This is a genomic window from Winogradskyella sp. A3E31, from assembly GCF_046720935.1.
Lineage (GTDB): Bacteria > Bacteroidota > Bacteroidia > Flavobacteriales > Flavobacteriaceae > Winogradskyella.
The window spans coordinates 57,672-288,357 of record NZ_JBHNWH010000001.1 but is presented as its reverse complement, the minus strand read 5'-3'; the positions used below and the strand labels follow the sequence as shown (position 1 = coordinate 288,357).

Genomic DNA, 230,686 nt, shown 5'->3' with positions numbered 1-230,686 from the left:
ACCATCAGTAAATTCCACATGAAAAACAAATCCTATATTCTATTAGTAGCACTGACCTTATCTTTTGTTACAGTTTCCTTTGCGCAACGGTACCGAATTCAAAACACTATAGGTGTTTATGGTGGGTTAACCACTTTTGATATCAAAACAGATAACTTCACAACACAAAGCAATAACGGTTGGCTTGGCGGTATGGCCGCTTTAGTGGATTTGCCGCATAAATTTTATAACATCAGCTATAACATTCAACTATCAGAAAACAATGTGGATATTAGCGCAGCACCATCTGGTGGGAATTCTGAATTTGTAGAGTACAAACTTTTTGCCGCTCAGATAGCCTTGAATATGCATGTAAAACTGATTGAAAATCATCTCACTCTAGATCTCGGACCAATGTTGCAATACAATGGGAAATTAGAGGTGAAAGATGAGAATAAGGAAAATTACATCATTGATGGTTTTAACTCACTGACTGCTGCTGATATTACAGATATTACGCAATTTAACGTCAATGGGGCAGTAGGTGCCACAGCTGGTATTAATAACGTTAAGGTAAGAGCGCAATATATCTATGGGTTTACCAATATGCTCAATAAGTTGAACAATCAAGACTTTAACCTTGGCAACTCAGAAAATTTTAAAGGAAATCAATCTATGCTGGTCTTTTCGCTGATGGTTGCTTTTTAAATAGAAGCTATTAGGCTTTCAATACGCGTTACGGTTTCGCTTTTTCCAATCATAAACATAATTTCAAAAACATCAGGCCCTTGAAGCGCTCCAACCAGAGCAAGGCGTAATGGCATCATTACCTTACCAAAACCAATGTCGTTAGTGGTAATCCAGCCCTTAATTTGAGCCTGTAGGTTATTAACGGTAAATTCTTCAATACGAGTCACAATAGCCTTTACTTCTCTTAAAACACTTACGGTATCATCCTTTATTGCTTTTTTAAAGGCTTTTTCGTCATATTTTGAAGGAGACACAAAGAAAAAGTGGCTTAACTCCCAGAAGTCATTTATAAAAGTGGCACGTTCTTTAATAAGCCCAACAACTAAAGCGACAAAATTGACATCAATTTCAGATAGCTCATTATGCTTTTCCTTAAAGGCTTCTGCTAAATCCAAATCCAATTGTTGCTGCATATAATGGTGGTTAAACCATTTGGTCTTATCTGGGTCAAATCGTGCCCCCGCCTTATTTACCTTAGATAAATCAAATTCTGAAATAAGTTCTTCTAAAGAAAACAGCTCTTGTTCTGTGCCAGGATTCCAGCCTAAAAAGGCTAAAAAATTGACAACAGCTTCTGGAAAATATCCTTCTTCTTTATAACCTAGAGACACGTCTTCGGTTTTAGGGTCTTTCCATTCAAGAGGAAACACAGGAAAGCCTAATTTATCACCATCCCGCTTACTTAATTTTCCCTTTCCAGTTGGTTTTAGAATTAAAGGTAAATGTGCAAATTCCGGTGCCTCCCAACCAAAGGCATCATATAATTGATAGTGTAATGCTAATGATGGCAACCACTCTTCACCACGGATAACATGTGTGATTTCCATTAAATGGTCATCAACAATATTTGCCAGGTGGTAGGTGGGCATGCCGTCACTTTTAAACAACACCTTGTCATCCAAAACGTTGGTATCGATACTAATGTCGCCCCGTATTATATCTGTTAGAGCTAATGTTTCATCTTGTGGGGATTTAAACCGTATCACATAGTCTTCTCCAGCATTAAGTTTGGCTTGTGTTTCTTCTTTAGATAACACCAATGAATTCACTAAACGACCTTTCTCCCGGTTATGCCAATTGTAGATGAACGTCTTTCCTTTAGCGTCATGGTCTTTGCGATGCGCGTCTAATTGTTCTGCCGTATCAAAAGCGTAATAGGCCTTTCCTTTTTGAATAAGTTGATCAGCATATTGTTTATATAAATGTTTGCGTTCACTTTGCCGGTATGGACCAAAAGTAGCCTCTTTGTTCGGCCCTTCATCAAATGGGATACCACACCAATTAAGAGCTTCGACAATATAATCTTCTGCACCTTCGACATAACGATTTTGGTCTGTATCTTCAATTCGAAGGACAAAAGTGCCGCCGTGTTTTTTAGCAAACAAGTAATTAAATAAAGCGGTTCTCACACCACCGATATGTAAAGGGCCTGTTGGGCTAGGAGCAAAGCGCACACGAACGTTCTTAGACATGCTGTATTATTTTGGAGTGCAAAGATAGTTTGATAAGATTCAAGATACAAGGCTGGCGTTGTAAGAATGAAAATATCTGTTTGAGTCTATGATAAAATCATTCGTTTAGGAATGCGCTTATTCATAACCTTGAACCATAAAGGCGGCACTAAAGCAATAATCATTGAAGTTGGATACCCAAAGGGGAGTTGAGGGCTTTCTTCGTGGCAATCAAGAACCTGATATTTTTTAGACGATTTATAATGGTGATCGCTATGCCGTGTTAATTCATATAGCACAATACGCCCAATGACATGGTTTGAGTTCCAAGAGTGCACTTCTTGGACACGCTCATAACGCCCAGAACTGGTCTTTAGGCGCAACAAACCATAGTGTTCAATATAATTGACAGTTTCTAACAATAAAACACCAACAATCCCGGAAAGTAAGCAGAAGACAAGCACTTTACTGCCAAACAATAGAAAAACAGTAATGAGGTATGCCGATTGAAAAAGGGTAAACCATAGCATGTCATTTTTGATGCTAAAAAAGCTTAAGTTTTGATGTTTTAATAACTTTTTCTGAATGTTCCATGCGCCAACATATTGTCTAAAAACAGAGGTAAACCAAAAGGAAAAGACGGATTGATTGTAACGTGCCGTAGCCGGATCTTCGGGAGTTGCTGCATGCAAATGGTGACCAAAGTTATGTTCAATATAGAAATGCATGTAAAAGGACGGGAGTAGAAGGGCTTTACCTAAAAAACGTTCACCAGTGGTTTGTCTGTGTCCAAGTTCGTGAGCGACGTTGATACCGTTAACACCTAAAACAATCCCTACAGTAGTGATTAACCCAACAAACTCTAAAGTTGTAAGGTCTTTTGTAAAAACGATTGAAATAGCAAAGGCTAAAATCCCAAACACTAACGGCAAGTTTAGGTATAAGAGCCAATCGAAAAGTTTTAGTTTTAGTTTGCTTTCAACCTGATTTTCTTCTAAGTTGGATGGGTCAACAGGAAAAATAATTTCAAGAAAAGGAATAACACCAAAGGCATACAATGGTGTTGCCCAGAAAAGAGAACCTCTCAAAATAAGCCCTATCAAAGCCACTAATGGAATCGAAAATGCCGCTAAATATTTAAGGTCTTTCACAAAAACAGGGGTTCATTCGTCTAAATTAACAGAATCTTATCAAATTTAACAAAACACCAACTGAAATAAATTGTAGTTTAGTATGTTATAGAAGTGTATATGGGTGATTTTAAGCTAATACAAGACAAATTAGAGCAATTTATTAGGAAGTACTACACTAATGAGTTACTCAAAGGCGCTATTCTATTTTTTGCCATTGGACTATTGTATTTTTTAATCACACTCTTTATTGAGTATGTACTTTGGTTAGGGCCAACAGCTCGAACATTTTTGTTTTGGGTGTTTATCGCCGTTGAGCTAGGGCTTTTTGTTAAGTTTATTGCCTTTCCATTGGCTCAGCTATTCAAACTCAGAAAAGGAATAGATTACCACAAGGCTTCACAAATTATTGGGAGTCATTTTCCTGAGGTTAATGATAAATTACTCAACGTACTACAGTTAAAAGGCAATACTGCACAATCAGACTTATTATTAGCTAGTATTGCCCAAAAATCTAAAGAATTACACCCCATTCCTTTTCAAACGGCAATTGACTTTAAATCGAACACTAAATATCTGAAATATGCAGCCATCCCTGTATTCATCATATTAGTTTCATATATCTCAGGAAAAATAGACTGGTTTAGCGACAGCTATGAGCGTGTTGTGAATTATAAAACCGCTTATGAACCACCTGCACCGTTTCAGTTTTTTGTAGTCAACGAATCGCTTGAAGCCATAGAGAATAAGGATTACAAACTCAATGTAAGAACTGCTGGGGATGTGATTCCTGAGAATGCAAATATCACTTTTAATGGTCAATCGTATTTTTTACAGCAAATGGCACCTGGGGAGTTTCAATATGTGTTTTCCCAACCAAAAAGCGCAATCAATTTTGAGCTAAGCGCTAACGACATTACGTCTAGAGAATATCAACTTAAGGTACTAAATGTGCCAACGCTTTTAAATTTCGATATGGAATTGGATTATCCAAGCCATACCAAAAAGCCAGATGAGACCTTGAAAAGTTCTGGGAACGCTATCATTCCCGAAGGCACAAAGGTGACATGGAAAACAAACACAAGGTCAACGACCGATGTGGTTATTTATGCAGAGGATACACTGCAGTTTCAAAAAACAGACGATAGCCAGTTTCAAGCCAATAAGCGCATTTATAGAAATTACAAATACGACATATCTACCAGCAATGACGATTTAAAAGATTATGAACGTCTTGCCTTTTCAATTAAGGTGGTTAAAGATGCTTATCCAGAACTAAACCTGAAGGTTGAAAAGGACTCTATCGACGAGCAGAGCCTTTACTTTTTTGGCCAGGCAAGTGATGATTATGGCATCAGTAAAATAAACCTTGTTTACCACCCTGTAGGGAAAGAGGCAGAAAAAACCATTGAGCCTATTACGGTTTCTAAATCTAATTTTACAGAGTTTGTAAGCGCATTTCCTAATCAGTTAAATCTCACGGATGGCGTGGCTTACGAGTTGTATTTTGAAGTGTTTGATAATGACGCTATTCATAATTACAAGCGCATTAAAAGTAGTGTGTTTAGTTATAGAAAACTGACTAAATCCGAAGAGGAAGAAAAACAGTTGCAACAGCAGAATGAGACAATTGAGGGTATGAACAAGACCTTTGAAAAGCTTCAGGAACAGGATAAAAAATTAGAAGAACTGTCTAAGACCCAAAAGGAAAAAGAGGCTCTTAATTTTAATGATAAAAAGAAGTTCGAAAACTTTTTAAAGCGTCAGAAGGAGCAAGAAGAATTGATGAAAAACTTCAATAAAAAACTTCAGGATAACTTGGAAGAGTTTCAAAAAGATGAAGAGGAGCAAGATCAGTTTAAGGAGGATTTAAAGGAGCGCTTAAAAGAAAATGAAGAACAACTGAAGAAGGATGAAAAGCTTTTAGAAGAGCTTGAAAAGATGAAGGATAAAATCAACAAAGAAGAGTTTAGCCAAAAGCTTGAAGAATTGGCCAAGCAGAATAAAAACAAAAAGCGGAGCATGCAGCAGCTTTTGGAGCTGACCAAACGATTTTATGTGACTAAAAAAGCCGAAAAGATTTCAAAGCAACTAGAAGAACTATCCAAAAAACAAGAAGAGCTTTCGAACAAAAAAGAAGAAAATACTAGCGAAAAGCAAAAGGCATTAAACAAAGAGTTTGAGGATATTCAAAAAGGCATTGAAGAGCTTAAAAGCGAGAATAGAAAGCTTAGAAAACCAATGGATGTGCCCAGAGATCCGTCAATGGAAAAAAGCATTAAGGAAGACCAAAAAGAGGCTCAAGAAAGCTTAGAAAAAAAGGCCGAAAGCCAGAAGGCGCAACAACCTCAAGAAGCTCAACAACAACAGCAAAACGCACAGAAGAAACAAAAGAACGCATCTCAAAAGATGAAACAAATGAGTAAACAGTTTCAGCAGATGATGCAGTCTGGTGGAGCGGGTGGCGGTGAACAGATGCAAGAGGATGCCGAGATGCTACGTCAAATACTAGACAACTTAATACTGTTTTCATTTGACCAAGAAGGATTGATGGATCAGTTTAAGGACATTGATGTTAACCATAATCAGTACGGAAAATTCATTATAAAGCAGAGCACCTTAAAAGAACATTTTGAGCATGTTGATGACAGTTTGTTCGCATTGTCATTGCGTAACCCTAAACTATCAGAAGAGGTCAATAAACAAATTACAGAAGTTTATTTTAATATTGACAAGGCATTGTCCCAACTGTCAGAAAATCGTATATATCAAGGAACTGCAGCACAGCAATATACTATAACTGCTAGTAATGAATTATCCGATTTCTTGAGTAATATCTTGGACAATATGGAAATGCAGATGAATATGTCGCCAGGGCAAGGGCAAGGTGAAGAGCAGTTACAAAATATAATCATCAGCCAAGAAGAGTTAAATAAAAAGATGGAGGAGGCTTTAAAAAAGGCGCAAGAAGGCCAAGTGAAGCCTGGAGAAGAAGGTGAAAAAGGCAACGAGGGCGAAAAGGATGGTGAAAAACCCGGAGAAAAAGGACAAGAGGGCAAAGAGGGTGAGCAAGGCAAAGAAGGTAATGAAGGACAGCAAGGACAACAAAATGGTCAATCAGGACAGCAAGGCGAGAATGGTCAACCAGGTGAAAATGGGAAAGAAGGTCGTGATGGTAAGGAGGGAAACAAAGAAGGTTATGGAGAAGGAGGTAGTGAAGAACTAAATGGGGAACTTTATAAAATATACCAACAACAACAACAATTAAGACAGGCATTACAAGATAAAATAGGTAAGGAAGGCACAAAAGGATCTGCAGGTGAGTTAATAAAACAAATGGAAGAAGTGGAACTCGATTTAATTAATAAAGGGTTTACCAATCAGACGCTTCAAAAAATGATGGATCTTCAGCATCAACTATTAAAATTAGAGAATGCCACTTTTACCCAAGGTCAAGATGAAAAGCGGGAATCTAAAACCAACAGAAAGAACTATAACAATAATGCCTTAGATCAGATACCAACGGCAAAAGAGTATTTCAACACTATTGAAATATTAAATCGCCAAGCCTTACCTTTGCGCGAAAGATTTAAGAGAAAAGTGCAAACCTATTTTAAAACCGAGAATGATTAGTTTTAATTACGAAACTGACTTTAAGCTAAAGGATGAGGCTATTTTTTCCGATTGGATTTCAAATGTTATAATGTCTGAAGGGTTTAAGGAAGGAGATATCAACTATATTTTCTGTTCAGATGATTATTTACATAAAATCAATGTCGATTTCCTTAATCACGATACTCTCACCGATATTATCAGTTTTGACTACTCAGTAGGAAAAGAACTACACGGAGATGTTTATATATCAGTAGATAGGGTAGAAGATAATGCTAAAGATTTTGAGGTGTCCTTTAATGATGAATTAAGTCGCGTCATGGTTCATGGTGTATTGCATTATTGTGGCTATAAGGATAAGACTGAAGAGGATAAAAAACTGATGCGCAGTAAGGAGGACGAGTATCTTTCTAAACGTTCTTAAATTCAACACTTTCAATGTATATTTGCAAAATTTTATAATTGGAATTTTAGAATGTTCCACGTGGAACGATTTTAATGGTGGCTTCGAGAGCCTCTGCCACCATAACTAGAATTTGGTCGCTGAGGCTCTCGAAGCGACTTTTGATGTATGTTTTATGTTTAATGATGAATATGATGTAATAGTTGTTGGAGCAGGTCATGCAGGTAGTGAAGCCGCTGCAGCTGCTGCAAACATGGGAAGTAAAACATTGCTCATTACAATGAACCTTCAGAATATAGCACAAATGTCTTGCAACCCCGCTATGGGCGGTATTGCAAAAGGGCAAATTGTTAGGGAGATTGATGCACTTGGAGGTTATAGCGGTATTGTTTCGGATACGTCTGCGATTCAGTTTAAAATGCTCAACAAGTCCAAAGGACCTGCAATGTGGAGTCCGAGGGTTCAAAGTGACCGTATGCGTTTTGCTGAAGATTGGAGACTGCTTCTTGAAAACACACCTAACCTAGATTTTTATCAAGAAATGGTGTCGGGTCTTATCGTAAAAAACCATAAAGTTGTAGGTGTAAAAACCTCTTTAGGTATCAAAGTAAAAGCCAAAACAGTTGTGTTAACTAACGGCACTTTTTTAAATGGGCTCATTCATATAGGTGACAAGAATTTTGGAGGAGGAAGAGCAGGTGAACGTGCGGCAACAGGAATTACAGAGCAATTAATTGAATTAGGTTTTGATTCTGGCAGAATGAAAACAGGAACACCGCCAAGAGTTGATGGTCGTTCTTTGGATTATTCTAAAATGACTGAACAACCTGGTGATGACGTTCCTGAAAAGTTTTCTTATTTAGACATAACGGAGCCCCTAGACAAGCAGCGTTCTTGTCACATGACTTATACGAGCAATGAAGTACACGATTTATTGCGTGAAGGGTTTGATCGTTCTCCAATGTTTAACGGACGAATTAAAAGTGTTGGACCACGCTATTGTCCATCGATAGAAGATAAAATAAATCGCTTTGCAGACAAAGACAGGCATCAGTTATTTGTAGAGCCAGAAGGCTGGAATACTGTTGAGGTTTATGTCAATGGATTTTCTACATCCCTACCTGAGGACGTTCAATATAAAGCGTTGAAATCTGTAGTTGGTTTTGAAAATGTGAAATTTTTTAGACCAGGATATGCTATTGAATATGATTATTTCCCGCCAACTCAATTAAAGCATACATTAGAAACAAAACTAGTAGAAGGGTTGTTTTTTGCAGGTCAAATTAATGGCACAACAGGGTATGAGGAAGCTGCATCTCAAGGGTTGATGGCAGGAATCAATGCAAGCTTGCAAGTTCAGGAAAAAGAAGAATTTACACTTCAAAGAAATGAGGCTTATATCGGTGTTCTTATTGATGATTTGATTACAAAGGGAACGGAAGAGCCTTATAGAATGTTTACATCTAGGGCGGAGTATCGAACGCTTTTAAGACAAGATAACGCGGACTTTAGGTTAACACCAAAAGGACACAATCTTGGTTTGGCTTCAGAAAAGCGCTTGCGAAGAATGGAAGAAAAGCAATCTAAATCAGATAATTTTGTCAATTTTTTTAGAGAAACAAGTGTTACTCCAGAGGAAGTAAACCCAATTTTAGAAGCTAAGAATTCATCCTTAGTGAAGCAACAGGATAAAATGTTTAAGTTGTTTGCACGCCCCAAAATGACGATGGATGATATGCGAAAAATCAACTCGGTTAATTCTTATGTTGAAGAGCACAACCTCGATAATGAGGTTCTAGAACAGGTCGAAATTCAGGTTAAATATTCAGGATATATTGAGAAGGAAAAGAATAATGCAGACAAATTAACACGATTAGAAAACGTCAAAATCCCTAAAAAATTCGATTACTCAAAGTTAAAGTCAATGAGCCTAGAAGCTCGCGGAAAATTGAGTAAAATTCAACCTGTAACAGTGTCTCAAGCGTCACGGATTAGTGGTGTTTCACCAAGTGATATTTCAGTTTTATTGGTTTATTTGGGAAGATAAAGTGTGTGTTCCACGTGAAACAATTAAAAAAGCTTCAAGAATATTTCGACCACTTCGAGAGCACTTCGACAGGCTCAGTGAACACCTCAGTGGCCAAACTTTTTGAGACACTTCAACGTACAAGTTGGTCATTGAGGTTCTCGAAATGACCATTGCCAAAAGATGAAAATGAACAATAACCAACACAAATATCTCGAAGTTAAAGACCATTCAGTTTCAGGTGAAACCTTTCAATTGATTCCTGTCGGAAAAGAAGGTATGTTAAAAACCGAACCCCAACCTAAACCTGAAAACCTTCAGAATTATTACAAAAGTGAAGACTACATTTCTCACACAGATGGTAAAAGAAATCTATTTGAACGATGCTATCATTTTGTAAAGTCAATAGCGTTAAGAAGAAAATTGAAATTGATTAATCGTTTTAATTTTAAAGACAAACAACTTTTAGATGTTGGTTGCGGTACCGGTGATTTTTTACAATTAGCTCTAAACAATGGCTGGTCTATTTCTGGGATTGAACCGAATGAAAAGGCTAGGGCATTAGCAAATGTAAAAACAAAGGATTCTGTTTTCGATGGCGATTATCTAAAAAAACTACCAGATCATTATTTTGATGTTATAACCCTTTGGCATGTTTTGGAGCATTTGCCAAATTTAGAAGAACACATAGTTCAACTTAAAAAACTATTGAAACCAAATGGAAGAATTGTTATAGCAGTCCCGAATTATAAAAGTTTTGATGCAGAATACTATAATTCTTTTTGGGCGGCTTATGATGTGCCAAGACATTTATGGCATTTTTCCCAAAAGAGTATCGAAGCAATTTTTAAGAATCACGATTTAATTTTAGAAAATACCACGCCCATGCTTTTCGATGCGTTTTATGTTAGCCTTTTGTCTGAAAAATATAAATCAGGCGCAATGAATCCTGTGAAGGCATTTTGGATTGGTTTGCGCTCTAACCTTAAAGCAAAACATTCAGGAGAGTATTCTTCGTTTATTTATACCTTCAAAAATGCTTAAATGCTAATATAAGCTGTTTTAAGAGCATTTCTTTTTTAAATAAAGGGTTTCATTAGTCGGTTTTGTGTATCCTTTATTTATGGCTTCTGTTTTAAGTCAATATTGATAAAGGATATCAATTAAGTATTGTTTTGGCATTAGTTTTATCAATAGCTGTAAAATTGAAAGATTAACCCAACAACTTTTATACATTTGCAAAACTTTAATCATACTATAAAAAACAATTCAATGAAAAATATAGTTTCGGCAGTAGTACTTTTAATTTTGGTTGCTTCTTGCCAACAGCAACAAAAAATTGCATTTATCGATAATGGAGAGGTCATCAATAAATATCAAATGAAAATTGATATTGAAGATAAATACAAATTAAAGGATGATGACTTTAAGAAACGCATGGATAGCGTGGGAAGAGATTTTCAGATAGAGGCACAAGCCTTTCAGGCAGAATCTCAAAAATTGTCTCAAGCTAAAATGCAAGAACGTTATCAAGAGTTAGGTCAAAAGCGACAAGTATTGGAACAGCGTTTTCAAATGGAGCAGCAATCGATGACCGAAGCCTTTAATACTGAAATGGATTCTGTAGTGTCTAAAGTAAAAGAGTTTGTTGCGGATTATGGCAAGACAAATGGTTATACATTTATTCTTGGAAAAAATGAAGCAGGAAGCGTTATGTATGGTAAAGAATCAGAAGATATAACAGAAAGTATCATTACAGCGTTAAATGAAGATTATAAGCCAGAGTAACAACATAAAACAAAGATTAACATAATGAAAGTCAGGCGTTTGCTTGACTTTTTTTATGGAGTAATCTTGTGAGTTTAATAGAAAGATCTGTCAAAATAATCTTAGAATTACCATTTCGTTCTATATGGTAGGCGGCGGTTTGTAATTCTTCGGAAATTTCTAAAATATTGGCGTCATGGACAAAAGGAGCAAATTTCTCGAGTTGAAAATCATCTGTTTGTGGCTCTAAATACACCAGCTCATTCGCCTTATAATTTAATAGCATGGCTTGTCTAAAATAATCCAGGCAAAATTGTAAAAACTGCTTTTGAGTTTCGCGTCCTGTTTTAGCGATTTCCTCACTCCAAGAAATTAAATCATGAATGGCACTCTTATTTCCTCTGGCCTTAAAGGCTGAACGAATCCAGAAAATGAACCATTTTTCAAACTGAATGTCCTCACTATCCTGATACACCAAATCACAAGCCTTGTTAAAATTACCATTGGCCTGAATGGCTATTTTTTTTGCGTCCTTTTCTTGTATTTGGTATTTTTCAACCAAAGCTTCAGAGATAGCGTCCTCGGCTAAAGGAGGAAAATGAAGAATTTGGCAGCGAGATCTTATGGTGTTGATAATTTGCTCTTCATCTTCAGCAATAAGAATAAAAACGGTTTTTGATGGGGGCTCCTCAATTAACTTTAAGAGTTTATTGGCAGCAGAAGAATTCATTTTTTCAGCCATCCATATAATCATCACTTTATAGCCACCTTCGTAAGATTTAAGGGACAGTGATTTTACAATATCATGAGCTTCATCCACCCCGATTTGTCCTTGTTTATTCTCCACCCCCAATAGGCGATACCAATCAAAGAGATTCCCGTAAGGCTGGCGATCTATCAACTGTCTCCATTCCTCTAAAAAATGACTGGAAACAGGGTGTTTCTTGACCTTTTCATTTTTTGTAACAGGAAAGGCAAAATGCAAATCTGGATGAGAAAGTGTTTTAAATTTTAGGTTACAGCTTTCATTGCCTCCGTTATTTTCAGAATTGATGTTTCCACAAAGAAGATACTGTGCATACGCAATGGCCATTGGTAAAGTCCCAGAACCTTCTGGCCCAACAAAAAGTTGAGCATGTGCAATTCTACCAGAATCCACACTTGTTGTAAGGTGGTTTTTAATATGCTCTTGCCCTAGTATTTCCGAAAATAACATGAAGCAAAACTATGTAATTTTTTTCTGCTTTCTAATCTTTATATTTGTTCTTCAAAATTTAGACCATGAAGACCTTAAACGATTTCAATTTTAAAGACAAAAAAGCCTTAATCCGGGTAGATTTTAACGTGCCTTTAAATGAAAATTTCGAAGTAACTGATAGAACACGGATTAATGCGGCCAAACCGACAATAATTAAAATTTTAGAGGACGGCGGAAGCTGTGTTTTAATGTCTCATTTGGGACGCCCAAAAGGAAAGCAAGAGGAATTTTCCTTAAAGCATATTGTTAGCGATCTAGAGGATGTGCTTGGAGTTGAAGTTCATTTTGCACAAGATTGCATAGGTGACGATGTCAAAGAGTTGGCTAACAAGCTAAATCCGGGAGAGATCTTATTGTTAGAAAACCTTAGGTTTTATGATGAAGAAACTAAAGGGGATAAAGACTTTGCGGAAAAGTTATCGCGCTTAGGTGATGTTTATGTCAATGATGCCTTCGGAACGGCTCATAGAGCTCATGCATCGACCACAATTGTTGCACAGTTTTTTCCAGAGAACAAATGTTTTGGGCATCTTTTGGCGCAAGAGATTGAAAGCATTAAAAAAGTGCTTGAAGATGGTGAATCCCCAGTATTAGCTATATTGGGTGGTGCAAAAGTATCTTCAAAGATTACAGTCATAGAAAATATTTTAGATAAGGTTGATGACTTAATTATAGGGGGAGGAATGACCTTTACTTTTATCAAAGCCCTGGGAGGAAGTATAGGTGATTCTATATGCGAAGATGATAAAATGGCATTGGCACTCGATATTTTAAAACAAGCAGAAGCTAAAAATGTAAAGATTCATTTGCCTGTTGATGTCGTTGCAGCAGACGAATTTAGTAATGATGCTAATACTCAAATATGTGATGTTAAACAAATACCTAATGGCTGGCAAGGCTTGGATGCTGGTCCAGAAAGTTTAAAGGTATTTGATATTGTTGTCAATAATTCCAAAACTATTTTATGGAATGGCCCATTGGGTGTTTTTGAAATGGAAAATTTTGCCAAAGGCACAATTTCACTTGGAGATTCTATAGCAGAAGCAACTAAGAACGGTGCGTTTTCTTTAGTAGGTGGTGGTGATTCGGTGGCTGCAGTTAAGCAGTTTGGATTTGAAGATAAAGTAAGCTATGTGAGTACTGGCGGCGGTGCAATGTTAGAGAGTTTGGAAGGAAAAACGCTACCTGGAATCGCAGCGATTTTAGAGTAGATATAATTTAAACCTCGCTTTATCGTTTGCATATAGATCAATTAAACAGCATGAAATTTTACAGTTTACTCTTTATTTTTTTTACATGTAGCTTTTGTTTAGCTCAGGTGAAAAGTGATACTATACCTCAACCGAAAAAGAGTGATACGATCATTGACGGAAAAGTATTGGTAAAAGCTAATATAGAACCAGAAGTGGTTGACAGCTTATTGGTAAAGTCCCTTGAGGACATGGAATTAGCAAAAACTATTGACGAAAAATGGTTGGCAGAACTGTATTCAGAAACACTTTTCGACACCATTTATAAGTCGGTGACCGAGCTTACTTATGAGCCTGTTGACTATCCTGAATTACCTACGGACACTCTAAAAGCAAGACTTTCAAAATTAAACGCAAGAACCCCTTTCAACGTTGAATACAACCCATCTCTTGAAAGTGTTATAAAAAACTACCTTAAAAACCGAAGAAACTCATTACAACGTTTAATGGGCTTAAGTCATTATTATTTTCCAATGTTTGAGAAGGAATTAGATGCTTATGATATTCCGTTAGAGGTAAAATATTTAGCTATTGTTGAGTCAGCATTGAAACCGAGAGCACGTTCCCGAGTTGGTGCAACAGGACTTTGGCAATTTATGTTTGCCACGGGGAAAATGTATGGTTTGGATGTGAGCAGTTATGTGGATGAACGACGAGATCCTGTAAAATCTACAGAAGCTGCAGCAAAGTATCTTGCAAAACTGTATGAAATTTTTGGAGACTGGGACTTGGCATTAGCAGCCTACAATTCGGGACCTGGTAATGTCAGTAAGGCCATTAGAAGATCTGGTGGTTACCAGAACTATTGGAATATAAGACCTAATCTACCTAGAGAAACTGCAGGATATTTACCAGCGTTTTTAGCAACAATGTATATTTTTGAATATGCTGATGAGCATGGGTTTTCTCCGGAAAGACCCCAATATCAATATGCAGAAACTGACACCATTAGGGTAAAACAAATGATTACTTTAGACCAAGTATCAGAAGTCACAGATATAAATATAGAAGAGCTACAATACTTAAACCCTTCTTATAAGTTGGATATTATTCCTTATATAGAAGATGAAAATTACACCTTGAGATTACCTCGATATGCCATTGGCACTTTTGTAAATAATGAAGAAGCAATCTATGCTTTTGCAAAAGCTGAATTTGATAAGCGCGAAAAACCCTTACCTCAGTTCTTTGACAATGACACTAAGGTTCGGTACAGAGTGCGCAGTGGCGATTATTTAGGGAAAATTGCCCGAAAATATGGGGTCAGAGTTAGTCAGTTAAAACAATGGAATGGACTTAGAAGCAATAATCTCAGAATTGGACAACGATTAACGATTTATCCCAGAAATCCAGTTAGTTCAGCTAAGAGCCCAGTAACGACAACAGTAAAAACGTCAACAAGTGCATCTGGCAAAAAGACCTATACTGTAAAGAGTGGAGACTCACTTTGGAGCATTGCTCAAAAATTTTCGGGAGTTTCTGTTCAAAATATTAAAGATTGGAACGATATTAGTGGTACTAAACTCAAAATAGGGACAACATTGATTGTTTCTGAATAAACCCATCTTAGAGTTAAGAGATTTAATCCAAGAATTGAGTTCAGAAAATCAGACGATTCCTTATATTAATACAATCTCGATTATCGAGTAAACCAACAAAAATTTATACAATATGAGAGTTATAATTTCAGTCTTCTGTTTTGTTTTGCTATTTAATTGTGGTGACAAAAAAGACAATCAACGGTATTTATCAAATTCAAGTGGAAACATCAATACGGTCTCAGTGGTTGCTGACAACTTACTTTGGGAAGATCAAGTAGGTGAAGCTATACGAGATGTGTTGGCAGAACCTGTCGTAGGCTTGCCCCAAGATGATGAACCTATGTTTAATTTAAGGCAAATACCAACTCAGGTTTTTGAAGGATTTGCGACGAAAAGCCGTATAATTCTTAAAATTGAAAAGACCGATTCAACAGGGGTTTCGATTTATAAAGACGTCTATGCAAAGCCCCAAACGGTTGTGGTGGTTAAGGGAACAACAGATCAGGAAATTATAGATCAACTCAACACAAATTCTGACAAAATTATAGATGCATTCAACAAACAAGAAGTTAAGGAGAAATTGAGACGTATCAATAAATCGTTGTTGAATGACACTGCAATGGAAAATGAACTAGGATTTACCATAGATATTCCTTCCATATATAGAATAGCGATTAGTGACGGTGAATTTTATTGGCTACGCAAAAACTTAAGCAATACCGAGAACATGGCACTGATGTTTTACGAAGTACCATTAGACCGTATTCGTGAAGGAGATAGTACTATAGTTGATATTATAAAAATGCGTGATTCTATTTTAGCGGAAAAAATTCCGGGAGAAGACGGAATCGTGATGTCCACAGAAGACGATTATGCACCCTCCTTGTTTGAAACAATCATAGATAACAAGCCAACATACGAGACCAAAGGATTGTGGGAGATAAAAGGCGCCTATATGGCCGGTCCTTTTGTCAATTACGCTATAGAGGATAAGATTAATAACAGATATTTAGTAGCTGAAGGATATGTTTATGCACCGAGATTAGATAAACGGTCCTACATTTTTGAATTGGAAGCCATTATAAAATCCATTAAAATTAAATAACAAAAAAGGCACGCATAGCGTGCCTTTTTAAATTCGTATAAGAACTCTTATTTTTTATCCTCTTTCTTGTCGGAATTATCTTCTTTTGAAGCGTCTTTAAATTCCTTGAGACCGCTTCCTAAACCTCTCATTAGTTCAGGTATTTTTCTCCCACCAAACAAAAGAAGTACTACAACAGCAATTAAAATCACTTGTGGCCAGCCAATCATCAATGGTATCATACTTAAAATCATAATATTTAAATTATGGGGCAAAGTTAATAATTAAACTTTAATAACGACGTTTTTAGTCTAACTTTAGGATTCTATACCGCTAAATTCTTTAATTTTGTTGGTGATGGCAAAAAAGAAGAAAAAAGAAAAACGGATTGCTAAAAAATTACTGCACAAGTACCGCTTGGTAATCCTTAACGAAGACACGTTTGAAGAGCGATTTACCATTAAATTAACGCGCCTCAACGTTTTTGTTTTGACTTCCTTAAGCGCTATTATTTTAGTGGTTTCGACTATTTTTCTAATTGCTTTTACTCCTCTTAAAGAATATATACCAGGGTATTCATCAACTGCTTTAAAAAAGAAAGCCACCAACCTTACCTATAAAACAGATTCGCTTCAGCAAGAAATGATTTTAAACGAAAGGTATTACGCTTCTATCAGAAAAGTATTAACCGGGGATGTAAAAACCACAGAGTTTAATAGGGATTCTATCATAAATGCAGCAAAAGCAGACGAAGACTTAAAAACAATTGTACCTAATAGAGAAGATTCCTTACTACGTGAAAAGGTCAATAAAGAGGATAAATACAACCTCTTTAGCATTGATGATACGGCTTCAAGCTTTGTGTTATTTCCTCCTGTAAATGGTGCAATTTCAGAAGCCTATAATATTGAAGACAAGCATTTTGCAGTAGATATCGTCGTTCCAAAGGAAACACCTGTAAAAGCTACAGCAGATGGCACTGTTATTTTTGCCGAATGGACTGTAGAAACAGGGTTTGTTGTTATTTTAGAACACAACCAAGAGCTCATTTCGGTATACAAGCATAATGGTGCAATTACTAAAAGCCAAGGAGATTTGGTAAAAGCAGGGGAGGTCATTGCATTGTCTGGAAATACTGGTGAGTTAACAACCGGGCCGCACCTTCATTTTGAACTGTGGAGCAAAGGCTATCCTGTAAACCCAACTAATTTTATTGATTTTCAGTAATGCCGTCACTAAAAGCGCTTCTTGCTAAACCATTTGCGAAATTCGTCGCCTGGAAAATCAATAATTGGGCATCACATCCAGTAGAGACCCAAGAGAACGTATTTAAAAACCTTATTAAAAAAGCAAAAGACACTACTTTTGGTATTGATCATGATTTTGAATCTATAACAAGCCATCATGATTTTAGTCAGCAAGTCCCGATTAGGGATTATGAAGATTTGAGAGCTTATGTAGATCGAGTTGTTAATGGAGAGTCAGATATATTGTGGCCCAGTAAACCTTTGTACTTTGCTAAAACTTCTGGAACGACTTCTGGCGCAAAATTTATCCCTATTACCAAGGAAAGTATGCCGAGCCATATTGAGGCTGCTCGTAATGCCATTTTAATGTATATCCATGAAACAGGCAACGTTGATTTTGTAGACGGAAAAATGATTTTTTTACAGGGGAGTCCTGTTTTAAATGAGAAGAACGGTGTCCAACTAGGAAGACTGTCAGGTATTGTGGCGCATTATGTGCCAAAATATCTTCAAAAAAACCGACTGCCCAGTTACGAGACTAATTGCATTGAGGATTGGGAAACTAAGGTAGATGCTATTGTTGAAGAGACACTACCTGAAAACATGACGATTATTTCTGGTATTCCATCGTGGGTTCAGATGTATTTTGAACGCCTAATTACCAAGACGGGCCAAAAGGTTGGAGATCTTTTTAAAAATTTCAACCTGTTTATTTTTGGTGGTGTTAATTATGAGCCTTATCGTGCAAAATTTGAAAGTTTAATTGGTAGAAAAGTGGACAGTATTGAATTGTATCCTGCTAGTGAAGGTTTTTTTGCATTTCAAGATAAGCAGAATGAAAAGGGAATGTTGCTGCAGTTAAACTCAGGAATATTCTATGAATTTATTGAAGCCAATCAGTTTTTTGAAGAAACCCGGCAAAGATTGACCATAAAGGATGTAAAGATTGGTGTAAACTATGTTATGATTGTATCCACTAATGCTGGTTTATGGGCATATAATGTTGGCGATACTATTCAGTTTACCAGCACAAAACCATATAGAGTTATTGTTTCGGGTAGGATAAAACATTTTATTTCGGCCTTTGGAGAACATGTGATTGGTAAGGAAGTTGAGCAGTCTCTCAATAATGCAATTGACGGAACAAATATTTCAATAAATGAGTTTACAGTTGCGCCACAAATCAACCCAGAGTCTGGACTACCATATCACGAATGGTTTATTGAATTTGAAAAGCAGCCTGAGGATTTAGAAGAACTTTCAAGAAAAATAGATCAATCGCTTCAAGAACAAAATTCATATTATAAAGATCTTATAACAGGTAAGGTACTCCGACCGCTCAAAATATCTAAAGTCAAAGAAAATGGTTTTCAAGACTATATGAAATCTATTGGGAAACTTGGTGGACAGAATAAATTGCCACGATTAGCCAATGACAGAAAAATAGCCGATGCTTTATATGAGCAACAATTAATCAATTAAGCCTATATTTGCAGGTTAAATAGATAAGATGAAGCAAAGTAAAAAACACCAGAGAACAAGAGCCCAAGAAAGCTCAAGTGCAATTGAACGCATGTATATTACAATGCGTCACTTGTTTAACCGTGGCTTTTATAAGCCAATGGGGGTCTCTGGCGAAACGCTTAGGGAGGCTTTGTTACTGTTAAGACCAGAAATCTACGGTTCTATTGCTGATGAAAAAGCAGAGTTGGAAGGGTTGCTCTACGTCGTCGATCGTTTACCCCAAGGTATAGAGGAATGCACGTTTATTAATCTTACGAGCGATGAAGGTTATGGTAATTCACATTTCACACCTATAATTCCTCCAAAGCGAAGACGTAATTGCTATCGGATTGATGAAGAGCAAATGAATATTGAAGTCACCCGAGGGAGGTCTGAAATTTACGACATTCTTACCCACCTAACCTTCTTATTTGTTGAATCGCATAAAATAAGCAGACGCGTCATTATTGACGACCAAGGGTCGACCATAAGAGATTGGGAAAAGTTAGAGTCGGCGGTTAAGTCAAAGAAAAAACTAACCCAAAAAGAGCGAGAAATTGCCATTACGCACACAGCAAATATCTTAGGCAGAACCTTCAATGAACTGTCAGAGGTTTATGAAGAGTTTGCTACTGAAAAACAACCTGAGCGTCTATTAAATATTGTGTATTGGCTCGGAAAATTAGCCATAGAAGAAACGTTAAACAACAACAAACGAACGGTGACTTTTAGTCCGGTTTTAAGGGAACGTTTAGGCCATCACATCCATGGGGAAATTTGGGCAGATTGTATAAAATCTGTTTTAAATGACAATGGTCTTCTAGAACGCCCCATACATATTATAAGCGCCAATATGCACAGTGTTATGAATACTTTGTTTGCAAAAAAGGCGTTAAAGTCTGAAAAAGACAAATATCCAGAGTATGCTCTGTTTCAGGAATTGAGCAAACCTCAAAACGCAATAATGCGTTCAAAAGTTCAAAAAACGGCATTACAACAGGGAATGATTAATTTAAATGACGATTCTGGAACCAACATCGATGTACAGGTTTTTGATACAGATAAAATTGATTTTTCAAAAATTGATTTTAGCTATGAATGTCTTGATAAAAAGGACAAAGCCGTTATATTTGTGATGGATTATGCGTTTGGGGAACAGGCTTATGAAACCATGGATGAATTATTGAAGCCTATATCTGTAAAAGGCAACAAGGTTCATCTAGATGTAAGGTCGATATCAATAATGGGTAAAGCAGGTATTTTACAAGGAGGAAAGGGTGATGTTATGATACCTTCAGCACATATTTTTGAAGGCACAGCGGATAATTATCCGTTTAAAAATGAGTTGACAAAAGAGGATTTGTCAGATTGTGGTGTCGATGTGTATGAGGGATCCATGATAACGGTTTTAGGAACCTCTTTACAGAATAAGGAAATTTTAAAATTCTTTAAAAAGTCAACCTGGAATGTTATCGGGCTAGAAATGGAGGGAGCACATTACCAGAAAGCAATACAAGCTGCATCTAGAGTTAGGGGTAGCATAAATGAAGACGTAAAAGTGAGATATGCGTATTACGCTAGTGATAATCCATTAGAGACAGGGAGTACATTAGCATCTGGCGGTTTAGGGACATCAGGAGTTAGGCCAACCTATGCCATAACACATAAAATATTAGAACAAATCTTTAAGAGTTAAACTATGAGTGAAAATTCAAAACCTACACCACAGAATGAGGAAGTGGATTTAGGGCAATTATTTAAAATGATTGGCAATGCCTTTCAAAAGCTATTTGATTTTATAGCTTCCATTTTCAAAGGACTGTTCCATGTACTTATTTTAATTTTAGCACACTTTTTTAAACGATTAAAGTGGTATGCTTTAGCTGGGTTTGTTGGGTTAGCGATAGGTTGGTATTTGGATAAATCTTCAGATAAGTTATATGGTGCTAATATGTTTATTGAAACGAATTTTAACTCCAGTTTTCAGGTCTATGAAAACATTAAGAATTTGAATGAGCTAGCTTATGAGGAAGGAGATTCGGTTCAATTGGCAAACATCCTAGGAATAGATATTTCAAGTGCAGCTAAATTAAAAGGATTCTATATTGAACCTGATATTGACCCCAATAGAAGTATTCAAATGTTTTCAATGTTCTACCAAGCACTAGATTCTGTTACACAATCTAAAACAACATATAAAGAATACATAGAATCTTTAAATGTTCATAATTTTAAAGTTCATAAAATAGGTGTTGCTTCAACAGACAAAGATATTTACCCAAAGCTAAGAGGCAAAATCTCTAAAGTCCTTTCAGAAAACGAGTATCTTATGGAGGTACTACAAGTTAATCAGGAAAATATTGATCGGAATATAAGCACACTCGAAAGACAGGAAGAGGAATTAGACACCTTAATATCTAGATACCTTGAAATAAGGATAAAAGAGTCAGATAAGGAAGCGGTTTCAAGTTCTGGAACAATATTAAATATGGGTGATGCCCAAGAAAACAAATTATTAGTCAATGAAGCTCCTTTGCTAAAGGAAAAATTAGATTTGGAACGACAAATCAGAGATCTACAAGCCAAAAAAGTGGAAGAAAAAAACATCATTTCTGTGGTTTCAGATTTTCCAGCAACGGGTTATGATATACAAGTATGGTATCAGAAATCAAAAATACTATTACCGTTGGTATTTATTGTAATAACCATGTTGATTTTCTCCCTCGTTGGTCTAGGAAGGTTTGTAGAAAATTACCAAAATTCAAAATAGAGTGTTGATTTGAAAGTTCTTATAACAGGCGGAGCAGGATTTATTGGTTCAAATTTTATTGAATACATTTTAAGAAGAATACCAACCTATAATATTGTTAATTTAGACAAGCTCACTTATGCAGGTGAGCTTTCTAATTTAAAACAAGTTGAAACCAACATAAAATATACATTTATTAAGGGGGATATTTGTGATAAAGATTTGGTAAATCGACTGTTTGAGAAGTATAATTTTAATGCAGTAGTTCATTTTGCAGCAGAATCGCATGTCGATAATTCAATTGAAGGTCCAGACGCTTTCATAGCGACAAACATCAATGGAACTTACAATCTATTAGAAGCAGCTCGAAAGCACTGGATGACCGCTCCACACGAAACAAAAGAAGATTGTAAAAACAACAGGTTTCTAAATATATCAACAGACGAAGTCTACGGGTCTTTGGGAGAAGAGGGACTTTTTAAAGAGACTACACCGTATGCGCCTAACAGTCCTTATAGTGCTTCAAAAGCAGCATCAGATTTAATTGTCAGAAGCTATTTTCATACTTACGGGATGAATGTGGTGACCACAAATTGTAGCAATAATTACGGCCCTAAACAACATGATGAGAAACTTATCCCAACTATAGTTAGAAAAGCACTTTCGGGAGATATCATTCCAATTTACGGGGATGGTAAAAACATAAGGGATTGGCTTTATGTAGAAGATCATTGTAAAGGAATTGATTTAGCTTTTCATAATGGCACATCAGGTGAGACTTATAATATTGGCGGAAAAAATGAAAGGAATAATCTTTATATTGCCAATAAGATTTGTGAAATTTTAGATAAATTAAGACCTAAAGAAAAGCCCTACTCAAGTCAAATTACTTTTGTGAAAGACAGGCCGGGGCATGATTTTAGATATGCTATTGACGCATCAAAAATTGAAACCCAATTGGGATGGCAAGCAAAGGAAAATTTTGAAACAGGATTGCACAAAACCATTCAATGGTATTTAAACAAATACGACAAATAGTATGAAGGGAATTATATTGGCAGGAGGATCAGGAACGAGATTACATCCGCTCACCTTAGCAGTGAGTAAACAGTTAATGCCAATATATGACAAGCCGATGATCTATTACCCTCTGTCAACACTGATATGGGCTGGCATTAAAGAGATATTAATTATCTCGACCCCTGATGACCTTCCGCTTTTTAAGAAATTACTTGGTGACGGCAACCAATTGGGTTGTTCTTTCAATTATGCAGTACAAAAAGAACCAAAAGGGCTTGCGGAAGCCTTTATCATTGGTGAGGAATTTATAGGAAACGATAAAGTAGCTCTTGTTTTAGGCGATAATATTTTTTATGGTACTGGCCTGTCTGAATTACTTCAAAAAAACAATGATCCAGAAGGCGGTATCATTTATGCTTATCATGTTCATGACCCACAACGTTATGGTGTTGCAGAATTTGATACCTCAGGAAATGTTATTTCTATTGAAGAAAAACCTAAAACAACAAAATCAAACTATGCTATACCAGGGATATATTTTTACGATAATTCTGTAATCGAAGTAGCTAAAAACATTAAACCAAGTGAAAGAGGAGAATTAGAAATTACTGATGTGAACAAAGCATTTTTAAAGCAGGGAAAACTAAAAGTCAGTGTATTGGATAAAGGAACAGCATGGTTAGACACAGGCACTTTTCAGTCTTTGTTACAAGCATCTCAGTTTGTTGAGGTCATAGAAGAACGCCAAGGATTAAAAATAGGAGCCATCGAAGAAGCTGCTTATAGTATGGGATATATAAATGCTGAACAATTGAGAACTTTAGCAAAACCTTTGGTAAAAAGTGGTTATGGAACGCATTTACTGAGCTTGTTAGATTAATAAATGATAGCGAAGGAAACATATCTAAAAGGCTGCTTTATAATAGAGCCCTCTGTTTATAAAGACAAAAGGGGGTATTTCTCTGAGACTTACAACTCTAAGGACTTTAGAGAAATACTAGGATTTGATATTAAATTTGTACAGGATAATGAATCCATGTCTTCCAAAGGGGTATTAAGAGGACTACATTATCAGACTGGAGAATTTGCCCAAGCTAAACTTGTAAGAGTAATTAAGGGAAGTGTTTTAGATGTAGTTGTGGATTTAAGAAAGGATTCTAAAACATTTGGCGAATATTTTTCTATGGAGCTTTCGGAAGCGAATAAAGTACAGCTATTTGTGCCCCGTGGATTTGCCCATGGTTTTTTGGTTTTAGAAAATGAAACTGTTTTTAGCTATAAATGCGATAACTTTTATAATAAAAATGCTGAAGCCGGGATTGCTTATAATGATAAAGACCTAGCTATAGATTGGGATTTAGACAATAGAGAAATCACCCTTTCAGAAAAGGACAAAAACTTATCATCGTTTAAGAACGCTTTGTTATGAAAACCATACTTGTTACTGGTGGAGATTCTCAATTAGCTCAGTCCATAAAAAGTGTTTCAACGACATACACTAAGCTAAGATTTATATTTAAGAGTCGTGAGGAATTAGACATAACAGACTCAGAGACCCTTCAAAAATATTTAACAAATCAACATTTCGACTATTGTATTAATTGTGCGGCTTATACGGCAGTCGATAAAGCGGAAGAAGACATAATGACTGCTCAAAACGTGAATTGTAAAGCGGTTGAAAATTTAGCCAAACTATGTAAAAAGAACAACATTGCTTTAATCCATATTTCAACGGATTTTGTTTTTGATGGTACTTCTAAATCACCATATACAGAAAAGAGTACCCCAAACCCGATAAGCACTTATGGCTACACTAAATACTGTGGTGAAAAAGTAATATCTGACAATTCTCAAGAGCACATTATTATCCGAACATCGTGGTTATATTCCGAATTTGGGAATAATTTTCTTAAAACAATGCTTAGGTTGTCAGAAACCAAAAATGAGGTTAGTGTTGTAGATGACCAAATTGGTAGTCCTACGTACGCTATTGACTTGGCAAAGGCAATTTTGGAGATTGTAATTTCAAACAACTCAAAATATGGCACTTATCATTACAGCAATAGAGGTTCTGTTAGTTGGTATCAATTTGCAAAGGCTATATTTGAACTTTCAAATTCTAAAATTAAAATAAAGAGAATACAAAGTAAAGCATACCAAGGTGCAGCAAAAAGGCCATCTTACAGCGTTCTAGATACAACTAAAATTAAAGAAACCTTTAAAGTCGAAACCCCGTTTTGGAAAGACAGCCTAGAAAAAGCAATGATTTCAGTTGCAATGATAAATAATATAGAGTTGGCAATAAGAGCATCATTAGATGCGGGTAAGGCAATTATGGAAGTTTATGACACAACTTTTAAAGTTGAATTAAAAGACGACAAATCCCCGTTAACAGAAGCGGATAAGAGAGCGAACGAGATTATAAACTCATATTTAAAGCCAACTTCAATTCCAATCATCAGTGAAGAAAATAAACAAATTGACTTTTCTACAAGAAAAAACTGGAACACATGTTGGATTGTTGACCCTGTTGACGGAACTAAAGAGTTCATTAAAAAGAACGGGGAGTTTACTGTAAATATAGCCTTAGTGACTAACGGCACCCCTGAATTAGGGGTCATTTATGTCCCGGCAACCAAAGAACTATATTTTGCAGATACAAAAAAACACTTAGCTTATAAATCTCAGCTACCATCTCATGAAGACACTATTGAAAACGTTCTTAAATTTGCGAAAAAGCTTGAGCCAAAAGTAAATCAAGAAGTAATTGAGGTAGTTGGAAGCCGCTCTCATATGAGCCAAGAAACACTTGATTTTGTAAATAAGTTAAAGACTAGGGGCAGTAAGGTTGAAATAGTCTCAAAAGGGAGCTCATTAAAATTTTGTCTTGTGGCAGAAGGCAAAGCAGATATTTATCCAAGATTTGCACCTACCATGGAATGGGATACCGCTGCTGGTCAAGCCATTTGTAATGCTGTTGGGGTTGATGTTATATCACAAGAAACGGAAAAACCCTTGGTTTACAATAAGGAAAATTTATTGAATCCATGGTTTATTGTCTCCAAACAATGAAGGACCAATCCCATAAGCGACATTTAGCCAAGACAGTAACCTGGAGGCTCGTTGGCACTATAGATACTATTGTCCTTGCTTGGATTATCTCTGGTAATCCAGCTACAGGACTAAAAATCGGATTTGCCGAAGTTATCACTAAATTATTTTTATATTATTTTCATGAAAGAGTTTGGTTTAAAATAAACTTGTCTAAGGACGGTAAGGTTTTGGAGAGTAGAAAACGGCATTTAGCCAAAACATTTACTTGGCGGGGAATAGGCACTTTGGACACAATATTATTAGCTTGGATTATATCTGGCAACCCGCTCACAGGTTTAAAAATAGGATTTGCTGAGATTCTTACAAAAATGATTTTGTATTACTTGCACGAAAGAGTTTGGTACAAGATAGATTTTGGACTATCATCTAGAAAACGCAAAAAATGAAGTTTAGATAATTAAAAATGGAGAATGTTATACCACATAACTATGAAGTTACAAGTGCTGATCGCAATGTATTGAACAACCATAGGTCTTTTTTAATATGGTTTACGGGCTTGTCTGGCTCTGGGAAGTCAACAATTGCTAATTTGGTAGAGAGTAAACTATTTGAAAAAGGCATTAGAACCTATTCTTTAGATGGTGATAATATTAGAAAGGGCATTAACAATGACCTGGGCTTTTCTCCTCAAGACCGTACTGAAAACATCAGAAGAATTGCGGAAGTTTCAAAACTAATGATTGATGCCGGATTGGTGGTTTTAGCAGCATTTGTGTCTCCATATAAAAAAGACCGAGAGAACATTAAATCTATAGTTAAAGATGTTAACTTTGTCGAAATTTACATCAATACTAGTATTGAAGAATGTGAGCGTAGGGATGTAAAAGGATTATATAAGAAGGCAAGGGCTGGCGAGATAACAAATATGACAGGTATTTCGGCACCTTATGAAGCCCCTGAAAACCCTGATATAGAAGTTAAAACGGAAAATGAATCCATTGAGGATTCTACAAAAAGAATAGTAGATTACATAACCTCAAAATTACAACTCAATAATGAGTAAGTATTATTTAAATTATTTGGATGAATTAGAGAGTGAGGCTATATATGTGCTGAGAGAAGTATGGGCTCAATTTGATAATCCTGTAATCTTGTTCTCAGGAGGGAAAGATTCAATTTTAGTGACTCATTTGGCTAAAAAGGCGTTCTATCCTGCTAAAATTCCTTTTCCATTAATGCATGTAGATACAGGGCATAACTTTCCAGAGACCATTCAGTTTAGAGACGACATTATTAATGAGCTTGGTGCACAACTTATTGTAGGTTCTGTACAAGAGTCTATAGATGAAGGCAGGGTGGCAGAAGAAAGAGGGAAGAATGCAACGAGAAATGCACTTCAAATTACAACGCTTTTAGACGCCATTGAGGCCAATAAAATAGATTGTGCCATAGGTGGGGGTCGACGAGATGAGGAGAAAGCAAGAGCAAAAGAACGCTTTTTTTCCCATCGAGATGATTTCGGGCAGTGGGACCCCAAAAACCAGCGTCCAGAGCTTTGGAACTTGTTTAACGGTAAGCATTTTGAAGGAGAACATTTTAGAGCTTTCCCTATAAGTAACTGGACAGAAATGGATGTCTGGAATTATATTAAAAGAGAAAATATTACGATTCCGTCTCTTTATTTTGCACACGAACGCGAAGTAGTTTGGAGGCAAGGCAGCTGGATTCCAAATTCTGAATATTTGGTGCTTGAAGATAATGAGGAGATAGTCACAAAGAAAATACGTTTTAGAACTTTAGGTGATATTACTATAACCGGAGGTATTGAGTCTAATGCAGATACGCTTGAAAAAATTGCGGCTGAAGTTTCTGGTATGCGCCAAACAGAGCGTGGTAATAGAAGCGATGACAAACGCTCAGAATCGGCAATGGAAGACAGAAAGCGTCAAGGGTATTTTTAATGAAGAATGTCAAAATGTTAGATAATAGTCAATTATTAAGATTTACAACTGCAGGTAGTGTAGATGATGGAAAAAGTACGCTAATTGGGCGATTACTTTACGATTCAAAATCAATATTTGAAGATCAGTTACAAGCTATAGAAAGTACTAGCAAAAGAAAAGGGCATGACGGAGTCGATTTGGCTTTGTTTACTGATGGTTTAAAGGACGAGCGTGAACAAGGCATAACCATTGATGTAGCCTACCGTTATTTTACGACTCCAAAGCGCAAATTTATTATTGCAGATACACCTGGCCATGTTCAATATACCAGAAACATGGTTACAGGGGCATCCACGGCCAATGCGGCTATTATTCTTGTAGATGCTCGGCACGGAGTTATTGAGCAGACCAAAAGGCACTCATTTATAGCGTCATTATTGCAAATACCTCATGTAATTGTTTGTATTAACAAAATGGATTTAGTGGACTATTCAGAGGACGTATACAATAAGGTAATCAACCAGTTTGAGGAATTTTCATCTAAACTATTAATTCAAGATATTAGGTTTATTCCAATTAGTGCGTTAAATGGTGATAATGTTGTAAATAGATCTAAAAATATGGAATGGTATCAGGGAGCGCCATTATTGCATACGTTAGAAACCATGCATATTAGTAGTGATATTAATAAAGTTGACGCTAGATTTCCTGTACAAACAGTATTAAGGCCACAGAGTGAGAGCCATAGAGATTACAGGGGTTATGCGGGCAGAGTGGCAAGTGGTGTTTTTAGGGTTGGTGATGAAATAACAGCAATGCCTTCAGGATTTACTTCAAAAATAAAAAGTATAGACACATTTAAAGAAAGCATAAAAGAAGCTTATGCTCCAATGTCGGTTTCTATAACACTAGAGGATGATATAGATATTAGTAGAGGGGACATGATTGTTCGTTCAAATAATAAACCCGAACCTACTCAAGATGTTGAAGTCATGTTGTGCTGGCTTCATAGCAATCCCTCTAAACCAAGAGCTAAGTACGCCATCTACCATACTAGTAATGAACAAAAGGCAATGATTAAAGAAGTGGTGTACAAAATCAATATAGAAGGGCTTGATAGAGATATGGATAATAAGAGTTTAAGTATGAATGATATTTCAAAGGTTAAAATAAGAACCACAAAACCTTTAATGGTAGACACCTATAGAGAAAACAGAACTACAGGGAGTATCATCTTAGTGGATGAAATGACTAACGAAACGGTTGCTGCCGGGATGGTTTTGTAGAGAAAAGTTTATAATGTCTAAAGAAGCTGAATTATAACTTAAATTCAAACTAAAATAGATTCTGGTACTCTTAGGAGGAAAGCAATATTGAATTGCTACTAATAAAATCTAACCCCAGAAAGCCTTAATCCTAGTAATTGATATAAAGAACTTTAAAATTGGTTTTTGAGAAACAAGAAGTAATAACTTTGCTATTCAGAGTTATAAATTTAAATAAATGTATAATGATCAAATGGCTTTTGCAAAATTAATGCAGAACACAAAAAGCAAAGACGATGAGAAACAACCCATATGTAATACTTTTCCTGTTTTATTCTTTATTTTTTACAAATTGTGGGAAAGAGATAAAACACTGGACATTTAGACCAAATGAAACAACGGGTAAAGACGCAATAATATCTCATGGTAACCCATTGGAGAATTTTTCTTCTTCAGGTATGTTACACATGCTTTCGTTATCAACTAATGACTCGATTCCAAATGATCAGAGATTCTTAATAAGATTTGGTTTTCGTACAATTCCTGAAAACACTGAGGTGGACTCAGCTTTTATTTACCTTTTTGCCTTGGATCCAGGGCATTTTGGCAAAAATAATTCATTTATTAGTTATGAAATAGATGAATTATGGATAACAAGAGAAGTTAATTGGGAGAATCAACCTTCTGTAAGAGAAAATAGTTTGAAAGAATTTGATGAGCCTATAGATGAATATCAGAATTATAAAATAGATGTCACTGATTATATTAATAATGTGTTGAGAAAAAAAATTGAAAACCACGGACATTTATTTAGACTTAAAGACGAAAAAAAATCGTACAAAGGGATTAAATTTCACTCTAGTAATAGTAAAACGGAATCATTAAGACCAAAATTAGAGGTGTTTTATCAAGAATAGCTCACTTACCTTACTTTAATGATCAATAGACTATTTACAAAAAATATTAGACAGTTCTTATTTAACAGTATTCTTATACTTTTTTTCTCTTATGACTTTATTGTTAAAGTTATTGTAGCTTACACTGATTTTAAGTTATTATATAATTATGTTATTGTATTTAAAGTCATTATTATATCTCTGTTGATAACAAACTTTGATTTCAAAAAAATTAGAGCAAAATACTTAGCCCCCATTACTATTTTAACGGCATCCTATATAATAACACAACTATCAGCTTATCAGTTTTTAAAACTAGAAGATATAAACTTTAATGGATATTACTTTTTAAGCAGTATAATTTCAATCTTATTCTTTATTTACTTAGAATATAAGCAACAAGAATTAGACAAGGAAAGAGTGGTAAATGGTTTTTTGTTATTTATGATGATTAATTCTGTTTGTGTAATTATTGGTTATCTTTTTGAGATACAAGTTTTTGAATCTTACTTTAGGGGAAATAGATTTGGTTATTCTGGAATGCTACTTTATCATCACGAAATAGGGTATTTATTTTTTATAGCTATAATACTAGCCTATCATAAAATAAAGAAAAGAACAACAGTCTTTAACTGTATAGGGTTTTTTTTAATTTTCTTTTCTTCTTTTTTGTTCGGAACTAAAAAAACAATATTCTTTACTTTATTTTTTGTGATTTTTTTAATCATACAGAATTTAAAAAACTATAAAGCTTTAATCACATATAGCTCTATAGTTGTTTTAGTTGGCCTTTTTTTTCATAAAACATTAAACTCAATTTATAATACGTATTATGATTTATTCTATAATATTTACGTAAATGATGGATTTTGGAGTTCTTTTTTGTCATATAGGAACGATTTACTATTTGAAAAATTTACACCATATTTAAGTGATGAAATGAACTTACAGACTCTTCTTTTTGGTTTTCCAATTTTTAATAACCATAGAACAGAATTAGAGTTTTTTGACTTACTCTTATTTTTCGGTGTACTTGGTTTTGTGAGTTATTTCCTATATTTCAAATTGCTTCTTAATGGCAAAAATAAGACATCATATTTTTTAGTTTTATCCCTGTTATTTGGCTCACTATTCTCAGGCAACTTGTTGGCCAGTGTCAACGCTATGGTATTGTTAGTTATTACACTCAAATATATCAACCCTAAAAACAATCTTTATGAAAACTATTAAAGATGGGGTTTATGCTACATTAGATGTTGTTTTTGCACCACTCCTCCTTGTAATTGCAACACCTATATTTATTAGCCAAGTTGGAATTGAAAAATATGGACTCTGGATATTGATTAACAGCATCCTGGCTTCATTCTCAATATTTAATTTCGGAATTAACGAAACCATAATAAAGTTTATATCAGACGCTAAGAGCAAATCTAATTATAAGGACCAACAAAAAGTATTTAGTTCTGTTTTGATGTTTTTGTTGCTTCTTGCAGCCACAATTTTAACTCTATATTACCTGGTTTGTTTCTTAAATAAACTTTATGGTTTTTATGAATTTACAGAAATCCACAAAATCTTACCTTTTGCTGTTCCATTGTTTTTTATTAAACAAATTGAACAAGCGCTCTTTGCTCTGCATAAGTCCTATGAAAATTTTAAGTTACTAGCAAAGCACTCTTTCGTCTCAAAATTTATTTTATATAGTACACAAATTTTAACCGTATATATTTTTGCGGAAGTAGGCATGGTTTTTTTAGTATCAACCATATTTGCCCTGATTTATTTATTTGCCCAAGTTTTTATGTTAAAAAGAAAATATGGGTCAATTTTTCTTGCAAGTTCTGCAAGCTTTGCTCAATTTAAGGGTATGTTAGGCTATAGTAAGTGGGCTTGGTTCTCAAGCACAACATTAATCTTTAACGCACATATAGATAAATGGATCGTCAGCGCACTATTAGGATTAAAATTTTTCGCATACTATGCTATAGCAGTATCTGTTCTAAACCAGCTTAAAACAATTTTCACTGCTTCTATTTCGTGGGTGTTTCCAAAAATATCAGGCAATCAAATTTCTGACACCCACAAGGCAAGAACGCATTTAAATTTAACAATCTTTGCTTCATTAATTGGTCTTTTTACAAGTATCTTTCTTGAAAAGATAGACTTCTTCTTTATTACGTGGTTAGGTGTTGAAACTTTTGATAATAGTAAAACATTACTTCATACGTTTTTATTTTTATTACCCTTATGGTTAATGTCAGCAGCATCATTTTATTATCTATTAGGTTTAGGACTTGTTAAGAAAAAGTTTTATACAGATTTCATTGTATTGATTTTAAGGGTTTCTGTGACATTTATAGCCATTTTAATATTTAATTTTGATACCTGGCCAATAATATTTGTAGTTCCAATTTTACTCGAGGTTCTTGCTTATGTATTAACAATTAATAGTAATGTAAAACTAAAAATGCGTTATATACTTTTATTTGTAGTTTTCAATTTAATAATATTGATGTTACGATTTTTTAATTTTTTATAACTAACCAAGATTATTAATGTATAGAGAAATTAGAGGTTTTAATTTATTGGTTAGTATTGTTGTTGCATTATTTTTTTTTCCATCAATAACATTTGGGACCTTAGAAGCAGAGGTGTTCCCTTGGGGCTTAATTTTCTCATCTTTAATATTGATAAGACAAAAAAAAATTAACGCATACTACCTTATTTTTTTGTTTTTTCTTCTTTTGAATGTTTTTTACTCAACGATAGTATATTTTGGTGAATTAAAAATACCAGAGGTAATAAGATCTCTTTTTGCTTATTTAAACAGTAGTTTATGCTTAGTGGTATTTTACCAAGCCTCCGAGACATCTACCTTAAAAACAATTAGGTTAGTCAAAAACCTATTTATTCTCTTATTGACCCTGGGATTACTACAACTTTTAGGTTTAATTAGTTTTTTAGATTCATTTTTTAAGTTTTTAATACCGAGAGCTAGTTCTGAGTCTCTATCTCATGTGTCAAGAGGTGTTACATTATTAGCTACTGAACCGGCCAGAGCAGGAGTTAGCCTTGTTTTTTTTTATATAGTTTTTAGAACCGTATTTGTCAAAAAAAGAAAAATATTTTACGATTTAATCTTCTTTATATTTTTAGCCGCAGTACTAAAGTCAATAATGGCTATAGGTCTATATACTATTTTTATTTTGTTCGTTTATAGAATGAAATTGCTTAAGATCATCTTTATTGTTTTTGTTTTAGCAACTTTTGCAGATGTTTTTGGCGGCGGAGGAAGAGCTTTAAAATTGGTGGACAAAATAAAAGAACAAGAAAGTCTTGCCGAGGCTACAATGGTAGTAGCAGATGTAGCTGGCCCCAGATTAATATCTATTTACTCATCTTGGCTTTATAGCTCCAATAACTTACTTGGTGGAGGAATAGGCTATTGGAGGACCTCCTCTGTTGATGCATTAAATATGACGGGCGTAGATTTTTCAAAAATAAATTACTTCAAGTTTAAGGGGGATTCAAAAGCAATCCCAATAAGGTCAAGCGGATACATATCAAACCTTGTTTTAGATACAGGATATATCGGTGTAGTGATTTTTCTCATCTTCTTATTTGCTGTCTTTAAGAACTTTTGGAAAAACGGAAGAGACTCTCAAAACATTATTTTAATATTTATGTTTAAAATACTATTCATTGGCTCTGTAGGACCTCCAGATGCTTGGATATTAGCTATTATTGCTCTCAAATACATCAATTATAAAAAAAACCACCTTAATGAAAGAGAAGAACTTAGTGAATAGAGCTATTCCGTTTTCAGTTTCAATGTCGGTCTATAAAAACGACCATCCAGATCACTTTCTACTGGCTTTAAAGAGCCTAGTTAACCAAACTGTAACACCAAATGAAATTATTGTCGTTGTAGATGGTCCTATACCTGCAAAAACGAATAATATTTTAATTGATTTTAAAAAATCGTATAGCATTGTGAAGATTATAAGGCTGAGGGAGAATATGGGGCATGGTTTTGCAAGAAGCAAAGGACTTATTGAAAGTACTCACGAATACGTTGCTTTAATGGACAGTGACGATATTTGTGTTAATAACAGATTTGAGTTGCAAATAAATTTTTTAAAAAACAACAGTGATATAAGCGTACTAGGGGGGGTGATTGAAGAGTTCGCCAAAGAAACTGATGTTGATTTAGCTAAAAGAAAATTACCAGAAACAGATGTTGAATTAAAAAAGTATATGAAATACAGGTGCCCTTTGAATCAGGTAACAGTTATGTTTAAAAAAGCAGACGTTATTCAATCAGGCGGATATAAGGATTGGTTTTGTAATGAAGATTATTATCTATGGGTTAGAATGGCTCTTAATGATTACAAGTTCCACAATTTACAGGAGACATTAGTAAAAGTAAGAACGGGTAAAACATTTTACAAAAGAAGGGGGAGTTTTAAATATTTTAAGAGCGAAGCAAGACTTCAAAAGTTTATGTTATCAAAAGATATTATATCTTTGCCCGAATTTTTGATTAATGTAAGTTTAAGATTTATAGTTCAAGTTATATTTACTGAAGGGATGAGAAAAATTTTCTTTCAAACTTTTACTAGAACAAAATAAAAAATTGTGAAAAATAAGATAATTGGATATACAGCAGGTGTTTTCGACATGTTCCATGTAGGCCACCTTAATATACTTAAGCAGGCTAAAGAAAAATGCGACTACTTAATCGTTGCCGTTAGCCCTGATGACTTAGTGAAATCGTATAAAGGTAAAAAACCCATTATCCCATTAGAGGATAGGATGCGTATAATAGAGTCTATTAAATATGTGGATGAGGTAGTTATACAATATGACAGAAATAAAATTAATGCATTTCATAAATATAAATTTGATATTATGTTTGTGGGTGATGATTGGAAGGGAAACGACTTATTTAAAGAAGTGGAAAATGAATTACATAAATACAATAGCAAAATCCACTTTTTTGCCTACACAGACAAGGTGTCTTCAACGAAACTAAGATCTATCCTAAAAAAGGAGATAAAATAAGATGGATTTTACTTACAAACAGCTTCATAAAATCTGCAAGACAGCTGTTAAAATGAAAAAGACGATTTCTGCTCGTCAAATAATCGATTCTAAATCTTCTGTAGACGGTTGGATAGTATTTAAGCATGATGTAGAAACAAATGTAGGCAGAGCATTAAAAATGGCGAAAATTGAAGCCGAATACGGAATTGAAGCCACTTATTACGTGCAAGGGTACTTGTTAAAAGATAATGTAGAACAGCTCAAAGAGATTGCTAAATTAGGTCATGAAGTGACTTATCATTATGACGTTTTAGATGCTAATAAAGGAAATTTTACTGAGGCTAGACTTGAGTTTATAGAATATATAAAATCTTTTGAGAGACATGGTTTTAAAATTGATACGATCTGTCCACATGGAAATCCAATGATGATACGAAGTGGTTGGAACTCCAATAAAGATTTTTTTCGAAATAAAGATATCTCTAAAGAGTTTAACCATATTTTGGATGTTGTAGTAGATTTACCTAGACAATTAAAAGCGAAATATAAATACATTTCTGATGCAGGCTTTAAATTTCAAATAATAGGAAATATAGAAAACAACGACATAAGTAATTTAGGTGATACCGAAATTAGTACATTAAAAGAGTTTAAATCAATTTTAAACCAAAACAAAAAAATAATTTTTAGTACACACCCACATAGGTGGAGATCTAATATATTTTCTTCAACTTTAAATAAGTCAAGGTTTATTTTAATAAAAAACGTTGCTCTGTTAGCCTCCAAAAATAGAGGGATAAAGCAGCTTTTAAGTAAATTTTATTTTCTAGCTAAAAAAATATAACTATGACAGATGAGCAACTTCAAAGCATTCATTCAAAACTGTTAATTATAGCAGATTATTTTGATACTTTCTGTAAAGAAAATGAGATTGAATATTATTTGATGGGAGGTACAGCATTAGGTGCGGTAAGGCATGGTGGTTTTATTCCCTGGGATGATGATTATGATACTTTTATGGATTATGAAAACTATACTAAATTTAAGAGTATAGTTAAAACAAAATTAGATACAGACAAGTATTATTTCCAAGAAGAGGACACTAAGGAGTTTCCTTTATTTTTTAGTAAAATAAGGATGAACGATACCACATATATTGAGAAAGATGTAGTTGGTAGAGATATGCACCACGGCTTATTTATTGACATAATGTGCCTTAATAATGCCTATAAAAATAAACACATGAGATACTTGCAATATTTGGCGGCAAGAGTAGTCAACGCTAATTCACTTGCAAAAAGAGGGTATTTAACAAATAGTATAACTAAAAAAATAGCTTTACAAACTGTAAGCCTATTTCTTTTTCCACCTCTAAAAAGACTTTTACTTATATTTGTGAGGAGTTTAAACGGTAAAGAATCTGAATTTGTTGGGCATTTTTTTGGACGAGCACCCTTTAAAAGAACATCATTTAAAAGAAGCCTCATCGGAGAAGGAAAGCGTATAAAGTTTGAATCTTTATATTTACCAGTTTTTTCAAATGTAGAAGAGTACTTGAGAATACGATACGGTCTTAAATTTATGGAAATGCCTTCAGAAAAAGTAAAAAACCAATACCCTTCACATGCGTACATAGTTGATTTAGATAATTCTTACAAGAATTATTTAGATAAGAAATAAAGAGTTTATATGAAAATAGGAATTTACTCTGACATCCATGACAACATTAAAAATTTAGAAAAGACACTTAATTATTTTCTAGAAAATAATATTGAAAACACTTTCTTTTGTGGAGACTTTTGTTCTCCGATACCTGCTAAAACTATTGGGAACAGCGGTGTAATTACCTATTGCGTTTTTGGCAATGGGGATGGTGATAGATTTACAATCCAAAACTTAGCTTTTAATCAATTCGATAACTTAAAATTAAATGCAGAATATGCTGTTATTGAACTAGAAGACAAAAAAATTGCAATGACACATTACCCTTTTTATGCAAATGCTCTTGCAAAAACAGGTGAGTATAATTTAGTTTTATGCGGCCACACACACGAGGTTAAGATTGAACTATTAAATAAAACAACCCTTATTAATCCTGGAGAAATAATGGGCTGGAATGGGAATCCGACCTTTGTAATATATGACCTTGATAATTGTAGTACTGAGATAATTAAAGTTAATGATCTTTAGTAATGATTATTACTTTAAAAAGATTGTATACAATCAAAGATAAGACACCGAGCTTTTTATTATTAATATTATCTTTTTTCCCTTTATTAAATAGTAACCAACTTTCAATTTCTCTTTTATTATTTTTCTTTTTTTCAATATTTTTTAGAACTCGTATTATAAAAGAGAACTTTAAAAAATATGGATACAAACCACTAATTATAAATTCACTCTTTTACTTAATAATTGTATTTTCTTTAAGTTATTCTCCACTTCAAGAACAAGGATTAGATATTATAGTTAGGGGTATTTCTTTTTTACTATTTCCATTAACCTTAATTTATTCTATAAATATTACAGATAGATTAATTAGATATATGTCAATCATATTTATTGGGTCTAATATTTTAGTCATTTTATATTTTGTCATAAAGCTGAATATGCTATCAAAATTTGTGACTAACCCTGCAGAATTTTTTAATATTAGATTTTTTATTGAAATAGGGAAAGCTGATTACAAAGACTGGCACCCTACATATATGGGGTTGAATTATTTGCTAAGTATTCTATTATTACTTAAAGTAATTTATCAAAGTTGCTCTTATGTTAAAAAGATATTTGGGGTTGTTTTAATAACTATATTTTTGGCCTTTTTAATTATTTTAAATTCACGAATAATTATATTTTTAACTCTATTTTCTATTCCTTTATACTCGTTATTAACTCTGAAATTATTGAAGGACAGAGTTCTAATATTGTCTATCATAATAGTATCATTTATTGTCCTTGCTCAAATTTCAAAAAACAATAATATCGGAAGGCTTTTCCTTGAACCCATTACATATGACTTTAGAAATTTTAGTTTAAAAAAAGTATTAGGCCCAAGATATTATATTCAAGAATGCAGTTTAGAATTAATTAAGCAAAAACCTATTTTAGGATATGGTGTCGGCTATGAGAAAGAATTGTTGTCAAATTATTGTTTAGAGATTAAAAATTTTAAAAACCAGTATTTATCAAGTTATAGCTCTCATAACGTTTATTTATCTATTTTGTTTACTACAGGGTTTTTAGGATTCTTAGCTCTAGTATTTATGCTGATTAATAACTTATATTTAGCATTCAATTTCAGAAATTTTTTCTATGGTTCCGTCATCATTATTTTTATTTTTGCGTTTCTTACAGAAAATTACTTTATAAGGCTTAACGGAGTAATTTTATTTTCGTTTATAAACGCATACTTTTTCAAAAAAATACTAGAAAAAATTGAATAAGACAGATAGATTAATTAAAAGAATAATTGATATAACTTTGTCCTTTATTGGATTGATAGGTCTAGGGTGGTTAATTTTATTGGCATCGATTATTTCTTATTTTGACACAGGCTTGAGTGGGTTTTATGCCCAAGAAAGGATAGGTCAATTTGGGAAAAAATTCAAGGTTTTTAAAATAAGAAGCATGAAAAACATTGATGGAATTTTAACAACAGTTTCTACCGATAATGACCCCAGAATTACAACTTTTGGGAGATTTTGGAGAAAAACAAAAATAGATGAACTACCCCAGTTATATAATGTTTTAAAGGGGAATATGAGTTTTGTGGGGCCGAGACCAGATGTAGAAGGTTTTGCTGATGAGCTTAAGGGTGATGACAAAATAATTCTCTCAATTAGACCTGGTATTACTGGCCCAGCTTCAATTTATTTTAAAAATGAGGAAGAAATACTAGCTAAGCAAAATGACCCAGAAAGATATAACCGTGAAGTTATATGGCCTAAAAAAGTTAAAATAAATAAAGATTATATCGCTAATTATTCCTTTTGCCGTGATATAATGTACATTTTCAAGACAGTATATAAATGAAAAATTCAAAAATATGGTTATCCTCACCACACATGGGAGGGTCTGAACAGAAATATGTACAAGAAGCTTTTGATACAAATTGGATTGCGCCACTTGGTCCAAATGTCACAGGCTTTGAAAATGATTTAAAAGAATACCTTATAGAAAACAAATATGCTGCTTGTTTATCATCAGGCACGGCAGCAATACATTTAGCGCTAGTACAACTCGGGGTTAGTCGAGGAGATGAAGTATTATGTCAGACCTTTACATTTTGTGGTTCAGCAAACCCAATTATGTATCAAGGTGCAAACCCAATTTTTGTTGATAGCGAGTTTGAGACTTGGAATATGTGTCCAAACCATCTCGAAACCGCAATAAAAGACAGAATCTCTAAAGGTAAAAGGCCCAAAGCCATTATCTTAGTGCATCTCTATGGAATGCCAGCCAAGATTAATGAAATTATTTCTATAGCTAACAAATATGAAATACCAATTATAGAAGATGCTGCAGAAGCTTTAGGCTCAAGTTATAAAGGCCAAAAATGTGGAACATTTGGAACATTTGGTGTTTTGTCTTTCAACGGAAATAAGATTATTACTACTTCTGGGGGGGGGGCTTTAATTTGTAATTCTGAGGAAGAAAAAAATAATACTGTATTTTATGCAACGCAAGCTAGAGATGATGCCCCACATTATCAACATTCTAAAATCGGTTACAATTACAGAATGAGTAATATCAGTGCAGGTATAGGAAGAGGACAAATGGAGGTTCTAGACAAACACGTTAGGCTTAGAAGAGAAATGAATACATTTTACAAAACCCTTTTTGCCAATATTGGGGGAATTAATGTAATGTCTGAACCAAATGATGATTATTTTTCAAATTCTTGGTTAAGTTGCATTTTAGTTTCAGAGCAATTCGGATATACTAAAAATTATATTATAAAGGCGATGGCTGATTGTAATATTGAGACAAGGCCATTATGGAAGCCAATGCATATACAACCAATTTTTAAGAGATATGACTATTATGGCCAAGGAGAAAGTGAACAACTTTTTGAAAAAGGGATTTGTTTACCAAGTGGATCAAACTTAACCGATGAGGATAAAAATAGAATCAGTGAAGCTTTTATGTCTCTTTTAAGTAGAGCCTGATTCAACAATAAACCTACAACAAATAATTCCTGTTTTTTAGTTATATTTTAGGATATTTGTAAACTAGAAAAGGAAAAACATTTATGAGCTCAAAGCTTAAAAAGGCTATAATTCAAGTACTTAAATCAAGCCGTCAAAAACTTGACTTTAAGAACTTAAACTACCTCCCAAGATGGGTGATTTTTGGTTTTGATATAATAATAATAATTTTTTCTTTATTAATTACAAAACTTATAATTAGCGAGATAAAAGATCAGTCTTTTATTCTCTCTTTTTCTTCTACAGAAATCATTATTATAAGTGTTAATGTCAGTTTTTTCATTCTGTATAGAACTTATGCGGGTCTTATAAGGCACTCTACGTTTTTGGATGCTGTACGTTTTTTTGTTGCCTCAATATCAACACTGATAACTGTTTTAAGTGCCTATTATGTGCTTTACATATTTTCAGGAACAAAGATTGATTTTGTCCCAAAAATTTTAATCTACTCAGTAATATCTTTTTGTGGATTGTTTCTTTTTAGAGTTTTGGTAAAGCAAACTTTTGAGACTTATTTTAAATTCATTAAGGTTGATAATAAACTCAGCGTTTTAGTCTATGGTACAGATGAAAACGCAATAATGGTTGCAAGTGCACTTAAGTCTGAAAAACCCATAAGGTTCAACGTTTTGGGATTTATTGATAAAAGCCCTAAAAACAAGAGTAAAGAAATTTTAGGGCTTCCTATAATTTCTTTATCTAGAAATATTGCTTTAACGCTTAGAGTTCACAAGGCTCAAGCATTAATATTGGCAGACAACAATATATCAAAAGACGAAAGTATAGCTCTTATTGACAAATGTTTAGACCATAACTTTAAGGTTTACCGAGCACCTATACTATCTGATATTGAAGACAAGAGTAGCATTACAAATCAAATTGAAAAAATAAAAATTGAAGATGTTCTAGAGAGAGAGCCTATAAAATTAGACAATAAATTAGTGGCTAAAGAGATTTTCAATAAGTGTGTGTTTGTTACAGGTGGAGCGGGTTCAATAGGAAGTGAGATTGTAAGACAAGCAGCAGGATATAACCCAAACAGATTAGTCATAATCGACCAATCAGAATCACCACTATATCAAATACAATTAGAAATTAAAAACAATTTTCCAGAGCTTAACTTTCAAGCTGTTGTAATTGATGTAAGAGATTTCGAAAAAATGGAGAATCTGTTCAAGTCGTACCAGCCCAATGTGGTGTTCCATGCAGCGGCATATAAGCATGTTCCCTTAATGGAAACCTTCCCGTCAGAGGCAATATTTGCAAACGTTAAGGGGTCTAAAAACATCGCAGACCTATCTTACAAATACAATGTTGAAAAATTTGTTATGATTTCAACAGATAAGGCCGTTAACCCAAGTAATGTCATGGGAGCTTCAAAACGAATAGCAGAGATATATGTCCAAGCGCTTCAGGGAAAAGTTAATCTAAATACTAAAAAGCAGACAGGGTTTGTAACTACACGATTTGGGAATGTTTTAGGAAGTAATGGTTCGGTTGTTCCACTATTTAAAAAACAAATTGAATCTGGGGGGCCATTAACAATTACTCACCCTGATATTATTCGTTATTTTATGACTATCCCCGAAGCATGTCAATTAGTCCTTGAAGCTGGGGCAATGGGTAACGGAGGAGAAGTGTTTATATTTGATATGGGCAAGGCTGTTAAAATTATTGACCTTGCTAAAAGAATAATTAGACTTTCTGGATATACACCATACAAAGACATTGGTATAGAAATTATAGGTTTGCGACCGGGTGAAAAATTGTATGAAGAATTACTGAACGATAAATCTTCGACACTGCCCACCTACAACGAAAAAATTATGATTGCAAAGGTTGAAAGCTATAATTACGAACAAATAAACGATCAAATAGCTAAGCTTTTTGAAGCCTCAAAAGGTCAAGACAAAAATTTGATAGTAAAAATAATGAAGGAGATCGTTCCAGAATTTATAAGTATGAATTCTACTTACGAGCAATTGGATATTAAAAACTAAAAAAAACTAATGAAAATTGAAAATATCTGTTGCATTGGTGCAGGCTACGTAGGCGGGCCAACAATGGCTGTCATTGCACAAAAGTGCCCAGACATTAAAGTGACCGTTGTAGATATCAATTCAGATAGAATTGCCGCATGGAACGACAAGAATTTAAAAAATCTACCAGTATTTGAACCTGGTTTAGATAACATAGTTGGCTCGTGTAGAGATAAGAACCTTTTCTTTACCACTGAAGTTGACAAGGCCATTGATGAGGCACATATGATTTTTATTTCGGTCAATACTCCAACAAAAACTTACGGTAAAGGAAAAGGTATGGCTGCCGACTTAAAGTATATTGAACTTTGTGCTAGACAAATAGCCAAAGTAGCCACAGATGACAAAATTGTGGTCGAGAAATCAACACTTCCAGTTAGAACGGCCTCAGCAATAAAAAGTATATTAGATAATACAGGAAGTGGGGTTAAATTTCAAATACTTTCAAACCCTGAATTCTTGGCAGAAGGAACAGCCATTGAAGACCTTTTACATCCGGACCGGGTTTTAATTGGTGGTGATACTAGTACTAAAGAGGGTAATAATGCTATGAAGGCATTAGTAGAAATTTATTCAAACTGGGTTTCTCAAGAAAGAATATTGACAACTAATGTATGGTCTTCTGAGTTATCTAAATTAACGGCAAATGCTTTTTTGGCACAGCGTGTTTCTTCTATAAACGCTATGTCTGTGATATGCGAAAAAACTGGTGCCGATGTTAATGAAGTGGCTAAAGCAATAGGTATGGACTCTAGAATAGGTCCTAAGTTTTTAAAATCCTCTGTTGGTTTTGGGGGCTCTTGTTTTCAAAAGGATATACTTAATTTAGTATATATAGCAAAATCTTATGGATTAAATGAAGTTGCTGATTATTGGGAACAGGTCATAAAGATGAACGACTATCAAAAAAACCGTTTTTCAGACAATATAGTAAGTACCCTTTACAATACTGTTGCTGGTAAAAAAATAGCATTTTTTGGATGGGCGTTTAAAAAAGATACAAATGATACAAGGGAATCACCCGCAATTCAGGTTGCAAAAAATTTATTGAATGAACAGGCGTATGTAGAGGTGTTTGATCCTAAAGTAAAATCGGAACAAGTTTTTAAGGATATAAATAATAACAATAGTGAAGATCTATTAAAAGTCAAGAAAAACCCTTATCAAGTAGCAGACAAGGCACATGCTATTGCTATACTTACTGAATGGGATGAATTTATGGACTATGATTGGCAAAAAATCTATGATAGTATGCTTAAGCCTGCTTTTGTATTTGACGGAAGAGGTATATTAGACACCAATAAACTTGAAAACATTGGATTTGTTTGTTATAAAATTGGAATGGGATAAGTAAAATATTTTACCACTACTAATGAAAAAAGTTCTTATCACAGGCGGAGCAGGATTTCTAGGATCACATTTGTGCGATCGCTTCATAAATGAAGGGTTTTATGTCATTTGTATGGACAATTTTATTACTGGGGATCGAGGTAATATAAGGCACCTTTTAGAGTTGTCTAATTTTGAGTTAATTGAACACAATATTACCAACTTTGTTTCTATAGATGGTAACTTGGATTACATTTTACACTTTGCCTCTCCAGCTAGCCCAATTGACTATTTAAAAATTCCAATTCAAACACTGAAGGTGGGCTCTCTAGGCACGCATAATTTGTTAGGATTGGCGAAAGCTAAAAATGCGAGAATTCTAATTGCTTCAACATCTGAAGTATACGGTGACCCTTTAGTGCATCCGCAAAGTGAAGACTATTATGGTAATGTAAACGCAATTGGTCCTAGAGGGGTTTATGATGAAGCTAAACGTTTTCAAGAGTCAATGACAATGGCCTATCACAGATTCCATGGGTTAGACACAAGGATTGTTCGTATTTTTAACACTTATGGCCCCAGAATGCGATTGAATGATGGTAGGGTTATACCAGCTTTTATCGGTCAGATTTTAAGAAATGAACCTTTAACCATTTTTGGTGATGGGCAACAGACAAGATCTTTTTGTTATATCGATGATCAGGTAGAGGGGATTTATCGCTTACTGCTCAGTAATTATTCGTTACCTGTTAATATAGGTAACCCAAAAGAGATTAGTATTTTAGATTTTGCCAAGGAAATCTCTAAACTGTCAAAATCTGATGTAGAATTCATTTTTAAAGAATTGCCAAAAGATGATCCATTGCAAAGACAGCCAGATATAAGTCTGGCAAAGCAAGTTCTTAATTGGGAACCAAAAGTGGATAGGGTATCTGGTATAGAAAAAACATTTAATTATTTCAAACTTTTTTCTAAAGAGGATTTATTTAAAGCTGAACATAAAGATTTTTCTAAGTTCCATAAATAACGGCTAATGAAAAAGTATGTTAGAGGCAGATACTCATGGTTATTAAGACCAACACTTATTGTCTTTGACATTGTAGTCATAAACCTTTTGGCGATTTATTGCTTTAAGTTTCATGACGCCCCAATTGAAGATTGGTATTCCATTTTCGCCAAGTATAAGTCCATTACTTTTGCAATTTATATATCTTTATTTTGGCTATTATCTACATATAGCATTAAGTTTTATAATGTCTATAGGTACACATCAGGCTTTGATGTTACTATTTTAATCATTAAACAATTTCTTCTCTTTTGTATACTGGTCTTTGCCTTTGTAGGATTTTTTAGAAGTATTACTATTAGTGCTTATAAAGTTTTAGAGTATGTGGTTTATAGTTTCCTATTAATTTCAGCAATAAAGCTGATTAGTTTTTATGGATTAAAGCATTTTCGAAAATTTTTAAATGGGAACGTTAGACGGGTTCTCATTATTGGGAATGGACAAGAAGCACAAGAACTACAAGATTTTTTTACTAGAAAAAAAGATTATGGCTACTCACTTCTTGGAGTTTTTAGTGATGTAAATTCGGAAAAAATAGATGGAACCGCTAAAGAAGGATTAGAATTTTTAAAGAAAGAAGAAGGTGTCGATGAGGTATATTGTGCAATGGAAGAGCTTACGGAACAGCAAGTTAATGCATTTGTAAAACAAGCAGATAGCAACAACTGCAACATTAAATTCATCCCAAAGTCCAAAAACCTTTTTGAGAAGCATTTAAAAACTGATTTTTACAATTACCAACCAGTACTATCACTTCAAGAAGCAACATTAAATGCGCCGTTTAATCAACTTTTAAAACGCTCTTTTGATATTGCCTTCTCCCTTTTTGTTATTGTGTTCATTCTATCATGGTTGAGCATTATTTTGTATATTCTTATTAAACTAGAATCTAAAGGACCGCTATTTTATAAGCATAAACGAAATGGAATAAATTACAAGGAATTTGAATGTTACAAATTTAGATCCCTGAAAAAAGGAACAGATAAACCGTTAGATTATGTGCAACCCAAGGATGAGCGTGTTACCAAAATTGGAGCATTTTTAAGACGAACAAGTATTGACGAATTACCACAATTCTATAATGTACTTTTTGGCGATATGTCCGTAGTTGGTCCACGACCACATATGGTGTCCTTTACTGAAGATTATTCAAAAAAAATTGACAAGTATAATTTCTTAATCCGTCATAATGTTAAGCCGGGTATCACCGGATTGGCACAAACTAAAGGGTATCGCGGAGAAATTAAAACAGATCAAGATATTGTCAATAGAGTAAAATACGACCTCTACTATATCGAAAATTGGTCTATATTATTGGATGTTAAAATTATTTTTCAAACAATAATATTATTAATCAAAGGGGATGAAAATGCGTATTAAAGCTCTTTTTTTAATTCCTGAAGCTGGTTGCTAAAGCTGAAATTTTCTAAGGCTGTTTTCTGAACCTGAATTCTTTTGATTTGGCTCAATTCCTTTATGTTAATGGTGTTTAAAACGTTGTTTAGGGCTCTGTAATTATTAACTTCAGCGACCCAACCTAAATGATGCTGCTTAATAATTTCCTCACCTTCACCTCCGCCAAAATAAAGCATTGGCAAACCCAATCTTGCATATTCGAATATTTTTGAAGGCACGGAGCCGTAAATCCGATTGAGAAGTGGAATTATAGTCAAGTCATATTTAAGCAATTCAGCGTGAAGTTGATCTCGATCTAAACGACCATGAAATACAATAGGAAGGTCTGGGTTTTCTGTGATAAAATTTCTTATTGTTTCTTCCTCAGAACCTGATCCGTAAATATGAAATTCAATAGTATCATAATCTAGCTCTTTGCACAATTTAAAAATCCCTTGTGCTATACCTAACAACCCTGCATATACCAATTTTATTTTTGAATTTGAAAGTTGCTTGGATTCAGTAAGATTTGGAGGTTCAAAATCTGGGAAATTTCGATAGAGAAAAGTTTTCTTTTTAGGAAATATCGAAATTACATGCGTGAGGATTTCTTCACTTTGACCTAAAATTAAATCTGCTTTTTTATAATTAAAGCGTTCAATTTTTTGAAGCAGTCTATAACTAAAACTCGGTTTTAATGCGCCTAGTTCTAAACCTGCACTAGGCCATAAATCACTAACATTAAGAATTAATTGTCGTTTCTTCGATCTTAAAAAAAATAGACTCGTAAAAGCCACCAAGAGCGGTGGAGACTGTACAATAACTTTTTTAGGAATTTTATTGAATGTAAAAAACACAAGTATGCTAAAACTGTAAGACAGCATAGCAACTAAACGTTGCAACTTATTTTTGGAGTTTGTTGCATATAGCCAAAGTCTGTGAACTTTTAAACCATCATGAATTTCTGTTTTTTTAAATGTGCCTTTATAGCCTTTAAAAATTTTCCCTGTAGGATAGTTTGGCAAAGGAGTCACCACAGTGATGCTGTAATCTTCTTTTAAACCATTAGCTAAGTGAAAGATACGATTAGAAGCTGCTCCAATTTCTGGAGGGTAATAGCTTGTTATAATCATCAAATCTTTCATGGGTTAATGATTTATTTTGGATTTAAATTGTTTTAATTTCCCGCTTTTAGATCGTTCTAATTGCTCAACTTTTTCATAAATGATGTTGAGTCCGGGTTCTAAATATTGGGTAATGGCATTTAGAATAGAACTTTTCTGATTTTCATCTAATGGAATTGCACTTGTATAAACAATTTTAAAAGTATCTAAGGTTAACTGCTCAATAATAAACTCTTTGACATTGCCGTCATCTTCAACAATACTCTTGGTAATGTAATAGAAAGTCAGCCCAGCTGACTTTTTTCCACTTGGCAAATGTACTATATCATTGGTTCTTCCGACTAGCTTTTCTAATATTGGGATTTTAACAGTGCTTTTTTTAGAAATAACCCCAATATCTCCAATATCATAACGAATAAATGGATGAGCAGTATTATATAGAGAAGTGATCACGATTCGGCCTTCATTACCATGGGGAAGAATAGCACCACTTTCATCTAAAACTTCGACATAAAGCGTTTCAGAATTTAATTGAAAGTCGCCATTTGTATTCCGAAAGGCAATCAAATCAAGTTCAGAAGCCCCGTATTCGTTCACTACGGGGATCCCAAATTGTTTTTCTAATAGAGCCTTATCGACATCAAACAACATTTCTGAAGTGGTCATACACACTTTTAAGCTAGGGCATACACTTTTCAAATTAATGTTTTCTCTTTCCAAGTACTTTGCAAATTGTACAATTGGACTTGTGTAACCATTGATGTAATCGAAAGAAGTGTTCTTAAATTTCTCAAGGCATTTTGAAAAAGCTTCATCACTCAAATCAAAAACAGAAAATCGATAGCGACTAGCAAACCAATCCTTGAGACGTTCTTTGTAATAGCCAAATCTGTCTAAAGGAATGCCATAAAATCGCGCTTGTTTTGATTGGTTAAAGTCTATGCCGTACCAACTGAACCTGTCTTGTATTACAGCCCAAGTCAAGGCATGCGCCCACTTGTCTTTTACAAAAACAAAAGGATCACCAGATGAGCCAGAGGTTTTGTTAACATAAACACCTGCCTCATTAAACCCATTGGAAAGCCTTTCTTTCAATGGTTGTTGTAAATCTCTTTTTGTAAGAACGGGAACTGAAGACCAATCACCCATATCCAAATCTTTTGCAATAGACTTATAAAACGAATTGTTCTTTAAATGGTAATTTAGGATGAATTGTTTTTGAGATTCTACGTAAGCTTCAAAATCAGATTCAGATTTCGACTGTATCTCATTCAAGTAGGATTTGGCTTTATGAATATTGAAGCCATTAAAGCGTAAAGAAAGGTCAAAAAAGTTCAAAAATTGGATTCCTAAGGTTTCCGTAAATTAATTATTTTTTAAGGGTAAAAGCAATTATTTTTGCCCAAACTACACACGCATGAAAATTTTAGTCCTAGGATCTGGCGGAAGAGAGCACACGTTTGCATGGAAAATTGAACAAAGTCCATTATGTGATAAGCTATTTGTTGCCCCAGGAAACTCGGGGACTTCAGAAATTGCTACCAACATAAATATCAATGTTACGGATTTTGAGGCTATTAAAAAATCTGTATTAGAACACCATATAGAAATGGTGATTGTTGGCCCAGAAGACCCTTTGGTACAAGGCGTTCACGATTTCTTTTTGGCTGATCCTGACTTAAAAAATGTAGCAGTCATTGGCCCTCAGAAAGCTGCGGCAGAATTAGAGGGAAGTAAAGAATTTGCTAAGGAGTTTATGATACGGCACCAGATTCCGACTGCTGCTTATCAAAGTTTTACGCCAGATAATGTTGAGGAAGGATATCAATTTTTAGAAACCTTAAAACCTCCATATGTATTAAAAGCGGATGGTCTGGCAGCAGGTAAAGGGGTTTTAATTTTAAATGATTTAGAGGAAGCTAAAGCTGAATTAAAGAGCATGTTGATCGATGCCAAGTTCGGCAATGCAAGTTCTAAAGTGGTGATTGAAGAGTTTTTGGATGGGATTGAACTGAGCTGTTTTGTACTTACAGATGGAACTAATTATAAAGTTCTTCCCACAGCAAAAGATTACAAGCGCATTGGTGAAGGTGACACAGGTTTAAATACAGGTGGTATGGGCGCTGTATCCCCGGTGCCATTTGCAACACAAAATTTCTTAGATAAAATTGAAAATAGGATTGTAAAACCTACGGTAGAAGGACTTAAAAAAGATAAGTTGCCTTATGTAGGTTTCATATTTATTGGTTTAATAAAAGTTGGGAACGACCCTAAAGTGATAGAATACAATGTACGCATGGGAGATCCTGAAACGGAAGCTGTACTACCCAGATTAAAAACTGATTTGGTCGAAGTTTTTAATGCAATGGCCAAAGGAACTTTAGATAACATTTCTATTGAAATCGATGACAGGGCTGCAACTACGGTAATGCTAGTTTCTGGAGGATATCCAGAAGCCTATGAAAAAGGGAAAGTGATTACTGGATTAGAGCTGGTTGAAGACTCTATTGTTTTTCATGCTGGTGCAAAAACCGATAATAAAACGGTGGTTACAAATGGTGGGCGAGTTATGGCGATTACATCTTACGGAAACACGTACAAAGAGGCTATAAAAAAATCTTACCAATCCATAGAAAAACTAAGTTTTGATAAGATGTATTATCGTAAGGATATCGGTTTTGACCTATAAGTAGGAGTGTGCCGTTACGCTTTTATCTTCTTCGTTATTGTCGTTATATTTTTTAAGCTCTAACATCCAATATACAAATGCTACCGTACCAACTATTGCCAAAACCCAATTAAATCCATTGGCTAAAAACCAACTATCTAATTCCATAGCCCTTAAAGCATCAAACGGAGCAAAAAGAATGTTAACAAATAAATCTTCGATAGCGTAAAAGAAATCTTTCATAACTTTATAAATTTACTCAGCAAAAATACAAAAAGAGTTAATGATAACAAGTGTTTTTAAAAATTCTAAACCGATAAATAGCATAATTGTTATTGTTTTCATTACGCTTGTGTTTATACTTTCAAATTACTTCACTTCTAATTCAGTGTTAGAGGGCTATTCTACGGATATTTTAAAATATGGTATAAGTATTTTCTCAGTGTTTGTGTTAGACTTTATTATTTCTAAAAACAAGCTAACAAAAAAGAACAGCTATGCGACTATGACATTTGGTTTGTTGTTCGCTATGTTTCCTGAAGCGTTACGGTATTTAGACTTGCTAATAGCAAACTTATTAGTTCTGTTTGCATTACGAAGGTTGATTAGTCTGCACTCAAGAATAAGCGTAAAAAAGAAACTGTTTGACGCTGGTTTTTGGATAGGACTGGCTTCGTTTTTTGACACATGGGCACTGCTGTTTTTTTTAATTATTATTGTTGCACTTATCTACTATTGGCAAAATGACTTAAAGAATCTTTTAGTACCGTTTTTAGGTCTTGCCACAGTTTGGATTATTTATATAAGTTATTGTATAATAGCTGATGGTGTTTTTTTACAACCGGGAACATTCAGGCTGTATGCAAGCCTAGATTTCACATCTTACGATTCACCTTCTAAAATTATAACGCTTACTATAGCTGCAAGCATGTATGTATGGATGACCTTCTTTTACTTTAAAGCTTTAAGTGAAAAAAACAAAAAGGTAAGGCCCTCATTTTTTTTGGTGGTATGGTCATCGGTCATTGCCTTATTATTGGCTGTAATTTCACCGGTTAAAAACGGAAGTGAATTTATTTTTCTACTAGCACCATTTTCAATTATTATGGCTAATTATCTCGAGGTTATTTCAGAGCGCTGGTTCAGGGAAGTTTTTGTGTCATTGTTAATTATAGCCCCTATAATCTCCTTATTGCTGTAGTTTTTGGCCAAAAGCCAAATCGCCGGCATCACCTAACCCTGGAAGAATATACCCTTTGTCGTTTAACTTTTCGTCAATGGCCGCTATCCAAAGATGTGTATCAGTTTTAAAGGTGTTTGCAACAAAATCAACTCCTTCCTGAGCTCCAACAACACTAACTAAGTGAACAGACTTAGGATTTCCAAAAGGTTTTAAAGCTTCAAATGTAGCCACCATCGACTGACCTGTTGCCAACATGGGATCAGCTAATATTAGAGTTTTGCCCTCTAAGTTTGGACAGGCCAAATACTCGACAATAATCTCAAAGCTTTCAGGGTTGTGCTTATGGTGCCGATAGGCAGAGATAAAGGCATTTTCAGCAGTGTCGAAATAGTTTAACAAGCCATTATGCAAGGGAATACCAGCCCGTAGAATGGAACACAATACAATATCTTCTTTTAATAATTTAGATGTTGATTCGCCCAAAGGTGTTTTCGTTATTGTATCTTCAAAATTCAGGGACTTGCTCATCTCATAACCGATAATTTCACCAATGCGTTCTATATTTCGTCGAAAACGCATTGCGTCTTTTTGAATGCTTTTATCTCGTATTTCGGAAATAAATGTATTTAAGATTGAAGGAGTTTCAGAAAGGTTGTGAACAGTCATACACCGAGAGTTAGAATGGTTAAAGTTAATCCACCTTTGCTAGAGCTACTGTGGACGAGAAAATTGAACACTTTTGTACCAAATTAGAAAAATACAAATTTAGTACCTTCTATAATTGTTTAGAACTAATTTATTAATTCAGCCTATATTTGCAGTTCTAAATTTAAGGATAATGTTTGCAGAGAAAGCTAATTCCATTTTTCAGGAAGCCATTAAAAACTATAAGGTTCTAAATTCCGTCGATCAACCATTTGAAAATAAGTACGATAAAGACGAAGATCTCATAGCACATTTACTATATAGAAAATGTTGGATTGATACTGTGCAATGGGCATACGAAGATATCATTCGCGACCCTAATATTGAGCCTGTAGCGGCATTAAAATTAAAACGAAAAATAGACGCTTCTAACCAAGACAGGACGGATACGGTAGAATATATCGACAGCTATTTTTTAGAAAAGTATAAAGATGTTGAGGTGAAGCCGTATGCTAAGATAAATTCAGAAAGTCCAGCTTGGGCAATCGACCGCCTATCGATTTTAGCATTAAAGATATACCACATGCATTTGGAAACGGTACGTGAAAATGCCAGTGAAAGCCATAAAGCGGCTTGCCAAAAGAAATTGAATGTTCTCTTAGAGCAGCGTGTAGATTTAAGTCTTGCCATTAACGACTTGTTGAAAGACATTGCCAATGGCGATAAATACATGAAAGTCTATAAACAGATGAAAATGTATAATGATGATGAATTGAACCCTGTGTTACGAGGAGCGAAGTAACTTTACTCAATTTGTCAAACATTTTTTAGAAAGTGAAGAAGATAATAATTATTGTTCTAATATTGGCAACGCCTTTATCATGTGAGTTTTTTAACCATTTATCCTCTGATAAAGCACTAACTAAAAAAATTGAAGAAAAGTTCATATCTGAAAAAGAAATAATTGACATAAGTCAATTGAATAGTTTTGATTGGGACGAACTGCTAATCATCGGTCCATATTCTGTGGTTGAGAAAGTTGAAAAAGAACTCAACTTAGATTTGAAAAACATAAAAGGAAACGCAATTGAATATAGTGATAATATAAACCTATTTATTTTTCTAAAGGGAAGAAAACCTGTCAAGATTTCAGAAATTTCGAGAGCAATTGGCGACTTCTCAATCGAGAGAATCATTATTAAAAAAAGTAAAGTGAAGTTCAAAAAAACAGAAGACAAACAATTTGAATTATTAGAATAAAGGCTGATATTTTATGTCTAAATTTTTACCTAACCACATACTCGTCTTTCGTTTTTCTGCCATGGGAGATGTGGCAATGACAATACCTGTTTTAAGAGCATTTACTCAACAAAATCCCGAAGTAAAAATCACTGTTGTTACTAGACCTTTCTTTAAGCCATTTTTCAGGGATATAGAAAATGTTGAAGTTTTTGAGGCAGACCTTAAAGACAAACACAAAGGTTTTTTTGGACTTTATGGATTGTCTAAAGAATTACGCCAGCTAGATGTCGATGCCATTGCAGATCTTCACAATGTGTTACGAAGTAAACTGTTAAAGTTATTCTTATTAGATAAGCGCTGTATTCAAATTGACAAAGGACGACGAGAAAAGAAAGCCTTAATCTCAGGTAAAATCTTTGAGCAACTTAAAACCACACATCAACGGTATGCGGATGTTTTTGAAAAATTAGGTTTTCCTATTGATTTGTCAAGTCCAACCTTTCCTATAAAAGCCAAATTATCAGAGCGTTTAAAACTATTTATTAGTTCTCCAGAATTACCAACAATCGGAATTGCGCCTTTCGCCGCACACGAAAGCAAAATGTATCCATTAGCTAAAATGAAGGAAGTGATATCAAAACTTTCAAAAACCAACAACATTATTCTTTTCGGGGGAGGACAATCAGAAATAGAGATATTAAATCAATTTGAAAACGATTTCCAGAACACCTTTTCAGTTGCAGGTAAATTAAGTCTAGATGAAGAATTAGACCTGATTTCAAATTTAGACACCATGCTTTCTATGGATTCTGGCAATGCACATTTAGCAGCAATGCTTGGAGTGAAAGTGATTACAATTTGGGGCGTAACACATCCTTACGCTGGTTTTGCACCGTTTAATCAGTCAGAGGATTGTTGTTTATTGGCGGATAGAAAAAAATACCCAAAAATTCCAACCTCAGTTTACGGTAATAAATTTCCTGAAGGTTACGAAAATGCTGCTGGCAGTATTCCTGTCGAACGTATTATAGAGAAAGTAAATATTCTAATTTCTAACAGCGAAGCGGTCTAATTTCTATCATCTTTTTTTACACATCATCATAATCCACAACAACAGCTGAGCTTGTTGGTTGTGCTTGACAGGTCAACACCAAACCTTCCGCAACCTCACTATCTGTTAATATATTATTTTGTCGCATTTCGGCCGAACCTTCCGTTATACGTGCAATACAACTACTACAAATTCCGCCTTGGCAAGAGTAAGGAGCATCAATATCCTTTTTTAAAGTAGCTTCAAGGATTGTATTTTCCTGAGACATACTAAATTCAAACTCTTCATCATCTACAATCACTTTGATAGTTGAATGTCCATCACCAGTTTCAATGTGTTTATCGGAACCATCTTCAACAGGAACAGTAAACAATTCAAATAAAATCGCTTCCTTTTTCACACCATTTTCTACAAGAACATCCTTAACGGTATGGATCATAGCCTCTGGCCCGCACAAGTAAAATTTGGAAATAGTTACGTCCTTATATTTATTTTTTATGATGAGGTTAACCGTACTTTTTTCTATACGTCCAAATAACGCATCTTCTTCACGAGTTTGGCTATAAATAAAATGTGAATGAAAGCGGTTGCCATAGGTTTTTTTAAGCTCTAATAGCTGCTGAATAAACATAGCATCAGCTAAACTTTTATTACCATAGACCAGGATAAAATTACTAAAAGGTTCATCTTCTAATAAGGTCTTGGCAATACTTAAAATTGGCGTAATTCCACTACCGGCAGCAAAAGCAGCAATAGTCCGTGTCTTTTCAGGATGTGCTTCAAAAATAAAACGACCATTTGGCGGGGCAACGTCTAGTGTGTCGCCAACCATTAATTTTTCATTAGCATAAACGGAAAAAGTTCCGCCTTCAACAGACTTTACAGCAACTGTTAAATCGCCACTGCTCACAGAACTACAAATGGAATAATCTCGACGAATTTCTTCGCCATCAATCTCAGTCTTTAAAGTGATATACTGACCAGCCTTAAATTTAAAATCCTCTGTTAAATGTTCGGGAACTTCAAAACCTAGACTGACGGATTTTTCGGTTTCCTTTAAAATTGATTTTATTTTAAGCTTATGGAATTGTGACATTACAATTATTTTTTGCAAAAATAAGGAAGCACCTATTTAATTTAGACTTTGTTTGTAACAAATTAACAATTAAGTTTACTAACTACATAAACCATCTATATCTATTATGATAAAACGATTTCTGAGTTTAGAATGGAAACAATATTTCCGCTCTTCGTATTGGCAAAAGAGTATAGCCATTAATATATTATTGATATTCTTTGCATTGTATTTTGTAGTTATGTTTTTAGGCTTGGGTTTTGGTCTTCTTTTTATTTTGAAAAAAGCTTTTCCCAATGAAGACCCCTTTGTTATAGCGAATGGGTTTCTTTTCTTTTGGATTATTGGTGATTTAATGATGCGTTTCTTTTTGCAGAAATTACCTGTGATGAGTGTAAAACCCTTATTGACATTACCAATTAAAAGATCGACGGTTGTACATTATGTTTTGGGAAAATCGGCAGTTTCATTTTTCAACTTTTTGCCTCTTTTTGCTATAATCCCATTTAGCATTATGCTTATTAAGGATGGTTATAGCGCTTCAATGATTTTGCCCTGGATGTTTGCCTTAATAATCATTGTGCTCATCATTAATTTTCTGAATTTTATTATCGAAGCGTTTTCAGCGGAAACTGAACTTTCGTTTTTACCGCTAATAGTAGTAGTTGGCACGTTGTTTGGGCTAGACTATTTTGATATTTTACCAATGAAGTCAATTGTTGGCGATGGATTAATAAGTATAGCTAACACTCCTATTTTACTATTGGTTCCGATAGTATTATTGCTACTTTTTTATGGATATAACTATAAAATATTAAAGCAGAAATTATTTTTAGACAGTTCATTAAAATCTAAGGTTGCAGAAGTTAAGGTCGCAGATATGTCTTGGACTAAACGCTTTGGAGACATCGCTCCTTTTATGCAATTAGACTTAAAATTAATATGGAGGAATAAGCGCACTAAATCTATGGCAATGTTATTGGTAGTGGGCTTACTTTATGGCTTGTTTTTTTATCCACAGCCCATATATAGAGATATGGAGTTTATGTTTGCTTTTATCGGGATTTTCTCTACCGGATTTTTCCTCATCAATTTTGGTCAATTTATCCCAGCTTGGGATAGTAGCTACTATAAAATGCTAATGAGCCAGAATATTAAGTACCAACAATACCTGCGCTCAAAGTTTATTTTAATGGTTATGAGCGTCGTTATTCTATTTGTATTAGGTATACCTTATGTTTACTTTGGATGGAAAATTCTAATAGTTCATTTTGCAGCTGCTATATATAACATTGGTGTCAATAGTCATGTAATTCTTTATGGTGGTTCTTTTAATAGAAAGAAGATTGACTTAGACAAAAAAGCAGCCTTTAATTATCAAGGGACAGGAGCGGTACAATGGTTAATTGGAATCCCTTTAATGGCGTTGCCAATGGGTTTATTTGCGCTTATAAATTGGTTGATAGGATTTGAGGCTGCTGTAGCGCTACTTATAATTTTTGGGGTCGTAGGCATTGTACTACATAAAAAACTAATGAAAATAATTACTCAAAGATATTTAGATTCAAAATACAAAATGATTGACGCTTTTAGTCAAGATTCATAAGAAACTTAAACATGATACACACAGAAAATATTTCAAAATCCTACAGCGGAAACACTGTTTTAAATATCCCATCTTTAGATATTCCCAAAGGCCAAAGTTTTGGTTTGGTAGGCAATAATGGGGCAGGGAAAACCACATATTTTAGCTTGCTTTTGGATTTGATTAAGCCAACAACAGGAAAAATAACAAATCACGAAGTGGTTGTAGATAACAGCGAAGACTGGAAACCCTTTACGTCTTCTTTTATTGACGAAAGCTTTTTAATTGGTTACTTAACCCCCGAAGAGTATTTTTACTTTATCGGTGATTTAAGAGGCCAGAATAAGGCAGATATTGACGCTTTAACATCACAATTTGAAGATTTTTTCAACGGAGAAATCATCGGGAGTAAAAAATACCTAAGGGATTTAAGTAAAGGTAACCAGAAAAAAGCAGGTATTGTAGCAGCTTTAATTGGCAACCCCGAAGTGATCATTTTAGATGAGCCTTTTGCAAACCTTGACCCAACGACGCAGATTAGGTTAAAGCAAATTTTAAAGGATTTGGCACAAAAACGTGGCATTACAGTCTTAGTATCTAGTCACGATTTAATGCATGTTACGGATGTTTGCGAACGTATTGTAGTGTTAGAAAAAGGCGAAGTTGTTAAGGACTTAGAAACCAACCCTACAACACTAAAAGAACTCGAGGCACATTTTGCAGGTGGTGCAATGGCTTCTGTTTCCGAAGAGGAAGAATAGGAATCCAATTTTCAAATAACCTAAAGCCTGAACATTTATGTATTCGGGCTTTTTTTATTGAATAGCACCCGAAATTCAAAAAGATGCTTATTTTTACCTTTTAAGGCAACAAATAGAGTCAGTTTTCGTTGTCTATACACTAAATAACCTAAGCTTGAAAATTAGTACAAAAGCTATACTCTCATTTGTCTTGGTGGCGATTGTTGCCCAGAGTTGTTCTCGTAAAAAAGACACTTTTCTTAGTCGTAGTTGGCATGCTGTTGGCACTGAATACAATATTCTTTATAATGGTGACTTAGCTTTACAAGACGGGATTGAAACCGTTAACGATGCCTTTACAGAAAATTTCTGGGAATTGTTACCTGTTGAGCGTATGGAAATCAGGGATGAGGTTAGACTGCCAGGTGAATCTGAAAATTCTGATTTTGAGCGTGCTGAAGAAAAGGCCATTAAGGCCATACAAAAGCATAGCATGAATATTGGTGGGCGAGAAAAAAACCCACAAATAGATGAAGCCTACCTTATGCTTGGTAAATCACGGTATTATGATCAACGTTTTGTTCCTGCTTTAGCTGCGTTTAATAATATTCTTAACCGTTACCCAACCAGTGATAAGATCAATCAGGTGAAGGTATGGAGAGAAAAAACCAATATGCGCCTGGGGAGTAACGAACTGGCAATTAAAAACCTTAAACGTCATCTCGACCAAGAAGAAGTAGAGGGTCAAGATCTCGCTGATATTTCAGCGACTTTGGCAGAAGCTTTTATCAATTTAGAGAAAAAAGATAGTGCCATGGTGTACCTCACCACTGCTGCCAATGCCACTAAAATCAATAGACAAAAAGCGCGCTATAATTTTATTAGGGGACAACTTTACAATGAGTTTGGCCAAAAGGACAGTGCTAATTTAGCTTTTGATGAAATTATAGAAATGCATCGAAAAATACCGAGGGCCTTTTACATCAACGCCCATTTAGCCAAAGCGGCAAATTTTGATGCAGAAAAAGGAAATAAGCTTTTATTTGAAGAGTACTTAGCAGAGCTAGAAGAGAATAGGGAGAACCGACCATTTTTGGACAAAATCTATTATCGAATTGCAGAATATCGTCGCTCTCAAGGCAGTGACAGTATTTCAGAAGCATACTATAACAAATCACTTCGTGCAACACAAGGAGATGAAATATTAAATGCCAGAAACTACGTCACTTTAGGAGACATGTACTTTGATAGAAAAGCGTATAAAACAGCTGGCGCATATTACGATAGCACCTTGACCAATATGGTTGAAAAGTCTAAGCCATACCGTGTTACAAAGAAAAAACGCGAAAACTTAGAGGATGTTATCTATTACGAAGCTGTTGCAAAAACTAACGACAGTATTCTATATCTTGTCGGGTTGCCAAAAGAAAAGCGCTTAGAGGTTTTCGCTGAAATGATTGAAGATTTAAAAGCAAAAGATGAAGCACAAGCTGAACTCGAAGCAAAAGAGGAATCAATAGCAGCTGCCAGAAATGGAGCTAAACCTTTAAATGACTTACCCGGGTTTGCGAGTCGTCGTGGAGCAGGGCTTCCTGGAGTTGATAATGCCGCTAGTTCAGGTGATTTTTATTTTTACAATCAAACCACTGTAGCTTATGGAAAAAATGAGTTCCTAAGACAATGGGGGGATAGAAAACTTCAAGATAATTGGCGACTATCTACCAGGGCTTCCACAGGAAACACGGAGGCTGGAGTTGAGGATATTGCCGCCGCAGCTACTGATGAAGAACGTTACGACCCTGAATTTTACATTAATTTAATCCCAACAGGAGAGCGAGAAATTGACAGTATTAAAGGAGAACGTAATTATGCCTATTACCAATTGGGACTTATATATAAGGAAAAATTTAAGGAATATGAACTGGCAAAAGATCGTCTTCAAAAATTGTTGACCTTTAATCCAGAAGATCGTTTGGTATTGCCTTCAAAATATAATCTTCATAAGATATACGAAGCACTTGGTCAGACAGGGGAGGCTGAAATTTCAAAAAATGAAATTATTGCTCAATATCCAGATTCGAGATATGCTGAAATTTTAAGAAATCCAGAATCGCAATTAAGCCAAGATGAAAATAGCCCTGAGAGTATTTATGAAGCCTTATATCAAAGATTTGAAAATCAGGAATACGAAACAGTTATTGCTTCGGCTGAAGAGCAAATAAAAGCATTTCAAGGAGATGCTTATGTGCCTAAATTCGAAATTTTAAAAGCGTCAGCCATTGGGAGGCTAAGAGGTTTTGAAGCTTATAAAGAAAGCGTAAATTACATTGCCTTAACCTATCCAAATTCCAAAGAAGGCAAACGCGCTGCTGAGATTTTAGACAATGCCATTCCGCTATTGGAACAAAAAGAATTCTTGCCAGAAGATGATGCCAATGACTTTAAGATTATTTATCAGTTTGAGGATGCAACTGATGAAGAGATTGATGCATTTATTGTAAGTTTAGAAACGGAAATAGCCAAGACGCAATTTGATAAATTAACAGTATCAAAAGATGTGTACACGTCCAATTCTACCTTTGTGGTCGTACATGGTATACAATTTTTAACTACTGCAAAAGGTTTTGGACCCATGTTAGATGAATACAAGGATAGAAATTCAGATGGAATTACGAAGCCCTACTTTACTGTTTCATCACCAAACTATGCTATTATTCAACGTCATAAAAACTTAAATGAGTACCTTAAACCGCAGTAAATCAATAGATTATTATGTTTTCTTCAGATAACAAAAAACAAAAATCATCAGGTATGGAAGCAAATACACAACAGAATATTATAGCTAAGGGCACAAGAATTGTCGGTGATGTTATTAGTGACGGAGCCTTTAGAATAGATGGCACCGTAGAAGGTAATGTAAAAACCAACGGAAAAGTTGTTGTAGGTAAAACAGGAATAATAAAAGGAACACTACAAGGACAAAATGTTGATTTTGAAGGAAAATTTTCTGGTAAACTTTTATTGTCTGGAACACTGTCCTTAAAATCTACCGCTCATATTGAAGGTGAAGTTCAGATTAACAAATTAGCCGTTGAACCTGGCGCCACGTTTAACGCTACCTGTAGTATGAAAGGAGCGGTAAAAGCACTTTCTAACGACAAAGAGAGATCACAACCACAACCAAACCCTTCATCTTCTAATGCCACAGAAAAAGGAACCGAAAGAACGGCTTAATTCTTATGCTAAATTTTCGGGACTCATATTCCAAATGGCAGCGATAATTGCAGTTGGGACTTTTATAGGAGTAAAATTAGATGAGCAAAACCCTAATACTCATAATTATTTTACCCTTGGGTTTTCATTATCTTCTGTAATCCTTTCTATCATTTATGTAATTAGGCGTATAATTGCAGACTCTAAAGAAAATGAATGATTATGGAAGGGTTTAAAAAGCGTCAAATCACTTTTTTAATTCAGCTTGTACTAGTAACTGTAGTATTGTTTGGTATACATGCCTATTTGCTATATTATTTTGCAACTGAGACAGAATTTTTCTTCCCAGTATGGCACATATACCTATTTCATATTGTAATTACAGGTGCATTCTATTCAGTTATAAACTATAAGTTCTCAAAGGGTAAAAAAGACATTTTCAATCTATTTATGATATTGACTTTTTTGAAAATGATATTAGCGGTTCTGTTTTTACTGCCCTTATTGCTTTCAGATTTTGAAAACAAACAACCCGATGTTTTCAATTTTTTCATCCCTTATTTTATGTATCTCTTTTTTGAGGTATATGCGCTGACAAAGTTTTTAAACAAGGCATAAATGACACTTTTTTGGTCTGCTAAATGCGGTAGTATTTCTCTTAAAATTTTAACTAAAAATTATGGAGTAATTATTGTTTGCCAATTCATTTAATGTCCGTACATTTGCAGCGAATTTAAAGCAAGGTATTTTTAAGCTGTAACAGATGAGATTAAACACCTTTAAGAGCGTTATATTTACTGTATTATTTTTAGCAGTTGGTCATTTTAGTTTCGCTAGTGATTCTAAAGAAGAAAAAGAAGGCGAAGAGTTCGATCCTAAAGAGATGATCCTTCATCACGTAAAAGATGCTTATGGCATGCACATTATTGATATTAATGGGCATCCTATTTCAATCCCCCTTCCTTTGATATTATGGACTGACCAAGGTTTAACGACCTTTATGTCTTCTGAGTTTCATCATGATTATAACGGAGAAGTTATTGTTGAGAAAAACGGTCAACGTTTCGTTAATGTTCACGAAAAAGTTTACGTTTTAGATGAAGGTGCAACCTCAGTTGCCTATGATGCGGAGCACCACCCTACAAATGCACACAGACCTAAATTAGATTTGTCTATTACACGAAACGTTTTTATGATGTGGGTGTCTATTGCTGTGTTGTTTTTAATTTTTATAGGAGCTGCTAGGCGTTATAAGAAATCAGAAAATAACGTGCCTTCTGGTGTGGCAAGTTTTGTAGAGCCTTTGATTGTTTTTGTGCGAGATGAAATTGCAAAGCCAATGATTGGAGAACATAAGTACAAAAGATACATGCCTTATTTGTTAACCATATTTTTCTTTATTTGGATTAACAATATATTCGGATTGATTCCAATCCTAAATGGTGCCAACTTAAGTGGAAACATTGCTTTTACCTTTACCTTGGCAGCCATCACATTTATCATCACAACATTTAGTGGTAACAAAAACTACTGGAAACACATCTTTTGGATGCCTGGAGTCCCTGTGCCAATGAAAATATTCTTAATGCCAATTGAAATCATAGGGATGTTTGTAAAGCCTATATCTCTTATGATACGTTTATTTGCAAACATCACTGCGGGTCACGTTATCATTTTAGCATTAATGTCATTAATATTTGTATTTAAAACTGTAGCAATTGCACCAGTATCTGTAGCATTTTCATTATTTATTACGGTTATTGAAGTTATTGTTACGGCAATACAAGCATATATATTTACAATATTGTCAGCTCTTTATTTTGGGATGGCAACAGAAGAGGAACATCATTAATTAATTTAAATTTTAAACTATGACTATTACTGGAATTGCAGCTATTGGAGCTGGTTTAGCAGCTATTGGAGCTGGTGTTGGTATTGGTAAAATCGGTGGGTCTGCTATGGAAGCAATGGCTCGTCAGCCAGAGATGCACGGAAAGATTCAATCATCTGCATTAATTTTAGCAGCCTTCGTAGAAGCGGTAGCACTTTTTGGTGTTGTTGTTGCTTTCTTACAAGGGTAAAACATTTAAATACAGAAGTAACGGTTGGTTGCTTCTGTATTTATAAAATTTAAGTTATTTAAAACCGAAAAAGAATGGATTTAATTACACCAGAGTTTGGATTAGTCTTTTGGACGTTAATCACATTTTTAGTTTTGCTTTTTATTCTAAGAAAGTTCGCTTGGAAACCAATTTTAGGTGCTGTAAGCGATAGAGAAGAAGGCATAAAAGATGCATTGGCTTCTGCTGAAAAAGCACGTCAGGAGATGGAGAATCTACAGGCGGATAATGAGCGTATTTTACAAGAGGCAAGAGCAGAGCGTGAAGCGATGTTAAAAGACGCACGCGAAATAAGAGAACAAACTATAGCTAAAGCTGAAACTGAAGCTCAAGAAAAGGCAAGTAAGATTATTGAAAAAGCACAAGCAGCAATTGAAAATGAAAAGAAAGCTGCAATGGCTGAGTTAAAAAGTCATGTTGCGGGATTGTCTGTAGAGATAGCAGAAAAAGTAGTGCGAAAAGAATTATCTAACAAGGACAAGCAACTAGATTTAGTTGAAGAAATGTTAGGTGAAGCAACTTTAAACTAAAAGCAAATGTCAGGATCAAGAGCAGCAATACGATATGCAAAGGCCGTTTTAAGTCTAGCAACAGATCAAAAAGTAGCAGATTCAGTTAATGATGATATGAAAACCATTACGGATACTATTGCTCAAAGTACTGAACTTCATCAAATGATTCTGAGCCCTGTAGTAAGGTCTTCGGAAAAAAAAGCTGTGCTTACAAAAGTTTTCACTGACGCTAACAAGTTGACAAATAATTTAATTGACACGTTGATTGAAAACAAACGATTAGCGCTTTTAAATGATGTGGCTGCTAGTTATGTTCAATTATACGATCAACAAAGGGGATCTCAAGTTGCTAAGGTTACTACAGCAGTGCCTTTAACAGATGATTTAAAAGCTAAAGTTTTAGATAAGGTTAAGGAGTTAACAGGCAAAGAGGCTGAAATTGAAAATATTATAGATGAAAGCATTTTAGGTGGTTTCATATTAAGAGTTGGTGATACACAGTATAATGCTAGTATCGCTAATAAACTCGATAAATTAAAAAGAGAATTTACATTAAATTAAAAAGTCATTTCAAATGTCACCCTGAGCACAGTCGAAGGGTCTTTTGAGAGGATAGAATAAAATAATTATTAACCAAAAGATACCCGTTTACACGGGCAATGTTATGGCAGAAGTAAAACCAGCTGAGATATCAGCAATCTTAAAACGACAACTTTCAGGTTTTGAAGCAAGTGCTTCATTAGACGAAGTAGGAACAGTATTAACTGTAGGTGATGGTATTGTACGTGCTTACGGATTGGCTAACGCGCAATATGGCGAATTAGTAGAATTCGATGGAGGTGCAGAAGGTATTGTACTTAACCTCGAAGAAGATAACGTTGGTATTGTACTTTTAGGAACTTCCGTAGGAGTAAAAGAAGGTTCAACGGTAAAACGTACTGAGCGTATTGCCTCTGTAAAAGTTGGTGAAGGTATCGTTGGTCGTGTTGTAGATACGTTAGGTAACCCAATCGATGGTAAGGGTCCAATTGCAGGTGAAACTTATGAAATGCCAGTAGAGCGTAAAGCACCTGGTGTTATCTACAGAGAGCCAGTTACGGAACCATTACAAACAGGTATTAAGGCTATTGATGCTATGATTCCGGTTGGTAGAGGTCAGCGTGAGTTGGTTATTGGTGACCGTCAAACAGGTAAGACTACGGTTTGTATTGATACCATCTTAAACCAAAAAGAATTTTACGATGCAGGTGAGCCTGTATATTGTATATATGTAGCAGTTGGTCAAAAGGCTTCAACTGTTGCAAACATTGCAAAAACATTAGAAGAAAGAGGAGCTTTAGCTTATACTACGATTGTAGCGGCTAACGCATCAGATCCTGCAGCGATGCAAGTTTATGCACCAATGACAGGAGCTTCTATCGGGGAATATTTTAGAGATACTGGTCGTCCAGCATTAATCATCTATGATGATTTATCTAAGCAAGCGGTAGCTTACCGTGAGGTGTCGTTATTATTACGTCGTCCTCCAGGACGTGAGGCGTATCCAGGTGACGTTTTCTACTTACACTCAAGGTTATTGGAGCGTTCTGCAAAAATCATCAATGATGATGCGATTGCAAAAGAGATGAATGATTTACCAGAAGTACTTAAGCCAATGGTAAAAGGGGGAGGATCTTTAACGGCATTACCAATCATTGAAACACAGGCAGGTGACGTATCAGCATATATCCCAACTAACGTAATTTCGATTACAGATGGTCAGATATTCTTAGATGGTGACTTATTTAACTCTGGTGTTCGTCCGGCGATTAACGTAGGTATCTCTGTATCGCGTGTTGGTGGTAATGCTCAGATTAAATCGATGAAGAAAGTATCTGGTACATTGAAGTTAGACCAAGCGCAGTTCCGTGAATTGGAAGCCTTTGCTAAGTTCGGTTCAGATCTAGATGCTTCAACATTAAACGTGATTGAAAAAGGAAAGCGTAATGTTGAAATCTTAAAGCAAGCTCAGAACGATCCATTTACTGTCGAAGATCAGGTAGCAATTATTTATGCTGGGTCTAAGAACTTGTTGAGAGATGTTCCTGTTGAGAAAGTAAAAGAGTTTGAAAGAGATTATATCGAATTCTTAAATGCGAAACATAGAGACACTTTAGATACACTAAAAGCTGGAAAATTAACAGACGAGGTTATTGACACTTTAACGGCTGTAGCTAAAGATCTTACAAGTAAGTATAGAGCATAACATCTTTGTCATCCTGAACTTGTTTCAGGATCTCAAACAATGACAAAAAAGAGACTATGGCAAACTTAAAAGAAATACGTAACAGAATATCATCGGTGTCTTCAACGATGCAGATTACCAGTGCCATGAAAATGGTATCGGCTGCAAAATTGAAGAAAGCTCAAGATGCTATAACTGCTATGCGACCATACTCTAATAAGTTAACTGAACTTTTACAGAGTTTAAGTGCAACATTAGATGCAGATAGCGGCAGTAAATATTCTGACCAACGTGAAGTTAATAAGGTTTTAATTGTAGCCATTACTTCTAATAGGGGTTTGGCAGGGGCTTTTAACTCTAATATTATTAAGCAAGTTTCAAAGTTGACCAATGAAACTTATGCAAACCAAGAAGTGTCTTACTTAGCGATAGGTAAAAAAGCGAATGATGCTTTTAAAAAGACAAATAGAGTTATTGCCAATAAAAGCGATTTATACGATGATTTAACGTTTGATAATGTTGCCGAAATAGCAGAAATGCTAATGGATAAATTTGTGTCTGGCGAATTTGACAAGATTGAAATCGTTTACAACCATTTCAAAAATGCAGCAACTCAAATTGTAATGACAGAGCAGTTCTTGCCAATCAAACCAATTGAAGGTGATGCTGTGTCAAACACAGACTACATTTTTGAGCCATCAAAAGAAGAGATTGTTGAAGCTCTGATTCCTAAATCATTAAAGACACAATTGTATAAAGGAATTAGAGATTCTTTTGCATCTGAGCATGGAGCACGTATGACGGCAATGCACAAAGCAACTGACAATGCAACTGAGCTTAGAGACCAGCTTAAGTTAACATATAACAAAGCAAGGCAAGCAGCAATTACCAACGAAATCCTTGAAATTGTTGGTGGTGCTGAGGCATTGAATAATTAATTTCTAATGTCATTCTGAGCGTAAGCTAAGAATCTCATCAACACATAAGACTATAACCCAACTCTTTGAGTTGGGTTTTTTTATGATAAAAAGCCCTATTTTTAAGGCTATAAAATTAACCCTTGGGAGTACTTCAAAAGTTTTTTAAAGACACCATTATCTATGGTTTAGCCATAGTTCTACCTCGGCTCATCAATTTTTTACTGGTAAAATTGCATACCGATGTGTTGCCGAATGAGGGTTATTCAGAAAACACCGAATTCTATATCGTAGCAGCTTTTTTTAATGTGGTATTAACCTACGGTTTAGAAACCTCATTTTTCAGATTTTTCAGTAGGCATAGGGAAAAGGCTAAGGTGCTTTCTACATCACTGATTTCAATATTAGTCAGCACCGTAGGATTTGGCCTTTTACTTTTTGCGTTTAGAGAGATGATTTCAGAAGCGCTAAGGATCAACAAAGACTTTTACACACTTCTTGTGTCCATAACGTTACTAGATACTTTGATTGTGATTCCTTTTGCTTACCTAAGGGTTACGGGTCGTCCTATAAAATTCGCGTTATTAAAATTATTGAATGTTTTTATCATTGTTGTTTTAAATGTGCTTTTGCTGTCAAGAACTTATGGTCTTCAAACCTTACAAGACGCTTTCAACGTAGCCAACCCTGTTGAGTATATTTTTATTGCTAACCTTATTGCAAGTTTGTTGATTTTACTATTGGTTTTACCTTCAGTATTTAAAATCAAGTTTGTTTTCGATAGGGTTGTTTTCAAACAATTGATTACATACGGATTACCCATCATGGTTGCTGGTTTGGCCTTTGTCATCAATGAAAATTTGGACAAATGGTTATTGCCACTTTATGAAGGCAAGTTTATAAATGGCGCTTACAGCGCGTGTTATAAGTTGGCAGTATTTATGACCTTATTTATTCAGGCATTTAGAATGGGAGCTGAACCATTTTTCTTTAACCATTCTGAAGAAGTTAATGCCAAGCAAACTTATGCTACAATTCTTAAATATTTCACCATTGTTGGTTCTTTAGGACTACTAATTATAACGGTTTACTTAAAAGTTATACAGCCTTTTTTCATTGGTCAAGAGACATATTTAGTCGCATTGGATATTGTGCCAATAATTCTTTTGGCCAATTTATGTTTAGGCATTTATCATAATCTTGGTATTTGGTACAAGTTGACCGATCAAACTAGATACGGTATGTATATTTCTATTTTTGGGGCCACTATTACCATTGGTTTTAATCTCATATTTATTCCTAAGATTGGCTTTATGGCATGCGCCTATGCCACCTTATTAGCTTATGGATTAATGATGTTGATATCTTACACCTTAGGAAGAAAGCACTATAGAGTCCCTTATGATTTAAAGAGAATCTCTTTTTATTTGGTTTTTTCTTCAATATTAGCGTTCATAAGTTATTATCAATTAAACAGTAATATTCTTATCGGAACCTTATTTTTGTTAGTGTTTATAGCAGTAGTGGTTCTGCTTGAAAAGAAAGACCTAAAATTAATTCTTAAGAAATAATATGAAAATTAAAATCATCAATAAATCCAGACACGATTTGCCACATTACGAAACTGTAGCTTCTGCAGGGCTGGATTTGCGCGCTAGTTTAACAGAAGCAAGAGTACTAAAACCTTTAGAGCGAAGTATCGTTGGGACGGGCTTATTTATAGAATTACCAATTGGTTACGAAGCTCAAGTGAGGCCAAGAAGTGGCTTGGCGGCAAAAAAGGGCATCACAGTCCTCAATGCTCCGGGCACGATAGATGCAGATTACCGTGGCGAAATTGGGGTTATTTTAGTAAACCTGTCTAACGAGGATTTTACAATAAATAATGGAGAACGCATTGCACAATTGGTCATTGCAAAACACGAACGTGCTGAATGGGAGGAAACTACTGAATTATCTTCAACAGACCGAGGTGAAGGTGGCTTTGGAAGCACGGGCACCAAATAGACAACTAAACAAATCAACGTATAAACTTATAACATGAAAATAATAGTCCCAATGGCAGGTCGAGGCTCACGCCTTAGACCACACAGTTTAACAGTACCAAAACCATTAATCCCAGTTGCAGGCCAACCTATAGTTCACCGTTTGGTAAAAGATATTGCCAAGGTGTTAAAGCAACCTATTGAAGAAATTGCATTCGTTTTAGGTGATCCTGCTTTTTTTGGTGATGAGGTTGTGGAAAGCCTTAAACAGTTGGCTAATGAATTAGGGGCGAAAGCTTCAATCTACAGGCAAGATCAACCTTTAGGAACTGGGCATGCTATTATGAGTGCCGAACCATCACTTTATGGACCAGCAGTAATAGCGTATGCAGATACCTTGATTCGTGCAGAGTTTGATTTAGATCCTAATGCTGATAGTGTTATTTGGACAAAGCGTGTCAATAATCCTGAAGCGTATGGCGTTATAAAACTAAATGATAAGGAAGAGATTGTAGAACTGGTTGAGAAACCCGAAGCTTTTGTGAGTGACCAAGCCGTAATTGGCATCTATTATTTTAAAGACGTCGCCGTACTTAAATCAAAGCTACAAGAAGTTTTAGATGAAAATGTAATGCATGGTGGCGAATATCAAATCAACGATGGTATTAAGCGGATGATGGCAGATGGAAACATCTTTAAAACAGGAACTGTTGACGAATGGATGGATTGCGGAAACAAGAACATTACTTTAGAAACTAATGCTAAAATGTTAGGGTTCCTTAAAGAAGATGGAGAGGAAATCTTAGTTGACCAAAGTGCTATCTTAGACAATTCTAAAATTATAGAGCCTTGTTATATAGGAGCCAATGTAAAACTAAAAAACACAACCATAGGACCTTATGTTTCAATTGGGGAAGGGACGGTTATTGAAGATTCAGTCGTTAAAAATAGCTTAATACAAACACAGACTACAATTAAAAATGCTAATTTGGACGAAGCCATGATTGGTAACCATGTTAAGTATAATGGCAACTTTAAAAAGATAAGCATTGGTGATTATTCCGTTTTGGAATAAAAATTGTTTGTCATTCCTGCGAAGGCAGCAGTCTCATTAATGAAAAAACAGCTCTACATATTAATACTCTTTATAGGAATAGGACTTATTCCACAAAACTCCTTTGCCCAAGTCGATTTCAATAAACCCCCCGACGATGATTTAGGCAATGTTGAAGACGAATATCAGGAATTCTTCTTTGAAGCGTTGAAGCAAAAAGGTATAGAAAACTACCAACGTGCTATTGATGCCCTTCAAAAATGTCTTAATCTCGACAGTAAGAAACCAATCATCTATTTTGAACTAGGTAAAAATTATAAGCTTCTCGAAAATTATGAATCAGCTGAAGCCAATCTTTTAAAGGCAGAATCCATGCAACCAGATAACGAGTGGATTTTGGATGAGCTTTACGATGTTTATGCTAAAGAAGGAGATTTAGATAATGCCATTAAAACTGTAAAGAAGCTTGTTGACTTTCACCCAGATTATAAGCAAGACCTGGCGTCACTTTACATTAGAAAAGGAAATTATCAAGAAGCATTGAGTTTATTGGATGAACTGGATGAGGAGTTGGGCACAAATGAAGTGAGGGACACCATGCGAAATGATATTTATGACCTTACTGGTAATTCCGAAGACCGTATCGAAAATTTGGAACAGCGTGTTGCCAATAACCCTAATAATGAGCAAAATTACCTCCGATTAATTTACAGATATAGCCAATCTGGTAACTCTAAAAAAGCGTACGAAGCTGCACAAAATTGGTTGACCCAAAAACCAGATTCAAGATTAGTGCATTTGGCATTATACAAGTTTTATTTAGATGAAGGAGAAACTGAAAAAGCCATCAATTCGATGAAAATTGTCTTAAATACTCCAGAGATTGATGGAGAAGCCAAGACAAAAGTACTCAAGGACTTTGTCAATTTTGTTTCAAAAAACCCGCAGTACGAAAAAGATCTCATTGAAGTTACGGCTCAAGCAGATGTAAATACAACAGCTGAAGAAGCTATAAATTTGGGGCAGTATTATCTAAAATCTGGTGATAAGGTCAAAGCACTTCAAAGTTTTGAAGACGCCCTAAACAAAGAACCAGATAATTTTACGGCGATAAAAACAATTTTGCTTCTAAAGATTGATTTAAATCAGTTTGAAGAGGTTGTATTACAAAGCAACAGTGCTTTAGAACTATATCCTGCACAACCTATTTTATACCTTCTAAATGGGGTTGCCAATAATAAGCTTAACAAACCAAAGGCAGCCATTGATAGCCTTGAAATGGGATTGGATTTCTTAATTGATGACCCAAAAATGGAGGCTGATTTTTATAGTCAATTGAGTGAGGCTTACAAGCTCGACAATAATATTAGTCAATCCCAAGCGTTTGCTAAAAAGGCACAAGCATTAAAAGCCCAAAACTAAACATGAACAAACCTCTTCAATATATAGCTATTTGTCTATTGATAGCTGTGATTTTCACTTCTTGCCGTTCAACCCAACGTGTCATTGAAGAAGGCAAAGTAAGTACTAAACTTTCGGCTAAAGATGTTATAAGGGAACATTCAAAACGCGAAGTTGATTTTAAAACCCTTCAAGGAAAGGTGAAAATTGAGTTGACTCAAAATCAACTACAGCAAGGCTATACCTTTAACATTAGGATGGAAAAAGACAAAGCCATCTGGCTCAATGCACCGTTGGGATTGGCCAGACTATTTATTACTCCAGAGAAGGTTCAATTTTACAATAAAACAGACAACACGTATTTTGATGGCGGATACGCATTGCTAAGCGATGTAGCTGGTATAGATTTAGATTTTTATAAAGTACAAAACATACTTTTGGGTCAAGCGATTTATGACATCAAAGCAGAACCACATAAGGTGTCTATTAGTGAGAATTCTTATGCATTACAACCTAATGAGCAAGATGCCTTAATTGAGTTGTTTTACCTGATAAATCCTTCGCATTTTAAATTGGATTCTTTACAATTGTTTCAACAAACAGAACGAAGAATGCTTCAGGTAGATTACGGTACATATCAAACTTTAGATAAAGAAATTTTACCAGAAAACATTAGAATTATTGCGGTTGAAGATTCAGAAGAAGTGGTCATTACTATGGAATTTAAGTCCTTGAGTTTAAATGAAGATGTGCGTTTTCCATTTAGGATTCCGTCTGGTTACGAAGAAATTATTATTAAATAACATGAGTTTTAAGTCTAATGTCTTTCTTGTTTTTGTAGCATTATTTTTAATGTCTCCTATGTCCTTTGGACAAAGTGACAAACTAAAGAGGCTCGAAGCACAACGACTTCAAAAACAAAAGGAAATAAAGGAACTTAATGCGTTATTGTTTTCAGATAAAAAGAAACAACAATCTGTAGTTACTCAGGTAGAAAATTACAACTATAAAATTAGTGTTCTTCAAAATTTAATTAAGATTACTAACGACCAGGCCAATCAGTTAACGCGCGAAATTAATGCCAATCAAAATGAGATTTCGAGCTTACGGGAGCAATTAAAAGAGTTAAAGGAAGATTATGCGGCAATGATTGTTAAATCGTACAAAAGTAAGTCTGAGCAAAGTAAAGTGATGTTTTTATTGTCTTCAGAGAACTTTAAACAAGCCTATAAACGTTTACAGTATATCAACCAATACAAAGACTACCAGAAGGAACAAGCTGAAGCCATAAAAACAAAAACGAAGACCCTGCAAGAATTGAATATTACGCTTCTAAAACAAAAAGAACAAAAGCAGAAGCTCATCGAAGAAAACCGAAAAGCGAAACAAGAGCTTGAGGGTGAAATGAAAGTGCAAGAAAAGCTCATGGCTGAGATTAGAAAGAGCATGAGTAAACACACAGCTGAAATTACCAAAAAGCGGCAAGAAGCTGACAGAATTGATAAGGAAATCAATCGTTTAATCAAAGAAGCTATTGCAGCGTCTAACAAGGAAGCAGGAAACTCTAATTCTACAGGTAATTTTGTGTTAACACCTGCTTCGAAAATTATTGCCGCTAGTTTTGAAGCCAATAAGGGCAAATTAGGATGGCCTGTTGAACGTGGGGTTATTAAAAGTAAATTTGGTGTTCAGCGTTCAATAACTGATAGGTCAGTGACTCAAAACTATGAGGGCATTAAAATAGCTACAGAACAGAAATCTCAAGTAAAAGCTGTTTTTAACGGCGAGGTGTCTCAGGTCATGGTTATTAAAAATGCTAATCCTGCAATAATGATCCGGCACGGTAACTATCTTACTATTTACTTAAATCTTTCGAAGGTCTATGTAAAAAAAGGGGATAAAATTACTACTGGACAAGCCATAGGTGAAGTCTTTACCAATAAATTTACAGGAGAAACACTTGTTGGGTTTAGAGTCTATAAGAACGATAAAAAATTGAATCCAGAATATTGGCTAACTAGAAATTAATAGACTTATTCAAACAAGGCTTTTAATTCAGTGGCATCATTAGCTTTCATCTTTCCAGCAAGAACAAGACTTAACTGTTTTCTTCTCAGTGCCGCTTCAAAACGCTCTTTTTCTATATCGGTTTCTGGGATGAGTTCGGGCACTTTTACTGGTCTTCCGGTTTCATCCACAGCAACAAAGGTGTAAATGGCTTCATTGGCTTTAATACACTCGCCAGACTCGCGGTCTTCAATCCAAACATCCATATAGACTTCCATAGAAGTGGAAAATGCACGAGACACCTTAGCCTCAATCATAACGACACTGCCTAAAGGCACAGAACGATTAAAAGCAACATGATTTACCGAAGCGGTTACCACAATTCTACGAGAATGTCGTCTCGCAGATATACTTGCCGCACGATCCATTCGAGCCAATAGTTCACCACCAAATAAATTGTTGATAGGGTTAGTCTCACTAGGCAAAACCAAATCCGTGACTACAGTTTTAGATTGAAATGCTGTTCTTGCTTCCATAAAAGTAAAGGTTAGTCCTGCATGGGACATTTAATTCGGTGCAAAGATAGTTTAATATAAGGAAAGCATAAACTGAAGATGCCTCCAATACATGGAAATAATTTATAGAAATTATTCTAAACAGATTTCATTAGAACTAAAGTCCTTGAGTTGTTGAAACCTATAAATTAGTCTAGTTGTTTTACCAGCAACCAAGCGTCTGGATTAGATGCTTTTCTAATAGAATACATAGCATTTATAGCGTCTCGTCTATTGTCATAGCTGCCATAAACAACTTCGTGCAGACCGTAACGATTAACACCTATTTTTCGTGCTTTATAACCCTCTTCCCTAAGTTGCTTAACCTTTTTTGTGGAGTTGTCTTCAACCCTAAAAGCTCCAGCTACAACATGGTAATTGCCTGTTTGTTTTTCAATGGTCAACGTAGCTGCAGGTAATGGGTTTGAAATGACAAATGTTGCTTCTTGAACTTTAGTTTCAAGCTGTTCATTAGCTTGCTCGTGTGCTATCTGATTGTGCTGTTCTATTTGCGAATTGTAATAGTTAGTTACAACAAATCCAGATAAGCCCAATAGAATAACCGCAGCCGCAGCATATTTTAGCCAGTTGCTACTACGTTTTTCTGGAGTAAGAACGATAGGAGCTTTGGCCTCTATAGCTTCAACGGTTTCTTTATAAACTTCACGTTGAACAGCTTCAGCATTAAAATGCGATAAGCCAAAAGCATCTGTGAGGTAATTGACGTTATAAGAAGGTTCAAAAAGAATTTTACCTTCAGCATTCAACAGTAACTCACCAATATTCTGAAGCGTAATTGTTTCACCCTCTATTAAATACGACTTTATGGCACGCACTTGCTTTGCTACTTTTTCTACGGCAACTTGGTAAGGTATTTTTTCAATTTCAGCCATATAGTTACACAATAACCCATCGTTATTTTGTAATTGCTCATTAAAGGATAACACCTTTTTAGGTGGGTAAAATGTATGGGTTGACTCGTGTAATTTTGCAGACACACGATTGGTTAAAAACGCCCCAAGTTGTGGCACGGTAACACAATCGTATCTATAAAGTAAGTCGCTGATGTAAGTTTCTAATTGCATGGTAAAACAAAGTTAAAAATTTTTGCTTTCGACAGTAATATGAGATTACATAGTTATTAACATCCCAAAATTTAGTAATTTTTAAGTTTCATAATAATCTAAATGAACGAAGACCAACTCATATCTATTCTTACCCTGCAACATGTTCCAAAAATTGGATCGATAACGGCAAAGAAGTTGATAGTTCACTGTGGCTCTGCAGAAGCCGTATTGAAAGAAAAAAAGACAAACCTTTTAAAAATAGATGGTGTTGGCACTATAACTATTGAAGGCTTATTTGATTCTATCCACAAGGAAGAAGCAGAAAAGGAGTTGCGATTTATTAAAGACAACGATATAGACTTTAGTTATTTTTTGGATAGCGACTATCCTGAAAAATTAAAACATTGTATTGACGGCCCTATACTTTTATTTAAAAGCGGAAATATTAATCTCGAAAACAAGCGTATCATCAGTATCGTTGGCACCCGAAAAATCACAACAAGTGGTATTGCTTTCTGTGAAAAACTGGTAGAAGAGTTAGCTCCTTTTAACCCGGTAATTGTTTCGGGATTTGCTTATGGTACAGACATCACAGCACAAAAAGCAGCATTAAAACATAATTTACAAACCATTGGTTGTTTGGCACACGGCTTAGATCAAATCTATCCCAAAGTGCACAAAAAGTATGTTTCGGATATTGAAAATCACGGTGGTTTTATGACTGACTTTTGGAGTAGCGACACATTCGATAGAAATAATTTTTTAAAACGAAACCGAATTATTGCCGGGCTAAGTGAAGCAACTATAGTTATAGAATCTGCTGAAAAAGGAGGAAGTTTAGTAACGGCAGATATAGCTAATTCTTACGACCGAGAGGTGTTTGCCGTACCTGGGAGAACCACAGATAGCCAAAGCGTGGGGTGTAACAATCTTATTAAATTTCAAAAAGCTCATTTGTTATCAAATCCGATGGATGTACCTTATCTTTTAGATTGGGAACTCAAAGAAAAAACAAAACCAACAGTTCAAAAACAATTATTTGTTGAACTAGACGATGAAGAAAAAGCCATCTATAATTTTCTAAAAACTAAAGACAAAGAGCAATTAGATGTCATCGCTTTGGGATGTAATTTACCATCCTATAAAACCGCAAGTATTTTGTTAAATATGGAATTAAAAGGTGTTGTGAGGCCTTTACCTGGCAAGTTGTTTGAGGTGATATAATTCCTGCCTTCGCAGAAATTTTTAATACCCAACCTTGCTCCTAACACGTTTCAAGACATCATCTGCGACAACTTTGGCTTTGCCAGACCCAATAGTCAATATGTCATCGACTTCATCAAGATGATCCATATAGTAGTTGTAACGTTCTCTTGCGGCTCCAAATTTTTCCAAAATTAATTCAAAAAGCGCTTGCTTTGCATGACCATAGCCATACCCTCCTTTTTCGTAATTAGATTTCATTTCAGCAACCTGCTCTTCAGAAGCGAGCAAATTATAAATCGCAAAGCAGTTACAGGCAGACCAATCTTTTGGATCTCCGAGAGGTGTGCTGTCTGTTTTAATTGACATAATTTGCTTACGCAGTTTTTTTTCAGGTAAAAATATATTGATAATATTACCCTTACTTTTACTCATTTTTGCCCCATCCGTACCAGGGATGAGCATCGTATCTTTTTGGACATCGGCTTCTGGTAGCACAAAGGTTTCTCCAATTTTAGCATGGAAGCGAGACGCTACATCACGTGTCATTTCAATGTGCTGCTCTTGGTCTTTACCAACGGGAATAATTTCAGAATCATATAACAAAATGTCAGCCGCCATAAGCATTGGGTAGGTAAACAAGCCAGCATTGACATCTTCTAATCGGTCAGCCTTATCTTTAAAACTATGCGCTAAAGTCAAACGTTGATAAGGAAAGAAACAACTTAAGTACCATGATAATTGTGTGACTTGTGGCACATCGCTCTGTCTATAGAATACCGTTTTTTCTACATCTAGCCCTAAAGACAACCATGCGGCAGCGGTAGAATACGTATTTGCCCTAAGGGTATCTGCATCCTTTATTTGGGTCAGTGAATGCATATCGGCAATAAATAAAAAGGAATCGTTAGAGGTGTTTTTGGACATTTCAATTGCTGGTAAAATTGCCCCTAAAATATTACCTAAATGAGGTGTGCCTGTACTTTGTATTCCTGTTAGTATTCTTGCCATATCAACTTCCTGCGATAGCAGGAATCTTTTTTGTTAAACGAAAAACAAAGATAATTTTTTTAGAAGAACTATTTAGTTAGTTTTGATCTTATGAAGCTTCTAAAGTCTATTTTTTGGATAATCTACCGCATTTGGTTCTATGTTTTAGTAGCGCTTCCTATTATAGTTCTGTTTCCAATTTTACTAATTTCAATCTCTAGAGAACAATGGTATCCTTTCTTTTTTAAGTTAGCACGTTTTTGGGCGCGAATTATTTTAACAGGAATGGGGTTTAGGATAAAAATTAATAGAGAACAGACAACAGAGGCAGGGAGAAGTTACATGTTCGTGGCAAACCATACGTCAATGGCCGACATTATGCTAATGTTGGTGTCGGTTAAAAACCCATTTGTTTTTGTAGGCAAGAAAGAATTAGCCAAAATTCCATTGTTTGGTTTTTTCTATAAGCGAACCTGTATTCTGGTAGATCGAAGCAGTCAAAAAAGTAGACAGGCTGTGTTTTTAAGGGCACAACGCCGTTTAAAACAAGGGTTGAGTATTTGTATTTTTCCAGAGGGAGGAGTGCCTGACGAGCATATTACTTTAGATGAATTTAAAGACGGGGCATTCCGATTGGCAATAAACCATCAAATTCCTATCGTCCCTATGACATTTTATGATAACAAAAAACGATTTTCCTATACCTTTTTTAGTGGTGGGCCAGGTAAGATGAGAGTTCTGATGCATAAATTTATTCTAACGAAAGGCTTAAAAACAGTAGACACTAAAGCATTAAATAAAAAAACAAGGAACATTATCTTAAACGAATTAAATAAGACCCTCAATTAAAAAAGTCGCCCTTGGGACGGGGCGACTTTTCTGAGTCATTGTAATGTCGTACTACCACAATGACAATTTAACCAACTAAAAACCTAAAATTTAAAACTTAAGCCTGTATACACTCCAATAAAAAATGGCCTAAATTCTCCACTTGTATTATTGAATGTATTTATTTGATACTTAAACATGGGTTCAAGATTTATATTTATTTTTTTGCTTAATCTATAGTCAAAACCAACACCAAAATTAGCACTATAACTAGTGTCGTTGAGGTTGTTTGCCGTTCCGATAAGTGTGCTATTTCCATTGATATCAGCATAAATCTCATTAGAATTTAAAAAGAAAGTACTAAACCCACCAGATACATTTACCCCAAGTTTTTTATCAATTAATCGATATTCAAGCGATATAGGGATTTCAATAAACCCAAAGCGCTGATCAAGGTTACCGGTTGCGGTGGTCTTGAGAGCTTCAGGAACAGATGTGCTGACCAAACTCGCTCTGCTAATGAGTGTTACATCACTTTCAGAAGAGTTCAATGAAATATTTTCAATGCCAGAAACTGCGGTTCGTGCTGCAAAATCAGAGCCTGATAAAGACAAAACATCTTTGGTGGTATTGTTAAACTCTACTCGGTTAACACCAGCTTTTATTTTCAATCTCGGATTAATAGTATAAGCTCCCGAAATACCATAGCTCATAGTCACGTCACTTTGATTGGTATTATCATTAAATTGTCCGTCAATTGCAGAACCACCCGACAAAGAATTAAAATAAACAGGCGCCACATTTGGTGTAATGCTCCACCTGTTTAGTTTCTCTTTTTCTTCTTCATTTATGTCGTTTGCTTCAGCAATAGCCTCTTCAAGCGATGTTTCTTTCTTTAGTAATTCTGAATTTATTTTTTCTTCGGAAATGACCTCTTCTTCATTCGTTTTTTCAGCAACTTTTGAATCACCCTTAGAATTAGAAGACTTTAAAATTTGATCAACTTTTGATTTTAAAACCTCTTTAGAATTAGCTTCAGAATCTTGATTGTCATTACTTGTTGAGCTTGAAGCTACTTTAGATTCACCAATAGTAGGATTGTTAGATGATTCATTTTTTATTGTATTTGAAGGCGCGCCAGCATCTGTGTTATTGGCTATAACTGTATTGGTGCCATTACCTTTTAAAATGTTTGTTGATTTTTCATTAGCTGTATGTTGCTCTTCTTTTACAAGGTCTTCGCCATTATCCTTTTCATTAGGATTGTTTGTGACTCTTGAATCTATTTCAGAATTTTTTGAATTTGAATTCTCCGAAGAAGACCCTTTAGGTGTTTCAACATTTACAACAGGCAAATCTTCGACAGGGTTACTGTCGAAAGAACTGACACCTCCCAAAGCAAAAAATAAGATGAGAGCTGCTGCAACTCCACCTACTGTCCACCACCAAAATGGAACGACACGACGTTTTTTCTTTTTTGGATGTAAGCGCTCACTAATACCATCCCAAAGCTCTGGCCTAGGTGACATCTCAAAGTCTTTAAACTTCTCTTGAAAAAGACGGTCTATATGTTTTTTGTCTCCCATTGTTATAAGGATTGCGAGTTTAATTTCGCTTTGTATTCTTCAATTTTTGTTTTTAAAATCATTCGGGCACGAGCCAGATTAGATTTTGATGTACCTATAGAAATCTTGAGCATATTACTGATTTCTTTGTGCGTAAAGCCATCTAAAACGTAAAGGTTAAATACCATACGATAACGTTCTGGAAGCGCCTGAATAATGTCGAGTAAAAAATCTAAGGAAATATCCTCATCGTCAACATCTACAACGACATCTTCAATAGCCTCCTCATTTATAATTTCAAAAACACGTGCCCCTCTATATTTTTGAAGGACAGTATTAACCGCAATACGTTTCATCCAACCCTCAAAAGATCCTTTATGGCTAAATTGCTCAATCTTATTAAAAATGGTCACAAAGGCATCTTGTAAATGATCTTCAGCTTCAGAGTAATTATTAGAATACTTTATACAGACTGAAAATAATTTTCGGGCATAAAGCCTATATAATTGTTCTTGTGCCTTTGCATCACCTTTTTTACATTTTATAATGAGTTGGTCTAAACTCAAATTTATCTAGAGTTAATTCAATTTTAATTATTCAACTACAGGCACTTCAATGATTAAATATTGGTCTTCACCTTCCTCCTCACCCTGATAAAACCTAAAAATATAGGTCTCGCTAGAGGTTACAAAAAAATCAAAACTTACAGTAGCCTCCTCTATTGCCTGAGTACACTGTTCATCAAGGTAAACAGTATCCACGATTGCAACAGTTCTCGTATTACCTTCTGGTTGATAAATAAAATCATTGAATTCGTAACAACCGTTGGGTCTTGTATAAGACATTGAAATCTCGTATGTTTCCCCTAATTCAAATTCTGAAGGGATTTCAACACTTTCAATTGGCATTATTTCCAAGGAAAAATTAGGGGGATTGTTGTCGTTTATACTACAGGAGACGAATAGAAAAGCTATTGTTGCTATTAAAATCAGTTTTCTCATAAAATTATTATTAACACCTAATAGATGCATGAGTTTTAAAATGGTTGCGTCCAAAACAAAAAAAATCCTGAGGGATCAGGATTTTTTTAATTCTTAGTTAGCCAACTTTTCATTGACCGAAGCCCTGACTTTTTCTTCAAGCTCATCCATGAGTTCGGGATTATCTTTTATCAATGCTTTAACAGCATCTCGACCCTGGCCTAATTTAGTGTCATCATAACTAAACCATGAGCCACTCTTTTTAATGATTTCGTGTTCTACAGCAATATCTAATACCTCACCGACTTTAGAAATACCTTCTCCATACATAATATCAAATTCCGCCATTTTAAATGGGGGAGCAACCTTGTTTTTAACAACCTTAACACGGGTTTTATTTCCCATGACAGAACTGTTACTATCTTTAATTTGAGTAGATCTTCTAATGTCCAAGCGTACAGAAGCATAAAACTTTAGTGCATTACCGCCAGTTGTTGTTTCTGGGTTACCGAACATTACACCAATTTTTTCACGCAATTGATTAATGAAAATCATGGTACAGTTTGTTTTACTAATGGATCCGGTAAGTTTTCTGAGTGCTTGAGACATCAACCTTGCATGGAGTCCCATTTTAGAGTCGCCCATTTCGCCTTCAATTTCACTTTTAGGGGTCAATGCAGCAACCGAATCTATAACAATAATATCGATAGCGCCAGAGCGTACCAGGTTATCTGCAATTTCTAAGGCTTGCTCACCATTATCTGGTTGTGAAATAATTAAGTTTTCTAAATCAATCCCAAGTTTTTCAGCGTAAAAACGGTCAAAAGCATGTTCTGCATCTATAAATGCTGCAATACCTCCAGCTTTTTGGGCTTCTGCAATAGCATGTAAGGTCAAGGTGGTTTTACCAGAAGATTCTGGTCCATATATTTCAACGACTCTACCTCTCGGATATCCACCGACTCCTAAAGCAATATCTAATCCTAAAGAACCAGAAGAAATTGCATCAACATCGACTATAGATTGGTCGCTCATTTTCATCACTGTTCCCTTACCGTATGCCTTGTCCAACTTATCTAAAGTCAACTTAAGCGCTTTTAACTTCGCGTCTTTTTCACTACTCATGTATTCTAAGTTTTTTTAATTAAAAATGGATAGCTAAAATACCACTTCTTTTAAGAGATTACAATTTTATGACGCAACCATTTTATACTTTTTGCATCTACTTATTGAAAAAGGAAAAAATTGCTAAAAAGGATGTTTAACTTAATCTTGAAAAAGTGAAATTTTTTAGAAAAACAATATTAAGTAAAGCATTAGGTGTTTCAGTTACCATTTTAATCAATAGTAGCTGTAAAGCCGATGGAGGTTAAACGCTTTATTAAATTAATTGACACAAAAATTAATAATAACGAGTTAGTCCTCAGAAAAGCACTTTGGTAAAAAATCAAAGTGCTTTTTTTATTTCTATCTTTGCCACACTTTTAAACTTAAAACTAGGTATAGCATGCAACTGTACAATAATTTAAGCGCTAAAGAAAGAGAAGAACTCATTAAGGAAGCAGGCAAGGAGCGCCTTACTATCTCTTTCTATAAATACGCCAACATCGAAAATCCCGAAATTTTCAGAAACCATTTGTTTATTAATTGGGACGAATTTGAGGTTCTAGGTAGAATTTACGTAGCCCACGAAGGCATTAATGCTCAACTTTCAGTCCCCGCAGATAATTTTGAAGCGTTTAAAGCACATATAGATTCTATCTCTTTTTTAGAAAATGTAAGACTGAATATCGCAGTAGAACACGATAATTTTGCCTTCCTCAAGTTAAAAATTAAGGTCAGACATAAAATCGTAGCTGATGGATTAAATGATAGCACATTTGATGTTACCGACAAAGGGGTACATGTAGATGCTGAAAAATTCAACACACTCATTGAAGACCCAGATACGGTTTTAGTCGATATGCGAAATCATTATGAAAGTGAAATAGGTCATTTTAAAAACGCCATTACTCCAGATGTGGATACCTTTAGGGAGTCTTTAGATTTAATAGAAGAAGACCTGAAAGAACATAAGGAAGACAAGAAGCTAGTTATGTATTGTACAGGTGGAATTAGGTGCGAAAAAGCAAGTGCGTATTATAAACATAAGGGGTTTAAGAATGTTTTTCAGCTAGAAGGAGGCATTATAAACTACGTGCGCCAAATCAATGAGAAAGGGCTAGAGAATAAATTCATTGGCAAGAATTTTGTCTTCGACCAAAGGCGGTCCGAACGTATTTCAGACGATGTTATCGCGCGCTGTCATCAGTGTGGTGAGCCTGCCGATTTACATACAAATTGCGCCAATGAAGCCTGTCATTTATTGTTCATTCAGTGTGATGCATGTAAGGACAAGATGGAAAATTGCTGCTCAACACAATGCATGGAAATCAATAGATTACCCTTTGAAGAGCAAAAAAAGTTAAGGAAAGGACAAGGCAACAGTAATGATATTTTTAAAAAGGGACGTGCAGACCATTTGCCTTATAAAAAAGATTTACGCAATATTTTTGATACTTTAAAAAAGTAGTGATAAAGCCCTTTAATGTTATTGCTGAAGCTATTCTTAATGATACAGGTTTTAACTTCAGTAAGTCCGCAAATAGTTTTATCTTTACTTCTAAATGATTTATGAATCCTTCGTTCAGAAAAATTGCTTTCTGAACTTATTATATAACACATATGGCTTGTAACAGTTGTTCAACTGGTAAAGACGGCCAACCAAAAGGATGCAAAAACAATGGCACTTGCGGCACGGATAGTTGCAATAAACTTACGGTTTTTGATTGGTTGTCCAATATGTCACTTCCTAACGGACAAGAACCCTTTATAGGGGTTGAGGTTCGTTTTAAAAACGGCAGAAAACACTACTATAAAAACACAGAAAAACTAACGCTAAGTATCGGTGATATTGTTGCTGTACAGGCAAAGTCTGGACACGATGTTGGGATGGTTACCCTTACTGGTGAGTTGGTTCGCATTCAGATGAAGCGAAAAAAAGTGGATATCGATGATGAAGAAAATGTCTTAAAAATATATCGCAAGGCGTCTCAAAAAGATATTGATATCTGGTCAAAATCTCGAGACCGAGAAGAACCAATGAAGGTCAAAGCGCGTCAGTTTGCTATAGACCTTAATCTTAAGATGAAGATTTCTGACATTGAGTTTCAAGGTGACGGCAGTAAAGCAACCTTTTATTATACTGCTGAAGAACGCGTAGATTTCAGGGAGCTGATTAAAGTATTTGCACGTGAATTTAGAACCAGAATCGAAATGCGTCAGGTCGGTTTTAGACAAGAGGCGGCTAGGCTAGGAGGTATTGGCTCTTGTGGCCGAGAATTATGTTGTTCTACATGGCTAACCGATTTTAGGTCTGTGAGTACTTCAGCAGCACGTTATCAGCAACTATCTTTAAACCCTTTAAAATTAGCAGGGCAATGCGGAAAGTTAAAATGTTGCTTGAATTACGAATTGGATTCTTATTTAGACGCTTTAAAATCATTTCCAAAGACAGATGTAAAGTTGCACACAGAAAAAGGAATAGCTGTCTGTCAGAAAACGGATATTTTTAAAGGTTTAATGTGGTATGCTTATGAAGGTGAATGGATGAATTGGCACGTCATTACTAATGAGCAAGCCAATGAAATCATTGCTAAGAATAAGAAAAAAATGATGGTGCCGAGCTTAGAAGAATATGCAGCCGAGCACATCTCAAATACTAAATCCGAATTTGAAAACGTTGTTGGTCAAGATAGTTTAACACGCTTTGATAGTCCAAAATCCAATACTAAACGTAAAAATAATAGGAGGAAGAACAACAAGCGCAAGCGTAACCGAAATCCAAAAAACAATGCTAAAAAAGATTAGTGTAATTGTTTCAGTAGTATGTGTTTTGGTGGTTGTTTTAGCTTGTGACTCTCATCGTGTTTACGATGAATACAAGTCTTTGCCGAACCAATGGCATAAGGATAGTATCGTAAATTTTGAAGTTCAACCTCCAGATACGTTGAATGCCTATAATCTCTATATTAATCTGAGAGCTAATAACGCGTATAAATACAACAATTTGTATTTAATTGCAGAATTGAATTACCCTAACGGAAAAGCAATTACTGACACCTTAGAGTATAAGATGGCAGCGCCAACAGGGGAATTGCTCGGAAAAGGGTTTTCTGATGTTAAAGAAAGTAAATTGTGGTATAAAGGGTATGATTCAGATTTTATTTTCAATGAAACAGGAATTTACAATATTAACATTCAACATGCCATGAGAAAAAACGGAGAGGTTAATGGGGTTGAAAATCTTGAAGGCATAACAGAAATAGGATTTAGAATAGAAAAGAAATAAAGCACTTAATAATGGCTAAGCAGAAAGCAAAAAACAAAAACAGCAAGGCTGAAAATTTTTCAAAGTACATCCGTTGGTTTTGGATGACTTTTGTGGGTGGTATTTTAGCAATTATATTGCTTTTCTTATTTGCGTCTTGGGGATTGTTAGGCGAAATGCCAGATCATACAGTGCTCGAAAACCCTAAAACCAACTTAGCTTCAGAAATAATAACATCCGATAATAAAACATTAGGCAAATTCTATTATAATGACAATAGAACCCCAGTAGGTTATGAGGAATTGCCGCAGCATTTAGTAGACGCCTTAGTTGCTACTGAGGATATTCGATTTTACGAACATTCAGGAATCGATGCACGAGGAACATTAAGAGCCATTTTTACATTAGGAAAAGGTGGTGGAGCAAGTACAATCTCCCAACAATTGGCAAAACAATTGTTCACCAAACAAGTATCTCGAAGCAAAGTAGAAAGAGGTCTCCAAAAAGTAAGGGAATGGGTTATTGCAACACGTTTAGAGCGACAGTACACCAAAGAAGAAATCATTGCCATGTACTTCAATATCTATGATTTTGGAAACAATGCAGATGGTATTCGCTCTGCTGCACGTATTTATTTTGGGAAAGAGCCAAGAGAATTAGACTTAAAGGAGTCGGCGATGCTTGTTGGGATGTTTAAAAATTCATCGTTGTATAATCCAAGACCAAAAGCAAATCCTGTTGGGACAAAGAATAGACGTAATGTCGTTTTAAAGCAGATGGAGAGATACGATTACCTCTCAGAAAAACTCAAGGACTCCCTTCAACAAACAGAATTAGATTTAAACTATTCGCCAGAGTCGCATCGTGAAGGTTTAGCCACTTATTTTAGAGCGTACCTCACGGAATTCATGAAAGACTGGATTGAAAAAAACCCAGGGCCAGACGGAGAGAAATATAATCTCTATAATGACGGGTTAAAAATATATACAACGATAGACTCACGCATGCAACAGTATGCTGAAGATGCCGTTGGCCAGCATATGCCAAGACTACAGGCAGAATTTGACCATCAAAATACACCAGACAGAAATCCAACAACTCCTTTTAGAGACATTGACCAATCTGAAATCAACTCGTTGATGCGAAACGCCATCCGTCGTTCGGAACGGAGACGTCACATGAAGTATGACTTAGGAAAGTCCGATGAAGAGATTGAAGCCTCTTTTAAAAAGCCAACGCAAATGGAAATTTTTGCTTGGGAAGATGGAAAATATATAGAAATCGATACGGTAATGACACCTATGGATTCCATTCGCTATTATAAAAAGTTTTTGCGCCCGGCGATGATGTCTATGGATCCGCAAACGGGACATGTAAAGGCCTGGGTTGGTGGTATGAACTATAAGCATTTTCAGTACGACATGGTTGAACAAGGGAAACGGCAAGTAGGCTCTACCTTTAAGCCATTTGTTTATGCAACTGCGATTGATCAATTACAACTGTCACCTTGTGATACATTCCCAAAAGCACCCATCACAATTGCGGCTAACAAGTTTGGAAATCCACAAGCGTGGACAACCCGAAACTCTAACGGCGACTATGATGGCTTTCAATCATTAATAGAGGCATTGGCAAACTCAACAAATACGATTACTGCTCGCTTAATGAATGAAATTGGCCCTCAGCCAGTAGTGGATATGGCTAAAAAATTAGGGGTTGAACAAGATATACTTCCTGTACCCGCTATTGCCTTAGGAACACCAGACTTAAGTGTGTATGAAATGGTAGCGGCTTATTCAACATTTGCTAATAAAGGAGTGTATAACAAGCCAGTTTTAGTCACACGTATTGAAGATAAAAACGGAACTGTTTTGTATCAGTTTCAACCAGAAAGCCGAGATGTATTGAGTGAAGAAGTGGCTTATGTTACAGTAAATCTAATGGAGGGTGTTACTCGCTCGGGATCAGGAGTACGTTTGCGAACTAAAGGAGCAGATGCATACCGCGCTGATTTCAGGGAAATAATTACGGGATATCCTTATGAATTTGATAATCCAATCGCTGGTAAAACAGGGACAACTCAGAATCATAGTGATGGTTGGTTTATGGGAATGGTACCCAATTTAGTAACTGGTGTTTGGGTAGGAGGTGAAGATAGAGCCACACATTTTAATTCCATTACTTATGGTCAAGGGGCAGCCATGGCGTTACCTATTTGGGGCTTGTACATGAAAGCTTGTTATAAAGATGAGGAACTCAATATCTCCAAAGGAGAATTTGAACGACCAGCGCAGCTCTCAATAAACCTTGATTGCTCTAATATGTCTGACTCCGACAATAGAGATGAAGGCTCGGACGAAAATGTGTCGGACGAGATAGATTTTCTTTAAGATTTTGTAACTTCATACTCTAAATTTTAAAGAAAAATGATTCACAAAAAAGTGAACAGCGTTGAAGCCGCGCTTCAAGGTGTTTCTAACGATATGACCTTTATGCTTGGCGGTTTTGGGCTAAGTGGAATTCCAGAAAATGCCATTTCAGAGTTGGTAAAATTAAATGTTTCAGGGTTGACTTGTATATCAAACAATGCTGGGGTCGACGACTTTGGTTTGGGCTTATTACTTCAAAAAAAGCAGATTAAAAAAATGATTTCCTCTTATGTTGGGGAAAATGATGAGTTTGAACGCCAGATGTTAAGTGGTGAGTTAGATGTTGAATTGATACCCCAAGGAACTCTAGCGGAACGTTGTAGGGCAGCTCAAGCAGGATTCCCTGCTGTATATACACCAGCAGGCTATGGAACAGAGGTTGCAATAGGCAAAGAAACGCGTGAGTTTGATGGTAAAATGTATGTTTTAGAGCATGCCTTTAAAGCAGATTTTGCCTTTATAAAAGCATGGAAAGGAGATAGTGCAGGTAATTTAATTTTTAAAGGCACTGCACGCAATTTCAATCCAAACATGTGTGGTGCGGCAACAATTACAGTTGCTGAGGTAGAAGAATTGGTTCCTGTTGGGACGTTAGACCCTAATCAAATTCATATTCCGGGAATATTTGTTCAGCGTATTTTTGAAGGTAAAAATTATGAAAAGCGGATTGAGCAACGGACTGTTCGGTCGCATGAATAATTTACCAATGTTTCAATGTACTAATGTGGCAATAGATCAATGTGAAAATGAAGAATCCTGTTGTAGAAAAATCAAAGAGCTACCCAGATTATTTAGGGTTAAAGGAGAAAGTAAATGAGTTAGGTTTAATTTTATATAAAATATTAAGTACAAGTATTAAGTCTAAAAGACAGAATTGATACATTGTTGTATTTATAAATTGATACATTAATTAAAAGATGTTAGATAAAAACGGAATAGCACAGCGTATAGCAAAAGAAGTTCAAGATGGATATTATGTGAACCTAGGAATTGGGATTCCCACATTGGTGGCAAATTATGTGAGGGATGATATAGAGGTGGAGTTTCAGAGTGAGAATGGTGTTTTGGGCATGGGTCCATTTCCTTTTGAAGGTGAAGAAGATGCCGACATCATCAATGCAGGGAAACAAACCATTACAACCTTGCCGGGAGCTTCATTTTTTGACTCTGCCATGAGTTTCTCAATGATACGAGGTCAGCATGTAGATTTAACCATTCTTGGGGCGATGGAAGTTGCGGAAAACGGAGATATTGCCAATTGGAAAATACCAGGAAAAATGGTAAAAGGTATGGGTGGAGCTATGGATTTGGTGGCGAGTGCAGAAAATATTATTGTTGCTATGATGCATACCAATAGAGCCGGGGAATCCAAATTATTAAAACGCTGTTCACTACCATTAACAGGTGTTGGTTGTGTAAAGAAAATCGTAACGAACCTTGCAGTGATTGAAGTTACTGAAGACGGTTTTAAACTGTTAGAACGTGCGCCCGGAGTTTCTGTAGAAGAGATTAAAGAAGCAACTGAAGGACAGCTTATTGTTGAAGGAGACATTCCTGAGATGATGATTTAGTATTTTAAAAAATATATAACAGAAAAGTTAATTATATCAATTGAACAAAAAACAAGCTGAGTACTACGTTTATGTCTACATTGACCCAAGAAACTTTGAGGAGTTCTATTATGGTAAAGGAAAGGGTAACCGAAAATTAGCACACTTAACGGACGCATCTGATACTGAGAAAACAAAACGTATTAAAGCAATCTATAAAGAAGGCTTAAAGCCAATAATAAAAGTAATTGCTAAAGACCTGACAGAAAAAGAGGCGTTTCTTATAGAAAAAACACTTATTTGGAAGCTAGGAAAAAATTTGACCAATCAATCTTCTGGGCATTTTGCCGAAAAATTCAGACCACACGACACATTACACCTTGATTTAGCACATTTTGATTTTAAAAACGGCTTATACTTTTTAAATGTTGGTGAAGGAATTCATAGATGTTGGGAGGATTCAAGAAAATATGGTTTTATTTCTGCAGGTCAGCACCCTAAATACAGTAATCCCATTAGAACTTTAAAACGTGGGGATATAATAACTGCTTTTGTTAGCACGTATGGTTATGTGGGAATTGGAAGAGTGGTGAAAGAAGCCGTAAGAGTAAATGACTTTAAAGTAAATGGGAAACAGTTGAGTAGTTTAGATTTGAAAGTTCCTAACATTTTTGATAATTGTGAAAATGAAAATTCTGAATTTCCAATTAAAATTGAGTGGATTAAATCAGTTGATAAAAAAAATGCAAAATGGAAACCTAAAAGTGGGCTTTATTCGCCTCAGCTCGTAAAAGCATCACTTGAAGGGCAACCAAAGACAGTCAAATTTTTAGAAGAAGAATTTGACATTAATATAAGAGAGTTAATGTTAACTGAATAAAAGTCTTTCATATCCAAAGGACTAAAATAAATATAAAGCCACTTCGATAAAAGTGGCTTTTTTGTACGAAAAAACGCTCTAAATGTTAAAATAATATGTATTTTATCGATTAATTATGCTTTTAAGCTGATTAATTTAAAATATATTTCATATTAGCAGTCCCAAATCTAATAAACCAGATTTACCATAAACTTAATTTATGATTTGCCCCAAATCTATCATAAACTTAACTTATGAAAACAAAACCAAATCTACCAGAACCTACTTTAGAAGATTCCCAATCTTCTTTTACCGAAACGCTTCGTTTAGTCTCGGGCGTTTTAAAATTAACCAAAAAGATATTCATGCTATAACCCCTTAGGTATAGCATGAATTAATCTTTTGGTGTATTCTTTTTTCGGATTGTTATAGATAACATCTGCATCACCAATTTCTTCAATTTCACCTTTATTCATCACCAATAATTGGTCAGACATATATTTTACAACTGCTAAATCGTGAGAGATAAATATATAGGTAAAGCCATATTTGTTTTTTAATGAATTAAGAAGATTCAATACCTGTGCTTGTACAGAAATATCCAATGCAGATACAGACTCATCACAGATAATCAGCTTGGGTTGTAGAGCAATAGTTCTTGCAATTCCGATACGCTGACGTTGACCTCCTGAGAATTCATGAGGATAGCGATTAAAGCAATTTTCATCAAGTCCAACATTGTTTAATAATGTAAGGACTTTTTCTTTTCGCTCCTTGTTTGAATGTCCAATCTTATGAACTTTCATTGGTTCCATAATTGCTTGTCCTACAGTTAGTCTTGGATTTAAGGATGCAAATGGATCTTGAAAAATAATTTGAATGTCTTTTCGAAGTCGTCTCAAAGCTTTACCGCTGAGTCTTGTAATGTCTTCTCCTTTATATAGAATAACCCCGGAAGTAGCTTTGTCTAATTGTAAAATGGCATTGCCTAATGTCGATTTTCCGCAGCCAGATTCACCAACAAGCCCCATGGTTTCTCCTTCATAAACCTTAAAACTGACCTTGTTCACCGCCTTAAAAGTTTCAGGTTTAGAAAACCAACCTTTGTTGGAGAGGTATATTTTGTCAACATCATGGACTTCTAGAAGAGCGTCCTTACTATACAGTTGTTTATGATGTTGCTGACGTTCGGTGTTTGCTTCCACATCTTTTTTAAAGTCTCCTTGCATAAAATCTTTAATGGTAGGTAAAACTTTTAGGCGTTCCTGCATGGATGGTCTTGCACTCAATAGCGCTTTAGTATATTGGGCTTCAGGGTTTTTAAAAATGCTTTCTGTTACTCCTGTCTCAACGATATCGCCTTTATACATCACAACGATACAATCGGCAATTTCTGAAACCAAGGACAAGTCATGAGAAATAAACAATATGCTCATCTTTGTTTCTTTCTGAATGTCTTTTAAGAGGTTTAAAATGTCATTCTGCACGGTAACATCTAAAGCAGTAGTAGGTTCATCGGCAATAAGTAGTTTAGGTTTACAGGCAATGGCCATAGCAATCATAACACGTTGCTTTTGTCCACCTGAGAGTTGATGGGGATACGAAGTATAAGCTCTTATAGGTTCAGGCAGTTTCACCTTTTCAAAGAGCGACAGCACCTCTGTTTTTATTGCTTTGTTTGAAAGGGGTGTGTGTTGTTTTAAAATTTCCTCAACCTGATTTCCACAGGTCATAGAAGGATTTAAAGAACTCATAGGTTCTTGAAAAATCATAGCAATCTCTTTACCCCTAATCGATTGTAAGTTTTTAGTTGAAAGGTTTAACAATTCAATACCATCAAAAGTAACGACCCCAGAGATTATTTTTGAAATACCTTTTGGAAGCAACCCCATTACAGCTAACGAAGTCACTGATTTCCCAGAACCAGACTCCCCCACAACACCCAAAATTTCATTTTTATGGATGTCAAATGAAATAGAGTGTAATACTTCGTTGATTTTGTTTTGGGATTTAAATCCAACAGTAAGATTTCTAACCTCGAGTAATGTGTTTTTTGGCATATTCAAAAATAAATGATTTCTAGTTTAATAATAAACGCCTTGTCATTTTAAATAATAATCAACAGTTCATCGAAAATATTAACAATAAGCTGTCCTTTTAACAGAATTTTAATACTTTCAGCCGAACTTATAAAAAATGATGATCTATTCATTTTATTTTTCTTTTTTAAAACCATAAATAATGACAAAAAAATTACGAGTAATTGGCGGATGCCTAGTTGTGCTTACAGCAATAATTGCGACAAGTATTTTTTGGATGCCCCAACAATCTGAAACAAACCTTACAATTGAAGAACAGCGTAAGGCACATGAAGCATTATTGGCAAATTCACCATTTAAAGAAACCCTTAAATGGGATAAGAAGAAACGAAAACTTAATGGTTTACCTCCTAACAGATATTTTGAACAAATGTGGGAGCTAACCATCAACCCTGCTACAGGTAAATTAGAGACTGAGGGTTTAACACAAATAAGAGAACAACTCTTACAAGAGCGCATGACTCAAAGAAACCCTGGAGAAGCAGGTAATGACTGGGAAGAACGAGGGCCTAATAATGTAGGTGGACGTACAAGGGTTATTATGTTCGACCCTAATGATGCAAGTAACAACACGGTGTATGCAGGTGGAGTTAGTGGTGGATTATGGATAAACACAAACATTTCGAGTTCATCATCGCAATGGGCTCGTGTAGAAGGTGTTCCTGGTAATCTTTCTGTGACTTCAATTACAGTAGATCCTAACAACTCTAACCGTTGGTTCGTCGGTACTGGTGAGCAATATACAGGAGGCGATGTCGTCGGTAATGGGGTTTATGTAACCACTAACGGAGGTACAACTTGGAATTCTGTTAATATTCCAGCTGCTGGAGCAGCAACTTTTGAGTATAGTGCTACAAACTTATTTTTATCTGGCTTGTTTTATGTGAACGATGTCTTAGCATGGGACAATAACGGTAATACAGAATTATTTGTTGGTGTTGGAGCTACGATATACGGCGATGCAGCAAACCCATCAAATTGGTTAGGTCTTCAGACTGCTGGTTTATACCATTCAGCTAATGGAGGTTCTACTTGGAATAGAATAGAATCATCCAACCTCGTTGCGAATAATACAGGCGGTAATAATTATTATGTCATTCCAAACGATTTTGAAGTTAGTGCAGATAACAAGCTTTGGATGGGGTCTATAGGCAATGCCTTTGGATCTGGTGGTGGAAAAGTTTATAGCTCTACAAATGGAACAACTTGGACAGAAGCAGGAGCTTCTCCTTTAGCAGATTCTGATCGTGTAGAGATTGAACCGTCTGCTTCAAACCCTAATAAATTTTATGCATTAACAGAAGGTGTTAGTGCTCCTGTTCATATATATGAAACAACAAATGCTTTTGGAAGTATTTCGTCTACAAGTTTACCAAATGATGCTGATACGGGTATTGCTTCTAATGATTTCTGTCGTGGACAAGCATTTTATGATTTAGTGATAGAGGCAGATCCTGCTAATGATAACATTCTTTACGTTGGGGGAATCGATTTATTCAAGTCCACAAATGGGGGGTCTTCATGGTCTCAGCTATCACATTGGTACGGAGGATTTGGTTATCAGTACGTACATGCAGACCAACATTCTATTGCCTTCGGAAATAACTCTTCATCCGAAATGTTATTCGGAAACGATGGCGGGGTATATTATTCAGCAAATGCAGGTAGTACTATTGGAGTGAGAAACAACAATTATAATGTTACTCAATTTGTAAAAGCGGGCATTGGTCCTGATGGAGCAGGTGATACAGTAGGAATATTTTCAGCTGGTGCTCAGGATAATGGAACACAGGCGTTTAGAGATGGAAACGCTGGGCCTGGTATCAATAGCTCGGAAGAATTAAGTGATGGAGATGGTTTTTATACGTTTGTTGATAAAGATGGGCAGTACATGATTGCGACCTATGTTTTCAACGTAATCTATCGTTTTAGTCTGCCATGGAATGGTCAAGGAAGACTGCAAGGTGGTGCAACAACATTATCGAGCGATCAATCCTCAGGGGATTTTGTGAACCAAATGGATTATGATAGTGATGCTAATAGACTTTTATCTAATGCATCTGCAGGAACCACATACAGAATAAAAAGCATTAATGTTGCAACGACTAGTAGTGGAACATTAACAAGTGCTTCTTTAAATGCTAAACCTACAGCGTTTAGAGCATCTCCTTTTGAAACTAATACTTGGTATGTTGGTACAGCCAACGGAGGTTTATTAAGGCTTACAGGAGTAACTAATAGTGGTGCAACGTTTACAACTATAAACACACCATTTGTAGGTTCTGTTTCCTCAGTACGTTATGGTGAAACTGCGAATGATATTTTTGTAACGATTCATAATTATGGTGTAACTAGTGTTTGGGCTACTTCTGACGGAGGTTCTAGTTGGGTAAGTAAAGAAGGTAGCCTTCCAAATATCCCAGTAAGAGACATTCTTCAAAACCCATTAAATAGAAACGAAGCTATTTTGGCGACGCAACTTGGGGTTTGGTCAACATCAGACTTTAATGCTGCTAACCCATCTTGGTCACAAGCCTATAATGGCATGAGTGATGTAAGTGTAACAGCTTTTGATTATTGGGCGGTTAATGGGGATAATAATAACAACAAAATTATTGCTTCAACTTATGGCCGTGGTGTCTTTACAGGTGAGTTTACGGCAACGACGGTTCCAGATACTGAAGCACCTTCTGTACCTCAAAATCTTGTTGCCTCGAATATTACAACAAACAGTTTAGATTTAAATTGGGATGCATCTACAGATAATGTTGGTGTTTCAGAGTATGAAGTGTTTCAAGATGGAAATTCAATAGGTACAACACCTTCAACAAATTTATCAGTTACAGGGCTTTCTGTATCCACAACTTACAGTTATACGGTTTTAGCAAGAGATGCTTCTGGTAATGATTCAGCCCAAAGTGCTGCTACACAAGCAACAACTTTAGATCCGGATACAACAGCCCCTTCAATTCCTGCTAATTTATCAGCAAGTAATGTTACTGCATCTTCAGTAGATTTATCATGGAGCGCATCTACAGACAACGTAGCTGTTGCAGATTATGATGTATTTCAAGATGGAAACCTTATTGCTACTGTGAGTTCAACCTCACATCAAGTAACAGGTTTATCACAAAATACGACGTATTCATTTACTGTAAGTGCTAGAGATACGTCTGGAAATGTTTCAGCTCAAAGCAATAGTGTTTCTGTTACCACTAACGTAGAATGTAGTCCTACGACAAGTAACTTTAATTCAAATACCTTAAACCACTCAGGTTCTGGGTCAACAAGCACAACGCTTAATTTTACGGGAGGCACTCATGAAGACGCTTCGTTTACAGTTTCCGAATTAAATGCGAGAACAGGTGGAAATCCTAGAAATAGATTTATAGATCAAGTCGTTGTTTCTTACGTCGATGATAATGGGGTTTCTCAGAATTATGGAACTTTTACGGGTGATACAACAAATACGGTTAATGTGTCCATAACAGGCATTATACAATCTGTTACTGTTGTGTTGTCTGATGGTTTAGGAGGAAACTTTAATACCAGTGTTACATTAAGCTCAGTTGATTCGTGCGTAACATTAAATTGCACGGACTCTGATGGTGATGGTGTTTGCGATGAAGATGATCAATGTCCTGGACTTGATGACAGTCTTATCGGCACTAGCTGTGATGATGGGGATAACTGCACCATAAACGATGTATATGGTCCTGATTGTAATTGTGCTGGTACTTATGCTGATTCTGATGGTGATGGTGTTTGCGACGGTGATGATATTTGCCCAGGAGGTGATGATACTATAGATCTTAATGGTAATGGTGTACCTGATGATTGTGATTGTACTAGTGGTAGCGGTAGTTTTAGCCCTAGTACGTTAAATCATTCCGGAAGCGGTTCTAACTCCGTAAGTTTTAGCTTCACTAGTTTGTCTAAAGATGTCAGCTTTAGTATTTCTGGATTAGACGCTAGAGTTAATGGTAAACCAAGCAATAGATATGAAGAAGTAGCAACCGTAACGTATGTTGGTGCTAATGGTCAAACACAATCATTTAATTCGTACAGTGGTGCTAACCAGAGTACGGCTAATGTGACCATTTCTAATTTCATTTCTGAAGTGACCGTGTCATTAAGCAATGGTGTATCAGGAAGTACGGCGTCATTGAGTGTTTCTCTTTCTAGTATAGATTTTTGTGCACAAAATCCTGGAGCAACTGCTAATAATCAAAGTTACTCTACGAGTTTTAACTCAGGAAGAAATACATCAATAAAAGATTTTGCTGTATTCCCTAATCCTGTAAATACCGAGTTAAATATTAGACTTGGGTTGGATGTAGAAAATGAAACTGTTGATGTCACCTTAAATATTTATGATCTAAGAGGAAAGGTTATTCAAAAGCAACAGTGGCGTTCGATTTCAAATTCAATGTTTGAAAAGCAAATCGATGTTTCGCGTTTGAGCCATGGTATTTATATGGTTGAATTGGTCGCATCAAACGGATTAAGAGAAATGCATAAATTAATCAAGAATTAAATATAATAACTTTTTAAATAGTTATAAAGCCAGACCAACATTGGTCTGGCTTTATCTTTTACGGTTTTTCCGTAATACGTTCATAGAATTGTTGAGAACTTTAACACTTTAATTAAAAAATCATACTTGTCAAATCTCTACTTTGGCAATGCTATTTAACTCAACTTTAATTATTCTATGAGACTACTTTCCCTCCTAAGTATCATTATGCTAGGCATAATGACTTCATTTGCACAGAACTCAGTTACGAACTCTAATCAACAAGCTAATTATAAGCGGGTCTTGATTAATGGAATCAACTCAAACCTTGTCAACCAAATGCAAGACGCAGGCATCGATTTAACCTGCGGAGCCATTTTTACTGATAATCAATTACAGATTGAGTTAAACACAAATGAATTATCTCACTTAGAACAACGTGGAATAGGTTATTCTGTCCTTATTGATGATTTGGAAACATTTTACAGCAAAAGAGCAGAAGAAGAATTACCTCAGGCGAGACAAGAGCTACAGCAGATGAAACAGCAGGCGATGGCTCAGCGTTCTTATAGTCTGAATGAAATCATTAATAATGTCGGTCAGCACAATGACTGTGACGAAATTGATTGGGCAGTGCCGGTAAACTTTAACCTTAATCCAAACCCATCCCCTAATTCGTTTGGTGGGTGTTTGACGTTGGATATGGTAATGCAAGAGCTCGATGATATGCGAGCATTGTACCCTAATTTAATTTCTGCGCGGACGGATGCTTCCCCAACAAACCAAACTTCTGTAGAGGGTAGAACGATATATTATGTGAGGATTTCAGATAATCCGGATGTCGATGAAAACGAGCCTGAAACCTTATACCAATCATTAATACACTCTCGAGAATCGGCTACTGTAATGAATCAGTTGTTTTTTATGTGGTATATCTTAGAGAATTATGATTCAGATCCTGCGATAAGAGCTTTAGTTAATAATCAGGAATTATATTTTATCCCTGTTTTTAATCCAGACGGATTTGTACACAACCAAAATATCGCGCCAAATGGAGGAGGACTTCAAAGAAAGAACAGAAATGTAAGTGCAGGAGCTTGTGGTACAGTAAGTACTTCTGATGATTATGGTATCGATTTAAATAGAAACTCAGCGTATTATTGGGGTAATGGAGGAGCTTCAACCAACCCGTGTAGCCAGACCTATTTAGGAACTGCTCCTTTCTCTGAACCAGAAACTCAAATTATGCGTGATTTCTTTTTACAGCACGATTTTGAGTTGGCTTTAAACCATCATTCATTTAAAAATGCAATGCTACATGCCTATGCTGGCACGACAATCACCAACCCAAGACCAGATGAGTATTCTAAGTATAACCACGAAATGACGTATTTCAACCGTTATGCTCATGGGCCAAGTACATCAATCAGTGCTTTAAATAGTGGGAACATGAACGACTGGATGCTTGGCGGACCAGCAGGTGTCAGTGCAAACGGCACCCCAACAGGTACGGGATCTGGAAAAAACACATTGTCTTGGACTCCAGAAAACGGATCTAGTGCCGAAGCTGGTGCAACTGGGAGTGGATTTTGGCCTTCGCCTTCAAACTTTGTGCCTATCGCAAAGCGTGCGATGCGTATGAATTTTATGGCCGCTTATTTTAGTGGTAAGTATGCAAAACTTCATGATTTAAGCCAAAGTGATTTTACCAGTTTATCAGGTAACCTAAGCTTTGCTGTTGAAAACCTCGGGCAAAAAGCAAGTACGTTTACAGTTACTGTAACACCAGTATCGTCTAATTTAGTTTCTGTAGGAGCACCAAGTGTACAATCGGGGATGACGGTATTACAACAAAACAACGTCAATATCAGTTACACATTAGACTCTAATATTCAGCCAAATGATGAAATTGAATATATAGTAACATTAACAAACGACTATGCTACGGATAATGTGCTATACGAAACCACTGTGAAGAAAATTTACAATCCATCTGTATTGTTTGCTGACAACCCTGATGCTACTGCTTTGTCCAATTGGACAACGAGCGGAGGAACATGGTCAACAACCTCTGATGCATTTTCTGGGAGTACTGCAATTACAAGTACAGCTTCGGGCTCTTACAGTAATTTTGAAAACAAACAAATAACCTTAGCGAGTCCTATTGATTTATCAGGATCAGAAACTGCAATAGTTCAGTTTTATGCGAAGTGGGATTTAGAGCGAAGTTTTGATTATGTGCAGTTAGAAGCGTCAACCAACGGAACAACATGGACACCGATTTGCGGAAAATTAACCAAGCCAGGAGCTCCAGACATTAACAATACATACTCTGGTAAATCGGGATCTGATAACGATTTCCAGCCAGACAATGAACCATTGTATGATGGTGATACTCAGGATCGTTGGAATATGGAAGAAGTGGTCATTGATGCTACGAGTAATTCCTTTTTATTGGGGCAATCAACGGTTTATTTTAGGTTCGATTTTAGAACAGATAGTAGCAACAGACAAGATTCTTATGCTAATGTAAATTTTGAAGGCTTTACGTTCGATGATTTTAAAGTGACGAGTATTGAAATTCCTTGTAATGCTTCAAATCCACCAAGCAATGTTGCCGTTTCAAATGTCACATCAACTTCCGCTACTGTAGATTGGGATACTGTTCCATCAGCAACTTATGATTTAAGATATCGCATAATAGGTGCTCAAAATTGGGTAACAGTTTCAAACTTAACTTCGACTAGTTTTACCATAAATGGGTTATCGTTTAGTACAACTTACGAAGTGCAGGTCAATTCAAAATGTGACACAACAAGTTCAGCTTTTAGTAGCTCAGTACAGTTTACAACCGATGATAACATTTTAAGTGAAGGTTATTTTGAAACAGGTTTAGACGGTTGGACAGAAGGAGGAAGAGATGCTAGTCGAGTGCAATCAACACTTTCTGCAGAAGGTTTTTACTCCATTCAATTAAGAGATTCAGGTACTTCAGCTTCTATGACATCGCCAAGTATTGACGCTACGAACTTTGACAGCCTTCAAATAGACTTTAGCTATGTGTCTTCAAGTTTTGAAAGCGGTGATGATTTTTGGGTGCAATTTTTTGATGGAAGCACTTACACAACAATAGCCACTTATGTTAATGGGGTAGACTTTGTTGATGGACCAATTAATACTGCTTCAGTTGTGGTAGATTCAGGGTCTTTTAATTTCCCTACCAATGCACGGTTTAGAATTCGTTGTGATGCGTCAGCAAAAAACGATAAGGTATATATAGATGCCGTCATTATCAAAGGCATATCGTCTGGCCCAGATTTAACCCCGCCAACCATTACGTTAAATGGAAGCTCAACGATCAACTTAACAGTTGGAGATACATACACCGAGTTAGGAGCAACGGCCTCAGATAATATTGATGGAGATATTACCGCTAATATCATCACTACAGGAAGTGTCAATACTAATGTCGCTGCGACTTATATTATTACATATACCGTTAGTGATAGTGCTGGGAATGAAGCAACAGAAACACGAACCGTTATTGTAAATCCAGACACAACCCCACCAGTTATAACTTTAAATGGGACTTCGGTCATTGATTTGAATGTAGGAGAAACCTATACAGAATTTGGTGCAACTGCAACGGATGATGTTGATGGAGACCTTACGGCAAATATTGTTATCACAGGAACAGTCGATACCAATACTGCTGGCACTTATATAGTTACTTATAGTGTTAGTGATGCTGCTGGTAATTCAGCATCCGAAAATAGAACAGTCAATGTAAACGCAGATACAACACCTCCTGTTATTACCTTAAATGGCAATGCAACCGTCGATGTCAATGTCGGCGGAACGTATACCGAATTAGGAGCAACTGCAACGGATAATGTTGATGGAGATTTAACCTCAAGTATTGTTATTTCTGGCACAGTCGACACAAACACAGCTGGTGTGTACACAATAACCTACAGTGTTAGTGATTCTTCTGGCAATTCAGATTCTGTTGATAGAACAGTAAATGTGATAGAAGATACAACACCACCAGTTATTACATTAAGTGGCGCTTCAGTAATTGACCTCAATGTTGGAGATACTTATAACGAATTAGGTGCTACAGCAACAGATAATGTCGATGGAGATCTTACAGCAAATATTATAATTACAGGAACAGTCGATACCAATACAGCAGGAGTTTATACAGTAACCTATAGTGTAAGCGATACGGCCGGTAATTCAGCTTCAGAGGATAGAACGGTTAACGTTAATGCGGATACCACACCACCAGTTATTACTTTAAATGGAGCTTCCGTGATTGACTTAAATGTAGGTGATATATATAACGAGTTGGGAGCCACAGCAACAGATAATGTCGATGGGGATCTTACAGCAAATATTGTTATTACAGGAATAGTCGATACCAATACAGCAGGAGTTTACACAGTAACTTATAGTGTAAGTGATACGGCTGGTAATTCAGCATCAGAAGATAGAACAGTTAACGTCAATGCAGATACAACACCGCCAGTTATTACATTAAATGGTGCTTCGGTCATAGACCTTAATGTTGGAGATACTTATAACGAATTAGGCGCTACGGCAACAGATAATGTCGATGGAGATTTAACGTCTAGTATTGTTATAACTGGCTCTGTAAATACAGCAATAGCAGGGACTTATGTGTTGACCTATAGTGTAAGTGATTCTGCGGGAAATAATGCGTCAGTGAACAGAACGGTTAATGTTAATGCATTACCATTAGACCAAATATTAAGTGAAGGCTATTTTGAAACCGGACTCGATGGTTGGACAGAAGGAGGTAAGGATGCTTCCAGAATGCAATCGTCCAATTCTTTTGAAGGTTTCTTTTCTATAAGGCTTAGAGATAACTCTGGGGTATCATCTTCTATAACGTCCCCAACTTTAGACGTTTCGAGTTTTAATGATGTAGAAATCAGCTTCTATTTATTAACCACAAATTATAATAACGGAGAATCCGTATTATTGAGATATTTTGACGGAAGCTCTTGGACAACAGTGAGAAGCTATGTTGCTGGCACGGATTTTACTATTGGTAATTTTTACCAGGCGACGTTTACCATAAACGGAGGTTCTTTCAATTTACCGACAAACGCACAATTTAGAATTCAAAGTAATGGCTCTAGTAAAAATGATCAAGTTTATATTGACCAAGTGATTATTACAGGAATCAATTCTAGTGCGGCAGCAAGACAAGCAAGTCCAAAAGACACTATTGAGTTTGTTAAGAAAGGGCCAGAAGAGATGTTGGTTGAAGTGGGGATAAGTATTTATCCAAACCCAGTTAAGGATGGCTATCTTAATATTAAAGCCAATTCTAATGAAGAAATTACTTTTACAGTTTATGACATGCTAGGTAAAAGAATGCTTAACGGTACTACAACCGATAAAATAGATGTTACTAACCTTCAAAAAGGGGTTTACTTTATAGAGCTTAGAAATAGTAATGAAATTTTAAGACAGAAATTTATTAAGGAATAACATCTATTTAAACTTAGCCATTGATAAAAGCTCAGAAATTTTTTCTGAGCTTTTTTATATATGAAGAATTTCGGAATCGTCTAAGATATCATCTCCTCTTAAGCGAAGAAAAATTTGGGCAACCGCTATGGTATCCTTTTCACAATAGGTTACTATTCTGTCAATGTCCTTGTCTTTGTAAAATACAGCATACACATCTGAGCCGTCAATGTCCTCTTTAGGAGACGGAATGCCTAAAACATTAGTCAATAATTTTAAAGACGTGTAGGATTTGTAGTCACCAAACTTCCATAACTCTAAAGTATCTAAATGTGGGACTTCCCAAGGTTTTTTACCAAAGAGATTTAGCTTGTATGGCAATTCTATATGATGAATAATCATACGACGAGCGATGTATGGAAAGTCAAATTCCTTACCGTTATGAGCACAGAGCAAATGTTTTGTCTGACTAAAATGCGAAATTAATAGGCTCTTAAAATCTTTCAATATTTTAACTTCCTCACCATGAAAAGAAGTCACTCTAAATGTTCTTACATCTCCTTGAATGTTGAAGTAGCCCACAGAGATACATACAATTTTCCCGAATTCGGCCCAAATCCCTGCTCTATCATAAAATTCCTCGGCTGTAAAGTCATCTTTGCGTTGATAGCGCGATTTGTTCTCCCAAAGATCTTGTTTAGCCTCCTCTAATTCCGAAAAGTGTTCAACTTCCGGTACTGTTTCAATATCCAGGAATAATATATGTTCGAGATTTAGTTTTGAGATCATGTCAAAAATTAGATTTATCTAATAAATACCCTTTAATAAATTCTACATTTTCTTTCAATCTACCATCCCATTTTTCCAAAGCGATATTTAGTAAAGATTTAGTTAGTTGGCTAGTTTCAATTTTCTCTCTAAAAAGTAATTGGTCTAGAACACCTAGTCCAAAATCAGCAACATTTTCATCATTTAAAAATTCCTCAACCCAATATAATGATTTTGGGTGAGCAATGTCTTTTATTATTAGAACTGCCAATCGACAATCATCTTTATCTTTCGAATTGTTATATATACTATATGCGTAGTCTGTAGCATGTTCGGATTCCAGAATTCGCAATGAATTTACTGCTAAATTCCATTCAGGTTTTAGTTGAATAATATAGTCAACTGTGTTCTCTATCCAAAGTTTTCCTAGAAATGCTTCAATAGCATATTGTGATTGTCTATCAGCTGTTAAATGTTGCTTATTCTCTTTTATTGATTTAGATATTTCATCCCAATGCTTATTCATTTATTGTTTTGAGATTATTTTAGCTGTCGATGGTTATAGATACTAATATATACAATATCAAGATAATAGATGTCTTAAAATAAAGATTGTTGCTTGGCTTCACTTTCATGATTTAACAACCACTGCTTTCGGTGAAGTCCACCTGCATAACCCGTTAAACTACCATCGCTACCAATAACACGGTGGCAAGGCACTATAATCCAAAGTGGATTTTTACCATTAGCATTGGCAACTGCTCTTATAGCTTTTGGATCTCCCAATTGTTTGGAAAGTTGTAGATACGACAAAGATGTACCATAAGGGATACGTTCTAAAGCCCGCCAGACCTTTTTCTGAAATGAGGTGCCTTCAGGGTTTAACTTTAAGTCAAACGATTTTAGATTAGAATTAAAATAGGCTTTAAGTTGTGTAACACAGTCTAAAAGTGATTCTGGTATTTCAGTAGATAATTCAGAAGAATAATCGTGAATGGAAACGGAGGATATACCATCAATATCACCAACGATATGGGCATGGCCTAAAGGGGTTTTAATCCAGCAGTCATCCATTAGTTTTCAGGATTGTCATTTTCAATCAAACCGAGACGTTTGGCACGGTACTCCCAACTCTTACGTGCTAAGGATTGAAGGTCCGAAATATTATCACTCTCGTCCATAATTTCTAGTCCTAATAGCGTTTCAATAACATCTTCCATAGTAACAATACCGCTAACAGAACCATATTCATCGACAACCAAAGCCATGTGATTTCTATTTTCTACCAACTGTTCAAAAAGGGTCGGAATCGGCATACTTCGGTTAACCACAATAATATTACGCTTAACTTCTTCTAAGGTTTTTGAGGCATTATCAAGTGCCATTTCTTTAAATACATCATCTTTTAAAACCAGACCGACAATGTTGTCTCGGTCATTTTTATAAATAGGAATCCTTGAAAACCGGATGTTAGAATTGGCCTTAAAAAAATCTTCTACCGTCATATCCTGATCGGCTGTTTTCATAACTGTTCGTGGTGTCATAACATCCTTTGCCTGTACCTCTTTAAAATTCAGCAGATTTTTAATGACCTTACTTTCGCTTTCTTCAAAAACTCCTTCTTCATGAGCTATTTCGGTCATGGCGACAAAACTTTCCCGGTTAAAAACACTGCCGTGTCCTTTTCCTCCAATAAGTTTAGTGGTTAATTGTAACACCCAAAGAATGCCTGTGTATTGTAATGGAAAGATTAATACATTTAGAGCTTTGGTTGTAAAATTGGCAAGCTGTTTCCAATAGGTGGCACCAATAGTTTTAGGGATAATTTCTGATGCCACTAAAATTAATATCGTCATAATGGTAGATACCAATCCTACCATAACATCTTCTGTAAATTCTATACCTAGAACAGAATGAGTTTCAGTTCCATAAAGGTTGGCATAGGCAACTTTAGCCTGTACACCTACTAAAATAGCACCCACGGTGTGCGCAATGGTATTTAGTGTAAGTATGGCAATTAGAGGTCTGTCGACATCATTTTTTAATGCTTCTAAATTCTCAGCATAAGATTTACCCTGATTCTTTTTTAAATTAATAAAGGTTGGGGTAACGCTTAACAGTGCTGCCTCTAAAATAGAACATAAGAAAGAAAAGAAAATAGAAATGGTAGCGTAAAAAATGAGTAAGCCCATTAAAAAGGATTGAATTAGTTGCTACGAAGTTACGAAATGAATTTTACACGTCGCAAAGAATGTTCGTTGAGCATGCTTTATTTAACATCTAAAAAAACACCAGCCGTAATTGTTGGATTAGCAGCGATAATACGGCCGCTAACTGCCCCCGTAAAAGCAAATGACGCCCCGAAGGATTTTGTGAAATAATAATTGAGTTCGCCGCCAAGGCTAATATATTCTACATTGTTGGCAAAAATATTGCCTTGAGAGTTTTGAGCATTTTTGTTTCCGTTTTTAAGAGACTTCACAATATCTGAACGCCCGATCAACCAAACGTTATTGTTAAAGAGATTTGCCCCAATCTCAAAACCAGTTCTTAACTCATCAGAAAAGTCTTCCGTTCTGTTATTGTAACCCAAATAGGCTTTTGAGTAAAAAGGAATTGAACTGAGGTTAAAAGGAATACCGGCACCAAGTTTTAAGAATTGGTTAAACTCACCATCACCAGTTTGGTAACTTCCATCCGAACCGCCATCACTTTCGCCCGTTGGTAATCCAAAAATTAATGTACCAGATACAGAGATGTTATCAGTGTTAAAAATACTATATTCTATTCCGATATCTATATCGCCAATTGAGTTTACCGCCTCTCCTTCTTCAATGACTTCGCCTGTTGTGCCAGAGATAACATCATTTTGATAGGTTCTTGCAAAAAATGGAATATAGGTTATAATATCCCAGGCATCAGTCAACCCATAATCCCCGTAAAAATTCAAGTTAAAGTTACCTCTCGTCACATTAGGGTCAATCTCCCCTGTGTCTGTGTAATGTTGATCTGTTTCTAAATACCAAGCTGAAAGTTTATAGTAGCCTTTTCCTTTTTGTTGCGTCCATTGAGAAAATACAGCTGTTGAACACAAAAGGCTAATAACAAGAATACATGTACTTTTTTTTAAATAATCCATTAATTGCATTTTAATCGTCTATGGTGCCACCACCAACCTTTACACTAAAAGGTTCACACCAATACAAAAGATAGGAGTAGTCGTTAATACCTGTGTCTGTTATGGTGTAAGAATGCGCACCATTAAACACAACTACGGGGCCTAGAGAAAGCGCATTGGCAACAGAGTTGGGATTATTTGTTAAATATAGATACAGCCCAGGCAGACTGGTAGAAGCGTTATAGTCTTCCGCAATAGATAGCAAGAGGTCATCTGAGTTTTCTATTTCGGAAAGAGTAAAACTTCCCGTTAAGGTATAACTGCTCGTTGTTTCTATTATTCCTGATTTGCCTGATGTATTTGGGGTGTCAACCTCTCCCATAATAACGGTTATGGTTGAACTATCCTCAACGAGTGAGTTATTAAAATTTACTGATGCTTTTATTGTGGATTCTCCTTCTGATAGTCCAGAGATTACACCATTCTCATCAATAGTCGCAACATTTTCATTAGAACTAGACCAATTAATGGTAGAATTTTCAATTTGACCGACATTATTAAAGAAGGTGGCGTTAAGTTGGTAGGTCTCAGAAACACTAAGGCTTTCGATGGGATTTAATATTCTTACCTCAGGAGTTACTTCGTCATTAATAACATCTTCACCAATACAGTTAAAACATAAAGAAGTAGAAACTAAAAAAAACAAGAGTGTTATTTTTTTCATATTCAGAAGGTTTAATACGGTAGTCGTATTAATACACTTCTGCTTACACAGATTAACTACTAATTAATTTCGCCAAGTCTTTGTAAATAGATGGGATACATATTTAATTTCACTATTAAATTAAAAATAAGTACCTTAGATAGCACACAACAAATACCTTTTTAGCCATGGGAACAATAAAGTCACTTAATAAATGGGCTAATAAAAACAGCTATTATTCAATAGATTTTTTAAGAGTTGCATTGGGGATAACCTTGTTTTATCAAGGGGTCTATTTTATGTCTAACCTACCTCGACTGTTAGAGCTTTACGAGCCTATTAAACCACTTATAGGAGATGTTTTTTTGGTGCATTACATTGCACCTGCTCATTTTGTCGGAGGGTTTTTAATTGTTTTTGGACTGCTGACCCGTTGGGCAGTTATTGCTCAATTACCGATTTTAATTGGTGCGGTATTAATCAACATTATCGGCCCAATGGATACGTCTAATTTAATACTTGCCCTAACCGTTTTGATTATTAGTATTTTCTTTTTGGTTTATGGCTCAGGGAAACATTCGGTAGACAAATACCTTAAAATGCAGCAGTAAAAAAAATCAGACTGACAATCTTGAATAGTATAAGCAGACTATCCATTTAGTAATTTCACAACATCCTTAGCAAAGTAACTCGCTATAATAGTTGCTCCTGCACGTTTTATGGCGGTCACTTGTTCTAGCATTACAGCATCATGGTCTAACCATCCTTTTTCGGCCGCTGCCTTTAGCATGGCATATTCTCCAGAGACTTGGTAAACTGCAATAGGAATATTAAACGTGTTTTTTATATCACGGACAATATCTAGATAGCACAAACCTGGTTTTACCATAACAATATCCGCACCTTCGTTAATGTCCATTTCTGTTTCTCGTATGGCTTCGTCTCTATTGGCAAAGTCCATTTGATAGGTATTTTTGTCTTTAGGGACGTTGTTCATGTCCACGGGTGCAGAATCTAATGCATCTCTAAACGGGCCATAAAAAGAAGAGGCATATTTAGCAGAATAACTCATAATGCCCGTATCTATAAAGTTCGATTGGTCAAGTGCTTCTCTAATCCCGATAATACGACCATCCATCATGTCACTCGGTGCAACAAAATCAGCTCCGGCTTGTGCATGGCTAAGGCTCATTTCTGCTAAAACGTTTACTGTAGCATCGTTTATGATTTTCCCTCCTTCGATAATGCCATCATGTCCATAAGATGAATAAGGGTCTAAAGCAACATCTGTCATCACTAACATGTCTGGGCAAACATCCTTCACAGTCTTTATAGCGCGTTGCATTAAACCCTCAGAATTTAAGGCTTCTGTGCCTTTATTGTCCTTGAGATTATCGGGTGCTTTTACAAAAAGAAGTACTGATTTTAAACCTAAATCCCATAACAATTTTACTTCGTTTTTAAGCAAATCTAAGCTATACCGATAATAGTTAGGCATTGAAGGAATTTCCTCTTTTATATTTTTACCCTCCACAATAAACAACGGCACTAAAAAATCGTTTGGTGAGATAAAAGTTTCTCTTACTAAAGTTCTTATACCTTCTGTTGTTCTTAAGCGTCTATTTCTTCTTATTGGAAACATAGTTATTAAATTTATAGACCAAGAGTCTTATTTACTTTGTCTGCTAGTTTTATGAATGATTTTGGAGCATTGAACCTATAACCAATATAAAATTCTACAAAACTAATATTGTCCTTAATTCGTGTTTCTCTATCGGCATTATGATCAAAAATAGTAAGACTTGAATTGACTCCCGCAAAAAACCGTTCGGAGTTGTAGCCCAAAACAGCTCTCCCTAAATATTCATACAAAGCAGTCGTGACAATCTTGTCATCAAAATCATTAACGTTGATACCAATCCCTAATCCAGCACCAACCCCAAATAGGAAGTTTTCATTTAACACAAAATTGTAATAGTAAGAAGGTGCAATTGCAAGGTCTATAGAGTGGGTATTGCTGAATCCTTCACTCGTCTGAGGAATTGAAGGGTCAAAAATGGTATAATAGTAAAAGAGCCTTGGCACAAAACTACCTGCGCTTTTTTTCTGCCATTCGTTTTGGAAACCTATAGCTCTAAATGAAAAATTGGGATTAAAAATATAACTTGTTGACCCACCAAAAGTAAGCGTCTTAAACTCTGGAAGCTCTATTGTGTTTTGGCCATTGCTCGCCGTAAATCCTTTTTCTTTATAGAAATCCAAGGTTTGCATCCATTGTCCCAAAAACATTCTGAAATTGAGATTAAACAATTTAGAGTCTTCATTATCTTTATTTTCCTTTATAAAACTAGGGGTAAAACCATAATCAATTTCAACAGACCTAAACAAAATGGACGCACCAAGGTATTGGCGTTCATTGGGTTTTAAATCAAAAAAAGAGTTTGAAGATTTATCTCTAATCTGAAATGAATTTGAGGTGTTGATTAATGAGATACGGGTTGTGATTTTTTCAGGAAACGTTCTTATATAATTTGAAACTAATGAGTCAGTTTGCCCAAAAGAGGATACACCATTAATAAAAATTAATATGAAGGTTAACCTCAAACCCATTCAATAGGTGATTTTAAAATAGTTAATAATTTTTCTTCTTCACTATCTTTTTCTGGTTGATGATCATAAACCCACTGCACACGAGGTGGTAAACTCATTAGAATGCTTTCAATTCGTCCATTGGTTTTTAAGCCGAATAATGTGCCTTTATCATGCACCAGATTAAACTCGACATAACGACCACGTCTAATTTCCTGCCAATCTCGTTGCGCTTTGGTATAATCTACATCTTTTCTCTTTTCAACTATTGGCGCATAAGCCTCTAAAAAACTATCACCAACTTCTGTAACGAACTTATACCAATCTTCCATTTGCATAGTCTCGTCCGCCTTGCAATAATCAAAGAATAAACCGCCTATACCACGACCTTCGTTACGATGCGCATTGTAAAAGTAGTCATCACATCTCGCTTTGTATTTTGGATAAAATTCAGGATTGTGTTTGTCACACGCTGTTTTACAAACTGTATGAAAATGTTTAGCATCTTCTTCAAACAAATAGTAAGGTGTTAAATCTTGACCACCACCAAACCACTGGTCAACAATTTTGCCGCTTTGGTCATACATTTCAAAGTAACGCCAATTAGCATGCACAGTTGGCGCCATAGGGTTTTTGGGATGCAATACTAAGCTCAATCCACACGCAAAAAAATCAGCATCCTTTACCCCGAAATAGGACTGCATGGTTTTAGGTAATGCACCATGCACTGCAGAAATATTGACTCCACCTTTTTCAAATACAGCGCCATTTTCTATAACACGGGTTCTCCCGCCACCACCTTCGGTACGCTTCCATAAATCTTCTTTGAATTTAGCTTTACCATCGATGTCTTCTAGTTTTGAAGTGATAGTATTTTGAAGATCTTGTATGTAGTTATAGAACTTATCTTTCATAATTATACAATTCATACAGCTCCATGTCCAAAGGATGTTCACCTGGAGGAGTATAAGATTTTTCTAGAGTTGATACCCATTTAAAATGGTTCTTCTTTGCCACTTTTATACTTGCAGTATGATCTTTGTGGGCAATTATCTGGAGGGTATCAATACCTAAGTCTTTAAAGGCATAATCTGATAGTTCAGCGATACTTCTGGAAGTAATACCATTGCCAGCAAATCTATAGTCTATGCAGTAAGCAAATTCACCTTGTTTTTTATCCCAGTCGAGTTCTTTAATATATATCAAACCCAAAAACTCACGGGTTACATTACGTTTTAATGTGAAAAGAAATTCTATTCTATTTTCAAATGCTTTTACTTTTTTCTCGGCAAAAAGTTCAGCTAAAGAAGGCGTTAAATTTTGTTCTAAAGTCTTTGGGAAATATCTTTTTAAATGTGATTCGTTAGCACATACAAAATCACACAACTTCCAAGCATCATGAGTTTTGATAGGTGCAATTTCTATGTCATCTACCACAATCATTGAACAACGTTGTTTTGAATTGGTGTATTTTCATTCTGAATTAATTCAACCGTTTTAAGGCTTGCGGCCGTTACACTCATAGGCAACACCAAAATAATCCCAACTACAGGAATGAACAAAAACAGCATAAACACAATACCGTTTCCAATAGCAACTCCTCTATATTTTTTTACAAAACGAATACTTTCTCTGTACTTAAAATGGCGTTCTAGAGTGTAGTCCATATTACCAAAACCAGCGTAATACGCCTGAACTAAAAATAATAGTATCGTTGAAAATATATTGACAACAGGAATAAACTTTAATAAAAGAATAGGAATGGAAATCAGTAGTTCTTTAGCCAGGTTTCTAATGTTTATTCTAACTCCTCGCCATAATTGTTCGCTAAAAGAGGTGTCTCTATGCGCATGATTTTTGTGGCCTAATAGATGTGCTTCAATTTTCTCCGAAACCGGACTCATAAATGGTGCGGACAGCGCCATAATAATGTGCTTATACAAAATGAATCCAATAGCCAAAATCATTATGGCACCAATTATCCCTGACACAGTGGCAAAGCCTTCTTTTCCCCAATCCCAAGGCCAGATTTGGGCAATAAAACCTCCGATATTATCAGAAAGTCCATAAGCCGTTATACCTATGATACTCGCCGTAATAACACTGATAATAATCGGAATAAAAAAATACTTCCAGAGCTTCAATTCAGACATTAATCTGAATACTCCTGAATACGATTTAATCGCGTCAAATATGTTTTTAAACATGATATTCTTTTACAGCGTCAATAAAGGCTTTGGCATTTTCCAACGGAATATTTGGTAAAATACCGTGACCTAAATTTACAATGTATTTGTCTTTTCCAAACTCATCAATCATCTGATGCACCATTTTTTTGATTTCAGAAGGTGGAGAAAATAAACGTGTAGGGTCAAAATTACCTTGTAGAGTAATATTACCTCCAGTTAAATAGCGTGCATTTTTTGGAGAGCAAGTCCAATCAACACCAAGAGCAGAAGCACCAGACTTAGCCATTTCACCTAAGGCAAACCAGCACCCTTTACCAAAGGCAATCACTGGGGCATCGTCCTTTAATGCATCGATGATTTGTTGAATATATTGCCACGAAAACTCTTGATAATCCACTGGGGATAACATGCCACCCCATGAATCAAAAACCTGAACGGCATTACACCCCGCCTTTACCTTTTCTTTTAAATAGGCAATGGTGGTATCTGTAATTTTCTGTAATAATTGATGAGCAGCAACAGGATTTGTAAAGCAAAATTCTTTTGCCTTGTCAAAGTTTTTAGAACCTTGACCCTGCACACAGTAACATAAAATTGTCCATGGAGAGCCAGCAAAACCAATCAAAGGAATTTCATTATTGAGCTTTTCCTTAGTGGCTTTTATAGCCTGGTAGACATAATTTAATTCTTCTTTGACATCCGGGACAATAACATTATCAACGTCTTTTGGGGAACGTACTGGGTTAGGCAGATAAGGGCCGAAGTTTGGCTTCATCTGCACTTCGATATTCATTGCCTGTGGGATCACTAAAATATCCGAAAATAATATCGCTGCATCCATACCGTATCTACGAATGGGTTGCACAGTAATTTCACTTGCTAATTCTGGAGTTTGGCAACGTGTAAAGAAATCATACTTTGCCTTTATTTCCATAAATTCTGGTAGATACCGTCCTGCTTGACGCATCATCCAAACGGGTGGGCGCTCAACGGTTTCACCTTTTAATGCTCTTAAGAATAAGTCGTTTTTCATGATAGGTATTAGCTTTTAGCCTTTCGCTTTTAGCTATGGCATATCAGCTATTTTTAATTCTATTTATTAAGCTATTTATCATTTTTGCCTCTTTATTTAGAAGTTCAAAAATGCTTTTTAAATCTTCTTCAGATATAAATTCTAATTCTTGTGAAATAATTAATTGTGTTTCCACTTCAAAAAGTGAACCCATAGCAATTTCAAGAAACCTCTTGAATTCTAGCTCACTATTTCTACTACAACCCTCAGCTATGTTACAAGGAATAGAAATTGCGGCTCTAGTTATTTGACTCCTTAAACCAAATTTTTCTTCTGTTGGTAACTGCTGAGAAAGAATATAAATCTGCTTTACGATTGTAATTCCATTTTTCCATATATCAAGCGTTCTGAAATTTCTCATTTTTTGCCCTCAAGATTTAAAGTTAAGTTTTCCAACAGCCAACACCAACACCAACACCAACAGCCAACAGCCAACAGCTAACTCACATAATGCTCATTCACCAATTCAATCACACTTTCTACTGTCGGGATTCTAGCAACTCTAACATCATCAAATCGCTTGCGTGCAGCTTTAGCAGTGCTTTCACCGATGCAAAAAGCAATAGCATTGGCTTTATTTTTCTTTAAAAAGCTATCCACAGTTGAAGGGCTGTAAAATAATACTCCCTCAACAGGTTCTTTAAGTTGAAAAGCATCATATTTAGTTTGATAAGCCTCTATCTCATTTACAGTGATATTATTCTCATGTAAGATGTTTGGTAAATCATCCATCCTTAAGTCGCTGCAAAAATAAGTCACTTCTGTACCTTCAATATATTCTACTAAGTACTCCGCCAATTCTTTAGCATTAGCAGCCATGTGTTTTACTTTACCAATACGCTTCTCAATAAGTCTTTTGGTACGTCTCCCAACACAATAGATGTTTTTAAATTGTAACTCTGGAGCTGAAAAATTAGTCAATAAGGCTTCAACTGTATTTTTACTTGTAATAACGACATTTTGGATTTCATTACGAACGACACTTTTTGGGATGCGATTTAAACTAATTTTAATAGCATCGTTACTTTCGGCAACAACGTTATTGTGAAAGAGTGTCATTTGATCGTCAGTCAAGGTTTTGGTCGAGTAAATATTTGTTTTCTGTTCACTTCGTTTTACTTGATCTATAAGCGTTTTACCACCTTTATCAATCACATAATCTGCACAAAATTCAGCAATGCCTTCATGCTTACCTAAAGGAGCAACTTTGGCAACTTCAATTTTTCGTGTTCCATCTTTGCTTAACAAAATGCCCTTAAAATTGACCTCTTCGTTTTTTATAAAAGCTAAGGCTCCAATGGGCGCTGTACAGCCACCTTCGAGGCGATTTAAAAATTCACGTTCAATTGTGGTGCAGATTTCTGTTTCTTCATGATTAATCTCAGAACACATCGAAAGAATATCATCATCAGCCTCTAAAGCAGCAACCATTACAGCTCCTTGGGCAGGAGCAGGAATCATCCAGCTTAGGTTAATGGAATTTTCGGGTGTAAGATTTAATCGTCCTATGCCCGCTGCAGCAAATATGGCACCATTCCAATCGTTGTCTTCTAATTTCTGAAGTCGTGAATTGACATTGCCACGTAAGCCCACCACAGTATGGGTTGGGTAACGATTGAGCCATTGTGCACGACGTCGTAAACTTCCTGTAGCAATAACAGCATCCTTAGCGGATAGAAACTCTTCATTCTTTTTAAAGACTAAGGTGTCATTAACATTACCTCGTTTTAAAACCGCTGCTTGAACAATGCCTTTTGGTAATAGCGTAGGTACATCTTTTAACGAGTGGACGGCAATATCAATTTCTTCATTAAGAAGAGCGATGTCTAGAGTTTTGGTGAAAATCCCAGTAATACCAAGTTCGTATAAAGGCTTGTCTAAAACGAGATCCCCTGTAGATTTTACTGGAACTAAAACTGTTTTATGTCCAAGATGTTCAAGTTGTGCTTGTACGGCTTTAGCTTGCCACAAAGCGAGTTGGCTGTCGCGTGTGCCAATGCGAATAATTTTAGACATTCTCTTTAGTTTCTAACTGAAATATTTTTTTGATAAGCGTAAGACTTTCATCTGAAGAATTGGTGTCCTCTCTCAAATGATGAGCAAAGTGATTCGTGATTTTTTGAATGATATTATTGCTAATTAATTCTGCCTGATCTTCGTTGAAATCAGATAACTTTTTGCGTTGCGTATTCAATTCAGAATTTTTAAAATCAGTTAGCTTGTGTTTCAATGCTTGTATTGTTGGTACAAACTTTAAAGTATCTATCCAAGAATTAAAGTCGGTCATAATCTCACCAATAATCGCTTCAGCTTTTGGGATGTGAGATTTACGATTTTCTAAGGTGTCATCTGTAATCTTAGCCAAATCATCTAAATGTACTAAAGTAACATGCTCTAAATCTAAGACATCCTCATTAACATTTTTAGGAATGGATAAGTCTAAAACTAAAAGGGGTTTCTCAGTGTCAATCAGTGATTTGTAAACGGTAGGTTCGTTAGCGCCAGTAGCTACAATCACTATATCTGAAGCGTTTAATTCGGATTTAAGCTCATTAATGTCTTTAACCAAAAGATTAAATTTACCTCCTATAGCATCCGCTTTTTCTTTGGTTCTATTGATTAAGGTGATATGAGGGTTTTTGGTATGCTTTACTAAATTTTCACAGGTGTTTCTACCGATTTTACCAGTGCCAAAAAGTAAAATGTTCTTTTTGGAAACTTTAGTGACGGTATTTAAAATGTATTGGACAGAGGCAAAAGAAACAGACGTTGCGCCAGATGATAATTTAGTTTCAGTTTTTATGCGCTTACTGGCTTGTATTACGGCATTAACCAAACGCTCCATAAATGCATTTAATAATCCTTCTTTTTTAGATTGTTTAGCGCCGTACTTTAATTGTCCTATAATTTCAAAATCGCCTAAAATTTGGCTATCCAATCCAGACCCTACTCTAAACATATGAGCAATAGCGTCTTTATTTTTTAAGATATAGGCTACTTCCCTAAACTCTTCAACAGTACCTTGAGTGTTGTTGCATAAATGTTGAATAAGTTGATAAGGGTGTTCTGCAAATCCGTACAATTCTGTTCTATTACAAGTAGAAACAACTACGAGAGCTTCAACACCTTGAGATTTTGCTTGCTTGAGTAACCTTTTTTTGGCGGTGTCATCAAGACTAAAATGCCCACGGACTTCTGCGTCAGCTTTTTTATAGCTAAGACCAACGGCATAAAAATGTGTGTTTGTTTCTTGAGTCTGCATATCAAATGAGCCTTTTCAATAAAGGCAATGCAAAAATAATTGGAGTGATACAGAAAAAATAACGCTAAAAGAACTTAAAGTATCGATAGTGGTTTTTTAAGAAGATGTTTTGATAAAATATCTAGGAATACGTTATTTTAGCAGATATTTGAACGCTTTTTATCGAATTTGTTTAGAATGAATCTAAATAAAACAAAATGAAATCAGAGATAACAAAAGAAAAAAATGTCGCCAAAGGTTCTGTAGATGAAACAGTGCTTGAAGACGGCTTTTTTATATTGACGTATAAGAATGAAAGTGCTGACGTTGAAATTGTTGAGCGTAAGATAGATAGTAGCTTTATTCAGTTTCATTTTTGTAATAAAGGGTCAGCAACCTTTGTGTTTAACAACGGTAATTATCGACTAGATATAAAAAAGGAGATGTCTCTGCTACTGTACAACCCTGAACGAGACTTGCCTATTTATTTAGAGTTACAGCCAAATACAGAGATGGCTTCTCTTATCATATCCATCAAAAAATTTCACACCTTATTTTCTAAAGATGCTAATTATATTACATTTTTAACGGATGAAAATAGAAACAAAAAATACTATAAGGATGGTGTTATTAATCCGTCAATGGCTGTAGTTTTAAATCAGGTTTTAGGCTTTAATTTAAACAGTTCCATAAAGCAATTATACTTAAAAGGGAAGGCTTATGAACTATTAAGCTTGTTCTTTAATCGAAATGAAGAGGCAGACATACAGCAATGTCCATTTTTGGTAGATGAGGATAATGTGGCAAAATTAAAACAAGCTAAAGATATTATCATTGCGCAAATGGCAGAACCTCCGTCATTAAAAGAACTATCCGAAATGATTGGATTGAGTCTTAAAAAGTTAAAAGAAGGATTTAAACAAATCTATGGGGATTCGGTATATAGCTTTTTGTTTGATTATAAAATGGAGGTGGCCCGAAAATTATTAGAGTCTGGTGATTATAATGTCAATGAAGTAGGTTTAAAAGTAGGGTATAGTACGGCAAGTCATTTTATTGCAGCTTTTAAAAAGAAATATGGTACGACGCCGAAGAAGTATATTATGAATGTTCAATAATAACAATCATAATGGGACTATTATAAAATACAATGGCTCATTTCAAAAGCATTTCCTATTTGGGTCGTATCTTTGCATTTCATATCATTAAATAATGAAAAAAGGCATTTTACTGGTCAATCTTGGGTCTCCAGATTCGCCAAATCCAAAGGATGTAAAGAGGTATTTGGGAGAGTTTTTAATGGACGAGCGTGTTATCGATGTCCCATACTGGGCACGTACACTCTTAGTAAAAGGCATTATTTTAAACACACGACCAAAAGCATCAGCAAAAGCGTATCAAAAAATATGGTGGGAAGAAGGATCACCGTTGATTGTCATTTCCGAACGTCTTCAAGAGAAGCTACAAAGCAAAGTAGAATATCCTGTTGCATTGGCGATGCGCTATGGCAGTATGACCATTAAAAAAGGGCTTCAAGAATTGGTTGACCAAGGGTGTACAGAAGTAAAAACCATTCCGTTATATCCACAGTTTGCTATGGCAACTACCGAGACGATTGATGTTAAGGTTGACGAATTGGTTGCCGAACACTTTCCGCAGTTAAAAATCACTCGTACTCCAGCGTTTTATAAGCGTCAAGATTATATCAATGTACTTTCCAAAAGTATCGCTGAAAAACTTGAAGATTTAGACTATGAACATATTCTTTTCAGCTATCACGGTGTTCCTGAACGTCATATCCGTAAAAGTGATGTTACAAACGGCAACTGTAAAATGAATGGCAAATGCTGTTTTAAAATGGGCAGTCCACAACATGAGTTTTGTTACCGTCACCAATGCGAAATAACTACAGTTAACGTCGCTAAAAAATTAGGATTAAAAAACGGTACGTATTCAACAACGTTTCAATCAAGACTTGGATTTGACCCATGGTTAAAACCCTACACGGATAGAACCATTGAACGCATGGGTAAAGAAGGCATAAAAAAAATGGCTATCGTAACACCGGCTTTTGTTAGTGATTGTTTAGAAACCTTAGAAGAAATAGCAATGGAAGGTGAAGAAATTTTCCATGAAGTAGGAGGTGAGGAATTTACTGTGATTCCGTGTCTAAACGACCGTGATGATTTTACTCAAGTACTTGCAAATATGGTTGAAGAGTGGGCCTCTAAAAAAGAAGCGGTAACCACATAATGGCAAAGGTATCTTCACAAGATTTAGGGCAACAACCAATTGGAAAACTCCTTGTAAAACAAGCAGTACCTGCATCAATTGGTATTTTGGTGATGTCCTTAAACATCTTGGTCGATACCATTTTTGTTGGTAATTGGATTGGGTCTACAGCTATTGCAGCTATTAATGTCGTTTTACCAGTTTCATTTTTCATTGCCGCTTTAGGTATGGCGATTGGGGTTGGTGGCTCAAGTATTATCTCAAGGGCATTAGGAGCCAACAATCACCTTAAAGCACTAAAAACTTTTGGAAATCAAATTACCTTAACCTTACTTTTTACATTAACTTTTATCTCATTTGGGCTTTATTATATTAATGATATCATTCCGGCTTTTGGAGGTAAGGGAGCCATTTTTGAACCTGCAAAAATATATTACCGTATTGTCTTGTACGGAGTTCCAGTTCTAGCATTATGCATGATGGGAAATACCGTCATTAGAGCAGAAGGCAAGCCTAAAATGGCAATGTACGCCATGCTATTCCCATCTGTTGGAAACCTCTTTTTAGATTATGTTTTTATTAATCTGTTTGGTTGGGGAATGGAAGGTGCGGCATGGGCAACAACAGGGTCATACATTTTATGTTTTTTATTCATTCTTTGGTTTTTCATCTCTAAACATTCTGAATTAAAAATAAGCCTTCAGCATTTTGGATTAGATGTTCCAATTATAAAGGAAATAGGGTCTTTAGGCTTTGTTACCCTAAGTCGCCAAGCCATTGTTAGTGTCACCTATTTATTAATGAATAATATTTTATTTGAATTGGGTGGTGAAACGTCGGTTACGGCTTATGCTATTGTCGGTCGGATGCTGATGTTTGCACTGTTTCCTGTATATGGTATTACACAAGGATTTCTCCCTATAGCTGGCTTTAATTATGGAGCAAAAAAATATAATAGAGTCCGGTTGAGCATCAATACAGCTATAAAATATGCAGCGTTATTGTGCTCAGTTGTCTTTGTTTTTTTAATGGTTTTTCCCGAAGCCATAACCAGCATGTTTACCCAAAACAAGGAGGTGCTACATGAAACTCCTCCAGCCATGAGATGGGTTTTCGCTGCTACACCAATTATTGCAGTTCAGTTAATTGGAGCTGCCTATTTTCAAGCAGTTGGTAAAGCAATACCTGCCTTGCTTTTAACGCTCACAAGACAGGGTATTTTCTTTATCCCTTTAATACTAATACTTCCAAAATTTTATGGAGAATTAGGGGTTTGGATATCATTTCCTATTGCAGATGTATTATCTACCTTGGTTACTGGTTTCTTTCTCAACCGAGAGGTAAAGTTAAATTTACGGCCTAAGGAGACAGAGTAATTTATAATCCGTATTCAAAAATAATTCCCAGAAGCTTTGCTTATGGGTTTCCAAAAAATGTCATTCCGAACGTGATTCGGAATCTAAAGTAAAAAATTTTAACCCTTAAACATTCAATTTGATTTGCAACGAATAGAAAAGCATAAGCTTTTGTGGAAAGAAGAGTTCAAGAAATTGTTTACTTTTAGGATTCATTAACCAATCTTTTTTTGAAATGCGTTTACATATACTTTTTGTAGGTCTTTTATCTCTTTCTTTATGTTCTAATATTGAAGCCCAAAATTTCGATGAATCTCAATATGATGCTCTAGAATACAGACTAGTTGGTCCTTTTAGGGGTGGGCGATCCGCAGCTGTGACAGGTGTGCCAGGAAAACCTAATTTATTCTATTTTGGAGCTACTGGTGGGGGGATTTGGAGAACAACAGATGGAGGTCGCTCATGGGAAAATATTTCTGACGGTTTCTTTGGTGGAAGTATCGGATCTATTTCGGTTGCTAAAAGCGATGCAAATGTGATTTATGTCGGTGGTGGTGAAAAGACAGTAAGAGGAAATGTGTCTTCTGGCTATGGTGTTTGGAAATCCGTTGATGCTGGTAAAACTTGGCAGTCTATGGGATTGAAAAATTCCAGACATGTGCCTAGAATAGCTATTGATCCTAATGACCACAATATTGTTTATGCCGGTGTTTTAGGGAATATTTACAAGCCAACCGATGACCGTGGAGTCTACAAGAGTACAGATGGCGGCAAAACTTGGAAAAAAACCTTGTTTTCAAATGCACATGCTGGTGTTGTGGATTTAATAATGGATCCAACGAATCCAAGAATACTATACGCTTCAACGTGGAGAGTCCAAAGAACCCCATATAGTTTAAGTTCGGGGGGAGAAGGTTCAGCCTTATGGAAAAGTACAGATAGTGGTGAGACATGGTCTGAAATCTCTACGAAAAAAGGATTTCCTGAAGGTATTTTAGGAATTATGGGAGTTACCGTGTCACCAATAAATAACCAACGTGTCTGGGCAATGGTTGAAAATAAGGACCAAGGTGGTTTATACAGAAGTGATGACGGTGGTGATAGCTGGACACAAGTAAATAGCGAACGTAAGTTACGTCAACGCGCCTGGTACTATACGCGTGTGTATGCAGACACAGAAGATATTGATGTCGTTTACGTATTAAATGTTGCCTATCATAAAAGTGAAGACGGAGGAAGAACATTTAGTACCTATAGAGCACCTCATGGAGACCATCACGATTTATGGATAGCTCCAGAAAATTCCAAACGTATGATTATTGGTGATGACGGGGGAGCTCAAGTTACTTATGATGGAGGCGAAACATGGAGTACCTACTACAATCAGCCAACCTCTCAATTTTATAGGGTAACCACAGATAATGCTTTCCCATATCGGATTTATGTGGCACAGCAAGATAATTCAACAATACGAATTCCTCATAGAACAGATGGAAGAAGCATTTCTGAAGACGATTGGGAATCTACAGCTGGTGGTGAGTCTGCTCACATTGCAGTCGACCCTGAAAACAATGATATTGTATATGGGGGAAGTTATGGGGGTTATTTAACCCGAGTAAATCATGATAAGGGAACTGTAAGGGCAATAAATGTTTGGCCAGACAATCCCATGGGTGCAGGTGCTGAGGCTATGAAATATCGCTTTCAATGGAACTTCCCAATCATTTTTTCTAAACATAATCCTGAAAGATTGTATACATTCTCTCAACATGTGCATGTGAGTGAAAATGAAGGACAATCCTGGGATATTATTAGTCCTGATTTAACAACTAACGATCCTGAAAAGCAAAAATCTTCCGGTGGCCCTATCACGCAAGACAATACTGCGGTTGAATATTACTGTACTATTTTCGCTGCACAAGAATCTCCTTTAAAAGAAGGATTATTATGGGTTGGAAGTGACGATGGATTGATTCATGTTACACAAGATGGAGGGAATACGTGGGACAATGTGACTCCTAAAGGGATGCCTAAGTGGATGATGATTAACAGTATTGAACCTAGCTCTTTTGATGAAGGGACGTGTTATGTTGCAGGGACAAAATACAAAACGGGTGATTTTGCGCCGTATTTGTACAAAACAACAGACTATGGTAAGAGCTGGACAAAAATTACCAATGGTATTTCAGCAGAGCATTTTACAAGAGTCGTTCGTGAGGATCCAAAGATAAAAGGATTGTTGTATGCTGGTACAGAAACAGGCATGTACATTTCTTTCGACGATGGTAAAAACTGGAAACCATTTCAGTTAAACCTTCCGATTGTCCCAATCACAGATCTAACGATAAAGGATAATAACCTTATTGTGGCCACTCAAGGTCGAAGCCTTTGGATGATCGATGATTTATCAGTTATCCATCAATTGTATACTACCGATTTAAGTAAAAACACGCTCTTTAAACCAAAAGACACGTATCGCATGGGAGGTGGAAGTCGCTCAGGCAGTAAAACTGAAGGCACTAACCATCCTAATGGGGTGATGACCTATTTTAATTTAAAAGAGTATAATGAAGATGATGAGGTTTCTTTAACTTATTTTGACACTAAAGGAGATACCATTCAGTCCTATTCAACCAAAAGCAAAAAGAATAAATTAAACGTTGAAAAAGGAGCAAATCAGTTTGTATGGAATATGACTTACGATGGGGCCGAACGCTTACCGGGCATGATTCTTTGGGCAGCTAGCTTACAAGGTCCAAGGGCCGTACCAGGTGCTTATAGAGTTAGCTTAAACGTTAATGGAGATGAGCAATCCCAAGCATTTAATATCGTTGCTGATCCACGAGCGGAAAGTACAGTTGCCGAAATGCAAAAACAATTTGATTTTATACAAGATGTTAATGCTACGGTGGATAAAGCGCATAAATCTATCAAAAAAATAAGATCAATAAATAAACAGCTTTTAGCATTTCAAAAGCAATACAAAGGAGATGATAATGTTAAGGACTTACTGGAAAAAGCCAAAACCTTGGAGGAGCAATTGTCTGAAATTGAAAAGGCTTTGTACCAAACAAAAAATAGAAGTAATCAAGATCCATTAAATTTCCCTATTAAATTAACAGATAAGTTAGGTGGATTAAACTCATTAACCAGACGTGGTGATTTTCCGCCAACAGATCAGGCTATTGCTGTAAAAAATGAATTGACAGGCAAAATCAATAAGCAGCTCGATACCTTTAATACACTTCTAAGTGATGAGGTAAAAGCTTTTAATGCTGCTTTTAATGATAAAGGCTTGAATTATCTGTTTGTTGAGGATTAATGGAATATTACAACTACATAAAATCCCTGCACCTCATTTTTGTGATTACTTGGTTTGCTGGGCTATTTTACATACCACGTTTAATGATCTATCAAATTGAAGCCTATCACAAACCTTCTCCTGAAAAGGAAATATTAGGGAAACAACTAAAATTAATGGCTAAGCGACTGTGGTATATCATTACGTGGCCTTCGGCAATTTTAGCCACATTTTTTGCAGTTTATTTAGTAGTATTACTACCTACTTGGTTAGATCAAGGTTGGATGCAAATTAAACTTGGCTTTGTTCTGTTGCTTTTTATTTACCACGGGATGACCCATGTTTACTTTAAACAACTTCAAAAAGATGTGGTTAAAAAATCATCTAACTTTATGCGGGTATGGAACGAAGGTGCTACTTTCATTTTGTTTGCTGTTGTCTTTCTGGTTATTCTGAAAAACGCTATTAATTGGATTTTTGGGGTCATAGGAATTTTGGTATTAGGCATTTTATTGATGCTTGGCTTTAAATTGTATAAGCGCATTCGAGAAAAGAATCCAGAGGCCTAAAAAACTCTACATACTTTGGTGCGATTATTGCTATATTTAGTCCAATGTTAATTTTTTGAATGAAGACAAAAAAACTTTCCCTTCGAGGACGCATCTTTTTATCCATGATTTTATTGGTATTGTTAGCCTCCGTGCTTATTGCGGCTGTAACTATTTATCAATATAATGAAGAAGCTCAAGATTATCACAAAGAGCGCTTAGAGCGTAAGGAAGAGAACATTCGAGAGAGCATCAAATACACCATAAAGGAAACCACCTATGAGGTTAAGACTGAAAACATTCCTCTTATTTTTAAGGATGAGATTTTTGAAATTGCCAATATTCACAAGCTTCAAATTAATTTATATTCACTAGAAGGGGACTTGTTGAAATCTTCAATTCCAGCCTTACAAACAGATAGTTTGGCAATTTGTTTAGAGTCAGAGGTTCTTAATACACTTGCGAATACTGCAGACCATAGATACGTTCGTAAAAAAGAAGAAAACGGACAAGTCTTTCAATCATCATATACATATATCACGGATGAAAAATTCAAAAATATTGCTATTTTAAACCTACCATATCTAGAGAATGATGATTTCTTAAGTAAAGAGCTGAATGAGTTTTTGTTACGTTTAGGCTATGCTTATCTTTTTATGATATTAGCAGCTATAGTCTTTGCATATTTTGTTTCAAAATATATTACGCGATCACTGAAAACCATTAGCGATAAAATGAACGAGATTCGTCTCGAAAAGCGCAACAAAAAGATAGAAATAGGGTCGTCGTCGGAAGAGATTGAAACACTTGTTAAGTCTTACAATAGTATGATTGATGAGTTAGAAGAAAGTGCTGTTAAATTAGCAACAAGTGAGCGGGAGCAGGCATGGCGAGAAATGGCAAAACAAGTGGCACACGAAATCAAGAATCCATTGACCCCAATGAGGCTGAGTGTTCAAAGCTTTCAACGTAAGTTCGACCCTGAAGATAATAACATCCATAAAAAAGTTGAGGAGTATAGTAATACCCTCATTCAGCAGATAGATATGATGAGTTCTATTGCCTCAGCCTTTTCAAATTTTGCCAAAATGCCTGCCCAGCAAAGTGAAGTGCTAAATGTGGTACAGATTGTAAAAATGGCATTAGATATTTTTAACGAGCATTATATTTCGTTTGAAACCGAAGAAGAAGAAATCATTGCTAAGTTTGATAGAACACAACTCATTAGAGTAGTGACCAATTTAGTAAAAAATGGTATTCAGGCTATCCCAGACGACCATCCAAACCCAGAAATTAAAGTCTCTGTTTCAACTGAAAATGAAAATGTATTGATCGCTATTGAAGACAATGGTCATGGTATAACGGAAGAGAATGAAGATAAAGTGTTTGAGCCAAAATTCACGACCAAATCTAGCGGCATGGGCCTTGGGTTGGCGATGGTAAAAAACATAGTCGAAGCCTATAATGGCACTATTAAATTTGAATCTAAAGTTGGGGAAGGCACTACTTTTTTAGTAGGCTTTCCAAAAGAATGACATATAGTTTCAAATAGTCTTTTATTTCGAGCGAACGCGTGTCGTTGGAGCTTTAGCTTAAGCATAGTCGAGAAATCTCATTATCTTCGAAGAATACTTTAACTTTCTCAACATTATGAATTACGAAAATATTCTCTTAAACACGTCCAATGGTATAGCAACAATTATCATTAATAGACCAAGCAAACTAAATGCGCTCAATAGAGCAACCATTCAAGAGCTTCATAATGCATTTAAAGATGCCGATTCCGACAGGGATATTAAGGTCATTATATTAACCGGTAGTGGGGAAAAAGCTTTTGTGGCAGGTGCTGACATTAGTGAATTTGCAGATTTTAATGTTAAAGAAGGAGGAAAATTGGCAGCTAAGGGACAAGAATTGTTATTCAACTTTGTTGAAAACCTGAGTACTCCAGTAATCGCTGCAATTAATGGTTTTGCGCTTGGTGGTGGATTGGAATTAGCGATGTCTTGTCATTTTAGATTGGCAAGTGCCAACTCCAAAATGGGCTTACCAGAAGTGTCTCTCGGAGTGATCCCCGGTTATGGAGGTACGCAGCGTTTACCACAATTGGTTGGCAAGGGTAGAGCTATGGAGATGATTATGACTGCAGGCATGATAGATGCTACTCAAGCTTACAACTATGGTTTGGTCAATCATGTTACAGAACAGGATGAGTTATTACCAATGGCAGAAAAGATAGCAAGTAAAATTATGAGAAACTCATCTGTTGCTATTACCCAAGCCATTAATGCCATTAACGCCAATTTTAAAGAAGGAGTTGACGGTTTTAAAGCGGAAATTGAAGCTTTTGGAAATTGTTTTGGTACTGCTGATTTTAAGGAAGGCACCTCTGCTTTTTTAGAAAAACGAAAGGCGGACTTCCCTGGGGAATAAGTGATTTATGAGAAAGATCATATTCTTAATTATTACCATTCTTTACTCACTTTCTGTTGGAGCTCAGTTTGAGTGGACACCAGCAAAGGTGATTTTTAATGACGGAAGCTCAAGCAGAGGATTCGTTAAATTTCCAAAACATTCAGGTGGGTTAATATCTATAGGAAGTACAAAAATTAAATTTAGAAAAAAGCGAAAATCAACGACAGAAAAATTCGGAAATGAATCTGTAGAGGAAGTGGTTTTTGGTGATGAAGAATTTACTACAGCTCACTTTAAGTATGTGCCAATTAAAAAGAATAAATATGTATTGATGGAATTGATTATTGAAGGGAAGGTTAATCTTTTTAAAAGAACTGTTTTAAAATCGACTAGCACTCCTTCAACTAACCCCGTAATTCCTCAAAATGTAACTTATTATGATGACACTCAGTTTTTCCTTTTTAGAAATGATGGAGAAAAAGCTAAATTGATTGCTGGACCAAATAGCATAGGATTATTTAGTGCTAAGGCTCAGAAATATTTTGATGATTGTCCTAAAATACTAGAATATATAGAGGCAGGCTTATATAATATTGAAGATTTAGTACAATTGGTAAAAGATTATAATCTCTTGTGCGATTAATAGCCTTTATAAATCGTTAATTATGATTTCCTTATCATAAGTTAATCTTACATTTTTCTATCTTCAAGATCTAAGTCAATCAATATGCTTTATCATGGATAGAAATTACACTTCAATAGACAGGAGAACGGCCATTAAAACATCGGCCTTAACGGCATTAGGACTTGCAATTCCAAATGTTATATTTTCTAATAGCCAAAACAATACTTTCAATACAGGTTCTTTAAGAACTGAGGTTCCTAAACATTTTCCAAATATAGATCCAGAAATTGTAGCTGAGGTTGTTGGCAGATCACATGCGGACATAGATAGAGTTAAAGAGTTGGTTGGTGGCCGTCCAGAGCTTGCACGTTCGGTTTGGGAATGGAGATTCGGAGATTTTGAGTCTGCAATTGGAGCAGCTTCGCATGTTGGAAGACGAGATATTGCCTTGTATTTAATTGAAAAAGGAGCACGACCTACCCTTTATACTTTCGCTATGTTGGGGGCTTACGAAACCGTAAAATCTATGATTGAGTTTTCACCAGGGATTCAAAAAAATTGTGGACCACATGGCATCAGTTTGCTCAGCCATGCTTATGCAGGTGAACGTATGAAGGATAGCATGTCTTTAAAAGAAAAAGACAGCCTCAAAAGAACTATTGATTATCTAGAATCTTTGGGGGATGCCAATGGGGAAACCTATATAGATGTCAGTCCTAAAGACCAAGAAAAATATTTGGGTGATTACAAATATGGGTCAGGAGACAAGGAAGGCTTTACTGTGGCTGTTAATATGAGAAAGTTATTGTCTTTAGCACCTTTAGGCGGTTTTGGCGGTGCTATTTATAAAGTTGCTGAGAACAAATTTATTTACAATGGAGCACCCTCTGTGACTATTTCTTTTAATATTGAGAACGACATTGTTAAATCCCTTACACTTTCAGAACCAGGATTAGAGGTGATAGCGACAAAACAATAATTGAAAACTCTTCTTACAAAATTTGTGGATAAGCAAACGCGTTATTAACAGGATTTGGAAAAATGAATACCTAATTTTAAAGTTCTCTTTTATTTTTTTTTCTGTTATATGAGTTCCAAATCAGTTATAAAAGGCCGTGGTGCCCAAAAAAATGTTCACAATCGTTTTTTTGAACTTTCGCATGAAATGCGCAATGATTTTTTAGAGTTTTGCGAAAAGGAAGGAGAAATTGTAGACAAAAACAAAACCCTTTACTTACCCGTATTTCCCAAAACAATTGTCAATAAAGTGACTAGCCCTGATGTGGGTATGGCCTACTCCATGAACATGTATCAAGGCTGCGAACATGGGTGTATCTATTGTTATGCGCGCAACAGTCACGAATATTGGGGGTATAGTGCAGGCTTAGATTTTGAACGACGTATCCTCGTAAAAAAAGACGCTCCAAAACTGCTTGAAGACTTCTTAAAAAAGAAAAGCTGGAACCCACAAACCATTGTTATGTCGGGCAACACCGATTGTTACCAGCCTGCCGAAAAGGAATTTAAAATTACACGACAATGCCTTAACGTATTTTTAAAATACAGGCACCCAGTTGCAATTATCACTAAAAACAGTTTAATACTTCGAGACTTAGATATTCTGAAAGCGTTGGCGGAAGATAATCTTGTTGCAGTAAACATATCCATAACATCTTTATCAGAAACAACGCGTCGTATTTTAGAGCCAAGAACGGCAACTATAAAAAAACGATTGCAAGTTGTAAAGGAGCTAAGTGACAATGGTATCCCAGTAAATGTAATGTTAGCACCGATTATCCCTTCTATCAATAGCCATGAGATTTTACCATTGGCAAAAACCGTTTCGGAACATGGAGCGTTGAGCATTGCACATACTATCGTTAGGTTGAATGGTGCTATAGGATCTATTTTTACAGACTGGATTCATAAAACATTACCCGATAGAGCCGAAAAAGTTCTACATCAAATTGAAGATTGCCATGGTGGCACTTTGAATGAGAGTCGCTTCGGAATAAGAATGCGTGGTGAAGGGAAAATTGCTGGCCAAATCAATGATCTATTGAAGTTGGCAAAGTTGAAATATTTTAGAGATACCTCTATGCCAAGTCTAAACACCTCATTGCACAGACACTATAAAACTGGCCAAATGTCTTTGTTTTAAAAAGAAAAAGGCGAGTCTTTAAGGACTCACCTCTTTCCAAATTAACTAAACTAAACTAAAATTTTATAGGTTAAAATATGATGTGTACTTTCTATCGTTTGCATTTAGAACTACGGAATAATAACCGCTTTTACTTGGGTCTAAAGTGTATATGCGCTCAAAAACTTCTTTGCCCTCGCTAGTCTCGGAGTAGATTTCTTTACCTTCATAATAAATCTTAACGCTCAAGGCATCATCCGTTAATGCCAATTTAGAGACTAAAACTTTGTTCTTTTCATGTCTTATTAAAGGCTTGTAAAATAAGGTTGCAGTGTCTTCCAAAAATGTTACATTATTATTAGCTACAGCTATTTTTAAGGATTTTACTTCAAAATCATGACTTGTCTCAATTGTGTAGAGTCCATCTTTAAGATTAGTAAAATCAAAATTTTGGGTCAACAACGCATTTTTTGAAACGATTTCTGAATAAATAACACCTCCATTAGCATTTTTAACTGTTAAATGCGATCCTTTTTTTATAGTTTTGATTTTAATTTCGTTAGAAAATACATTTGGGGTGCTTTCTAAAGTTGTTCCTGCGTAACTTGCTGTTAATCCTAACAACATAGCTACAGTAAAAATTGTTTTTTTCATAGGTTCTGTGTTTTTCATTGTATTAATGATTTACACTACAAATTTATGGTAGGAATTATCCTTAAAAAACATAGATTTTAATCAATTTATGTTCAATATTAACTTAATAATTTCTTAACACACGCACATTGGTTAAAATAGCACACATTTAGGATAATTGATTATATAAAAATTGCAATGCATCAATTACCTTTGTAATTAATAAGCTCAACATGAACAACAGGAAGCCTACTTTAGAAAAAATCAGCCCTCAGTTTGGGAGTTCTATTTTTATTAGAAAGCATGAAGCTTACATAGGTGAGAATAAACCTTTTTGGCATTTTCATCCCGAAATAGAATTGGTGTATGTTAACAAAGGTCAAGGAAAGAGACACATTGGTAACCATATTTCTTACTTTAACAACAGTCAGCTGTTACTCATAGGATCTAACTTACCTCATAATGGATTTACCGATAGATTGACCATCAATGGGTCAGAAACTATAGTTCAGTTTAAACCAGAATTTTTAGGAGAGCACTTTTTTGATATCCCAGAAATGGACGCTATTAATAAATTGCTCGAACGCTCTAAAAATGGTCTGCTGTTCGGTGTAAAAACAAAGAATAAAATTGGGCAAAAGATTGAAAAATTAGCCGAAAAAGAAGGGTTTAAAAAAATATTAATTCTGTTAGAAGTCCTTCATGTTTTAGCAAAATCAAAAGACTATACACTACTTAACACAGATGGTTTTTCATTTGAAGCAGAACCTCAGGACAGTGCTAAAATCGATATTATATACAAATACGTCAATAAAAATTTTACTGAACACATTACATTAGATGAGATTGCAGATAAGGTTAGTATGACGGTGCCTGCATTTTGTCGCTACTTTAAAAGAGTTACAGGTAAGACCTTTACTAAATTGGTTAACGAATACCGCGTAGTACATGCAACTAAGCTTTTATCTGAAAGTCAAATGAATATTACGGACATCTGCTTTGAGTGCGGTTTCAATAATTTTTCGCATTTCAATAAAATATTCAAGGAGATTACGGGAAAAAGTGCATCGAAATACAGAAAAGAACTAAAGAAAAGTATCGCTTAATGTTAGCGATAGAGTAATGAGTTATTTTTTGCCTTCCCACTCAGCATAAAATTGTTTTAGAAACCCCTCCATATAGTTATGCCTATCAGACGCAATTCGCCTCGCTGTTTTGGTATTCATTTGGTCTTTAAGCAACAGCAGTTTTTCATAAAAATGATTAATGGTCGGTGCAGTTGATTTTTTATAGTCTTCCTTAGTTAAGTCGAGGTTTGGCTCAATATCTGGATTGTACATTTCCCTGTTTTTAAAGCCCCCGTAATTAAAGCAGCGTGCAATACCAATTGCACCAATAGCATCTAAGCGATCTGCATCTTGGACTACTTTGAGCTCTTCTGAAGAGAATCTTTCAGCGTCTTCTAATGAGTTTTTAAAGGACATGTTTTCAATGATCTTAATCACATGTTCAATAACTGCACTATCAACATTATTTTGAAACAGAAAAGCCCTAGCTTTTCTAGGACCAACAGTCTCGTCTCCATTATGGAATTTACTATCTGCAATATCGTGCAGTAAAGCAGCTAATTGCACCACAAGCACATTGACATTTTCTTGTTTAGAAATGAGGAGCGCATTTTTATAAACACGTTCTGTGTGAAACCAATCATGCCCTCCTTCTGCATTTTTGAGTTCTTTTTTTACAAAATCTTTAGTTATGTCTATAAGTTCTTGTTCTGTCATACTTCCACAGCTTCGGATATTTGTTTTTCTAAATCTTTTATGAGCAATTTATGGTCTGTATGATGGTTAAGCTCAATAGGCCGATGGACTATAAATTTTATGTGGGCACCGATCCCCATTGGGAATTTTCCATAGCGCAATGTTCGCCAAGAATTATTAATAGTAATGGGAACTATTATTGCATCCGGAATATGCTGAAACATGGTTAAGAGACCACGGGTTTTAAAAGGTTTAGGATGTCCGGTTCTACTTCTGGTACCTTCGGGAAAGATGACTGCAGCCCAGTTATTTTCTTTTATGCGTTTTGCAAATTTTTCAATCGCCTCAATGGATTTAATGGGTTCTTTTCTATCAATTAATACTGAACCGCCATGACGCAGATTATAAGACACACTCGGGATTCCTTTCCCTAATTCCTTTTTACTCACAAATTTTACATGATGCTTTCTCATATACCACATTAGCGGGGATATATCGTACATGCTTTGATGGTTAGAAACAATGATTAATGGCCGATTTATTGGAATATTATGAGGATTTGTAAACTGAAAACGTGTGCCTAAAATATGTAAACAACGCACCAGAAAAAACTGTAGCCAATCCACACTTATTTTATGAGCTTTGTAGCCAAAGACATTAAAGCAGACCCATTGAATAGGATGAAAAATAACTAATATTAACCCAAAGCAGATAAAATATAATATAGAAAGTGGGTATGCTAAGAGTTTTCTCATTTTGTAAAAATAGGGAAAGTGAAAACAAAAAAAACTGTCATTTGAAAAGTATAAAGATTTCTAGACTTTTCAAATGACAGTAATTCTGATTTTGTTGAAACTTCAGTCTTTAGACTTCACGCTTCTTACTTCTTAGCAATGATCATTGTAGGCATCCATAAGGTTTTCTGCAATTAATTCTGCAGGTCTACCTTCAATATGGTGACGCTCTAGCATGTGAACCAATTCCCCGTCTTTAAATAATGCCATACTTGGTGAGCTAGGAGGAAACGGTACCATCTGTGCTCTTGCCGCATCAGTAGCTTCTTTATCAACACCTGCAAAAACAGTAACCAAATGGTCAGGTTTTTTTGCATTTTGTAAGCTCATACGAGCACCTGGCCTTGCATTAGCTGCGGCACATCCACAGACTGAGTTTACAACAACTAATGTTGTTCCTGTTTTATTTAATGCTGATTCAACAGCTTCTGACGTATGCAATTCTTCAAAACCAACGTTCGTCAAATCTTCACGCATTGGTTTTACTAATTCTGCTGGATACATAGTTGCAATTTTTTAATTAACATATTTAAAGTACAAAGATACCAAATGTGTAACAAATGCCTTAAGCTAAACACTAACAAATAGTATATTTGCACATTCAAAAAATCTATAGTAAAGAATGAGTTTTTCAAAATGGATAGGTGCTGCATTAGGTTGGTCTTTTGGGGGCCCGATAGGAGCGATTATTGGTATGGCCTTAGGTGGACTTGTCGATGGCATTACAGATGGTGATGGCCAACCCTTAATTGGTGAACGGAGAAGGAATAGAAGAGGAAAAACATACCGGCAGCGTACAGATTATAATAGGCAACGTCCACAAACTCAATCTGGTGATTTTGAAGTTAGCTTATTGATATTAGCTTCAATTGTTATTAAAGCAGATGGGAAGCAAGACCAACGAGAATTGGATTATGTGCGCCAACAATTCACTAATATGTATGGTAAAGAACGCGCTAATCATGCCTTTAAGCTTTTTAAGAATATTACCAAGCAAGATATTTCTACAAGGCAGGTTTGTAACCAAATAAGACGTATGATGGACCACCCATCTCGTTTACAGCTACTTCATTTTTTATTCGGTATTGCTAAGGCTGATGGTTTTGTAACTGAGGATGAATTGCGACAGATATATACCATAACAGGTTACTTAGGCATTAGTAATAAGGATTTTGAAAGCATTAAGGCGATGTTCTATAACAGCAGTGATAATGCCTACAAAATTCTAGAGATTTCTAAATCTGTTTCAGATGATGAGGTAAAGAAGGCATATCGCCAAATGGCTAAAAAATACCATCCGGATCGTGTTGGGCATTTAGGCAAGGAACACCAAGAAGGAGCCGAAGAAAAGTTTAGACAAGTACAAGAAGCCTACGAGCATATTCAAAAAGAGCGAGGGTTTAAATAGAGTGTTCAGCTTTAAGTTGCAGTAGGCAGTTTATAAAAGAAAGCTTAGAGGATTCTTCGCTATCGCTCTGAATTACAAATTATAATGCCTAGGTCCTTCAGAAGGAATGTAGTAACTGAAGAATCTAAAATCGTCAATCTAAAATTAATTTATCCTCTAAACAGAAAGAAATCATCTTTCATGTCTTCAATTTGAGCATCCTCATTGGTAATGATGTAGTCAATAGCTTTTGATGTGAACTCGTCACCTTTTTGTGTTAAAGAAACAATATGGTTTTCAATATGAATCATATTGTTCTTCAGAGCTAAATCCAATACAGTTTTAGAACGCACTTTTTGCCAATTGATATGTTCGTTAAGATGTTTTACATGGCGTTCCGAAATTTCATCATGGTTTTTTAAATGCAATAAAAATGTGAGCAAGGACACTTCTGTACGTTGTTGTTTTTCTCGAAACATTACGGCTATAACTCCTTTACTTGGAGCAAATAAATACACAACTAAAAAGAGTAGCCCCAAGACTGTGGTTATTGATCCTGCAATAGAAGCATCTAACCAATGCGCAACCCAATACCCTAAAATTGCACTGAATACGCCAAACAACACAGAAAGGCCAATCATTTTTTTAAGGTCTGTTGTCAGTAAGTATGCAGCGGCGGGAGGTGCAATCATCAATGCTACAACTAAAATAGCACCAACAGCTTCAAATGCACCAACAGTTGTTACAGAAGACACTGACATTAATCCGTAATGTATTAATGCGGGTGAAAACCCAAGTGAAGCAGCAAGACCTTTGTCAAATGTGCTGACTTTTAATTCTTTAAAAAAGGCGAATAATAAAGATAGCGTTATCACTAAAATAGCTCCAATAATCCATAATGATTTTGGCCCTAAGTCCATTCCGTTGATGAGTAGCCTATCAAACGGAGCAAAAGCCAGTTCACCCAAAAGCACAGCATCCACATCCAAGTGAACATCATTAGCGTTTTTGGCAATCATAATAACTCCAATACTAAATAATGCGGGGAACACCAAGCCAATAGCGGTATCTTCCTTTACTAATCCTGTTTTTTGAATATACTCAACAAGAACCACTGTAACAATTCCAGACAATGCAGCCAATAGAATTAATAGTGGGGAATTTAGGTTATGGGTGATAAAAAAACCTATGACTATGCCTGGAAGAATGGAGTGGCTAATAGCATCACTAATCATGGCCATTTTTCTGAGCACCAAAAATGTTCCAGGTATCGCACAAGCGATGGCCACAAGGCTGGCAATAATCTGTATTTCTAATTGCGCATTACTCATCCTCTTCTGATTGTTGATTATATAAATTCGCCGCAGTAGTAAACCCATTTTTGGTTAAACTCCACATATTTCCCTCAATAGTGACATAGCCTTTGTCCACTAATTTTTGAAGTGTACTTTTAGTATAACCTTGAAAATTATTCAATATTTTAATGGTATGCGGATGAGAAATATCTTCATGGCTGTCTGCAATATGATACATAAACGCAAGAGTTTTATGAAGCTCCAAGTCTCTTCTGTTTTTGATAACTCTTATTTGTTTAAATAATAAGCCTCTTGATGGTGAAAAAATAAAAGAAACAATAACAAACACACCTGCAACAAGCACAATTACAGGACCAGTTGATAAATTGTTTTGACTTGCACTGATTGCTGTCCCAAACACTCCAGAAAATGCTCCAAATAATGCTGCTAAAAAGACCATCACGGATAAACTATTTGTCCATTGTCTCGCAGCGGCAGCTGGCGCTAAAAGCATAGCACTCATCAATACAACTCCAACAGTTTGAAGCCCCAAAACTATCGCCAATACAATAAAACTGGTAATCAACACATCAATAGTTTTTGTATTAAAGCCTAATGTTTTGGTGTAATCGGCGTCAAAAAGTAGAATTTTAAATTCTTTCCAGAATAACAGCATAATTACTAAGCATATACCTGTAACTATTGCCATCATCCAAACGTCAGATTCAACAAGTGTAGCGGCTTGACCAAATAAATATTTATCTAATCCAGCTTGATTAGCATTGGGTTGTTTCTGTATAAACGTTAACAACAACATACCAAACCCAAAAAACAGAGAAAGTATAAGCCCTAGAGCGGTATCTGACTTTAAATGTGTTTTTGATACAATACCTCTTATCCAGAAGGTACCGATAAGACCACTAATCAATGCACCTATTAACAATGTGTTGGTGTCCTTAGCTCCAGTTAATAAAAACGCAATGGCTATCCCGGGTAACGCTGCATGAGAAATAGCATCACCCAAAAGGCTTTGTTTTCTAAGCACAGCAAAACTGCCCAGCATACCTGTTACAGCTCCCAATATGGCGGTACCAAGCGTTATGGTTCTAAGTGTGTAGTCTGTAAAGACGAGTTGTATGTATTCTTGAATGTCCATTCTGTCATCCTGAACTTGATTCAGGATCTCTCATTATTTTTAATTTTCTGATGTAATAGAAACTTCACTTTTAGTTTTTATTAATATTGGTAGGGATTGCGACTGAAAACTGCCTACTATTTTCACTCTTGAATACTCACTTTATAATTAATGCCGTAGGTCTTCGTTAAATTATCATCATTAAAAATATCCTTAACAGGTCCAGTGGCAATCTTTTTCACATTTAAAAAGGTCACCCAGTCAAAATATTCTGGGACTGTTTGTAAATCGTGATGCACAACAATAACCGTTTTGCCAGCCTTTCGGAGTGCTTTTAAGATGTTGATGATGGCTATTTCTGTTGACGCATCTACACCTTGAAAAGGCTCATCCATAAAATAGATAGCAGCATTTTGAACCAAAGCTCTCGCCAAAAATATACGTTGTTGCTGCCCTCCAGACAGTTGACTTATCTGCCTATTCTTAAAGGATAGCATCCCAACTTTTTCTAAAGCCTCAAGAGCTTCTTTTTTCTGCTTTTGACCAGGTCTTTTTATCCAGCCTAAACTACCATAAGTCCCCATCATTACAACATCTAAAGCAGTTGTTGGAAAATCCCAATCGACACTCCCTTTTTGTGGTACATAACCCACTAAAGACCGTTGTTTGTCATAGGGCTTTCCATAGATAGAAACACTTCCTGCGATGGGTTTTAATATGCCCAATATAGATTTTATAAGTGTTGACTTTCCTGCTCCGTTCGGACCAACAATCGCCATCAGAACACCTTCTGGGATTTCTAAATCTATATCCCAAAGCACAGGCTTGTAGTTATAGGCCACCGTTAAATCATCAACTTTTACTGCAATATTATTCATCATTTGAGTGCATTAACAATAGTCTTGACATTGTATTCAAACATGCCAAGGTATGTCCCTTCTACAGTTCCTTTACTCCCTAAAGCATCTGAGTATAATGTACCTCCAATTTCAACATTATGATTTTTGGATTTTACAGCCGCTTGTAAGGCTTCAATTGTACGTCTTGGCACTGAACTCTCTACAAATATGGCTTTAATGTCATTCTCAATAATAAAGGCGGCCAAATTCTGAACATCCTGCACACCAGCTTCAGTTGCAGTAGAAAGTCCTTGAAGACCAACAACCTCGAATCCGTAGGCTTTTCCGAAATAATTAAAAGCATCATGAGCGGTCACTAAAATTCGTTTTTCCTTCGGAAGCGTTTCTATTATTGTGTTAACTTTTGTTTTTAGCTCCTCTAATTTGGTGAGGAAACGAGCTTCGTTTTCTTTGAAAAATTTTGCATTTTCTGGATCTTTTTCTGACAACACTGAAGTGACCTTTGTGGTGAATTGTTTAAAATAATCAATATCGAACCATACATGAGGATCATAACTCGATGCAAAATAATCTGAACCGATGAGTGTGGTTTTATCGATTTCATCGGCTAGAGCAATTGGTGTTTTTGTGCTACTCCCCATTTTCTCAAAGACTTCAACTAATTTTCCTTCGAGATGTAACCCGTTATAGAAAATGACATCCGCATTCACCAATTTGGTGACATCGCCTTCACTGGCTTTATACAAATGAGGATCTACTCCGCTACCCATAAGTCCTTGCACATCAATCGCATCACCACCTATAGTTTTAACCAAGTCTGTAATCATGGTTGTCGTTGTGACGACGTTTAATCTTCCAGAATTTTTGGTGTCATTTTTACATCCAAAAACCAGAGAGCATATTGACAAGAGAATTACATATTTTTTCATTTATAAATTTTTAGGTGTTGGTAAAATTCTAAAACTGGCTCCGAGGCCCACTAAAAGATCTTGCCCTTCTGTAATGCTTGTGCCAAAATAGACATCGAACTGTAGGTCTTTGCATGCCAAATACGTAAAACCTGCATCCCAATAATGGTTTGCCGAGCTATCCTCTGGAAGGTCGCCATAAACCTCTGCATACAGTCCCCATTTATCGGTAATACTATATCCGTAAGCTAAAGTATAAATAGCTGCAGCCTCGGGAGAATCATTACCCCATTGTGCACCAATATTATAGCCTAAGCTAGATTTTTCGCTAAGCGTATGTGATAAGGAAAATCTAAAATCGACCCCTGTATATTCTGGTCTGTAATCTGTAGAAGCACTAAAAACAGGAAACACATGCCCTATTAAGGCCATCTCTGGCATAAGACCATCTTCTTCGGCAATATCTAATTTAACACCTAACAAAAGAGGAGTTAATCCACTAGTAACATTATCGAGTTTGCTGCCATCAATTTTGGTGACTCCTTCAACAAAATTCCAACCTAATCGAAACTCTAGATTCTCTAGTAAACCATAACGAATGAGCATGGTATTGTATGTGTACTCTTCTGACTGTATATTGTTTTCTTCGAAAGAGGTGTATAACCCTCCTGTTTCGAATTGAAGCACACCTTTACCAACTGTTGAAGAAGCCTCAGTGGCATCTGGTCTGTCCGTAACTAAAGCTTCAGTTTCATTGGTTTCTTGAGCAATTAATGATTGTGCTGACAAAGCTATTAATACGAGGTAACATTTGAATATTGAATTAGTTAGTTTCATTGACATATATTATTTGAGTAAAATCTTGGTTTAAAACGATGTTGTTATTATTGATTGATATTTGAGTCATTTTTGAGTTGAGAAACTGTTTGACAACCGTTAGTTGATTGCCATATTTAATACCATTCTCAGCACAAAACTCAAAGAACTCTTTGTCTTCACTTAGTAATCTTGAAATAATATAGGTTTGCCCTTCTTCTGCGTTTAAAAGTGAGATAGAAGTATCGGTGGTTGTAATTTCACCTTTAGCATTTGGTATTGGGTCTCCGTGGGGATCAAACTTTGGATGCCCCAAATACTCGCTAATTTTTTCAGCTAAAAAATCTGAGGTTTCATGTTCTAATAATTCAGCTTCACGATGAATCTCGTGTAATGACATGTTAAACATTTTATGAAGCAAGGCTTCCCAAAGGCGATGTTTACGTACTATGTTAAGTGCCATTTTCTCACCAGCTTCAGTCAACTGAAGGGCTTGGTACTTTTCATAATTAAGCAAGCCTTTAGAAGCTAGTTTCTTGGCCATATCGGTTGCCGCAGCATTAGATATGCCTAGTTTACCGGCAATGTTACCAGGTTTGGTATCATTAACATCATGATTTTCGTTTTTGTAAATAGCCTTTACAAAGTTCTCTATGGCGACTGACATTTATTTTAGCTTTAAATATTTTTTAAGTACGCTTAAAAATTTTTCAAATGTAACTAAAAAAATCAATTTTTGGAATTAAGAAAAGCTTTTATTGAAAAAAGTAGAATAATTTCTATTCCTAACGAAAAGATTATGGTAATAAATTGAAATCCAAAGATGACCTTTTGGATTAAGGCTATTAAGATGAAAAGACTAAAAATAAATAATCCACCTACAAGGTCTTTTTTGAAGAGTTTAGAGTTGAATTTATAATCTAAATAATACCCTATAAGAATAATTAATAACCCCAATATTATCTTTATTAAGAATGAATTCTTATTAAAGATAAAATAAAATTAATGACACCCACAATCATCAGTTCCACAACCAGAAGCTGACTTTTTCTTGGGCAGCCAAACATACGTTCTGATTAAAAACAATACAGCAATCGCTAGAGCCGAAAAAGCTAATATGTTTTGAAGAATGGTATTCATGTTATTTTAATATTTGAAATGCTATTAATGCTATAATATAAGCAAAAGCACTCATTATAACTAATTGTAGGGTAGGCCATTTCCAGGAGTTAGTTTCACGTTTCACAATGGCTAAGGTACTCATGCATTGCATGGCAAAGGCATAAAAGAGGAGTAAGGAAATTCCTGACGCAAAATTGAATAACGGCCCGCCCAATATGGGGTTGACTTCACCGGCCATTCTATTTTTTATAGTTTCTTCCTCATCACTACCAACACTATATATGGTGGCTAATGTACCAACAAAAACTTCCCGTGCCGCAAACGAACTGACAATAGCGATACCGATTTTCCAATCATAACCCAAAGGTCTGATGGCAGGCTCAATAGCACGACCAGTAATACCTATAAATGAATGTTCAAGTTTATAGGATGCTATTTCTTGTTGTAATTCGGAATCACTAAGATTGTCAGATTGATATTTCTCAGTGACAATTTCTTCAGCATTGTTAAAGTCATCTCCAGGACCATAAGATGCTAAAAACCAAAGAATAATTGAGATGGCTAAGATGATTTTACCTGCACCAAACACAAATGATTTTGTTTTTTCGAGTACTGTTAGGGTGACGTTTTTAAAAAGCGGCAGTTTGTAATTTGGCATTTCTACCACAAAGAACGTTCGGCTTTTTATTTTTAAGATTTTATTCAGTGCCCAAGCAGAAAGAATAGCCGCTCCAAAACCTATAAGGTATAAAAGCATCAATGTTAAGGCTTGATACCCTAAACCAAAAAAGCGCCCTTCAGGAATAACTAAGGATATTATAATTAAATACACTGGTAACCGTGCGGAACAAGTAGTAAATGGAGTAACCAAAATGGTAATAAGCCGTTCTTTCCAGCTTTCGATATTACGGGTTGCCATAATTGCAGGGATGGCACAGGCTGTACCCGAAATTAAGGGCACCACACTTTTTCCACTAAGTCCAAAACGTCGCATTATCCGATCCATTAAAAAGACCACGCGGCTCATATAACCACTTTCTTCTAGCACTGCAATAAACAAGAATAAGAAGGCAATTTGAGGTATGAAAATAACAATACCTCCCAACCCAGGTATTACACCTTCAGCGATAAGATTGGTAAATGCACCACTAGGTAATACATTTTTTGTCCATTCGCTAAATGCGGCAAATGTACTGTCTATAAAGTCCATTGGTACTTCGGCCCAATCGTAAATGGCCTGAAAGATGGTCAATAGGATGACGAAGAAAATGAGGTAACCCCAAACTTTATGGGTTACAATTCTATCTAATTTTATCCTTAAATCTTTCGCAGTACTTAAATCAATAGTTTGTCCCTCTTTTAGGGTATTATTGATAAACTGATAGCGCTTTATAGTTTCTTTTTGTTGTAAACGTTTCAAATCTCCTTCCGACTTGGTCTTGAAATTGGAAACTGCATCTATGGTTTTTCTGTCTGTTTTACCGAAGTTGACATCTTGGGTAATAACTAACCATAACTTATAAAGCAATTGATTTGGAAAAGCTTTCCTTAAATTATTAAAATAATCCTCATCAATACTTGACGCATTAAGGCATGGTGCTGTTGATAAATCCTTATAGTTAGTAATAAGCTCTTTTAACTCGCTAATGCCATTCTTTTTGCGAGTACTAACCAAAGCAATTTTAGTTTTTAATTGCTCCTCGAGATAGGGAATGTCTAATGAAATACCTTTATAGGTCATTCGGTCAGACATGTTAATGACCAAGATTGTTGGGATTTCTAGATCCTTAATTTGCGTAAAGAGAAGTAGGTTTCGTTTTAAATTTTCAACATCACTAACTACAACGGCTACATCCGGAAAATCTTTGTCATTTCTATTGAGCAATAACTCTATAACAACGTTTTCATCAAGAGAAGAGGCATTTAAACTGTAGGTACCTGGCAAATCTAAAATGTGTGCTTTTACACCTCTTGGCAACTTACAGACACCTTCTTTTTTTTCAACAGTGATGCCTGGGTAATTACCCACTTTTTGGTTTAGACCTGTAAGTGCATTGAAAACGGAGGTTTTACCGGTATTAGGATTACCAATTAAAGCGACATTAATTTGCTTACTCATTAGTAGCTTCTATTAAGATATGAAGTGCAGTCTCTTTACGAATAGCAAGGTGAGTGCCATTGATGTTAAGGTACATAGGGTCTGCAAAGGGTGCAACCTGTACTAACTTAACACTGTTACCAGGGAGACAGCCCATTTCTAATAATTTTAGAGGGACGTGTACTGATGACACATCTTTTATCATTCCTAATTGTCCGCGTTTTAGTTCAGCTAACGTCAAGCTTAAGTTTATTTAGATTAAATTTAAAGAAGCAAAAATAAGTGATTTTTTTTAGGCTGAAAAACGAGATTCAAAATATTTCGGGTTTAAATATTATGAACCTCCAAAAGATTTTAATATGTCTATATCCTCCAGTAGTTTGGCAATATCTTCTGGATTTGTACCGTCATAATATCCTCTAATTCGTCCCATTTTATCAATGAGCATAAAGTTTTCAGTGTGTATCATGTCGTACTCATCGCCATTTCCCGTTGACTTTACGGCAAAATAGCTTTTTCTGGCTAGCTCATAGATTTGTTTTTTGTCACCTGTAACCAAATTCCATTTACTATCATCAACCCCCTTTTTCTTGGCGTAACGTTTTAATTGGGCCACGGAATCAATTTTTGGAGTCACACTATGGGATAAAAGCATAATGTCTTCGTCCTTCCTTGTAGCCGATTGAATTTGCAACATATGATCCGTCATAATCGGACAAATGGATTGGCAAGTGGTAAAGAAGAAGTCAGCCACATAAATTTTGCCCTTGTAATCTTCTTGAGTAATTATCTTACCATTTTGATTAACTAAACTAAAGTCTGCAATTTTATGATATTTCATTTGATGCTGAATACTATCGTCAACCAGTTCAGTATTTACCATGGCTGGTTGCCAAATTGTGAGCGGCTGTTTTACATTAAGCACGTTATAAATAATAGCAATAATGACAATACAGAGTACCGCAAACCCTATTGCAAAATATTTATACCCTTTAAAAAATGAAACAAATGACATATACTATCAATTATGCTGCAAAAATACAATCCACTACTATTTTTGAATAGTATTTTAACACAATTATAGTTGAAAATTTCACCTCATTTTCAGGGAAATACAACTGTTTTTATAAAACCACGTTAAAATATTAGCAATAGAAAACCAATAATTTTCTATATGTCTTGAAAAGATTACTTTTGTCAATCGAAATTTGAAAATGAATACATGGAATTTGTTATAAAAATATCCCAATTTTTACTCAGCTTATCGCTACTAATCGTATTACACGAATTGGGACACTTTGTGCCTGCTAAACTTTTTAAAACCAAGGTAGAGAAGTTCTATCTCTTTTTTGATGTAAAGTTTTCTCTGTTTAAAAAGAAAATAGGAGAGACGGTTTATGGTATAGGTTGGTTGCCTCTTGGGGGTTATGTTAAGATTGCAGGGATGATAGATGAAAGTATGGATAAGGAGCAGATGGCGCAGCCTCCTAAACCTTGGGAATTTAGATCCAAGCCAGCTTGGCAACGTTTAATTATTATGCTTGGTGGTGTTACCGTTAATTTTATACTGGCTTATGTTATTTTTGTTTTTGTTTCATTTACTTATGGAGATAAAGATTACCCGATAGATAGCTTAAAAGATGGTTACGGGATTGAGAACCCATTGTTACAAGAATTAGGTTTAAAAACTGGGGATAAAATTTTGGAAGTAAATGGTGAGTCCGTAGAAGCTCATTCAGATGTAATCCGAAATATAATTACTGCAGAAGAATTTACTATTGAAAGAGATGGCTCGAAATTAAGTATAGATTTGCCAGAGGATTTTCTAGGTCAACTTTCGTCAAGAAAGAGAGCTGCACTTTTTAACCTTAGGGTACCTTTTATGGTTGCTGAAGTTGAAGATACTTTACAGAATAAGGGTGTTGATTTAAAGCAAGGGGATATTTTACTTTCCGTCAATAATAAGGAGATAAGGTATTTTGACCAACTCGAAACAAGTCTTAAGCCCTATTCTAATCAAACGGTTGAAGCTACATTTTTAAGAGGAAATGATAAGATTACACGAGAATTGAAAATCTCTTCAGATGGTAAAATGGGCATATATCCAGCATATTCTGAAAAGCGTTTTGAGGAACTAGGGTATTTTGATGTTACTCGAAAAGAATACACATTCTTAGAAAGTTTTGGCGGAGGTGTTGATAAATTTAAGGAAGAAGTAACAGGTTATTTCGACCAATTAAGAGTTATCTTTACTCCAAGCACAGGTGCTTATAAAGGGCTAGGCGGCTTTAAAGCTATTTTTGATGTATTCCCTGAGGTTTGGAGTTGGGAAGCCTTTTGGAGATTAACAGCATTTTTATCTATAATGTTAGCGGTGTTGAATTTATTACCAATCCCTGCGTTAGATGGTGGTCACGTGATGTTTTTACTTTACGAAATGGTATCTGGTCGTAAACCAAGCGAAAAGTTTTTGGAGAAAGCACAGATCATTGGGTTTTTCATTCTTATTGCTTTGGTGTTGTTTGCCAATGGTAACGATATATTTAAAGCCATTACCCAATAATTTATATTAGCAAAAAATTGCAATTTCATTTTGTTGGGATTGAAAAAATAATTTATATTTGCGCTCGCTAAAAGCGAAAACAATCTTCCTCTTTAGCTCAGTTGGTTAGAGCATCTGACTGTTAATCAGAGGGTCCTTGGTTCGAGCCCAAGAAGAGGAGCAAAAAAACCCATCATAATAAGCATGATGGGTTTTTTGTTTTTCCTACTTCGTTGTTTCCCTAAAAGTAAGCTCATAATCTACAGTAACCGTTTTATAATTGTTTTTTGTAGTGCCGTTTTTTAAGCGATCTATCAAAAGTTCTACGGATTTACTACCAATTTTGTAGGCATGCTGCGTAATTGTAGATAATCTTGGAGATGAAAACTCAACCAATTCGTCAGAAGCAAATGCAATTAAGGATATATCTTGTGGAATTTTAAGCCCCATAGATTTTACGGCATTCAAGGATTTTATTCCAGCAATATTATCTACTGAGATAATACCGTCAATTGTGGTGTTGTTTTTTAAGGTCTCTAAAATGATGCTCTCAGCTTCATCACCTTTTTTAATAGATAATACCAAGGGCTTATTATCGTAAGAGCTAGAATCGTTGATTGCATTGATATAACCTTGAGTTCTTAGCGTACCAACGTTTAATTCGTCAATATGATTAATTAGCATAATATTTTTTCTGCCTTCACTAATCAAATGTGTTGTCGCAGAATATGTAGATTCTGTGTCATTGATGATGACTTTATCACAATCAATAGTATCTAAAACCCTATCGAACATTACAATAGGCAGTCCTTCTTCAATGATTTTTTTGAAATGAGTATCTTCTTTTAAAGTTTGTGTTTCTTCAGCTACAGCTAACAAAAAACCATCTACTGTTCCATTGGCCAATAGTTGAAGGCTTTCCACTTCTTTTTCATACGACTCGTTAGAAATACAAATAATGATGTTATAACCATTAGCTGCTGCTGCAGACTCAACACCATATAATAATTTTGCAAAAAAGTTATTTAAGATATCTGGAACAATAACTCCAATGGTATTGGTTTTACTACTTTTTAAACTGACTGCGGATTTATTTGGCTTATAATTTCTGAGTTTGGCTAACTCCTTTATGCGCTTTACAGTATCAGCACTAATTTCCGGATTATCATTTAATGCTTTTGAGACCGTTGAAATACTTACATTCAACTCCTTCGCTAACTCCTTTATTGTAATCATTTTAAAGAATTTATGTAAATGTAATTAATCTTTAAATGAAATGTTCTAGCTCAGTTAAATTAATGATGGTCATACTACTACGACAATGTCACTTTAGAATCATATATAGTATTTAATTGAGACAGCATTTCAAAAGTCATACTTTCCAAATCATAATTGTGGTTCCAGTTCCAATCAGTTCTTGCTACAGAATCGTCAATTGAAGAGGGCCAACTATCAGCAATAGCTTGCCTAAAATCTGGTTCATAGGATATTTTAAATTCCGGTACATGCTTTTTAATAGCATTACTTAAAGTTTGGGGTGTAAAATTAATAGCTGCTAGATTATAGGAGGACCGAATACATATAGCATCTTTTGGTGCTTCCATGAGTTGAAGCGTTGCAGAAATGGCATCTTCCATAAACATCATAGGTAGTTCAGTGTCCTCTTTTAAAAAACTGGTATAGGAACCATCTAAAATAGCTTTGTGGAAAATCTCTACGGCATAATCAGTAGTCCCTCCACCTGGTTCTGTCTTGTAGCTTATGATACCAGGATAACGGACACTACGGACGTCGACACCATATTTTTCATGGTAATATTCGCACCAGCGTTCACCCACCTGTTTGGTAATGCCATACACGGTTGTCGGCTCACAGATGGTGTGCTGTGGAGTATTTTGTTTCGGGGTTGATGGTCCAAAAACCGCAATACTACTTGGCCAAAACACAGCGTCAATCACTTTGTCCTTCGCTAAATTAAGCACATGGAATAGGGAATTCATATTAAGATCCCAAGCTTCCATCGGGTATTTTTCTCCTGTTGCGCTTAAAAGAGCAGCCATTAAATAAACGGTCTTAACGTTATTTAGTTCGCAACAATCCTTAATTGCATTATAATTTTTGGCATCGATAATTAGAAACGGTCCCGAATTTACCAAGTCTAGATTACGTGTATTGATATCGCTTGCAATGACATTTTCCCTGCCGTGTTTCTCTCTTAAAGCGGTCGTTAGCTCTGTGCCTATTTGACCACAAGCACCAATGATTAATATTTTTGAGTCCATGAATTATTCTGAAAATAGATACCAAAAATACTAAGAAAAAAGGGCTTTCAATTTGTTAGTACCCTTAAAACTGTTAAAATTATTTGACCGATGAACTTTAGACATAATTAAAGGTATAATCTTTCGTTTGGTTATCTTTATCCAAAATTTAATAATGGCTAAAATGAAATACTTTTATGCATTTATAGGATTAGTACTTTTCTCTTTTTTGAATTGTGGAGACAGGCAGTCTGATGCTAAATCTAAAGAGAACCAAGAACGAGAACAAACCTCAGATATAACCACTAGTACTATTGAAAACTTTAGATATAATGACTATGTGTTAAGTGCTGAAGCAAATGAAGCAACATCTTCTTGGGCTGAGTTTGTGGAGTTGTCTAACCAAATTGAATTTTTAAAAAAAGCAGACATTTCGTTTTTTATACAAGACGAAGAAACCTTAAAGGCATTCTTAACAGAGTTTAAGGAAAATATACCTGAGTCCATCAATACAAATCCCGTAAAGGCAAGAATCTTGGTGCTCGAAACACGACTTTTAAAACTTCATAATGACCTTACCTTAGATAACATCCCTAAGGACGAACAATTAAAAAGCATTAAGAATTTATTAGAAGCAAAGTCTAACCTCAACTTTGTTATTAATAAAAAGCTTGAGTTTGAAGCCAATGATGTGGGACGACAAGAAGTGGAGGAAGAGCCGCAGGACTCATTAGGACCGTAAAATAAAACGACCCTTTCATTACATGTGTAACCAAAGGGTCGCTATTAACTTTTTATTATTCAGTTAGTTCTTCTGAACTTTTTTTGCTTCAAGAGCTTCACGCGAAATTTTTGCCATATTAAAATTAGGGTCAATAGCTAAAGCTTCATTAATATGCTTTAAAGCAGCATCAATATTTGCGGTCTGATTTTCTTTAAAGGTCATAATACCCTTTAAATATAAAAATGCAGCTTTTAAAGATGTTTGGTAAGGCTGTTGTCTTTCAAAAAAAGCACGTGTCATATCATCTTTTACATTTGCCAAGCCGTATTCTATCTTAGTTTTAGCACCTGTAAGATCATCTGTCTGTACCATTAGGTCGGCAATTTCATACGCCAGTTGTGGATTAGGGTTTCTGCTGTAGAGCACATTGTATTGCTCAATCGCTAATTTTGGCTGATTCAAATTTTTCAATGCTAAAGCCTTAACTTCAACATTAATATCAGAGTCACCTGCATTTTTTTCTATACCCACAACATTTAGTGCCTGACTGTATGCACCTTCTGAAAGGTATAGATACGCCAATGTATCTCTACGGGTTTGTAGTGGTTCTAAAACCTCTAAATGGGTCATGGCATTGATAACACCTTGGATGTCTCCTTGGCTTTTCATCTGTTGGTAATACGCTTCAAAATGCGATTTTAATTCTGCTTTAGATTGTGCGAGCGACGCCATCGAAATCATCATCGCTAAAGCCATTGTAATTGTTTTCATTCTTAAAAATTTTAAAGGCCTAAAACTATAAAAATTAATGAGATAAAATCCTAAAAAGATGCTAATTTCTAAAGGCCGTGTTTGTAGCTGTAATTCAAAAGTTGTACCAACTTGGAGGTGTCTATAATTTTTCCCTTTGAAGGCGAACTAAAATCGAACTCTGGCAGAGGCATTTTTTTCGATTGACAATAGGATGTGTAATACTCTTTTTTTGAAGGATGATGAGGTGTAACGGCATTTAAAGTGAGTTGCCAGCTATCTTGATTAATGAGTTGATGAATAATATGAATGCAGTCTTCCTTGTGAATTAAATTCACTGGAGCTTTAGGGTTTTTAATGCTCTTTCTGCCCGAAAGGTATTTTGCCGGGTGACGGTCTGACCCAAATAATCCACCAAAGCGAAGTACAATGGTTTTAAAGTTTTTATTCTCCAATAATCTGTTTTCAATAGCCAATAACTGTTTTCCGTTTTCTGAATCAGGACGTGTTGGAGAATCTTCAGTAACCGTTTCAAGGTTTTCGGTATTGGCATACACAGAAGTAGAACTAATATAGATAACCTTTGAAACAGATGATTTTTCGACATGAGAAATTAAATGTTCTATTTCGAGGACATGATTTTTATCAGGATTTCTTCGAAGTCCGGGGGGCACATTTATAATTACGGTTGATGTACCATTTAGAAATTCATCGACATCACCGTTAACACCTTTTTCATTCAATTCTATAACATAAGGCTGAATGTTTTGTTTTTTGAGTTCAGGCAACTTTTCAGAACTAGTGGTTGAGCCTTTAACAGGATAGTTTTTTGAAATCAAGAATTGAGCTAGGGACAATCCCAGCCATCCACAGCCTATAATACTTATTTGGTTTTTCAAATACAGTTGTTTTATGGACTGAAAATTACGAATTAACTCGTGAATATAATATTTGTTCGTATTACTCATTTTCAGTAACTTTAAAGTTCACTAAATTTCGAAATTATGGGTATTAAAAGTTTTCAAGGAGCACGTAAACAGCAACAACAACAGCCCGTGATGGGGACTCCATTAAAAGTTAAGGACTATATGACGACAAATTTGGTGACTTTTAGATCAGATCAGTCCGTACAAGAAGTCGTAGAAGCGATCATAAAGCATAAAATTTCTGGTGGACCAGTCGTCAATGAGAGAAATGAACTCATTGGTATCATTTCTGAAGGGGATTGTCTAAAACAATTGAGCGAAAGTCGTTACTACAATATGCCTTTAGAGCATGATAATGTAGAAAAGAGGATGATAAAAGATGTTGAAACCATTGATGGGGAAATGAATATTTTTGATGCCGCTAACAAGTTTTTAAACACTAAACGCAGACGCTTTCCAATTGTTGAAAACGGAAAGTTGGTTGGGCAAATCAGTCAAAAGGATATTCTTAAAGCGGCACTTCAGATGAAAGGTGAAAACTGGAACAGCACCACCAAAGGTTAATCCGACCGTTTTACCAAAGCATAGTAGTCCCCTTCTAAAGGAAGATAACCTTGGTCGTACACAAAATAATATACTGTACCCGCTTTTGTCGTATAGATGCTTGTAAAGTAATTGAAGTCGAAGCCTTTTTCAATGAGCTTAGCCCTTGAGGTTTTGGTTTTCTGATCAGGGTTTAATGCTTCAAGAATTCTATAATTTTTTCTAAGCCGATTGTTTGTGTTTCGTATTAAATTCTTGGAGTCTTTGTTGACACGATTGTTATAAGCATTTCTGCAGCCGTCGCTACAAAATTTCTTATCGATTCTACCAATGATTTTATCCCCACATTCAGGACATTCTCTGTTCATAATCTTCTTTTTTAAGTTCGTACCAATGCGCATCTACATCTTTAATCTTAAAGGTATTGACAAACTGTAAACCAATTTTTTGAAGCACCTTGTTGGATGCAATATTTTCAATTTCGGCAATGCCATTGATGAGGTTTAGATTTAAAATTTTAAAACCATAGTCTAATGCTGCAATGGAGGATTCGGTAGCATACCCTTTGCCCCAATATTTTGGAATAAACCGATAGCCCACATCGTAGAAATTGGTGGTGTTATTGTAGGTGACATCATTGTTATATTTAAGCCCAGACCAACCGATAAAATCGCCTGAAGACTTTTCTATAGCTGCCCATCTACCTATTCCATTGGTGTTGTATTGTTTTATGATATAGTTAATGTCTTTCTCAGATTCTTCTATGGTCGTTCTTGGTTTATTCCCCAAATATTTATGAACTATTGGGTCTGAGTCTAAGCGAAACATATCGTAGACGTCAGAAGGACGAACATCTCTTAGAATGAGATTTTTGGTTTCTATGTGAAATGGCTTAATCAATTTATTATGAGTGATTTAATATGTTTGTGGGTATTCACCCTTGACTTTGGTTATTTATTAATCTCTGATTCAATTTCATGAATAAGTTCTTTCATTTCTGGTTGAATGTAATTTAGTACTTCAAAAGTATTTCGGCTCCACCTTTCCACTGATGTGAGGTATTCTAAAAAGTTTGGATTCTGAAAAATAGAAGGGTTGAATCTTTCTCTATAATCTAATGAATCATTTCCCATTTTGTAAATTTCTGTGGGCCCTTTAAAACCATCTATTTCTTTATAGTTCTTTTCGTATAATTCATCATACCATAAAATAAGCTCTTTTTGTCTGGGGTAACTAAAATCGTAAAAGGTTATTAAATGATTCCTTAAACTGTCATTAGAAATTTTATCTAAACCAACAGATTTAATTGCTTCGTATGGCCCTAGTGTTTGCTGATATTGTATACCAATAATTAAGTTGTTTACATCGCGCCACATGGTATCGTTATATATAACGTTATTGTAGACGTTTTCTAGCATATTATAGCTCGCAGTTTCAGCCTTATTTACTCTTTTTGTCAATCTTTGAGAATGTTCTAGGTCAGACATTAAGGCCCTTCTCAATTCAGTGAGCATTTTTAACTCAAATTTTCTGTCTTTACGTATTTCATTCCAATTGTTGATTTGAAGTGCAATCAAAATCCCAATAACCACAAGTATAATTTCGCCAATGACGTATTTAAAATACTTGCCAGTTTTATTTTCCATAAGTAAATTTTGGCGAATTTTTCCAAAGAATTTTATCATTGTAAATTGTATATAGATGCCCCAACAAATATACTCATTATCCGTTTACAAACGACTACAAATATTTACAAACGAATTTAAATAGGTAACTACCGACTATATTTTGGAGCCAGTTTCATATTTGCAGTGTTGAATCAATGAAGGTTCAATAGTATTAACTGTTTAACCCGCCTGTTCAGTCGGACAGGCACATAAAATTTAAAGACATGAACACATTAAGAAACAAAGTACAGTTGATTGGTAACTTAGGAAATGATCCTGAAATTGTAAATCTAGAATCTGGTAAAATGCTTGCCAAATTCTCAATCGCTACAAACGAGAGTTATAAAAACTCTAACGGCGAAAAAGTAACGGATACCCAATGGCACAATATTGTAGCTTGGGGAAAGACCGCACAAATTGTAGAAAAGTATATTGCTAAAGGCAAAGAAGTTGCTGTAACAGGTAAGCTCACAAACCGCGCTTGGCAAGATAAGGATGGTGTAAAGCGCTACACAACAGAAATTATTTGTAATGAATTATTGATGTTAGGGAAATAAATCCTAGATGTAAATAATAAAAAAATGGCTTCCTTACGAGGAAGCCATTTTTAATTTATATAATGGTTATTTATTCAACGACCAACGTATATTTTGGCGTTGGGTTTAGAGGACAGAAATAGATGTACTCTCCTTTTTCCAATATCGTAACTTTAGTCTTTTCCTTGCTATTATTAGCAACAGGGTTTGTTACATATGCCGTTTTTATATGCGCATCTGGATCAGATTTTGGTGCTAACACAAAACCGACGTTATGACCGACATTGTTATTGTTTATCTCAAAGATATAAGACCCCTCTTTTAACGTCATCTTCTCTTGGGTAAACTTACCCTTGGTTTGTTCTAAAGAAACAACTTTGGCTTCGTCATCCATCATCATTGCATCTTTTTTCATGTCATCTTGTGCATTGCTCGTTAAAGGAAATGTCAATGCAATTACTAAAATTGATATTACTTTTTTCATGATTTTTTATGTTTATCTGTTTGTTATATAATTAGTGTTTAAACGGTTTCTAATTCTAATGGCTGTGCTTCTGGGAAATCTACTGGAACTTGAGTTGTTCTATGCACATAATTAGAGATGGTTTTATCTCCTACCAAAGAAATGGTGTCAATTAAATTGGCATTTGTATAGCCTTGCTCAAAGAAGTTTTCTAACACCTCTTCATCGGTTTTTCCTCGGTTTTCTGTGATGTTTTTTGCCAATTGTGCTAAAGCATCCAATTTTTTATCGAATGATGCACTACCCGAACGTAGTTCTAAAATTTGTTCATCTGTAAATCCGTTCATTTTACCTATTGCGGTATGTGCAGACAAACAGTAGATACAGTCATTTACCTGACTTACCGCTAAATTAACAACCTCTTTTTCTTTTGCGGATAAGGATGTTTTTGCGTTAGAAAAATTGAGATAATTTTCCAAAGCTGTGTCACTATATGCGTAAGTCGCAAATATGTTAGGGACAAAGCCAAGTTTGTCTTCTAAATTGTCAAATATTTCTTTATTGTTATCACTAACATTTTCTCGTTTCGGTACATTGAAAGTTTTCATACTATTAAATTTTAATTGTTTGTGTTTAATTTGATTTTGTTTACTGTAAAGATGTGCGGATACTAGCCTTTACACAATGAAGGAATTTCCCTGAGGATTGTCAATACTTCCCGTTTATTGAATTTGTTCTTAAAAACGATCCCGTAAATGGCTTCTCTGCATCACAATAATAGTCGTGTAGATGCTTATTCTCACAGTGTGTTTTAAGACTAATGGTTTGTTTTATTCTTTTTTGATCGACTTAAATATATCAATTAAGTTGAATAGCGATTTATGTTTCAAATTCATCTTTTAATTATTTTTTAATGATAGTACAAAGATGAAAAGAAGGTGAGGTGTTGACGAGGGATTAATTTCCTTTAGACATGTCAATATTTCCCTAAATAATTGAAGCTTGCTTTTCTTTAAAAGCGGTGAGTGTCTGCGACGTTTGCTTTTTAAATAGCCTGCTGAGGTGTGAAGGATCCTCAAAACCAATGTTATAAGCTATTTCTTTAGCAGACTTGTCGGTATAAAGTAATTGCCTTTTAGTTTCAAGAATTAATCGATCATGAATAATCTGCAGAGGACTGCGACTGTATTTTGCAAAACTATTAGACAATGTCTTTGGAGATTTGTTGAGTTGATTGGCATAAAAAGTAACGCTATGCTCTTTTTTAAAATGGGTTTCCACCAAAATATTAAACTGTCGTAACGTGTCATTCGTTTTTTTCTGAAAGTTCTCCATCCCATTGTCAGACTTCAATAGTCTCGTAATTTTAATGATAAAACGAGCCATTAGCATTCGGAGCATTTCGGATTGAATCGTATCCTCAGTGTCTATTTCATCTATAAACACTTCGTGAAGCATATTGAATTTATCTTGCTCTTTTTTGTCAAGGGTGACAATCGGGATAGTGTCATTTCCAAAGAACAATAACCCGACGCAGCTCACTTCTTGATCATGATCCTTAATGCAATAAAATTCCCTGTTAAATTGATACACGAGCAACCCGTTCCCAGACACAAATTGAAAATGTTGAATGGCTGTAAGCGTAAGAATTTGGTGCTGCCTTAATTCAATAGGGACACCATCAACTACCACATTGACATGAGACTCCGTCGCCCAAATAAATGTGTAAAGCCCAATTGGTTTCGGGGTGTCAAAGTTTTGAAGAAGTTCTTCATCGCCTATTTTTAAAAGCGCATTTGTAGAAAACTCAGAGAAAGATTTAATCATAAAATCTTAGTCCAGAGAAATGACAGAACATTACATGAGACAGGTTTGATTTATCGCTTCAATGTAAAATGGCCTGTAAACGTATCGCCATCAATAGTGATTTTGTACCAATAATCAGCAGTTGGCATCAATTGATTGTTGTAGCGACCGTCCCAGAAAAAAGATCTGTTTTTGGCATTGGCTAATAGTTTTCCGTAGCGATCGAAAATAGCAACTTCAGATTCTCCGAAAAACTCGATTCCAGAAAGGCTAAACGTATCATGATTGCCGTCACCATTTGGTGTAAAATATTTTGGAATATAAAAGTGAAGATGCTGAGCAGAAGTTAAATAATTACAATCCTCATTAATTACATAAATGGTATATAAGCCTCCTTCTACAAGAGGAAAGGTGTTATCTCTTTGAAAGTTGATATTATCTAAAGAGAATAAATAATTACCTTCATTTTGAAGGGTTACAATAATGTTCTGATTTTGAGTTTCAATGGATTGAATTACTGGAGGCTCAACGAGAGTTACATTAAAAATTAATGTTTCGAATGCGCAATTTTCACCAGAAATATCTACGGTGTAAACACCTTGTGAGTCGACATCAATACTTTGACTCATATCACCTGTACTCCAATCGAAAGATGGCATGTCAATAGTTGTAATTGCTGTAAGGGTAATAGTTGTATCCTTGCATAGGATAACGTCAAAGGTTTCTATTGATCCAGGTTGTTCGCCAAAAATGTCCCATTGGCAAGTGTCATTATTAAATTCTGTAGTTTGCCAACATTCTAAATTAGGGGCAGGTGGTTGAGATCCCATAACTTCCCATTGACAAAGCGTGGAATTAAAAGTGGCTGTCTCCCAGCATTCGGTAGCAGGTTCTTGAGGCTGAGTCCCCGTAACTTCCCAACTACAAGTGGTTAAATTAAAGTTGGATGTTTCCCAGCATTCAGTAGCAGGTTCTTGAGGTTGGTTTCCTGTCACCTCCCATAAACAAGATGTACTATTAAATATCGCAGTTTCCCAGCATTCGGTACTAGGTTCCTGTGGCTGAGTCCCTGTAACTTCCCAAGCACATGTTGTTGTATTAAAGTTTGTAGCTTCCCAACATTCAGTCGATGGTTGTTGTGGTTGCGTGCCTGTTACTTCCCACATGCATGTTGTAGTATTAAATGCTGTGGTTTCCCAGCATTCCGTTGCAGGTTCTTGCGGTTGTGTTCCTGTAACTTCCCATGTACAGGTAGTATCATTAAATGTAGCGATTTCCCAACACAGGGTGGTTGGCTCCTGAGGCTGTGTGCCTGTGACATCCCAAGAGCACGTCATCGTATTTAAGGTAACTGTTTCCCAACACTCCCCAACGGGTTCTTGTGGAAGTTGATTGACAATGACTTCATATTCATTTGAAAAACTCACACATTGAGGATTGTTCAAGTTCACTTGGACTTCAGCTACCTTAGCTCTAAAAATAGTTGTTGTGCTTACTGAAACTGACAGTGTCTGATTAGTTTCGCCAGAGATGTCAATCCAGTTAATTCCATCTGTACTTTGTTGCCACTGGTAAAAGTGCGAACTATACACAGAAAAATCCGGAGTTACTGTCAGCGTTGTATTATATGGCGCATCAACTGAGCAAATTTCAGAAGAATCGTTGTTATTAGAGTCGGTGATTGTAATAACATCCCCGCAGGACTTAAATTCTATATCGTCTATTGCTAAATCATTTCCGCACCCTCCTTGACCGTTATTAATCATTTTTAAAATAACAGTGCTTTGTCCAGCAAGCGTTTGAAACACTAACCCATATTCTTCCCATTGTGGTGTAGTTGTTCCAAATATATCACCTGTATCTCCCGAGGCTAAAAGGTTACTGTCTGTACCGTCCCAAATTTCAAATTTGACGTTTACAGGAATTTCTGTACTCTGTTGAGAGCAGAACCCAGGAATTTTAAGAACGTTAAGCAGCCATGCAGAGAATTCGTAAGTTGTGGTTTCACAGAGTCCTGTGATAGTTGTTCTATAAAATTCACCTGCTGTAAATCCTGCATTTACAATTAAGCATTTTCCATTTGTATCTCCTGGCGTATGGTCTGTTGTTTCATGCCAGTCAAAAGGATTGCCGAATGTCCCATTGGTTACTGTGTAAAAACCATCGTCAGGGTAGCCATTGCTATAATTATAGTTTGTTGTTCCGGCAGGAAGAGGATTGTTGGTCGTCCCAGTTCCAAAATTTTCCGTGAAAATTGTATCGCCAGAATTACCACTACAAAAACCCAATTGGGCATAGGAATTTTTTATTGTGCCAAACGTTAGGATGACACAAAGAATAAAATAGTGCTTAATAGACTGAGTTGTTTTCAATAAAAAATTAACTGTCTACGATATTACTAAAAAGTTTTTCAAATGCCAGATATTGTTGAACAATAAAACTATACATGAGTACAACAAAAAGCTCAATTAGTAATTTCATTTGAGCTTTTAACTTAAAACAAAATGGTTGGCCTATAAACTTAATTATTCCATATTTGAAACGTACATAACCAATAAATTTTTAAAATATGTTGTTCTAAATTAATTAAGACTTATAGTTTTTGTTTCTGAAATAAATACACCTCCGTCGACAAACCCTTCAATATGGATATTAATTTCTTTAAGGTTAGAATTTGGAATAGTGAATTTTAGTTTTCCTTGCTCATCAATTTTTCCTTTTGGAACCCAATGTATAACACCATAATCTTCAAAAAATCTAGAATTAGATAAAGGGTAGCGTGGTCTGTAGAATTCTTTTGCCGATTCAAAAGTTATTGGAAATTTTAGTTGTTGATATATTTTACTTGATTGCTTTACAGCATAATTTTCATTATTTAAATAAATATAAACCTTAGTTGCATCCCAACTCGGTTGATTTTGACCAAAAGCCCTATTTTGAAGATTATTTGTATTTTGGGTTGTACTTCTGCCACTATAAAAATTGTTAGATAAATTTAATCTAGATTGAGATAATCCTCGAGTATATGGTAAATCTACAAATCTTGAGTTTGTCATTACTACATAATCGATAAGATCTGAATCCATATCTTGAATATCCTTCAATAAAAACTGTACATCATTGATATAGTAACGTGTAATTCCATGTTGTTGACCTGTTACTCCTTGGCTTGGCCTGTAATAACCATATCCATTAGCTCTGAGGTAGGCACCAATACTATAATACTCATCTGTTATTCTTTCATCAAAGATTTCTATTTTTCCTCTGTTGTGTCGAGATCTAATATCATCTCGTTTAGAAGTGCCTTTTATGATGATTTCTTCTAATGTAATGTAACCCTGAGCGGAGAGGTCTATATATTCATTTTCAATAGTGTACGGAATTAGTGGTGGCTTTTTTTGATTTATAGGCTCTAAAATTGGATAGATTTTTGGAATTTTACTAGGTTGAAAACTTACTGCTGTGGATGGTTTAATTAGCCTGTTTTTATCATCAAAAGATCCAATTTCAATAAACTCATCCTTTTTTGGAAAAAGGTACACTTTCTTAAAGGAAGATATATTACTAGGCAAAGTTATAATATGCGATGAATCAATACCAGTAGTATAGACAATGTATTTGCTGGTGTTTTTATTATTAATATTAATCGTCGCAGTTATGCCTTCTTCAAAATCATAAAAATCTTTTGGAGTCCTAGTTTTAATTTTATGCCAATCGTAGCTACTATACCCTTCTGTTAATAAAAGCAGGTCAATATTTTTTGTAGATAGTTTATTTTTATTGCTAAAATAATCTGATCCTTTTTCAATGGGATGTTTAAAAAAGGGTTGCAGATAAATGGAAGATAATATATTGTTATGCTGATTATAAGCTTTAGAGTTTTTAGGAAGAACCGATATGCTTATATTATTAAGATTATTGGATTTTATATCTTTGAATGACATGGTAATGTCACTTGAATCAATAAACGTATTGATATTAGCATCACTTTCAGATATTTTTTTGATATCTATACCAACTTCATTAAAAACCATACGCTCTAATACAGGTTTGTTTAAATCATCAAATATTGTGATAATATTGACACCAGTAAACAGACTAGTCTTTAATATAATTTTTGTTAATGTTAGTTGCTCATTAAATTTAAACTCTAAGAGCTTAGCCGTTGTACCATTATGGATAAGTAATTTATAAGATTTATAAATTAAGGCAGGTAGTGTGTTATTATTGGTGCTTAATCTAATCGCAATTTTATCGCCTAAGTCAGCAGTAATTAATGAAAGCCCCCCTTTTTTAATGCCCCTTAATTCATAACGATAGTTAGAATTTAAGTACTTAACTTGTATGGAATACTTTGCGTCCATTTTAGGGCGAAACATAAATTTGGCATGACCAAACTCATTAGTTTTAAAAGTGGCAACTTTATTGTTATCGTTTTCATATACAACTCCTTCTATTTTTGTAATCCCATAGCCTTTCAAGTCTTTTGCTACAACGCCAACCGTAGACGGAATACCTTCAACAAGAATTCCTCCTTCTGGCAAAAACTGAACATCGATTTTTGTTGTGTCAACTACAGATTCAATAAAGGTATTTACTTTTGTGTCAATTATATTTATGGATTGTGTATAATAATTATATTCCTCGAAATTTCGATTCCAATTCGTGTAAGCTTCGAATGTATATCTCCCAGACGAAAAAAGGCTATCAATTTCTATTAACCCTGAAGTAAATCCGTTGTTTACTTTTAGAAGTTGCTCTTTTATAACCTGATCGTTATAGTCCTTTACCGTTACATAAAGGTTTTTGGTGGATTTTGAGGTGTATTTTGAATGTTTATCAAATATATAGGCCGCAAAGGCTAAAGCCTCCCCCTTGATATAAGTTGTTTTGTTTAGATGAACATAAATTTGTTCCCTAGGTAGCTTAGTATAATTTTTATAGGTTGAAAGGATGCCATGCGTAGAATCCGTTTGACCACTAATAAGATTTGAAAATATAAAAAGAAGAGTAAAGAAGTAAAATCCCTTTTTAAAAAAAGAGTTGCATTGAAATGTAACTAACATAATAGAAGTAATTGGTTGATTATAAAATAAGTATCAATAATAATACCAAGAATAATGATTTTTTTGGACTAGACAGACAAATAAATAAAAAACCCAATCAATGAAATTGATTGGGTTTTTTGTCTTCAATAGGCTTAATCGTCCTAATTTTTAATTACTTTCTTTGTAATACTACTTCCTGAGGCTTGGCTAGTTATTTTTATAAAATAAATTGCAGGACTTAAAGATTCAAGTTTGTTGAATTCAATAACACCATTAGAGCCATCAGCTTGAGTTGAAATAACAGCTCTACCGTTAATGTCTATTAACTCTAAATTAAATGTGTCATTACGTAATGATATATTTGAAATATTTATGGATACTTTGTCTGCAAATGGATTAGGGCTAACTGTAAAATCCCCTATAGCAAATTCATTCTGACTTAATGCTCCAGGGCATAGATTCCATCCCATGTCTTGCATAAACCCTAAAATTATTGGCCCAGGATTATGAATTGCAACTCCATCGGATAGGAAAGGTGTCATTAGTGCATTTTCATTAGCATTTGGGTAAGTAGCCTCATCTAAATGACTATAACTAGATCCACCACCCCAAGATGAAGGAGAATACATTTCTGGTGCAACACCACTATTTTGAGCATTTGCTAGTGGGCTATTGCATGTCATTTCATTATTAGTATATTGATTGAGTAATTGACCAGATGGGTCAGGGAAACCAGTAATTGGAGTAGGATTTAAAAAGATGTCTGTACCATCTATAAAACGATCCCAAACATGGATGTACTCAAATAAGCTTGGATCTGAAAATGCTCCTCTAAGTCGCCCTTCAGTTGGGTTGTCATTATCATCTACGCGACCAAAACCTAACAGGCCTAAGCCATGCCCTAACTCGTGGAGTACGACACTGACAAAGTCTATTTCATCGGGACCAGGATTGCCATCAGTACCAAAATACCAATCTGTTCTGTTACTATTAAAGTTGCAACTGATATCATTTGATGTGCCTGCTGGCCCATCAGAATCTTCACCAATGATACTTTCACCCATAGCGATTGCATAGGCTGTATCCGTCATAAATGCAGGGTCATTGATGAGGAAACCTGCAGGCCCTGCCGATCCAAGATTAGAGGCCGCAGCTGGTGCAAAAGTAGCATCAACTCTTATTGGTACTGGCGAATCTAGTAAATTCGACCATATATCTATAGCGTATTGGAATGCTGCTTGTGCTTCGGGCGTAAAACCATTGTAAGTTACTATGAAAGATGAGCATGGCATTACCCTATTATCCATGTTATAAGCAACAGTATTTGGTCTTGGGACAAATGCATATCCAGAGAAAGGTTTAGATTTTATTATGCACCCTTCCCAAACATCACCATCTAATTTTTCAATATTTTGAGCATTTAGATTTGAATTTACAGTACTAAATAAAATAGCAACTATTATGATTTTAATGTAATTTTTTTTCATTGGTCATAAATTTAAAGGAGTAAAAATATGAAATGTACATAATAAAAATACATATTCAACTCATTTACTTTTTTAAAATACTTACGATAATTATGGTAAATAGGTTTTTAATCAATTGACAAACTAAGGAATAATCAATTATAACACCCATAAATTATTAAATTACTAATAAGTATTTAATTATTGTACAATCTCAATACAGTTACAATTTCCTTTGTTATTTTTATAATTCACGCATAAATGAAATAATGTCAATACAGCCAAAACTTTCAAGATTTAATACCAATGTTTTAAGTAAATATCGTATTTACAACAGCATATTTATGACCCTCCCTTTTGATGCGATTACTAAGACAGGAGTGCTTTTGCCACTTTTTCATGAAACTTGTGAAAAAGGCTTTGATGCAGGTAATGATCCGACGACAATTGTTGAAACTTTCTTTAAAAAGTATCAAGCAAGACGGAGTAAAGAAAGTCAAATTAAACTCTTGTTCCGTTTTATTCAATATATTGAGCGACAAGTTGTATTGTTTGATGCCATTGAAGACGCCGCGTTCCCAGTTGTGAACAATATGGATGGTATAGGAACTTTAAGAAACTTAAAAGAAAATGCTCGATCCGAAAATAAATTAGAAGATCTTAAAAAATACCTGAACGAGTTTAAAGTGCGTATTGTTTTAACCGCTCACCCTACTCAATTTTACCCAGGATCAGTTTTAGGCATTATAACGGACTTAGCTAAGGCGATAAGAGAAGATGATTTAACGACCATTAATAATCTTTTGGCGCAATTAGGGAAAACACCATTTTTCAAAAAGAAAAAGCCAACCCCTTTTGATGAAGCCATTAGTTTAATATGGTATTTAGAGCACGTATTTTATAATTCATTTGGAAAAATCTACAACTACATAGATCAAAATATTTTTGACGAAGACCAAATTAACAATCAAGTCATAAATATTGGTTTTTGGCCTGGTGGAGATCGGGATGGAAACCCATTTGTAACCCCGGACACCACCTTAAAGGTGGCTCAAAAATTAAAACAAGCTGCATTGAGGAGCTATCATAACGAGGTAAAACAGCTTAAGCGAAAATTGACGTTTAAAGGGGTTGAAGAAAACATATCAACCTTAGAACGTAAGCTTTATGATGCCAGTATAAGTCCAAATGCTAAGACTACAATTTCTTATGATGAGTTTTTGGACACTTTAAGCTCAATTAAATCCCATATTATTGAAAACCATCAGTCCCTGTATATTGATGATATTAATAGTTTGTTGAATAAATTAAAGCTTTTTGGATATCATTTCGCCTCGTTGGATATTAGGCAAGACAGCAGAAAACACCATGAGGTATTCACGGATGTTGTAGATACTTTAATCGCAAACGGAAGCACAATTTTCCCTAAGGATTACCATAAAAAAACAGAAAAACAACAGGTAAAGATTTTATCTCAAGTAAAAGGAGAGCTTAACGTTTATGATTTTAAGGACGAATTTACCCATCGCACCTTAAAGACTATGGAGGTTATAAAACAAATCCAAGAAAATAATGGTGAGCTGGCTGCAAACCGCTACATTATTAGTAATAACCAGACATCTCTAAACGTAATGCAACTTTTTGCAATGTTGAAGCTTACAGCTTTTCAAGACGAATTAACGGTTGATATTGCCCCGTTGTTTGAAACGATTCCGGATTTAGAAAATGCTGAGATGGTAATGGAAGAACTATATACCAATACTGAATACAGAAAGCATTTGGAAGCTCGAGGTAATAAGCAAACCATAATGCTAGGGTTTAGTGACGGAACGAAAGATGGAGGCTATTTAATGGCAAACTGGGCCATTTTTAAAGCAAAGGAACGCTTAACACGTATTTCGCGTAAATATAAGATAGCCGTTGTGTTTTTTGATGGTAGAGGTGGTCCACCAGCAAGAGGAGGAGGAAAAACACATCAATTTTATGCCTCTTTAGGGCCGACAATAGAAGCCAAGGAGATACAGATTACGATACAAGGACAAACCATTAGTTCTAATTTTGGAACCTTGGACTCTTCCCAATACAATTTAGAGCAATTAATTAGTGCGGGTATTACAAATCGGTTAAACGATACTAATTTAAAAATGAATCGCTCAGATAAAGCGGTTATGGATAAGTTGGCTAAGATTAGTTATGAGCGATATGTTGACTTTAAGAAGCATCCTAATTTTTTAGGATATCTAGAGCGAATGAGTACGTTAAAATATTATGCTAAGACTAATATTGGTAGTCGTCCTTCTAAACGTGGAAAGTCATCAGAATTAGTGTTCGAAGACCTTAGAGCCATCCCATTTGTGGGCAGTTGGAGCCAATTAAAGCAAAATGTACCAGGATTTTTTGGTGTAGGTACTGCGCTAAAAGTCTTTGAAGACAAAGGGGATTTTAAAAAGGTAAAACAACTTTACAAAAACTCAAATTTCTTTAAAGCACTTATTGAGAATAGTATGATGTCGCTGTCAAAATCATTTTTTGACCTCACTAAATACATGGCAGAAGATGAAGAATTTGGTGAATTCTGGAAGCTTATTTATGAGGAATATAAAACGTCAAAGCGTTTGATATTAAAATTAACAGGCTACAAAGAATTGATGGAAGAAGAACCTGCTGGTAAGGCATCCATTGATATTCGTGAGTCTATTGTTTTACCATTATTGACCATTCAGCAATATGCATTAAAGAAAATTCAAGACCTAGAACGTTCTGAAAATCCAGATGCTGCTGAGTTAGAAGTGTATGAAAAAATAGTGACACGTTCTTTATTTGGTAATATTAATGCCAGTAGAAACTCGGCCTAAAAGAAAATATCTTGGGCCAATCTAAAGGTATTGGCATGAGCGTCAACAATGGTATTTATATCTGGAGAATAGCCTCCGCCCATTGAGCACATTACAGGAATATCATAATCTTTACATGTTTGGAGTACAAAGCGGTCTCGTTCTTTGCAGCCCTCTACCGTCAATGATAACTTGCCTAACTTATCAGAAGATATAACATCAACACCGCATAGATAATATATAAAATCGGGTTTTTGATTTGTAATGATTTGAGGCAAGATTCTTTTTAGCAGGCTAAGGTATTCTTCGTCTGTCACCCCATTTTGTAAAGCTATATCTAAATCACTTTGTTCTTTTTTAAAAGGGTAATTAGATTTACCATGCATCGAAAACGTAAAAACTGAGTAATCATCTTTAAAGATTTCAGCCGTACCATTCCCTTGGTGTACGTCTAAATCGACAATCAATATTTTTTTGACTAAACTTTTATTTTGAAGATAACGCGCCCCTATGGCTTGGTCATTTAGTAGGCAAAAGGCTTCTCCTCTGTTAGTGAAGGCATGATGAGTGCCACCAGCAATATTCATAGCTATTCCATATTTTAACGCAAATTCACTTGCTTTTATAGTGCCGTCAGCTATGATGACTTCACGTTCTATCAGTAGTTCGCTAAGAGGAAACCCAATTTTACGAGCAGCCCTTTGGTCTAAGGTAATATTTAAAAGGTCATAAAAGTAGTCAGGTGTATGTACAGCCAAGATGTGCTTATCATTTGGTCTTTCAGGTTGAAAAAAATTAGCACCAGTACAGGTTCCTTCATAGAGTAACTGTTCTGGAAGTAAATCATATTTCTCCATTGGGAAGCGATGCCGAGAAGGCAGAGAGTGACAGTATAATGGGTGATAAGCTATTTTTAACAACTTAAATTTATAACTTTAGTTGAATGTTTTGCGAGATCAAATGATTACCCTTAGTAATTCCCTCAATATATAAACTAATGTTTTTAATACCAGTATCAATAAATGAGAATACAATATTCCCTTCAGAATCTACTTTAAGATCTGGATACCATGAAATAGCCCCATAATCTTGAAAGAATTTGGTGTTATAATCTTGAAATTTTGGAGTGTAAAATTCCTTTTTTCCTTCAAACGATAATGGAAATTTAGATTCGATTATTGCATTGGAAGCATTATTTCTTGAACCAAGATTTTCTGATGTATAAATTTTTATATATCCCGCTTGTGCCCTAAAACTACCACCAGTACCATAAAATTCTACTTCTAAATAATCAATGGTTTCAAGTGTCAGAAATGACAAAATATTAAAAGACCCTGGTAATAATGGGGCGTCATTTAAATATACTAAAGGCACTGGGTCTTTCCATTGCACTCTAGGGTTGATTATGGTAAACTCACCATTTGCATAGTCATAGTGGGCAACAAATCCAATTTGATTGAGGTATACAGAGAGTGGGGTTGCTCTTTTTCTTTCTAAATCAGTAATTTCTATCAGCTTACCAACAACTCTCTTATTATTTTTCTTTTCTATTTCTGATTCTTGATACTTTGTCTTTATAACAACTTCTTTTAATTGTTCTGCATTTTCCCAAGCTTTAGGAAGCTCAAAATCAGAAAATTCTTCTAAAGAATAATTTAAATCAACAGATGGATACGTAAAATTAAAATTCGGAAAAGTTGATGGATTAAATTGTGTGTAAATCGGAGGTGGACTATTCTTCTCCAGTATTCCAATTCTTAAAGTTTCGTTGTCGACAGGAACCAATGATTCGATTGTAAAACTTCCAATAGTATCATCCACAGAAAAAACTTGTGTTGAACTGTTTTTTAAAGGGTAGGTAATGAAAGTAGAGGATTCATTCTTACCATTTATATTTGCAGTTACATCTATACCTTGTTCAAAATTATATATGTAATTTGTGTTAAATTTAAATATATTATCCCAACTGTAACTGCTCCATCCTTGAGTCAATAGCAATAGGTCTAAGTCAAATTTTGTTTTAGCTGTAACATTATTGAAATAATATTGTGCATTTTGCACAGGGCTTTTAATGTATGGCTGTAAAAATAATTGTGAAATAATATTATTCTGATGATTATAGCTGATGGTTTTTTCTGGAAGAACGGATATACTAATGTTTTGAAGCCCTTGTAATTTAGAATCAAATTGCTCTGAACTAATAACGACCCTGATAGAATCATTAGACCAATCTACTTTTTTTAAATTTAATTTTGCGATGCTCACGGACTTATCTTTAAATACCATACGCTCCAATAGCGGACTTAAATTTTCATCGAAAACGGTAATAATATTCATGCCATCATGCAATAATTCGTTAGAAATAATCATTTGTTGGGTTAAATCATCAAATCTAAAGTCAATTTTTGAAATCTCTTTCCCATTATGAATACCAATAGAATAATTTTTATCTTTAATTCTATTAAGGGTATTTTTATTTGTCCTTAAAATAATAGATGCCCCAGACTTTCTTTCAGTTACAGATAAATTAATACCGTAAGGTTTAATATTATTGATTGGAGCGGAAATAATATTTTCTTTGAAGTGAATTTTGGTAAAGTATAATCGTCCCGAAAGTGGCTGAAAAAGGATTTTTGAAATTCCTAGTGAGTTTAATTTAAAATTGGAAATTAATTCACCTAAATCGTCAACGATTTCACCTTTAACATTTGCCAAACCAATTCCATTTTTATCCTTAGCAATAATCCCAACTGTATTTAGGGTGTTTTCAATAATATGCCCGCCTTCTCCTAATATTTGTAAGTCAATATCATTGTTATTATGATTTGTGTTTTTAGAAAGATCATTATCACTAATTACTTTAAAATTTTGTTGAAAATGATTTTGCTCCGGGAAATTTTTTTGCCAATTTGTGAATGCTTTAATAGTATAAGATCCATTATTGAAAGTACTGTCTATTCTAAAAATTGTTTTAGTGGTTCCATCACTTACATGTAAAAGTTTTTTTTTAATTATTGCACCACTAGTGTCTTCGATAGTACAATATATGTTTGTTGTTAAACTAGAAAGTGCTTTGTCATATTTGTCAAAAGCATAAATACTAAGCCCTAGCATTTCACCTTTTATGAAAATAGACTTATTTAAATGTGCGTAAATGACTTCTCTTGGGGCTTCAGAATATAATTCATACTTATCTAATATTGGATTATCCGTGTTTTGTGCATTACAAAAACATGTTAGGTAAAGAAAAAATAAAAAGGGAAAATAAAAAAACGAAGTTTTGGTAGGTATGTTCATGCCTTATACTTTGTCAGAAAAATAAACAATAATATTTTGATAGAGGGCTTAATACTTTAACTTTAACAGAAGAATGAAGTTAAATAGTCATTAAGACATTGAGCTTTTTACTTTAATTAATATTAATAATCTTCTCTTCTGAGATTAAGGAGTTTCCATTTAGTACACCTTCAATATATAGCACTATAGTTTCTTGAAAAGTATCAGGTATTTTTATCTCTAACTTTCCTTTATCATTAAACTGTAAATTTGGTTTCCAATCTATAACACCAAATTCCTCAAATGTCCGGTTAGTATATGATTGATATTTCGGAGTGTAGTATTTTTTTGACGAAGCAAAAGTAAGGGGAAACGTCGATGAAGCTAGAACTTCTTTATTACTAGCTGTATAGGCCAACGAAGGATTAGTAAATATTCTGATTACACCCGCTGCTCCGCGCATACCTTCTCCATGTCCAGACCTGTTAATTATAACATAGTCAACAATATTCATATTAAATTGGTACAAGAATACAGAGTAGTTGAGTAACTGAACACCGTCTAAAAAAATTAGTGGTTCGTCATTTGTACTTGTTTGCACACGGGGACTAATTCTTAGAGTCCCTCTAAACTCTGTTGCTATAAACCCTCTGGTTGTGATATAATTTGCAAAGGTCTGGTTTCTGCGTCTGTCCCTATCGTCAAAAACATCAACGTCTCCGTAAAACTTGTTGCTAATGCTCTCAATACGTTCTTTTTTTAAGTTAGTAGTAATAAGAACTTCGTCTAAAACTTCAATGTCCTTAGCCCACGATAGATCTATATTATCTATTTGAGACGTACTCATTTTTTCTGTTTTATTTAAGAGCACAAAGCGGTTATCTTTTTCAAAATTAAACTTGGGGAATGAAGACGGAAAAAATTGAATGTACACATCTGGTTTTTCTCCCTTTCGCCGTTTTTTGAAGCCTTGGATTATTTTATACATTTCATCCTCTAGTGGAAATAACTGTTCGTGCCTATAAGAATTATCTTTACTACTTAGCGTAATTATCTCTGAGGGATTATGAGTTAATGGATACGTTAAATATGTACTTTCCTCCTCTTTATTATTAAAATTTACATTAGCAATAATACCATTTTCAAAGTTGTGAGTTATAATTGGCGGGTTATTAAAAATTTCAGTCCAGTCGTAACTGCTCCACCCCTGAGAAATCAAAAGGTTATCTAAAGCATACTTGGTTTTTAGTTCGGAGTCCCTAAAGTAATATGAAGCATTTTCTATATATCCGTTTAAATAAGGTTCCAAGTAAATTTTTGATAAAATGTTACTGTTAAACATATAAGATGCTGATTTTGAAGGAAGTACAGATATGCTGAGATTGTTAATTTTTGATGTATCAATAGTTTTGTTGACTTTGAGTTTTAAACTGATTGAATCGCTTATTACGATTTCTTTATTAACATTTACCGAGGTCTTTTTTATGTCATTGTAATTAAAGAATAGACGTTCTAATATTGGCTTGTTTTGTGAGTTGAATACAGTAATTATGTTAATGCCGTTGAACAGGGTAGATGTTTCAAAAACCCTTATAACCTCACGCTCACCATTAAAACTAAATGAGGATGTTTTTAAGTCTTTTCCATTATGTATAACAACATTATAAGTGTCATTGCCTATAATATTAAGTGATTTTTCATTGGTTTTAAAGCTTAATAATAGTTTATCGCGTCTTTCTAAGGCTGATAAATTAAACCCAATAGGTCTAACATTTTTAATTACTTTCTTTATAGTAAAATTGTTGTTATCCACTATAAGCTTAAAAGTGTCGTTTTCAGTAGGCGTAAAAATTGTTTTGCCAATACCAAAGTCGTTTAATTTAAAGAGAGCGACAATGTTTTCTTTTGAATCTATAATTTTACCCTCAAGATTTGGAATGCCATATCCATAGGTGTCTTTTGCAATAATTGCAATGGTGTTTTGGCAGTTTTCCACAAGGTGACCACCTTCAGGCAGCATCTGAATATCTATTTCTCTTTGTGTAATTCCTGATGATTCTTTATTAACTGACTCTGGGTCAATTATCGATATATAAGTTTCAAAATAGTTAGGCTCATTAAAATTTAACATCCAATTGGTATAGGCTCTAAATTTATAATTGCCAGAGGTAAAAGAAGAATCTATATTAAAGACATTAAATGCGATTCCTTTTTCTGCTTTAAGCATTTTCTTCTTTACTAGCTTTCCGTTATCGTCAATTATAGTGCAGTAAATTGTTGTGGTCTGTAAAGAAGGTGTTTTTGAGTTTTTATTAAATGTATAAACGGAAAAACCAAGCATCTCACCTTTTAATAGTGTAGATTTATTAAGATGTACAAATATGTTTTCTCTGGGAAGTTCTGTGTATGCTTTAAATTTATCAAGAGGAAATAGACTTTCCTCCTGTGCTGAGCAAAGCGTTAATGGTAGCAATGCCATCAATAAAATAAATTGCCTGAAAATAATTTTTATCATAAAAATTTATATATCAGAAAAGTACAACTATTTTTCAATAGTTTTTTCTTATTATTAAAAACAAAAAACCCTTGCTTAACTTAAAAACAAGGGTTGTTGATTGTTATATAATTCTTATTAATTACCAGCTTCATTCTTGGCATCTTCAATCATCTGCTCATTCGGTAGAATAGCAATATTGACACGCCTATTTTTAGATCGTCCTGCAGCGGAACTATTATCGTGCATAGGCTGAGTCTCACCAAACCAATTGGTTGTAAAACGACCACTACTTAACCCTTTTCCTGTTAGATAATTGGTTACAGAGTATGCCCTGTTTTTACTCAAGGTCATATTGTAATCTGCTTCACCTGTACTATCGGTGTGTCCAACAACTAATATGTTAGTGTCTGGGTACTCTATAAAAACACCAGCCAATTTATCTAGAGTTTCTCTAGAAGCGGCATTGATATTATACTTGTTGGTGTCAAAATAAACACCGCTTTTTTCGTCGAAAGTTAGTACAATACCATTATCCACACGCTCTACTTGCGCTCCGGGAATTTCCGCTTCAATTTCTTGTGCCTGCTTATCCATTTTTCTACCGATAAGAACACCAGCTGTACCACCAACAACTCCACCAATGACAGCACCAAGTTCACCGTTACCACCTTTACCGACGTTATTACCGATTATGGCTCCAATGACTGCACCACCTGCAGCACCAATGACTCCACCTTTCTGGGCGTTATTAGCATTGTCTATGGCTTTACAATTTGTAAATGCGACTACCACTAAAAGTGCTAGTGATAAAATTCCTGTTTTATATATATATCTTTTCATAATTATAGTTTGTTAAAGTTCATGTTAATTGTAATTGGTCGACCCTCTAGAGTAACCGTCTGTTGCCACTGCATCGTTGTTTCAGACAACTGGGTAAGGCTTAAACGGAAACCAGCATCAGTATCAGATTGTCCACGTTCGTTAGTCGGTTTCAATAAAAAGTCATAAAGCCCTGTTGCTTCGTCAATCTCGGCAATGGTAAATACAAAGTAACGCGCCTGGGTATTGCAATCAATTCCACTCAAAGTGTAATTCCCAGTATTGTTATTAGGGATAAATTGCCATGTACTGTTCTCGAAACAGTCTTTAGTAGCATCATTTAATAGAGTTATTTTTATATCTCCAATTGCAGATGATGTTACTGAGTTTAAAACCCAATCTCCTTTGATGACCTTTTTGGATTCCCTTACGGTTTTTGAAGTACCGCAAGACACTAATCCAATAGCCAGTATTAAAATAAATAGTTTTTTCATAATTTCTGTTTAAAGTTGATTTCTATAAGAAATACGTTTTTTAAAGGTATTTCAGACGTCCTCCTTTATTCAGAGTATTTTAATTTTGTGAAGCACGTGTAATTCAAATCATTGAAAATCAATAATATAAAATCGAATTCTCAAGACATAAGCGTTTGCAAGCTTAACAAAGAATTAACCCTAATCAGAACATTATAAAGATAGGAGGAAGGAAATGTTGGGTGTAATCCAATACCCCAAAATGTTAATGCATTTGATGAGTCAGGACTCGAAATAAAGATTAAAAAGTCTAACTAATCTTCAAACCATTAGTAGCTTCTGTCTCATCCGGATTTACAAAGACTAGTTTACCATCTGCAGTCTCAGTCATTAAAATCATACCTTGACTTTCAACTCCTCGTAAAGCTCTAGGAGCCAAATTAACGAGTACAGTCACTTTTTTACCAACGACTTCCTCTGCTGTAAAACTTTCTGCAATTCCAGACACTATAGTTCGGGTGTCAATACCGGTATCAACTTTTAGAACTAAAAGCTTTTTAGTTTTAGGCATTTTTTTAGCCTCTATAATAGTACCCACTCTTAAATCTAGTTTGCTGAAGTCCTCAAAATTGATTTCCTCCTTTTGAGGTTCAATGTCGGCTGAAGCTCTCGAAGCCTCATTGGCTTTTTTACTTGCTTCTAATTTATCTAGTTGTTTTTGGATTTCAGCATCTTCGATTTTAGAAAACAACAATTCGGCTTTTCCGATGTGATGACCAGAAGGTAAAAGCACATCTTTTTTAGAAACGTCAGCCCAATCAGATTCAGAATCAAGTTCAGAATGACAAAGAATTGATTTCAATTTTTCGGAAGTAAACGGTAAAAACGGTTCTGACAATACCGCCAAAGCTGATGCGATTTGAAGCGCCACATACATTATCGTTTGTGTGCGTTCAGGGTCGACTTTTATTTGCTTCCAAGGTTCTTCGTCAGCTAAATATTTATTGCCAAGACGTGCTAAGTTCATTAACTCTTGGCTTGCCTCTCTAAATCGGTAACGTTCAATAGAGCTTGCAATGACATTTGGGTAAGCTTTTACCGTGGCTAAAGTTTCTTTATCTACTTCGGAATATTCAGAAGGTTTAGGAACAACACCATCATAATATTTGTTGGTCAACACCACGACGCGATTAATAAAATTTCCGAAGATGGCAACAAGCTCGTTGTTGTTACGTGCCTGAAAGTCCTTCCAAGTAAAATCATTATCCTTCGTTTCTGGGGCATTCGCTGTTAAGGCATAGCGCAATACATCTTGCTGATTAGGAAAATCCTCTAAATACTCTGGTAACCAGACCGCCCAATTTTTTGAGGTGGACAGTTTATTGCCCTCTAAATTCAAAAATTCATTCGCAGGGACGTTTTCTGGCAAGATATAAGAGCCTTCAGCTTTAAGCATTGATGGGAAAATAATACAGTGAAACACAATGTTATCCTTCCCAATAAAGTGAACCAAGGTGGTGTCCTCATTCTTCCAGTAGTCTTCCCAGTTTTTGCCTTCTCGTGCGGCCCATTCTTTGGTGGAAGAGATATAGCCAATAGGCGCATCGAACCATACATACAATACTTTGCCTTCTCCACCTTCAATGGGTACAGGGATTCCCCAATCCAAATCTCTGGTTACTGCTCTTGGGCGCAAGCCATCATCTACCCAAGATTTTACTTGTCCATAAACGTTAGGCTTCCAATCTTTTTTATGGCCTTTTAATATCCACTCTCTTAAAAATGCTTCATGCTTATTTAAAGGTAAAAACCAATGTTTGGTTTCTTTGAGTGTAGGCTTATTTCCTGTAATGGCCGATTTAGGATTAATTAAATCTGTAGCGTTATGGCTAGTGCCACAATTTTCGCATTGATCGCCATAAGCTTCTTCATGCCCACATTTTGGGCAGGTGCCAACGACAAAACGATCCGCTAAAAACTGATTAGCTTCAGCATCAAATAATTGTTCAGACGTTTCTTCTACAAACTCGTTTTTATCATAGAGTGTTTTAAAGAATTCTGATGCCGTTTCATGATGAATTTTAGCCGAAGTCCTAGAATAATTATCGAAGGTAATACCAAACTCTTCAAAAGACTGTTTTATAATAGCGTGGTATTTGTCCACGATATCTTGAGGGGATACTCCTTCTTTTTTTGCCTTGATGGTAATTGGCACACCATGCTCATCACTACCACAGATAAAAGCCACATCATTACCAGTTAATCGAAGGTATCTGGCATAAATATCTGCAGGGACATACACACCAGCCAAATGCCCAATGTGGATAGGGCCATTAGTGTAAGGTAAGGCTGCTGTTATGGTGTATCTTTTTGACATGGTTTCCATTTAAATAAGCTACAAAAGTACACATTTTAACCCCTTTATTGAAAAAAAATGTACATTTACAAAAAGCACTATTTATGAGGATTAATGCCCGTTTTTCTATCTTATTCATTGCATTTTTTGGTTTCACTAATCTGGCTATTTCCAGCCAAAACGAAATGACATCTTCCATGGCATCTACATCAATACAACCTCCATATTTAAAAGCTGGTGACACCGTCGCCATTGTGGCTCCTTCAGGGATTTTAAAAAACAGACAGCGCGAATTGCAGCAAGCTGTTGACCTATTAAAAGAATGGGGTTTGGTACCACAAGTGGGGAAGCATGTGTTTAGTACCGATGATCATTTTGCAGGGACTGACGATGAACGCTGTGAAGATTTACAGAATGCTATGGACGACCCTAAAATTAGTGCCATTTGGTGTGCACGTGGTGGTTATGGAACAGTACGAATTTTAGATAAACTAGATTATACCAAGTTTAAGAAAAAGCCGAAATGGCTGATCGGCTACTCAGATGTTACGGCACTGCATAATCAATTGCATAATGAAGGGTTTCAATCGCTTCACGCCTTAATGTGTGTGAGTTTAACTAAGGATTTAAATGATGTGGCATCATCCATTTCAACCTTTAAATCGGCACTTTTTGGTCAGTCAGAAAATTACACTTTAGAAGGCTCAGACTATAACAGAACAGGTGTTGCTAAAGGCGAATTGGTTGGTGGTAACCTTACCATATTGCATACCATGTTAGGCTCAGACACCAGTATTGATGTTTCTGGAAAAATACTTTTTATTGAAGAAATCGGCGAATACAAATACCATATAGACCGTATGTTGCAAAGCTTAAAACGTGCTGGTTATTTTGAAAACTGTGCCGGTGTTTTGGTCGGTGATATGTCTAAACTGAGAAAGAACACCACACTTTGGGGCAGCTCAGTTGAGCAACTGGTTTTGGATGCCTTATCGGAATACGATTTCCCGATTGCTTTTAATATGCCTGCTGGGCACGAAAAGGAAAATAAGGCTTTGGTGTTAGGGAAGTCGATTGAGCTGAAGGTTGAGAAGGAGAAGTCTTTGGTTACGTATATACCATAGTTGTAGGTAATTTGCCCAACAAACTGAAATTAAACATAAACAAAACTTGACTTAACTTATGAAATTAAAACTCTATTGTATTTTAACTTTATTTTTAGCTCTAAATTTAAACGCCCAAGAATCTAAATTTGACATTGAGGTTAATTTCCCAATCGCTATTGGAGATAATTTTTTGGGAGACAACTACAACGGAATTATTGACTTGGGAATCAATTACAGATTTCTGCAAAAAGAAGTACTAAACTTAGGAGTATCTGCGAATTTTGGATTCTTTAAAAACACTAAATCAGGTGCATCCGACCTAAATCAACTGTTTGACGTTAAAATTATTCCTATTCAACCTCGCTTATTTGCAGAGTTTAATATTCCGGATTTAGAAAAACTTCATCCTCAAATCGGAATTGGATATTCAATACTTATTTATAATGCAGATTGGGCGGACAATCGAGATGCTGAATTGCCTGCTGACATTGACGATAGCGAAAGTGGTTTTAATTTTAATTTAGGAATTGCATATGATTTATCTCAAAAACTCTTTTTGCAGGCACAATATGACTTTGTGAAAATCGGAGTTGAAAATGGAGTTCCAGATATAAGTTACAATACTAATATTAATATTCTGAAATTCGGAATAGGGTATAGACTATAAAAACTACCTACAATAACGTGCATAATTAATTGCTTTGGTCGTTGCTTATTTGGAAAAATCCTACGGATTTTCCTCTGGTTCGTTTCACTTTTATTAAGTTAGTTGTTGAAACACCAAATATGGTATATAAATTATCAGCGTAAATCAATTATTAACCTGTAGCCATATTTCAGGACAAGACATTAAAATTATCTTTAAATGAAAAAAATAATACTATTTGTTATTCTTCCACTTTTGTCTTTATCATGTGCTTATGATTCAGACGATAAAATTAAAGTAGAACAACACATTCCAGAAAATTACGAATCAACTGAAACTACTTTTACCACTCAAGAGGATATAGTTTATTTTACAGGTTCTTCTGAGTGTACAGGAAATGGAATTTATAGTTTTGATGAAGATAAAGTGCTAGGTGATTTGACAATTCCTTCTGATTTACCCGAAGAATTTGATTTGTCATCACTTTTACCACCTGTAGGTAATCAAGGTAGACAAGGGTCATGTGTTTCTTGGGCTATAACTTATTATTTAAAATCATTTCAAGAAAGAATTGAATCTGGATTGCCATATTCCGCTGATAGGTTAATGAGTCCTGCTTACACTTATAATCAATTATCGCAAGGCATATGCGAAGAAACAGCTTTACAGAGCACATTGGAAATATTGAAACAAAAAGGGGCTGTATCTATCGAATCGTTTCCATATCTTGATTATTCCTGTAATATTCAACCTACTGAATCTCAGAATATAGAAGCCGAATCAAATAAGATTACTGATTATGAATATTTAAGCGGTGAGAATATGGTTTTAGAAATGAAAACTTTAATAAGTAACCAAACACCTATTATAATTTCTGCTTTTTTAGATTCTGAATTTGGAATAGTTGATGAATATGGTTTAACCGCATACAGAGAACATACAGTAGACTATTCAGTACAGGGAGGTTGTCATGCAATGCTTGTAATTGGTTATTCTGACGAATTTAACGCATTTAAAGTTGTAAATTCATGGGGAGAAGATTGGGGGGATGATGGATATATTTGGATAGATTATCTGGCGTTTGATAATGTAATAGATAGTAATTCTGATTTTCGTGTAATATCTACTGCTATAGTTGCATACGATTTAGAACAATAACTATTGCCAACAGTAGCCATATGTAATTTCTTATTATCTTCTACTTCTGAATATCCTCGCGGATTTTTCTATTCTTTGAATATGTGCTCAATCATAGCTTAAAATCACGCAACAAAGTATATGCAACACGTTAATATTTCATTTGAACATCGGATTAAAGTCAGAAAATGAAACTAAAACCACATCTTATAATATTCTTATTTAGCATTGCATTTGGTTGCAAAACTTTGGAAGAAAAGAGCATTCATCTAAATATTGAAAAAGACACTAAAGAAATATTTGATAGTTTAGTTGAGATTAGAAGAGACTTTCATCAAAACCCTGAGCTTGCTGGAAATGAAATAAGAACTGCAAAAATGATTACCAAGCATTTATTGAGTTTAGGTCTAGAAGTTAAGACCGGAATCGCTGGCAACGGAGTTATTGGAATATTAAAAGGTAGTGGAGATGGAAAAAACATAGCTTGGCGAGCGGATATGGACGCCATACCGAGTGATTTTTCTGATGACGCATCCTATAAATCTAAAGTTAAAGGATTGCAACACGGTTGTGGGCACGATGTACATATGGCTATTGGGCTTGGAATAGCTGAAGTGTTAGCTAAAAATAAAGAAGCAATCAACGGCACAATATATTTTATATTTCAACCAGAAGAGGAAACTTTTGTTGGTGCAAAAAATATGGTTACCACTAGTGAATTCTCAACAATGAATCTTGATGAGATCTATGCATTGCATGTTACTGCATTACCAGTTGGCCAAATAATGGTTAAGCCTAACGAACTTTACGCGTATCAAAAACGCATACAAATCACCTTCAAAGACAACTTGTCTAAAGAAGAAGCAAAAGACCTTTACGATACAATTAGAACTGAGACGCTTCGAAAAAAAGACGGAGTAAACCCTTGGGAAATTCCAAAGGCATTTGACTCTGCAATTGGATTAAGCAATCCAAATACTGTTTTTAAAGATTATCTTTTTCTGGAGGAAAACTTTGTTACTGAAGAAGCTAACAATCAATTTCATATAAAAGGGTATTTATATGAAACGGACAAGTCTAATTTACCAAATATTTTATCGAAAATTGAGCAAGCCATAAACAACACAACATTCAAGGATCAATTCATTTCAGTATCATACATACAGGGAAATCCGACGGTATTAAACGATGAAGAATTGACAAGTAAAGCAATGAACCTCTTGAACGATCTTTATGGTGATGAAACTGCTGTGATGAATTATGGTCAAATCCCCTATTTTAATGATGACTTTATTTACTTTCAGCAAAAAGTGCCCGGAGTTTATTTTTTATTAGGTGGTTCAAATTATGAAAAAGAAATAGTTGCAATGAATCATGCCCCTAATTTTAGAGTCGATGAGAAATGTATTAAAGTTGGTGTAGCATCTTTTTCTTCATTAATTTTGGAACGGGCTAATGTTAAGTAAAGTTGCTAGCCATGAAAAGGGAAATGAGGCATTGGTCTTAGATAGCGCGCCGAATGAGTTGAATGTTGATAAAGAGAAATCTTTAGTGACTTATAATACTAGTTGTAACAAATTATGAAATTAATCTTAACTCTTATTTGTGTCTTAGCTTTATTCAGTTGTAAACCGGAAGTGCAAAATGACAAGAAAACTCTGAATAAAATTTTTGCCTCAAATAATTATCATATTAATGTGCAAACCTGCGGCTGTTTTGGATGTGGAACATATAGTTATGATGTAAATGTTAAAAATGAGAAAGTGACAATAGCAAATTCTTCGGGTAAGCAAAAAATAGAAGTTTCAAGAGATAGTATAGAATCTTTCAAAAAATTTATGTCTGAACGAATTGGAAAAAATATTTCTAGAGGTTTATGCACAAGCAAGTATATATTTAAAGTTGAGACGAATAATTTGGCGATAACTTTTACTGATGAAGGATGCCATGAATGGGATATTTTGAATAAAATAATTCCATTAGAATCTATTCCAAACTCTTTTGAAGAATAAGCTTAGGTAAATTAAAAAACCTGTTTTGAATTTTTTTCATAAAACTACAACCTCAAATCCACCTCAAACCCAATAGCATCCGAAATTAATCCGTCTTTTAGTTTGCCCTCTACCTCTTTAGAGTTAAAGGTAATGCCCCACAATGTACGGTCTATTTTAAACTTAGTGCTCATTTGTTGTTTGTCGTAATCGACTTCGGCTCTAAAGTCAATACGTTTGGTTATATCCTTTATGGTAAGATTGGCATAAATCTTTAGACGTGTTGAGGTTTCGTATCGGACATCGGTAATGACAAGTTTAGAGGTTGGGTATGTGTTAACTTCAAAAAAATCTTCATTTTTTAAATGCTCAACAAGACCTGAGTCCTTATCAATTTTACCGTTGTCAGTGCAAACAATGCTATTCATGTCAATTGTAAACTCCCCGCCATATATCATTCCATCCTTATTTTTTAGAAAATAGCCCTCCTTAAAATTGATATTCCCTTCGTGACCACCAAAATAAAAGGCATATTCACCGATCCAGTGAATTGTACTTTTTTCTGTGTTAATGGTTAAGTTTTCTTGTGCAAACCCCAATGTGAAACCTAATACGGTGATGAGTGTTAATACTGTTGTTTTCATGATGATTTTAATTTTTAGGTAAAACTATTAGGAGGAACATCAGAAAATGTCAAAAAAATGCAAAAGAAGTGTCAACAGTTGTAAAAAGTCACGAAATTGTAAGTTCTTTACAATAGTTATGAGTTTAAAATATATCTATTCTTTTAGTGGCATTACTTTGTTGCTTGTGTTTGTGACTCTTTTTTCTCCGAGTGATGAGACTAAGCAAGACTTCTCTGAAGTCGCAAAAATTGCCATGCGCGATGTTGGTCATCATCTACTTTTGGCTCATAGTGATTCAACCTCTTTGGTGTTGCCAGTTATTGAAACAGATTCTAAAACTTACGAGTTATCATTTCAAAACGCATTAGCGATTCACCCAGATAGTTTAGTGACTATTATAGAAACGGCGTTTTTAAAGTCCGACTTACCAAAATATTATCGCGTAGAAGTGATACAATGTAGCAATGGCGAAGTGGCGTACAGTTACGAGAAAAAAGATGACATTAATAATAGTATTATACCATGTGGAGGTCGCATGTTGCCAGAAGACTGTTATACCATTAAAATTAAGTTTACAAAACTGAATGATGCCTCAGCCAATAGCCCGTTAATTTTTGCGAGTCTTGCTGGTGCTCTAGTGTTATTATTCATAGGATTTAAAACTAAAAAGAGGTCTGAAGGTTTAACACCCAATGACAAACCATCCGCAAGCATAGGAAGTTTTCAATTTTATCCGGATCAGAACAAGTTGGTTAAGGCTGCTTCAGAGATTCAACTGTCTAAAAAAGAATGCGAACTGCTCGAGATTTTTATTGAAAACATAAATGTCGTTGTAAAACGAGACGAATTGGTAAAGCGTGTTTGGGAAGACCAAGGTGTTTTTGTTGGTAGAAGTTTGGACACTTATATTTCTAAACTACGAAAGAAATTTAAGGATGACCCAACAGTGAAAATCACCAATATACATGGAGTGGGTTACAAGTTGGAAGTAAATTCATAACGCATAATGGCACAGCACAATCAACTCGGAAAAAAAGGGGAGCAACTGGCAGTCGATTTTCTGTTAAAAAATGGGTATGACATTGTTGAACACAACTACCGTTTTGATAAAGCTGAGGTGGATATCATTGCTCAAAAAGAAGATGTTTTAGCCATTGTTGAGGTTAAAACAAGATCTACCGCCGATTTCGGCAATCCCCAGGATTTTGTAAAACCCAAACAAATCAAAAACTTAGTTAAGGCTGTTGATGAATATGTTACGGTTAACGATCTTGATGTTGAGGTTCGGTTTGATATTATTGCTATTGTAAAAGAAGGAAAAGGGTTTAGCATTGAGCATTTAGAAAATGCATTTTATCATTTTTGACATTAGGTGTGGTGTCATGCTGAACTTGAATCAGTATCTCAGACGATATCTAAAAAAGACCCTGAAACAAGTTCAGGGTGACAAATACTAAAGTTATTTGTAAAAATTCATCTCATCCACATATTCCCAAACATGTTCTGGAAGCATTGGACGAATATTTTTTCCAGCCTTTATTTCTGAACGGATAAACGTGGAAGATAATTCCATTATTGGAGCTTTGACCTTATGGATTTTAGGATGATCCTTAAAGCGATGCTCAACGTTTCCAGAAGAAATTCTAGGATACACATAGATGTCGTGATTGTCTAAAATTAACTCGTAATTTTTCCACTTATGAAAGCTCTTCAAATTATCCTCTCCCATAATGAGAGAAAACGTATGTTCCGAAAATTTCTCTTGTAAATATGTCAGCGTATTAATGGTGTAATTCGGTTCAGGTAAAGTGAATTCAATATCGCTAGGTCGTAATTTATCATAATCCTTGGTTGCTCGATACACCATTTCTAAACGTTGGTGATTGTCCAACAGACTACTTTTCTTTTTAAACGGACTTAAAGGGGTCACTACAAACCAAACCTGATCCATATCACTATGCTCAGCCAAGTGGTTGGCAATGGTTAAATGGCCAACGTGGATAGGGTTAAATGTTCCGAAATAAAGACCTACTTTCATTTTTGTTTGTCACTCCTGCGACAGCGTGCGCTAAAGCTATAGCGGTGGCGCAAGGCAGGAATCTTATTAATTTTTAATAAATTCTGAAACCAATTCATAAGCATCATCTAGGGCAGAAGTGAGCTCATTATTGACAACGACTTTATCAAATAGCGGTGAGGTTGCCAATTCTGCCGAGGCTTTAGCTACACGCATATTGATTTTGTCTTCACTTTCTGTTTTTCGCTTCTTTAGGCGAATTTTAAGTTCATCTATACTAGGTGGCTTTACAAAAATAGCGAGAGTTTCTTCAGGGAATTTACGCTTAATACGAAGTCCTCCCGAAACGTCAATATCAAAAATCACATTCTTACCAAGTGCCCAAATACGCTCTACCTCGGTCTTCAACGTGCCGTAAAAATTATCTCTATAGACTTCTTCCCATTCTAAGAATTCGTCGTTTTTGATTTTGTTCTTAAATTCTTTTGCACTGAGGTAATAGTAGTCTTTGCCTTCTACTTCAATACCGCGCTTTTCTCGAGATGTAGCAGAAATTGAGAACTCTAGATTAAGCTCGGGCTGTTGTAGCAAGTACCTCACGATTGTCGTTTTCCCTGATCCTGATGGGGCGGAGAATACGATAAGCTTTCCTTTCTTTTTATCTTGTATTTGTGACACTAATTAAATGTTTCTAAAAATTCATAGTAAGACCAACGCCATTACTATTTATGGCAAAATTAAACTCTGGCTTAAATTGATAAACTGAAGCTGATTTCAAAGAGAGATTATACTTATCTATGCCTTTGTTCACTTTATTAAACGCACTAAAACTAAATGGAATACTAGCTATACTGATTCCGCCACCTATGTATGCAAGGGTCCAATTGGGATTTTCATTGCTAATAGCTTGGCCAATAGGTATTCCGATGAGTGCACCACCTATAAAACCTAGAACCTGATATACTGTACGATTTGATTTGGCTTTTTTAATAAGTACATTGGCTTCAGTATTTGACTTTGTAGCTTCTATCAATTCTGACCAGCTCAATCGCTCATCATTCTGAGAGAATTTATAGCCAAAAATATTAAGTTTCATATTAATTTCTTGACCTAAAGAGCTATTTATGAAGAATAGCCCAATTATTACTATGATATATTTTTGGAGGTTAGTCATTTACTTATCTGTTATAAAATTGCACTAAGTTTTTATTACTGTTAACTGAGACTGAAAACGGCTTACTTGTTATAGTACATTCAACATTTGTTCCTTTATCTTTTCTAGCTCGTCTTTCATTTGTACTACTAATTTTTGCATTGGGGCATAATTAGATTTTGAGCCAATGGTGTTTATTTCGCGGCCGATTTCTTGAGAGATAAACCCTAATTTTTTGCCATTTTGTCCATTGGAATCTATGGTCTTTAAAAAATAATCAAGGTGATTTTCTAGGCGTACTTTTTCTTCAGTAATATCAAACTTTTCGATATAATAAACGAGTTCTTGCTCAAACCTGTTTTCATCTACTTTTTCTTTTATTTCAGCAATACCTTTTTCTAGACGAGCTCTAACTCCATCAATGCGTTCAGGGTCCATTTCAATCACCTGATTCAACAAACCTCTAATACTTTCAATACGTTCAACAAAATCTTGGTATAGAATTTTGCCTTCGTCTTCTCTATAGGCTACAATTTTTTCAATGGCTGAATCTATCTCATTAGAGATGGTTTTCCATTCATCCTCATCAATATCGTCCCGTTCTGTCGTAACTGCATCCGGCAAACGAATAGCCATTTTTAAGAGCTCCGTTTCGTCGCCATCAACCACAGCTTTTAACTGTTTAATATACTCCTTTACGACCGTATTATTAATTGTAGAACTGGTGTCTTCACCAGTAATTTCAACATATAATGAAAAATCCACTTTACCTCTAACCAAGTGTTTTGCAATCTGCTTTCTTATGTCAAGTTCCTTAGCTCTGTACATCGACGGCATCCGAGCATTGACATCTAGGCTTTTACTATTTAAGGATTTTAATTCTATGGATATTTTTTTTGCGGGAAGTTGAACTACCGATTTCCCATAACCTGTCATGGATTGTATCATGTAATGAAGATCAATTTTAGTTGGTCAAAGGTACAAAATCGAATCGTTTAATAAGAGAGTAAATAATTAGTTATCAATTCGCTTGAAAAGAAACCATTTTTTAATTTCGCATTTCATTAAAAACCCAAGTCTATGTACAAAAAACAGTTTGAAATCCGATGGAACGATATTGATGCCAATGGCCATTTGGCCAATTCGGCATATACCAATTTTATGAGTCATGCTCGGATGTCGTTCTTTTCTGAATTTGGATTTAGCCTTCCAGAAATAAAATCGCACAAACTTGGGCCCGTTGTGTTTTATGAGCACATGTATTATTTTAAGGAATCTTTTATCAGTGAGCCGATAACTGTTACCATTGAGTTATCTGGACTTAGTGAAGACGGCATGTTCTTTGGTTTTGACCACAACTTTTACAATCAAAAAGGAGATAATTTAGCGTTTTGTGAAATGCAAGGGGGATGGATTGATTTAAGTTTTAGAAAACTAAGCGCCCTACCAGAAAAACTTTTAAAGTTAGCGTTACAGTTTCCTAAATCTGAAAATTTTAAAACAATAACTAAAGCCGATACCCGGAAACACGGCATAAAACCAAAGTCATTGACGGACAGAAGTATTACTTAAAAACGTCATGTTGTTTAAAAGATTTAATTTTTACATTACTTATAAAAGGCATCAAAAATTTGTTGAGTAGGTTGTTTTTGTGTCTTATGTAACAGGTCAGAGTTTCTGGTTTAGCCCCTAGTGTGCTTTTAATTTCGGACGCTGTTCTTCCTAGGTTAATTCTGCTAGATTGTGTTTCAATACCGATTCTTACATAATCATTTAAAATTCGAGGATAGATGGCCAAGTCTCTGTTTTTAGAATAATCAAGACCTATAAAATGGGCATCGAGATGATTACCATTTTTCATTGCTGATAGAAACCCAACCAATTCATTGTTATAAAAATAACCTTGGGCAATAAATTCTTCTTGAAACTTAACCTTTAAATTAATATAGGTGTTTAAGTCTAGGATCTGGGCATTAAAGTCGGCGTTGGCAATTGTGTTTTCATATAAATTTTGAAGGTCAGAATTATATACGGCAATGTCTTTTTCGGAAAATCGCTTCACCGTTAAGGGTTCGCTTGTAGAATCAGCTTTGTTTGCCTTAACCCTATACTTAGAACGCAGTGCATCTTTGTAGTCATCAAAAGATTTCCATTCTGGTTTTAAATAGATAATCATATTGGGTTCTACTTGCATAGCTGCAAAATCAAAATCCTTTAATTGCTCGGTGATGTAGAGTGATTCATCTAAAAAGTCCTTTACAAAAACAGCATGCAGTTTTCGGCTGCATTTGGTTTGGGTTTTTATGGCTTTACCAATAGCCTTGAATGTGGATTTTTTTGGCTCTCCTTCTTTTAAAAAAGTACCGTATTCACCACTGAGAAATACATTACCGCAGAATAAGATCCGCAATTTGTTATCGCAAAAAATGCCATTGATAAATCGTTTTAACCATGTTGCTATTTTAATGTTCTTGGTAATGGTTTTTACTCCAATAGTTACAATTTGAGTATAGGCAAATGCCACAGGAACCTTTTTCTTAAGTATAAAAATATAGTTGAACTCTATGTCTTCATTACCAACTTCAAAGGCTTTTAAGAATTCTGGTGAATAATAAATGTTTTGTGTACAATTTATTTCGTCCCAATATTCTGAAGGAATAGCATCTACATTAGAAAATTGAACGGACTTTAGGCTCACACTGATTTTTGTTTAGGCTTATAAGATACAATGTACACACCTACAAAGATAAATAGCATGGCTACAATCTTTATAGCATCAATAGTGTCTACACCCATAAACATAGCAAAAAATCCTGCTATAACGGGTTGTAAATAAATAAACACTCCAACGGTTGAGGCTTTTAACCTGGTCAATGCTAATGGATTTAAGAGATAAGTGCCAAAAGTTGCTCCTACAACCACAAAAAGGACTGCAAACGTAATTGCTGGTGTAAAAGATTGCCATTCTACAGCATTTAACTCACCAATGCCAAATGGAAGCACTAAAAAGAATCCAAATAAAAACAACCATTTAATAAAAGTAAAGGGGTGGTATTTAGCTGAAAGCTGTTTTATTAAAATGATATAGATACTATACGCTATAGCGTTTAAAAAGATAAAGGTGTTTCCTAAAAAAACATTATCTGCTGCTCGGGTTGATTTACCATAAATGGTAAGGGCAAGCGCACCTCCTAAAGCTAAAATAACGCCCAGGACTTTTAACTTTGTCACTTTTTCTTTTAACACTATGGCTGATAAAACAAGAATTATAACGGGTGTTATAGTAACTATGGCAGAGGCATGGATTGGTGTGGTCAGTTGTAATCCCTTTAAAAACAATATCATATTTATGCCCACTCCAAAAACAGCCGCCATAAAAAATTTGAAGTAATCCTTTTTGTCAACTTTTTCTTTTGGTAAAAAGAGACTAACCAACCAAAATAAAATTGTTGCTCCGCCAACCCTTAATATGACGAAAGCTAAGGGGCCAACAAAATTGTCGTTAAATACAATTTTAGCGAATGTAAAATTAAGACCGTAAAGCACCTGCACCATTAAAAGTGCAACAATAGCATAGCTTCTACTTTTCATATACAGCTTGTTTAGCTGCTTCTACGGTTTTCTTAGAATTGCCGATGAATATTTGATTTTCAATGAGGATAACGGGGCGTTTTAAAAATGTGTAATGCTCTAAGATGTAGTTTTTATAATCGTCTTCAGAAAGTGACTTATCCTTTAAGCCTAAGGATTTATAAAGTCTTGCCCGTTTACTGAACAATGCTTCATAATTTCCAGAAAGTGTATGCATTTCTTCAAGTTGAGCCTCTGTGATTGCCTCATTTTTGATGTCTTGAAGTGTAAAATCTTCTAGCAAATTCAATGCTTTAAGGATACGATTACAAGTATCGCAAGTGCTGAGGTAGTAAACTTTTTTCATGATTGTGATTAAAGTCTTGCAAAGTAACTTCATTTAATTTTAATAAAAAACTATGATGGCGTACATTTGAAAAGCACTAAGCATTATTTAATACAAGACAACTATGGATTATTATTCAATTGCTTCCATTTTAGTAGTTCTATCTGCAATTTTTGGGTATATCAACGTTCGATTTTTAAAACTGCCAATTACTATCGGACTAATGATTATAACGCTTTTGTTTACCCTAGTAGTTATTGTAATTGCTCAGTTCGATGATACTTTACTTTTACAGGAAAAGGCATTCATTACCAGTATTGATTTTGAAACTGTTCTGCTCGATATTATGTTGAGTTTTTTATTATTTGCTGGTGCTTTGCACACCAATTTTAATCAATTGCGGATTCAGCGATGGCCTATATTGGTTTTTGCAACCTTTGGTGTTTTAATTTCCACATTTTTGGTAGGTGGTATTATGTATTATGTGTTGTCTTGGTTAGGGTTAGAAATTGCCTTTATCTATTGCCTTTTGTTTGGTGCTTTGATTTCCCCTACTGATCCTATTGCAGTTTTAGGTATTCTTAAAAAAGCTGGAGCACCCAAAAAATTAGAGACTAAAATTGTAGGAGAGTCTCTATTTAATGATGGTGTTGGTGTTGTTGTATTCTTAACCATTTTTGCTATTGCGGCAAAGCCAAATGCTGCAATTGAAGTTTCAGAAATCGCAACACTTTTTCTACAGGAAGTCGTTGGCGGTATTGGGCTTGGACTTATTTTGGGTTGGATAACTTATAAATTGATGAAATCCATAGACAACTATGAAGTCGAAGTAATCTTGACTTTAGCAGCTGTTATGGGAGGTACAATGGTGGCACATCAATTTCACTTGTCAGCACCTTTAGCAATGGTTACTGCTGGACTTTTTGTAGGTAATGATACTGTGAGAAACTCAGTGATGTCAGAAACCACAGAACTCTACGTGGACAAATTCTGGGAGCTTATTGACGTTCTGTTAAATACCATTCTTTTTGTGATGATAGGCATGGAAATGTTAGTGTTAAGCTTAGAAAGAAATTTTATTTACGCAGGCTTATTAGCTATTCCGTTGTTATTGATTTGTCGATACCTCTCTCTCTGGCTGCCGATAAAATTCTTCGCAAAACGATTGGATTTTGTTCCAAAAACAACATTGATTATGACGTGGGGCGGTTTACGTGGAGGAATATCCATTGCACTTGCACTGAGCCTAACTTCCGAAATGCATCGAGAGCTCTTTTTAGTGATTACCTATTTAGTGGTTATTGTTTCAATCATAGGTCAAGGGTTGACGGTAGAGCCAATTATAAAACGCATTACCAAAAAATATAAACCTGATTAGATGTTCAAAAAGGCATTAGCTTCTTTATAAGGAATTGTAAATTCAGTATAGCCTTGAGAATAGGAAGCTATTTCATAAACGTTATATAATAAAATAATGCCTTCCTCGCTAAACCCAATGTTATTAGGGAGCTGAAAGCCTTCTCCAAAAAAGTAATCCTCAGCATTTTCAGAATTTGAATTGTTTTTTACGTTATCGTAAAAATGACGCTCTGCGACTTTTTTAAATTCGGGCATATTGTTTACAATATCACCTAGGTCTAACTCGTGACCTGTTTCAGGATTAAAGTTCAGAAGTGTGATAGTATCATTACCGTGAGCACCTCCTTTATCTTGATAGGTGTTTATTGCAACCGTAATAACGCTTTCAGATTGATAAACGACTTCAGTTTCTATTATGAGTTCCCACTTTTGATGAGTATCAGGGAAGTCCGAAATGAACGTTTGATATTCTTTATCGAATGCTTCTAAACCAGATTCTAAAGTTTCGCTTGTGGTGGAAATATCGATAGCTTTATACATTGCTTTTTCAATTGCCGAATTAATCACTTCAGCATTACTGTTTCCGCTAAAACTATCGTAGTTGACCTCAATGTTGGCCTTATAGAACGTGTCGATAGTTTTCACTTCTGTGGTGTAGGGCTTAAATTCTTTATTACAGGCTATAAAAGCAAGGCAGATGAAAATGAGTATTCTTTTTATTTTCAAGGCGTAGGGATTATGTTAAACATACAATAAAGGTATAGCATACTTTTGTATAGAACGAATTATCCTTTAGATTTGTTGCGCTTCAGAAAAGACGATGACTTTTGTTAAGTTTTAGCAATAACCACCGTCTAAAAGCACTTTAATTTTTAAGAAAAACACACATGAAATTCAACACCAAAACCATACACGGAGGACAAGAACACGATAAAGCTTACGGCGCTGTAATGCCTCCAATTTATCAAACATCGACCTATGCTCAATCTACTCCAGGCGGACATAAAGGTTATGAATATAGCCGTACACACAATCCAACGCGTAATGCTTTAGAAAACTCTTTAGCTAGCATAGAGAACGGGGAATTCGGATTGGCATTTGGGTCTGGATTAGCAGCTATTGATGCCGTTTTAAAGTTATTAGAACCGGGTGATGAGGTGGTTTCTACAAACGATTTGTACGGCGGAAGCTATCGATTATTTACTGGGATTTATGAGAAGTTTGGCATAAAATTCCATTTTATCGGCATGGAGAATGCATCCAAAATTGAGGACTATGTCAATGAGAATACAAAATTGATTTGGGTGGAGACACCAACCAATCCAATGATGAATGTTATTGATGTTAAGGCGACTTCTGCTATTGCGAAAAAGCACAATGTGTTACTTGCAGTTGATAATACCTTTGCAACACCATATTTGCAGCAACCTTTAGATTTGGGTGCGGATATCGTCATGCATTCAGCAACAAAATATATAGGAGGACATAGTGATTTGGTAATGGGTGCTTTGGTTGTAAAGGATAAAGATTTGGCGGATCGGTTGTATTATATCCAAAATGCAAGTGGTGCGGTTTGTGGACCTCAGGATTCGTTTTTAGCCTTAAGAGGCATAAAAACACTGCACATTAGAATGCAACGTCATTGTGAAAATGGAAAAGCCGTTGCCGAATATTTAAACAATCACCCAAAGATCGAAAAGGTCTATTGGCCAGGTTTTGAAAATCATCCCAACCATGATATCGCCAAATCACAAATGAATGATTTTGGTGGAATGGTGTCTTTCGTTACAAAAGGAAATAACTATGACGAAGCGATTAAGATTGTCGAAAACTTGAAAGTTTTTACATTGGCAGAATCACTAGGTGGCGTAGAGTCCTTAGCTGGTCACCCAGCAAGTATGACGCATGCAAGTATCCCTAAAGAAGAACGCGAGAAAACAGGTGTTGTAGATGCACTAATAAGATTAAGTGTTGGGATTGAAGATGAAGAGGACTTAATTGAAGATTTAAAACAAGCGATTGGTTGATTATAACCAAGCAAACAAAAAAGACCGAATTTTTATTCGGTCTTTTTTGTATTATGTAAATATGTTTTAATCGAGATAATAGATATACCCAAAATTCAACCAGACTAATACGTCATTAAACTTGTTAGACGGTAACTTATGGTTAAAGCCATCAATCCAGTCACTAAAGTAGTATTGAAATCTAAGGTCTAGCATTAAATCTGATAGAATAGTCAGTTTATAACGAACTCCCACACTTGAGACTACAGACCAGGCATTGATTTCATCCAAATCAATCGGATATGGATCCGCAGGAAAAGTGTCTGTCCAATAAGAGTATAAGTTGTTAGGATTAAATACATTACCATCACCATAAGTAGTCTGTGCCTTAGGATTAGAAGTGGTATAATGTGCTCCTAAACTTACAAAAGGTGCCCATGCTCCTCTATGAGATGAAAAAGCTCTGATACTCAACGGAAAATATTCAAGCTGCATCCCAATATCAAAATTGGTGGCCTGTCCAGAATGCGCTCTTAATTTATCAGCATTAGCACTCGTAAAAGATGGATCTACCCATTTTCCGAGATGGTCTAAATTGGTTTGATTCCAGGATATTTCACTTCGTAATTTAAAATGGTCGTTAAAATAAGTATCAGCCGTGTAACAATTACAATCTGCTCGATAAGAAAAGTTGATGTAGTGTATTAACCCAATGCCAATACCCGTATTACCAATATTGGTTTCTTCATTTAAACGCTGACCGTAATCAGATCTAAATTGAACGGGACCAACAATAACACCAATTTCATGGGAAAAACCTAACTGCGAAAAACCAGATTTCCAGATTAAAACCGCAATTGAAAGAATTATAAAACGCTTTAAATCAAGCTTCATGAGTTGTTTTCGATTAAGGCAATGTGCGAACAAATATATAAATTATCGACGAAATACAAAATAAAACGGATGAAATGCAATATTATTGTTATGTTAAGGGAAGATAAAGCTAAATTAAATATTTAAAATGATAAATAAGAATATAAAAATTTTAATCTAATGTTTTTAGAGATAATGTATCTTTGGGGCAATAAATTAAGAATTCACTAATTATACTTGTATGCAACAAACAATAGAAGCTTTTTTAGACCTAGTTAGAGAACGTAACGGGCATGAGCCAGAATTTATGCAAGCCGTTGAAGAAGTGGCAGAAACAGTAATACCTTACATTGCAAAAAATGATATTTACTATGGTAAAAATATTCTTCTCAGAATGGTTGAGCCAGAGCGTGCCATTACTTTTAGGGTGTGTTGGGTAGACGATGATGGAGAGATTCAGGTAAATCGTGGCTACCGAATTCAAATGAATTCGGCTATTGGCCCATACAAAGGTGGGTTACGTTTCCACCCTTCTGTTAATATGAGCATTTTAAAATTCTTAGCCTTTGAGCAAGTCTTTAAAAATAGCTTAACAACACTACCAATGGGTGGTGGAAAAGGAGGATCTGACTTTAATCCAAAAGGAAAGAGCGATAATGAAATTATGCGTTTTTGTCATGCATTTATGAGTGAGTTGTTTCGCCATATTGGCAACGTAACAGATGTCCCAGCTGGTGATATCGGTGTCGGTGGACGAGAAATAGGCTTCCTGTTTGGAATGTATAAGAAACTAAGAAATGAGTTTACAGGTGTTTTAACCGGTAAAGGTTTAACTTGGGGAGGATCATTGATTAGACCTGAAGCGACTGGCTATGGGACCGTGTATTTTGCGCAAAGTATGCTGAAAACTAAGGATGAAAGCTTTGAAGGTAAAACCGTTGTGATTTCCGGATCGGGTAATGTGGCGCAATATGCAGCAGAAAAAACAATTCATCTTGGTGGTAAAGTAGTTACCCTATCTGATTCTTCTGGGTATGTTAATGATAGTGATGGCATCGATGCAAAGAAATTAGCTTACATAATGGACTTAAAAAACAATAAGCGAGGACGTATTAGTGAATATGTGAAAGAGTATCCTAATGCAACATTCCATAAAGGAGAAACACCTTGGAGCGTTAAATGTGATATTGCTTTACCATGTGCTACTCAAAACGAATTAAATGGAGATGATGCAGAGACTTTATTAGCCAATGGTTGTATGTGTGTCAGTGAAGGCGCAAATATGCCTTCTACAAAGGATGCCGTTCATAAATTTATAAGTGCAAAGATTTTGTTTGCACCAGGGAAAGCATCTAATGCTGGTGGTGTAGCAACTTCTGGTTTGGAAATGACACAGAACTCATTGCGTTATAAATGGACTCGTGAAGAAGTGGATACCAAATTAAAGGATATAATGGCAGACATACACAAATCTTGTATGGAATATGGTACTGAAGAGGATGGATTTGTTGATTATGTAAAGGGTGCTAATATTGCAGGTTTTGTGAAGGTTGCAGATGCTATGCTGGCACAAGGGGTTGTATAAAAATTTATGTTTTAAAATTAATAAAGCTCTAATCCTTGTTTAGGATTGGAGCTTTTTCATTTTTATATATGATATGCCTTTAATAACCGTTAGTATTAAATATATTTGAAAAAATTAAAGTATGCTCAAGAAAGTCATTCTTGTTTTTACAATTCTATTTTTTGCTTTACAGCCAGTTGATTGCCAGGATTTTTCAACGCTTTGGCAAGGGCATTTTTCCTATAACTCTGTTATAGATATTACCAAAAGTGATTCTAAGTTGTATGCCGCTTCAGAAAATGCCATTTTCTCCTATGATTTTTTTACAGAGGACATTGAAACAATTACAACAGTAGAAGGTCTTTCGGGGGATTTTATTTCCACCATTGAGTATAGCCAAACATACCAATTGTTGTTGATAGGCTACACATCTGGTCTTGTTGAAATATATTTTGAAAACGATTGCAGTATACTCTCTGTGGTCGATATATTAGATAAAGTCACAATAGACCCTGCTTTGAAAGCAATCAATGACTTTAATGAACATGAAGGTCTAGTATATATAGCAACTGATTTTGGAATATCGGTTTATGACTTGCAAAGAATTGAGTTTGGGGACACTTACTTTATTGGCTCAGGAGGAAGTCAAATTCCTGTAGAAAAGACAACTGTTTTTAATAATGCGATTTACGCAGCATGTACTATGAATAATGGATTAAAAAAAGCAGATGTTAATAGTACAAATCTTGTCGATTTTCAAGAATGGCAAACGATAGCAACTGGGGATTTTTTATCAATTGAACAGTCCGAAGGGAGGCTGTATGCGCTTAGAGCTAACCGTGATTTATTAGAAGTTGTCAATGACGTGCTTGTTACTCAACTAAATTTTAGTAGTCTCCCTGTAAACACAGAAGTTTCGGATAATAATTTAGCATACACAACAACCAGTAATGTCTATATTTATAATTCAGATTTAGCACTTCAAGTTCAAGTTAGCCCACTTGAAGATTATCCAACCCAGTTTACCGCAAGCATTACCGATAAAGATGATTTGTACATTGGAACAAAAGATTACGGAGTTCTTAAAACCTCAATAACTAACCCTGTTGAATTTCAAGAGATATTACCCGACGGACCTTTACTTAATGATGGATTTAAATTAAATGCTTTCAATTCAAAAGTATGGGTGACTTTTGGGGAATATGATCAGTTTTATAATCCATTTCCATTAAACAGCAGAGGGATAAGCCGACTCGATGATGAAGGATGGAGAAATATACCATTCGATAGCCTTTTAACAGCAAGGTGTTTGGCTGATATTACTGTAAACCCTTCAGACCCCAATCAAACCTTTATAAGTTCATATCACGATGGCCTATTGGAGTTTAATGATATTGAGGCTATAAAATTATTTAACAATACCAATAGTCCGCTTCAGTCCTTGATTTTACCCGGTAACCCAGACTTTGTAAGTATTAGAGTAGGCGGTACTATTTTTGACAGAGAAGGGAAATTATGGAGCATTACGAGTAGAGTCGATGAAGCTTTAAAATCCTACGATCCAGCCTCCGGCCAATGGCAGACTTTTAGCTTCGAAGATTTAATTGAAGATGCCTTAGTTGATGAACTTGGTTTTCCTGAATTGGTTATTGATAATAATAACACAAAGTTTGTGGCGGCATACGATTCTGGTCTTATTGCTTACAACGAGAATCTGCAAAACCCACTACGGAGTATCAGATCGAGAGAACAAGGCTTTCCTTCTAGGTCAGTTAGGGCATTGGCCTTGGATAGATCTAACCAGCTTTGGATAGGAACAGACTTTGGCCTTAGGGTGCTGTTTAATACAGGGAACTTTTTTGATGACCCAGACCCTAGTGTTGAGCAAATTATTTTTCTTGAAGACGGCATTCCAAGAGAACTTTTAGAGGGTCAGTTCGTGACCGATATTAAAATAGATGGATCAAATAACAAATGGTTAGGGACAGGAGATTCAGGTGTGTTTTATGTTACGCCTAATGGCCAAAATACCATTTATCATTTTACCAAGGATAATTCTCCTTTACCCAGTAACGCTATTAATGATATCACTATAGACGAAAGTAATGGTACTGTATATTTTGCCACGCCAAATGGTTTGGTGTCATTTAGAGCAGGAGGATCTCAACCGCAAGAAGAGTTAGCAGATGCGTATGTGTATCCCAACCCAGTTCGCCCTGATTATAACATTCTTGGATTTGATAACCTCAATGATATTACTAAAGGCGTTAAAATAGTTGGTCTTACTGAAAATGTCAATATAAAAATTACAGATATTGAAGGTAACTTAGTTGCAGAAGCACAGTCTAGAGTCAATCAAAGAAACTCTAACTTAGGCTATAACTTTGCTATTGATGGTGGCACAGGAATCTGGAATGGTAAAAATATGGGCAACAATATCGTAGCTTCAGGAGTCTATCTTGTTTTAATTTCAGACTTGGATTCTTTTGAAACCAAGGTGCTAAAGCTATTAATAATCAGATAACAAATGCTGATAGACTCTCATGCCATTGTACTTTCCAAACTAAAGTATAAAGATTATGACCTTATTGTGAGGTGTTACACCTTACACAGGGGCACTGTTAGTTATCTCGTAAAAGGAGGGTTAAAAAACACAAAATCAAGAGCTTCTAAATCCATTTATTTTCAGCCTTTGTCTCAAATACAAATCATTGAGAACTTTAGAGAAGGTCAGTCACTTCAATATTTTAAAGAAGTAAAAGCTGGTTATATCTACAAAACGCTACATACAAATGTTTACAAAAGTGCAATAGTTTTGTTTTTATCTGAAGTTTTAAACTCAGCTTTAAAAGAAGAGGAACGGAATTTAGAACTGTATGAATTTATAGAACATGCATTTAAGTACCTTGATGACGAATCTAACTTTTCAAATTTTCATTTACTATTCCTTTTAAAACTGACCCGCTATCTTGGGTTTCAGCCAGAGAAGCCATCTAAAAATTCAAACTATTTTAACTTGTTAAAAGGCTATTTTGAGGCAACATCTTCAGACATTTATTCTATTTCGGGTAAAAATTTAACCCTTTTAAAAACCTTTTTAGGCATAAATTTTGATGCCATTAATGAGGTTAAACTGGCATCAACAGAACGCCAAGACTTTTTGAATATGTTATTATACTATTTTGAATTACATTTGGGCAATTTTAAAAAACTGAAATCCCTTAAAATTCTTAATGACGTCTTTCATTAAGTGCCAAACTAATAATCAGAAACTTTTATCCTTGAAAACTATTAAATTTTCACTTTTTATTGTTTTATTATGCTTAGGCATGCAACAGTCATTGTCGCAGGTTATAGCGGTAAAAGAAGTTGGCTCTGATGAGCCTGTTGTTGGCGTAGTTTTGTACAATTTAAAAAAGACAAAATCAGTAATTACTGATATCAATGGAGAGGTTTCTATCGATCAATTCCTCGATAGCGAGATAATTTACTTTCAAAACTTTTTGTATCAAAAGGCAGAATTCACAAAAGCTGAAATTTTAGCGAATAATAATTTGGTCTATCTAACTCTAAACGTAGAAGGACTAAATCAAGTGGTCGTTTCAGCATCAAAATTTGAACAAAACAAAAGAGACATCCCTCAAACCATAGTAAGTTTAAGTTCTGAAGATATTGCATTTACAAACCCTCAGACAAGTGCAGATCTCTTGGAAGGTACTGGTAATATCTTTGTCCAAAAAAGTCAACTCGGTGGGGGGAGTCCAATTATTAGGGGGTTTTCTACCAACCGTTTATTGATTACTGTTGACGGTGTTAGAATGAACAATGCCATTTTTAGAGGAGGTAATCTTCAGAATGTAATTTCAATAGACCCGTTTAGTATTCAGAACACGGAGGTCACTTTAGGTGCAGGTTCTGTAGTTTATGGTAGCGATGCCATTGGAGGGGTGATGAGTTTTTATACTAAAAAACCACAATTATCCTATAAGAATGATTTGTTCTTTAATGCCGAAGCGGTTCTCCGGTATGCTTCAGCCAATGATGAAAGTACAGGTCATCTCGACTTTAATTTAGGCTACAAAAAATGGGCGTTCTTAACCAGTGTTAGTTATACAAATTTTAATGACTTACGCATGGGGAGTCATGGGCCAGACGAGTACTTAAGATCACAATATGTGGTTACGTCGAACGGTGAAGATATGTTGGTCAATAATCCAGATCCAGAGATACAGACTCCCACAGGTTACGACCAAATAAATGCCATGCAAAAAGTGCGTTTTGAACCTGCAGATAATCTCAATTTTGATTTAGGACTGTACTACTCTACGACTTCAGATTACTCAAGGTACGATCGTTTAATTCGCCCAAGAGATGATGGCTTGCGCTCAGCAGAATGGAATTACGGGCCACAAAGTTGGTTTATGAGCAATTTTACAGTGACAAAACTAAGCAGCAGTTCTAATTTGTATGATAAAATTCAGGCAAATTTGGCATACCAGAATTTTAAGGAAAGTCGTTACGATAGGGACTTTGATTCACCTATTAGAAATAGAACAGAAGAAAACGTCGATGCCATTTCTTTTAATCTGGATATGGAAAAGAAGATAAGCCGAAGAAGCTCTTTTTTTTATGGGGCAGAGTATTTATTTAACTCCATAAATTCTGAAGGGAGCGAAGAAAACATAGAATCTAATACTGCTAGCGATGCACTCTCAAGGTACCCTGATGGTTCTACCTGGCAGTCCTTCGCTGCGTATAGTAGCTTAAAATTTAAGCCAAATGAGAAGTTTATTTTTCAGACAGGATTACGTTACAATCAAGTGTTGATTAATGCTGATTTTTCTGAAAACAATGAATTTTTAAATCTCCCATTCGACAATGCAGATCTTAATACTGGGGCTTTAACGGGTACTGCAGGATTCACTTATATTCCGAGCGACTTAATACAATGGAGATTAAATGCTTCAACAGCCTTTAGGGCACCAAATATTGATGATATAGGGAAGGTCTTCGACTCCGAACCGGGTTCAGTTGTTGTCCCCAACAATAATTTAAAAGCAGAATATGCTTATGGTGGTGAGTTGGGTCTGCGACTTAATTTTGATGATAAGGTGAAGTTGGATATGGCAACTTATTATACATTTTTAGATAATGCATTGACACGTCGCGATTTTACATTGAACGGGGAATCACAAATTGAATACAATGGCGAATTGAGTAATGTACAAGCAATACAGAATGCCTCAAAAGCTTGGATTTATGGGTTTGAAGTTGGTGCTGAGGTTAATTTTTCAGAAGCCTTTCAGTTAACATCGCAATACAACATTATTGGAGGATCTGAGGAAGATGAGAATGGAGTAGAAGTGCCCGTTAGGCACGTCGCTCCTTATTTTGGGAACACACATTTTTTATACAAAAATGAAAAATTGACTTTAGATGCTTTTGCCGTTTATAACAACGAACTGTCATTTAATCAATTAGCACCATCCGAAACCAGTAAGGGTTATATTTATGCGTCAGATGAAAACGGAAATCCTTATTCTCCTTCTTGGTACACTTTAAACCTTAGAGCTCAATATGATATTTCTAAACATATACAACTAACCACGAGTTTAGAAAATATTACAGATCAGCGTTACCGACCTTATTCTTCCGGTATTACAGCTGCAGGCCGAAACCTAATAGTTTCTGTAAAATATATGCTTTAAAAGGTTATAGTTTTTTAATGGCTTTCTTTGTAATTACTAACCCGTTGGATAATTCAACTTTAGCAATATACGCAGCTGTACTTAGATTATTGAGGCCGTAAACTTCTCGTGAAGAGTCGCCACTCAATGTATAAACTAATCTTCCCTGTAAATCAATAATATTCACTTTGGAAATCGTTAAACTTGAGTTTTTTAATGCGAATTGAACATTGCCATTTTGAAGTTCAACAATACTTAATCCGTTTTCTTTAAGTGCTAATTCGTCTTCACTTAGTGTATTTTCATTTTTAAAGACTATAGAAAACCTATCGTTAAATGTCCCCCCTTCTGATGTAAACTGGTATGAAGACTCACTTAAATCATGAATAACATTTAAATAACTATCCTTAATATAAATAGGGTTGTTATTTAAGAATCCTCCTTCAGTTTTAATGACATATAAAGTATATACAGCAGAAGAATTGATATAGGCACCAAAACCGACAGGAATCACTTCATCCTCATTTAAACTACTCAATGCTTTTCCTTGTATCACATAGTTGGAATAAGGATCTTCTTCCATCATAGAATATATCATCCCGGCATTACCAGCGTAGTTGCGTTTGGTGTCAATAGCATTTCCATCATAACCATCAGTCGCAATATCGGCATAAGCCACACAAATTTGACTGTAAATACCAATGTCTGAGCTTAAGTTAAGCCAAAGGGTTTCTTTTGTTGAGTTTTCATTTGTGCTATTACTATTAAATCTAAAGAATTGAGTGTTTTCATCATTTCCACTTACCCGCATAGCATTGGTGAATGTAACATTACCATTAATTCTTGAAGGGATAAAAAACCCTTGTCCAGACGGAATTTTACGTTCAGGAATATCATCTCCATCAATCATATTATCATCATTTGTGTCAGCACCATTTCCAGCTTCGCCTATTAAGTTTATGGTCACATAATCATTTTGGTTAAAGTTAAGCACTTCGTTTCCTGGGTTAGCTCCATCAGGTTGTCTTACATGAGACCACATATATATAGCCTCGTAAATTTCAGCACCGTTTTCTGTAAAAAATTGATCAGCGTCTAAAGCCGATGGATATGGGTTGCCAAGCAAATTCCAGTGGAGACTTAGGTCGTTTAGTGTATTGTAAACTACTGGATATGTTATGTCACCTGTGTTATAATTACCTCTAAATGTATAGTCATATCCAACACCAAAGCCCATTGGAAAAGATCCGTGTGTAGCAGCAAATCCTTGACCAGGTGTCATAGAATAACTACCTGTTGCTAAAGTCCAAGCATTGGCATCGTCATCAACGCCATCTGCATTAGCGTCAACAAAGTTACCAGCATTAAACCAAAATCGACGATTAGGATTTGAAAAAAATAAAGCCCCATCCGTTGTTGCATTAGTAATCGGAGAACTCCAATAGGTGTAGTCATAGGAGTTATTGAGTTCAGCTGTTGTTTTAATAACATCTGTATCTCCTGCACCATTATTTGAGAAATAGCCAGCATCAGACCCAACACCTCTCTGAACGAAACTGCCTTTAGTTTCAACTGTAATATTTGCTGAATTATTGATGTCGACATTATTTATGACTTCAACATAGTGTCCATTATCAATAAACAGAGTGCCATTATTTACAATAAGACTACAGGCACTAAAACTTCCTCCATGTGTACTGGTATTGTAGGTAGCAGTCATTGTAACAACATTAGCGGCAGTTGGAAGCGTTCCGTTTGGAGTAATGCCATCAGACCATATCCAATTACCATTCCATGTAACATCAGCAATATTAAACTTAATAGCATCAGAAGCTGAATAACAAGTTGCATCGTCCTCTCTAACTTCACAATAAAACTGATGGTCAGATAATGCATTGGCATTAGTTATAGTCAACACATTTGTTGTACTGTTAGAGAATGTAGCATCATCCGAAATGGGTTTCCACTCTGGTAAAGTGGGGTCATTAGAATCAAAATAGTACCATTGATACGCTAGTCCATTACCTCCAGAAAATCCTTCACTAGCACTTACGGTTAATGTTACATCTTCGCATGTGGTATATGAGTCAGTAATACTATTTATAGTTGGTGGCAATCCAGAGGAGAAGTCAAATAGACCAATATCCATATAGTTAACTGGGGTTTGGGATGTCCAATCATTAACATTCCATGTAGTGCTTGGGACGGTAATACCAGTATTTTTTCGTCGGTAGGTATAATCTTTGCTGGCAATTGTAAAAGCATTACCAGAAGTATCACCCCAAAGGTCTACCCAAACTTCAGACATTCCTGATGTATCATAAAGGCGAATATTATCGTCTTCATTTATTCCTCCTATTCCACTAAAAATATCTGCAGTATAACCACCCTCAGGGTCATTAGCATTTGTTCCCCCAAAAGCAATTACATATATGCCATTGTCAGCTAAATTTCCTGATAGTACAATAGTTGAAGTAGCACTTATTGCTCCATTATTATGAATACGTAGTTCATAGTTGTTTAAGTTAATATTACCACCTGTACCATTAAACAATTCTACATAGGAGTGAGAACCTGATCCTTTATCTGTAACTTCACTTATAAAAACATCCGTCGGTGTAATTCCGCTCGTTCCTTCACAAGAAGTAATAGTATTGTTGAGAACCGTAAAGGTGTCTGTTGCAGAGCATCCTATATCATTAATAATCACTAGCCCACCTGTATCGGCACCAGTAGGAACTGTAACTTCTAATTCAGTTGAGCTCATGACTAGGATGCTCGATGTTGCATCTAATCCATTAAAATTGGCAGTAGTTGAGCCTCCAAAGTTATTTCCAGTAACTCTGACTATAGTATTCTCTGGACCTGATGATGGGCTTAATGATAAAGTTCCAGCTGAGCAAACACCAGTACCTTCCACTCCAAATGTGTAGGGGTTTTCATCTCCATCGTTACTAACTATTGTAATTGTTGATGATCTTGGGTTTATTGATGAACTAGGTGAAAATTGAATTTCAAATGCTACAATTTCATTTGGAAGTAAAGTGATTGGAGCAGGATTTGTTATTAGTGGAAATTCTGATGGATTACTAGAGGTGAGACTACTTACAACAAGATTGACATTGCCTTCGTTATGAATATAATATGTTTTTGCAGTTGAAGAGTTTCCGATAGTCGTTGAAGCAAAAATGGTATTATTACCTGTATTGGCTGCATTACCATTGGTAATAGATGCATTAGTGTTCCTTTCTATATCAATTTCTGGAGCAGGAGGATCGCTGTGTGTGGTTGTAGTGACATCGTCAATGTAAACAGTACTTTGAGTTCTTCTAAATTGAAATTCAATGTTGTTTGACGCTGAATTAATTGTTGCTACATATTGAGTCATAGTATTACTTAGCCCAAAAGGGGATCCTGTTGCCGCTGTCCAAGCCCCTCCATTTATCCTATAATTAACCTGTACAGAACCAGAACCAGTGCTTGATTTAGCATAGAATGTGACCTCCCCTAGGCCTCCAGTGACTATATTTGGTGAAGTAAGCTGGGACCCTGTTTGACTTCTAAGTTGTAAAGAACTAAAGCCAGTATTTACATTTGCTAAGTTGTTGTTCTCAAGTATCTGATTTGCAGATCCTGTCCAAGTACCAGAGGATAAATTAAATGTCGTAGTTGCAACGTAACCACCACCGTTAGGTGGTAATCCAGTTTCGAACCCTTCGGTTATCTGCCCAAATCCAAAATAAAAAGCACATAAAAAGAAAAGCGCAGTGAGGGAAAATGCTTTGTTCATAGGGTTAAAAAAGATGTAGCTATTAATTATAAAGCGCTAAATATAAATAAAATACATATTTCTTGCTTATAAATGTTTGCAATTTGTTGATAAAATGACTGTATTTTTACACTATGAACACCTCAAAATCATATTCCATCGATGAAGCGCAAAAGAAGATGGAACAGTACTGTGCCTATCAAGAGCGCTGCCATAAAGAAGTTTCTGATAAATTGAAGCAAATGCGAATGATTCCCCAAGCCATAGACCAGATTATGGTGCATCTCATCCAAAATAATTACTTAAATGAAGAACGCTTTGCTAAAGCTTTTGCAAGAGGAAAATTCAGGATTAAGAAATGGGGTAAAAATCGGATTGTACGAGAATTGAAGTTTAGGGATATTTCACAATATAGTATCGACTCTGCACTAAAAGAAATTGACGAAGATGACTATCATAAAACCTTACATGAATTAACACTAAAACGAATTGGCCAAGTCAAAGAAAAGAACATCTACAAAAGGAAAAAGAAAGTGGCTGATTACCTTTTATATCGTGGGTGGGAATCGCACTTGGTTTACGAGAAACTAAATGAACTCATTAAGTGATACCATTCAATTTATGGGTTTTTAAAATGGCTCGCTCATTTTTCCAATCAATCCATTTTTGTCCTTTAATTCTACGCATAAGGTTGTCAACACTTCGCATTATAAAAACGTTATAAATAGCCTTGCCAAGATTTTTAGGGTTTCTAGCTATGGCACGTAAACTCATTGAAAACCCAGGTGTAATATAACGCATGTAATGCCAATAGCCCTCAGGCATATAAAGCACTTCTCCATGGTTGAGGTTACAAACCCAGCCCTTAGCATTTTTTAATGCTGGCCATTTGTCAAAATCAGGATTTGAAAAGTCAATATCCTCACGAGTAATCAACGAATGAGGAATTTTATAAAGGTGCTTGTTTTGTTTTTGGTCGAATAAAATGCATTGTTTTTCTCCTTCAAAATGAAAATGAAAAATATTAGCCAAATCAATATCGTAATGCATAAATGTGTGGGAATCCCTACCTCCGAAGAATAACATTGGTAAGCCTTTCATGAGTCGCAAACCAAAATTAGGAAAGGTAAAATCTTTTTGCAACTGTGGAACTTCCTTTAAAATGTTCCAAAGAAAAATACGGTATTTAGTGGGCTCTCGTTTTAGCAAATCTACATAGTCACTCATCTTCATTTTAGCGTGAGCCTCGTTAAAACCATCCTTATAATCTACGGGTCTATCGTCGTAGAGAGGTACTGTGATGTCGCCAGCAATCTCTTTCATATAGTCGAGATTCCATTTGGTATATGCAGGCCAATCTTCAATAAACCGCTCTATCACTACAGGCTTCTGTGGCTTAAAATAATCCTTCAGAAAATCTTCCTTAGATATTGTTTTTACACGTGGTATGTCTTGTAGGTTTAATTGCAAGATTAATTTTTTTGGAGGCTAAAGTTAATAAAACGTTACTAAAAGAAGATTAGTGCGTGTCTAATTAATTGCAATCCGTGTTATAACCATTTAGACTCTCGTCCTGTAGCGTCTAAAATATCAATTTCTAAACGCTCAGAAAAATCTTTTGCAATCTCAAATGCTTCATTTTTATCCTTTAATCTACAAACTTCAATTCTGTGATTGCCGTTATAAAAAAGATTGATTTTAATGATTGGGTTTTTAACATTTGTCTCAGCACTTCTGGAGCGAAGTGTTGTGGCTTCATTAGTAGAAAAAACCGAAACGTAGTCTATTTTTGGTAGTGGTTGCCAACGTCCAAAATTCATTCCTAAAAATGATTTTACTTTTCGGAATTGCATCGTTTCAAAATTAAACTCAGTACCTTCTATTAGAATAAAATATACGGCCAATCCAGAAAGAATAAGTCCCTTTATATCATCCAATACTAAAAAGATTGAAAATATAAATAATAGAACCCCGAAAACGAGTTTCATTATGGGGACTTTTCTAATGTATTTTACTGTTGCCATTATTTTTTAATTTGTAGAATACTCTGTGTTGACTAAGAAAAAATCCACTTTACGTGGATTTTTCTCTGCTACTCTTTTTCAGGTTGCTTATCAACCTCTGCATCATCTGCTTCAATTTCCTTCTTGTCTTTGCCTTTTAGGTACTCAGGCAAATCCATGCCGGCCATATTAAACATTTCCTGTAAAGGAGGAACTGATTTGTACATGCCCGAAATAAAATTAGAGGTTGACGATTTACCGTCTTTGGATCCCCCATTTTCCCAAACAGTGACTTTATCAATTTTAATATTCTTAATAGCTTCAGCTTGGGTCTTCACCAATTCTGGAAGTTTATCAGCAATCAATAAAAGTACCGCATCTTTAGAATTATTACCAGCTGCTTTTACAATTTCATCGAGACCAGCTGCTTGCTTAGTTAAGATTTCATACAATCCTTTTGCTTCTGCTTGTGCTTTAAACAAAATCGCATCTGCTTCACCTTTTGCACGTCTTCTAATACGCTCTGCTTCTGCTTCTGCATCGATTTCAACTTTACGCTTATCGATTTCAGCAGGTACAATAACATCAGCTAGTTGTGAAGAACGCTCGCGCTCAGCTCTTGCAGTTTCAGCTTGTTGTTCAGCAGCATAAGACTCTTCCAAAGCCTTTGCAGCTTGTACTTTTTCGGAAGCAATAGCCACACGCTCTGCTTCAGCTTCTCGTTGACGACGGAGGGAATCTGAATTGGCTACAGAAATTTTAGCAGTGTTTTCGCCTTCAACAGCTTGTGCATTGGCAGCAGCGACTTGGGAACGCTCATCTTGTTTTGCATTTGCTTCACCAATAGAACCATCTCTAGTTTTTTCTGCAACAGACTTACGTGCTGCGTTAATGGCATGTGCAGCCGCTTCCTTACCAAGTGCTTCGATATAGCCAGACTCGTCAACAATATCAGTAATGTTTACGTTGATAAGTTTAAGCCCTACTTTTCGTAACTCCGTTTCTACAGACTGAGAAATATTGGTCAAAAATTTATCTCTATCATTATTGATTTCCTCGATATCCATAGAGGCAACGACTAATCTCAATTGACCAAAAATAATTTCTTTAGCTAATTCTTGAATGTCTTGTAAGCCAAGACCTAATAAACGCTCAGCAGCATTTTGCATAACGCCAGGTTCTGTTGATACACCAATAGTAAAACGTGATGGTACATTAACACGAATGTTTTGTTTAGATAAGGCGTTTATTAAATTAACTTCAATAGATATTGGTGTTAAATCCAAGAATTCATAATCTTGAATAACAGGTACAATGAAAGCCGCTCCACCATGGATACATTTAGCGGATTGTCCACCACCAACTTTACCATATACAACTAATATTCTATCTGAAGGACAGCGTTTGTAACGTTTTATAAGGATGATGAGTGTTAGTAAGATAAACAGGGCTACAAAAATGAGTAGCATAGGTCCGCCAAAGCCTTCCATAGAAAAACCTTCTTGAATAAGTAGTTTCATAGACATTTATTTTTAATGGTTAGTATATAGTAATATTAATTGTTTAATAAATGGTTTCCACCTTCACCGATTTCTTCATGCCCTGTCGTAGTTGGCTCTATTGGTTTACGGGTTCTGTCAACAATGAGAATACCATTAGAGGTTACGTCTACAACTTTAATGATAGTCCCGGATTTTAGATCTGTTAGAGCATCAGTTAGGGCGTCGAGTTCACGAACACTACCCTGAACATTGACACTTACTTTACCAATTCTAGAACGATCTGCACCAATGGTTAAATACACCTCGCCAACAGCATCTAGGGCATTTTTATAATTTAAAGTTCCGCTATCGGAGAGTTTACTTATAAAATAAAACAATGTAGCCATAATCAGCATCATCAATAAACCACAGATAACAGAAATAACTACGGTCAAAGGTTTTGATAAACCAGCATCTATGCAGGCTATGCCACTCCAACCGAATATGGTAAAGAATCCAACAAGATTTTTAAAGCTTATAAACTGAAATTCAGCACCGATATCACCATCAAAATCAGAGTTTACATCATCAATGTCATCAGCATCTCCACCTGCAAAAGCCATAATCATTACAACAATAAAAATCAGTGAACCAATAATGGCGACAAGCCAATATAGTTTTGGAAAAAACTCTAAGTTTAAGAACCACTCTGCCATAGTTTGATAGATTTATTTTTGGTTAATAAATATACGACCAATAGTAAGATTATTCATCTTCTTTTTTTGAAAGTAAACCGGTCACAGTTTCCTTACCAAGAATGACTATGAAGTCATGGCTATTTCAGGCTTTTAAACACTGAAGGTCTAAACTGGAAATGTTATATTGAAATGATGGTAAGTGTATAATCTCTTTAGTTTAAAAAAACAGGTTGAGACTAAACCTTTCTTTCATTATATAAGTAGCAAATGTCAGAGAATTGTTACAATAAATGCTTTTTTTATTTAAAACCATAACGCAAACCAAACAACACATTGCTTGGAGGCATAGGAGTAAAGCCTGTTTCAATATAATCCGCATCAAAAATATTACTGGCTGTAACACTGAGTTCTAATTGCTGAATTTTCATGACTAAAGAGGCATCCCAAACATTATACGTTTGCCCAGTGGTTCGTTCAGCATATTTGTAAACAATATTTTGTCTCACATTTTTGAACAACTGTGTGCTTAATCGCGTTGTGTATTGATGCTTTAATGTGTTTAGAGAGTAGCGCGACAAATCTTCATTCTGCTCTAAAATATTATCATCTAAATACGCATATCCAAAAGCAAGTGTCTGGTTAAAATCTGAGATTTTGAAATTGTAAGAAGCATCAAATTCCAACCCTTTGGTATTTACTTCTGTAATATTCGTAGCCGTGAAAATTTCTTCAGTTGTATTAGGTCTTATATAATCAATAAGATTTTCAGCATCTCTATTAAATACGGCTAGAGAAGCTCTAAATGCAGTGCCAACGTATTTAATTCCTACTTCTTGTGAAAAGGCTTCTTCGGGTTCTAAATCAGGATTCCCATTGGTTCTGGGGTCACTGTAGTATAAGTCTGTATAGGTTGGAATACGGTATGTAAACCCAATATTACCATAAGCTTTTAAGCGCTCTGAAATGTCAAAACCTACATCCAAACCTGGGAAGGCATTGAATTTAAAATCTGAAAAATAAGTAATCGCAACACCAGGAGTGATATCCAATTTGTCATTAGCAACACTAAAACGGTGCTCAGCGAATGCCGTAGCCATAAATCGTTGGCGATTGCCCAAATTATTACTTCTTAAATAGATTTTTGAAATATCTAAACCAAACCCTGTAATCCCAATATTGGAAGTTAAAGAGGCATTGGCTTCTGCTCCAATTTTGTTCGAAATATGAAAGTTTCTGAAAAATAGAGGCTCGTTTCTTCGTAATAAGAACATATCCTGATTACGTTTCCAATAGACTCTCGGTTGAATTTTAAAACGATCGGACTTAAATTCGGTTGTAAAACCCAACAAACTATTTTGGGTTTCTTCATATTCATTAAATGAAGGGTTTGTAGTGTAAAAATTTTCAGCACCGAAGTTGCGTTCAAAGAAAGTCGCAATCATTTCAATCGGTTGACTGTTTTTATTGAAAACACTTTTCAAAAAGTAATTAGAATTATCGTAGTCAGAGTTGTTTCGATAACCTTCTGAAGTCAATTTTCCAGCATGAATTATATGTGATGAATTCGACTTTTCAACGCCAGCAGTTACTGAGCCATTGAGCTGACCAAAAGAGCCAGCTTCTGCATTGACAGAAACAGAATTGTTTAAATTTTTCTTGGTCACTATATTAATGGCACCTGTAAACGCATTTTGTCCAAAAACACGAGCTGCAGGACCTTTAATTATCTCAATACGTTCAATAACTTCTAAAGGTAAAGCAGCGTTTAAGGTATGATGACCTGTTTGCGGATCGTCCATTTTAATGCCATCGATTAATAAAAGCGTTTGGTCAAAACCACCACCTCTAATGTATAAGTCTGCCTGACTTCCACCAGTACCTCGTCGTCTAATATCAACACCCGCCACTTGCTGTAATAGGTCAGCAACGGTAATAGCAGCACTGTTTTTTATGTCTTCGGAGGTGATAATATTTATGGTTCTAGAATTTTCCTTAAAGGGCAAATCAATTCTAGCGGAAGTAATTACTATAGAATCTAAATCTTGCTTAGGCAGTTCTTGTGCGTTAAGTTGAAAAATGGCTACTAAAACTAATAGTAAACAGCGGCTTTTATTGGTCATTGTAAAATGAATTTATTTATACTGCAAAAGTCGTAACTTTCCGGACGATTATCATAGTCCAGTTTTAAAATAATGAATAGTCCGGTTAAAGAGATTTTACAGCAGCTTATTGCATTTGATAGAAGCAGTATTCAGCCGATGTATATTCAGGCAGCACAGCAGATTATAAATGCCATACAACGCGGCTATTTAGATAAAGGGAGTAAATTACCAGGCACGCGTGTACTGAGTCAGACGTTAAACATTCATCGTAATACTGCAGTTGCTATTTATGACGAATTGGCCTCACAAGGTTGGGTAGATATTGTTGCTAATAAAGGAACTTTTGTATTAATACCAGATGAGAACTCTCCCAAGATTAAAGCTTCAGGCCGTAAAATAAATGAAGCTTACGATTATCCAGAAAATTCAGGATTCCCTTTTCAGCAATCATTTAATCTGGCTTCAACGGAGGATATAACGACTTCAAAATATATAATCAATGATGGTAAGCCTGATTTGCGTTTGCATCCAAGTCATCAATTTTCAAGGTGGTACGCCGCAGCAATGAAACGGAAGTCACTTATTAGTAAATGGAATACAACACATGTACGGTCGGCTTCGGTATTTAAAAAACAGCTTTGTAATTATTTGAATGCGACTCGAGGTTTTCGAGTTTCATCTAAAAATATTGTCAATACACGAAGTGCCGAGATGAGTTTGTACATTGTATCACAACTGCTTATTAAACCACAAGATTTAATTCTGGTTGGCCAGTTAAGCAACTACGCTTCTAATATGATTTTTCAGCAAGCAGGCGCGACGATTAAAACTGTACCAGTTGATGATGGGGGTTTGGATATTGACTATATTAAGAAGCATTTTATTAAAAATAGTATACGATGTGTGTATGTCAATGCCAATAGAAATTATCCGACGACAGTGACCTTAAGCGCAAAGCGACGCTTACAATTATTACAGTTGGCAAAAGACTATGGTTTCGCAGTTATTGAAGATGATTTTGACTATGATTTTCAATTCAATGGCTCAGCCATGCTGCCTATGGCTTCAGCGGACACTAGCGGGATGGTTATTTATTTAGGTAAACTTGGACAATCCTTGTTCCCAAGTTTTCATACAGGGTTTATTGTTGCGCCAGACAATTTTATTTCTGAAGCTAAAAACTACCTCCAATTACTAGACAAGCAAGGCGATTTAATACAAGAGCAAATGCTGTCTGAGCTTATTTCTGAAGGTGAAATATACAGGCTCAAAAAGAAGAATGGTATAACCTATAAAAGACGACGCGATTGTGCATGTCACTTTTTAAAGCACTATTTTGATGGTGTTATATCTTGGAAAATCCCATCTGGCGGATTAGCTATTTGGCTTCAATTTAATACCACAATTTCATTGGTTAAACTCGCTGAAGAAGCTCAAAAATTAGATTTATTTCTCCCTAAAACTATATTATATCAAGATAAAACTACCTGCGCCATACGCTTTGGTTTTGGGCATTTAAATGAAGACGAAATTGAAGTTGTGATTAAAAAGCTAAAAAGGGCGTACAATAATCTCCTCAATTTTTAACAGGAAATGTGGTGTTACAGTTATCACATTGATATTGGTAGCGTGTGCTAAAAGGCAATGTGCCAAATATAAAACCGACGATAAACGAAAAAAACGATTTAAAATCATTAATTGTGCTATACATTTCTACACGGTTTTGATTACAATTAGGGCAGAGGATTGGGTTGCCATCATCATCTAAAGAAAAGGCTTTTATAGAGTTTAGAATCTCCTTTGCTGCATCCATATCTTTGGCTAAAACTTTAAGCTTTACACCACCAATAGCATTGCTTACTAAGGGATCCGTGTCAATAGTAATGTTATCTCTTAGAAACACTTCAATACCATCTGCTTCTAGACGTCCTTTTATAATTTGAGCTTCTGATGTGTATTGAAATTTCGCGATAGTAACAAAGGTGTTTTCCATGTGGTAAAGATAGGTGTCTTGTTTTTAAATGGTGTGAATAAAAATTAAAAAATTATTGTTTTTCAATAATTTTTATATATTTGTTATTGTTAAACAATAATTATGAGCCCTGCAAGAACACTTTATTCGATATTAAATATTATTATTATCCTTCTTCTAATCGGTATTGGTTTGGGGATTTTCTTTTATGTGATGATGCTCTTTGGTGTAAAACAGGATTTTGTCTTTGTAAGAGAGGATGTAATCAATTTTAAAACTCAAGCAATGCATACGTTTTATACAATTTTAGGACTTGGAGTTTACGCTATTTTTATTAATGCACTTTGGAATTTGAGAAAAGCTACGAAGTTGTTATTAAAAAAAGATTTTTATAACAAAGAACTTATAAACTTACTATCAACTTCTGGAAAACTTATGATTATTTCTGGAGTTTCTGCATGGTGTATTGATAGGATAAGTGACGTGTTTTTTAAATTCAGATTTTCAATTGGTTTAAGTGAAAAAACATTGGTCTGTTTATTTATAGCAGCCATAGGATTGTTTTTAATGCTAATGAGTACGGTTCTTGGAGACACCAAGGCTATAAAAGAAGAAAATGATTTAACTATATAATTATGAAAACTATCAACCTCTTAAAAAACTTAATAAATATTCTATTCTGGGGAATGATTTTATTTTCCATTTTAGGTTTTATTTTAATTATATATCTATTCATTTCTCCGGAATCACTTCCCTTGATGTTTCAAGGTTATAGAATGTTATTTGATTCAGATTTCCCTTGGCAAATTTGGATTTCTCCACTGTCTTATGTGTTAGGTTTTCTACTTTTTATAGTCTCAATTTATTATTTAAAAAAGTGTATTAGGCCTTTTCAAGAGCGACGATTTTATTCTGAAGAGGTCATAGAAAATTTAAAAAAAGCAGGACGTTTATTTATATTCATAGCTCTAGGGACAAGCCTAATTAGAATTATAGCGGCTTTAGCATTTAACACGTATGCAAACATCTCAGTAATTGGAGGTAGTTTTGGAAGCGGACAAACATCTTTGGCAGTTTTGTCTGCTATAGGAAATATTAACTTTTTTCTATTAATCATTGGATTATTCTTACTAGTTTTTAGTAGTGCTTTTGAAAACGGAAAATTTTTAAAAGAAGAGAACGACTTAACCATCTAACTATGTCCATAAAAGTAAATTTAGATGTGGTGTTGACCAACCGTGATATGAAAAGCAAAGAACTCGCAGAAATTATCGGCATTACTGAAGCTAATCTATCTATCCTAAAATCAGGCAAAGCTAAAGCAGTTCGGTTTTCAACTCTAGAAGCTATCTGTAAAGCATTAGACTGTCAGCCCAGTGATATTTTAGAGTATGTTGAAGATTAATAACACGTAAAAATACTATATTGAAGCTCAAAAATTCTAATACCATGCAAAGACTATTTTTAGTAGTATTTATTTTATTTCTTTTTAACTGTAAAGAAGAAAAGGCTTCAGACAAGTCTGAAAATTCTACAATGTCAAGCTCTGAAAGTTCGTCAGTTTATACTATATCTTTCAATAATGCCGTACATCACGAAGCGGAAGTCCAAGCAACGTTTAGCGGACTGCCTTCTGGCGAAGCAGAATTTAGAATGTCTAGAACATCTCCGGGACGTTATGCACTGCACGAGTTTGCTAAAAATGTTTATAATGTAAAAGCCACTAATTTAGAGGGTAAAGAGCTAAAAACGAAAAGACCAGACCCTTATTCTTGGGTCGTTGAAGGACATAACGGAACCATAAATGTGAGTTATACCATTTATGCCAACCATGGTGATGGCACCTATGCACAAATTGATGAGACGCACGCACACCTCAATATGCCAGCAACATTTATGTATGCTCCTAGTCTGGCTGAAAATGATTTTAAAATTACCTTTAATACAAGACAGGATCTTAATTGGAAGGTTGCAACACAGCTAAAACAGGTTGAAGGCAACACCTATATGGCAGAGGATTTACAGTATTTTATGGACAGCCCAACAGAAATAAGTGACCACATGTTACGCTCCTTTGATGTTGAAGACCAAACCATAAAATTTGCATTGCATCACAATGGTACCGAAGCTGAATTTGACGAATATTTTGAAAACACCAAGAAAATTGTATTACAGCAAAAAACCATTTACGGAGAGTTACCACAATTCGATTATGGTGAGTATGTATTTTTAGGATGTTATATTCCTAATGCTACTGGTGACGGTATGGAGCATCGTAATTCCACCATTTTAACAAGTACACGAAGTTTAGCTGATGGCGGAATGGAAAGAAATATTGGTACAGTGTCCCACGAGTTTTTCCATTGCTGGAATGTTGAGCGGATTCGCCCCGCAAGCCTAGAACCTTTTGATTTTGAAGCTGCTAATATGAGTGGGGAGTTGTGGTTTGCCGAAGGCTTTACGAGTTATTATGATGATCTAACTTTGGCAAGAGCAGGGATTATAACAGAAGATGATTATATCAAGGGTCTTACAGGAACATTTAATTACGTGTGGAATTCGCCAGGGCGTCAATTTTTCAATCCTATTGAAATGAGCTATCAAGCTCCATTCGTTGATGCGGCACGTTCAGTGGATGATGTCAACAGAGGGAATACCTTTATTTCTTATTACTCATACGGAAGTGCGCTTGGCTTAGCACTAGACTTATCCCTTAGGGAAAAAGGCTTGAACCTCGATGATTACATGAAACTAGTTTGGCAAAAATTTGGGAAGCCATTTAAGAATTATACGGTTGATGACTTACACCAAACCTTAAATGAATATGCAGGAGAGGCGTTCGGAAATTCTTTTTTTAACGATTATATCTACGACAGCAAAATGCCAAATTATGAAGGTCTATTTAAAACTGTTGGAGTAGAATTAAAGCAGAATTTAGGAAACGTTGCATTTGGTATGCGGTTACGCAACGGTGTGATTGTGAGTAATACACAAATTGGATCTTCGGCCTACAAAGCAGGTTTAGAAAAAGGAGATAAAATTTTAAAAATCGGAGACGTTAAAATTTCTGATGTCACCGATTTTAATCCCTTATCCGGAAGGTTAAAACCAGGCAGTATCATTAACATTGAATTTGAGCGTTTTGGTAAACGTCGTTCAACAGATATGAACTTAGAAGAAGATACTTCGTATTCGATTTTAAGCGCTAAAGAATTATCTGAAAATGCAAAAGACAATAGGTCTTCGTGGCTAGGCTCAAAATAAGTTGTTATGTCTTTAGGCTTAGATATCAAATATAGGCGAGCATCATCGGATAAGGATTTGCATCAAATTTTAAATCTTCAAAAGAAAAATTTAAAATTAGCTTTGTCTGAACAGGATAAAGAATCAGAGGGTTTTGTTTCAGTTGACCATGAATTTGGTGTACTGAAACGGATGAATGATGCTTGTGCTCACATAATTGCGATTTCTGAAGAAAAGATTGTTGGTTATACTTTATGTATGTTAACTACATTTAAGAATGACGTGCCAGAACTCATCACTATGTTTAACCATTTGGATGGGCTATTAGATTCAAAAGGCTTATCCAGCCTTAATTATTTTATCATGGGTCAAGTTTGCATTGATAAAAATTTTAGGAAGAAGGGTGTTTTTAGGGGACTTTATAATTTTATGAAATCTGAACTTAAATCAGAATTCGATGCTGTGATTACAGAGGTAAATGTTAAGAATAGAAGATCCTCAGACGCTCATAAAGCTATTGGCTTTGAGGCTTTAGATATACGTTCTGAAGGTAGCGAAGACTGGGAATTAATTATATTGCATTTGTAGTACTTAATCTATGTTAAAAAAAGGACGGTCTTAAACCGTCCCTTTTTTTAGTATGAGTTCATAAAATCAGGCAACAACTTCTGTTTGTTGTTGCTGCTTCTTGTAAAAACTTGGACTGCAATTATATTTTGCTTTAAATATTTTAGAAAAATAACTTCGGCTTATAAAGCCAACAGAATAGACAACCTCAGAAACATTTAAATCTGTAGTTTTAAGCAGTTCTTCTGCTTTCTCTAGTCTAATGTTTCTAATGCAGTCTGTAACAGTCCTGTTAAATAATTCCTTAAAACCTTCTTGCAGCTTATTTTCGGATAGACCTGCCTCTGTACTAAGCGTGGAAACAGTGTAATTGTTTCCTGGATTCTTCTTAATTTTTTCTATTAAACTAGAAACCCGACGCATTTCTTTTCTGGTTAATGCTGAATTCGACGTGTTTTCTGGATTAAGATCTTTTTGTAATTGCTGGTATTCTAGCCCCAGTATAACACGAATTTTACCAGCTAAAACCAGTTTGTCGCCAAATTTCTCACCATCTAAATCGCCCAGACCTTTTAATGCCATACCAATGGCGAGGTTACGCGAACTTATGTAGCAGCGTATTTTGTTGGTATTTCCCTTAGTGATTGTATTAAACAATTTTGCTAAAAGACCAGATTCTTCTGGTGAATAGGTGCTTAGGTCTTTATTTAAGGAAATAATGCTGAATTTGTAGCTTGAGTCAGACTTTAATGCTAATTCAATATTCGATTCATTATCATATAAAATAGCATTCTGAAAGCTTGATAATTTCCTTTTTCGGTTGACAAGGTTTATAAAAAGATCACCCTTATGGCAATACAAAAATCTTAATGGCTTATTTGAAGAATCTTCAAAAATTAAATTAACCTCATCAGAGGTTTTAATTTTCAACGTAGTTAACGTTATTGCTCTAGATATTTTTGTACTAGCAAAAGTGGCATGATAATCAGAAGTATTTTGATGAATGTCTCCAATATCAGAATCTGTTAAATCATTAACAATAAATGTATTTGAAGTTTTATGTTGAAGTGTCATATAAGTCTGGTTTAAGGTTATATATAATATACGGCTAGATTTTAAGATTGGACGGATAGGTTATCATAAATAATGTTAAATAATTAAAAGAAAACGTTAAACAAAAGTAAATCTATGTTCGGAAAATGCTTCTTTCATAAAAACCCATTCATTAATAATTTTACCAATTCGCCAATAATTGTAAATTTGGGTTCATTCTATATAATTTTAAATGGAAGATTTTTGGTTTAATGTTAAGTTAGGGATAAACCATGTACTGGATCTTAATGGCTACGATCACGTATTGTTTTTAATGGTTTTGGCTGTTCCTTATCTGTTTAAGGACTGGAAGCGGGTATTGTTATTGGTGTCCTTATTTACTTTAGGACATACATTGTCCTTAGTTTTAGCGGCTTACGATGTTGTTAGTGTTAATGGTAGATTAGTAGAATTTTTAATACCTATAACCATATTCATAGTTGCAGTTTACAATGTATTCACTGCAGGGAAGAACGATAAAAACAAAAAAATAGGATTGTTGTTTTTTTCAGCCTTGTTTTTTGGGCTCATCCACGGATTAGGTTTTGCACGTGAGTTCGATATGCTCTTTGGCGATGCAGATAGTAAAATATTGGCTCTTGTAGAATTTGCTTTAGGGATAGAAATTGCTCAAATCATTATAGTCTTTGTGGTATTGTTTTTGAGCTACTTGTTCCAGACACTTTTTAGGTTTTCAAGAAGAGATTGGGTAATGGTACTTTCAGCTGTGGTCGTAGGACTTGTTATTCCGATGCTAATTGAAAACAATATTTTTTAAAGTTTGGTAAAACTTTAACTGACCACATTTCTATGTAAAATATCAACAAAGTATATTCGTTATACATTCTTAAGACACGAGATTTAATGTCCAAATCTAAACAATTACGATACGATAAAGCCTACTTGCGCATTGCAGAGGAATGGGGCAAACTCTCCCATTGTAAAAGAAAGCAGGTCGGTGCTTTAATAGTTAAGGATCGTATGATTATCTCGGACGGTTACAATGGTACACCCACAGGTTTTGAAAACTACTGTGAGGATGAAGATGGCTACACAAAGTGGTATGTATTGCATGCTGAAGCCAATGCCATTTTAAAAGTGGCAGCCTCAACACAGTCTTGTAGGGGGGCAACGTTGTATATTACAATGTCTCCATGTAAGGACTGTAGTAAATTAATCCACCAAGCCGGTATTATTAGAGTGGTCTATTCTCAAGCTTATAAAGATGATTCTGGATTGCGTTTTTTAAAGAAGGCAGGAATTGATTTGCAACTCATTGAAAATGTAGAAGCCTAATGAGGAATTCTAAAAAATACATACCACTACTTCTAGGAACAGCAATTGCTATTGGCGTTTTCCTTGGTGGAAGACTGAATTTTTCGGATACTTCTGATAGACTTTTTACAACAAATAGCAAAAAAGATAAACTCAACAGACTTATAGATTATATTGATTACGAGTATGTTGATGAGGTTAATACCGACAGTATTGTTGATGTGACTGTAAACGGTATTTTAGATAATCTCGATCCACATTCTACTTATATCCCCAAAAAAGACCTCAAACGAGTGACGGAGAATATGAAAGGGTATTTTGAAGGCATAGGCATTAACTTCTATCCATACAGGGATACTATTGCAGTGATACGCCCAACAGAAGGCGGGCCAAGTGCAAGAGCAGGTATTAAAGGTGGGGACCGAATTATTTCTGCAAACGGAGAACCTCTTTACGGCGATTTATCCAATAACGATTCTATTCTTTCTAAATTAAAAGGAAAAAAAGGGTCCACATTAAATCTTAAAGTGTACCGCCGAGGTGAACCAGAACTTTTGGATATTAAGGTAAAGCGCTCTAACATTTTAATTAAAAGTGTTGAGGCAGGATATATGTTGACGGATAATTTGGGTTATATAAAAATCAATCGTTTTGCGGAATCTACTTATAGGGAGTTTAAGCAGGTCTTGGATAAGTTACAAGATAAGGGAGCGACAAAACTAGCACTAGATTTAAGGGATAATCCTGGTGGGTTTTTAAGTGTTGCTGAACAGATTGTTGACGAGTTTTTGGAGGATGATAAATTGATTGTTTTTACAAAAAACAAAAGGGGTAAGGTTGAAAAAACCTATGCCACCAACCGAGGAGACTTTGAGGAAGGCGACATATACATTTTAATAAATGAAAATTCTGCTTCGGCAAGTGAGGTTGTAGCTGGTGCTTTACAAGATAATGATAAAGGCGTTATCGTTGGAAGAAGAAGTTACGGCAAGGGGTTAGTGCAGCGCGAAATGGCATTAGGTGACGGAAGCGCGGTGAGGTTGACAGTTTCAAGATATTATACGCCAACAGGGAGGTCCATTCAGAAACCTTATGATAATGGTAATTCCCAATCGTATTTCAACGATTATTACAAGCGTTTAAGAACGGGTGAGCTCACGGACTCTGAAAATATTGAAATCGCCGATTCTTTAAAGTTTATAACGCCAAACGGTAAAGTAGTTTATGGTGGTGGAGGAATAATCCCCGATGTGTTTGTTCCTATAGATAAAGCATTTACTAATGAAACGATTAATTACTTAAGACGAATGGGACACTTTGGCTTTTTCGTGTTTCAGGAGTTAGATAAGGATAGAAGTGTTTACGAAGGAGTTACCAAGCGTGATTTTATCGACAATTTTGAAGTCAGTGATGATATTGTGCTGCGTTTTCAGGATTATGTCAACGGAAGAGAGCGAACAAACATCACCTTTGTAGCCTATAATGATGTCATTAAACTTTTAATAAAAGCGACTTTAGCCCGACAGCTTTATGATGATAATGCCTTCGAAGAAATCATTAATAAAAGAGACATCATGATTGATGAACTTATTCTTTTAAGCAGAGAAAGTCAATACTTTGATCAGTAAGATTAATCTTTTGGTCACAGAGATTCTCGAAGTGACCTTACTATTTTTCAAAAAAACTAATTATTCCACCTTATCGTGTACTTTGGTATGTTTCCCATCATTCCAAAGCGTTAAAATATCAGTAGCAACGTGTGCTCCACTACCAGAAGCCATTGCGTACTGACTTCTCCAGCCAGCCAAAGTCCCAGCTACATATAAGTTTTTAGTTATAAGATGGTCTTCGTTTTTTAGCCAAATTCTGTTTTTTTCAACCGCAGCTCTAGGGTGAGGAGCTACATACAACTCTAATCCTTTTATGGTCAATAGATCCGTATAGCCTACGGCGATAACTGCTATTTTTGTGGAATATATATTCTTATTGGTCTCTACAATAAATGATTCTCCATTATTCTGAATAGATTTCACTTTCTCTTTTTCAATTTGAACAACATGAGGATACAATGTTCTAAGCTGTGCTTTACCCTGTTCTAAAATATCGCTACCCAAAGTTCCAGGCGGTAGTCCCAAAACATTTTTGAACAATGCATTTTGCAAATGTGATGTTTTTTGATGTGTAATAATCCCGATGGATTTGCCAGAAGCATAGGCTTTTGGCTTTGCAGAACCCAATACCAAAGCACAAGAAAGTCCGGCGGCCCCACCGCCAACGATTAAAGCATCAAATTGCATACTATCTCTTCTTTTGTAGCTTTTCTATTTTTCTAGAGAGCCTTAGGATTTGAAGCAGAATAAGTGCGCAAAGTCCAGCAATAATAGTCAATACTGCTGTAAAGCTTTCGCCTTTAAATAATGCATCAAAATTCAGTTTCGTTATATTGAATACAATAAGCGCAATGGCAATTATTGAACAAATTAGGATTAATAGTCTCATAATTTATTTAGATAAATAGTGCCTTAATATTTTGTGTAAATAATTTAACGGCAATGGCTAGCAAAATTACACCAAAAACTTTTCTTATAATGTTAATCCCGTTTTTCCCGATGATTTTTTCAAGCTTAGAAGATGTCTTTAAAACGATATAAATAACAATAACGTTAATAATTACAGCTACAATGATATTTTCAATTCTAAATTCAGCTCTAAGGGATAATAAAGTAGTTAAACTACCAGGGCCAGCAATTAAAGGGAAAGCCAACGGAAAAACAGAAGCGGTTACCGAAGTACTTTCATCTTGTTTATAGAGTGTAATTCCTAAAATCATTTCTAGGGCAATAAAAAATAAAATAAATGCACCTGCAACAGCAAATGAGTTGACATCCACTCCGATAAGATTCAAAATACTTTTTCCTAAGAATAAAAAGATAATCATCAATATCCCAGATATAATAGATGCTTTTTCACTCTGAATATGTCCAGCCTTGTTCCTTAAATCAATAATAATCGGAATATTCCCTATGATATCGATAACAGCAAATAACACCATAAATGCTGTAAATATTTCTTTAAAATTAAACTCCATAACTGTGCTTTTAAAATTCGCCGCAAAGGTCGGTTTTAATTATGGATTTTCAATATGAAATAATCATTAAGTTATAAGTATAAAAGGAGTTGATTGTAATATAAATACTGTCAGGTCGAGCGTAGTCGAGACCTATTTAAAAACAGATAATTATAAAGACCTCTCGACTACGCTCGAGGAGACATATAGGTATTTGCAAAAGAATGAGTCTCTATAGTCAATAACTAAGCTGTCTAACTGATTTTGTAATAAATAGCAGATAGATTTTATAGTGAAAATGTAAATCGATCCCAGTTAATTATGAACGTATTTGAATTGCGATTAAAGTCAAAACTTTATCTATTTTTGCACCATGTTTCAACTTGGAAAAACCATTATTTCTGAAGACATCATCGATAAGGATTTTGTCTGTAATTTATCGGCATGTAAAGGCGCCTGCTGTATCCATGGTGATGCGGGTGCACCTTTAGATAAGGAGGAGGCGGAGATTCTTGAAGATATTTACCCTAAAGTAAAGCCACTTTTACGAGAAGAAGGTGTTGCTGCCATAGAAGAGCAAGGCACAAGTATTACAACAGCTTTTGGTGATTTTGAAACCCCTTTGATTGATGGAGCCGACTGTGCTTATGTTATTTTTGACGACAAAAAAACTGCACTTTGTGGTATAGAGGAGGCATACAACAAAGGGTTTATTGACTTTAAAAAACCAGTGTCGTGTCATTTATACCCAATCCGTGTTAAGGATTATTCAGAGTTTTCGGCCGTTAATTATGAAAAATGGGAGATTTGTGATGATGCTTGTACATTAGGAAAAGAACTCCAAGTCCCAGTATATAAATTTGTAAAGGATGCTTTGATAAGAAAGTTTGGAGAAGATTGGTTTTCTGAGCTCGAAAAAGTAGCCCAAGAAAAATTTCAAAAATAATTTCAGTTTTTTTACTGAAGAATTCCATTCATTTTATAGGGCATTTTGGTCATATTAACAAGAGGTCTTAATAAGTTTAAGAACAACCCTTTTTACTGTTGCTTAAGACTTATTTAATAAGAAATAACTTACATAAAAATTTAAATTTAAATTATCTTAATAGGCTTATAGTCAGGTGTTTATGATAATTTTTGAATATGTTAGTTCATAGAGCCATTTCTTTTCTTTGTTAAAAACTTGTTGACAACGAATTTTAAATAACCTTTCATTATCCTATTCATTTTTGAATATTTGTTAGTCCCGAATCACACGAAAATTTTATCAAATTCATTCACTAAAAAATTAAGAAAAAATGTCGCAAGCAGTAGAGCCAATTTTACAAGAAAACAAAGACCGATTTGTTATATTTCCTATTCAACATCATGATATTTGGGAGTGGTATAAGAAATCTGAAGCAAGTTTTTGGACGGCAGAAGAAATTGACCTACACCAAGATCTTACGGATTGGACGAATAAGCTAAGCGACGATGAGCGTTATTTTATTAAGCACATTTTGGCATTTTTTGCTGCTAGTGACGGTATTGTCAATGAAAATTTGGCGGAAAACTTTGTAAACGAAGTTCAGTATAGTGAAGCTAAATTCTTTTACGGTTTCCAGATTATGATGGAGAACATACATAGCGAAACATACTCTTTACTGATCGATACTTATGTAAAAGATGAAGTTGAGAAAGATAAACTATTCAATGCCCTAGAGAATTTTCCAGCAATTAAAAAGAAAGCAGATTGGGCTTTAAAGTGGATAGAATCTCCAAGTTTTGCTGAGCGTCTTATAGCTTTTGCAGCAGTTGAAGGTATTTTCTTTTCTGGCGCTTTCTGTTCTATTTTCTGGTTAAAGAAAAGAGGCCTTATGCCAGGATTGACATTCTCAAATGAGTTGATCTCTAGAGATGAAGGTGTACACTGTGATTTTGCAGTACACTTACATAACGAGCATTTAATCAATAAGGTGCCAAAAGAGCGTATCCGCGAAATTCTTGTTGATGCATTAGACATTGAGCGCGAATTTATTACGGAATCCCTTCCGGTGAGTTTAATCGGTATGAATGCAAAATTAATGTCGCAATATTTAGAATTCGTTACTGATAGATTATTGACAGAATTGAATTGTGAGAAGGAATACAACACGGCTAATCCATTCGATTTTATGGATATGATTTCGCTACAGGGAAAAACCAATTTCTTTGAAAAGCGAGTTTCAGAATATCAAAAAGCAGGTGTTCTTAATAAGGAAGAGGAGAAGGACAAATTTAAGTTCGACGCAGATTTCTAAACAGCCCTCTATTTAGAGTTTTATAAAATATAAGCAGCCCTAGCTTTAAAAGGGAATACACGATTTGTGTAAAAATTTAAATTATTGTGAGTGAGGAATTTACTATCAATCCTTGCTTTCAACCTGACTAATTAACCATTTTTTTGAAGGTGTATCAAAAAAACTAAAAACTAATTAAACGTATGTATGTAGTAAAAAGAGACGGCCACAAAGAGCCAATGATGTTCGACAAAATTACCGCAAGGGTAAGAAAGTTGTGTTATGGATTAAACGAACTTGTAGATCCAGTAAAAGTCGCAATGCGAGTTATTGAAGGGCTCTACGATGGAGTAACCACGAGTGAATTGGATAATTTGGCTGCCGAGATTGCCGCAACAATGACCACAAGTCATCCAGATTATGCGAAGTTAGCAGCACGTATTTCGGTATCGAACTTACATAAAAACACTAAGAAATCTTTCAGTGAAGTCATGGAAGATTTATATACATACGTTAACCCAAGAACTGGTAAGGACGCCCCTCTATTGTCTGATGAGGTGTACAAGGTCATTATGGATAATAAAGATCGATTAGATTCTACAATTATCTATAACCGTGATTTTAATTACGACTATTTTGGGTTTAAAACCTTAGAGCGTTCCTATTTATTAAAATTGAATGGTCAAATTGCAGAACGCCCACAACATATGTTGATGCGTGTTTCTGTAGGGATACACCTTAACGATTTAGAATCAGCTATTGAAACCTATGAGCTGATGTCTAAAAAGTACTTTACACATGCTACGCCAACCTTATTCAATTCTGGTACACCAAAACCACAGATGTCTTCATGTTTTTTATTGACTATGAAAGATGACAGTATTGAAGGGATTTACGATACTTTAAAACAAACCGCAAAAATCTCGCAATCTGCTGGAGGTATTGGTTTGTCTATTCATAATATTAGAGCTACTGGAAGTTATATTTCTGGCACCAACGGAACATCTAACGGAATAGTTCCAATGTTACAAGTCTTTAATGATACGGCACGATATGTAGACCAAGGTGGTGGAAAGCGAAAAGGTAGTTTCGCAATTTATTTAGAAACATGGCATGCGGATATTTTCGATTTCTTGGATTTAAAGAAAAACCATGGTAAAGAAGAAATGCGAGCGCGTGATTTGTTTTATGCGATGTGGATTTCAGATTTATTTATGAAACGTGTACAAGAAGATGGCCAATGGACCTTGATGTGCCCTAACGAATGTCCTGGGATGGCTGATACTCACAGTGAAGAATTTGAAGCGTTATATACTAAGTATGAAAAGGCAGGGAAAGGTAGAAAAACAATTAAGGCGAGAGAACTTTGGGAAAAAATCTTAGAATCCCAAATTGAAACAGGGACACCTTACATGTTGTATAAGGATGCTGCAAACCGTAAGTCTAACCAGAAGAATTTAGGGACTATTAAGTCTTCAAACCTGTGTACAGAGATTTTAGAATATACTTCTCCAGATGAAGTTGCTGTCTGTAACTTGGCATCTATTGCTTTGCCGATGTTTATCAAAAATGGCGAGTTTGACCATAAGGAATTATTCAAAATCACGAAGCGCGTTACAAAGAACCTTAACCGGGTTATTGACCGTAATTACTATCCTGTAAAAGAGGCGGAAAATTCTAACATGCGTCACAGACCAATTGGTTTGGGAGTACAAGGATTGGCGGATACCTTTATTAAATTGAGGTTGCCGTTTACCAGTGACGAAGCCAAAAAGTTAAATCAAGATATTTTTGAAACGCTTTACTATGCTGCGGTAACAGCATCTATGGAAGAGGCAAAAGCAGATGGCCCATACCAGTCTTATAAAGGGTCACCGATTAGCGAAGGTAAGTTTCAACATAACTTATGGAACATAAAGGATGAAGAATTAAGTGGTCTTTGGGACTGGGGGAAGCTTCGTAAAAATGTGAAGAAACATGGTGTGCGTAATTCACTCTTAGTAGCGCCAATGCCAACAGCATCGACGTCTCAAATCTTAGGAAATAATGAATGTTTTGAGCCATATACGTCTAACATTTATACGCGTCGTGTATTGTCTGGTGAGTTTATCATTGTGAACAAGCATTTATTAGAAGATTTGGTAGAGCTCGGTCTTTGGAACGAAGGCGTAAAGCAAGATATTATGCGTGCCAATGGAAGCATCCAAGGTATTGAAGTTATTCCAGATGATATTAAGGAATTGTACAAAACCGTTTGGGAACTAAGTATGAAAGACATCATCGATATGTCTCGTCAGCGAGGGTACTTTATAGACCAGTCACAATCCTTAAACTTATTTATGGAAGGTGCAACTATGGCTAAGTTAACGTCTATGCATTTTTATGCATGGAAGAGTGGCTTAAAAACTGGCATGTATTACTTACGTACTAAGAGTGCCGTAGATGCCATTAAGTTTACTTTAGATAATAAGAAAAAAGAAGAGCCTGTAGCCGAAGTGGTTGAGGTTAAAGACACTACTGTTGTAGCTCAGCAAAAACAAAAGGCTGCAAAAACTGCGGCTAAATTTGTCCAAGAAACAACAGAAGTAGAACCAATGACAGCAGAAGAAATGAAAGCTTTAATTGCCCAAGCAAAAGAGGGTGAAGGAGATGATTGCTTAATGTGTGGTTCTTAAATTCCTTTGTAAAAAGGAATCTCTATTTAAGTGTTATAAAAGCACCTCAATCTTTATTGATTGAGGTGCTTTTTTTAATTTTCAACCAAAGTATCCGTCCCTAAATATTTATCATCTTTATTGTAATACCAAGCACGTACTTTAGGCATTTTAATACCATTAACTATTACCTCTTCTTTAAGTAGAATGTACTCACCAGTATCTAATTTGGCATTACCATCTTCGTCAGTTCTAAAAAACTGATAGACTTCCATAGCGTATGTTTTAGGGTTAAAATAAAAATACCAAACATCCGTACCAACCTCCTTATCGTAAGATGCTTTTAAAACTAGGTAGTCTTTGCCCTTAAAGCTTTTGGTTTCAACAGCCTCACTAATAGTTGTACCTGGGTCTTTGAGTTTCATGGGCAACCCATATAAATAGGTGTAATAGTTTTTCATAAACTCACTGCGTTCACAGGTCATCTTCTTTGCTTTGGCTTCTTCGTCACTTAAAATCTTACCATCCGCTGATATTATGCACGTGTTTTTTCTAAGCAAATAGGAAGTTGTTTTGTTATCACGTATCGCAGTTACCTTAAAATACTCGGAAGGTAAATTGATTTTTATATGACTTGTTCTTGGGCTTTGGTTTGGTGTAGTCATGACTACAGTCATAGAGTCATTAAATGTTGTCCAGTTTCCATTAGGGTCGTGATAAGCAATAGTTTTTTCTAATAGTTCCATCCCAGTAAGGTTTTGCCCATTTAAGCTAAATATAGTACAGTAAATAAAGAGAGGGAAAAGAAACTTCATGGTGCTAAGTATTTATTTGTAGGCTAAATTAATAGCTTTTTTTATATATTGAAGCTTTAACCAATCAAATAGCCCCAAAATGGAAGAGCTTAATGTTTTATCATTGGACGAGCCTCAATGCTCTATCTGTAAAACCTCAATGAACCCTGCTAATGTATTTTGTTCAGAATGCGGGTTCCCTGAAAATGGAAGCGATAAGGAAGTTGCTCAATTTCATGCGAGAAGAGCCATGGAAAATAATCAGCATATGGATGCAGATAAAAAGATAAAATCTGCAAGAAATGTGCTCTATGTAATGGCTGGGATTACTTTTATTTTTGGTGTAATTTATTTTTTAACAGATCAAGATATTGCAGTTTTATTAACTAATGGTATAATAAGTGTTATCTACGTGCTTTTGGCTTCTTGGACTTCTAAAAAACCACTAACTGCAATTTTATTGGGTCTTTTTCTTTACATAACGACAATAATTATTGCTGCAGTTTTTGATCCTTCAACTATAATAAAAGGTATCATTCTTAAAATTATTATTATTGCTTATTTAGCAAAAGGAGTCTATTCGGCTTCATCAATTAAAAAATAGCTTTTGGAGAGTTCTTTAATTAATTATAGCTGTAAAGCATGTAACACTATACTGCAAAGTCAAAGTAAATTTTGTACTAATTGTGGAATTGCAATTGAAAAAACAAAAAGGCAAAAAGGCAATGAGTCAATAAACCTTGTTATAGTATTCTATGTTGTGTTTTTACTCTATGCCGTTATAGCATATTTTTTATTTTCAGAATATCCTGAAAGCCTAAATTTAGATTTAGCTGTTGAAACAGTATTTGCCCTTTTGGTTTTAGGATTTTCATTTTTAGATTATAAAAGAATTCTTAAGTTGTATCAACTTCCTAAACTGAATATTAAAATTATAGGTTTTACTTTTTTGTTCCCTATAGTATCGGCTTTAACAGTTTATTTTTCAATTGAATTTATTAACACACATTTATTTGAATCAATAGGGGAGAATTATTTTTATTCCTATATGTATTTAGATAACCCTTTACCATGGGCTATTCTATTCGTTGCAATAACTCCACCAGTTTTTGAAGAATTAGCGTTCAGGGGATTTTTGTTTAACCAATTGGAGGGCATCATCAGTACAAAAGCTACAATAATAGCTACTGCGTTTATTTTTGCCCTTATTCACTTTTCGTTTATATCTCTTTTATGGATTTTTCCTTTTGGATTGTTATTAGGGTATTTAAGAAGTAAATACCAAACACTCTGGTATGGCATAGTAATTCATTTTATACATAATTTTATTGTGTTAATGATTGATTATTTTTATTATAATCAATCCATATTTAACATATAAAAAAGAGCATCCATTTCTGGATGCTCTTTTTTCGCTATTAATCGTTATGGATTATTTAGTTTGCTTCCATTAAAGCAAAGAATTTGTCAATGTTTGGTAGTAAGATAATACGTGTTCTACGATTTTTCGCTCTATTTTCACGAGTATCATTATCTACTAAAGGTTGGTAACTACTACGTCCAGAAGCTATTAATTTTTCTGGAGCCACATCATATTGATCTTGTAATTTTCTAACAACAGAAGTTGCTCTCAACACACTTAAGTCCCAGTTATCAGCAATCTTTCCGGTATTAATACTACGTGGATCTGTATGACCTTCAACCATAACATCAATACTTTCTTCAGAATTAATAACATCTGCCAATTTTTGTAAAATAGCATCTGCCTTATTACTTATTCTATAACTCGCTGTGTTGAACAACATTTTATCAGAAATAGAAATCATAACTACAGTATTGTTAATATCAACAGCAATGTCTTCATCTTCATCGAGATCGCTAGTATCCATAGCCTGCGCTAAGTTATACTGTACTGCTAAATTCATAGAATCTTTTAAGGTTGTTGCATTGGCTAATTTCATCTGATCAACATTTTTAAGCGTTGCTCTCATCTTGCGTTTCGCCTCGTTTGAAATAACAGAACCGTCATCATTGACTTCCAACATTACATCATTCTCAATTTTTAAGCCTTCAACGTCTTCATTTAAAGAGTTGATTTTGCTATTGTACTCATCGACTCTTGCCTGAATTTTTGCAAATTTAGCTTCAAGGTCTTCTTTTTCTACTCGTGTTTTGGTTAGTTCGCTTTTAAGTTCACCGTTCTCTTGCTCTAAGGCCACGTATTTCTTTTTTGAAACACAGGCACTTAATAAAATGGTAGTGACTAAAAGAATTGAAATTTTTTTCATTGTGTTTATTTAGGATTAATAAAAAAGTCTCTTCTCTCTATATACGCACATACCGATATTTTAGACGTTTTATCGATAATTTTTTTTCAAACCATAAAAAAAGAGCCTCAATATTGAGGCTCTTTTTTAGGGTATAAACAGGATTTTATTCTTCTTCAACAGCTATACTTGCAGGCTCAACCGAACTGTCATGTGCGTTATGATACTCTTCTAATAAGTTCATACTTGCTGTTAATAGATCTTTAGTTTCTAGTAGTAAGCTAAAATAAAGCGTCGTGTTTTTTGGGCTAGACTCTTCATTTCTTGTCCGAGCTACTTGTTTCACGATTTTATCAGTCACTAAATCAAATACAGATTTCTTCTGCTGTAACAACTGACCTATTTGCTCAAAAGACCTAGAATCAAAAGCAGCTTTAATCTCTGTAAATAAGTTATCTAATTGATCATCAATCTCTTTCAGTTCTTTAACTTGACTGAATTTCAGTTTTTTGTGATTGTTGTTGATGTGCTTATGACTGGTTTTAGAAATGTATTCTAGAGATTGTGCCATGTCTTGTAAATATCCGAGAATATTTATGTAGAAATTGCTGGCACCCACACTTGATTCGTCTAAGTTTTTGATAAAATAGAATATGTTGTCTCTTAGTTCATCAATTTCAGCTGAAAGTTTATCAACTTGTTTTTTGTTCTTTTTTAAGGATTTAAGATCCTGTTTTGATAATCCATTAATAGCATTGCTGTAAATTTTATTACTACGTTTTACAACATTAGAAATATTATTAGCACTTTCATGGATAACCCCTTGCACTGATGATATGTCTGAGGATACTAAACTATCTTCATCCACAGTTTTGTTTGTGCTTTTCTTGTGTGACTTATAGTTTCTGTACAGTAAAAATACAGTTATCATTAAAAGTATAGGGGTCATTACCCTTGGGTTCCAATTGATAAGGAAAACAACAATACCTGATGCTACAAAAGCACCTATAGCAGTACCGAACCAACCACCAATAACATTCAATACTCCAGCAACTCTATATACAGCACTTTCTCTACCCCAAGCGCGGTCTGCAAATGAAGTACCCATAGCCACCATAAAAGTCACATAGGTAGTTGACAACGGTAGTTTCATTGAGGTTGCAATAGCAATTAATATACCGGCAACCATTAAGTTTACCGAAGCACGTATCATATCAAAAGCCGGTGCGTTTAGGCGCTCAGCCTTTCCCATTTTTAATTCTGGATTTTGAAAACGTAAACTTATTTTGTCTTGTACTGTTTTAGGAAGCAAAAAATCTATACCATAGGATATATTAGTTGTGCCTTTTACAACCCATCTAGATAGAGCATTTGGTTCAAATTTTTCTTGTGTTGAACCTTGGCTAGATAATTTAATTTCAGTTTCTGCCACCGTTTTCGCTTTTTTAGAAAGCCACAGAGTAACCACCATTATACCTCCCGAAATAAATAGCAACAATGGTTCTGCAGGTACTTTTTTATCTAGGACTTCCATCGAGAACGCTGAGGCCTCAACTCCAGAGGCAACCCAAGCTTCATAAGAATGGTACGCAGCCATTGGTACACCAATAAAGTTAACTAAATCGTTACCAGCAAATGCTAAAGCCAAACCAAAAGTACCTACTGCAATGACGACAAGTAATATGGTTTTTTTTGCAAACTTTTCAAAAGCAATAGAAAAAATGAGCCAGAATAAAAACCCAGCGATTATAATATATATTTCGTTTCCTTCAATACTTCCTTTTAATTCACCGTAATAAGGTGTGCCCTTTAATCCTTTTAAAAAAATGAAATAGGTAATGGCCGTAAGTGCTACTGCACCAAAAATAGCACCAAAGCTTTTGATTTTTGTTTCATTTTGAAATGTGAAAACAAGGCGCGATAGCCATTGAACAATCGCCCCAATTGTAAATGCTATAAATACCGAAAGGAGTATGCCCGAAATTATTTCTAAAGCTTTGGAAGTATTTATGTAACTATATAAATCTGAAACTGTTTCTGAGTCTGAGGCACTAATCTTTATTAGAGACATTACAACGGCTGCACCAAGTAAATTAAATACAATAGAAACGGTTGTAGATGTAGGTAAACCTAAGGTGTTAAAGAAGTCTAGCAAGAGAATATCAGTAATCATCACAGCCATAAAAATGAACATGATTTCGTTAAAATAGAATTCTCCTGGCACAAAAATACCTTTCCGTGCTACTTCCATCAGTCCACTAGAATATACGGCTCCAATAAAAATACCTAAGCTGGCAACAATCATTATTGTGCGCATTGATAATGCTTTGGATCCTATAGCTGAGTTTAAGAAGTTAATAGCATCATTACTAACACCAACAACTATGTCAGCAACGGCTAACACAGTAATGGCAATAAGCATTAATAAATAAATATTATCCATAATTTTTTAATTAAAAAGGTCTGCAAATATCGTTTTAGATTTTTAAAATAAAGTTATCTAATTGTTATGTTTTATTTAGAAGTGAATATCAAATCCAAGCCTAAAAGTAATGTTGTCATCATTTCCATCCAAGCTTGTATAACTAAAATCAGATTGGACTTTTAGTTTGTGGCCAACCACAAATTTATTTACGCCTAAGGTATACTGATTTCTTGGTAAAGCTCCAGTAACATCTTCAAATTCTAAGGTTGTAAATCGTGCAGCGATTTCATAGTTGTTTTTAAACAAATAACCCGCTTGTAAATTTAAAGCACTTCCTGTTAAAACAATATCCCCTGTTGGCGTAAAACCGTCAGCTTCTGTTGCAATTTCATCATCAGCAGTACGTTTAGCATATTCACCCATAAATGAAAATCCATTGTACTTAAACATGGCATCTGCGAAGATTGTAGTTTGGTCGGTTTCATAAATTGAGCCATCTGTTCTAATCATATAATCGCCAGCAAAACCTCTTTCTCTAACAGCGTTTTGATTGTAATTATATGTAAAACCCATCATAAGTTTAGGAGTCTCTTCTCGCTTTAAATCTGACTGACTGTAATCTCCCTTAGATTGAAAAGTTCCAAATGGTAAAAACTCTAATCGACCAGTATATTGCAACCCACCTTCGTTTCCTTCGGTAACGTTACGTCCTTCTCCTTGAGAGATAGACAGTTTTTCCCTCATTAAAAAGTTGCTTCCTAATTTGGTTTTATGTCTTAATTGAACCCCTAAATCACGGTCAATGTTAAATCGACTATTTAATAAAGATCGGTCAATGAGTTGCAAATTTGCTGAAGAAACAACACGCTCTACGTTTCCGGGTAATTTGGTTTGGCCGGCCCACAGTTCCCAATTACCTGCAAAATTCCACATAATTACGGCATCTAAAATATAACGCGGTGTATTTCTGTTGAATTGGTTAGCGCCTGAGATATCTCTATTAGATAAACCTAATTCTATTTTATATTTTAATTTTGGACTGTAAGCAAAACCGTCAAATTTTAATCTGGCACGTCTTACTATGAAATTGTGCTCGGGGCTTCCATATTGGTTGCCATCATAATCCCATGAAGAGACCGATCGCACTTGAAAACGTGGGGCAAATTTAACACTGAAAGAACTGTCTTTAGCAGTAAAATTCAGTAATCCTTTTCCAAATGATGTATCGCTAATTTCTTGAGCAGGTGCAACGTAAAGAGCAAGTAGAAAAATCGCTCCTAGAGTAATTTTTAATTTCATTTTTATGTATTAGTTTTTGTCGCTGCAAAGAACTGATTCTAATGTTAACTTAATGTTTCTTAATGATTAAGTTTAGAACAAAAAAAAGCTGCCTCAGATAGAGGCAGCTGATTAGAAGTCATAATAACTAAGTCGACAAAAACTAATAGTTTATATGAAATACTAAATCGTGTTATACAACACATTACAAATGTGAGCACTTAAAGTAACTCTATTGTAAAGCCAACATTATTTAATTATTAAGAATGATAGCCTGTTATCAATAAAATATAAAGTTCTGAAAAACAGCGCAATACAAACACAATGTAAATTTAATGTTAAGCAAATGTTGTCTAAATGTAAATTTAATAGTATTTTTATTGTATAGTTAACAAATAACACCCCCATAAATATGAAAAAGATAAGTGTAATTTTAATGATACTTTGTGTTGGATTTACTTTTGCTCAAGAAAAGACACAGCCTAAATTAGAGAAGAAAGGTGATGTAACGGAAGCGACTTATTTTCACGATAATGGTGAAGTTGAACAGATTGGTACTTTCAATGAAGAAGGAAAATTACATGGTACATGGACCAGTTTTGATAAGCAAGGCAACAAAGTTGCTGTAGGTAAATATGATAATGGAAAAAAAGTGGGCAAGTGGTTCTTTTGGAGTGATGATACTTTAAGAGAAGTTGATTACTTGGATTCTAGAATTGTAAGTGTTAACAAATGGGATAGTAAAACGAAAGTTGCCGTAAGAAATTAGATTATTAAATAAGATAAAAAAAAGAGGGTTGCAATTATTGCAGCCCTCTTTTTTTTGACTAACTCAAAATTATTATTTTAAAATTTAAAGGAATATCCTAAAGAAATCTCAGTACCTGGTTCTCTTAAGGTATAGATTTGATCTTGCGCTCTAAAAGATTCAAATTCACTAAGCCTTGTGCTCCCCAAAATGTTGTTTACTTTAAAATCAATGGATGAATTTTTCTTTTCTCCAAAGGACTTATTAAATGTAAAGTTTAAACTGTGAAATGGTTTAGTATATACATCGGGTGTTTGATTGATACCAACCACTTCTAAAGTTCTACCTTGTACGTTGTAAAACAATCCTGTCTGTAAGCCAATATCAGAATTGTTATAATCTAACCCTGTATTAATAAGATATGGCGCTTGACCCTGTAATTCTCTTTCGCGTTCAATCGTTTCTCCATCTCTAGCTCCAGCTATCCTTCCATTAAATTCAGCATCTGACATGGTTAATTCAGATTTTATTAAAGAAACATTAGCATTAAATTTTAGATTGTTTAACCCTTCAGAAATAAACCCTAAGCGTTGGCGGAACTCAAATTCTGCTCCATAAACAACTGCATTACCTAAGTTTGCAACTGTTAATTGTGTTGCGGCTTCTAAAAAGAAACGCTGCTCTATTGGGTCGGTAAAATCTTTATAGAATCCACTGACAGCAAACATTTGTCCTCGTTCTCCAAAGTGCTCATACCTTAAGTCAAAGTTATTGACATAAGTAGGCTTAAGATCTAAAGACCCGATAAATAATCTATTGGTAATAGGATCAAATATATTAGCCTCCGATGCTTCTTTAAATGATGGTCTTGCTGTCGTTCTAGAGTATGAAGCTCTCATGTTAGAGTCATCATTCAAGGCATAGATAAAGTTAGTCGACGGAAATAAATCAAATTCGTCTAAAATTAGCTCTCTATCAAAAATCTGAGTATTATCTGGAGTACCTGTATAATACGATCTAAAGTGCTCCGCCCTAAGTCCAACTACGGTTTTAAGTTTTTCGCTTAAGTTAAATTCAACTGAAAAATAAGTAGCACCAATCTGTTGCTCTCCTTCATAAGCGTCAATCGGGTTAAACGTATCTGTACCAACAAGATATGTTCCGGCATCTGTTGTGGGATTCCACACATTATCTTCATCTAGTAAATCGTCAACATCTCCACCAGCAATAAACGCTTGGCTTCCTCTAATATTAAACGTATAATCATCAATACTAAAATCTCTGAACTTATACGTGAATGCTCCTCCAAATTTCAATTTAGCTGGTCTATCAAATAATTCGATAGTTTTATCCAAATCTACTTTTCCTGCCCAGGATTCCTCTAATAAGTTTCTCCATAATTGTATAGGTAAGGTAGCTGCAGAGGCGGACAAAAATGAATCACCGTCATCCGATTGTTGCAATGGAGTAATTCTGTGGCCTTTATCCATAACCTTAGAAAAGGTTGGCGATAATTTCCATTCTAAATTAAATGCTTTTTCATCTTCTATA

General features: G+C 35.3%; 210 protein-coding genes, 1 tRNA gene and 1 pseudogene (1 of these 212 running past the window's edge). 121 read left to right on the top strand and 91 right to left on the bottom strand.

Annotation, left to right across the window (positions count from 1 at the left end; translation table 11 throughout):
- Positions 1 to 18 precede the first annotated feature (18 nt).
- Positions 19 to 687 carry a hypothetical protein gene (locus ACFEMA_RS01295; RefSeq protein ID WP_411766149.1) on the top strand — a complete coding sequence of 223 codons (669 nt, stop codon included), beginning with the start codon at positions 19 to 21 and terminating at the stop codon, positions 685 to 687.
- On the opposite strand, the gene gltX is transcribed toward ACFEMA_RS01295, so the two are convergent.
- Together gltX and ACFEMA_RS01285 are read right to left on the bottom strand one after the other, a co-directional pair.
- Complete coding sequence (gene gltX / locus ACFEMA_RS01290) at positions 684 to 2,201, bottom strand: glutamate--tRNA ligase (protein WP_411766148.1); 1,518 nt, start codon at positions 2,199 to 2,201, stop codon at positions 684 to 686. The genes ACFEMA_RS01295 and gltX overlap by 4 nt on opposite strands.
- Before the next feature lie 86 nt (positions 2,202 to 2,287).
- A complete protein-coding gene (locus tag ACFEMA_RS01285; protein WP_411766147.1) occupies positions 2,288 to 3,331 on the bottom strand; it encodes an alkane 1-monooxygenase in 1,044 nt (347 codons plus the stop codon).
- A 99-nt stretch (positions 3,332 to 3,430) separates the two neighbouring features.
- Between ACFEMA_RS01285 and ACFEMA_RS01280 the strand changes: the two genes are divergently transcribed.
- The 5 genes from ACFEMA_RS01280 (at position 3,431) to ACFEMA_RS01260 (ending at position 11,139) form a co-directional block, all read left to right on the top strand.
- Positions 3,431 to 6,943: a hypothetical protein gene (locus ACFEMA_RS01280; protein WP_411766146.1), complete on the top strand. Its 3,513-nt coding sequence runs from the start codon at positions 3,431 to 3,433 to the stop codon at positions 6,941 to 6,943.
- Positions 6,936 to 7,346 carry an rRNA maturation RNase YbeY gene (gene ybeY, locus ACFEMA_RS01275; protein ID WP_411766145.1) on the top strand — a complete coding sequence of 137 codons (411 nt, stop codon included), beginning with the start codon at positions 6,936 to 6,938 and terminating at the stop codon, positions 7,344 to 7,346. Before ACFEMA_RS01280 ends, ybeY begins: the two co-directional genes overlap by 8 nt.
- A 154-nt stretch (positions 7,347 to 7,500) precedes the next feature.
- Entirely contained in the window at positions 7,501 to 9,372 is a 1,872-nt protein-coding gene (mnmG, locus tag ACFEMA_RS01270) for a tRNA uridine-5-carboxymethylaminomethyl(34) synthesis enzyme MnmG (RefSeq protein ID WP_411766415.1), read from the top strand.
- Between the two features lie 162 nt (positions 9,373 to 9,534).
- Positions 9,535 to 10,395, top strand: coding sequence for a class I SAM-dependent methyltransferase (locus ACFEMA_RS01265; protein ID WP_411766144.1), 861 nt, complete (start codon positions 9,535 to 9,537; stop codon positions 10,393 to 10,395).
- Between the two features lie 228 nt (positions 10,396 to 10,623).
- Positions 10,624 to 11,139, top strand: coding sequence for an OmpH family outer membrane protein (locus ACFEMA_RS01260; protein ID WP_411766143.1), 516 nt, complete (start codon positions 10,624 to 10,626; stop codon positions 11,137 to 11,139).
- A 31-nt stretch (positions 11,140 to 11,170) separates the two neighbouring features.
- On the opposite strand, the gene ACFEMA_RS01255 is transcribed toward ACFEMA_RS01260, so the two are convergent.
- Positions 11,171 to 12,334: an ATP-binding protein gene (locus tag ACFEMA_RS01255; protein WP_411766142.1), complete on the bottom strand. Its 1,164-nt coding sequence runs from the start codon at positions 12,332 to 12,334 to the stop codon at positions 11,171 to 11,173.
- A gap of 65 nt (positions 12,335 to 12,399) precedes the next feature.
- On the opposite strand from ACFEMA_RS01255, the gene ACFEMA_RS01250 reads away from it, so the two are divergent.
- The 3 genes from ACFEMA_RS01250 (at position 12,400) to ACFEMA_RS01240 (ending at position 16,272) form a co-directional block, all read left to right on the top strand.
- Positions 12,400 to 13,587, top strand: coding sequence for a phosphoglycerate kinase (locus tag ACFEMA_RS01250; RefSeq protein ID WP_411766141.1), 1,188 nt, complete (start codon positions 12,400 to 12,402; stop codon positions 13,585 to 13,587).
- Between the two features lie 50 nt (positions 13,588 to 13,637).
- Positions 13,638 to 15,185, top strand: a complete 1,548-nt coding sequence (locus ACFEMA_RS01245; protein WP_411766140.1) for a LysM peptidoglycan-binding domain-containing protein — start codon at positions 13,638 to 13,640, stop codon at positions 15,183 to 15,185.
- A gap of 112 nt (positions 15,186 to 15,297) precedes the next feature.
- Positions 15,298 to 16,272: a DUF4837 family protein gene (locus ACFEMA_RS01240; protein ID WP_411766139.1), complete on the top strand. Its 975-nt coding sequence runs from the start codon at positions 15,298 to 15,300 to the stop codon at positions 16,270 to 16,272.
- A 47-nt stretch (positions 16,273 to 16,319) separates the two neighbouring features.
- Here ACFEMA_RS01240 and ACFEMA_RS01235 read toward each other — a convergent pair whose 3' ends face one another.
- Positions 16,320 to 16,505 carry a twin-arginine translocase TatA/TatE family subunit gene (locus ACFEMA_RS01235; RefSeq protein WP_411766414.1) on the bottom strand — a complete coding sequence of 62 codons (186 nt, stop codon included), beginning with the start codon at positions 16,503 to 16,505 and terminating at the stop codon, positions 16,320 to 16,322.
- A 103-nt stretch (positions 16,506 to 16,608) separates the two neighbouring features.
- Here ACFEMA_RS01235 and ACFEMA_RS01230 point away from each other — a divergent pair, with 103 nt between their 5' ends.
- The 29 genes and pseudogenes from ACFEMA_RS01230 (at position 16,609) to ACFEMA_RS01090 (ending at position 45,995) form a co-directional block, all read left to right on the top strand.
- A complete protein-coding gene (locus tag ACFEMA_RS01230; RefSeq protein WP_411766138.1) occupies positions 16,609 to 17,478 on the top strand; it encodes a M23 family metallopeptidase in 870 nt (289 codons plus the stop codon).
- Positions 17,478 to 18,980 (top strand): GH3 auxin-responsive promoter family protein, encoded by a 1,503-nt coding sequence (locus ACFEMA_RS01225; protein WP_411766137.1) that lies wholly within the window; start codon positions 17,478 to 17,480, stop codon positions 18,978 to 18,980. The genes ACFEMA_RS01230 and ACFEMA_RS01225 overlap by 1 nt, the downstream gene beginning before the upstream one ends.
- A 28-nt stretch (positions 18,981 to 19,008) precedes the next feature.
- Positions 19,009 to 20,697: a DUF6909 family protein gene (locus ACFEMA_RS01220; protein WP_411766136.1), complete on the top strand. Its 1,689-nt coding sequence runs from the start codon at positions 19,009 to 19,011 to the stop codon at positions 20,695 to 20,697.
- Positions 20,698 to 20,700: 3 nt separating this feature from the next.
- Positions 20,701 to 21,771, top strand: coding sequence for a hypothetical protein (locus ACFEMA_RS01215; protein WP_411766135.1), 1,071 nt, complete (start codon positions 20,701 to 20,703; stop codon positions 21,769 to 21,771).
- A gap of 9 nt (positions 21,772 to 21,780) precedes the next feature.
- Positions 21,781 to 22,788 (top strand): dTDP-glucose 4,6-dehydratase, encoded by a 1,008-nt coding sequence (gene rfbB / locus ACFEMA_RS01210; protein ID WP_411766134.1) that lies wholly within the window; start codon positions 21,781 to 21,783, stop codon positions 22,786 to 22,788.
- Position 22,789: 1 nt separating this feature from the next.
- Positions 22,790 to 23,650 carry a glucose-1-phosphate thymidylyltransferase RfbA gene (gene rfbA / locus ACFEMA_RS01205; RefSeq protein WP_411766133.1) on the top strand — a complete coding sequence of 287 codons (861 nt, stop codon included), beginning with the start codon at positions 22,790 to 22,792 and terminating at the stop codon, positions 23,648 to 23,650.
- A 3-nt stretch (positions 23,651 to 23,653) separates the two neighbouring features.
- Positions 23,654 to 24,199: a dTDP-4-dehydrorhamnose 3,5-epimerase gene (rfbC, locus tag ACFEMA_RS01200; protein WP_411766132.1), complete on the top strand. Its 546-nt coding sequence runs from the start codon at positions 23,654 to 23,656 to the stop codon at positions 24,197 to 24,199.
- Positions 24,196 to 25,023 (top strand): annotated as a pseudogene (gene rfbD / locus ACFEMA_RS01195) (dTDP-4-dehydrorhamnose reductase); the annotation flags it as partial. The gene rfbC and the pseudogene rfbD, both read left to right, overlap by 4 nt.
- Before the next feature lie 24 nt (positions 25,024 to 25,047).
- Positions 25,048 to 25,842 (top strand): 3'(2'),5'-bisphosphate nucleotidase CysQ, encoded by a 795-nt coding sequence (gene cysQ / locus ACFEMA_RS01190; protein WP_411766413.1) that lies wholly within the window; start codon positions 25,048 to 25,050, stop codon positions 25,840 to 25,842.
- Positions 25,839 to 26,270, top strand: coding sequence for a DUF2061 domain-containing protein (locus ACFEMA_RS01185; RefSeq protein ID WP_411766131.1), 432 nt, complete (start codon positions 25,839 to 25,841; stop codon positions 26,268 to 26,270). The genes cysQ and ACFEMA_RS01185 overlap by 4 nt, the downstream gene beginning before the upstream one ends.
- 17 nt (positions 26,271 to 26,287) lie before the next feature.
- Positions 26,288 to 26,887, top strand: a complete 600-nt coding sequence (cysC, locus tag ACFEMA_RS01180) for an adenylyl-sulfate kinase (RefSeq protein ID WP_411766130.1) — start codon at positions 26,288 to 26,290, stop codon at positions 26,885 to 26,887.
- A complete protein-coding gene (gene cysD, locus ACFEMA_RS01175; protein WP_411766129.1) occupies positions 26,880 to 27,785 on the top strand; it encodes a sulfate adenylyltransferase subunit CysD in 906 nt (301 codons plus the stop codon). The genes cysC and cysD overlap by 8 nt, the downstream gene beginning before the upstream one ends.
- A 14-nt stretch (positions 27,786 to 27,799) precedes the next feature.
- A complete protein-coding gene (locus ACFEMA_RS01170; protein ID WP_411766412.1) occupies positions 27,800 to 29,053 on the top strand; it encodes a sulfate adenylyltransferase subunit 1 in 1,254 nt (417 codons plus the stop codon).
- Positions 29,054 to 29,328: 275 nt separating this feature from the next.
- The gene (locus tag ACFEMA_RS01165) at positions 29,329 to 29,949 is read left to right on the top strand and encodes a DNRLRE domain-containing protein (RefSeq protein WP_411766128.1); all 621 of its coding nucleotides are present in this window, start codon (positions 29,329 to 29,331) and stop codon (positions 29,947 to 29,949) included.
- Positions 29,950 to 29,967: 18 nt separating this feature from the next.
- The gene (locus tag ACFEMA_RS01160) at positions 29,968 to 31,158 is read left to right on the top strand and encodes a hypothetical protein (protein ID WP_411766127.1); all 1,191 of its coding nucleotides are present in this window, start codon (positions 29,968 to 29,970) and stop codon (positions 31,156 to 31,158) included.
- Entirely contained in the window at positions 31,145 to 32,467 is a 1,323-nt protein-coding gene (locus tag ACFEMA_RS01155) for an oligosaccharide flippase family protein (RefSeq protein ID WP_411766126.1), read from the top strand. Before ACFEMA_RS01160 ends, ACFEMA_RS01155 begins: the two co-directional genes overlap by 14 nt.
- Before the next feature lie 16 nt (positions 32,468 to 32,483).
- On the top strand, positions 32,484 to 33,737 hold the full coding sequence (locus tag ACFEMA_RS01150; protein ID WP_411766125.1) for a hypothetical protein: 1,254 nt from the start codon (positions 32,484 to 32,486) through the stop codon (positions 33,735 to 33,737).
- Complete coding sequence (locus tag ACFEMA_RS01145) at positions 33,712 to 34,560, top strand: glycosyltransferase (protein WP_411766124.1); 849 nt, start codon at positions 33,712 to 33,714, stop codon at positions 34,558 to 34,560. Before ACFEMA_RS01150 ends, ACFEMA_RS01145 begins: the two co-directional genes overlap by 26 nt.
- A 6-nt stretch (positions 34,561 to 34,566) precedes the next feature.
- The gene (locus ACFEMA_RS01140) at positions 34,567 to 34,992 is read left to right on the top strand and encodes an adenylyltransferase/cytidyltransferase family protein (protein ID WP_411766123.1); all 426 of its coding nucleotides are present in this window, start codon (positions 34,567 to 34,569) and stop codon (positions 34,990 to 34,992) included.
- Between the two features lie 52 nt (positions 34,993 to 35,044).
- Positions 35,045 to 35,818, top strand: a complete 774-nt coding sequence (locus ACFEMA_RS01135; RefSeq protein ID WP_411766122.1) for a hypothetical protein — start codon at positions 35,045 to 35,047, stop codon at positions 35,816 to 35,818.
- A gap of 2 nt (positions 35,819 to 35,820) precedes the next feature.
- Positions 35,821 to 36,654: a phosphorylcholine transferase LicD gene (locus ACFEMA_RS01130; RefSeq protein ID WP_411766121.1), complete on the top strand. Its 834-nt coding sequence runs from the start codon at positions 35,821 to 35,823 to the stop codon at positions 36,652 to 36,654.
- A 9-nt stretch (positions 36,655 to 36,663) separates the two neighbouring features.
- Complete coding sequence (locus tag ACFEMA_RS01125) at positions 36,664 to 37,164, top strand: metallophosphoesterase (RefSeq protein WP_411766120.1); 501 nt, start codon at positions 36,664 to 36,666, stop codon at positions 37,162 to 37,164.
- Between the two features lie 2 nt (positions 37,165 to 37,166).
- On the top strand, positions 37,167 to 38,417 hold the full coding sequence (locus tag ACFEMA_RS01120; protein ID WP_411766119.1) for an O-antigen ligase family protein: 1,251 nt from the start codon (positions 37,167 to 37,169) through the stop codon (positions 38,415 to 38,417).
- Entirely contained in the window at positions 38,410 to 39,006 is a 597-nt protein-coding gene (locus tag ACFEMA_RS01115) for a sugar transferase (RefSeq protein ID WP_411766118.1), read from the top strand. Before ACFEMA_RS01120 ends, ACFEMA_RS01115 begins: the two co-directional genes overlap by 8 nt.
- On the top strand, positions 39,003 to 40,142 hold the full coding sequence (locus tag ACFEMA_RS01110) for a DegT/DnrJ/EryC1/StrS family aminotransferase (RefSeq protein ID WP_411766117.1): 1,140 nt from the start codon (positions 39,003 to 39,005) through the stop codon (positions 40,140 to 40,142). The genes ACFEMA_RS01115 and ACFEMA_RS01110 overlap by 4 nt, the downstream gene beginning before the upstream one ends.
- Before the next feature lie 83 nt (positions 40,143 to 40,225).
- On the top strand, positions 40,226 to 42,181 hold the full coding sequence (locus ACFEMA_RS01105; protein ID WP_411766116.1) for a polysaccharide biosynthesis protein: 1,956 nt from the start codon (positions 40,226 to 40,228) through the stop codon (positions 42,179 to 42,181).
- A 9-nt stretch (positions 42,182 to 42,190) separates the two neighbouring features.
- Positions 42,191 to 43,570 (top strand): nucleotide sugar dehydrogenase, encoded by a 1,380-nt coding sequence (locus tag ACFEMA_RS01100; protein WP_411766115.1) that lies wholly within the window; start codon positions 42,191 to 42,193, stop codon positions 43,568 to 43,570.
- 22 nt (positions 43,571 to 43,592) lie between these two features.
- Positions 43,593 to 44,576 (top strand): UDP-glucuronic acid decarboxylase family protein, encoded by a 984-nt coding sequence (locus ACFEMA_RS01095; RefSeq protein ID WP_411766114.1) that lies wholly within the window; start codon positions 43,593 to 43,595, stop codon positions 44,574 to 44,576.
- Between the two features lie 6 nt (positions 44,577 to 44,582).
- Positions 44,583 to 45,995: an exopolysaccharide biosynthesis polyprenyl glycosylphosphotransferase gene (locus ACFEMA_RS01090; RefSeq protein ID WP_411766113.1), complete on the top strand. Its 1,413-nt coding sequence runs from the start codon at positions 44,583 to 44,585 to the stop codon at positions 45,993 to 45,995.
- Here ACFEMA_RS01090 and ACFEMA_RS01085 read toward each other — a convergent pair.
- Together ACFEMA_RS01085 and ACFEMA_RS01080 are read right to left on the bottom strand one after the other, a co-directional pair.
- Positions 45,992 to 47,155, bottom strand: a complete 1,164-nt coding sequence (locus ACFEMA_RS01085) for a glycosyltransferase family 4 protein (protein WP_411766112.1) — start codon at positions 47,153 to 47,155, stop codon at positions 45,992 to 45,994. The genes ACFEMA_RS01090 and ACFEMA_RS01085 overlap by 4 nt on opposite strands.
- Before the next feature lie 3 nt (positions 47,156 to 47,158).
- Positions 47,159 to 48,472, bottom strand: coding sequence for a phenylacetate--CoA ligase family protein (locus tag ACFEMA_RS01080; RefSeq protein WP_411766111.1), 1,314 nt, complete (start codon positions 48,470 to 48,472; stop codon positions 47,159 to 47,161).
- Between the two features lie 79 nt (positions 48,473 to 48,551).
- Here ACFEMA_RS01080 and purD point away from each other — a divergent pair, with 79 nt between their 5' ends.
- Positions 48,552 to 49,823: a phosphoribosylamine--glycine ligase gene (purD, locus tag ACFEMA_RS01075; protein WP_411766110.1), complete on the top strand. Its 1,272-nt coding sequence runs from the start codon at positions 48,552 to 48,554 to the stop codon at positions 49,821 to 49,823.
- Here the strand turns inward: purD and ACFEMA_RS01070 are convergent.
- On the bottom strand, positions 49,818 to 50,045 hold the full coding sequence (locus tag ACFEMA_RS01070; RefSeq protein WP_411766109.1) for a DUF6341 family protein: 228 nt from the start codon (positions 50,043 to 50,045) through the stop codon (positions 49,818 to 49,820). The two genes, purD and ACFEMA_RS01070, sit on opposite strands and share 6 nt — an antisense overlap.
- Before the next feature lie 40 nt (positions 50,046 to 50,085).
- Between ACFEMA_RS01070 and ACFEMA_RS01065 the strand changes: the two genes are divergently transcribed.
- Positions 50,086 to 51,003, top strand: coding sequence for a DUF6427 family protein (locus tag ACFEMA_RS01065; RefSeq protein ID WP_411766108.1), 918 nt, complete (start codon positions 50,086 to 50,088; stop codon positions 51,001 to 51,003).
- Here the strand turns inward: ACFEMA_RS01065 and upp are convergent.
- Positions 50,992 to 51,651 (bottom strand): uracil phosphoribosyltransferase, encoded by a 660-nt coding sequence (upp, locus tag ACFEMA_RS01060; protein ID WP_411766107.1) that lies wholly within the window; start codon positions 51,649 to 51,651, stop codon positions 50,992 to 50,994. The genes ACFEMA_RS01065 and upp overlap by 12 nt on opposite strands.
- A gap of 172 nt (positions 51,652 to 51,823) precedes the next feature.
- On the opposite strand from upp, the gene ACFEMA_RS01055 reads away from it, so the two are divergent.
- From ACFEMA_RS01055 to ACFEMA_RS01045, 3 genes are read left to right on the top strand one after another with little or no spacing between them, the layout of a single operon-like run.
- Positions 51,824 to 52,432 (top strand): DUF4254 domain-containing protein, encoded by a 609-nt coding sequence (locus ACFEMA_RS01055; protein ID WP_411766106.1) that lies wholly within the window; start codon positions 51,824 to 51,826, stop codon positions 52,430 to 52,432.
- Positions 52,433 to 52,464: 32 nt separating this feature from the next.
- A complete protein-coding gene (locus tag ACFEMA_RS01050; protein WP_411766105.1) occupies positions 52,465 to 52,890 on the top strand; it encodes a hypothetical protein in 426 nt (141 codons plus the stop codon).
- A 13-nt stretch (positions 52,891 to 52,903) separates the two neighbouring features.
- Positions 52,904 to 53,944, top strand: coding sequence for a glycosyltransferase family 9 protein (locus ACFEMA_RS01045; RefSeq protein WP_411766104.1), 1,041 nt, complete (start codon positions 52,904 to 52,906; stop codon positions 53,942 to 53,944).
- Between the two features lie 16 nt (positions 53,945 to 53,960).
- Here ACFEMA_RS01045 and ACFEMA_RS01040 read toward each other — a convergent pair whose 3' ends face one another.
- The gene (locus ACFEMA_RS01040) at positions 53,961 to 55,019 is read right to left on the bottom strand and encodes a 2Fe-2S iron-sulfur cluster-binding protein (protein WP_411766103.1); all 1,059 of its coding nucleotides are present in this window, start codon (positions 55,017 to 55,019) and stop codon (positions 53,961 to 53,963) included.
- 106 nt (positions 55,020 to 55,125) lie between these two features.
- Between ACFEMA_RS01040 and ACFEMA_RS01035 the strand changes: the two genes are divergently transcribed.
- The 18 genes from ACFEMA_RS01035 (at position 55,126) to ACFEMA_RS00950 (ending at position 72,777) form a co-directional block, all read left to right on the top strand.
- A complete protein-coding gene (locus ACFEMA_RS01035) occupies positions 55,126 to 56,604 on the top strand; it encodes a DUF5687 family protein (RefSeq protein ID WP_411766102.1) in 1,479 nt (492 codons plus the stop codon).
- A gap of 11 nt (positions 56,605 to 56,615) precedes the next feature.
- Positions 56,616 to 57,344, top strand: coding sequence for an ABC transporter ATP-binding protein (locus ACFEMA_RS01030; RefSeq protein WP_411766101.1), 729 nt, complete (start codon positions 56,616 to 56,618; stop codon positions 57,342 to 57,344).
- A gap of 154 nt (positions 57,345 to 57,498) precedes the next feature.
- On the top strand, positions 57,499 to 60,081 hold the full coding sequence (locus ACFEMA_RS01025) for a tetratricopeptide repeat protein (RefSeq protein WP_411766100.1): 2,583 nt from the start codon (positions 57,499 to 57,501) through the stop codon (positions 60,079 to 60,081).
- Between the two features lie 14 nt (positions 60,082 to 60,095).
- Positions 60,096 to 60,557 carry a bactofilin family protein gene (locus ACFEMA_RS01020; RefSeq protein WP_411766099.1) on the top strand — a complete coding sequence of 154 codons (462 nt, stop codon included), beginning with the start codon at positions 60,096 to 60,098 and terminating at the stop codon, positions 60,555 to 60,557.
- Positions 60,523 to 60,756, top strand: coding sequence for an AtpZ/AtpI family protein (locus tag ACFEMA_RS01015; protein WP_411766098.1), 234 nt, complete (start codon positions 60,523 to 60,525; stop codon positions 60,754 to 60,756). The genes ACFEMA_RS01020 and ACFEMA_RS01015 overlap by 35 nt, the downstream gene beginning before the upstream one ends.
- Before the next feature lie 2 nt (positions 60,757 to 60,758).
- Positions 60,759 to 61,154, top strand: coding sequence for a hypothetical protein (locus ACFEMA_RS01010; protein ID WP_411766097.1), 396 nt, complete (start codon positions 60,759 to 60,761; stop codon positions 61,152 to 61,154).
- A 145-nt stretch (positions 61,155 to 61,299) separates the two neighbouring features.
- Positions 61,300 to 62,388 (top strand): F0F1 ATP synthase subunit A, encoded by a 1,089-nt coding sequence (gene atpB, locus ACFEMA_RS01005; protein WP_411766096.1) that lies wholly within the window; start codon positions 61,300 to 61,302, stop codon positions 62,386 to 62,388.
- Positions 62,389 to 62,407: 19 nt separating this feature from the next.
- The gene (gene atpE / locus ACFEMA_RS01000; RefSeq protein ID WP_034042296.1) at positions 62,408 to 62,617 is read left to right on the top strand and encodes an ATP synthase F0 subunit C; all 210 of its coding nucleotides are present in this window, start codon (positions 62,408 to 62,410) and stop codon (positions 62,615 to 62,617) included.
- A gap of 74 nt (positions 62,618 to 62,691) precedes the next feature.
- Positions 62,692 to 63,186 carry a F0F1 ATP synthase subunit B gene (locus tag ACFEMA_RS00995; RefSeq protein ID WP_411766095.1) on the top strand — a complete coding sequence of 165 codons (495 nt, stop codon included), beginning with the start codon at positions 62,692 to 62,694 and terminating at the stop codon, positions 63,184 to 63,186.
- Between the two features lie 6 nt (positions 63,187 to 63,192).
- Complete coding sequence (atpH, locus tag ACFEMA_RS00990; RefSeq protein ID WP_411766094.1) at positions 63,193 to 63,729, top strand: ATP synthase F1 subunit delta; 537 nt, start codon at positions 63,193 to 63,195, stop codon at positions 63,727 to 63,729.
- A gap of 103 nt (positions 63,730 to 63,832) precedes the next feature.
- The gene (atpA, locus tag ACFEMA_RS00985) at positions 63,833 to 65,413 is read left to right on the top strand and encodes a F0F1 ATP synthase subunit alpha (RefSeq protein WP_411766093.1); all 1,581 of its coding nucleotides are present in this window, start codon (positions 63,833 to 63,835) and stop codon (positions 65,411 to 65,413) included.
- A 56-nt stretch (positions 65,414 to 65,469) separates the two neighbouring features.
- Entirely contained in the window at positions 65,470 to 66,330 is an 861-nt protein-coding gene (gene atpG / locus ACFEMA_RS00980) for an ATP synthase F1 subunit gamma (protein ID WP_411766092.1), read from the top strand.
- Between the two features lie 122 nt (positions 66,331 to 66,452).
- A complete protein-coding gene (locus ACFEMA_RS00975; RefSeq protein ID WP_411766091.1) occupies positions 66,453 to 67,880 on the top strand; it encodes a polysaccharide biosynthesis C-terminal domain-containing protein in 1,428 nt (475 codons plus the stop codon).
- Between the two features lies 1 nt (position 67,881).
- On the top strand, positions 67,882 to 68,316 hold the full coding sequence (dut, locus tag ACFEMA_RS00970; RefSeq protein ID WP_411766090.1) for a dUTP diphosphatase: 435 nt from the start codon (positions 67,882 to 67,884) through the stop codon (positions 68,314 to 68,316).
- 33 nt (positions 68,317 to 68,349) lie between these two features.
- Entirely contained in the window at positions 68,350 to 69,369 is a 1,020-nt protein-coding gene (locus tag ACFEMA_RS00965; RefSeq protein WP_411766089.1) for a sugar phosphate nucleotidyltransferase, read from the top strand.
- 39 nt (positions 69,370 to 69,408) lie between these two features.
- Positions 69,409 to 70,770 (top strand): tetratricopeptide repeat protein, encoded by a 1,362-nt coding sequence (locus tag ACFEMA_RS00960; RefSeq protein ID WP_411766088.1) that lies wholly within the window; start codon positions 69,409 to 69,411, stop codon positions 70,768 to 70,770.
- 2 nt (positions 70,771 to 70,772) lie between these two features.
- Complete coding sequence (locus tag ACFEMA_RS00955) at positions 70,773 to 71,552, top strand: DUF4292 domain-containing protein (RefSeq protein ID WP_411766087.1); 780 nt, start codon at positions 70,773 to 70,775, stop codon at positions 71,550 to 71,552.
- A gap of 1 nt (position 71,553) precedes the next feature.
- Positions 71,554 to 72,777, top strand: a complete 1,224-nt coding sequence (locus tag ACFEMA_RS00950; RefSeq protein WP_411766086.1) for a murein hydrolase activator EnvC family protein — start codon at positions 71,554 to 71,556, stop codon at positions 72,775 to 72,777.
- Positions 72,778 to 72,782: 5 nt separating this feature from the next.
- Here the strand turns inward: ACFEMA_RS00950 and ACFEMA_RS00945 are convergent, their stop codons facing one another.
- Both ACFEMA_RS00945 and ACFEMA_RS00940 read right to left on the bottom strand, forming a co-directional pair.
- Positions 72,783 to 73,292, bottom strand: coding sequence for an acyl-CoA thioesterase (locus ACFEMA_RS00945; protein ID WP_411766085.1), 510 nt, complete (start codon positions 73,290 to 73,292; stop codon positions 72,783 to 72,785).
- Positions 73,293 to 73,459: 167 nt separating this feature from the next.
- Positions 73,460 to 74,395: an SPOR domain-containing protein gene (locus ACFEMA_RS00940; protein WP_411766084.1), complete on the bottom strand. Its 936-nt coding sequence runs from the start codon at positions 74,393 to 74,395 to the stop codon at positions 73,460 to 73,462.
- Between the two features lie 102 nt (positions 74,396 to 74,497).
- Between ACFEMA_RS00940 and dprA the strand changes: the two genes are divergently transcribed.
- On the top strand, positions 74,498 to 75,601 hold the full coding sequence (gene dprA / locus ACFEMA_RS00935; protein ID WP_411766083.1) for a DNA-processing protein DprA: 1,104 nt from the start codon (positions 74,498 to 74,500) through the stop codon (positions 75,599 to 75,601).
- Positions 75,602 to 75,622: 21 nt separating this feature from the next.
- Here the strand turns inward: dprA and trpS are convergent, their stop codons facing one another.
- Entirely contained in the window at positions 75,623 to 76,591 is a 969-nt protein-coding gene (gene trpS / locus ACFEMA_RS00930) for a tryptophan--tRNA ligase (protein ID WP_411766082.1), read from the bottom strand.
- 90 nt (positions 76,592 to 76,681) lie between these two features.
- On the opposite strand from trpS, the gene ACFEMA_RS00925 reads away from it, so the two are divergent.
- Entirely contained in the window at positions 76,682 to 77,419 is a 738-nt protein-coding gene (locus tag ACFEMA_RS00925) for a lysophospholipid acyltransferase family protein (protein ID WP_411766081.1), read from the top strand.
- A gap of 83 nt (positions 77,420 to 77,502) precedes the next feature.
- On the opposite strand, the gene ACFEMA_RS00920 is transcribed toward ACFEMA_RS00925, so the two are convergent.
- The 4 genes from ACFEMA_RS00920 to recA all read right to left on the bottom strand — a co-directional run bounded on the left by ACFEMA_RS00920 (position 77,503) and on the right by recA (position 81,068).
- Positions 77,503 to 78,984, bottom strand: coding sequence for a hypothetical protein (locus ACFEMA_RS00920; RefSeq protein ID WP_411766080.1), 1,482 nt, complete (start codon positions 78,982 to 78,984; stop codon positions 77,503 to 77,505).
- A 2-nt stretch (positions 78,985 to 78,986) separates the two neighbouring features.
- Positions 78,987 to 79,529 (bottom strand): RNA polymerase sigma factor, encoded by a 543-nt coding sequence (locus ACFEMA_RS00915; protein WP_411766079.1) that lies wholly within the window; start codon positions 79,527 to 79,529, stop codon positions 78,987 to 78,989.
- 27 nt (positions 79,530 to 79,556) lie between these two features.
- Entirely contained in the window at positions 79,557 to 79,964 is a 408-nt protein-coding gene (locus ACFEMA_RS00910; protein ID WP_411766078.1) for a hypothetical protein, read from the bottom strand.
- Positions 79,965 to 80,057: 93 nt separating this feature from the next.
- Positions 80,058 to 81,068, bottom strand: a complete 1,011-nt coding sequence (gene recA / locus ACFEMA_RS00905; protein ID WP_411766077.1) for a recombinase RecA — start codon at positions 81,066 to 81,068, stop codon at positions 80,058 to 80,060.
- 382 nt (positions 81,069 to 81,450) lie between these two features.
- Here recA and ACFEMA_RS00900 point away from each other — a divergent pair, with 382 nt between their 5' ends.
- The 7 genes from ACFEMA_RS00900 to ACFEMA_RS00870 all read left to right on the top strand — a co-directional run bounded on the left by ACFEMA_RS00900 (position 81,451) and on the right by ACFEMA_RS00870 (position 89,171).
- Positions 81,451 to 82,515, top strand: coding sequence for a rhodanese-related sulfurtransferase (locus tag ACFEMA_RS00900; protein WP_411766076.1), 1,065 nt, complete (start codon positions 81,451 to 81,453; stop codon positions 82,513 to 82,515).
- Between the two features lie 152 nt (positions 82,516 to 82,667).
- A complete protein-coding gene (locus ACFEMA_RS00895) occupies positions 82,668 to 83,852 on the top strand; it encodes a stage 0 sporulation family protein (protein ID WP_411766075.1) in 1,185 nt (394 codons plus the stop codon).
- Positions 83,836 to 84,333 carry a gliding motility lipoprotein GldH gene (locus ACFEMA_RS00890; RefSeq protein WP_411766074.1) on the top strand — a complete coding sequence of 166 codons (498 nt, stop codon included), beginning with the start codon at positions 83,836 to 83,838 and terminating at the stop codon, positions 84,331 to 84,333. The genes ACFEMA_RS00895 and ACFEMA_RS00890 overlap by 17 nt, the downstream gene beginning before the upstream one ends.
- Positions 84,334 to 84,344: 11 nt before the next feature.
- Entirely contained in the window at positions 84,345 to 86,702 is a 2,358-nt protein-coding gene (locus ACFEMA_RS00885; RefSeq protein WP_411766073.1) for a penicillin-binding protein 1A, read from the top strand.
- Between the two features lie 36 nt (positions 86,703 to 86,738).
- A complete protein-coding gene (locus ACFEMA_RS00880) occupies positions 86,739 to 87,440 on the top strand; it encodes a CoA transferase subunit A (protein ID WP_411766072.1) in 702 nt (233 codons plus the stop codon).
- Between the two features lie 218 nt (positions 87,441 to 87,658).
- Complete coding sequence (locus ACFEMA_RS00875; RefSeq protein ID WP_411766071.1) at positions 87,659 to 88,312, top strand: CoA transferase subunit B; 654 nt, start codon at positions 87,659 to 87,661, stop codon at positions 88,310 to 88,312.
- Positions 88,313 to 88,352: 40 nt separating this feature from the next.
- Positions 88,353 to 89,171 (top strand): LEM-3-like GIY-YIG domain-containing protein, encoded by an 819-nt coding sequence (locus ACFEMA_RS00870; protein ID WP_411766070.1) that lies wholly within the window; start codon positions 88,353 to 88,355, stop codon positions 89,169 to 89,171.
- 347 nt (positions 89,172 to 89,518) lie between these two features.
- Here ACFEMA_RS00870 and ACFEMA_RS00865 read toward each other — a convergent pair whose 3' ends face one another.
- Entirely contained in the window at positions 89,519 to 91,210 is a 1,692-nt protein-coding gene (locus ACFEMA_RS00865; protein ID WP_411766069.1) for an ABC transporter ATP-binding protein, read from the bottom strand.
- Positions 91,211 to 91,391: 181 nt separating this feature from the next.
- Here ACFEMA_RS00865 and ACFEMA_RS00860 point away from each other — a divergent pair, with 181 nt between their 5' ends.
- Both ACFEMA_RS00860 and ACFEMA_RS00855 read left to right on the top strand, forming a co-directional pair.
- Positions 91,392 to 95,786 (top strand): fibronectin type III domain-containing protein, encoded by a 4,395-nt coding sequence (locus ACFEMA_RS00860; protein ID WP_411766068.1) that lies wholly within the window; start codon positions 91,392 to 91,394, stop codon positions 95,784 to 95,786.
- Positions 95,787 to 95,963: 177 nt separating this feature from the next.
- On the top strand, positions 95,964 to 101,288 hold the full coding sequence (locus ACFEMA_RS00855; protein ID WP_411766067.1) for an immunoglobulin-like domain-containing protein: 5,325 nt from the start codon (positions 95,964 to 95,966) through the stop codon (positions 101,286 to 101,288).
- 54 nt (positions 101,289 to 101,342) lie between these two features.
- Here ACFEMA_RS00855 and ACFEMA_RS00850 read toward each other — a convergent pair whose 3' ends face one another.
- The 6 genes from ACFEMA_RS00850 to ACFEMA_RS00825 form a co-directional block, all read right to left on the bottom strand.
- Positions 101,343 to 102,056 (bottom strand): 3'-5' exonuclease, encoded by a 714-nt coding sequence (locus ACFEMA_RS00850; protein WP_411766066.1) that lies wholly within the window; start codon positions 102,054 to 102,056, stop codon positions 101,343 to 101,345.
- Position 102,057: 1 nt separating this feature from the next.
- On the bottom strand, positions 102,058 to 102,561 hold the full coding sequence (locus tag ACFEMA_RS00845) for a hypothetical protein (RefSeq protein ID WP_411766065.1): 504 nt from the start codon (positions 102,559 to 102,561) through the stop codon (positions 102,058 to 102,060).
- Positions 102,562 to 102,635: 74 nt separating this feature from the next.
- The gene (locus ACFEMA_RS00840; protein WP_411766064.1) at positions 102,636 to 103,109 is read right to left on the bottom strand and encodes a methylated-DNA--[protein]-cysteine S-methyltransferase; all 474 of its coding nucleotides are present in this window, start codon (positions 103,107 to 103,109) and stop codon (positions 102,636 to 102,638) included.
- Positions 103,109 to 104,227 carry a CNNM domain-containing protein gene (locus ACFEMA_RS00835; protein WP_411766063.1) on the bottom strand — a complete coding sequence of 373 codons (1,119 nt, stop codon included), beginning with the start codon at positions 104,225 to 104,227 and terminating at the stop codon, positions 103,109 to 103,111. The genes ACFEMA_RS00840 and ACFEMA_RS00835 overlap by 1 nt, the downstream gene beginning before the upstream one ends.
- A 77-nt stretch (positions 104,228 to 104,304) precedes the next feature.
- Positions 104,305 to 105,174 carry a hypothetical protein gene (locus ACFEMA_RS00830; protein ID WP_411766062.1) on the bottom strand — a complete coding sequence of 290 codons (870 nt, stop codon included), beginning with the start codon at positions 105,172 to 105,174 and terminating at the stop codon, positions 104,305 to 104,307.
- 10 nt (positions 105,175 to 105,184) lie between these two features.
- Positions 105,185 to 105,877, bottom strand: a complete 693-nt coding sequence (locus ACFEMA_RS00825; RefSeq protein WP_411766061.1) for an Ig-like domain-containing protein — start codon at positions 105,875 to 105,877, stop codon at positions 105,185 to 105,187.
- Between the two features lie 167 nt (positions 105,878 to 106,044).
- Between ACFEMA_RS00825 and ACFEMA_RS00820 the strand changes: the two genes are divergently transcribed.
- Positions 106,045 to 106,467: a DoxX family protein gene (locus tag ACFEMA_RS00820; RefSeq protein WP_411766060.1), complete on the top strand. Its 423-nt coding sequence runs from the start codon at positions 106,045 to 106,047 to the stop codon at positions 106,465 to 106,467.
- Positions 106,468 to 106,505: 38 nt separating this feature from the next.
- On the opposite strand, the gene hemB is transcribed toward ACFEMA_RS00820, so the two are convergent.
- The 9 genes from hemB to hemA form a co-directional block, all read right to left on the bottom strand.
- Entirely contained in the window at positions 106,506 to 107,498 is a 993-nt protein-coding gene (gene hemB, locus ACFEMA_RS00815; RefSeq protein WP_411766059.1) for a porphobilinogen synthase, read from the bottom strand.
- 11 nt (positions 107,499 to 107,509) lie between these two features.
- Positions 107,510 to 108,466, bottom strand: coding sequence for a DUF4421 family protein (locus ACFEMA_RS00810; protein WP_411766058.1), 957 nt, complete (start codon positions 108,464 to 108,466; stop codon positions 107,510 to 107,512).
- Entirely contained in the window at positions 108,457 to 109,359 is a 903-nt protein-coding gene (gene hemF / locus ACFEMA_RS00805; protein ID WP_411766057.1) for an oxygen-dependent coproporphyrinogen oxidase, read from the bottom strand. The genes ACFEMA_RS00810 and hemF overlap by 10 nt, the downstream gene beginning before the upstream one ends.
- Positions 109,349 to 109,888 carry a GNAT family N-acetyltransferase gene (locus ACFEMA_RS00800; protein WP_411766056.1) on the bottom strand — a complete coding sequence of 180 codons (540 nt, stop codon included), beginning with the start codon at positions 109,886 to 109,888 and terminating at the stop codon, positions 109,349 to 109,351. The genes hemF and ACFEMA_RS00800 overlap by 11 nt, the downstream gene beginning before the upstream one ends.
- Positions 109,885 to 110,652 carry an EI24 domain-containing protein gene (locus ACFEMA_RS00795; protein ID WP_411766055.1) on the bottom strand — a complete coding sequence of 256 codons (768 nt, stop codon included), beginning with the start codon at positions 110,650 to 110,652 and terminating at the stop codon, positions 109,885 to 109,887. Before ACFEMA_RS00795 ends, ACFEMA_RS00800 begins: the two co-directional genes overlap by 4 nt.
- Positions 110,645 to 111,670 (bottom strand): uroporphyrinogen decarboxylase, encoded by a 1,026-nt coding sequence (gene hemE, locus ACFEMA_RS00790; protein WP_411766411.1) that lies wholly within the window; start codon positions 111,668 to 111,670, stop codon positions 110,645 to 110,647. Before hemE ends, ACFEMA_RS00795 begins: the two co-directional genes overlap by 8 nt.
- A 40-nt stretch (positions 111,671 to 111,710) precedes the next feature.
- The gene (locus tag ACFEMA_RS00785) at positions 111,711 to 112,067 is read right to left on the bottom strand and encodes a four helix bundle protein (RefSeq protein ID WP_411766054.1); all 357 of its coding nucleotides are present in this window, start codon (positions 112,065 to 112,067) and stop codon (positions 111,711 to 111,713) included.
- A 77-nt stretch (positions 112,068 to 112,144) separates the two neighbouring features.
- On the bottom strand, positions 112,145 to 113,722 hold the full coding sequence (hemC, locus tag ACFEMA_RS00780) for a hydroxymethylbilane synthase (protein WP_411766053.1): 1,578 nt from the start codon (positions 113,720 to 113,722) through the stop codon (positions 112,145 to 112,147).
- Positions 113,715 to 114,968 carry a glutamyl-tRNA reductase gene (hemA, locus tag ACFEMA_RS00775; RefSeq protein ID WP_411766052.1) on the bottom strand — a complete coding sequence of 418 codons (1,254 nt, stop codon included), beginning with the start codon at positions 114,966 to 114,968 and terminating at the stop codon, positions 113,715 to 113,717. The genes hemC and hemA overlap by 8 nt, the downstream gene beginning before the upstream one ends.
- Positions 114,969 to 115,165: 197 nt before the next feature.
- Here hemA and ACFEMA_RS00770 point away from each other — a divergent pair, with 197 nt between their 5' ends.
- The 10 genes from ACFEMA_RS00770 (at position 115,166) to ACFEMA_RS00725 (ending at position 127,584) form a co-directional block, all read left to right on the top strand.
- On the top strand, positions 115,166 to 116,065 hold the full coding sequence (locus ACFEMA_RS00770) for a helix-turn-helix domain-containing protein (protein ID WP_411766051.1): 900 nt from the start codon (positions 115,166 to 115,168) through the stop codon (positions 116,063 to 116,065).
- A 94-nt stretch (positions 116,066 to 116,159) separates the two neighbouring features.
- Positions 116,160 to 117,200 carry a ferrochelatase gene (gene hemH / locus ACFEMA_RS00765; RefSeq protein WP_411766050.1) on the top strand — a complete coding sequence of 347 codons (1,041 nt, stop codon included), beginning with the start codon at positions 116,160 to 116,162 and terminating at the stop codon, positions 117,198 to 117,200.
- Entirely contained in the window at positions 117,200 to 118,555 is a 1,356-nt protein-coding gene (locus ACFEMA_RS00760) for an MATE family efflux transporter (protein WP_411766049.1), read from the top strand. The genes hemH and ACFEMA_RS00760 overlap by 1 nt, the downstream gene beginning before the upstream one ends.
- Positions 118,556 to 118,769: 214 nt before the next feature.
- Complete coding sequence (locus tag ACFEMA_RS00755) at positions 118,770 to 121,856, top strand: VPS10 domain-containing protein (RefSeq protein ID WP_411766048.1); 3,087 nt, start codon at positions 118,770 to 118,772, stop codon at positions 121,854 to 121,856.
- The gene (locus ACFEMA_RS00750; protein ID WP_411766047.1) at positions 121,856 to 122,404 is read left to right on the top strand and encodes a CopD family protein; all 549 of its coding nucleotides are present in this window, start codon (positions 121,856 to 121,858) and stop codon (positions 122,402 to 122,404) included. The genes ACFEMA_RS00755 and ACFEMA_RS00750 overlap by 1 nt, the downstream gene beginning before the upstream one ends.
- Positions 122,405 to 122,463: 59 nt before the next feature.
- A complete protein-coding gene (locus tag ACFEMA_RS00745; protein ID WP_411766046.1) occupies positions 122,464 to 123,918 on the top strand; it encodes an ATP-binding protein in 1,455 nt (484 codons plus the stop codon).
- 115 nt (positions 123,919 to 124,033) lie between these two features.
- Positions 124,034 to 124,816: an enoyl-CoA hydratase/isomerase family protein gene (locus tag ACFEMA_RS00740; protein ID WP_411766045.1), complete on the top strand. Its 783-nt coding sequence runs from the start codon at positions 124,034 to 124,036 to the stop codon at positions 124,814 to 124,816.
- 7 nt (positions 124,817 to 124,823) lie between these two features.
- Positions 124,824 to 125,441, top strand: a complete 618-nt coding sequence (locus ACFEMA_RS00735) for a hypothetical protein (RefSeq protein WP_411766044.1) — start codon at positions 124,824 to 124,826, stop codon at positions 125,439 to 125,441.
- Between the two features lie 94 nt (positions 125,442 to 125,535).
- Positions 125,536 to 126,402 carry a hypothetical protein gene (locus ACFEMA_RS00730; RefSeq protein WP_411766043.1) on the top strand — a complete coding sequence of 289 codons (867 nt, stop codon included), beginning with the start codon at positions 125,536 to 125,538 and terminating at the stop codon, positions 126,400 to 126,402.
- A gap of 108 nt (positions 126,403 to 126,510) precedes the next feature.
- Entirely contained in the window at positions 126,511 to 127,584 is a 1,074-nt protein-coding gene (locus ACFEMA_RS00725; protein WP_411766042.1) for a PA0069 family radical SAM protein, read from the top strand.
- 63 nt (positions 127,585 to 127,647) lie between these two features.
- Here the strand turns inward: ACFEMA_RS00725 and ACFEMA_RS00720 are convergent, their stop codons facing one another.
- A complete protein-coding gene (locus ACFEMA_RS00720; RefSeq protein ID WP_411766041.1) occupies positions 127,648 to 128,235 on the bottom strand; it encodes a hypothetical protein in 588 nt (195 codons plus the stop codon).
- A 194-nt stretch (positions 128,236 to 128,429) separates the two neighbouring features.
- Here ACFEMA_RS00720 and ACFEMA_RS00715 point away from each other — a divergent pair, with 194 nt between their 5' ends.
- Positions 128,430 to 129,302 (top strand): AraC family transcriptional regulator, encoded by an 873-nt coding sequence (locus ACFEMA_RS00715; RefSeq protein WP_411766039.1) that lies wholly within the window; start codon positions 128,430 to 128,432, stop codon positions 129,300 to 129,302.
- A 21-nt stretch (positions 129,303 to 129,323) separates the two neighbouring features.
- On the opposite strand, the gene ACFEMA_RS00710 is transcribed toward ACFEMA_RS00715, so the two are convergent.
- The 3 genes from ACFEMA_RS00710 to ACFEMA_RS00700 all read right to left on the bottom strand — a co-directional run bounded on the left by ACFEMA_RS00710 (position 129,324) and on the right by ACFEMA_RS00700 (position 131,257).
- A complete protein-coding gene (locus ACFEMA_RS00710; RefSeq protein WP_411766038.1) occupies positions 129,324 to 129,980 on the bottom strand; it encodes an HD domain-containing protein in 657 nt (218 codons plus the stop codon).
- Positions 129,977 to 130,714, bottom strand: coding sequence for a lysophospholipid acyltransferase family protein (locus ACFEMA_RS00705; protein ID WP_411766037.1), 738 nt, complete (start codon positions 130,712 to 130,714; stop codon positions 129,977 to 129,979). The genes ACFEMA_RS00710 and ACFEMA_RS00705 overlap by 4 nt, the downstream gene beginning before the upstream one ends.
- A gap of 132 nt (positions 130,715 to 130,846) precedes the next feature.
- Positions 130,847 to 131,257, bottom strand: a complete 411-nt coding sequence (locus ACFEMA_RS00700; RefSeq protein WP_411766036.1) for a BrxA/BrxB family bacilliredoxin — start codon at positions 131,255 to 131,257, stop codon at positions 130,847 to 130,849.
- 118 nt (positions 131,258 to 131,375) lie between these two features.
- On the opposite strand from ACFEMA_RS00700, the gene ACFEMA_RS00695 reads away from it, so the two are divergent.
- Complete coding sequence (locus ACFEMA_RS00695; RefSeq protein ID WP_411766035.1) at positions 131,376 to 132,161, top strand: TerB family tellurite resistance protein; 786 nt, start codon at positions 131,376 to 131,378, stop codon at positions 132,159 to 132,161.
- Positions 132,162 to 132,310: 149 nt separating this feature from the next.
- Here the strand turns inward: ACFEMA_RS00695 and ACFEMA_RS00690 are convergent, their stop codons facing one another.
- From ACFEMA_RS00690 to ACFEMA_RS00645, 10 genes are all read right to left on the bottom strand, one after another.
- Positions 132,311 to 133,471, bottom strand: coding sequence for a metal ABC transporter permease (locus ACFEMA_RS00690; RefSeq protein WP_411766034.1), 1,161 nt, complete (start codon positions 133,469 to 133,471; stop codon positions 132,311 to 132,313).
- Positions 133,464 to 134,591: a metal ABC transporter permease gene (locus ACFEMA_RS00685; RefSeq protein ID WP_411766033.1), complete on the bottom strand. Its 1,128-nt coding sequence runs from the start codon at positions 134,589 to 134,591 to the stop codon at positions 133,464 to 133,466. The genes ACFEMA_RS00690 and ACFEMA_RS00685 overlap by 8 nt, the downstream gene beginning before the upstream one ends.
- Positions 134,592 to 134,713: 122 nt before the next feature.
- Positions 134,714 to 135,451, bottom strand: a complete 738-nt coding sequence (locus ACFEMA_RS00680; protein WP_411766032.1) for a metal ABC transporter ATP-binding protein — start codon at positions 135,449 to 135,451, stop codon at positions 134,714 to 134,716.
- Positions 135,448 to 136,359: a metal ABC transporter solute-binding protein, Zn/Mn family gene (locus ACFEMA_RS00675; protein ID WP_411766031.1), complete on the bottom strand. Its 912-nt coding sequence runs from the start codon at positions 136,357 to 136,359 to the stop codon at positions 135,448 to 135,450. Before ACFEMA_RS00675 ends, ACFEMA_RS00680 begins: the two co-directional genes overlap by 4 nt.
- The gene (locus ACFEMA_RS00670) at positions 136,360 to 137,175 is read right to left on the bottom strand and encodes a transporter (RefSeq protein ID WP_411766030.1); all 816 of its coding nucleotides are present in this window, start codon (positions 137,173 to 137,175) and stop codon (positions 136,360 to 136,362) included.
- Positions 137,162 to 137,821 (bottom strand): metal-dependent transcriptional regulator, encoded by a 660-nt coding sequence (locus ACFEMA_RS00665; RefSeq protein WP_411766029.1) that lies wholly within the window; start codon positions 137,819 to 137,821, stop codon positions 137,162 to 137,164. Before ACFEMA_RS00665 ends, ACFEMA_RS00670 begins: the two co-directional genes overlap by 14 nt.
- Before the next feature lie 335 nt (positions 137,822 to 138,156).
- Positions 138,157 to 138,294, bottom strand: coding sequence for a FeoB-associated Cys-rich membrane protein (locus ACFEMA_RS00660; RefSeq protein ID WP_411766028.1), 138 nt, complete (start codon positions 138,292 to 138,294; stop codon positions 138,157 to 138,159).
- Between the two features lies 1 nt (position 138,295).
- The gene (feoB, locus tag ACFEMA_RS00655; RefSeq protein ID WP_411766027.1) at positions 138,296 to 140,395 is read right to left on the bottom strand and encodes a ferrous iron transport protein B; all 2,100 of its coding nucleotides are present in this window, start codon (positions 140,393 to 140,395) and stop codon (positions 138,296 to 138,298) included.
- The gene (locus ACFEMA_RS00650) at positions 140,388 to 140,579 is read right to left on the bottom strand and encodes a FeoA family protein (RefSeq protein ID WP_411766410.1); all 192 of its coding nucleotides are present in this window, start codon (positions 140,577 to 140,579) and stop codon (positions 140,388 to 140,390) included. The genes feoB and ACFEMA_RS00650 overlap by 8 nt, the downstream gene beginning before the upstream one ends.
- Before the next feature lie 129 nt (positions 140,580 to 140,708).
- Entirely contained in the window at positions 140,709 to 141,389 is a 681-nt protein-coding gene (locus ACFEMA_RS00645; RefSeq protein WP_411766026.1) for an SCO family protein, read from the bottom strand.
- Positions 141,390 to 141,596: 207 nt separating this feature from the next.
- Between ACFEMA_RS00645 and rseP the strand changes: the two genes are divergently transcribed.
- Both rseP and ACFEMA_RS00635 read left to right on the top strand, forming a co-directional pair.
- Positions 141,597 to 142,937, top strand: a complete 1,341-nt coding sequence (rseP, locus tag ACFEMA_RS00640; protein WP_411766025.1) for an RIP metalloprotease RseP — start codon at positions 141,597 to 141,599, stop codon at positions 142,935 to 142,937.
- Between the two features lie 86 nt (positions 142,938 to 143,023).
- Positions 143,024 to 143,097, top strand: a tRNA-Asn gene (locus ACFEMA_RS00635).
- Between the two features lie 44 nt (positions 143,098 to 143,141).
- On the opposite strand, the gene ACFEMA_RS00630 is transcribed toward ACFEMA_RS00635, so the two are convergent.
- Positions 143,142 to 144,152 carry a LacI family DNA-binding transcriptional regulator gene (locus tag ACFEMA_RS00630; protein ID WP_411766024.1) on the bottom strand — a complete coding sequence of 337 codons (1,011 nt, stop codon included), beginning with the start codon at positions 144,150 to 144,152 and terminating at the stop codon, positions 143,142 to 143,144.
- 77 nt (positions 144,153 to 144,229) lie between these two features.
- Positions 144,230 to 145,198 carry an NAD-dependent epimerase/dehydratase family protein gene (locus tag ACFEMA_RS00625; RefSeq protein WP_411766023.1) on the bottom strand — a complete coding sequence of 323 codons (969 nt, stop codon included), beginning with the start codon at positions 145,196 to 145,198 and terminating at the stop codon, positions 144,230 to 144,232.
- A 163-nt stretch (positions 145,199 to 145,361) separates the two neighbouring features.
- Between ACFEMA_RS00625 and ACFEMA_RS00620 the strand changes: the two genes are divergently transcribed.
- Positions 145,362 to 145,919, top strand: a complete 558-nt coding sequence (locus ACFEMA_RS00620) for a hypothetical protein (RefSeq protein WP_411766022.1) — start codon at positions 145,362 to 145,364, stop codon at positions 145,917 to 145,919.
- A gap of 63 nt (positions 145,920 to 145,982) precedes the next feature.
- Here ACFEMA_RS00620 and ACFEMA_RS00615 read toward each other — a convergent pair whose 3' ends face one another.
- Together ACFEMA_RS00615 and ACFEMA_RS00610 are read right to left on the bottom strand one after the other, a co-directional pair.
- The gene (locus ACFEMA_RS00615; RefSeq protein WP_411766021.1) at positions 145,983 to 146,672 is read right to left on the bottom strand and encodes a hypothetical protein; all 690 of its coding nucleotides are present in this window, start codon (positions 146,670 to 146,672) and stop codon (positions 145,983 to 145,985) included.
- Positions 146,673 to 146,740: 68 nt separating this feature from the next.
- Positions 146,741 to 147,550, bottom strand: a complete 810-nt coding sequence (locus ACFEMA_RS00610; RefSeq protein ID WP_411766020.1) for an SDR family oxidoreductase — start codon at positions 147,548 to 147,550, stop codon at positions 146,741 to 146,743.
- Between the two features lie 105 nt (positions 147,551 to 147,655).
- Here ACFEMA_RS00610 and ACFEMA_RS00605 point away from each other — a divergent pair, with 105 nt between their 5' ends.
- Positions 147,656 to 148,141 (top strand): CBS domain-containing protein, encoded by a 486-nt coding sequence (locus ACFEMA_RS00605; protein WP_411766019.1) that lies wholly within the window; start codon positions 147,656 to 147,658, stop codon positions 148,139 to 148,141.
- Here the strand turns inward: ACFEMA_RS00605 and ACFEMA_RS00600 are convergent.
- From ACFEMA_RS00600 to ACFEMA_RS00590, 3 genes are read right to left on the bottom strand one after another with little or no spacing between them, the layout of a single operon-like run.
- On the bottom strand, positions 148,138 to 148,488 hold the full coding sequence (locus ACFEMA_RS00600) for a hypothetical protein (protein WP_411766018.1): 351 nt from the start codon (positions 148,486 to 148,488) through the stop codon (positions 148,138 to 148,140). The genes ACFEMA_RS00605 and ACFEMA_RS00600 overlap by 4 nt on opposite strands.
- Positions 148,469 to 149,020: a GNAT family N-acetyltransferase gene (locus ACFEMA_RS00595; RefSeq protein WP_411766017.1), complete on the bottom strand. Its 552-nt coding sequence runs from the start codon at positions 149,018 to 149,020 to the stop codon at positions 148,469 to 148,471. The genes ACFEMA_RS00600 and ACFEMA_RS00595 overlap by 20 nt, the downstream gene beginning before the upstream one ends.
- A gap of 50 nt (positions 149,021 to 149,070) precedes the next feature.
- Positions 149,071 to 149,766 (bottom strand): DUF6090 family protein, encoded by a 696-nt coding sequence (locus ACFEMA_RS00590; RefSeq protein WP_411766016.1) that lies wholly within the window; start codon positions 149,764 to 149,766, stop codon positions 149,071 to 149,073.
- 245 nt (positions 149,767 to 150,011) lie between these two features.
- Here ACFEMA_RS00590 and ACFEMA_RS00585 point away from each other — a divergent pair, with 245 nt between their 5' ends.
- Entirely contained in the window at positions 150,012 to 150,344 is a 333-nt protein-coding gene (locus tag ACFEMA_RS00585; RefSeq protein WP_411766015.1) for a single-stranded DNA-binding protein, read from the top strand.
- 70 nt (positions 150,345 to 150,414) lie between these two features.
- Here the strand turns inward: ACFEMA_RS00585 and ACFEMA_RS00580 are convergent, their stop codons facing one another.
- From ACFEMA_RS00580 to ACFEMA_RS00555, 6 genes are all read right to left on the bottom strand, one after another.
- Positions 150,415 to 150,807, bottom strand: coding sequence for a plastocyanin/azurin family copper-binding protein (locus ACFEMA_RS00580; protein ID WP_411766014.1), 393 nt, complete (start codon positions 150,805 to 150,807; stop codon positions 150,415 to 150,417).
- A 38-nt stretch (positions 150,808 to 150,845) separates the two neighbouring features.
- Positions 150,846 to 151,394 (bottom strand): carboxymuconolactone decarboxylase family protein, encoded by a 549-nt coding sequence (locus tag ACFEMA_RS00575; RefSeq protein WP_411766013.1) that lies wholly within the window; start codon positions 151,392 to 151,394, stop codon positions 150,846 to 150,848.
- Positions 151,395 to 151,773: 379 nt separating this feature from the next.
- Positions 151,774 to 152,613: a helix-turn-helix domain-containing protein gene (locus tag ACFEMA_RS00570; RefSeq protein ID WP_411766011.1), complete on the bottom strand. Its 840-nt coding sequence runs from the start codon at positions 152,611 to 152,613 to the stop codon at positions 151,774 to 151,776.
- 50 nt (positions 152,614 to 152,663) lie between these two features.
- The gene (locus ACFEMA_RS00565) at positions 152,664 to 154,964 is read right to left on the bottom strand and encodes a T9SS type B sorting domain-containing protein (RefSeq protein ID WP_411766010.1); all 2,301 of its coding nucleotides are present in this window, start codon (positions 154,962 to 154,964) and stop codon (positions 152,664 to 152,666) included.
- Between the two features lie 210 nt (positions 154,965 to 155,174).
- Complete coding sequence (locus ACFEMA_RS00560) at positions 155,175 to 157,658, bottom strand: hypothetical protein (RefSeq protein WP_411766009.1); 2,484 nt, start codon at positions 157,656 to 157,658, stop codon at positions 155,175 to 155,177.
- Positions 157,659 to 157,801: 143 nt separating this feature from the next.
- Positions 157,802 to 159,127 (bottom strand): T9SS type A sorting domain-containing protein, encoded by a 1,326-nt coding sequence (locus ACFEMA_RS00555; RefSeq protein ID WP_411766008.1) that lies wholly within the window; start codon positions 159,125 to 159,127, stop codon positions 157,802 to 157,804.
- 248 nt (positions 159,128 to 159,375) lie between these two features.
- Between ACFEMA_RS00555 and ACFEMA_RS00550 the strand changes: the two genes are divergently transcribed.
- Complete coding sequence (locus tag ACFEMA_RS00550) at positions 159,376 to 161,961, top strand: phosphoenolpyruvate carboxylase (protein WP_411766007.1); 2,586 nt, start codon at positions 159,376 to 159,378, stop codon at positions 161,959 to 161,961.
- Here the strand turns inward: ACFEMA_RS00550 and ACFEMA_RS00545 are convergent.
- From ACFEMA_RS00545 to metG, 6 genes are all read right to left on the bottom strand, one after another.
- A complete protein-coding gene (locus ACFEMA_RS00545; RefSeq protein ID WP_411766006.1) occupies positions 161,958 to 162,860 on the bottom strand; it encodes a histone deacetylase in 903 nt (300 codons plus the stop codon). The two genes, ACFEMA_RS00550 and ACFEMA_RS00545, sit on opposite strands and share 4 nt — an antisense overlap.
- Before the next feature lie 7 nt (positions 162,861 to 162,867).
- The gene (locus ACFEMA_RS00540; protein WP_411766005.1) at positions 162,868 to 165,237 is read right to left on the bottom strand and encodes a hypothetical protein; all 2,370 of its coding nucleotides are present in this window, start codon (positions 165,235 to 165,237) and stop codon (positions 162,868 to 162,870) included.
- A gap of 112 nt (positions 165,238 to 165,349) precedes the next feature.
- Positions 165,350 to 167,731, bottom strand: coding sequence for a hypothetical protein (locus ACFEMA_RS00535; RefSeq protein WP_411766004.1), 2,382 nt, complete (start codon positions 167,729 to 167,731; stop codon positions 165,350 to 165,352).
- 117 nt (positions 167,732 to 167,848) lie between these two features.
- Positions 167,849 to 168,553 (bottom strand): OmpA family protein, encoded by a 705-nt coding sequence (locus ACFEMA_RS00530; RefSeq protein ID WP_411766003.1) that lies wholly within the window; start codon positions 168,551 to 168,553, stop codon positions 167,849 to 167,851.
- A gap of 2 nt (positions 168,554 to 168,555) precedes the next feature.
- Positions 168,556 to 169,026 carry a lipocalin gene (locus ACFEMA_RS00525; protein ID WP_411766002.1) on the bottom strand — a complete coding sequence of 157 codons (471 nt, stop codon included), beginning with the start codon at positions 169,024 to 169,026 and terminating at the stop codon, positions 168,556 to 168,558.
- Between the two features lie 289 nt (positions 169,027 to 169,315).
- Positions 169,316 to 171,391, bottom strand: coding sequence for a methionine--tRNA ligase (metG, locus tag ACFEMA_RS00520; RefSeq protein ID WP_411766001.1), 2,076 nt, complete (start codon positions 171,389 to 171,391; stop codon positions 169,316 to 169,318).
- Between the two features lie 74 nt (positions 171,392 to 171,465).
- Between metG and ACFEMA_RS00515 the strand changes: the two genes are divergently transcribed.
- From ACFEMA_RS00515 to ACFEMA_RS00495, 5 genes are all read left to right on the top strand, one after another.
- Positions 171,466 to 172,485: a S66 peptidase family protein gene (locus tag ACFEMA_RS00515; RefSeq protein ID WP_411766000.1), complete on the top strand. Its 1,020-nt coding sequence runs from the start codon at positions 171,466 to 171,468 to the stop codon at positions 172,483 to 172,485.
- Positions 172,486 to 172,543: 58 nt separating this feature from the next.
- Positions 172,544 to 173,134: an outer membrane beta-barrel protein gene (locus ACFEMA_RS00510; protein WP_411765999.1), complete on the top strand. Its 591-nt coding sequence runs from the start codon at positions 172,544 to 172,546 to the stop codon at positions 173,132 to 173,134.
- Positions 173,135 to 173,332: 198 nt separating this feature from the next.
- Positions 173,333 to 174,271 (top strand): C1 family peptidase, encoded by a 939-nt coding sequence (locus tag ACFEMA_RS00505; RefSeq protein WP_411765998.1) that lies wholly within the window; start codon positions 173,333 to 173,335, stop codon positions 174,269 to 174,271.
- Positions 174,272 to 174,438: 167 nt separating this feature from the next.
- Positions 174,439 to 175,716, top strand: a complete 1,278-nt coding sequence (locus tag ACFEMA_RS00500; protein WP_411765997.1) for a M20 metallopeptidase family protein — start codon at positions 174,439 to 174,441, stop codon at positions 175,714 to 175,716.
- A gap of 114 nt (positions 175,717 to 175,830) precedes the next feature.
- Entirely contained in the window at positions 175,831 to 176,262 is a 432-nt protein-coding gene (locus ACFEMA_RS00495) for a hypothetical protein (RefSeq protein ID WP_411765996.1), read from the top strand.
- A gap of 44 nt (positions 176,263 to 176,306) precedes the next feature.
- Here ACFEMA_RS00495 and ACFEMA_RS00490 read toward each other — a convergent pair whose 3' ends face one another.
- Positions 176,307 to 176,885 carry a YceI family protein gene (locus ACFEMA_RS00490; RefSeq protein WP_411765995.1) on the bottom strand — a complete coding sequence of 193 codons (579 nt, stop codon included), beginning with the start codon at positions 176,883 to 176,885 and terminating at the stop codon, positions 176,307 to 176,309.
- A 118-nt stretch (positions 176,886 to 177,003) separates the two neighbouring features.
- Between ACFEMA_RS00490 and ACFEMA_RS00485 the strand changes: the two genes are divergently transcribed.
- Positions 177,004 to 177,867, top strand: coding sequence for a winged helix-turn-helix domain-containing protein (locus tag ACFEMA_RS00485; protein ID WP_411765994.1), 864 nt, complete (start codon positions 177,004 to 177,006; stop codon positions 177,865 to 177,867).
- A gap of 6 nt (positions 177,868 to 177,873) precedes the next feature.
- Positions 177,874 to 178,233: a YraN family protein gene (locus ACFEMA_RS00480; protein WP_411765993.1), complete on the top strand. Its 360-nt coding sequence runs from the start codon at positions 177,874 to 177,876 to the stop codon at positions 178,231 to 178,233.
- A 93-nt stretch (positions 178,234 to 178,326) separates the two neighbouring features.
- Here ACFEMA_RS00480 and nadD read toward each other — a convergent pair whose 3' ends face one another.
- From nadD to ACFEMA_RS00460, 4 genes are all read right to left on the bottom strand, one after another.
- Positions 178,327 to 178,905, bottom strand: coding sequence for a nicotinate (nicotinamide) nucleotide adenylyltransferase (gene nadD / locus ACFEMA_RS00475; protein WP_411765992.1), 579 nt, complete (start codon positions 178,903 to 178,905; stop codon positions 178,327 to 178,329).
- Positions 178,906 to 178,971: 66 nt separating this feature from the next.
- Entirely contained in the window at positions 178,972 to 179,562 is a 591-nt protein-coding gene (gmk, locus tag ACFEMA_RS00470; protein WP_411765991.1) for a guanylate kinase, read from the bottom strand.
- Between the two features lie 13 nt (positions 179,563 to 179,575).
- Positions 179,576 to 179,980, bottom strand: a complete 405-nt coding sequence (locus ACFEMA_RS00465; RefSeq protein ID WP_411765990.1) for a hypothetical protein — start codon at positions 179,978 to 179,980, stop codon at positions 179,576 to 179,578.
- Positions 179,981 to 180,127: 147 nt separating this feature from the next.
- Positions 180,128 to 180,985, bottom strand: a complete 858-nt coding sequence (locus tag ACFEMA_RS00460; protein ID WP_411765989.1) for a YicC/YloC family endoribonuclease — start codon at positions 180,983 to 180,985, stop codon at positions 180,128 to 180,130.
- 132 nt (positions 180,986 to 181,117) lie between these two features.
- Between ACFEMA_RS00460 and ACFEMA_RS00455 the strand changes: the two genes are divergently transcribed.
- A complete protein-coding gene (locus ACFEMA_RS00455; protein WP_411765988.1) occupies positions 181,118 to 181,609 on the top strand; it encodes an acyl-CoA thioesterase in 492 nt (163 codons plus the stop codon).
- On the opposite strand, the gene ACFEMA_RS00450 is transcribed toward ACFEMA_RS00455, so the two are convergent.
- The 3 genes from ACFEMA_RS00450 to ACFEMA_RS00440 are packed head-to-tail and all read right to left on the bottom strand — an operon-like array spanning position 181,602 to position 183,974.
- Positions 181,602 to 182,735 (bottom strand): hypothetical protein, encoded by a 1,134-nt coding sequence (locus ACFEMA_RS00450; RefSeq protein WP_411765987.1) that lies wholly within the window; start codon positions 182,733 to 182,735, stop codon positions 181,602 to 181,604. The two genes, ACFEMA_RS00455 and ACFEMA_RS00450, sit on opposite strands and share 8 nt — an antisense overlap.
- Positions 182,732 to 183,628 (bottom strand): DMT family transporter, encoded by an 897-nt coding sequence (locus tag ACFEMA_RS00445; protein ID WP_411765986.1) that lies wholly within the window; start codon positions 183,626 to 183,628, stop codon positions 182,732 to 182,734. Before ACFEMA_RS00445 ends, ACFEMA_RS00450 begins: the two co-directional genes overlap by 4 nt.
- Positions 183,618 to 183,974, bottom strand: coding sequence for an arsenate reductase family protein (locus tag ACFEMA_RS00440; protein WP_411765985.1), 357 nt, complete (start codon positions 183,972 to 183,974; stop codon positions 183,618 to 183,620). The genes ACFEMA_RS00445 and ACFEMA_RS00440 overlap by 11 nt, the downstream gene beginning before the upstream one ends.
- Positions 183,975 to 184,077: 103 nt before the next feature.
- Between ACFEMA_RS00440 and ACFEMA_RS00435 the strand changes: the two genes are divergently transcribed.
- Complete coding sequence (locus tag ACFEMA_RS00435) at positions 184,078 to 185,331, top strand: cation:proton antiporter (RefSeq protein WP_411765984.1); 1,254 nt, start codon at positions 184,078 to 184,080, stop codon at positions 185,329 to 185,331.
- Here ACFEMA_RS00435 and ACFEMA_RS00430 read toward each other — a convergent pair.
- Positions 185,328 to 186,038, bottom strand: coding sequence for a DUF3298 domain-containing protein (locus tag ACFEMA_RS00430; RefSeq protein WP_411765983.1), 711 nt, complete (start codon positions 186,036 to 186,038; stop codon positions 185,328 to 185,330). The two genes, ACFEMA_RS00435 and ACFEMA_RS00430, sit on opposite strands and share 4 nt — an antisense overlap.
- A gap of 161 nt (positions 186,039 to 186,199) precedes the next feature.
- Here ACFEMA_RS00430 and ACFEMA_RS00425 point away from each other — a divergent pair, with 161 nt between their 5' ends.
- The gene (locus ACFEMA_RS00425; RefSeq protein ID WP_411765982.1) at positions 186,200 to 187,339 is read left to right on the top strand and encodes a cystathionine gamma-synthase; all 1,140 of its coding nucleotides are present in this window, start codon (positions 186,200 to 186,202) and stop codon (positions 187,337 to 187,339) included.
- Positions 187,340 to 187,405: 66 nt separating this feature from the next.
- On the opposite strand, the gene ACFEMA_RS00420 is transcribed toward ACFEMA_RS00425, so the two are convergent.
- Entirely contained in the window at positions 187,406 to 188,212 is an 807-nt protein-coding gene (locus ACFEMA_RS00420) for a THC0290_0291 family protein (protein WP_411765981.1), read from the bottom strand.
- Between the two features lie 220 nt (positions 188,213 to 188,432).
- Here ACFEMA_RS00420 and gdhA point away from each other — a divergent pair, with 220 nt between their 5' ends.
- The 4 genes from gdhA (at position 188,433) to ACFEMA_RS00400 (ending at position 195,463) form a co-directional block, all read left to right on the top strand.
- The gene (gene gdhA, locus ACFEMA_RS00415) at positions 188,433 to 189,776 is read left to right on the top strand and encodes an NADP-specific glutamate dehydrogenase (protein ID WP_411765980.1); all 1,344 of its coding nucleotides are present in this window, start codon (positions 188,433 to 188,435) and stop codon (positions 189,774 to 189,776) included.
- A gap of 121 nt (positions 189,777 to 189,897) precedes the next feature.
- Positions 189,898 to 192,279, top strand: a complete 2,382-nt coding sequence (locus ACFEMA_RS00410) for a two-component regulator propeller domain-containing protein (protein WP_411765979.1) — start codon at positions 189,898 to 189,900, stop codon at positions 192,277 to 192,279.
- A 3-nt stretch (positions 192,280 to 192,282) separates the two neighbouring features.
- Entirely contained in the window at positions 192,283 to 193,005 is a 723-nt protein-coding gene (gene recO, locus ACFEMA_RS00405) for a DNA repair protein RecO (RefSeq protein WP_411765978.1), read from the top strand.
- Positions 193,006 to 193,084: 79 nt separating this feature from the next.
- Positions 193,085 to 195,463: a TonB-dependent receptor plug domain-containing protein gene (locus ACFEMA_RS00400; RefSeq protein WP_411766409.1), complete on the top strand. Its 2,379-nt coding sequence runs from the start codon at positions 193,085 to 193,087 to the stop codon at positions 195,461 to 195,463.
- A gap of 4 nt (positions 195,464 to 195,467) precedes the next feature.
- Here the strand turns inward: ACFEMA_RS00400 and ACFEMA_RS00395 are convergent, their stop codons facing one another.
- Positions 195,468 to 199,232 carry a lamin tail domain-containing protein gene (locus tag ACFEMA_RS00395; protein ID WP_411765977.1) on the bottom strand — a complete coding sequence of 1,255 codons (3,765 nt, stop codon included), beginning with the start codon at positions 199,230 to 199,232 and terminating at the stop codon, positions 195,468 to 195,470.
- Between the two features lie 113 nt (positions 199,233 to 199,345).
- Here ACFEMA_RS00395 and ACFEMA_RS00390 point away from each other — a divergent pair, with 113 nt between their 5' ends.
- Entirely contained in the window at positions 199,346 to 199,819 is a 474-nt protein-coding gene (locus tag ACFEMA_RS00390) for a regulatory protein RecX (protein ID WP_411765976.1), read from the top strand.
- On the opposite strand, the gene ACFEMA_RS00385 is transcribed toward ACFEMA_RS00390, so the two are convergent.
- The 5 genes from ACFEMA_RS00385 to ACFEMA_RS00365 form a co-directional block, all read right to left on the bottom strand.
- Positions 199,812 to 200,681 carry a cupin-like domain-containing protein gene (locus tag ACFEMA_RS00385; RefSeq protein ID WP_411765974.1) on the bottom strand — a complete coding sequence of 290 codons (870 nt, stop codon included), beginning with the start codon at positions 200,679 to 200,681 and terminating at the stop codon, positions 199,812 to 199,814. The genes ACFEMA_RS00390 and ACFEMA_RS00385 overlap by 8 nt on opposite strands.
- Positions 200,682 to 200,761: 80 nt before the next feature.
- On the bottom strand, positions 200,762 to 201,235 hold the full coding sequence (locus tag ACFEMA_RS00380; protein ID WP_411765973.1) for a hypothetical protein: 474 nt from the start codon (positions 201,233 to 201,235) through the stop codon (positions 200,762 to 200,764).
- A gap of 68 nt (positions 201,236 to 201,303) precedes the next feature.
- Positions 201,304 to 202,734: a flotillin family protein gene (locus ACFEMA_RS00375; protein ID WP_411765972.1), complete on the bottom strand. Its 1,431-nt coding sequence runs from the start codon at positions 202,732 to 202,734 to the stop codon at positions 201,304 to 201,306.
- A 35-nt stretch (positions 202,735 to 202,769) separates the two neighbouring features.
- Positions 202,770 to 203,411 (bottom strand): hypothetical protein, encoded by a 642-nt coding sequence (locus ACFEMA_RS00370; protein WP_411765971.1) that lies wholly within the window; start codon positions 203,409 to 203,411, stop codon positions 202,770 to 202,772.
- A 281-nt stretch (positions 203,412 to 203,692) separates the two neighbouring features.
- The gene (locus tag ACFEMA_RS00365) at positions 203,693 to 205,513 is read right to left on the bottom strand and encodes a TonB-dependent receptor plug domain-containing protein (protein ID WP_411765970.1); all 1,821 of its coding nucleotides are present in this window, start codon (positions 205,511 to 205,513) and stop codon (positions 203,693 to 203,695) included.
- 72 nt (positions 205,514 to 205,585) lie between these two features.
- Between ACFEMA_RS00365 and ACFEMA_RS00360 the strand changes: the two genes are divergently transcribed.
- A complete protein-coding gene (locus ACFEMA_RS00360) occupies positions 205,586 to 207,082 on the top strand; it encodes a PLP-dependent aminotransferase family protein (protein WP_411765969.1) in 1,497 nt (498 codons plus the stop codon).
- On the opposite strand, the gene ACFEMA_RS00355 is transcribed toward ACFEMA_RS00360, so the two are convergent.
- Positions 207,072 to 207,488: a DUF2007 domain-containing protein gene (locus ACFEMA_RS00355; RefSeq protein WP_411765968.1), complete on the bottom strand. Its 417-nt coding sequence runs from the start codon at positions 207,486 to 207,488 to the stop codon at positions 207,072 to 207,074. The two genes, ACFEMA_RS00360 and ACFEMA_RS00355, sit on opposite strands and share 11 nt — an antisense overlap.
- A gap of 102 nt (positions 207,489 to 207,590) precedes the next feature.
- On the opposite strand from ACFEMA_RS00355, the gene ACFEMA_RS00350 reads away from it, so the two are divergent.
- Genes ACFEMA_RS00350 through ACFEMA_RS00330 form a run of 5 tightly spaced genes read left to right on the top strand, consistent with a single transcriptional unit; the run spans position 207,591 to position 211,298 of the window.
- Entirely contained in the window at positions 207,591 to 208,100 is a 510-nt protein-coding gene (locus tag ACFEMA_RS00350; protein WP_411765966.1) for a DUF2975 domain-containing protein, read from the top strand.
- Between the two features lie 2 nt (positions 208,101 to 208,102).
- Positions 208,103 to 208,663 carry a DUF2975 domain-containing protein gene (locus tag ACFEMA_RS00345; protein ID WP_411765965.1) on the top strand — a complete coding sequence of 187 codons (561 nt, stop codon included), beginning with the start codon at positions 208,103 to 208,105 and terminating at the stop codon, positions 208,661 to 208,663.
- Positions 208,664 to 208,665: 2 nt separating this feature from the next.
- A complete protein-coding gene (locus ACFEMA_RS00340) occupies positions 208,666 to 208,872 on the top strand; it encodes a helix-turn-helix domain-containing protein (protein ID WP_411765964.1) in 207 nt (68 codons plus the stop codon).
- 44 nt (positions 208,873 to 208,916) lie between these two features.
- A complete protein-coding gene (locus ACFEMA_RS00335; protein ID WP_411765963.1) occupies positions 208,917 to 210,731 on the top strand; it encodes a M61 family metallopeptidase in 1,815 nt (604 codons plus the stop codon).
- Positions 210,732 to 210,737: 6 nt separating this feature from the next.
- On the top strand, positions 210,738 to 211,298 hold the full coding sequence (locus ACFEMA_RS00330) for an N-acetyltransferase (protein ID WP_411765962.1): 561 nt from the start codon (positions 210,738 to 210,740) through the stop codon (positions 211,296 to 211,298).
- Between the two features lie 66 nt (positions 211,299 to 211,364).
- Here the strand turns inward: ACFEMA_RS00330 and ACFEMA_RS00325 are convergent, their stop codons facing one another.
- Positions 211,365 to 212,351: a helix-turn-helix domain-containing protein gene (locus ACFEMA_RS00325; RefSeq protein WP_411765961.1), complete on the bottom strand. Its 987-nt coding sequence runs from the start codon at positions 212,349 to 212,351 to the stop codon at positions 211,365 to 211,367.
- A gap of 211 nt (positions 212,352 to 212,562) precedes the next feature.
- Here ACFEMA_RS00325 and ACFEMA_RS00320 point away from each other — a divergent pair, with 211 nt between their 5' ends.
- From ACFEMA_RS00320 to ACFEMA_RS00310, 3 genes are all read left to right on the top strand, one after another.
- Positions 212,563 to 213,147 carry a HupE/UreJ family protein gene (locus tag ACFEMA_RS00320; RefSeq protein WP_411765960.1) on the top strand — a complete coding sequence of 195 codons (585 nt, stop codon included), beginning with the start codon at positions 212,563 to 212,565 and terminating at the stop codon, positions 213,145 to 213,147.
- A gap of 86 nt (positions 213,148 to 213,233) precedes the next feature.
- Positions 213,234 to 213,665, top strand: a complete 432-nt coding sequence (locus ACFEMA_RS00315) for a deoxycytidylate deaminase (RefSeq protein ID WP_411765959.1) — start codon at positions 213,234 to 213,236, stop codon at positions 213,663 to 213,665.
- Complete coding sequence (locus tag ACFEMA_RS00310; protein WP_411765958.1) at positions 213,665 to 215,272, top strand: S41 family peptidase; 1,608 nt, start codon at positions 213,665 to 213,667, stop codon at positions 215,270 to 215,272. The genes ACFEMA_RS00315 and ACFEMA_RS00310 overlap by 1 nt, the downstream gene beginning before the upstream one ends.
- Positions 215,273 to 215,332: 60 nt before the next feature.
- Here ACFEMA_RS00310 and ACFEMA_RS00305 read toward each other — a convergent pair whose 3' ends face one another.
- Genes ACFEMA_RS00305 through ACFEMA_RS00295 form a run of 3 tightly spaced genes read right to left on the bottom strand, consistent with a single transcriptional unit; the run spans position 215,333 to position 216,732 of the window.
- Positions 215,333 to 215,941, bottom strand: a complete 609-nt coding sequence (locus ACFEMA_RS00305) for an FAD-dependent oxidoreductase (RefSeq protein ID WP_411765957.1) — start codon at positions 215,939 to 215,941, stop codon at positions 215,333 to 215,335.
- A gap of 1 nt (position 215,942) precedes the next feature.
- Positions 215,943 to 216,143, bottom strand: coding sequence for a hypothetical protein (locus ACFEMA_RS00300; protein ID WP_411765956.1), 201 nt, complete (start codon positions 216,141 to 216,143; stop codon positions 215,943 to 215,945).
- Between the two features lie 7 nt (positions 216,144 to 216,150).
- Positions 216,151 to 216,732 carry a MarC family protein gene (locus tag ACFEMA_RS00295; protein WP_411765955.1) on the bottom strand — a complete coding sequence of 194 codons (582 nt, stop codon included), beginning with the start codon at positions 216,730 to 216,732 and terminating at the stop codon, positions 216,151 to 216,153.
- A 352-nt stretch (positions 216,733 to 217,084) separates the two neighbouring features.
- Between ACFEMA_RS00295 and ACFEMA_RS00290 the strand changes: the two genes are divergently transcribed.
- The 3 genes from ACFEMA_RS00290 to ACFEMA_RS00280 all read left to right on the top strand — a co-directional run bounded on the left by ACFEMA_RS00290 (position 217,085) and on the right by ACFEMA_RS00280 (position 221,644).
- Positions 217,085 to 217,657 carry a DUF3109 family protein gene (locus ACFEMA_RS00290; protein WP_411765954.1) on the top strand — a complete coding sequence of 191 codons (573 nt, stop codon included), beginning with the start codon at positions 217,085 to 217,087 and terminating at the stop codon, positions 217,655 to 217,657.
- Positions 217,658 to 218,009: 352 nt separating this feature from the next.
- The gene (locus ACFEMA_RS00285; RefSeq protein ID WP_411765953.1) at positions 218,010 to 218,990 is read left to right on the top strand and encodes a ribonucleotide-diphosphate reductase subunit beta; all 981 of its coding nucleotides are present in this window, start codon (positions 218,010 to 218,012) and stop codon (positions 218,988 to 218,990) included.
- 182 nt (positions 218,991 to 219,172) lie between these two features.
- Positions 219,173 to 221,644, top strand: coding sequence for a ribonucleoside-diphosphate reductase subunit alpha (locus ACFEMA_RS00280; protein ID WP_411765952.1), 2,472 nt, complete (start codon positions 219,173 to 219,175; stop codon positions 221,642 to 221,644).
- A 74-nt stretch (positions 221,645 to 221,718) separates the two neighbouring features.
- Here ACFEMA_RS00280 and ACFEMA_RS00275 read toward each other — a convergent pair whose 3' ends face one another.
- Positions 221,719 to 222,438: a DUF6503 family protein gene (locus ACFEMA_RS00275; RefSeq protein ID WP_411765951.1), complete on the bottom strand. Its 720-nt coding sequence runs from the start codon at positions 222,436 to 222,438 to the stop codon at positions 221,719 to 221,721.
- Between the two features lie 79 nt (positions 222,439 to 222,517).
- On the opposite strand from ACFEMA_RS00275, the gene ACFEMA_RS00270 reads away from it, so the two are divergent.
- Positions 222,518 to 223,021 (top strand): hypothetical protein, encoded by a 504-nt coding sequence (locus ACFEMA_RS00270; protein ID WP_411765950.1) that lies wholly within the window; start codon positions 222,518 to 222,520, stop codon positions 223,019 to 223,021.
- 156 nt (positions 223,022 to 223,177) lie between these two features.
- Positions 223,178 to 223,798, top strand: coding sequence for a lysostaphin resistance A-like protein (locus tag ACFEMA_RS00265; RefSeq protein WP_411765949.1), 621 nt, complete (start codon positions 223,178 to 223,180; stop codon positions 223,796 to 223,798).
- A 55-nt stretch (positions 223,799 to 223,853) separates the two neighbouring features.
- Here the strand turns inward: ACFEMA_RS00265 and ACFEMA_RS00260 are convergent, their stop codons facing one another.
- From ACFEMA_RS00260 to ACFEMA_RS00250, 3 genes are all read right to left on the bottom strand, one after another.
- The gene (locus tag ACFEMA_RS00260; protein WP_411765948.1) at positions 223,854 to 224,705 is read right to left on the bottom strand and encodes a flagellar motor protein MotB; all 852 of its coding nucleotides are present in this window, start codon (positions 224,703 to 224,705) and stop codon (positions 223,854 to 223,856) included.
- A 145-nt stretch (positions 224,706 to 224,850) separates the two neighbouring features.
- Positions 224,851 to 227,127 carry an inorganic phosphate transporter gene (locus ACFEMA_RS00255; RefSeq protein WP_411765947.1) on the bottom strand — a complete coding sequence of 759 codons (2,277 nt, stop codon included), beginning with the start codon at positions 227,125 to 227,127 and terminating at the stop codon, positions 224,851 to 224,853.
- Positions 227,128 to 227,202: 75 nt separating this feature from the next.
- A complete protein-coding gene (locus tag ACFEMA_RS00250) occupies positions 227,203 to 228,408 on the bottom strand; it encodes a porin (protein WP_411765946.1) in 1,206 nt (401 codons plus the stop codon).
- Positions 228,409 to 228,799: 391 nt separating this feature from the next.
- Between ACFEMA_RS00250 and ACFEMA_RS00245 the strand changes: the two genes are divergently transcribed.
- Positions 228,800 to 229,156: a toxin-antitoxin system YwqK family antitoxin gene (locus ACFEMA_RS00245; RefSeq protein WP_411765945.1), complete on the top strand. Its 357-nt coding sequence runs from the start codon at positions 228,800 to 228,802 to the stop codon at positions 229,154 to 229,156.
- Positions 229,157 to 229,233: 77 nt separating this feature from the next.
- Here the strand turns inward: ACFEMA_RS00245 and ACFEMA_RS00240 are convergent, their stop codons facing one another.
- Positions 229,234 to 230,686 carry the 3' portion of a TonB-dependent receptor domain-containing protein gene (locus ACFEMA_RS00240; protein ID WP_411765944.1) on the bottom strand. The gene runs 1,382 nt beyond the window's last position, so 1,453 of the gene's 2,835 nt are visible here — the last part of the coding sequence; the start codon falls outside the window, past its right edge; its stop codon occupies positions 229,234 to 229,236.

Bases quoted from the DNA above. Each gene is read 5' to 3' on its own strand.
- ACFEMA_RS01295 (WP_411766149.1), top strand. From the start codon at position 19: ATGAAAAACAAATCCTATATTCTATTAGTAGCACTGACCTTATCTTTT.
- gltX (WP_411766148.1), bottom strand. From the start codon at position 2,201: ATGTCTAAGAACGTTCGTGTGCGCTTTGCTCCTAGCCCAACAGGCCCT.
- ACFEMA_RS01280 (WP_411766146.1), top strand. From the start codon at position 3,431: ATGGGTGATTTTAAGCTAATACAAGACAAATTAGAGCAATTTATTAGG.
- ybeY (WP_411766145.1), top strand. From the start codon at position 6,936: ATGATTAGTTTTAATTACGAAACTGACTTTAAGCTAAAGGATGAGGCT.
- mnmG (WP_411766415.1), top strand. From the start codon at position 7,501: ATGTTTAATGATGAATATGATGTAATAGTTGTTGGAGCAGGTCATGCA.
- ACFEMA_RS01265 (WP_411766144.1), top strand. From the start codon at position 9,535: ATGAAAATGAACAATAACCAACACAAATATCTCGAAGTTAAAGACCAT.
- ACFEMA_RS01260 (WP_411766143.1), top strand. From the start codon at position 10,624: ATGAAAAATATAGTTTCGGCAGTAGTACTTTTAATTTTGGTTGCTTCT.
- ACFEMA_RS01255 (WP_411766142.1), bottom strand. From the start codon at position 12,334: ATGTTATTTTCGGAAATACTAGGGCAAGAGCATATTAAAAACCACCTT.
- ACFEMA_RS01250 (WP_411766141.1), top strand. From the start codon at position 12,400: ATGAAGACCTTAAACGATTTCAATTTTAAAGACAAAAAAGCCTTAATC.
- ACFEMA_RS01245 (WP_411766140.1), top strand. From the start codon at position 13,638: ATGAAATTTTACAGTTTACTCTTTATTTTTTTTACATGTAGCTTTTGT.
- ACFEMA_RS01240 (WP_411766139.1), top strand. From the start codon at position 15,298: ATGAGAGTTATAATTTCAGTCTTCTGTTTTGTTTTGCTATTTAATTGT.
- ACFEMA_RS01235 (WP_411766414.1), bottom strand. From the start codon at position 16,505: ATGATTTTAAGTATGATACCATTGATGATTGGCTGGCCACAAGTGATT.
- ACFEMA_RS01230 (WP_411766138.1), top strand. From the start codon at position 16,609: ATGGCAAAAAAGAAGAAAAAAGAAAAACGGATTGCTAAAAAATTACTG.
- ACFEMA_RS01225 (WP_411766137.1), top strand. From the start codon at position 17,478: ATGCCGTCACTAAAAGCGCTTCTTGCTAAACCATTTGCGAAATTCGTC.
- ACFEMA_RS01220 (WP_411766136.1), top strand. From the start codon at position 19,009: ATGAAGCAAAGTAAAAAACACCAGAGAACAAGAGCCCAAGAAAGCTCA.
- ACFEMA_RS01215 (WP_411766135.1), top strand. From the start codon at position 20,701: ATGAGTGAAAATTCAAAACCTACACCACAGAATGAGGAAGTGGATTTA.
- rfbA (WP_411766133.1), top strand. From the start codon at position 22,790: ATGAAGGGAATTATATTGGCAGGAGGATCAGGAACGAGATTACATCCG.
- rfbC (WP_411766132.1), top strand. From the start codon at position 23,654: ATGATAGCGAAGGAAACATATCTAAAAGGCTGCTTTATAATAGAGCCC.
- cysQ (WP_411766413.1), top strand. From the start codon at position 25,048: ATGATAAATAATATAGAGTTGGCAATAAGAGCATCATTAGATGCGGGT.
- ACFEMA_RS01185 (WP_411766131.1), top strand. From the start codon at position 25,839: ATGAAGGACCAATCCCATAAGCGACATTTAGCCAAGACAGTAACCTGG.
- cysC (WP_411766130.1), top strand. From the start codon at position 26,288: ATGGAGAATGTTATACCACATAACTATGAAGTTACAAGTGCTGATCGC.
- cysD (WP_411766129.1), top strand. From the start codon at position 26,880: ATGAGTAAGTATTATTTAAATTATTTGGATGAATTAGAGAGTGAGGCT.
- ACFEMA_RS01170 (WP_411766412.1), top strand. From the start codon at position 27,800: ATGTTAGATAATAGTCAATTATTAAGATTTACAACTGCAGGTAGTGTA.
- ACFEMA_RS01165 (WP_411766128.1), top strand. From the start codon at position 29,329: ATGAGAAACAACCCATATGTAATACTTTTCCTGTTTTATTCTTTATTT.
- ACFEMA_RS01160 (WP_411766127.1), top strand. From the start codon at position 29,968: ATGATCAATAGACTATTTACAAAAAATATTAGACAGTTCTTATTTAAC.
- ACFEMA_RS01155 (WP_411766126.1), top strand. From the start codon at position 31,145: ATGAAAACTATTAAAGATGGGGTTTATGCTACATTAGATGTTGTTTTT.
- ACFEMA_RS01150 (WP_411766125.1), top strand. From the start codon at position 32,484: ATGTATAGAGAAATTAGAGGTTTTAATTTATTGGTTAGTATTGTTGTT.
- ACFEMA_RS01145 (WP_411766124.1), top strand. From the start codon at position 33,712: ATGAAAGAGAAGAACTTAGTGAATAGAGCTATTCCGTTTTCAGTTTCA.
- ACFEMA_RS01135 (WP_411766122.1), top strand. From the start codon at position 35,045: ATGAAAAAGACGATTTCTGCTCGTCAAATAATCGATTCTAAATCTTCT.
- ACFEMA_RS01130 (WP_411766121.1), top strand. From the start codon at position 35,821: ATGACAGATGAGCAACTTCAAAGCATTCATTCAAAACTGTTAATTATA.
- ACFEMA_RS01125 (WP_411766120.1), top strand. From the start codon at position 36,664: ATGAAAATAGGAATTTACTCTGACATCCATGACAACATTAAAAATTTA.
- ACFEMA_RS01120 (WP_411766119.1), top strand. From the start codon at position 37,167: ATGATTATTACTTTAAAAAGATTGTATACAATCAAAGATAAGACACCG.
- ACFEMA_RS01110 (WP_411766117.1), top strand. From the start codon at position 39,003: ATGAAAAATTCAAAAATATGGTTATCCTCACCACACATGGGAGGGTCT.
- ACFEMA_RS01105 (WP_411766116.1), top strand. From the start codon at position 40,226: ATGAGCTCAAAGCTTAAAAAGGCTATAATTCAAGTACTTAAATCAAGC.
- ACFEMA_RS01100 (WP_411766115.1), top strand. From the start codon at position 42,191: ATGAAAATTGAAAATATCTGTTGCATTGGTGCAGGCTACGTAGGCGGG.
- ACFEMA_RS01095 (WP_411766114.1), top strand. From the start codon at position 43,593: ATGAAAAAAGTTCTTATCACAGGCGGAGCAGGATTTCTAGGATCACAT.
- ACFEMA_RS01090 (WP_411766113.1), top strand. From the start codon at position 44,583: ATGAAAAAGTATGTTAGAGGCAGATACTCATGGTTATTAAGACCAACA.
- ACFEMA_RS01085 (WP_411766112.1), bottom strand. From the start codon at position 47,155: ATGAAAGATTTGATGATTATAACAAGCTATTACCCTCCAGAAATTGGA.
- purD (WP_411766110.1), top strand. From the start codon at position 48,552: ATGAAAATTTTAGTCCTAGGATCTGGCGGAAGAGAGCACACGTTTGCA.
- ACFEMA_RS01070 (WP_411766109.1), bottom strand. From the start codon at position 50,045: ATGAAAGATTTCTTTTACGCTATCGAAGATTTATTTGTTAACATTCTT.
- ACFEMA_RS01065 (WP_411766108.1), top strand. From the start codon at position 50,086: ATGATAACAAGTGTTTTTAAAAATTCTAAACCGATAAATAGCATAATT.
- upp (WP_411766107.1), bottom strand. From the start codon at position 51,651: ATGACTGTTCACAACCTTTCTGAAACTCCTTCAATCTTAAATACATTT.
- ACFEMA_RS01055 (WP_411766106.1), top strand. From the start codon at position 51,824: ATGTTTGCAGAGAAAGCTAATTCCATTTTTCAGGAAGCCATTAAAAAC.
- ACFEMA_RS01045 (WP_411766104.1), top strand. From the start codon at position 52,904: ATGTCTAAATTTTTACCTAACCACATACTCGTCTTTCGTTTTTCTGCC.
- ACFEMA_RS01040 (WP_411766103.1), bottom strand. From the start codon at position 55,019: ATGTCACAATTCCATAAGCTTAAAATAAAATCAATTTTAAAGGAAACC.
- ACFEMA_RS01035 (WP_411766102.1), top strand. From the start codon at position 55,126: ATGATAAAACGATTTCTGAGTTTAGAATGGAAACAATATTTCCGCTCT.
- ACFEMA_RS01030 (WP_411766101.1), top strand. From the start codon at position 56,616: ATGATACACACAGAAAATATTTCAAAATCCTACAGCGGAAACACTGTT.
- ACFEMA_RS01020 (WP_411766099.1), top strand. From the start codon at position 60,096: ATGTTTTCTTCAGATAACAAAAAACAAAAATCATCAGGTATGGAAGCA.
- ACFEMA_RS01015 (WP_411766098.1), top strand. From the start codon at position 60,523: ATGCCACAGAAAAAGGAACCGAAAGAACGGCTTAATTCTTATGCTAAA.
- ACFEMA_RS01010 (WP_411766097.1), top strand. From the start codon at position 60,759: ATGGAAGGGTTTAAAAAGCGTCAAATCACTTTTTTAATTCAGCTTGTA.
- atpB (WP_411766096.1), top strand. From the start codon at position 61,300: ATGAGATTAAACACCTTTAAGAGCGTTATATTTACTGTATTATTTTTA.
- atpE (WP_034042296.1), top strand. From the start codon at position 62,408: ATGACTATTACTGGAATTGCAGCTATTGGAGCTGGTTTAGCAGCTATT.
- ACFEMA_RS00995 (WP_411766095.1), top strand. From the start codon at position 62,692: ATGGATTTAATTACACCAGAGTTTGGATTAGTCTTTTGGACGTTAATC.
- atpH (WP_411766094.1), top strand. From the start codon at position 63,193: ATGTCAGGATCAAGAGCAGCAATACGATATGCAAAGGCCGTTTTAAGT.
- atpA (WP_411766093.1), top strand. From the start codon at position 63,833: ATGGCAGAAGTAAAACCAGCTGAGATATCAGCAATCTTAAAACGACAA.
- atpG (WP_411766092.1), top strand. From the start codon at position 65,470: ATGGCAAACTTAAAAGAAATACGTAACAGAATATCATCGGTGTCTTCA.
- dut (WP_411766090.1), top strand. From the start codon at position 67,882: ATGAAAATTAAAATCATCAATAAATCCAGACACGATTTGCCACATTAC.
- ACFEMA_RS00965 (WP_411766089.1), top strand. From the start codon at position 68,350: ATGAAAATAATAGTCCCAATGGCAGGTCGAGGCTCACGCCTTAGACCA.
- ACFEMA_RS00960 (WP_411766088.1), top strand. From the start codon at position 69,409: ATGAAAAAACAGCTCTACATATTAATACTCTTTATAGGAATAGGACTT.
- ACFEMA_RS00955 (WP_411766087.1), top strand. From the start codon at position 70,773: ATGAACAAACCTCTTCAATATATAGCTATTTGTCTATTGATAGCTGTG.
- ACFEMA_RS00950 (WP_411766086.1), top strand. From the start codon at position 71,554: ATGAGTTTTAAGTCTAATGTCTTTCTTGTTTTTGTAGCATTATTTTTA.
- ACFEMA_RS00945 (WP_411766085.1), bottom strand. From the start codon at position 73,292: ATGGAAGCAAGAACAGCATTTCAATCTAAAACTGTAGTCACGGATTTG.
- ACFEMA_RS00940 (WP_411766084.1), bottom strand. From the start codon at position 74,395: ATGCAATTAGAAACTTACATCAGCGACTTACTTTATAGATACGATTGT.
- dprA (WP_411766083.1), top strand. From the start codon at position 74,498: ATGAACGAAGACCAACTCATATCTATTCTTACCCTGCAACATGTTCCA.
- trpS (WP_411766082.1), bottom strand. From the start codon at position 76,591: ATGGCAAGAATACTAACAGGAATACAAAGTACAGGCACACCTCATTTA.
- ACFEMA_RS00925 (WP_411766081.1), top strand. From the start codon at position 76,682: ATGAAGCTTCTAAAGTCTATTTTTTGGATAATCTACCGCATTTGGTTC.
- ACFEMA_RS00920 (WP_411766080.1), bottom strand. From the start codon at position 78,984: ATGGGAGACAAAAAACATATAGACCGTCTTTTTCAAGAGAAGTTTAAA.
- ACFEMA_RS00910 (WP_411766078.1), bottom strand. From the start codon at position 79,964: ATGAGAAAACTGATTTTAATAGCAACAATAGCTTTTCTATTCGTCTCC.
- recA (WP_411766077.1), bottom strand. From the start codon at position 81,068: ATGAGTAGTGAAAAAGACGCGAAGTTAAAAGCGCTTAAGTTGACTTTA.
- ACFEMA_RS00900 (WP_411766076.1), top strand. From the start codon at position 81,451: ATGCAACTGTACAATAATTTAAGCGCTAAAGAAAGAGAAGAACTCATT.
- ACFEMA_RS00895 (WP_411766075.1), top strand. From the start codon at position 82,668: ATGGCTTGTAACAGTTGTTCAACTGGTAAAGACGGCCAACCAAAAGGA.
- ACFEMA_RS00890 (WP_411766074.1), top strand. From the start codon at position 83,836: ATGCTAAAAAAGATTAGTGTAATTGTTTCAGTAGTATGTGTTTTGGTG.
- ACFEMA_RS00885 (WP_411766073.1), top strand. From the start codon at position 84,345: ATGGCTAAGCAGAAAGCAAAAAACAAAAACAGCAAGGCTGAAAATTTT.
- ACFEMA_RS00880 (WP_411766072.1), top strand. From the start codon at position 86,739: ATGATTCACAAAAAAGTGAACAGCGTTGAAGCCGCGCTTCAAGGTGTT.
- ACFEMA_RS00875 (WP_411766071.1), top strand. From the start codon at position 87,659: ATGTTAGATAAAAACGGAATAGCACAGCGTATAGCAAAAGAAGTTCAA.
- ACFEMA_RS00865 (WP_411766069.1), bottom strand. From the start codon at position 91,210: ATGCCAAAAAACACATTACTCGAGGTTAGAAATCTTACTGTTGGATTT.
- ACFEMA_RS00860 (WP_411766068.1), top strand. From the start codon at position 91,392: ATGACAAAAAAATTACGAGTAATTGGCGGATGCCTAGTTGTGCTTACA.
- ACFEMA_RS00855 (WP_411766067.1), top strand. From the start codon at position 95,964: ATGAGACTACTTTCCCTCCTAAGTATCATTATGCTAGGCATAATGACT.
- ACFEMA_RS00850 (WP_411766066.1), bottom strand. From the start codon at position 102,056: ATGATCTCAAAACTAAATCTCGAACATATATTATTCCTGGATATTGAA.
- ACFEMA_RS00845 (WP_411766065.1), bottom strand. From the start codon at position 102,561: ATGAATAAGCATTGGGATGAAATATCTAAATCAATAAAAGAGAATAAG.
- ACFEMA_RS00840 (WP_411766064.1), bottom strand. From the start codon at position 103,109: ATGGATGACTGCTGGATTAAAACCCCTTTAGGCCATGCCCATATCGTT.
- ACFEMA_RS00835 (WP_411766063.1), bottom strand. From the start codon at position 104,227: ATGGGCTTACTCATTTTTTACGCTACCATTTCTATTTTCTTTTCTTTC.
- ACFEMA_RS00830 (WP_411766062.1), bottom strand. From the start codon at position 105,174: ATGGATTATTTAAAAAAAAGTACATGTATTCTTGTTATTAGCCTTTTG.
- ACFEMA_RS00825 (WP_411766061.1), bottom strand. From the start codon at position 105,877: ATGAAAAAAATAACACTCTTGTTTTTTTTAGTTTCTACTTCTTTATGT.
- ACFEMA_RS00820 (WP_411766060.1), top strand. From the start codon at position 106,045: ATGGGAACAATAAAGTCACTTAATAAATGGGCTAATAAAAACAGCTAT.
- hemB (WP_411766059.1), bottom strand. From the start codon at position 107,498: ATGTTTCCAATAAGAAGAAATAGACGCTTAAGAACAACAGAAGGTATA.
- ACFEMA_RS00810 (WP_411766058.1), bottom strand. From the start codon at position 108,466: ATGGGTTTGAGGTTAACCTTCATATTAATTTTTATTAATGGTGTATCC.
- hemF (WP_411766057.1), bottom strand. From the start codon at position 109,359: ATGAAAGATAAGTTCTATAACTACATACAAGATCTTCAAAATACTATC.
- ACFEMA_RS00800 (WP_411766056.1), bottom strand. From the start codon at position 109,888: ATGATTGTGGTAGATGACATAGAAATTGCACCTATCAAAACTCATGAT.
- ACFEMA_RS00795 (WP_411766055.1), bottom strand. From the start codon at position 110,652: ATGTTTAAAAACATATTTGACGCGATTAAATCGTATTCAGGAGTATTC.
- ACFEMA_RS00785 (WP_411766054.1), bottom strand. From the start codon at position 112,067: ATGAGAAATTTCAGAACGCTTGATATATGGAAAAATGGAATTACAATC.
- hemC (WP_411766053.1), bottom strand. From the start codon at position 113,722: ATGTCTAAAATTATTCGCATTGGCACACGCGACAGCCAACTCGCTTTG.
- hemA (WP_411766052.1), bottom strand. From the start codon at position 114,968: ATGCAGACTCAAGAAACAAACACACATTTTTATGCCGTTGGTCTTAGC.
- ACFEMA_RS00770 (WP_411766051.1), top strand. From the start codon at position 115,166: ATGAAATCAGAGATAACAAAAGAAAAAAATGTCGCCAAAGGTTCTGTA.
- hemH (WP_411766050.1), top strand. From the start codon at position 116,160: ATGAAAAAAGGCATTTTACTGGTCAATCTTGGGTCTCCAGATTCGCCA.
- ACFEMA_RS00760 (WP_411766049.1), top strand. From the start codon at position 117,200: ATGGCAAAGGTATCTTCACAAGATTTAGGGCAACAACCAATTGGAAAA.
- ACFEMA_RS00755 (WP_411766048.1), top strand. From the start codon at position 118,770: ATGCGTTTACATATACTTTTTGTAGGTCTTTTATCTCTTTCTTTATGT.
- ACFEMA_RS00750 (WP_411766047.1), top strand. From the start codon at position 121,856: ATGGAATATTACAACTACATAAAATCCCTGCACCTCATTTTTGTGATT.
- ACFEMA_RS00745 (WP_411766046.1), top strand. From the start codon at position 122,464: ATGAAGACAAAAAAACTTTCCCTTCGAGGACGCATCTTTTTATCCATG.
- ACFEMA_RS00740 (WP_411766045.1), top strand. From the start codon at position 124,034: ATGAATTACGAAAATATTCTCTTAAACACGTCCAATGGTATAGCAACA.
- ACFEMA_RS00735 (WP_411766044.1), top strand. From the start codon at position 124,824: ATGAGAAAGATCATATTCTTAATTATTACCATTCTTTACTCACTTTCT.
- ACFEMA_RS00730 (WP_411766043.1), top strand. From the start codon at position 125,536: ATGGATAGAAATTACACTTCAATAGACAGGAGAACGGCCATTAAAACA.
- ACFEMA_RS00725 (WP_411766042.1), top strand. From the start codon at position 126,511: ATGAGTTCCAAATCAGTTATAAAAGGCCGTGGTGCCCAAAAAAATGTT.
- ACFEMA_RS00720 (WP_411766041.1), bottom strand. From the start codon at position 128,235: ATGAAAAACACAGAACCTATGAAAAAAACAATTTTTACTGTAGCTATG.
- ACFEMA_RS00715 (WP_411766039.1), top strand. From the start codon at position 128,430: ATGAACAACAGGAAGCCTACTTTAGAAAAAATCAGCCCTCAGTTTGGG.
- ACFEMA_RS00710 (WP_411766038.1), bottom strand. From the start codon at position 129,980: ATGACAGAACAAGAACTTATAGACATAACTAAAGATTTTGTAAAAAAA.
- ACFEMA_RS00705 (WP_411766037.1), bottom strand. From the start codon at position 130,714: ATGAGAAAACTCTTAGCATACCCACTTTCTATATTATATTTTATCTGC.
- ACFEMA_RS00700 (WP_411766036.1), bottom strand. From the start codon at position 131,257: ATGTATCCAGCAGAATTAGTAAAACCAATGCGTGAAGATTTGACGAAC.
- ACFEMA_RS00695 (WP_411766035.1), top strand. From the start codon at position 131,376: ATGAGTTTTTCAAAATGGATAGGTGCTGCATTAGGTTGGTCTTTTGGG.
- ACFEMA_RS00690 (WP_411766034.1), bottom strand. From the start codon at position 133,471: ATGAGTAATGCGCAATTAGAAATACAGATTATTGCCAGCCTTGTGGCC.
- ACFEMA_RS00685 (WP_411766033.1), bottom strand. From the start codon at position 134,591: ATGGACATTCAAGAATACATACAACTCGTCTTTACAGACTACACACTT.
- ACFEMA_RS00680 (WP_411766032.1), bottom strand. From the start codon at position 135,451: ATGATGAATAATATTGCAGTAAAAGTTGATGATTTAACGGTGGCCTAT.
- ACFEMA_RS00675 (WP_411766031.1), bottom strand. From the start codon at position 136,359: ATGAAAAAATATGTAATTCTCTTGTCAATATGCTCTCTGGTTTTTGGA.
- ACFEMA_RS00670 (WP_411766030.1), bottom strand. From the start codon at position 137,175: ATGAAACTAACTAATTCAATATTCAAATGTTACCTCGTATTAATAGCT.
- ACFEMA_RS00665 (WP_411766029.1), bottom strand. From the start codon at position 137,821: ATGTCAGTCGCCATAGAGAACTTTGTAAAGGCTATTTACAAAAACGAA.
- ACFEMA_RS00660 (WP_411766028.1), bottom strand. From the start codon at position 138,294: ATGAATACCATTCTTCAAAACATATTAGCTTTTTCGGCTCTAGCGATT.
- feoB (WP_411766027.1), bottom strand. From the start codon at position 140,395: ATGAGTAAGCAAATTAATGTCGCTTTAATTGGTAATCCTAATACCGGT.
- ACFEMA_RS00650 (WP_411766410.1), bottom strand. From the start codon at position 140,579: ATGATAAAAGATGTGTCATCAGTACACGTCCCTCTAAAATTATTAGAA.
- ACFEMA_RS00645 (WP_411766026.1), bottom strand. From the start codon at position 141,389: ATGTCATTTGTTTCATTTTTTAAAGGGTATAAATATTTTGCAATAGGG.
- rseP (WP_411766025.1), top strand. From the start codon at position 141,597: ATGGAATTTGTTATAAAAATATCCCAATTTTTACTCAGCTTATCGCTA.
- ACFEMA_RS00630 (WP_411766024.1), bottom strand. From the start codon at position 144,152: ATGATTACAATAAAGGAGTTAGCGAAGGAGTTGAATGTAAGTATTTCA.
- ACFEMA_RS00625 (WP_411766023.1), bottom strand. From the start codon at position 145,198: ATGGACTCAAAAATATTAATCATTGGTGCTTGTGGTCAAATAGGCACA.
- ACFEMA_RS00620 (WP_411766022.1), top strand. From the start codon at position 145,362: ATGAAATACTTTTATGCATTTATAGGATTAGTACTTTTCTCTTTTTTG.
- ACFEMA_RS00615 (WP_411766021.1), bottom strand. From the start codon at position 146,672: ATGAAAACAATTACAATGGCTTTAGCGATGATGATTTCGATGGCGTCG.
- ACFEMA_RS00605 (WP_411766019.1), top strand. From the start codon at position 147,656: ATGGGTATTAAAAGTTTTCAAGGAGCACGTAAACAGCAACAACAACAG.
- ACFEMA_RS00600 (WP_411766018.1), bottom strand. From the start codon at position 148,488: ATGAACAGAGAATGTCCTGAATGTGGGGATAAAATCATTGGTAGAATC.
- ACFEMA_RS00590 (WP_411766016.1), bottom strand. From the start codon at position 149,766: ATGGAAAATAAAACTGGCAAGTATTTTAAATACGTCATTGGCGAAATT.
- ACFEMA_RS00585 (WP_411766015.1), top strand. From the start codon at position 150,012: ATGAACACATTAAGAAACAAAGTACAGTTGATTGGTAACTTAGGAAAT.
- ACFEMA_RS00580 (WP_411766014.1), bottom strand. From the start codon at position 150,807: ATGAAAAAAGTAATATCAATTTTAGTAATTGCATTGACATTTCCTTTA.
- ACFEMA_RS00575 (WP_411766013.1), bottom strand. From the start codon at position 151,394: ATGAAAACTTTCAATGTACCGAAACGAGAAAATGTTAGTGATAACAAT.
- ACFEMA_RS00570 (WP_411766011.1), bottom strand. From the start codon at position 152,613: ATGATTAAATCTTTCTCTGAGTTTTCTACAAATGCGCTTTTAAAAATA.
- ACFEMA_RS00560 (WP_411766009.1), bottom strand. From the start codon at position 157,658: ATGTTAGTTACATTTCAATGCAACTCTTTTTTTAAAAAGGGATTTTAC.
- ACFEMA_RS00555 (WP_411766008.1), bottom strand. From the start codon at position 159,127: ATGAAAAAAAATTACATTAAAATCATAATAGTTGCTATTTTATTTAGT.
- ACFEMA_RS00550 (WP_411766007.1), top strand. From the start codon at position 159,376: ATGTCAATACAGCCAAAACTTTCAAGATTTAATACCAATGTTTTAAGT.
- ACFEMA_RS00540 (WP_411766005.1), bottom strand. From the start codon at position 165,237: ATGAACATACCTACCAAAACTTCGTTTTTTTATTTTCCCTTTTTATTT.
- ACFEMA_RS00535 (WP_411766004.1), bottom strand. From the start codon at position 167,731: ATGATAAAAATTATTTTCAGGCAATTTATTTTATTGATGGCATTGCTA.
- ACFEMA_RS00530 (WP_411766003.1), bottom strand. From the start codon at position 168,553: ATGAAAAGATATATATATAAAACAGGAATTTTATCACTAGCACTTTTA.
- ACFEMA_RS00525 (WP_411766002.1), bottom strand. From the start codon at position 169,026: ATGAAAAAACTATTTATTTTAATACTGGCTATTGGATTAGTGTCTTGC.
- metG (WP_411766001.1), bottom strand. From the start codon at position 171,391: ATGGAAACCATGTCAAAAAGATACACCATAACAGCAGCCTTACCTTAC.
- ACFEMA_RS00515 (WP_411766000.1), top strand. From the start codon at position 171,466: ATGAGGATTAATGCCCGTTTTTCTATCTTATTCATTGCATTTTTTGGT.
- ACFEMA_RS00510 (WP_411765999.1), top strand. From the start codon at position 172,544: ATGAAATTAAAACTCTATTGTATTTTAACTTTATTTTTAGCTCTAAAT.
- ACFEMA_RS00505 (WP_411765998.1), top strand. From the start codon at position 173,333: ATGAAAAAAATAATACTATTTGTTATTCTTCCACTTTTGTCTTTATCA.
- ACFEMA_RS00500 (WP_411765997.1), top strand. From the start codon at position 174,439: ATGAAACTAAAACCACATCTTATAATATTCTTATTTAGCATTGCATTT.
- ACFEMA_RS00495 (WP_411765996.1), top strand. From the start codon at position 175,831: ATGAAATTAATCTTAACTCTTATTTGTGTCTTAGCTTTATTCAGTTGT.
- ACFEMA_RS00490 (WP_411765995.1), bottom strand. From the start codon at position 176,885: ATGAAAACAACAGTATTAACACTCATCACCGTATTAGGTTTCACATTG.
- ACFEMA_RS00485 (WP_411765994.1), top strand. From the start codon at position 177,004: ATGAGTTTAAAATATATCTATTCTTTTAGTGGCATTACTTTGTTGCTT.
- ACFEMA_RS00480 (WP_411765993.1), top strand. From the start codon at position 177,874: ATGGCACAGCACAATCAACTCGGAAAAAAAGGGGAGCAACTGGCAGTC.
- nadD (WP_411765992.1), bottom strand. From the start codon at position 178,905: ATGAAAGTAGGTCTTTATTTCGGAACATTTAACCCTATCCACGTTGGC.
- ACFEMA_RS00465 (WP_411765990.1), bottom strand. From the start codon at position 179,980: ATGAAACTTAATATTTTTGGCTATAAATTCTCTCAGAATGATGAGCGA.
- ACFEMA_RS00460 (WP_411765989.1), bottom strand. From the start codon at position 180,985: ATGATACAATCCATGACAGGTTATGGGAAATCGGTAGTTCAACTTCCC.
- ACFEMA_RS00455 (WP_411765988.1), top strand. From the start codon at position 181,118: ATGTACAAAAAACAGTTTGAAATCCGATGGAACGATATTGATGCCAAT.
- ACFEMA_RS00445 (WP_411765986.1), bottom strand. From the start codon at position 183,628: ATGAAAAGTAGAAGCTATGCTATTGTTGCACTTTTAATGGTGCAGGTG.
- ACFEMA_RS00440 (WP_411765985.1), bottom strand. From the start codon at position 183,974: ATGAAAAAAGTTTACTACCTCAGCACTTGCGATACTTGTAATCGTATC.
- ACFEMA_RS00435 (WP_411765984.1), top strand. From the start codon at position 184,078: ATGGATTATTATTCAATTGCTTCCATTTTAGTAGTTCTATCTGCAATT.
- ACFEMA_RS00425 (WP_411765982.1), top strand. From the start codon at position 186,200: ATGAAATTCAACACCAAAACCATACACGGAGGACAAGAACACGATAAA.
- ACFEMA_RS00420 (WP_411765981.1), bottom strand. From the start codon at position 188,212: ATGAAGCTTGATTTAAAGCGTTTTATAATTCTTTCAATTGCGGTTTTA.
- gdhA (WP_411765980.1), top strand. From the start codon at position 188,433: ATGCAACAAACAATAGAAGCTTTTTTAGACCTAGTTAGAGAACGTAAC.
- ACFEMA_RS00410 (WP_411765979.1), top strand. From the start codon at position 189,898: ATGCTCAAGAAAGTCATTCTTGTTTTTACAATTCTATTTTTTGCTTTA.
- recO (WP_411765978.1), top strand. From the start codon at position 192,283: ATGCTGATAGACTCTCATGCCATTGTACTTTCCAAACTAAAGTATAAA.
- ACFEMA_RS00400 (WP_411766409.1), top strand. From the start codon at position 193,085: ATGCAACAGTCATTGTCGCAGGTTATAGCGGTAAAAGAAGTTGGCTCT.
- ACFEMA_RS00395 (WP_411765977.1), bottom strand. From the start codon at position 199,232: ATGAACAAAGCATTTTCCCTCACTGCGCTTTTCTTTTTATGTGCTTTT.
- ACFEMA_RS00390 (WP_411765976.1), top strand. From the start codon at position 199,346: ATGAACACCTCAAAATCATATTCCATCGATGAAGCGCAAAAGAAGATG.
- ACFEMA_RS00380 (WP_411765973.1), bottom strand. From the start codon at position 201,235: ATGGCAACAGTAAAATACATTAGAAAAGTCCCCATAATGAAACTCGTT.
- ACFEMA_RS00375 (WP_411765972.1), bottom strand. From the start codon at position 202,734: ATGAAACTACTTATTCAAGAAGGTTTTTCTATGGAAGGCTTTGGCGGA.
- ACFEMA_RS00370 (WP_411765971.1), bottom strand. From the start codon at position 203,411: ATGGCAGAGTGGTTCTTAAACTTAGAGTTTTTTCCAAAACTATATTGG.
- ACFEMA_RS00365 (WP_411765970.1), bottom strand. From the start codon at position 205,513: ATGACCAATAAAAGCCGCTGTTTACTATTAGTTTTAGTAGCCATTTTT.
- ACFEMA_RS00360 (WP_411765969.1), top strand. From the start codon at position 205,586: ATGAATAGTCCGGTTAAAGAGATTTTACAGCAGCTTATTGCATTTGAT.
- ACFEMA_RS00355 (WP_411765968.1), bottom strand. From the start codon at position 207,488: ATGGAAAACACCTTTGTTACTATCGCGAAATTTCAATACACATCAGAA.
- ACFEMA_RS00350 (WP_411765966.1), top strand. From the start codon at position 207,591: ATGAGCCCTGCAAGAACACTTTATTCGATATTAAATATTATTATTATC.
- ACFEMA_RS00345 (WP_411765965.1), top strand. From the start codon at position 208,103: ATGAAAACTATCAACCTCTTAAAAAACTTAATAAATATTCTATTCTGG.
- ACFEMA_RS00340 (WP_411765964.1), top strand. From the start codon at position 208,666: ATGTCCATAAAAGTAAATTTAGATGTGGTGTTGACCAACCGTGATATG.
- ACFEMA_RS00335 (WP_411765963.1), top strand. From the start codon at position 208,917: ATGCAAAGACTATTTTTAGTAGTATTTATTTTATTTCTTTTTAACTGT.
- ACFEMA_RS00330 (WP_411765962.1), top strand. From the start codon at position 210,738: ATGTCTTTAGGCTTAGATATCAAATATAGGCGAGCATCATCGGATAAG.
- ACFEMA_RS00325 (WP_411765961.1), bottom strand. From the start codon at position 212,351: ATGACACTTCAACATAAAACTTCAAATACATTTATTGTTAATGATTTA.
- ACFEMA_RS00320 (WP_411765960.1), top strand. From the start codon at position 212,563: ATGGAAGATTTTTGGTTTAATGTTAAGTTAGGGATAAACCATGTACTG.
- ACFEMA_RS00315 (WP_411765959.1), top strand. From the start codon at position 213,234: ATGTCCAAATCTAAACAATTACGATACGATAAAGCCTACTTGCGCATT.
- ACFEMA_RS00310 (WP_411765958.1), top strand. From the start codon at position 213,665: ATGAGGAATTCTAAAAAATACATACCACTACTTCTAGGAACAGCAATT.
- ACFEMA_RS00305 (WP_411765957.1), bottom strand. From the start codon at position 215,941: ATGCAATTTGATGCTTTAATCGTTGGCGGTGGGGCCGCCGGACTTTCT.
- ACFEMA_RS00300 (WP_411765956.1), bottom strand. From the start codon at position 216,143: ATGAGACTATTAATCCTAATTTGTTCAATAATTGCCATTGCGCTTATT.
- ACFEMA_RS00295 (WP_411765955.1), bottom strand. From the start codon at position 216,732: ATGGAGTTTAATTTTAAAGAAATATTTACAGCATTTATGGTGTTATTT.
- ACFEMA_RS00290 (WP_411765954.1), top strand. From the start codon at position 217,085: ATGTTTCAACTTGGAAAAACCATTATTTCTGAAGACATCATCGATAAG.
- ACFEMA_RS00285 (WP_411765953.1), top strand. From the start codon at position 218,010: ATGTCGCAAGCAGTAGAGCCAATTTTACAAGAAAACAAAGACCGATTT.
- ACFEMA_RS00280 (WP_411765952.1), top strand. From the start codon at position 219,173: ATGTATGTAGTAAAAAGAGACGGCCACAAAGAGCCAATGATGTTCGAC.
- ACFEMA_RS00275 (WP_411765951.1), bottom strand. From the start codon at position 222,438: ATGAAGTTTCTTTTCCCTCTCTTTATTTACTGTACTATATTTAGCTTA.
- ACFEMA_RS00270 (WP_411765950.1), top strand. From the start codon at position 222,518: ATGGAAGAGCTTAATGTTTTATCATTGGACGAGCCTCAATGCTCTATC.
- ACFEMA_RS00260 (WP_411765948.1), bottom strand. From the start codon at position 224,705: ATGAAAAAAATTTCAATTCTTTTAGTCACTACCATTTTATTAAGTGCC.
- ACFEMA_RS00255 (WP_411765947.1), bottom strand. From the start codon at position 227,127: ATGGATAATATTTATTTATTAATGCTTATTGCCATTACTGTGTTAGCC.
- ACFEMA_RS00250 (WP_411765946.1), bottom strand. From the start codon at position 228,408: ATGAAATTAAAAATTACTCTAGGAGCGATTTTTCTACTTGCTCTTTAC.
- ACFEMA_RS00245 (WP_411765945.1), top strand. From the start codon at position 228,800: ATGAAAAAGATAAGTGTAATTTTAATGATACTTTGTGTTGGATTTACT.